General features: G+C 71.2%; 223 protein-coding genes, 1 pseudogene and 1 riboswitch (2 of these 225 cut by a window edge). Of the genes and pseudogenes, 121 read left to right on the top strand and 103 right to left on the bottom strand.

Features of this window, described 5'->3' with window-relative positions:
* Positions 1-11 carry the 5' end (the start) of a tripartite tricarboxylate transporter substrate binding protein gene (locus EJV46_RS11820; protein ID WP_131548861.1) on the bottom strand. Its footprint begins 961 nt before the window's first position, so only the first 11 of its 972 coding nucleotides appear in the window; the start codon lies at positions 9-11; its stop codon lies beyond the left edge, outside the window.
* Positions 12-113: 102 nt separating this feature from the next.
* On the bottom strand, positions 114-605 hold the full coding sequence (locus tag EJV46_RS11825) for a YaiI/YqxD family protein (RefSeq protein ID WP_131549335.1): 492 nt from the start codon (positions 603-605) through the stop codon (positions 114-116).
* A gap of 116 nt (positions 606-721) precedes the next feature.
* Between EJV46_RS11825 and EJV46_RS11830 the strand changes: the two genes are divergently transcribed.
* Both EJV46_RS11830 and EJV46_RS11835 read left to right on the top strand, forming a co-directional pair.
* A complete protein-coding gene (locus EJV46_RS11830; RefSeq protein ID WP_206020784.1) occupies positions 722-1,387 on the top strand; it encodes a DUF433 domain-containing protein in 666 nt (221 codons plus the stop codon).
* A complete protein-coding gene (locus EJV46_RS11835; RefSeq protein WP_131548863.1) occupies positions 1,384-1,779 on the top strand; it encodes a hypothetical protein in 396 nt (131 codons plus the stop codon). Before EJV46_RS11830 ends, EJV46_RS11835 begins: the two co-directional genes overlap by 4 nt.
* Positions 1,780-1,786: 7 nt before the next feature.
* Here the strand turns inward: EJV46_RS11835 and purB are convergent, their stop codons facing one another.
* Positions 1,787-3,124 (bottom strand): adenylosuccinate lyase, encoded by a 1,338-nt coding sequence (gene purB, locus EJV46_RS11840; RefSeq protein WP_131548864.1) that lies wholly within the window; start codon positions 3,122-3,124, stop codon positions 1,787-1,789.
* Between the two features lie 146 nt (positions 3,125-3,270).
* Here purB and EJV46_RS11845 point away from each other — a divergent pair.
* The 3 genes and pseudogenes from EJV46_RS11845 to EJV46_RS11855 form a co-directional block, all read left to right on the top strand.
* Positions 3,271-3,864: pseudogene (locus tag EJV46_RS11845) on the top strand (TerC family protein); the annotation flags it as partial.
* Between the two features lie 294 nt (positions 3,865-4,158).
* On the top strand, positions 4,159-4,824 hold the full coding sequence (locus tag EJV46_RS11850; RefSeq protein ID WP_131548865.1) for a YjbE family putative metal transport protein: 666 nt from the start codon (positions 4,159-4,161) through the stop codon (positions 4,822-4,824).
* Positions 4,824-5,438 (top strand): hypothetical protein, encoded by a 615-nt coding sequence (locus EJV46_RS11855; protein WP_131548866.1) that lies wholly within the window; start codon positions 4,824-4,826, stop codon positions 5,436-5,438. Before EJV46_RS11850 ends, EJV46_RS11855 begins: the two co-directional genes overlap by 1 nt.
* Here the strand turns inward: EJV46_RS11855 and EJV46_RS11860 are convergent.
* Positions 5,428-6,372: a hypothetical protein gene (locus EJV46_RS11860; RefSeq protein ID WP_131548867.1), complete on the bottom strand. Its 945-nt coding sequence runs from the start codon at positions 6,370-6,372 to the stop codon at positions 5,428-5,430. The genes EJV46_RS11855 and EJV46_RS11860 overlap by 11 nt on opposite strands.
* 183 nt (positions 6,373-6,555) lie before the next feature.
* Here EJV46_RS11860 and EJV46_RS11865 point away from each other — a divergent pair, with 183 nt between their 5' ends.
* Positions 6,556-8,769, top strand: coding sequence for an ATP-dependent helicase (locus EJV46_RS11865; protein WP_240782523.1), 2,214 nt, complete (start codon positions 6,556-6,558; stop codon positions 8,767-8,769).
* Positions 8,766-9,704 (top strand): 50S ribosomal protein L11 methyltransferase, encoded by a 939-nt coding sequence (locus tag EJV46_RS11870; protein ID WP_131548869.1) that lies wholly within the window; start codon positions 8,766-8,768, stop codon positions 9,702-9,704. Before EJV46_RS11865 ends, EJV46_RS11870 begins: the two co-directional genes overlap by 4 nt.
* Before the next feature lie 44 nt (positions 9,705-9,748).
* Here the strand turns inward: EJV46_RS11870 and EJV46_RS11875 are convergent, their stop codons facing one another.
* Together EJV46_RS11875 and EJV46_RS23535 are read right to left on the bottom strand one after the other, a co-directional pair.
* Positions 9,749-10,693, bottom strand: coding sequence for a hypothetical protein (locus EJV46_RS11875; RefSeq protein WP_131548870.1), 945 nt, complete (start codon positions 10,691-10,693; stop codon positions 9,749-9,751).
* On the bottom strand, positions 10,690-11,370 hold the full coding sequence (locus tag EJV46_RS23535) for a TauD/TfdA family dioxygenase (RefSeq protein WP_131548871.1): 681 nt from the start codon (positions 11,368-11,370) through the stop codon (positions 10,690-10,692). The genes EJV46_RS11875 and EJV46_RS23535 overlap by 4 nt, the downstream gene beginning before the upstream one ends.
* A 134-nt stretch (positions 11,371-11,504) precedes the next feature.
* Between EJV46_RS23535 and EJV46_RS11885 the strand changes: the two genes are divergently transcribed.
* From EJV46_RS11885 to EJV46_RS11920, 8 genes are all read left to right on the top strand, one after another.
* Positions 11,505-12,623 (top strand): P1 family peptidase, encoded by a 1,119-nt coding sequence (locus EJV46_RS11885; protein ID WP_131548872.1) that lies wholly within the window; start codon positions 11,505-11,507, stop codon positions 12,621-12,623.
* Positions 12,624-12,628: 5 nt separating this feature from the next.
* Positions 12,629-13,180: a GrpB family protein gene (locus EJV46_RS11890; protein ID WP_131548873.1), complete on the top strand. Its 552-nt coding sequence runs from the start codon at positions 12,629-12,631 to the stop codon at positions 13,178-13,180.
* Between the two features lie 31 nt (positions 13,181-13,211).
* Positions 13,212-13,694: a PaaI family thioesterase gene (locus EJV46_RS11895; protein WP_165585493.1), complete on the top strand. Its 483-nt coding sequence runs from the start codon at positions 13,212-13,214 to the stop codon at positions 13,692-13,694.
* 71 nt (positions 13,695-13,765) lie between these two features.
* Positions 13,766-13,861, top strand: a riboswitch (glycine riboswitch).
* Positions 13,862-14,032: 171 nt separating this feature from the next.
* The gene (gene gcvT / locus EJV46_RS11900) at positions 14,033-15,118 is read left to right on the top strand and encodes a glycine cleavage system aminomethyltransferase GcvT (RefSeq protein WP_240782524.1); all 1,086 of its coding nucleotides are present in this window, start codon (positions 14,033-14,035) and stop codon (positions 15,116-15,118) included.
* A 10-nt stretch (positions 15,119-15,128) separates the two neighbouring features.
* Positions 15,129-15,503, top strand: a complete 375-nt coding sequence (gcvH, locus tag EJV46_RS11905) for a glycine cleavage system protein GcvH (RefSeq protein ID WP_131548876.1) — start codon at positions 15,129-15,131, stop codon at positions 15,501-15,503.
* The gene (gene gcvP, locus EJV46_RS11910; RefSeq protein ID WP_370323080.1) at positions 15,500-18,448 is read left to right on the top strand and encodes an aminomethyl-transferring glycine dehydrogenase; all 2,949 of its coding nucleotides are present in this window, start codon (positions 15,500-15,502) and stop codon (positions 18,446-18,448) included. The genes gcvH and gcvP overlap by 4 nt, the downstream gene beginning before the upstream one ends.
* Before the next feature lie 160 nt (positions 18,449-18,608).
* Positions 18,609-19,841 (top strand): ABC transporter substrate-binding protein, encoded by a 1,233-nt coding sequence (locus EJV46_RS11915; protein ID WP_131548877.1) that lies wholly within the window; start codon positions 18,609-18,611, stop codon positions 19,839-19,841.
* A gap of 42 nt (positions 19,842-19,883) precedes the next feature.
* The gene (locus EJV46_RS11920) at positions 19,884-20,321 is read left to right on the top strand and encodes a cupin domain-containing protein (RefSeq protein ID WP_131548878.1); all 438 of its coding nucleotides are present in this window, start codon (positions 19,884-19,886) and stop codon (positions 20,319-20,321) included.
* Between the two features lie 42 nt (positions 20,322-20,363).
* On the opposite strand, the gene EJV46_RS11925 is transcribed toward EJV46_RS11920, so the two are convergent.
* Together EJV46_RS11925 and aqpZ are read right to left on the bottom strand one after the other, a co-directional pair.
* Positions 20,364-20,810, bottom strand: coding sequence for a nuclear transport factor 2 family protein (locus EJV46_RS11925; protein ID WP_206020785.1), 447 nt, complete (start codon positions 20,808-20,810; stop codon positions 20,364-20,366).
* Between the two features lie 71 nt (positions 20,811-20,881).
* Positions 20,882-21,628: an aquaporin Z gene (gene aqpZ / locus EJV46_RS11930; protein WP_131548880.1), complete on the bottom strand. Its 747-nt coding sequence runs from the start codon at positions 21,626-21,628 to the stop codon at positions 20,882-20,884.
* 183 nt (positions 21,629-21,811) lie between these two features.
* Here aqpZ and thrC point away from each other — a divergent pair, with 183 nt between their 5' ends.
* The 9 genes from thrC (at position 21,812) to yghU (ending at position 31,624) form a co-directional block, all read left to right on the top strand.
* Positions 21,812-23,221 carry a threonine synthase gene (thrC, locus tag EJV46_RS11935; protein WP_131548881.1) on the top strand — a complete coding sequence of 470 codons (1,410 nt, stop codon included), beginning with the start codon at positions 21,812-21,814 and terminating at the stop codon, positions 23,219-23,221.
* 158 nt (positions 23,222-23,379) lie between these two features.
* Positions 23,380-24,645 carry a pitrilysin family protein gene (locus EJV46_RS11940; RefSeq protein ID WP_131548882.1) on the top strand — a complete coding sequence of 422 codons (1,266 nt, stop codon included), beginning with the start codon at positions 23,380-23,382 and terminating at the stop codon, positions 24,643-24,645.
* Positions 24,642-25,970: a TldD/PmbA family protein gene (locus EJV46_RS11945; RefSeq protein WP_131548883.1), complete on the top strand. Its 1,329-nt coding sequence runs from the start codon at positions 24,642-24,644 to the stop codon at positions 25,968-25,970. Before EJV46_RS11940 ends, EJV46_RS11945 begins: the two co-directional genes overlap by 4 nt.
* A gap of 7 nt (positions 25,971-25,977) precedes the next feature.
* Complete coding sequence (locus tag EJV46_RS11950) at positions 25,978-27,033, top strand: SDR family oxidoreductase (RefSeq protein WP_131548884.1); 1,056 nt, start codon at positions 25,978-25,980, stop codon at positions 27,031-27,033.
* Positions 27,034-27,164: 131 nt separating this feature from the next.
* Positions 27,165-28,115, top strand: coding sequence for an MYG1 family protein (locus tag EJV46_RS11955; RefSeq protein WP_131548885.1), 951 nt, complete (start codon positions 27,165-27,167; stop codon positions 28,113-28,115).
* 91 nt (positions 28,116-28,206) lie between these two features.
* Positions 28,207-29,466 carry an ABC transporter substrate-binding protein gene (locus EJV46_RS11960; RefSeq protein ID WP_240782525.1) on the top strand — a complete coding sequence of 420 codons (1,260 nt, stop codon included), beginning with the start codon at positions 28,207-28,209 and terminating at the stop codon, positions 29,464-29,466.
* A gap of 64 nt (positions 29,467-29,530) precedes the next feature.
* Positions 29,531-29,971: an antitoxin Xre-like helix-turn-helix domain-containing protein gene (locus tag EJV46_RS11965; RefSeq protein WP_131548886.1), complete on the top strand. Its 441-nt coding sequence runs from the start codon at positions 29,531-29,533 to the stop codon at positions 29,969-29,971.
* 3 nt (positions 29,972-29,974) lie between these two features.
* A complete protein-coding gene (locus tag EJV46_RS11970; RefSeq protein ID WP_131548887.1) occupies positions 29,975-30,703 on the top strand; it encodes an RES family NAD+ phosphorylase in 729 nt (242 codons plus the stop codon).
* A gap of 45 nt (positions 30,704-30,748) precedes the next feature.
* Positions 30,749-31,624, top strand: coding sequence for a glutathione-dependent disulfide-bond oxidoreductase (gene yghU / locus EJV46_RS11975; protein WP_131548888.1), 876 nt, complete (start codon positions 30,749-30,751; stop codon positions 31,622-31,624).
* A gap of 5 nt (positions 31,625-31,629) precedes the next feature.
* On the opposite strand, the gene EJV46_RS11980 is transcribed toward yghU, so the two are convergent.
* From EJV46_RS11980 to EJV46_RS11995, 4 genes are all read right to left on the bottom strand, one after another.
* Complete coding sequence (locus tag EJV46_RS11980; RefSeq protein WP_131548889.1) at positions 31,630-32,745, bottom strand: alpha/beta hydrolase; 1,116 nt, start codon at positions 32,743-32,745, stop codon at positions 31,630-31,632.
* Between the two features lie 309 nt (positions 32,746-33,054).
* Positions 33,055-34,266, bottom strand: a complete 1,212-nt coding sequence (locus EJV46_RS11985) for an MFS transporter (protein WP_131548890.1) — start codon at positions 34,264-34,266, stop codon at positions 33,055-33,057.
* Between the two features lie 4 nt (positions 34,267-34,270).
* Entirely contained in the window at positions 34,271-37,099 is a 2,829-nt protein-coding gene (gene polA, locus EJV46_RS11990; RefSeq protein ID WP_131548891.1) for a DNA polymerase I, read from the bottom strand.
* A complete protein-coding gene (locus tag EJV46_RS11995) occupies positions 37,083-37,307 on the bottom strand; it encodes a zinc-finger domain-containing protein (RefSeq protein WP_206020786.1) in 225 nt (74 codons plus the stop codon). The genes polA and EJV46_RS11995 overlap by 17 nt, the downstream gene beginning before the upstream one ends.
* Positions 37,308-37,397: 90 nt before the next feature.
* Here EJV46_RS11995 and EJV46_RS12000 point away from each other — a divergent pair, with 90 nt between their 5' ends.
* Both EJV46_RS12000 and EJV46_RS12005 read left to right on the top strand, forming a co-directional pair.
* Complete coding sequence (locus tag EJV46_RS12000; RefSeq protein WP_165585494.1) at positions 37,398-38,465, top strand: alpha/beta fold hydrolase; 1,068 nt, start codon at positions 37,398-37,400, stop codon at positions 38,463-38,465.
* Between the two features lie 83 nt (positions 38,466-38,548).
* Positions 38,549-39,532: a tripartite tricarboxylate transporter substrate binding protein gene (locus EJV46_RS12005; protein ID WP_131548893.1), complete on the top strand. Its 984-nt coding sequence runs from the start codon at positions 38,549-38,551 to the stop codon at positions 39,530-39,532.
* A 6-nt stretch (positions 39,533-39,538) separates the two neighbouring features.
* Here the strand turns inward: EJV46_RS12005 and hrpB are convergent, their stop codons facing one another.
* The gene (gene hrpB, locus EJV46_RS12010; protein ID WP_240782526.1) at positions 39,539-41,992 is read right to left on the bottom strand and encodes an ATP-dependent helicase HrpB; all 2,454 of its coding nucleotides are present in this window, start codon (positions 41,990-41,992) and stop codon (positions 39,539-39,541) included.
* A 31-nt stretch (positions 41,993-42,023) separates the two neighbouring features.
* Positions 42,024-43,031 carry a zinc-binding alcohol dehydrogenase family protein gene (locus tag EJV46_RS12015; RefSeq protein WP_131548894.1) on the bottom strand — a complete coding sequence of 336 codons (1,008 nt, stop codon included), beginning with the start codon at positions 43,029-43,031 and terminating at the stop codon, positions 42,024-42,026.
* Positions 43,032-43,128: 97 nt separating this feature from the next.
* Here EJV46_RS12015 and EJV46_RS12020 point away from each other — a divergent pair, with 97 nt between their 5' ends.
* Positions 43,129-44,136 (top strand): MBL fold metallo-hydrolase, encoded by a 1,008-nt coding sequence (locus tag EJV46_RS12020; RefSeq protein ID WP_131548895.1) that lies wholly within the window; start codon positions 43,129-43,131, stop codon positions 44,134-44,136.
* 66 nt (positions 44,137-44,202) lie between these two features.
* Positions 44,203-45,255: an ROK family protein gene (locus EJV46_RS12025; RefSeq protein WP_131548896.1), complete on the top strand. Its 1,053-nt coding sequence runs from the start codon at positions 44,203-44,205 to the stop codon at positions 45,253-45,255.
* 139 nt (positions 45,256-45,394) lie between these two features.
* Here EJV46_RS12025 and EJV46_RS12030 read toward each other — a convergent pair whose 3' ends face one another.
* From EJV46_RS12030 to EJV46_RS12045, 4 genes are all read right to left on the bottom strand, one after another.
* On the bottom strand, positions 45,395-46,585 hold the full coding sequence (locus tag EJV46_RS12030) for an efflux RND transporter periplasmic adaptor subunit (RefSeq protein ID WP_131548897.1): 1,191 nt from the start codon (positions 46,583-46,585) through the stop codon (positions 45,395-45,397).
* Positions 46,578-49,757 carry an efflux RND transporter permease subunit gene (locus tag EJV46_RS12035; protein WP_131548898.1) on the bottom strand — a complete coding sequence of 1,060 codons (3,180 nt, stop codon included), beginning with the start codon at positions 49,755-49,757 and terminating at the stop codon, positions 46,578-46,580. Before EJV46_RS12035 ends, EJV46_RS12030 begins: the two co-directional genes overlap by 8 nt.
* Before the next feature lie 334 nt (positions 49,758-50,091).
* Positions 50,092-50,700 (bottom strand): hypothetical protein, encoded by a 609-nt coding sequence (locus EJV46_RS12040; RefSeq protein ID WP_131548899.1) that lies wholly within the window; start codon positions 50,698-50,700, stop codon positions 50,092-50,094.
* A 111-nt stretch (positions 50,701-50,811) separates the two neighbouring features.
* Positions 50,812-51,765, bottom strand: a complete 954-nt coding sequence (locus EJV46_RS12045; RefSeq protein ID WP_131548900.1) for a 2-hydroxyacid dehydrogenase — start codon at positions 51,763-51,765, stop codon at positions 50,812-50,814.
* Between the two features lie 143 nt (positions 51,766-51,908).
* Here EJV46_RS12045 and EJV46_RS12050 point away from each other — a divergent pair, with 143 nt between their 5' ends.
* Positions 51,909-52,649, top strand: a complete 741-nt coding sequence (locus EJV46_RS12050) for a metallophosphoesterase (RefSeq protein ID WP_131548901.1) — start codon at positions 51,909-51,911, stop codon at positions 52,647-52,649.
* Complete coding sequence (locus tag EJV46_RS12055; RefSeq protein WP_131548902.1) at positions 52,646-54,031, top strand: bifunctional serine/threonine-protein kinase/universal stress protein; 1,386 nt, start codon at positions 52,646-52,648, stop codon at positions 54,029-54,031. Before EJV46_RS12050 ends, EJV46_RS12055 begins: the two co-directional genes overlap by 4 nt.
* A 25-nt stretch (positions 54,032-54,056) precedes the next feature.
* Here EJV46_RS12055 and nth read toward each other — a convergent pair whose 3' ends face one another.
* Positions 54,057-54,707, bottom strand: a complete 651-nt coding sequence (nth, locus tag EJV46_RS12060) for an endonuclease III (protein ID WP_131548903.1) — start codon at positions 54,705-54,707, stop codon at positions 54,057-54,059.
* 85 nt (positions 54,708-54,792) lie between these two features.
* Here nth and EJV46_RS12065 point away from each other — a divergent pair, with 85 nt between their 5' ends.
* Both EJV46_RS12065 and gpmI read left to right on the top strand, forming a co-directional pair.
* Positions 54,793-55,275 (top strand): DUF2244 domain-containing protein, encoded by a 483-nt coding sequence (locus EJV46_RS12065; RefSeq protein ID WP_131548904.1) that lies wholly within the window; start codon positions 54,793-54,795, stop codon positions 55,273-55,275.
* A gap of 34 nt (positions 55,276-55,309) precedes the next feature.
* A complete protein-coding gene (gene gpmI / locus EJV46_RS23250) occupies positions 55,310-57,829 on the top strand; it encodes a 2,3-bisphosphoglycerate-independent phosphoglycerate mutase (RefSeq protein ID WP_240782527.1) in 2,520 nt (839 codons plus the stop codon).
* 213 nt (positions 57,830-58,042) lie between these two features.
* Here the strand turns inward: gpmI and EJV46_RS12075 are convergent, their stop codons facing one another.
* From EJV46_RS12075 to EJV46_RS12110, 8 genes are all read right to left on the bottom strand, one after another.
* Positions 58,043-58,930 (bottom strand): PhzF family phenazine biosynthesis protein, encoded by an 888-nt coding sequence (locus tag EJV46_RS12075; RefSeq protein ID WP_131548905.1) that lies wholly within the window; start codon positions 58,928-58,930, stop codon positions 58,043-58,045.
* A gap of 53 nt (positions 58,931-58,983) precedes the next feature.
* Entirely contained in the window at positions 58,984-59,796 is an 813-nt protein-coding gene (locus EJV46_RS12080) for an exodeoxyribonuclease III (RefSeq protein WP_131548906.1), read from the bottom strand.
* 3 nt (positions 59,797-59,799) lie between these two features.
* Complete coding sequence (locus EJV46_RS12085; RefSeq protein WP_131548907.1) at positions 59,800-60,486, bottom strand: fumarylacetoacetate hydrolase family protein; 687 nt, start codon at positions 60,484-60,486, stop codon at positions 59,800-59,802.
* Positions 60,487-60,810: 324 nt separating this feature from the next.
* The gene (locus tag EJV46_RS12090) at positions 60,811-61,584 is read right to left on the bottom strand and encodes a gamma-glutamyl-gamma-aminobutyrate hydrolase family protein (protein WP_131548908.1); all 774 of its coding nucleotides are present in this window, start codon (positions 61,582-61,584) and stop codon (positions 60,811-60,813) included.
* 67 nt (positions 61,585-61,651) lie between these two features.
* The gene (locus tag EJV46_RS12095) at positions 61,652-62,275 is read right to left on the bottom strand and encodes an outer membrane lipoprotein carrier protein LolA (protein WP_131548909.1); all 624 of its coding nucleotides are present in this window, start codon (positions 62,273-62,275) and stop codon (positions 61,652-61,654) included.
* 62 nt (positions 62,276-62,337) lie between these two features.
* Complete coding sequence (locus tag EJV46_RS12100; protein ID WP_131548910.1) at positions 62,338-62,979, bottom strand: hypothetical protein; 642 nt, start codon at positions 62,977-62,979, stop codon at positions 62,338-62,340.
* A gap of 172 nt (positions 62,980-63,151) precedes the next feature.
* Positions 63,152-63,919 (bottom strand): TorF family putative porin, encoded by a 768-nt coding sequence (locus tag EJV46_RS12105; RefSeq protein ID WP_131548911.1) that lies wholly within the window; start codon positions 63,917-63,919, stop codon positions 63,152-63,154.
* 183 nt (positions 63,920-64,102) lie between these two features.
* The gene (locus EJV46_RS12110) at positions 64,103-64,315 is read right to left on the bottom strand and encodes a hypothetical protein (protein ID WP_131548912.1); all 213 of its coding nucleotides are present in this window, start codon (positions 64,313-64,315) and stop codon (positions 64,103-64,105) included.
* Positions 64,316-64,529: 214 nt separating this feature from the next.
* Between EJV46_RS12110 and EJV46_RS12115 the strand changes: the two genes are divergently transcribed.
* Positions 64,530-65,162: a ribonuclease HII gene (locus EJV46_RS12115; RefSeq protein ID WP_131548913.1), complete on the top strand. Its 633-nt coding sequence runs from the start codon at positions 64,530-64,532 to the stop codon at positions 65,160-65,162.
* A gap of 117 nt (positions 65,163-65,279) precedes the next feature.
* Positions 65,280-66,359, top strand: a complete 1,080-nt coding sequence (locus tag EJV46_RS12120) for a site-specific DNA-methyltransferase (protein WP_131548914.1) — start codon at positions 65,280-65,282, stop codon at positions 66,357-66,359.
* A 78-nt stretch (positions 66,360-66,437) separates the two neighbouring features.
* Here EJV46_RS12120 and EJV46_RS22825 read toward each other — a convergent pair whose 3' ends face one another.
* Positions 66,438-66,617: a hypothetical protein gene (locus EJV46_RS22825; RefSeq protein ID WP_165585495.1), complete on the bottom strand. Its 180-nt coding sequence runs from the start codon at positions 66,615-66,617 to the stop codon at positions 66,438-66,440.
* Between the two features lie 79 nt (positions 66,618-66,696).
* Here EJV46_RS22825 and mdoH point away from each other — a divergent pair, with 79 nt between their 5' ends.
* Entirely contained in the window at positions 66,697-68,373 is a 1,677-nt protein-coding gene (mdoH, locus tag EJV46_RS12125) for a glucans biosynthesis glucosyltransferase MdoH (protein ID WP_165585496.1), read from the top strand.
* On the opposite strand, the gene EJV46_RS12130 is transcribed toward mdoH, so the two are convergent.
* Genes EJV46_RS12130 through EJV46_RS12140 form a run of 3 tightly spaced genes read right to left on the bottom strand, consistent with a single transcriptional unit; the run spans position 68,337 to position 70,635 of the window.
* Positions 68,337-69,077 (bottom strand): FkbM family methyltransferase, encoded by a 741-nt coding sequence (locus EJV46_RS12130; RefSeq protein ID WP_131548916.1) that lies wholly within the window; start codon positions 69,075-69,077, stop codon positions 68,337-68,339. The genes mdoH and EJV46_RS12130 overlap by 37 nt on opposite strands.
* Positions 69,074-69,967, bottom strand: coding sequence for a VOC family protein (locus EJV46_RS12135; protein ID WP_131548917.1), 894 nt, complete (start codon positions 69,965-69,967; stop codon positions 69,074-69,076). The genes EJV46_RS12130 and EJV46_RS12135 overlap by 4 nt, the downstream gene beginning before the upstream one ends.
* On the bottom strand, positions 69,967-70,635 hold the full coding sequence (locus tag EJV46_RS12140) for a glutathione S-transferase (protein ID WP_131548918.1): 669 nt from the start codon (positions 70,633-70,635) through the stop codon (positions 69,967-69,969). The genes EJV46_RS12135 and EJV46_RS12140 overlap by 1 nt, the downstream gene beginning before the upstream one ends.
* Positions 70,636-70,722: 87 nt before the next feature.
* Here EJV46_RS12140 and EJV46_RS12145 point away from each other — a divergent pair, with 87 nt between their 5' ends.
* Positions 70,723-71,913 carry a murein hydrolase activator EnvC gene (locus tag EJV46_RS12145; protein WP_131548919.1) on the top strand — a complete coding sequence of 397 codons (1,191 nt, stop codon included), beginning with the start codon at positions 70,723-70,725 and terminating at the stop codon, positions 71,911-71,913.
* A gap of 64 nt (positions 71,914-71,977) precedes the next feature.
* Positions 71,978-72,445, top strand: a complete 468-nt coding sequence (locus EJV46_RS12150; RefSeq protein ID WP_131548920.1) for a heme-binding protein — start codon at positions 71,978-71,980, stop codon at positions 72,443-72,445.
* 254 nt (positions 72,446-72,699) lie between these two features.
* Here EJV46_RS12150 and EJV46_RS12155 read toward each other — a convergent pair whose 3' ends face one another.
* A complete protein-coding gene (locus EJV46_RS12155; protein WP_131548921.1) occupies positions 72,700-73,350 on the bottom strand; it encodes a helix-turn-helix transcriptional regulator in 651 nt (216 codons plus the stop codon).
* A gap of 136 nt (positions 73,351-73,486) precedes the next feature.
* Between EJV46_RS12155 and EJV46_RS12160 the strand changes: the two genes are divergently transcribed.
* From EJV46_RS12160 to EJV46_RS12220, 13 genes are all read left to right on the top strand, one after another.
* The gene (locus EJV46_RS12160; RefSeq protein ID WP_131548922.1) at positions 73,487-73,921 is read left to right on the top strand and encodes a hypothetical protein; all 435 of its coding nucleotides are present in this window, start codon (positions 73,487-73,489) and stop codon (positions 73,919-73,921) included.
* On the top strand, positions 73,918-74,379 hold the full coding sequence (locus EJV46_RS12165) for a hypothetical protein (RefSeq protein ID WP_131548923.1): 462 nt from the start codon (positions 73,918-73,920) through the stop codon (positions 74,377-74,379). The genes EJV46_RS12160 and EJV46_RS12165 overlap by 4 nt, the downstream gene beginning before the upstream one ends.
* A 208-nt stretch (positions 74,380-74,587) precedes the next feature.
* Positions 74,588-74,821: a hypothetical protein gene (locus EJV46_RS12170; protein WP_131548924.1), complete on the top strand. Its 234-nt coding sequence runs from the start codon at positions 74,588-74,590 to the stop codon at positions 74,819-74,821.
* 5 nt (positions 74,822-74,826) lie between these two features.
* Positions 74,827-76,257, top strand: coding sequence for a portal protein (locus tag EJV46_RS12175; RefSeq protein WP_131548925.1), 1,431 nt, complete (start codon positions 74,827-74,829; stop codon positions 76,255-76,257).
* An 8-nt stretch (positions 76,258-76,265) separates the two neighbouring features.
* Entirely contained in the window at positions 76,266-76,982 is a 717-nt protein-coding gene (locus EJV46_RS12180; protein WP_131548926.1) for a capsid assembly protein, read from the top strand.
* 271 nt (positions 76,983-77,253) lie between these two features.
* Positions 77,254-78,087 (top strand): phage capsid protein, encoded by an 834-nt coding sequence (locus EJV46_RS12185; protein WP_131548927.1) that lies wholly within the window; start codon positions 77,254-77,256, stop codon positions 78,085-78,087.
* A 181-nt stretch (positions 78,088-78,268) separates the two neighbouring features.
* Entirely contained in the window at positions 78,269-78,838 is a 570-nt protein-coding gene (locus EJV46_RS12190; RefSeq protein ID WP_131549341.1) for a hypothetical protein, read from the top strand.
* A gap of 4 nt (positions 78,839-78,842) precedes the next feature.
* Positions 78,843-80,723 carry a hypothetical protein gene (locus tag EJV46_RS12195; protein ID WP_131548928.1) on the top strand — a complete coding sequence of 627 codons (1,881 nt, stop codon included), beginning with the start codon at positions 78,843-78,845 and terminating at the stop codon, positions 80,721-80,723.
* Positions 80,723-81,163, top strand: a complete 441-nt coding sequence (locus tag EJV46_RS12200; protein ID WP_131548929.1) for a hypothetical protein — start codon at positions 80,723-80,725, stop codon at positions 81,161-81,163. The genes EJV46_RS12195 and EJV46_RS12200 overlap by 1 nt, the downstream gene beginning before the upstream one ends.
* Positions 81,164-81,234: 71 nt before the next feature.
* Positions 81,235-83,514 (top strand): hydrolase, encoded by a 2,280-nt coding sequence (locus tag EJV46_RS12205; protein ID WP_131548930.1) that lies wholly within the window; start codon positions 81,235-81,237, stop codon positions 83,512-83,514.
* Positions 83,511-83,840 (top strand): hypothetical protein, encoded by a 330-nt coding sequence (locus tag EJV46_RS12210; protein WP_131548931.1) that lies wholly within the window; start codon positions 83,511-83,513, stop codon positions 83,838-83,840. Before EJV46_RS12205 ends, EJV46_RS12210 begins: the two co-directional genes overlap by 4 nt.
* The gene (terL, locus tag EJV46_RS12215; protein ID WP_131548932.1) at positions 83,818-85,242 is read left to right on the top strand and encodes a phage terminase large subunit; all 1,425 of its coding nucleotides are present in this window, start codon (positions 83,818-83,820) and stop codon (positions 85,240-85,242) included. Before EJV46_RS12210 ends, terL begins: the two co-directional genes overlap by 23 nt.
* Positions 85,243-85,316: 74 nt before the next feature.
* Positions 85,317-86,450, top strand: a complete 1,134-nt coding sequence (locus tag EJV46_RS12220) for a HoxN/HupN/NixA family nickel/cobalt transporter (protein ID WP_206020787.1) — start codon at positions 85,317-85,319, stop codon at positions 86,448-86,450.
* Positions 86,451-86,474: 24 nt separating this feature from the next.
* On the opposite strand, the gene EJV46_RS12225 is transcribed toward EJV46_RS12220, so the two are convergent.
* Complete coding sequence (locus EJV46_RS12225; protein ID WP_131548933.1) at positions 86,475-86,696, bottom strand: hypothetical protein; 222 nt, start codon at positions 86,694-86,696, stop codon at positions 86,475-86,477.
* A 45-nt stretch (positions 86,697-86,741) separates the two neighbouring features.
* On the opposite strand from EJV46_RS12225, the gene EJV46_RS12230 reads away from it, so the two are divergent.
* From EJV46_RS12230 to EJV46_RS12245, 4 genes are read left to right on the top strand one after another with little or no spacing between them, the layout of a single operon-like run.
* Positions 86,742-87,044 (top strand): hypothetical protein, encoded by a 303-nt coding sequence (locus EJV46_RS12230; protein ID WP_131548934.1) that lies wholly within the window; start codon positions 86,742-86,744, stop codon positions 87,042-87,044.
* Positions 87,044-87,526: a cell wall hydrolase gene (locus EJV46_RS12235; RefSeq protein ID WP_131548935.1), complete on the top strand. Its 483-nt coding sequence runs from the start codon at positions 87,044-87,046 to the stop codon at positions 87,524-87,526. Before EJV46_RS12230 ends, EJV46_RS12235 begins: the two co-directional genes overlap by 1 nt.
* Before the next feature lie 52 nt (positions 87,527-87,578).
* Entirely contained in the window at positions 87,579-88,202 is a 624-nt protein-coding gene (locus EJV46_RS12240) for a glutathione S-transferase family protein (RefSeq protein WP_131548936.1), read from the top strand.
* Between the two features lie 7 nt (positions 88,203-88,209).
* Positions 88,210-88,566 (top strand): DUF952 domain-containing protein, encoded by a 357-nt coding sequence (locus tag EJV46_RS12245; RefSeq protein ID WP_131548937.1) that lies wholly within the window; start codon positions 88,210-88,212, stop codon positions 88,564-88,566.
* Here EJV46_RS12245 and EJV46_RS12250 read toward each other — a convergent pair.
* Positions 88,539-89,435: a DMT family transporter gene (locus EJV46_RS12250; RefSeq protein ID WP_240782528.1), complete on the bottom strand. Its 897-nt coding sequence runs from the start codon at positions 89,433-89,435 to the stop codon at positions 88,539-88,541. The genes EJV46_RS12245 and EJV46_RS12250 overlap by 28 nt on opposite strands.
* Positions 89,436-89,516: 81 nt before the next feature.
* On the opposite strand from EJV46_RS12250, the gene EJV46_RS12255 reads away from it, so the two are divergent.
* Both EJV46_RS12255 and EJV46_RS12260 read left to right on the top strand, forming a co-directional pair.
* Positions 89,517-90,563, top strand: coding sequence for a quinone-dependent dihydroorotate dehydrogenase (locus tag EJV46_RS12255; protein WP_131548938.1), 1,047 nt, complete (start codon positions 89,517-89,519; stop codon positions 90,561-90,563).
* Complete coding sequence (locus EJV46_RS12260; RefSeq protein WP_240782529.1) at positions 90,560-91,426, top strand: TIGR01459 family HAD-type hydrolase; 867 nt, start codon at positions 90,560-90,562, stop codon at positions 91,424-91,426. The genes EJV46_RS12255 and EJV46_RS12260 overlap by 4 nt, the downstream gene beginning before the upstream one ends.
* A 3-nt stretch (positions 91,427-91,429) precedes the next feature.
* On the opposite strand, the gene EJV46_RS12265 is transcribed toward EJV46_RS12260, so the two are convergent.
* The gene (locus tag EJV46_RS12265) at positions 91,430-92,413 is read right to left on the bottom strand and encodes a tripartite tricarboxylate transporter substrate-binding protein (RefSeq protein ID WP_131548939.1); all 984 of its coding nucleotides are present in this window, start codon (positions 92,411-92,413) and stop codon (positions 91,430-91,432) included.
* 110 nt (positions 92,414-92,523) lie between these two features.
* Between EJV46_RS12265 and EJV46_RS12270 the strand changes: the two genes are divergently transcribed.
* Complete coding sequence (locus EJV46_RS12270) at positions 92,524-93,204, top strand: AzlC family ABC transporter permease (protein WP_165585497.1); 681 nt, start codon at positions 92,524-92,526, stop codon at positions 93,202-93,204.
* Positions 93,191-93,514, top strand: coding sequence for an AzlD domain-containing protein (locus EJV46_RS12275; RefSeq protein WP_131548941.1), 324 nt, complete (start codon positions 93,191-93,193; stop codon positions 93,512-93,514). The genes EJV46_RS12270 and EJV46_RS12275 overlap by 14 nt, the downstream gene beginning before the upstream one ends.
* Positions 93,515-93,554: 40 nt before the next feature.
* On the opposite strand, the gene EJV46_RS12280 is transcribed toward EJV46_RS12275, so the two are convergent.
* The 5 genes from EJV46_RS12280 to EJV46_RS12300 form a co-directional block, all read right to left on the bottom strand.
* Positions 93,555-93,950, bottom strand: coding sequence for a nuclear transport factor 2 family protein (locus EJV46_RS12280; RefSeq protein ID WP_131548942.1), 396 nt, complete (start codon positions 93,948-93,950; stop codon positions 93,555-93,557).
* Positions 93,951-93,961: 11 nt separating this feature from the next.
* Positions 93,962-94,933, bottom strand: coding sequence for a tripartite tricarboxylate transporter substrate binding protein (locus EJV46_RS12285; RefSeq protein ID WP_131548943.1), 972 nt, complete (start codon positions 94,931-94,933; stop codon positions 93,962-93,964).
* A gap of 56 nt (positions 94,934-94,989) precedes the next feature.
* Positions 94,990-95,598 carry a hypothetical protein gene (locus tag EJV46_RS12290; protein WP_131548944.1) on the bottom strand — a complete coding sequence of 203 codons (609 nt, stop codon included), beginning with the start codon at positions 95,596-95,598 and terminating at the stop codon, positions 94,990-94,992.
* A 34-nt stretch (positions 95,599-95,632) separates the two neighbouring features.
* Positions 95,633-96,592: an Hsp33 family molecular chaperone HslO gene (locus tag EJV46_RS12295; protein WP_131548945.1), complete on the bottom strand. Its 960-nt coding sequence runs from the start codon at positions 96,590-96,592 to the stop codon at positions 95,633-95,635.
* 180 nt (positions 96,593-96,772) lie between these two features.
* Entirely contained in the window at positions 96,773-97,261 is a 489-nt protein-coding gene (locus EJV46_RS12300; RefSeq protein WP_131548946.1) for a MarR family winged helix-turn-helix transcriptional regulator, read from the bottom strand.
* Positions 97,262-97,396: 135 nt separating this feature from the next.
* On the opposite strand from EJV46_RS12300, the gene EJV46_RS12305 reads away from it, so the two are divergent.
* From EJV46_RS12305 to EJV46_RS12320, 4 genes are all read left to right on the top strand, one after another.
* Positions 97,397-98,431: a peptidase M29 gene (locus tag EJV46_RS12305; RefSeq protein ID WP_131548947.1), complete on the top strand. Its 1,035-nt coding sequence runs from the start codon at positions 97,397-97,399 to the stop codon at positions 98,429-98,431.
* Positions 98,428-99,180: an alpha/beta fold hydrolase gene (locus EJV46_RS12310; protein WP_131548948.1), complete on the top strand. Its 753-nt coding sequence runs from the start codon at positions 98,428-98,430 to the stop codon at positions 99,178-99,180. The genes EJV46_RS12305 and EJV46_RS12310 overlap by 4 nt, the downstream gene beginning before the upstream one ends.
* A 2-nt stretch (positions 99,181-99,182) precedes the next feature.
* Complete coding sequence (locus EJV46_RS12315) at positions 99,183-100,442, top strand: acyl-CoA dehydrogenase family protein (protein ID WP_206020788.1); 1,260 nt, start codon at positions 99,183-99,185, stop codon at positions 100,440-100,442.
* An 88-nt stretch (positions 100,443-100,530) separates the two neighbouring features.
* On the top strand, positions 100,531-101,832 hold the full coding sequence (locus EJV46_RS12320) for a class I adenylate-forming enzyme family protein (RefSeq protein WP_131548949.1): 1,302 nt from the start codon (positions 100,531-100,533) through the stop codon (positions 101,830-101,832).
* Here EJV46_RS12320 and EJV46_RS12325 read toward each other — a convergent pair.
* The 5 genes from EJV46_RS12325 to EJV46_RS12345 form a co-directional block, all read right to left on the bottom strand.
* The gene (locus EJV46_RS12325; protein WP_131549346.1) at positions 101,816-102,748 is read right to left on the bottom strand and encodes a ketopantoate reductase family protein; all 933 of its coding nucleotides are present in this window, start codon (positions 102,746-102,748) and stop codon (positions 101,816-101,818) included. The genes EJV46_RS12320 and EJV46_RS12325 overlap by 17 nt on opposite strands.
* 132 nt (positions 102,749-102,880) lie before the next feature.
* The gene (locus EJV46_RS12330) at positions 102,881-103,654 is read right to left on the bottom strand and encodes a DUF4394 domain-containing protein (protein WP_131548950.1); all 774 of its coding nucleotides are present in this window, start codon (positions 103,652-103,654) and stop codon (positions 102,881-102,883) included.
* A 213-nt stretch (positions 103,655-103,867) separates the two neighbouring features.
* Positions 103,868-104,536 (bottom strand): anti-sigma factor domain-containing protein, encoded by a 669-nt coding sequence (locus EJV46_RS12335; RefSeq protein ID WP_131548951.1) that lies wholly within the window; start codon positions 104,534-104,536, stop codon positions 103,868-103,870.
* Positions 104,533-105,063, bottom strand: coding sequence for a sigma-70 family RNA polymerase sigma factor (locus tag EJV46_RS12340; protein ID WP_131548952.1), 531 nt, complete (start codon positions 105,061-105,063; stop codon positions 104,533-104,535). Before EJV46_RS12340 ends, EJV46_RS12335 begins: the two co-directional genes overlap by 4 nt.
* Complete coding sequence (locus tag EJV46_RS12345) at positions 105,060-105,674, bottom strand: hypothetical protein (protein WP_131548953.1); 615 nt, start codon at positions 105,672-105,674, stop codon at positions 105,060-105,062. The genes EJV46_RS12340 and EJV46_RS12345 overlap by 4 nt, the downstream gene beginning before the upstream one ends.
* Before the next feature lie 35 nt (positions 105,675-105,709).
* Between EJV46_RS12345 and EJV46_RS12350 the strand changes: the two genes are divergently transcribed.
* Entirely contained in the window at positions 105,710-106,540 is an 831-nt protein-coding gene (locus tag EJV46_RS12350; RefSeq protein WP_131548954.1) for an aldo/keto reductase, read from the top strand.
* Between the two features lie 80 nt (positions 106,541-106,620).
* Here the strand turns inward: EJV46_RS12350 and EJV46_RS12355 are convergent, their stop codons facing one another.
* Together EJV46_RS12355 and EJV46_RS12360 are read right to left on the bottom strand one after the other, a co-directional pair.
* On the bottom strand, positions 106,621-108,030 hold the full coding sequence (locus EJV46_RS12355; RefSeq protein WP_131548955.1) for a TRAP transporter large permease subunit: 1,410 nt from the start codon (positions 108,028-108,030) through the stop codon (positions 106,621-106,623).
* A 4-nt stretch (positions 108,031-108,034) separates the two neighbouring features.
* The gene (locus EJV46_RS12360) at positions 108,035-108,583 is read right to left on the bottom strand and encodes a TRAP transporter small permease subunit (RefSeq protein ID WP_131548956.1); all 549 of its coding nucleotides are present in this window, start codon (positions 108,581-108,583) and stop codon (positions 108,035-108,037) included.
* A gap of 190 nt (positions 108,584-108,773) precedes the next feature.
* On the opposite strand from EJV46_RS12360, the gene EJV46_RS12365 reads away from it, so the two are divergent.
* Genes EJV46_RS12365 through EJV46_RS12395 form a run of 7 tightly spaced genes read left to right on the top strand, consistent with a single transcriptional unit; the run spans position 108,774 to position 116,204 of the window.
* Entirely contained in the window at positions 108,774-110,771 is a 1,998-nt protein-coding gene (locus EJV46_RS12365; protein ID WP_131548957.1) for a proton-conducting transporter membrane subunit, read from the top strand.
* A complete protein-coding gene (locus tag EJV46_RS12370) occupies positions 110,768-111,733 on the top strand; it encodes a respiratory chain complex I subunit 1 family protein (protein WP_131548958.1) in 966 nt (321 codons plus the stop codon). Before EJV46_RS12365 ends, EJV46_RS12370 begins: the two co-directional genes overlap by 4 nt.
* Positions 111,733-112,401: a hydrogenase-4 component E gene (locus EJV46_RS12375; RefSeq protein ID WP_131548959.1), complete on the top strand. Its 669-nt coding sequence runs from the start codon at positions 111,733-111,735 to the stop codon at positions 112,399-112,401. Before EJV46_RS12370 ends, EJV46_RS12375 begins: the two co-directional genes overlap by 1 nt.
* The gene (locus EJV46_RS12380) at positions 112,398-113,819 is read left to right on the top strand and encodes a proton-conducting transporter membrane subunit (protein WP_131548960.1); all 1,422 of its coding nucleotides are present in this window, start codon (positions 112,398-112,400) and stop codon (positions 113,817-113,819) included. Before EJV46_RS12375 ends, EJV46_RS12380 begins: the two co-directional genes overlap by 4 nt.
* Positions 113,816-115,315, top strand: coding sequence for a nickel-dependent hydrogenase large subunit (locus EJV46_RS12385; RefSeq protein ID WP_131548961.1), 1,500 nt, complete (start codon positions 113,816-113,818; stop codon positions 115,313-115,315). Before EJV46_RS12380 ends, EJV46_RS12385 begins: the two co-directional genes overlap by 4 nt.
* Entirely contained in the window at positions 115,315-115,686 is a 372-nt protein-coding gene (locus EJV46_RS12390; protein ID WP_131548962.1) for a glyoxalase superfamily protein, read from the top strand. The genes EJV46_RS12385 and EJV46_RS12390 overlap by 1 nt, the downstream gene beginning before the upstream one ends.
* A complete protein-coding gene (locus tag EJV46_RS12395) occupies positions 115,686-116,204 on the top strand; it encodes an NADH-quinone oxidoreductase subunit B family protein (RefSeq protein ID WP_131548963.1) in 519 nt (172 codons plus the stop codon). The genes EJV46_RS12390 and EJV46_RS12395 overlap by 1 nt, the downstream gene beginning before the upstream one ends.
* Positions 116,205-116,392: 188 nt before the next feature.
* Here the strand turns inward: EJV46_RS12395 and EJV46_RS12400 are convergent, their stop codons facing one another.
* From EJV46_RS12400 to EJV46_RS12410, 4 genes are read right to left on the bottom strand one after another with little or no spacing between them, the layout of a single operon-like run.
* Complete coding sequence (locus EJV46_RS12400; RefSeq protein ID WP_131548964.1) at positions 116,393-116,980, bottom strand: DUF1194 domain-containing protein; 588 nt, start codon at positions 116,978-116,980, stop codon at positions 116,393-116,395.
* Positions 116,977-117,903 carry a peptidoglycan-binding protein gene (locus EJV46_RS12405; protein WP_206020789.1) on the bottom strand — a complete coding sequence of 309 codons (927 nt, stop codon included), beginning with the start codon at positions 117,901-117,903 and terminating at the stop codon, positions 116,977-116,979. Before EJV46_RS12405 ends, EJV46_RS12400 begins: the two co-directional genes overlap by 4 nt.
* Positions 117,900-118,481, bottom strand: a complete 582-nt coding sequence (locus EJV46_RS23040) for a hypothetical protein (RefSeq protein ID WP_206020790.1) — start codon at positions 118,479-118,481, stop codon at positions 117,900-117,902. The genes EJV46_RS12405 and EJV46_RS23040 overlap by 4 nt, the downstream gene beginning before the upstream one ends.
* Positions 118,478-119,887, bottom strand: a complete 1,410-nt coding sequence (locus EJV46_RS12410) for a hypothetical protein (RefSeq protein ID WP_131548966.1) — start codon at positions 119,885-119,887, stop codon at positions 118,478-118,480. The genes EJV46_RS23040 and EJV46_RS12410 overlap by 4 nt, the downstream gene beginning before the upstream one ends.
* Positions 119,888-120,165: 278 nt before the next feature.
* Between EJV46_RS12410 and EJV46_RS12415 the strand changes: the two genes are divergently transcribed.
* Positions 120,166-121,467 carry an NAD(P)/FAD-dependent oxidoreductase gene (locus EJV46_RS12415; protein WP_131548967.1) on the top strand — a complete coding sequence of 434 codons (1,302 nt, stop codon included), beginning with the start codon at positions 120,166-120,168 and terminating at the stop codon, positions 121,465-121,467.
* Positions 121,468-121,520: 53 nt separating this feature from the next.
* A complete protein-coding gene (locus EJV46_RS12420) occupies positions 121,521-121,769 on the top strand; it encodes a hypothetical protein (RefSeq protein WP_131548968.1) in 249 nt (82 codons plus the stop codon).
* Between the two features lie 30 nt (positions 121,770-121,799).
* Here EJV46_RS12420 and fabG read toward each other — a convergent pair whose 3' ends face one another.
* From fabG to EJV46_RS12485, 13 genes are all read right to left on the bottom strand, one after another.
* Positions 121,800-122,507: a 3-oxoacyl-ACP reductase FabG gene (gene fabG, locus EJV46_RS12425; protein ID WP_240782530.1), complete on the bottom strand. Its 708-nt coding sequence runs from the start codon at positions 122,505-122,507 to the stop codon at positions 121,800-121,802.
* On the bottom strand, positions 122,504-122,941 hold the full coding sequence (locus EJV46_RS12430; protein WP_131548969.1) for a hydroxymyristoyl-ACP dehydratase: 438 nt from the start codon (positions 122,939-122,941) through the stop codon (positions 122,504-122,506). Before EJV46_RS12430 ends, fabG begins: the two co-directional genes overlap by 4 nt.
* Complete coding sequence (locus tag EJV46_RS12435; protein WP_165585499.1) at positions 122,935-123,714, bottom strand: beta-ketoacyl synthase chain length factor; 780 nt, start codon at positions 123,712-123,714, stop codon at positions 122,935-122,937. The genes EJV46_RS12430 and EJV46_RS12435 overlap by 7 nt, the downstream gene beginning before the upstream one ends.
* Before the next feature lie 5 nt (positions 123,715-123,719).
* Entirely contained in the window at positions 123,720-124,904 is a 1,185-nt protein-coding gene (locus EJV46_RS12440) for a beta-ketoacyl-ACP synthase (protein ID WP_131548971.1), read from the bottom strand.
* 3 nt (positions 124,905-124,907) lie between these two features.
* Entirely contained in the window at positions 124,908-127,268 is a 2,361-nt protein-coding gene (locus EJV46_RS12445) for an MMPL family transporter (RefSeq protein ID WP_131548972.1), read from the bottom strand.
* Positions 127,265-127,828, bottom strand: coding sequence for a LolA-related protein (locus tag EJV46_RS12450; RefSeq protein WP_131548973.1), 564 nt, complete (start codon positions 127,826-127,828; stop codon positions 127,265-127,267). The genes EJV46_RS12445 and EJV46_RS12450 overlap by 4 nt, the downstream gene beginning before the upstream one ends.
* Positions 127,825-128,751: a hypothetical protein gene (locus tag EJV46_RS12455; RefSeq protein ID WP_131548974.1), complete on the bottom strand. Its 927-nt coding sequence runs from the start codon at positions 128,749-128,751 to the stop codon at positions 127,825-127,827. Before EJV46_RS12455 ends, EJV46_RS12450 begins: the two co-directional genes overlap by 4 nt.
* Positions 128,751-129,023 carry a 3-hydroxyacyl-ACP dehydratase FabZ family protein gene (locus EJV46_RS22830; RefSeq protein WP_165585500.1) on the bottom strand — a complete coding sequence of 91 codons (273 nt, stop codon included), beginning with the start codon at positions 129,021-129,023 and terminating at the stop codon, positions 128,751-128,753. The genes EJV46_RS12455 and EJV46_RS22830 overlap by 1 nt, the downstream gene beginning before the upstream one ends.
* Positions 129,020-130,327: an AMP-binding protein gene (locus EJV46_RS12465; RefSeq protein WP_131548975.1), complete on the bottom strand. Its 1,308-nt coding sequence runs from the start codon at positions 130,325-130,327 to the stop codon at positions 129,020-129,022. The genes EJV46_RS22830 and EJV46_RS12465 overlap by 4 nt, the downstream gene beginning before the upstream one ends.
* A complete protein-coding gene (locus EJV46_RS12470; RefSeq protein ID WP_131548976.1) occupies positions 130,317-130,835 on the bottom strand; it encodes a hypothetical protein in 519 nt (172 codons plus the stop codon). The genes EJV46_RS12465 and EJV46_RS12470 overlap by 11 nt, the downstream gene beginning before the upstream one ends.
* Positions 130,836-130,928: 93 nt before the next feature.
* On the bottom strand, positions 130,929-131,225 hold the full coding sequence (locus EJV46_RS12475; protein WP_131548977.1) for a phosphopantetheine-binding protein: 297 nt from the start codon (positions 131,223-131,225) through the stop codon (positions 130,929-130,931).
* Positions 131,226-131,351: 126 nt separating this feature from the next.
* Positions 131,352-132,020, bottom strand: coding sequence for a methyltransferase domain-containing protein (locus EJV46_RS12480; RefSeq protein ID WP_131548978.1), 669 nt, complete (start codon positions 132,018-132,020; stop codon positions 131,352-131,354).
* Positions 132,017-132,766 (bottom strand): class I SAM-dependent methyltransferase, encoded by a 750-nt coding sequence (locus tag EJV46_RS12485; protein WP_240782531.1) that lies wholly within the window; start codon positions 132,764-132,766, stop codon positions 132,017-132,019. The genes EJV46_RS12480 and EJV46_RS12485 overlap by 4 nt, the downstream gene beginning before the upstream one ends.
* A 143-nt stretch (positions 132,767-132,909) precedes the next feature.
* Between EJV46_RS12485 and EJV46_RS12490 the strand changes: the two genes are divergently transcribed.
* Positions 132,910-133,722, top strand: coding sequence for a 1-acyl-sn-glycerol-3-phosphate acyltransferase (locus EJV46_RS12490; RefSeq protein WP_165585501.1), 813 nt, complete (start codon positions 132,910-132,912; stop codon positions 133,720-133,722).
* A 36-nt stretch (positions 133,723-133,758) separates the two neighbouring features.
* On the top strand, positions 133,759-134,541 hold the full coding sequence (locus tag EJV46_RS12495; protein ID WP_131548980.1) for a glycosyltransferase family 2 protein: 783 nt from the start codon (positions 133,759-133,761) through the stop codon (positions 134,539-134,541).
* Here EJV46_RS12495 and EJV46_RS12500 read toward each other — a convergent pair.
* Together EJV46_RS12500 and EJV46_RS12505 are read right to left on the bottom strand one after the other, a co-directional pair.
* Positions 134,507-135,265 (bottom strand): polysaccharide deacetylase family protein, encoded by a 759-nt coding sequence (locus tag EJV46_RS12500; protein WP_206020791.1) that lies wholly within the window; start codon positions 135,263-135,265, stop codon positions 134,507-134,509. The genes EJV46_RS12495 and EJV46_RS12500 overlap by 35 nt on opposite strands.
* Positions 135,266-135,380: 115 nt before the next feature.
* The gene (locus EJV46_RS12505) at positions 135,381-136,412 is read right to left on the bottom strand and encodes an aspartate-semialdehyde dehydrogenase (protein WP_131548981.1); all 1,032 of its coding nucleotides are present in this window, start codon (positions 136,410-136,412) and stop codon (positions 135,381-135,383) included.
* A gap of 71 nt (positions 136,413-136,483) precedes the next feature.
* Between EJV46_RS12505 and pqqA the strand changes: the two genes are divergently transcribed.
* The 18 genes from pqqA (at position 136,484) to EJV46_RS12590 (ending at position 153,317) form a co-directional block, all read left to right on the top strand.
* Positions 136,484-136,636: a pyrroloquinoline quinone precursor peptide PqqA gene (pqqA, locus tag EJV46_RS23045; RefSeq protein WP_206020792.1), complete on the top strand. Its 153-nt coding sequence runs from the start codon at positions 136,484-136,486 to the stop codon at positions 136,634-136,636.
* A gap of 35 nt (positions 136,637-136,671) precedes the next feature.
* Positions 136,672-137,577 carry a pyrroloquinoline quinone biosynthesis protein PqqB gene (gene pqqB, locus EJV46_RS12515; protein WP_131548982.1) on the top strand — a complete coding sequence of 302 codons (906 nt, stop codon included), beginning with the start codon at positions 136,672-136,674 and terminating at the stop codon, positions 137,575-137,577.
* Complete coding sequence (gene pqqC, locus EJV46_RS12520) at positions 137,574-138,296, top strand: pyrroloquinoline-quinone synthase PqqC (RefSeq protein ID WP_131548983.1); 723 nt, start codon at positions 137,574-137,576, stop codon at positions 138,294-138,296. The genes pqqB and pqqC overlap by 4 nt, the downstream gene beginning before the upstream one ends.
* 109 nt (positions 138,297-138,405) lie before the next feature.
* Complete coding sequence (pqqD, locus tag EJV46_RS12525) at positions 138,406-138,663, top strand: pyrroloquinoline quinone biosynthesis peptide chaperone PqqD (RefSeq protein ID WP_240782532.1); 258 nt, start codon at positions 138,406-138,408, stop codon at positions 138,661-138,663.
* Positions 138,660-139,736: a pyrroloquinoline quinone biosynthesis protein PqqE gene (gene pqqE / locus EJV46_RS12530; protein ID WP_131548985.1), complete on the top strand. Its 1,077-nt coding sequence runs from the start codon at positions 138,660-138,662 to the stop codon at positions 139,734-139,736. Before pqqD ends, pqqE begins: the two co-directional genes overlap by 4 nt.
* A 92-nt stretch (positions 139,737-139,828) precedes the next feature.
* On the top strand, positions 139,829-141,046 hold the full coding sequence (locus tag EJV46_RS12535; protein ID WP_240782533.1) for a sorbosone dehydrogenase family protein: 1,218 nt from the start codon (positions 139,829-139,831) through the stop codon (positions 141,044-141,046).
* 8 nt (positions 141,047-141,054) lie between these two features.
* Entirely contained in the window at positions 141,055-141,630 is a 576-nt protein-coding gene (locus EJV46_RS12540) for a cytochrome c (protein ID WP_165585502.1), read from the top strand.
* Positions 141,631-141,689: 59 nt separating this feature from the next.
* A complete protein-coding gene (zapE, locus tag EJV46_RS12545; protein ID WP_131548987.1) occupies positions 141,690-142,853 on the top strand; it encodes a cell division protein ZapE in 1,164 nt (387 codons plus the stop codon).
* A gap of 462 nt (positions 142,854-143,315) precedes the next feature.
* Entirely contained in the window at positions 143,316-143,582 is a 267-nt protein-coding gene (locus EJV46_RS12550) for a hypothetical protein (protein ID WP_131548988.1), read from the top strand.
* 122 nt (positions 143,583-143,704) lie between these two features.
* Positions 143,705-144,679, top strand: a complete 975-nt coding sequence (locus tag EJV46_RS12555; protein ID WP_131548989.1) for a tripartite tricarboxylate transporter substrate binding protein — start codon at positions 143,705-143,707, stop codon at positions 144,677-144,679.
* Positions 144,680-144,684: 5 nt separating this feature from the next.
* Positions 144,685-144,822 (top strand): hypothetical protein, encoded by a 138-nt coding sequence (locus tag EJV46_RS22835; protein WP_165585503.1) that lies wholly within the window; start codon positions 144,685-144,687, stop codon positions 144,820-144,822.
* 35 nt (positions 144,823-144,857) lie between these two features.
* On the top strand, positions 144,858-145,811 hold the full coding sequence (gene mdh, locus EJV46_RS12560; protein ID WP_131548990.1) for a malate dehydrogenase: 954 nt from the start codon (positions 144,858-144,860) through the stop codon (positions 145,809-145,811).
* Between the two features lie 21 nt (positions 145,812-145,832).
* Positions 145,833-146,561: a metallophosphoesterase gene (locus EJV46_RS12565; protein WP_165585504.1), complete on the top strand. Its 729-nt coding sequence runs from the start codon at positions 145,833-145,835 to the stop codon at positions 146,559-146,561.
* A gap of 19 nt (positions 146,562-146,580) precedes the next feature.
* On the top strand, positions 146,581-147,777 hold the full coding sequence (sucC, locus tag EJV46_RS12570) for an ADP-forming succinate--CoA ligase subunit beta (protein WP_131548992.1): 1,197 nt from the start codon (positions 146,581-146,583) through the stop codon (positions 147,775-147,777).
* Positions 147,778-147,779: 2 nt separating this feature from the next.
* The gene (gene sucD, locus EJV46_RS12575; RefSeq protein WP_131548993.1) at positions 147,780-148,676 is read left to right on the top strand and encodes a succinate--CoA ligase subunit alpha; all 897 of its coding nucleotides are present in this window, start codon (positions 147,780-147,782) and stop codon (positions 148,674-148,676) included.
* 173 nt (positions 148,677-148,849) lie between these two features.
* On the top strand, positions 148,850-151,735 hold the full coding sequence (locus EJV46_RS12580; protein ID WP_131548994.1) for a 2-oxoglutarate dehydrogenase E1 component: 2,886 nt from the start codon (positions 148,850-148,852) through the stop codon (positions 151,733-151,735).
* Between the two features lie 86 nt (positions 151,736-151,821).
* A complete protein-coding gene (gene odhB / locus EJV46_RS12585) occupies positions 151,822-153,087 on the top strand; it encodes a 2-oxoglutarate dehydrogenase complex dihydrolipoyllysine-residue succinyltransferase (protein ID WP_131548995.1) in 1,266 nt (421 codons plus the stop codon).
* A gap of 2 nt (positions 153,088-153,089) precedes the next feature.
* Positions 153,090-153,317 (top strand): hypothetical protein, encoded by a 228-nt coding sequence (locus EJV46_RS12590; protein ID WP_131548996.1) that lies wholly within the window; start codon positions 153,090-153,092, stop codon positions 153,315-153,317.
* Positions 153,318-153,393: 76 nt separating this feature from the next.
* Here EJV46_RS12590 and EJV46_RS12595 read toward each other — a convergent pair whose 3' ends face one another.
* On the bottom strand, positions 153,394-154,401 hold the full coding sequence (locus EJV46_RS12595; protein ID WP_131548997.1) for a tripartite tricarboxylate transporter substrate binding protein: 1,008 nt from the start codon (positions 154,399-154,401) through the stop codon (positions 153,394-153,396).
* Positions 154,402-154,440: 39 nt separating this feature from the next.
* Here EJV46_RS12595 and EJV46_RS12600 point away from each other — a divergent pair, with 39 nt between their 5' ends.
* From EJV46_RS12600 to EJV46_RS12610, 3 genes are all read left to right on the top strand, one after another.
* A complete protein-coding gene (locus EJV46_RS12600; protein WP_131548998.1) occupies positions 154,441-155,772 on the top strand; it encodes a replication-associated recombination protein A in 1,332 nt (443 codons plus the stop codon).
* Between the two features lie 57 nt (positions 155,773-155,829).
* Positions 155,830-156,171: a fluoride efflux transporter CrcB gene (crcB, locus tag EJV46_RS12605; protein WP_131548999.1), complete on the top strand. Its 342-nt coding sequence runs from the start codon at positions 155,830-155,832 to the stop codon at positions 156,169-156,171.
* A 67-nt stretch (positions 156,172-156,238) separates the two neighbouring features.
* Positions 156,239-157,579: an LLM class flavin-dependent oxidoreductase gene (locus EJV46_RS12610; protein ID WP_131549000.1), complete on the top strand. Its 1,341-nt coding sequence runs from the start codon at positions 156,239-156,241 to the stop codon at positions 157,577-157,579.
* 2 nt (positions 157,580-157,581) lie between these two features.
* On the opposite strand, the gene EJV46_RS22840 is transcribed toward EJV46_RS12610, so the two are convergent.
* From EJV46_RS22840 to EJV46_RS12620, 3 genes are read right to left on the bottom strand one after another with little or no spacing between them, the layout of a single operon-like run.
* Positions 157,582-158,451, bottom strand: coding sequence for a glycosyltransferase family 2 protein (locus EJV46_RS22840; protein WP_165585505.1), 870 nt, complete (start codon positions 158,449-158,451; stop codon positions 157,582-157,584).
* Positions 158,448-159,005, bottom strand: a complete 558-nt coding sequence (locus tag EJV46_RS22845; RefSeq protein WP_165585506.1) for a hypothetical protein — start codon at positions 159,003-159,005, stop codon at positions 158,448-158,450. The genes EJV46_RS22840 and EJV46_RS22845 overlap by 4 nt, the downstream gene beginning before the upstream one ends.
* A complete protein-coding gene (locus EJV46_RS12620) occupies positions 159,002-160,447 on the bottom strand; it encodes an aldehyde dehydrogenase family protein (protein ID WP_131549353.1) in 1,446 nt (481 codons plus the stop codon). Before EJV46_RS12620 ends, EJV46_RS22845 begins: the two co-directional genes overlap by 4 nt.
* A gap of 188 nt (positions 160,448-160,635) precedes the next feature.
* Between EJV46_RS12620 and EJV46_RS12625 the strand changes: the two genes are divergently transcribed.
* The 4 genes from EJV46_RS12625 to EJV46_RS12640 all read left to right on the top strand — a co-directional run bounded on the left by EJV46_RS12625 (position 160,636) and on the right by EJV46_RS12640 (position 163,761).
* Entirely contained in the window at positions 160,636-161,142 is a 507-nt protein-coding gene (locus tag EJV46_RS12625) for a pyridoxamine 5'-phosphate oxidase family protein (RefSeq protein ID WP_131549002.1), read from the top strand.
* A 68-nt stretch (positions 161,143-161,210) separates the two neighbouring features.
* Positions 161,211-162,419, top strand: a complete 1,209-nt coding sequence (locus tag EJV46_RS12630; protein ID WP_131549003.1) for a CaiB/BaiF CoA-transferase family protein — start codon at positions 161,211-161,213, stop codon at positions 162,417-162,419.
* Between the two features lie 40 nt (positions 162,420-162,459).
* A complete protein-coding gene (locus tag EJV46_RS12635; RefSeq protein WP_240782534.1) occupies positions 162,460-163,278 on the top strand; it encodes an alpha/beta fold hydrolase in 819 nt (272 codons plus the stop codon).
* 99 nt (positions 163,279-163,377) lie between these two features.
* Positions 163,378-163,761: a hypothetical protein gene (locus EJV46_RS12640; protein ID WP_131549005.1), complete on the top strand. Its 384-nt coding sequence runs from the start codon at positions 163,378-163,380 to the stop codon at positions 163,759-163,761.
* 3 nt (positions 163,762-163,764) lie between these two features.
* Here the strand turns inward: EJV46_RS12640 and hemB are convergent, their stop codons facing one another.
* The 3 genes from hemB to purD form a co-directional block, all read right to left on the bottom strand.
* On the bottom strand, positions 163,765-164,763 hold the full coding sequence (gene hemB, locus EJV46_RS12645) for a porphobilinogen synthase (RefSeq protein WP_131549006.1): 999 nt from the start codon (positions 164,761-164,763) through the stop codon (positions 163,765-163,767).
* A gap of 59 nt (positions 164,764-164,822) precedes the next feature.
* Positions 164,823-166,127 carry an O-acetylhomoserine aminocarboxypropyltransferase/cysteine synthase family protein gene (locus tag EJV46_RS12650; RefSeq protein ID WP_131549007.1) on the bottom strand — a complete coding sequence of 435 codons (1,305 nt, stop codon included), beginning with the start codon at positions 166,125-166,127 and terminating at the stop codon, positions 164,823-164,825.
* A gap of 120 nt (positions 166,128-166,247) precedes the next feature.
* Positions 166,248-167,516: a phosphoribosylamine--glycine ligase gene (gene purD / locus EJV46_RS12655; RefSeq protein WP_131549008.1), complete on the bottom strand. Its 1,269-nt coding sequence runs from the start codon at positions 167,514-167,516 to the stop codon at positions 166,248-166,250.
* A gap of 43 nt (positions 167,517-167,559) precedes the next feature.
* Here purD and xseA point away from each other — a divergent pair, with 43 nt between their 5' ends.
* The 6 genes from xseA to EJV46_RS12685 all read left to right on the top strand — a co-directional run bounded on the left by xseA (position 167,560) and on the right by EJV46_RS12685 (position 176,264).
* Entirely contained in the window at positions 167,560-168,990 is a 1,431-nt protein-coding gene (gene xseA, locus EJV46_RS12660) for an exodeoxyribonuclease VII large subunit (protein ID WP_131549009.1), read from the top strand.
* Complete coding sequence (locus EJV46_RS12665) at positions 168,987-169,769, top strand: M23 family metallopeptidase (protein ID WP_131549010.1); 783 nt, start codon at positions 168,987-168,989, stop codon at positions 169,767-169,769. Before xseA ends, EJV46_RS12665 begins: the two co-directional genes overlap by 4 nt.
* A 174-nt stretch (positions 169,770-169,943) precedes the next feature.
* Positions 169,944-171,245, top strand: coding sequence for an efflux RND transporter periplasmic adaptor subunit (locus EJV46_RS12670; protein WP_131549011.1), 1,302 nt, complete (start codon positions 169,944-169,946; stop codon positions 171,243-171,245).
* Between the two features lie 8 nt (positions 171,246-171,253).
* Positions 171,254-174,412: an efflux RND transporter permease subunit gene (locus tag EJV46_RS12675; protein WP_131549012.1), complete on the top strand. Its 3,159-nt coding sequence runs from the start codon at positions 171,254-171,256 to the stop codon at positions 174,410-174,412.
* Positions 174,409-175,839, top strand: coding sequence for a TolC family protein (locus EJV46_RS12680; protein WP_131549013.1), 1,431 nt, complete (start codon positions 174,409-174,411; stop codon positions 175,837-175,839). Before EJV46_RS12675 ends, EJV46_RS12680 begins: the two co-directional genes overlap by 4 nt.
* Positions 175,840-176,009: 170 nt before the next feature.
* Positions 176,010-176,264, top strand: coding sequence for a hypothetical protein (locus tag EJV46_RS12685; RefSeq protein WP_131549014.1), 255 nt, complete (start codon positions 176,010-176,012; stop codon positions 176,262-176,264).
* Here the strand turns inward: EJV46_RS12685 and EJV46_RS12690 are convergent.
* The 10 genes from EJV46_RS12690 to hpnI form a co-directional block, all read right to left on the bottom strand.
* Positions 176,254-177,618 (bottom strand): hypothetical protein, encoded by a 1,365-nt coding sequence (locus EJV46_RS12690; protein ID WP_240782535.1) that lies wholly within the window; start codon positions 177,616-177,618, stop codon positions 176,254-176,256. The two genes, EJV46_RS12685 and EJV46_RS12690, sit on opposite strands and share 11 nt — an antisense overlap.
* Before the next feature lie 14 nt (positions 177,619-177,632).
* Positions 177,633-178,076 carry a molybdenum cofactor biosynthesis protein MoaE gene (locus EJV46_RS12695; protein WP_131549015.1) on the bottom strand — a complete coding sequence of 148 codons (444 nt, stop codon included), beginning with the start codon at positions 178,074-178,076 and terminating at the stop codon, positions 177,633-177,635.
* 1 nt (position 178,077) lies between these two features.
* Positions 178,078-178,329 (bottom strand): molybdopterin converting factor subunit 1, encoded by a 252-nt coding sequence (gene moaD, locus EJV46_RS12700; protein ID WP_131549016.1) that lies wholly within the window; start codon positions 178,327-178,329, stop codon positions 178,078-178,080.
* 175 nt (positions 178,330-178,504) lie between these two features.
* The gene (locus tag EJV46_RS12705; protein ID WP_131549017.1) at positions 178,505-179,143 is read right to left on the bottom strand and encodes a hypothetical protein; all 639 of its coding nucleotides are present in this window, start codon (positions 179,141-179,143) and stop codon (positions 178,505-178,507) included.
* Between the two features lie 55 nt (positions 179,144-179,198).
* Entirely contained in the window at positions 179,199-179,801 is a 603-nt protein-coding gene (pgsA, locus tag EJV46_RS12710) for a CDP-diacylglycerol--glycerol-3-phosphate 3-phosphatidyltransferase (protein ID WP_131549018.1), read from the bottom strand.
* A gap of 5 nt (positions 179,802-179,806) precedes the next feature.
* A complete protein-coding gene (gene uvrC, locus EJV46_RS12715; RefSeq protein ID WP_131549019.1) occupies positions 179,807-181,705 on the bottom strand; it encodes an excinuclease ABC subunit UvrC in 1,899 nt (632 codons plus the stop codon).
* A 366-nt stretch (positions 181,706-182,071) separates the two neighbouring features.
* On the bottom strand, positions 182,072-182,485 hold the full coding sequence (folB, locus tag EJV46_RS12720) for a dihydroneopterin aldolase (protein WP_131549020.1): 414 nt from the start codon (positions 182,483-182,485) through the stop codon (positions 182,072-182,074).
* Positions 182,486-182,541: 56 nt separating this feature from the next.
* The gene (locus EJV46_RS12725) at positions 182,542-183,333 is read right to left on the bottom strand and encodes an SDR family oxidoreductase (protein WP_370323083.1); all 792 of its coding nucleotides are present in this window, start codon (positions 183,331-183,333) and stop codon (positions 182,542-182,544) included.
* A 23-nt stretch (positions 183,334-183,356) separates the two neighbouring features.
* Positions 183,357-184,205: a hopanoid biosynthesis-associated protein HpnK gene (gene hpnK, locus EJV46_RS12730; protein ID WP_131549022.1), complete on the bottom strand. Its 849-nt coding sequence runs from the start codon at positions 184,203-184,205 to the stop codon at positions 183,357-183,359.
* Positions 184,202-185,338, bottom strand: coding sequence for a bacteriohopanetetrol glucosamine biosynthesis glycosyltransferase HpnI (hpnI, locus tag EJV46_RS12735; protein WP_165585507.1), 1,137 nt, complete (start codon positions 185,336-185,338; stop codon positions 184,202-184,204). Before hpnI ends, hpnK begins: the two co-directional genes overlap by 4 nt.
* Before the next feature lie 46 nt (positions 185,339-185,384).
* Between hpnI and EJV46_RS12740 the strand changes: the two genes are divergently transcribed.
* Positions 185,385-186,281, top strand: coding sequence for a VacJ family lipoprotein (locus EJV46_RS12740; RefSeq protein ID WP_165585508.1), 897 nt, complete (start codon positions 185,385-185,387; stop codon positions 186,279-186,281).
* Between the two features lie 14 nt (positions 186,282-186,295).
* On the opposite strand, the gene EJV46_RS12745 is transcribed toward EJV46_RS12740, so the two are convergent.
* The 6 genes from EJV46_RS12745 to EJV46_RS12770 all read right to left on the bottom strand — a co-directional run bounded on the left by EJV46_RS12745 (position 186,296) and on the right by EJV46_RS12770 (position 191,464).
* Entirely contained in the window at positions 186,296-187,054 is a 759-nt protein-coding gene (locus tag EJV46_RS12745) for an energy transducer TonB (RefSeq protein WP_131549025.1), read from the bottom strand.
* Positions 187,054-187,494: a biopolymer transporter ExbD gene (locus EJV46_RS12750; RefSeq protein ID WP_206020793.1), complete on the bottom strand. Its 441-nt coding sequence runs from the start codon at positions 187,492-187,494 to the stop codon at positions 187,054-187,056. Before EJV46_RS12750 ends, EJV46_RS12745 begins: the two co-directional genes overlap by 1 nt.
* A gap of 3 nt (positions 187,495-187,497) precedes the next feature.
* The gene (locus tag EJV46_RS12755) at positions 187,498-188,154 is read right to left on the bottom strand and encodes a MotA/TolQ/ExbB proton channel family protein (protein WP_131549026.1); all 657 of its coding nucleotides are present in this window, start codon (positions 188,152-188,154) and stop codon (positions 187,498-187,500) included.
* 12 nt (positions 188,155-188,166) lie between these two features.
* Positions 188,167-190,275 (bottom strand): TonB-dependent receptor, encoded by a 2,109-nt coding sequence (locus tag EJV46_RS12760; protein ID WP_131549027.1) that lies wholly within the window; start codon positions 190,273-190,275, stop codon positions 188,167-188,169.
* 177 nt (positions 190,276-190,452) lie between these two features.
* Positions 190,453-190,800, bottom strand: coding sequence for a DUF962 domain-containing protein (locus EJV46_RS12765; protein WP_131549028.1), 348 nt, complete (start codon positions 190,798-190,800; stop codon positions 190,453-190,455).
* Positions 190,801-190,867: 67 nt separating this feature from the next.
* Positions 190,868-191,464, bottom strand: a complete 597-nt coding sequence (locus EJV46_RS12770; protein WP_131549029.1) for an ABC transporter substrate-binding protein — start codon at positions 191,462-191,464, stop codon at positions 190,868-190,870.
* An 80-nt stretch (positions 191,465-191,544) separates the two neighbouring features.
* On the opposite strand from EJV46_RS12770, the gene hpnA reads away from it, so the two are divergent.
* The 4 genes from hpnA to EJV46_RS12790 all read left to right on the top strand — a co-directional run bounded on the left by hpnA (position 191,545) and on the right by EJV46_RS12790 (position 197,122).
* Positions 191,545-192,525: a hopanoid-associated sugar epimerase gene (gene hpnA, locus EJV46_RS12775; RefSeq protein ID WP_240782536.1), complete on the top strand. Its 981-nt coding sequence runs from the start codon at positions 191,545-191,547 to the stop codon at positions 192,523-192,525.
* On the top strand, positions 192,522-193,664 hold the full coding sequence (locus EJV46_RS12780) for a glycosyltransferase (RefSeq protein ID WP_240782537.1): 1,143 nt from the start codon (positions 192,522-192,524) through the stop codon (positions 193,662-193,664). Before hpnA ends, EJV46_RS12780 begins: the two co-directional genes overlap by 4 nt.
* A gap of 172 nt (positions 193,665-193,836) precedes the next feature.
* On the top strand, positions 193,837-195,891 hold the full coding sequence (gene shc / locus EJV46_RS12785; RefSeq protein ID WP_131549357.1) for a squalene--hopene cyclase: 2,055 nt from the start codon (positions 193,837-193,839) through the stop codon (positions 195,889-195,891).
* A 55-nt stretch (positions 195,892-195,946) separates the two neighbouring features.
* Positions 195,947-197,122: an NAD(P)/FAD-dependent oxidoreductase gene (locus tag EJV46_RS12790; protein ID WP_131549031.1), complete on the top strand. Its 1,176-nt coding sequence runs from the start codon at positions 195,947-195,949 to the stop codon at positions 197,120-197,122.
* Here the strand turns inward: EJV46_RS12790 and EJV46_RS12795 are convergent, their stop codons facing one another.
* The 5 genes from EJV46_RS12795 to EJV46_RS12815 form a co-directional block, all read right to left on the bottom strand.
* Positions 197,123-197,566, bottom strand: coding sequence for a DUF488 family protein (locus EJV46_RS12795; protein ID WP_131549032.1), 444 nt, complete (start codon positions 197,564-197,566; stop codon positions 197,123-197,125).
* On the bottom strand, positions 197,563-198,372 hold the full coding sequence (gene proC, locus EJV46_RS12800; RefSeq protein WP_131549033.1) for a pyrroline-5-carboxylate reductase: 810 nt from the start codon (positions 198,370-198,372) through the stop codon (positions 197,563-197,565). The genes EJV46_RS12795 and proC overlap by 4 nt, the downstream gene beginning before the upstream one ends.
* A 146-nt stretch (positions 198,373-198,518) precedes the next feature.
* Positions 198,519-199,019, bottom strand: a complete 501-nt coding sequence (locus tag EJV46_RS12805; protein ID WP_370323084.1) for a YbjN domain-containing protein — start codon at positions 199,017-199,019, stop codon at positions 198,519-198,521.
* 263 nt (positions 199,020-199,282) lie between these two features.
* Entirely contained in the window at positions 199,283-199,630 is a 348-nt protein-coding gene (locus EJV46_RS12810) for a DMT family protein (RefSeq protein WP_131549035.1), read from the bottom strand.
* The gene (locus EJV46_RS12815) at positions 199,627-200,916 is read right to left on the bottom strand and encodes an AmpG family muropeptide MFS transporter (protein WP_370323081.1); all 1,290 of its coding nucleotides are present in this window, start codon (positions 200,914-200,916) and stop codon (positions 199,627-199,629) included. The genes EJV46_RS12810 and EJV46_RS12815 overlap by 4 nt, the downstream gene beginning before the upstream one ends.
* Positions 200,917-200,956: 40 nt before the next feature.
* Between EJV46_RS12815 and EJV46_RS12820 the strand changes: the two genes are divergently transcribed.
* The 5 genes from EJV46_RS12820 to EJV46_RS12840 all read left to right on the top strand — a co-directional run bounded on the left by EJV46_RS12820 (position 200,957) and on the right by EJV46_RS12840 (position 204,265).
* On the top strand, positions 200,957-201,592 hold the full coding sequence (locus tag EJV46_RS12820; protein WP_131549037.1) for a histidine phosphatase family protein: 636 nt from the start codon (positions 200,957-200,959) through the stop codon (positions 201,590-201,592).
* Positions 201,593-201,665: 73 nt separating this feature from the next.
* Positions 201,666-202,460: a lipid-binding SYLF domain-containing protein gene (locus EJV46_RS12825; RefSeq protein WP_131549038.1), complete on the top strand. Its 795-nt coding sequence runs from the start codon at positions 201,666-201,668 to the stop codon at positions 202,458-202,460.
* Between the two features lie 35 nt (positions 202,461-202,495).
* The gene (locus tag EJV46_RS12830; protein ID WP_131549039.1) at positions 202,496-203,008 is read left to right on the top strand and encodes a YcgN family cysteine cluster protein; all 513 of its coding nucleotides are present in this window, start codon (positions 202,496-202,498) and stop codon (positions 203,006-203,008) included.
* Positions 203,005-203,946 (top strand): dihydrodipicolinate synthase family protein, encoded by a 942-nt coding sequence (locus EJV46_RS12835; protein ID WP_131549040.1) that lies wholly within the window; start codon positions 203,005-203,007, stop codon positions 203,944-203,946. The genes EJV46_RS12830 and EJV46_RS12835 overlap by 4 nt, the downstream gene beginning before the upstream one ends.
* Positions 203,947-203,950: 4 nt before the next feature.
* On the top strand, positions 203,951-204,265 hold the full coding sequence (locus tag EJV46_RS12840) for a cupin domain-containing protein (protein WP_131549041.1): 315 nt from the start codon (positions 203,951-203,953) through the stop codon (positions 204,263-204,265).
* 51 nt (positions 204,266-204,316) lie between these two features.
* On the opposite strand, the gene EJV46_RS12845 is transcribed toward EJV46_RS12840, so the two are convergent.
* On the bottom strand, positions 204,317-205,303 hold the full coding sequence (locus EJV46_RS12845; protein WP_206020794.1) for a tripartite tricarboxylate transporter substrate binding protein: 987 nt from the start codon (positions 205,301-205,303) through the stop codon (positions 204,317-204,319).
* Between the two features lie 104 nt (positions 205,304-205,407).
* Here EJV46_RS12845 and EJV46_RS12850 point away from each other — a divergent pair, with 104 nt between their 5' ends.
* Complete coding sequence (locus tag EJV46_RS12850) at positions 205,408-206,079, top strand: TetR/AcrR family transcriptional regulator (protein ID WP_131549042.1); 672 nt, start codon at positions 205,408-205,410, stop codon at positions 206,077-206,079.
* A 30-nt stretch (positions 206,080-206,109) separates the two neighbouring features.
* Here the strand turns inward: EJV46_RS12850 and EJV46_RS12855 are convergent, their stop codons facing one another.
* Together EJV46_RS12855 and EJV46_RS12860 are read right to left on the bottom strand one after the other, a co-directional pair.
* A complete protein-coding gene (locus tag EJV46_RS12855) occupies positions 206,110-208,329 on the bottom strand; it encodes a YjbH domain-containing protein (protein WP_131549043.1) in 2,220 nt (739 codons plus the stop codon).
* A 125-nt stretch (positions 208,330-208,454) separates the two neighbouring features.
* Complete coding sequence (locus tag EJV46_RS12860) at positions 208,455-211,214, bottom strand: SLBB domain-containing protein (protein WP_240782538.1); 2,760 nt, start codon at positions 211,212-211,214, stop codon at positions 208,455-208,457.
* A 121-nt stretch (positions 211,215-211,335) separates the two neighbouring features.
* Between EJV46_RS12860 and EJV46_RS12865 the strand changes: the two genes are divergently transcribed.
* From EJV46_RS12865 to EJV46_RS12880, 4 genes are read left to right on the top strand one after another with little or no spacing between them, the layout of a single operon-like run.
* The gene (locus EJV46_RS12865; RefSeq protein ID WP_131549045.1) at positions 211,336-212,982 is read left to right on the top strand and encodes a heparinase II/III family protein; all 1,647 of its coding nucleotides are present in this window, start codon (positions 211,336-211,338) and stop codon (positions 212,980-212,982) included.
* Positions 212,979-213,908: a hypothetical protein gene (locus EJV46_RS12870; RefSeq protein ID WP_131549046.1), complete on the top strand. Its 930-nt coding sequence runs from the start codon at positions 212,979-212,981 to the stop codon at positions 213,906-213,908. The genes EJV46_RS12865 and EJV46_RS12870 overlap by 4 nt, the downstream gene beginning before the upstream one ends.
* Positions 213,905-215,107 carry an O-antigen ligase family protein gene (locus EJV46_RS12875; RefSeq protein ID WP_240782539.1) on the top strand — a complete coding sequence of 401 codons (1,203 nt, stop codon included), beginning with the start codon at positions 213,905-213,907 and terminating at the stop codon, positions 215,105-215,107. The genes EJV46_RS12870 and EJV46_RS12875 overlap by 4 nt, the downstream gene beginning before the upstream one ends.
* Positions 215,100-215,684: a sugar transferase gene (locus tag EJV46_RS12880; RefSeq protein ID WP_131549047.1), complete on the top strand. Its 585-nt coding sequence runs from the start codon at positions 215,100-215,102 to the stop codon at positions 215,682-215,684. The genes EJV46_RS12875 and EJV46_RS12880 overlap by 8 nt, the downstream gene beginning before the upstream one ends.
* 3 nt (positions 215,685-215,687) lie before the next feature.
* On the opposite strand, the gene EJV46_RS12885 is transcribed toward EJV46_RS12880, so the two are convergent.
* From EJV46_RS12885 to EJV46_RS12910, 6 genes are all read right to left on the bottom strand, one after another.
* Positions 215,688-216,092, bottom strand: coding sequence for a RidA family protein (locus tag EJV46_RS12885; RefSeq protein ID WP_131549048.1), 405 nt, complete (start codon positions 216,090-216,092; stop codon positions 215,688-215,690).
* 34 nt (positions 216,093-216,126) lie between these two features.
* The gene (gene dnaQ, locus EJV46_RS12890; RefSeq protein ID WP_131549049.1) at positions 216,127-216,804 is read right to left on the bottom strand and encodes a DNA polymerase III subunit epsilon; all 678 of its coding nucleotides are present in this window, start codon (positions 216,802-216,804) and stop codon (positions 216,127-216,129) included.
* Positions 216,797-217,405, bottom strand: a complete 609-nt coding sequence (coaE, locus tag EJV46_RS12895) for a dephospho-CoA kinase (RefSeq protein WP_131549050.1) — start codon at positions 217,403-217,405, stop codon at positions 216,797-216,799. The genes dnaQ and coaE overlap by 8 nt, the downstream gene beginning before the upstream one ends.
* Complete coding sequence (locus EJV46_RS12900) at positions 217,402-218,226, bottom strand: shikimate dehydrogenase (RefSeq protein ID WP_131549051.1); 825 nt, start codon at positions 218,224-218,226, stop codon at positions 217,402-217,404. Before EJV46_RS12900 ends, coaE begins: the two co-directional genes overlap by 4 nt.
* On the bottom strand, positions 218,223-218,651 hold the full coding sequence (locus EJV46_RS12905; protein ID WP_131549052.1) for a PaaI family thioesterase: 429 nt from the start codon (positions 218,649-218,651) through the stop codon (positions 218,223-218,225). Before EJV46_RS12905 ends, EJV46_RS12900 begins: the two co-directional genes overlap by 4 nt.
* 102 nt (positions 218,652-218,753) lie before the next feature.
* On the bottom strand, positions 218,754-219,503 hold the full coding sequence (locus EJV46_RS12910; protein WP_131549053.1) for a class I SAM-dependent methyltransferase: 750 nt from the start codon (positions 219,501-219,503) through the stop codon (positions 218,754-218,756).
* Positions 219,504-219,578: 75 nt separating this feature from the next.
* On the opposite strand from EJV46_RS12910, the gene mutM reads away from it, so the two are divergent.
* Positions 219,579-220,349, top strand: partial view of a bifunctional DNA-formamidopyrimidine glycosylase/DNA-(apurinic or apyrimidinic site) lyase gene (gene mutM / locus EJV46_RS12915; protein WP_131549360.1) — the 5' portion only. The gene runs 126 nt beyond the window's last position; 771 of the gene's 897 nt are visible here — the first part of the coding sequence; it begins with the start codon at positions 219,579-219,581; its stop codon lies beyond the right edge, outside the window.

Here is a 220,349-nt window from a genome sequence, read left to right on the forward strand (position 1 = left end):
CTTGCCCGCATCAGATGATTCCCCCTCGATCCGGGGCCGTGTCAGCCGGCCCTTTGGGGAACCCTAACACGGGCGGAGGGAATATGTCCGGACGGATCGCGGGCGGGGAAGACTCAGAAGCCCCCGGGGGGAATCCGCATCTTCGGCGCCGGCCCGCGCTGGGCCGCCTGCAGCATGGTGTCCAGCGTCGAGAGGAAGCGCGAGCGGTCGGCCTGGGTCATCGCGGCCGGCCCGCCCGTGCGGTCGCCGGTCGAGCGCAGGTGCTCCGCCACGGCCCGGCCGGCCAGCGCACCGCCGATATTGTCGGTGGTCCAGGGGCGGCCCTTGGAGTTGAGCGCCGCCGCGCCCTTCTCCAGGCAGCGCGCGGCCAGCGGGATGTCCTGGGTCACGCAGACGTCGCGGGCGGTGACGCGCTCGACGATCCAGTCATCGGCGACGTCGGCGCCCTCGGTCACGATCACGCGGTGCAGCAGCGGGTGCTCCGGGATCCGCAGGCCGCGCGCGCCGTTGGAGACGATATGCACCGCCACGCCCAGCCGCAGCGCGACCGTGTAGGCCTCGTCGCGGACCGGGCAGGCATCGGCGTCGATATAGAGCTCGGTCAGGGCGGGATCCTTCAATCGGCGTTGAGCGATCTGCGTAGCCAAAACGGGTGCGCCCACCTAGACTCGGACATGTGACGATGCACGCGCACGCTTTGGAACAAGGCTCTTTGTTGGGCTTGGGCTTCTACACGGTGCCCGATGCTGCGCGCCTCCTGAAGATTCCGGCGAAGAACATCAATCGGTGGCTGGGGGGATATCGCTTTCGTCACGGCGAGACGCAGACCGAGATGCCGCCGCTGTGGCGCCCTCAGTTGCCTCCTGCCGATGACCATATAGAAATTGGGTTTCGCGACCTGATCGAACTGCGCTTCGTGGATGCTTTTTTGACGGGCGGTCTGGCGCTCCAGACCATCCGGCGATGCATCGCCTATGCGCGCGAATGCCTGCAAGAGGAGCGCCCCTTCTCGACGAACCGCTTCCGTACCGATGGTCGGACCATCTTCCTCGAATCCGCGACCGGCACGGAGCATGAAAAGGTTCTGGACCTCCGGCGGAGGCAATACGTCATCAAGAAGGTCATCGAGCAGACGTTCAAGGACCTCGACATCGAGGACGACACGGTGAAACGCTGGCGGCCCTATAAGGGCCGCTTGAGTATTGTCATCGATCCGGAGCGGGCCTTCGGGCAGCCTATAGCCGCAGGTCATGGCGTGCCCACCGTCGCGCTGGCAGATGCCGTCGCAGCGGAAGGGTCGGTGGAGCGCGTCGGCCGCCTGTTCGAGGTGCCGGCGGACGTCGTGCGCGATGCGGTCGCCTACGAGAAGCTTCTCAGGGCGGCGTGAGGGTCTTCTTCGACCATAATCTTCCTCCCGCGCTGGCACGCGCCATGAACGAACTGTTTCAGCCCGAGCACGAAGCCCGCGCTCTCCGGGAAAAATTCCCTGCGAATGTCTCCGACGTCGAATGGATCACCGAACTCAGCCGGGATGGCCGCTGGGTCGTCATCTCGGGTGACCGGCGCATCACGCGGAACAGAGCGGAGCAGGCAGCGTTCCGGAATTCCCGCCTTATTGGCATGTTTCTGGCGCCCGCTCTTTGCAGGGCTCCCGTCGCAAAGCAGGCCGAGCGGATCCTCGCTCTGTGGCCGAGCATTGAAATCCTGGCGAATACCGTTGCGGGCGGGGCCATGTTCGAGATGCCAATGACCAGCACGAGGCCCCGCCAGATCAGGTGAGCGGCGCTCAGCCCGCGCCGAAGACCCGCGCGAAGATCGTCTCGACGTGCCGGAAGTCGCGCTGCGGGTCCATCGCCGCATCCAGCGAGGCGCCGTCCATCACCGCGGCGACGTCGGGCTGGGACAGCAGGTTCTCGCGGAAGCGCTGCGCGTCGGGCTTGCCGAGCTTCAGCCAGGTGGCCATGGCCGCCTGCTGGACCGCCGCATAGGCGCCCTCGCGCGACATGCCGGCCTGGGTCAGCGCGAGCAGCACCTTCTGGGAATGGACGACGCCGCCCAGGCCTTCCAGGTTCTCGTCCATGCGCTCGGGATAGACGGTCAGCTTCTCCATCATCCCGGCGAGGCGCATGAGCGCGAAGTCCAGCGCGATGGTGGCGTCCGGGCCGATGACGCGCTCGACGCTGGAATGGCTGATGTCGCGCTCGTGCCAGAGGGTGATGTTCTCCAGCGCCGGCAGGGCATAGCCGCGCACCAGGCGGGCGAGGCCGGTCAGGTTCTCGCTCAGTACCGGATTGCGCTTGTGGGGCATCGCGGAGCTGCCCTTCTGGCCCTTGTGGAAGAACTCCTCCGCCTCGCGGACCTCGCTGCGCTGCAGGTGGCGGACCTCGGTGGAGAGCCGCTCCACAGCCCCGGCGACCACGGCCAGCGTGGCGAAGAAGGCGGCGTGGCGGTCGCGCGGGATGACCTGGGTGGAGACCGGCTCCACCGCGAGGCCGAGCTTCCCGGCCACATGCTCCTCCACCCGCGGGTCCACCGAGGCGAAGGTGCCGATGGGGCCGGAGAGGGCGCAGGTGGCGACTTCGGCCCGGGCCGCGATCAAACGCTGCTTGTTGCGCGCGAATTCGGCATAATGGTTGGCGAGCTTCAGGCCGAAGGTGGTGGGTTCCGCATGAATGCCGTGGCTGCGACCGATCGTGGGCGTGAACTTGTGCTCGATGGCGCGCGTCTTCAGCGCGGCCATCACGGCCTCGACATCCGCGATGAGCAGATCCGCCGCGCGACTCATCTGGACGGCGAGGCAGGTGTCCAGCACGTCGCTGCTCGTGAGGCCCTGGTGCATGTAGCGCGCATCCTCGCCGATGCCCTCGCCGAGCCAGGTGAGGAAGGCGATGACGTCATGCCGGGTGACGCTTTCGATCTCGTCGATCCGGGCGACGTCGGCGGCGCCCATGGCGGCCACCTTCGGGCCGCCTCCGGCGCGGATCGCGGCGGCCGCGGCGGCCGGGATCGTGCCGAGCTCCGCCATTTTCTCGGCGGCCAGGGCCTCGATCTCGAACCAGATACGGTAGCGCGATTCGGGGGACCAGATCTCGGCCATGGCGGGGCGGGTGTAGCGGGGGACCATCGCAGCCTCTTTCGGAACTCGGCGCGTCATGTCGCGCGTCGCGCGTCGCCGGGCAAGCGGGCTTGGCCGCGCGCCCTGTTTCTGTCAGACGTGCAATGTTGGGGGGTCACCCCGTTCATGACATATGAGTGCGAAGGAAAACACTGATGCCGGAATGGGTCGTCCCCCTCCTCCAGGTTTTGATGATCGACATTGTCCTGGCGGGCGACAATGCGATCGTGGTCGGTATGGCCGCCGCCGGCCTCCCGGCCGAACAGCGGCGCAAGGCCATCTTCTGGGGCATCGTCGCCGCGACAATCATGCGCATCGGCTTTGCCAGCATCACGGTGCAGCTGCTGTCCATCGTGGGCATCACCCTGGCCGGTGGCGTTCTGCTGCTCTGGGTCTGCTGGAAGATGTACCGCGAGCTGCGTGACGGCGGCGATCACGCTCAGGTCGACGACGAGGCCGGCGCCCTGAACGCCGATGGCACCCCGCGCAAGACGATGCGCCAGGCCATCACGCAGATCCTGGTGGCGGACATCTCCATGAGCCTCGACAACGTGCTGGCGGTTGCCGGCGCGGCGAAGGACCATCCCTATGTGCTGATCGTCGGCCTCGCCATCTCGGTGGTGCTGATGGGCGTGGCGGCGACGCTGATCGCCAACCTGCTGAACAAGCACCGCTGGATCGCCTGGGTCGGCCTCATCATCATCCTCTACGTCGCCGGCGACATGATCTATTCCGGGACTAACGAGGTCACGGCGGTGGTGCCGGAGGCCTATGGCTTCCTGTTGCTGCCGCTGGGCTTCCTCGCCTTGCCGGGCGTCTTCCCGGCTTGGCTCTGGGCCGGCGCGACCCTGGTTCAGATCCTTGTCCTGACGATCCTCGTGACGCTCATGGCCGACGCGACCCTGCGCGCGGTCCGGCGCAACGACGTCCCCCGCAGGACCAACGGAGAGCATTAACTCTCCGGAACATTACTTCCCCGCAAAGACAGGGCGGGGCGGTGGAGCTTAGCTTCCGCCGCTCCATTCTGGGGGAAGCTTAGCAATATGGAACTCGCCTCTTTTGCCGCGAGCTGGAACTGGGTGACGCTGTCGGAAATCCTCGGCGTCAACCTCATTTTGTCCGGCGACAACGCCGTGCTGATCGCCCTGGCCGCGGCCGGGCTGCCCGCCGCGCAGCGCGGCAAGGCCATCCTCTTCGGGATGGTGCTCGCGGTCGTCCTGCGCATCATCCTAAGCCTCGGCGCCGTCTGGCTGCTGGCCATTCCGGGGATCATGCTCGTCGGCGGCCTGGTGCTGCTCTGGATCGCCTACACCTTCTTCAAGGAGCTGCGTGAGAAGGACAAGGACGAGGCGGACGGCCATGTCGACAATGCGCCCAAGACCATGATGGTGGCCCTGCGGCAGATCGTGATCGCGGACCTCTCCATGAGCCTGGACAACGTGCTGGCGGTGGCCGGCGCGGCCAAGGGCAACATGGAGATGCTCATCATCGGCCTGGTGATCTCCATCCTGCTGATGGGCATCGCCGCCTCGCTGATCGCCAAGCTGCTCGAGAAGTTTCCGGTCATCGCCTATATCGGCGTCGCGCTGATCGTCTATATCGGCGTGGAGATGATCTACCACGACGTGCAGCACTGGATGAGCGCGCACGCCGCCACGATGGAGGTGGAGCCGATGATGTCGTCCGCAACAGCGATCCGGATGAATTGATGCGGAGAGCCAGCGTTCCGCTCGCCGCCCTCGCCTTTGGGGTTCTTGCCCTCGGCGCCTGCGCGATGGACGGCTCCCCGCCGGCGGTGTCGCTGCCGCCGGCGCCGATTCCGACCGCCTCCGCGCCCGAGCTTCTGGCGCAGCGGCTGCCTGCCCAGGCGGCCAGCTTCCAGAAGGGCGCGACCGTGCCGCTGCGGCAGCCGCATCCCGGCGTCGAGGTGGCCTATGCCACGTCGGGCCGCACCGCCGCCGGCTTCGTGCAGGTGCTGCGGCCGCCCGGCGACGCCGCCGCGCTGCCGGACGGGATCCAATCCGCCGCCGTGCAGGGCGAGTACCAGCGCTCCATCGGCGAGGCGGCGCGGGGCGCCGGCCCGCACCGGCGGCTGACCGTCATCCGCGAGGTGAACCACCCGGAGGACAATCCCCTGTTCCGTTGCGCGGAGCTGGAGGGTACCTACGGCCGGCAGCCGGTGCAGAGCATGATCTGCGTGGGCGCGGCCGGGGGGCAGCTGCTGCGGGTGCGGGCTTCCATGCCGCGGCGCGACCCGCCGCTCGCCGATCCGCGCGCCTTCCTGCGCGACATCGTGGCGGCGCTGAGGGTGGTTAGTCCCTGATCCGCTCCGTGGGGGGCCTGATCCGCCCATAGACCGGCTTCAGCAGGAAGGGGCTGAGGAAAAGCGGGAACTGGAAGAGCACGAAGGTCAGGATGATGTGCGGGTCGGCCGTGGCGGGGATCACGGCCAGGTAGAGCGCCATGTTGCGGTTGCCCGCCATCAGCCCGGCCGAGAGCGCCACCCGCCGGCCGAAGCCCGCGAAGGCCAGGGCCGTCATGGCGTTCATCGCCAGGGCACCCGCGAAGGCGACGAGAATGCCGGTCAGCACCAGGGCGGGCGCGGCGAGGAGCTGCGCGAGCACGCCGTCCATCACCCCGAAGCCGTAGAGCACCACCAGCAGCACCACGGCGCCGTCCACCGCGCGGCCCCATCGGTTGAGCATCGCGGGGCCCATCCAGCGGCGCAGGACCATCGAGATGAGCAGCGGAAGGCCGACCAGCAGCGCCAGCCGCAGCATCAGCCCCGGGATCGAGATGGCGAGGTCGATGCCCAGCAGACCGAGCGCCAGGGGCGGCGCGGTGAAGGGCAGGAGCAGCGTCGAGAGCATGGCGACGACGAAGGCGATCTCGCCGTCCAGCCCGACCAGCCGCGCGAAGGCGGGCGAGGAGGTGGCCGCGCAGCCCGTCGCCACGATCACGAGGCCGGCCGCGAAGGGATGCGTGACGCCCAGCGCCCCGAGGAAGGCCCATAGGATCAGCGGGCTGAGGACCAGGAGCCAGGCCAGCAGCGCCGCCACCAGCACGGGCCGGCGCAGATAGGCGAGGACCTGCGCGGGATCGACCCGCAGCAGCACCAGCACCATCAGCAGGAAGACGACGGGCGTGATGGCCCCGCGCGCCGCGGCGGCCAGCGGGGGGACGAAAAGCCCCAGGAAGATCGCGCCCGCCAGCAGCGCGGCGCCGCGAAAGGCCGACCATTCCAGAAAGCGACGCATCAGCTCCAAGCCATGCCACCCGGCTGCGGTGGGACAGGGCTACAGGGCAAACGCGGTCGCGGCCAGACGGCGTGGACCCGATCGTCCCGAATCAAGGGTTTGCGCGACCTATCCCCGGTTATCGCGAATGGCCCACAGGCGCCGCGGTTGGTTGCGGTCCTGCGATGTTCTATAGACTGGCGGGTGTCCGCCCCATCCGCCCCCCCTTCGTCTCCCAGCGACTATCTCGCGCGCCTGAACCCTGAGCAGCGCGCGGCCGTGGAGACGCTGGACGGCCCGCTGCTGGTCCTCGCCGGCGCCGGCACGGGCAAGACCCGCGTGCTGACCACGCGCTTCGCGCATCTGCTGGTGACGGGCCGCGCGGCGCCGCACCAGGTGCTCTCCGTCACCTTCACCAACAAGGCCGCGCGCGAGATGCGCGAGCGGGTGGGCGCCATCCTGGACCGGCCCGTCGAGGGGCTGTGGCTCGGCACCTTCCATGCGCTCGCGGCGCGCATGCTGCGCCGCCATGCGGAGCTGGTGGGGCTGACCTCCTCCTTCACCATCCTCGACACGGACGACCAGACCCGGCTGCTGAAGCAGGTGATGGACGCCGAGGGCATCGACCTCAAGCGCTGGCCGCCCAATGGGCTCATGGGGATCATCCAGCGCTGGAAGGATCGCGGGCTCACGCCGGACCGCATCCCCGTCGCGGAGACTTCGGACTATGCGAACAATCGCGCGGAGAAGCTCTACGCCGCCTATCAGGCGCGGCTGATCGCGCTGAACGCCTGCGACTTCGGCGACCTGCTGCTGCACGTCACCGAGATCCTGCGGACCAACGCCGATGTGCTGGAGCGCTACCACCGGCTGTTCCGCTACATCCTGGTGGACGAGTACCAGGACACGAATCTCGTGCAGTACCTCTGGCTGCGGCTGCTGGCGCAGGGGCACAAGAACATCTGCTGCGTGGGCGACGACGACCAGTCGATCTATTCCTGGCGCGGCGCCGAGATCGAGAACATCCTGCGCTTCGAGCGCGATTTTCCGGGCGCCGTCATCGTGCGGCTGGAGAGCAACTACCGCTCCACCCAGCCCATCCTGTCCGCCGCCTCCGGCCTCATCGCGCGCAACGAGGGGCGGCTGGGCAAGACCCTGCGCTCCGGCCGCAAGGATGCCTCGGGCGAGAAGGTGCGCGTGGTCTCGCTCTGGGACAGCGAGGAGGAGGCCCGCATGGTGGGCGGGCGCATCGAGGAGGCGCGGCGCGAGGGGCAGCACCCCGGCGAGATCGCCATCCTGGTCCGCGCCGGCTTCCAGACCCGCGCCTTCGAGGAGCGGCTGATCACGCTCGCCATTCCCTATCGCGTCTATGGCGGCGCCAAGTTCTACGAGCGGCTTGAGATCCGCGACGCCATCGCCTATTTCCGCGCCCTCTCTCAGCCGGCGGACGACCTGGCCTTCGAGCGCATCGTGAACACGCCCAAGCGCGGGCTGGGCGACACGGCGATGGCGGCGCTGCACCGCCTCGCGCGCGAGCAGCAGGTTCCGCTCCGCTTCGCCGCCGAGCGGCTGATCGAGGGCGACGCCCTCCGCCCCCGCCCGCGCGCCGCGCTGCGCGAGCTGCTGGAAGGCCTCGCCCGCTGGAACGCCGGGCTGGAGAAGGAGGGCCATGTCGTCGTCGCCGCGCAGGTGCTGGAGGAGAGCGGCTATGTCGAGATGTGGAAGGCCGACCGCAGCATCGAGGCGCCGGGCCGGCTCGACAACCTCAAGGAGCTGCTGCGCGCCATGGCCGAGTTCGCCACGCTCGGCGCCTTCCTGGAGCATATCGCGCTGGTGATGGACGCGGACGACGCGGCCGAGGGCGAGAAGGTGAGCCTCATGACGCTGCACGCGGCCAAGGGGCTGGAATTCGACATGGTCTTCCTGCCTGGCTGGGAGGAGGGGCTCTTCCCCAGCCAGCGCAGCCTCGACGAGGGCGGGCAGAAGAGCCTGGAGGAGGAGCGGCGGCTCGCCTATGTCGGCATCACGCGGGCGCGGAAGATGTGCATCATCAGCCACGCGGCGAACCGGCGCATCTACGGCAACTGGACGAGCTCCATCCCGTCGCGCTTCCTGGACGAACTGCCGGAGTCCGAGATCCAGCGCGAAGGCGCGGAGCGGCAGCGGCCGGTCCTGCATTCCTCGGTCTTCTCCGCCGGCGCGCTGTCGAGCGCGCGGCGCCCGCGCGTGATCGAGGCCGGCGCCTGGGAGGTGGACCAGCGGCCGGAGCGCGAGAAGGCCTTCGCGGTGGGCGCGCGGGTCTTCCACCAGAAGTTCGGCTATGGCCGCGTCACCGGCGTGGATGACGACCGGCTGGACGTGGAATTCGAACGGGCCGGCGCCAAGCGCGTGCTCGACCGCTTTGTGGAGCCCGCATGAAGAGACACCCCGCCGCGCTGGAGACCCTGGTGCTCGACCAGCTGCCGGAGGCGGCGGTCCCCTCCTACGAGGCCGCGCTGCTGGCGGTGAGCGCGACCGTCGCGCTGTTCCGCGACGAGGCGACGGACACCTGGCGCATCGAGGCGGTGCGCGAGGCGCTGGCCGACCAGGACTGCCTCCGCGCCGCGCTCGCGCTGGCCGCCGGACTCTCGGGCCACGAGGCCGTGCTGGAGCGCGCGCCGACGGAGGCCGAGGGCTGGCTCGCACGGACTATCGAGGCCTTCCCGGAACAGGCGATCGGCCAGCGCTTCCTGATCCGGCCGACGCATGTGCCGCAGGGCGTCGTCTACGGGCGCATACCGCTGGTGCTGGATGCGGGGCTGGCCTTCGGCTCGGGCGAGCATGCCTCGACCCAGGGGTGCCTGATGGCGCTGGAGGGGCTCGCGCGCGCGCCGCGCAATGTGCTGGACGTGGGCTCGGGCAGCGGCATCCTGGCGATGGGGGCGAGCAAGATGTTTCCCAGCGCGAGGGCGCTGGCGACGGATATCGAGCCGTGGTCGGTGCGGGTCGCGGAAGAGAATGTCGTGATGAACCGGCTGCGGCGGCGGATGCGGGTGATCCTGGCGGATGGGTACCGGCATGCGGCGATCACGAAGGGCGCGCCGTTTGACCTGATCTTCGCGAATATCCTGGCGCGGCCGTTGTGTGCGATGGCGGGGGATCTGGGGGCGCATCTGGCGCCGGGCGGGCGGGCGATCCTGGCGGGGTTGCTGGGGACGCAGGCTAGGATGGTGCTGGCGGCGCATCGGCGCGCGGGGTTGGTGCTGGAGCGGCGGATTGATTTGAAGCCGTGGTGCACGCTGGTTTTGAGAAAGGCGAGTGGGATCCTTTGCCAGGGCGCGGCCCCTCTAACGAGAGGGGTATATCCATTTTAGTCGGGACAGAATCGCTCGTTGGTTGGTCCATTTTCATGCGGCATTTAGCAATTTCCATAGTCTGGCTCAAACTCTCGCTCTCGCACTTCTACTTCGACGTGGTCCGGATCGAGGCCGACAGCTTCGATCTCTTCACGGCTGTTGAGATGTAAATCGCAAGTGGGGCAGCGGAATTCTTCCGCGCCATAGTTTTTTTCAACGTGTTCCTCCCATCTTTCTTCTCCAGGAGGAGGGTCAAGCACCTCTTCTCCGAAAATGATTCCAGCAAAAAAGGCCCGGCCAGTGCATGCCGGACAGATTGCAGCCCATTCGTGATCGGACATCAGGACAAATAGTCCTGGAAAGTGGTAAGAGTGCTTTGTATTGGACTGCGCGAGGGCGCTATCCCTATCTTTTTTCGGCCGAACTAAGAAATGCTCCCTGGCTTGCTCCACCCTAAGTTTGGCGGCCTCTTTCAGTGCTACCTTAGCTTCCGCTAGCAATTGCTTCGGTGCTTTCGCCCTGTCGGCACCAAGCCATTCTTCGAGACTAGAATCTAGTGTGGAAAGTATGATTTGTGCCGCATGCCAAAATCGTCCTTCCCAGGCATCAAGTTTCATTTGGTGGAACGGGAGTTCACCCGAATGTAGCTCGGCATTGCGACGGAGAGAAATTGCGTCGCAGAAATCTTTGACGCTCTTGTCGAAATATTTCGAGAGATGGCTGAGTCGCTTGTAGAGCGTTCCAGCTCCTATGGTCTTTATGTCTGAACTGATAATTCTACCCGACGCTGCAAAAAGAGATTCGTAATGATTGGGATCCACCACGAGGCTTGAATGAATGTTTGCGAGCGCCGCTTTTCCAAGCAATTCTAGCGCCAATGATAACCAGAGTTGATACTCGTCGAGGTCACCAGCCTGTTTGGCGCGGAATGCACGTTGGACATAAACCCTCGATTTCCCGAGCAGACCTTCCTTGCTGATTGACGTCGGCGCTGCCTCGCCAGTCATCGGACCATGGCCCTCAGCAGCTTTCGACCGCGCTCGGTTGGACTATCGACGCCCCGGCCGTGCAGCACTCGCCAGTTATCAATCACCAAGATGTCTCCCCGCGTCCATTCGTGCCGATAAATCACCCTTTCGTTTCGACGAAGGCTAAACAAATCTACCTCCGTCACACGATCATCCGTGACAGCCTTCATACAACCCGGGTCAAATCGAATGAATGGCCTATTGCGTTCCATGATGGACCCATAAAATGAGCGCTGTCCGTTCCGGATTAGAAAAACGGCAGACATACAAAACTTGGCTTCACTCGCTGTGATTTGCACCGCTCGGCTGTCCAGTAAGATTGTCGGCGTCGGATTTGGGCCGGGTTCGGCACAAGCCATAACGAGGTAACGACAAGGAATAGGCCAGTGGGCCGTATCGGTGTGAAGAGGGAGAGTCTCAAGACCGAATCGGCTGCTGAGTGATCCAGGATATGCTGAAGCCACTTCTTGCGGAACGATTTGCTCCACGGGGTGACCGTCACGCCCCGGGACGATCTCACCCAGGGTCAGTGCAATCGACGCAACTTCAGTCGCCAAGGTCTCCGTCTCTGAGAGACCGGAGTGGTAAGCATGCCAGCCAGAAGCGACTAATTTCGCTTTATGCTTTTCGGTCAGCAGATTCAGTCTCCATCCCATATGAGACAAATCTAGTCATCTGCCGTCTTTCATTCAAAGACAAAGCGGCTCGGCTGGACGTCCGATTGAATTCGTGCGGCCATCTCCGCTGAGCACTCTCGATTGCCATTTTCCTAACAGTCAGCGGATCACCGATGGCCCAACACCCACCCGTCGATCACGCTTCCGCCACAGCCGGACTCCGCGCCCGCGATCTCAAAATCGCCCCCGGCATCCTCCCGCCCGGCCCCCTCAACGCCATCACCGACGTCCCCGGCGTCACGGTCGGCCATGTCACCCTCATCGAGGGCGAGTCCATCCGCACCGGCGTCACCGCCATTCGCCCGCACCCCGGAAACGCCTTCCAGGACAAGACCCCCGCCGGCTTCTCCTCCGGCAATGGCTACGGCAAATTCGCCGGCTCCACCCAGATCCTCGAACTCGGCGAGATCGAGACCCCGATCGTCCTGACCAACACCCTCTCCGTCGCCGAGGGCATCGCCGGCCTCGTGGAATGGACCCTGGCCCAGCCGGGCAATGAGCGCGTCCTCTCCGTCAATGCCGTGGTCGGCGAGACCAATGACGGCGTCGTCAACGACATCCGCGGCCGCCACGTCACCAAGCAGCATGTGCTCGACGCCCTTGCCGCCTGCGCCGGCGGCCGCGTCGCCGAGGGCTGCGTCGGCGCCGGCACGGGCACCCAGGCCTTCGGCTGGAAAGGCGGCATCGGCACCAGCTCGCGCGTGCTGCCCGCCGGGCTCGGCGGCTACACGCTCGGCGCGCTGGTGCAGACGAATTACGGCGGCGTGCTGACCGTCGCCGGCGCGCCGGTCGGCCAGGCGCTGGGGCAATACTACCTGCGCGACCAGCTGGACGACCGCGGCGGCGACGGCTCCATGATGATCGTGCTGGCGACCGACGCGCCGCTCTCCGACCGCAGCCTTGAAAGGCTGGCGCGCCGCGCCTTCCTGGGCATCGGGCGCACCGGATCGTCCATGTCGAACGGCTCGGGCGACTACGCCATCGCCTTCTCGACGGCCGAGGCGGTGCGCCGCACCCCGGCGCGGCGCGCGGGCGTCGCCACGGTCCAGGCGCTGCCCAACGGCCTGATGTCGCCGCTGTTCCACGCCGTCGTGGAGGCGGTGGAGGAGGCGGTCTACAACGCCATGCTCCAGGCCGTGACCATCACCGGGCATGAGGGCCGCCGCCTGGAAGCCATCCCGGCCTCCGAGGTGGAGCGCATCGTCCGGCACCACAGGCTGAATCGAGACTGACGCCCATGGATGAGGTCGAGCTCGTCTCCCACGACCCCGCCTGGGCCGCCCTCTACGAGGCCGAGGCGGACCGGCTGCGGGCGGCGCTGCCTGAGGGGCTCGTGCTGCGGATGGAGCATTTCGGCAGCACGGCGGTGCCCGGCCTTCTCGCCAAGCCGGTGATCGACATCCTGGTCGCGGTGTCCTCCGTCGAGGAGGCCAGGGAAACGGCCGTGGGCCCGCTGGAGGCGCTGGGCTACGCCTTCTGGGCCGAGAACCCCCGCCGCCACCGGCTCTTCTTCGTGAAGGGCCTGCCGCCGCGCGCGCCGCGCCGCACGCATCACGTCCATATGATCGAGCCCTCAGCCGAGATGTGGGACCTGCTCCTCTTCCGCGACATCCTTCGCGCGGATCCGGAAGAGGTCGCGCGCTACGCGGCCCTCAAGCGCGAGCTGGCCGTGCGGCACCGCGAGGACCGCGAGGCCTATACCGAGGCGAAGGCCGCCCATGTCGCGGCGGTGCTGGCCCAGGCGCGGGGAAGCGCGGCGGGCGTTGGCGATCCTCCGGCCGCGCCCTAAGCATCGGTCGGATCAACAAGGACCGATGCCGATGCCGCCACGCAGCCACACCGTCACCTGGGAAGAGGGGCCCTCGCCGCATGCGGGCCTGCCGGCGGTTGAGGGGATGCACGCGCAGATCGCCGATGGTGCGAAGCGCACGCCGATGTTCGCGCTGATGGGCATCCGCCTGGCGCGGGCCGAGCCGGGCCTCGCGGTGATGGAAGGCGAGGTCGGCGAGCAGCACTATAACAGCATCGGGATGGCCCATGGCGGCTACGCGGCGACGATCCTGGACGCGGCGCTGTGGAACTCGGTGCGGACCACGATGGAGCCGGGCTATGGCCATACGACGCTGGAGCTCAAGGTGAACTACGCCCGCGCCCTGACGGTGAAGAGCGGCCTGGTGACCTGCGAGGGCAAGGTGGTGCATCGCGGCGGCCGCATCGCGATCTCCGAGGCGCGGCTGACGGGCGATGGCGGGAAGACGCTCTATGCCTATGCGTCTTCCACGCTGATGATCGTGAAGCTGTAGCGCGAGCCCGCGAATCAGGCCCGAAGTCCCTTGCATCGGCGCAACGGCGCGGGCATGTAGGCCCTGCCTGTGCATCCCGCGCGGGAGAGAACCCGGTCCTCGGATCGGGTCGCCGAAGGCGCAACCGGCCCCCGGAAACGCTCAGGCAAAAGGGCCGCGTGGGATTGGGCGCTCTGGAAAGATCGGACCCCGCAAGGGGCCCGGCGCCGACGGAGTAAGGAGGCCGCGCTTGCGTCCCGTCCCGAACGGGCCGCGCAGCAAATCCTCTGAATCTCTCAGGTTCCATGGACAGAGGGGGGTCACAAACTCAACCGCCGCGCGATGCGGCAGGGGGATGCGTGACCGACTCCGAAGTTCTGCTCGAAACACCTCTGGCATCCCTGCACAAGGAGCTGGGCGGCCGCATGGTCCCCTTCGCGGGCTATTCCATGCCCGTGCAGTACCCCGCCGGCATCATGGCCGAGCACCTGCATTGCCGCGCCCAGGCCGGCCTCTTCGACGTGAGCCACATGGGCCAGGCCGAGCTGATCGGTGAAGGCGCTGCGGCGGCCCTCGAAAAGCTCACCCCCGCCGATGTCCAGGCGCTCAAGCCCGGCCGCCAGCGCTACGGCCTGCTGCTGAACGAGGCCGGCGGCATCGTGGACGACTTCATGGTCGCCAATCTCGGCGACCGGCTGTTCCTGGTGGTCAATGCCAGCCGCAAGCATATCGATCTTCCATTGATCGAGAGCGTGCTGCCCTCCGGCGTCACGCTGAAGCCGCTGCCCGACCGCGCGCTGATCGCCATCCAGGGCCCCGCCGTCGCCGCCCTGATCCCGACCAACCTGACCTTCATGGGGATCGGCGAGATCGAGATCGCCGGCATCAAGGTCCTCGCCAGCCGCAGCGGCTATACGGGCGAGGACGGCCTCGAAATCTCCGTGCCGGCTGACAAGGCCGAGGCGCTGGCGCGCGCGCTGCTCGCCATGCCGGGCGTCATGCCCACCGGCCTCGGTGCGCGCGACAGCCTGCGCCTCGAAGCCGGCCTCTGCCTCTATGGCAATGACCTGGACGAGACGACGAGCCCGGTCGAGGCCGCGCTCACCTGGTCCATGGGCAAGCGCCGCCGCACGGAGTGGAATTTCGTCGGCGCCGATGTGGTGCGCGACCATCTCGACAATGGCGTGAAGCGCCTGCGCGTCGGCATCCGGCCCGAGGGGCGCCAGCCCGCCCGCGGCCATACCGTCATCCAGAAGGACGGCGCCGCGATCGGCGAGATCACCTCGGGCGGCTTCGGCCCCTCGGTCGGCGCGCCCGTGGCCATGGGCTACGTGGCGCGCGACGCCGCCGCCGATGATGCCGCGATCGACCTCATGGTCCGGGGCAAGGCTCTGCCGGCCAAGGTCTCGCCCATGCCTTTCCACCCCCATCGTTACGCCCGCTGAGGAAACCGCCATGTCCGAGATGAAATTCTCCAAGGACCACGAATGGATCCGGATGGAGGGCGGCGTCGCCACCATCGGCATCACCGACCATGCGCAGAACGCGCTGGGCGACGTGGTCTTCGTCGACCTGCCCGAGACCGGCCGCGTCGTGACCTCGGGTGAGGCCGTGGCCGTGGTGGAGAGCGTGAAGGCCGCCTCCGACGTCTATGCGCCGATCAACGGCAAGATCGTCGAGGTGAATGCCGCCCTGGTGGACGACCCCGCGAAGATCAATGTCGAGCCGACCGGTGAGGGCTGGTTCTTCAAGATCGAGCTCGACGGCGAGCTGCCGGACGACCTGATGGACGCCGATGGTTACGCCGCCTACGTGGACACCCTCGGGTGAGCCCGTCTGATCGCACGAGCGCCAGCGAGGGCGTGAATCAGCCGGCCAAGGGTGCTCTCCAGGAACTCGCCGTCCTCGAGGATCAGGGCGAGTTCATCCGCCGCCATATCGGCCCGACCGAGGCCGAGGTGGCCTCCATGCTCAAGACCATCGGCTGCGCCGACCTGGAGCAGATGACGGCGCGGACGATACCCGCCGACATCCGCGGCATGACGCTGGAGGGCCTGCCGAGCCCCGTCAACGAGGCCGGCGCGCTGGCCGAGCTGCGCGCCTTGGCGGAGCGCAACATCCGCAAGCGCAGCCTGCTGGGCATGGGTTACAACGGCACGCACACGCCGCCCGTGATCCTGCGCAACATCCTGGAGAATCCGGGCTGGTACACGGCCTATACGCCCTACCAGGCCGAGATCGCGCAGGGCCGCCTCGAAGCCCTCGTGAACTTCCAGACCATGGTGGGCGAGCTCACCGGCCTGCCCATGGCCGGCGCCTCGCTGCTCGACGAGGGCACGGCGGCCGCCGAGGCCGTGACGCTCGCGCATTCCTCCCAGCGCAACAAGGGCGACACCCTCGTCGTCGCGACGGATTGCCACCCGCAGACCATCGCCGTGGTGCAGGTGCGCGCCGAGCCCGTGGGCATTAAGGTCGTCCTGGCCGCGCCGGCTGATCTTGCCGCGACCATTGCCGCCGAGAAGCCTTTCGCGGTGCTGACGCAGTATCCCGGCACGACGGGCGAGGTGCGCGACATCGCGCCCGAGATCGCCGCGGCCCAGGCGGCCGGCGCGATCGCGATCGTCGCCGCCGACCTGCTGGCCCTGACCCTGCTCAAGCCGCCCGGCGAGATGGGGGCGGACATCGTCGTCGGTTCCTCGCAGCGCTTCGGCGTGCCGCTGGGCTATGGCGGCCCGCATGCCGGCTACATGGCGGTGAAGGACGCCCTCAAGCGCCTGATGCCGGGCCGCCTGGTCGGCGTCTCCGTCGACACGGCCGGCACCCCGGCGATGCGCCTCGCGTTGCAGACGCGCGAGCAGCATATCCGCCGCGAGAAGGCGACCTCGAACATCTGCACCGCCCAGGTGCTGCTGGCCGTGATGGCGAGCATGTACGCCGTCTGGCACGGGCCGGAGGGGCTGAGGAAGATCGCGCGCCGCGTGGCTCTCCAGGCGCGCCTCGTTGCCGGGGCGGCCGCGAAGGGTGGCTTCAAGCTGCGTCATGCGGCTTTCTTCGACACCGTCTGCATCGAGACGGGCGGCAAGACCGACGCGATCATGAAGGCGGCGCTGGACGCCGGCTTCAACCTGCGCCGCGTGGACGGCAGTGCCGTCGCGATCGCGCTGGACGAGACCGTCAACCGCGCCGATCTCGCCGCGCTGGTCGCGCTCTTCCATGGCGGCGATCTCGCCACGCTGGCCCCGGCTGGCGGCGAGCCCGCCGCGCTGGTCCGCACCACGCCTTTTCTTGAGGCGGAGGTGTTCCAGTCGCATCACGCCGAGCACGCCATGCTGCGCTACATGAAGCGGCTGGAGGACAAGGACGTCGCGCTCAACCGCTCGATGATCCCGCTCGGCTCCTGCACGATGAAGCTGAACGCGACGGCGGAGATGATCCCGGTCACCTTCCCCGGCTTCGCGGACATCCACCCCTTCGCGCCGACCGACCAGGCGCAGGGCTATATCGCGATGATCCGCCAGTTGGAGGCCTGGCTCTGTGGCGTCACCGGCTTCGCGGCCGTCTCGCTGCAGCCCAATGCCGGCAGCCAGGGCGAGTATGCCGGGCTGCTGGCCATTCGCGCCTATCACCACGCGCGCGGCGACCATCACCGCAACATCTGCCTCATTCCCTCCAGCGCGCACGGAACGAATCCCGCGAGCGCGGCGATGGTGGGCATGAAGGTCGTCGTCGTCGCCAGCGACCGCGACGGCAGCGTGGACCTCGCCGACCTGCGGGCGAAGGCGGAGCAGCACGGCAAGAACCTCGCCGCGCTGATGATCACCTATCCCTCCACCCACGGCGTCTTCGAGGAGAAGATCCGCGAGATCTGCGCGCTCATCCACGCGCAGGGCGGGCAGGTCTATATGGACGGCGCGAATATGAACGCGCAGGTGGGGCTGACCTCGCCGGCCTCGATCGGCGCGGACGTCTGCCACCTCAACCTGCACAAGACCTTCTGCATCCCGCATGGCGGCGGCGGCCCCGGCGTGGGGCCGATCGGCGTGGCGGCGCATCTCGCGCCGCATCTGCCGAACCATCCGCTGGTGGCCGAGGCCGGGCCGGCGACGGGCTTCGGCCCGGTCTCGTCCGCGCCCTTCGGCTCGGCGGCGATCCTGCCCATCAGCTATGCCTATATCCGCATGATGGGCGGCGAGGGCCTCACCCGCGCCACGCAGATCGCCATTCTCAACGCCAACTACATGGCGGTGCGGCTGCGCGACCACTTCCCGATCCTCTACCGGGGCGGGCAGGGCATGGTGGCGCATGAGTGCATCCTGGACTGCCGTGGCTTCCAGCAGGGCGGCGGCGTGATGGTCGAGGACATCGCCAAGCGCCTGCAGGATTACGGCTTCCACGCGCCCACGATGAGCTGGCCGGTGACCGGCACGCTGATGGTGGAGCCGACGGAGAGCGAGACCAAGGCCGAGCTCGACCGCTTCTGCGACGCCATGATCGCCATCCGCGGCGAGATCCGCGCGGTGGAGCAGGGCCGGATGGACCGGGCGGACAATCCGCTGAAGAACGCGCCGCACACCGCCGCCGAGGTGATGGCGACGGAGTGGACGCATCCCTACACCCGCGAGGAGGCGGCCTTCCCGCTGCCTTACGTGAAGGCCCACAAGTACTGGCCGCCGGTGAAGCGCGTCGACAATGTCTATGGCGACCGCAACCTGATCTGCACCTGTGCGCCGCTCGAGGCCTATGCGGAGGAAATGCAGCTTCAGGCTGCCGAGTAGACACCATCGGAATGGGAGGGTCGGACCCTCCCATTCCACGAGATTTGACGGCCGTCGCGCCTTCGCCTTGTTCATCCGGGCTTTCGCGCGATAGGCTTCCCGCGCCGAGGACGGACCGCTGCCATCAGAGCATGGGTCCAAGGCGAAGGGGAAACGAAGCATGGCGATCAGCCGCCGGAACTGGCTTGGGGCCACAGCGGCCCTCGCACCCTTGTTAGGCGCGCCGTTCGGCCGCGCGAGAGCCCAGGGCAGTGCCATCCGCCTCGGCGTGATGAGCGACATGGCGGGGCCCTTCCAGGACCTCAGCGGCCCCGGCTCCATCGCGGCCGTGCGCATGGCGGTGCAGGAAATCGCGGGTGGCGACCTGCGCGTCGAGGTCGTCACCGCGGACCATCAGAACCGCCCCGACATCGCGACCAACATCGCGCGGCAATGGTTCGACCGTGACGGCGTGGATGTCATCATCGACGTGCCGGGGAGCGCGGCCGGCCTCGCGGTGTCGTCCATCGCGCAGGAGAAGAACAAGGTCTTCCTCGCCTCCAGCGCCGGCACGGCCGAGCTGACGGGCGCGCGCTGCTCGCCCAACACCGTGCAATGGACCTACGACACCTACATGCTGGCCAATGCCACCGGGGCGGCCACCGTGCGCACGGGCGGCGACAGCTGGTTCTTCCTCGTGGCCGACTACGCCTTCGGCCATTCGCTGGAGGCCGAGACCTCGCGCTTCGTGCAATCGGCCGGCGGGCGCGTACTGGGTTCGGCCCGCTTTCCCTTCCCCGGCACGACGGACTTCTCGTCCTTCCTGCTGCGCGCCCAGGCCAGCCGGGCAAAGGTGGTGGGGCTGGCCGCCGGCGGCAGCGACCTCATCAACATGGTGAAGCAGGCGGCCGAATTCGGCCTCGCGCGGCGCGGCACGCGCATGTGCTCGCTGATGATGTTCATCACCGAGGTGCATGCGCTGGGGCTGCCTTCCGCCCAGGGGCTGATCTGCGCCGAGACCTTCTACTGGGACCTCAACGACCGCACGCGCGCCTTTACCGAGCGCTTCCGCGCGGCCTCGCGCCTCGGCGCGCCCACGATGATCCATGCGGGCTGCTATTCGGGCGTGGTGCACTACCTCAAGGCGGCGCGCGACATGGGGGTGGCGGCCATCCGCGCCTCGGGGGCCGAGGCTGTCGCGCGGATGAAGGCCATGCCGACGGATGACGACTGCTTCGGCGCCGGCACCCTGCGCGCGGATGGCCGCAAGCTGCACCCGGCCTATCTCTTCGAGGTCAAGGCGCCCGGCGAATCCCGTGGCGCCTGGGACTACTACAAGGTGCTTCAGACATTATCGGGCGAGCAGGCCTTTCGCCCGCTGGCCGAGGGCGGATGCCGCCTGATCCGAAGCTGATGCCGCTGCGTGCGGCCCCATAAATCCACCCAGGAGGTCACGATGAGCAGTCAAACCATGGAAGCGCCGACCGAGGCCCAGGCGGAAGCCGTCAGCTTCGTCGCGGCGACGGCCGAGAACAGCCGGTTCGTTCCCGGCCGCCGGCCCTTCTTCAAATATCGCGACCTCGGCGTCGCGGCGGCGACGGGCGGGCGGTTGCGTGCGCAGGTGATGTCGGCGATTTCGGGCATGACGGAGCCCACGGGCTGGCATGTCCATGTCTGCGATGCCCAGTTCATCTACGTGCTGCGCGGCTGGGTCGAGCTCGGCTTCGAGAACGGCGTGCGCGAGCGCTATGTGACAGGCGACGCGGTGCTCATCCCGGGCGGAATGAAGCACAACGAATACGCCACCTCCGACGATGTCGAGATCCTCGAATTGTCGATACCTGGCCCCATGGACACGCGGCCTTGCGATGCCCCACCGGGGGCGGCCGCCTGAGGCGAAGTGGACCGCGGGACAGTGCCGCGGTCCACAGCCTGATCAGGCCGCCGGCCGCACGAAGGCCTGCCGCGCGAAGAGCCGCCAGTTCGTCCCCTGCTTCTTCCACACCTGCAGGATGCCGATCCGCACCGGCGTCACGCGGCCGCCGCCGGTCGTGTTGCCGGTGAAGTTGTGGCGCACGATCGCGTCGTCGCCCACCACGGCGATGGTCTGCTCGCTGATGTTGATCTCGCCGAAGGGGTTGCCGCGCCCGACCAGGTTGCCGACGAACTCCGCCTTGTTCTCGATGCGCCCGGCGGAGTGGCCGTAGCTCAGCGCGTCATGGGCCAGCGCCTCCAGCGCGGCACGGTCCGGGTTGAGCATGGCGCGGGTCAGCGCCTCGACGGCCTGGGCGACGGCGCGGTCGTCAGCTGTCTGTGCGGCGGCGGGGAAAGCGGCGGTCACGGCCGCGGCCGCGCCGAGCGCGGCCATATGGCGACGGTTCATCTTCATTTCGTCCTCCCTGGCCGGAGGTTCCCGGCCGCCGCGAGGCTACGCGCCCGATCATTCCGCGTCCATCATTCCGCCGGGATCTGCCGCTCCTCCACGACCACGGTCTCCACGCTCGCGCTCGGCTCGTAGAGCATGCGGCCCACCACCCCGGCGAGCACCGCCCCGGCAACCGGCGCCAGCCAGAACAGCCAGAGCTGCCCGAGATATTCGCCGCCGGCGAAGAGCGCTGGCGCGGTGCTGCGGGCCGGATTCACCGAGGTGTTGGTGATGGGGATGGAGATCAGGTGGATCAGCGTCAGCGCCAGGCCGATCGGGATGCCGGCGAAGCCGATGGCCGCGCCCTTCGAGGTCGTGCCGATGATGATGACCAGGAAGACGAAGGTGAGGATGAGCTCCGCCAGGAAGCAGGCCTCCATGCTGTATCGCCCGGGGCTCAGCGGGCCATAGCCGTTCGACGCGAAGCCGCCCGGCACCCAGTCGGGCTGGCCCGAGGCGATCACCCAAAGGATGGCCGCGGCGACGATGGCGCCGGCGAGCTGCACGAGGACGTAGGGAAGCACATGGCCGTTGGCGCAGCGACCGGCGGCCCAGAGCCCGAGCGTCACGGCCGGGTTGAAGTGCCCGCCAGAGATATGGCCGACGGCATAAGCCATGGTCAGGACGGTCAGGCCGAAGGCGAAGGCCACGCCCGTGAAGCCGATCCCGAGGCCGGGGAAGCTGGCGGCGAAGACGGCGGCGCCACAGCCGCCGAAGACGAGCCAGAATGTTCCGATGAATTCCGCCGTCAGGCGACAGGGAAGATCGCTTCGCATGTTTGTTCTCTCCCGTTTGCGGTGAGGTCAAATCCGCGTAAATCCGCTGTTACTTCGCGATTTCTTAAACCGTACATCGCCGCAAGCCTGATTGGAAGGAAGATGAAGCCGGGTTGCCAAAGGCCGGGCTGCCAAGCGGCTCGAGCCCTACCGCCGGGCGGCGCCAGGGCCTAAACATCCGGCATGCGCTATGTCTCCACCCGCGGAGAGGCCGCCCCGCGCGGCTTCGAGGATGTCCTACTCGCCGGCCTCGCCGAGGATGGCGGTCTTTTCCTTCCGGAATCCTGGCCCACACTGACGCCCGACGAGTGGCGGTCGCTGCGCGGCCTGCCCTATGCGGAGCTCTCGGCCCGGCTGATCCACCGCTTCGCCGGCGAGGCGCTGACGCTGGAGGAACTGCGCGGGCTGACCGCCGAAGCCTATGCCGGCTTCCGCCATCCGGCCGTGGTGCCGCTGGTGCAGCTGGGGCCGAACGAATTCGCGCTGGAGCTGTTCCACGGCCCGACCCTGGCCTTCAAGGACGTGGCGCTGCAGCTGCTCGGCCGGCTCTTCGACCATGTGCTGAAGAAGCGCGGCGAGCGCATCACCATCGTCGGCGCCACCAGCGGCGACACGGGCAGCGCCGCCATCGAGGCGTGCCGCGACCGTGAGGCCGTGGACATCGTGATCCTCCATCCCGAGGGCCGCACCAGCGACGTGCAGCGCCGGCAGATGACGACGGTGCCCTCGCCGAATGTGATGAACCTGGCCATCCAGGGCAGCTTCGACGACTGCCAGGACCTGGTGAAATCCATGTTCGTCGACGCGCCCTTCCGCCGCGAGATGCGGCTGGCGGCGGTGAACTCGATCAACTGGGCGCGCATCGCGGCGCAGATTCCCTACTACGCCTATGCCGCGCTGAGCCTGGGCGCGCCGGACCGCGAGGTGGCGGTCTCCGTTCCCACCGGCAATTTCGGCAACGTGCTGGCGGGCTGGGCGGCGAAGCGCATGGGACTGCCGATCGGGAAGTTCCTGATCGGCTCCAACCGCAACGACATCCTGGCGCGCTTCCTCGCCTCCAACGACATGAGCGCCAAGCCGGTGGAGCCCTCGCTCTCGCCGTCGATGGACATCCAGGTCAGCAGCAATTTCGAGCGGCTGCTCTTCGAGCTGCTGGGCCGCGATGCCGGGGCCACCGCGCGGCAGATGAAGGACTTCCGGGCCTCCGGCCGCATGCCGGTGCCCGACGCCGCCTGGCGGGAGGCGGCGAAGCACTTCACCGGCTTCACGCTCGACGACGCCGGCACGCTCGCCGAGATCCAGCGGCTGCACCGCGAGACGGGTTATCTGGCCGATCCGCACACCGCCGTCGCCACCGCCGCCGCGCGCGCGCTGATGCCGGAGAGCCGCATTCCCGTGATCATCGCGGCGACGGCGCATCCGGCGAAGTTCCCGGACGCCGTGCAGCGGGCGACGGGCATCCGGCCGCCCTTGCCGCCGGCGCTGGCCGATCTCCACGAACGGCCGGAGCGCTTCACGGTGCTGCCGAACGATCTCGGCGAGGTCGAGGCCCAGGTGCGGGCCCATGCGCGGCGGAACACGGCCGACGCCTGAGGCGCTCTGCCGACAGGGTACAGGTTGAAAGCGCCGGGAGGGACACCCGATATCAGGGGGGCAGAATTCTCCCCTCCCAGGCGCAAATGTTTCGTCCTGGCCCGAAGCGGGTTAGGAAGAACCTCAGCCTGACCAGCCCTGAAAGTCCCCCCGTCGAAATGACCGATACCGTCCGCGTCACGCGCCTGCCCAGCGGCCTCCTCGTCGCCAGCGAGACCATGCCGCGGGTGGAGACCGTCTCCATCGGCGCCTATGTCCATGCCGGCACGCGCAACGAGACGGCGTCCGAGAACGGCGCCTCCCACTTCCTCGAGCACATGGCCTTCAAGGGCACGGCACGGCGCGACGCCGCCTCCATCGCGCGCGAGATCGAGAATGTCGGCGGCCATATCAACGCCTACACGGCGCGCGAGCAGACGGCCTATTACTGCAAGGTTCTCAAGGAGGACACGGCGCTGGCGGCCGACATCATCGGCGACATCCTCTGCCATTCCACGCTGATCCCGGAGGAGCTGGAGCGCGAGCGCGGCGTCATCCTGCAGGAGATCGGCCAGGCGAACGACACGCCGGACGACATCGTCTTCGATCACTTCCAGCTCGCCTGCTACCCGGACCAGGCGATGGGCCGCCCGACGCTGGGCACGGAGGAGATCATCGAGAAGATGCCGCGGGACGTGCTGTCCAGCTACATGGCGCGGCACTACGGACCTTCGCGCATGGTGGTGGCCGCCGCCGGCGCGGTGGAGCACGAGCAGCTGCTGTCCCTGGTGAACCAGCACTTCGCCGACCTGCCGGCGGTGACCCCGCACGAGCCGGAGGCGGCGCGCTATTCCGGCAGCGAGTTCCGCGAGGAGCGCGACCTCGACCAGGTGCATATCGTGCTGGGCTTCCCGTCCGCGACCTATTCCGATCCGGACCACTACCCTGTGCAGCTGCTTTCCACGCTGCTGGGCGGCGGCATGTCCTCGCGGCTCTTCCAGGAGATCCGCGAGAAGCGCGGGCTGGTCTATTCGATCTACTCCTTCGCGAGCCCCTATCACGACACGGGCGTCTTCGCGCTCTATGCCGGCACGGGCGAGGAGCAGGTGGCCGAGCTCGTTCCCGTCGCCGTCGAGGAGCTGCGCCGCGTGCAGCTGGACGTGACGATGGAGGAGCTGAATCGCGCCAAGGCGCAGCTGCGCGCCTCGCTGCTGATGTCGCTGGAAAGCACCGGCAGCCGCTGCGAGCAGATCGCGCGGCAGCTCCAGGTGCATGGCCGCGTAATCCCGACCGAGGAGACCAAGGCGCGCATCGCGGCGGTGACGGTGGAGGACATCCAGCGCGCGGCGGCGCGGCTCTTCCGCGGGCGGCCGACGCTGGCGGCGCTGGGGCCGATCGCGAAGGTGCCGGCACTCGGCGACATCGCGGACAAGCTCGCGGCATGAGCGATGCGGATCTCCTGGGCGCGCTGCTCGACGCGGCGCGCAACGCCGGGGCGGAGCAGGCCGATGCGCTGCTGGTCCATTCGGCCTCGCTGGCCGTGCAGCGCCGCCTCGGCGCCATCGAGCAGCTGGAGCGCTCGGAGAGCGCCGACATCGGCCTGCGCGTCTTCCTCGGCAACCGGATGGCGATCGTGAGCGGCACGGATGCCTCGCCTTCCCGCTTCGCGGCTCTCGCCGAGCGCGCCGTCGCCATGGCGCAGGTCGTGCCGGAGGACGGCTATGCCACGCTGCTCGACGCGCCGGCGCCGATCGAGGCCGGGCCGCTCGACCTCTGCGACGATGCGGAGCCCGATGCCGAAGCCCTGCTCGCCCGCGCGGCCCTCGCCGAGGAGGCCGCGCTCTCCGTGAAGGGCGTGACCAACAGCGAGGGCGGTTCGGCCGGCTGGTCGCGCGGCTCGCGCGCGCTGGCGACCTCGCGCGGCTTCTTCGGGACCTACACGCGCTCCTCCCATTCCGTCTCCGCCACGGCTTTGGCCGGCGAGGGCACGGGCATGCAGCGCGACTACGACTATACCAGCGCGACCTTCCTCTCCGACCTCGAGGACGCGGCCTCCATCGGCCGTCGCGCGGGCGAGCAGGCCGTAGCCCGCCTCAACCCCACGCGGCCGAAGAGCACGATGCTCAGCGTGGTCTATCATCCGCGCGTCGCGAACTCGCTACTGGGCCATCTGGTGAGCGCGATCAACGGCGCCTCCATCGCGCGCGGCACTTCCTTCCTCAAGGAGGCGCTGGGCACGGCGATCCTGCCGGCGACGATGTCGGTGATGGACGACCCGCTGCGCCCGCGCGGCATGCGCTCGCGGCCCTTCGACGGCGAGGGCCAGCGCGGCCAGCGCCGGGCGCTGGTCGAGAACGGGGTGCTCACCACCTGGCTGCTCGACGGCCGCAGCGCGAAGCAGCTCGGGCTGGCCACGACGGGCCACGCCGCGCGCGGCACCGGCGGCCCGCCGGGCCCCGCGCCGACCAACCTCTGGCTGCAACCGGGGCCGCTCTCGCCCGCGGCGCTGATGGCCGATATCCGCGAGGGACTCTACGTCACCGAGCTCATCGGCATGGGCGTCAACGGCATCACCGGCGACTATTCCCGCGGCGCGGCCGGCTTCATGATCCGCGACGGCCAGCTGGCCGAGCCGGTCAGCGAGATCACCATCGCCGGCAAGCTGCCCGAGATGTTCCTGGCCATGACCGCGGCGGACGACCTCGTCTACAAGCGCGGCACCGACGTGCCGACGCTGCGCATCGACGGGATGACGCTCGCCGGGGCATGATCCCCGCATGGAGAACACGCGCGTTACGCTGATCGTCGGCGCCACGGGCGCGGCTGCGAGCCGCGTCCTGGAGCGGGGCAGGGCCCAGCCGGGCGAGACGGTCATCGGCCTCTCACGGAACCGGCCGCCCGGGGACGACCTCTGGCTTGCCGCCGACCTCGGCGACCGGGTGGGCCTGACGGCGGCGCTGGCCACGCGGCCGGACATCTCCCGCATCGTCTACGCCTCGCGCGCGCCGCATGGCGAGACGGGCGTCGAGGACGTGCCGGCCAATCTCCGCATGCTGCGCAATCTCGTGGATGCCGCCGAGGCCGGCCTGCCGCGCCTCGCGCATATCCATCTCATCCAGGGCGCCAAGTGGTACGGGATGCATCTCGGCCCCTACCGCACGCCCGCGCGCGAGGACGATCCGCGCCATCCGCCGCCGAACTTCTACTACGACCAGCAGGATTTCATCGCCGGGCGCCAGCGCGGCAAGGATTGGGTCTGGTCCACCAGCCGCCCGAACTTCGTGCTCGACGTGGCGCCTGGGCGCGCCCGCAACATGGTCTCGACGCTGGGCGCCTATGCCGCGATCTGCCGCGAGCTGGACGAGCCCTTCGATTTCCCGGGCTGGCCCAGCACCTGGAACGCCCTGCACGAGGTGACGGACGCGAAGTTTCTGGCCGAAGGCGTGCTCTGGATGCTCGGCGAGCCGCGCTGCGCCAACCGGGCCTTCAACATGACCAATGGCGACGCCTTTCGCTGGTCGGATCTCTGGCCCTTCCTGGCGGAGCAGTTCGGCTGCCGGCCGGGCGGCGTGGCCAGCCGCTACATGACCTTCTGGAGCGAAGGCAAGGAGGAGGTCTGGGAGCGGATACGCGCCCGCCATGGCCTCGCCCTGCCGCTGGACCAGGTGGCGAACTGGGCCTTCTTCGATTTCTTCATGGGCATGGATTACGACGTGCTCTGCTCCATGACGGCCGCGCGCGAGGCCGGCTTCACCGGCTTCGTGGATAGCTGGCGGATGTTCTCCGACCAGATCGCCGCCTATCGGGAGCTGCGCATCCTGCCGCCCGCCTGACCCCGGGGCGCCGGAAGCCACCCCGGCTTCTGCGCGATGGCTGGAACTCGCTGCCGGAGATGGACGCGTCCGCCCCGCCCATCTAGGCACGGGCGCGCGACGCCTTCCGCTCACTTCACATCGGATCGACCATGACTCCCGACCAGCCGCTCCCCATCCTCGCGACCCATGGCGGCAAGTTCCATTGCGACGAGGTCTTCGCCTATGCGGTGCTCCGCCTGGCCCTCGGCCTGCGCGAGGCGGGCCAGGACCATGTCCTGCGGCGCACGCGCAAGCCGGAGCTGCTGGAGACGGCCGATATCGTCTGGGATGTGGGCTTCGTCTTCGACGAGGCGGCGAACCGCTTCGACCACCATCAGCGCGGCGCGCCGCTGCGCCCCGATGGCACGCCCTATTCCTCGGCCGGGCTGGTCTGGCGCGGGCATGGCGAGCGCGCGGTGGCGTCGCTGCTGAAGATGAGCGGCTCGGAGCGCTTCGCGCCCGCCATCGCCGCCGAGCTCGATGAGAGCCTGGTGCGGTGGATCGACGAGAACGACAACGGCGTGGCCGCCGCCGGGCCGGTTCGGCGCGACCATCTGGACCTTGCCTCCCTGGTCGGCGATTTCAATCCGAGCTGGGACGACCCGGCCGGGCAGGGTTCCCCCGGCAGCGATGTCGCCTTCCTCGAGGCGGCCGAGCTGGTGGCCGGCGTGCTCTGCCGCCGTGTCGATGGCCTGCGGGCGCGGCTGGCGGCCGAGGCCGACGTGCTCGCCGCCTATCGGGCCGCCGAGGATCCGCGCATCCTGGTGCTGGAGCGCGGCATGCCCTGGAAGAACGTCGTCTTCTCCCATGACCTGCCGGTGCTCTTCACCGTCTCGCCCGCCTCGAACGGCCAATGGATGCTCGACGCCGTGCCGCCGGAGCCGGGCTCCTTCGCGCAGAGGCTGCCGCTGCCGGAGGCCTGGGCGGGGCTGGAGTCCGCCGCGCTCGCGGAGACGACGGGCGTCGCCGACGCCGTCTTCGTGCATCTGCGCCGCTTCGTCGCCGCGGCGAAATCGCGCGACGGCGCGGTGGAGATGGCGCGAAGGGCCATGGCCGCCTGAAATCCCTTGCGGCCCTCCGCACGATGTTCATGATCCTTCCCGCAAAGGACGGGCCCCCTCGACGAGGGCCCGCCGGGAGAGGAACGACCACATGGACCGCGACACCGCGCCGAAGACATATTCCCTGACGCCACGCCGCTCGCTCATGCTGGGCGGCACCGGACTGGCCACGGCGGCCATCTGGCCGGCCGGGCGCGCCTTGGCCCAGGCCTCCGACAATGTCGTGAAGATCGGCGTCCTCGACGACATGTCCGGCGTCTTCGCCGACCAGCAGGGCATGGGCGATGTCGTCGCGGCCCGCATGGCCGTCGAGGATTTCGGCGGCCGCGTGCTGAATGCGCCCATCGAGCTGGTCCACGGGGACCTGCAGAACCGGCCGGATATCGGCATGGGCATCGCCCGGCGCTGGTACGACCAGGAGCGGGTGGACGCCATCTTCGGCCTGGGCAATTCGGCGGTCGCGCTGGCCGTGCAGCAGCTCACGCGCGAGAAGAACAAGATCAACGTGACCGTCGCGGCCGGCACGACCGACCTTACCGGCACCGGCTGCACGCCGAACGGCCTGCACTGGACCTATGACAACTACGCGCTCGCGCGCGGCACCGTCACGGCCATGATGGCCGAGGGCAAGCGGAAGTGGTTCTTCCTCACCTCGGACTACGCCTTCGGCCATTCGCTTGAAGCCAATGGCGCGGCGGTGGTGCGCGCGCTGGGCGGCGAGGTGGTGGGCTCCACCCGCGCGCCGCTGAACGAGAGCGATTTCTCCGCGCATCTGCTGCGGGCGGCTCAGTCGGGCGCGCAGGTGCTGGGCCTGGCGGTCGCGGGCACCGACCTCATCAACGCGGTGAAGCAGATGGGCGAGTTCGGGCTGATGCGGCGCGGGATGCAGCCGGCCGCGCTGCTCTGCGTGCTGACCAATGTGCGCGCGATCGGCCTGGAGACGGCGCAGGGCCTCGTCTTCACCGAGGCCTATTACTGGGACCAGAACGACGGGACGCGCGCCTTCTCCACCCGCTTCGCCCGCATCCACGGCCGGCCGCCGACGATGTTCCAGGCCAGCATGTGGGGCGCCGTCACGCATTACCTCAACGCGGTGAAGGCCGCCGGCACCGACGCGGCGCAGCCGGTGATGGAGAAGATGCGCGCCACGCCGATCAACGACTTCATGACGAGGAACGGCCGCATCCGCGAGGATGGCCGCATCATCCGCGACATGTACCTGATGAGGGCGAAGCGGCCGAACCAGTCGCGCGGCGAGTGGGACCTGCTGGATGTGGTGCAGACCATCCCGGGCGACCAGGCCTATCGCCCGGCGGCCGAGAGCGAGTGCCCGCTCTTGCGGCGGGGGTAGCCTTCCTCATTTGGTGCTTGAAGGTTCCTCATTTGGATCCTATGTAGCGGGTGGAGGTTGCCCTATGCCCGCTTCCGTCACCCCTTTGCTGCAGGCCGCGCCGCCGCCCTTGCCGCCGCAGACCTTCGCGCTGGACGAGGACAGGGCCCGGCTCACCCCAGCGGCCATCACGGCCCTTCGCGGCCTGGCGCGCGCCTGGAAGCTGACCGGCGCCGAGGCCGCGGCACTGGTCGGCGTCTCGGAAACCACCTGGGACCGGATCAAGGCCGGCGCCTGGCGGCAGTCCTTCTCGCAGGACCAGATGATGCGCGCCTCGGCCATGATCGGCGTCTTCAAGGGCCTGCACCTGCTCTTCGCCGACGGGATGGCGGATCGCTGGGTGCGGCTGCGCAATGCCGGGCCGCTCTTCGGAAACCTCAGCCCCGTCGAGGCGATGATCGCGCGCGGCATCCCGGGCATGATCGAGATCCGCCAGCACGTGGACGCGCTGCGCGGCGGGCTCTGAGGCTTGGAGTTTCCCGTCACGCTCCTCGCCGAGCCGCGCGCCGTGCGGCTCGTCGCTTCCGCGCGCCTGCGCGATCCCGTGCTGCACCTGCTGCTGGACGATCCTTCGCTGGCCGGCCGGCCCCGTGCCGAGCTGGAGCAGCTGGCCCGCGACCTCGCCGAGATCGAGGGCGGCACCAGCGCCCGGCTGACCTCCGAGGCCATGCTGGCCGCGAGCTTTCCGGACGGCCGGCCGCACGCCAACTTCGTCAACGCGGCCTTCGCCTATTGGCGGCCACGCGAATCCAACCGCTTCAACGATGCGGGATTCGGCGCCTGGTACGCCGCGCTGGAGGAGGAGACCTCGCTGGCCGAGGTCGTCTTCCACATCACGCGCGAGCTCGACCGCGTCCGGGACTGGAACGCCGTCATCGACTGGGCGGAGATGTGGGCCAGCTTCGCCGGCGCCTTCGTCGACCTGCGGGAGCTGACGCCGCGGCCCGTCTGCCTGGATCCCGACCCGGGCACCGGCTATCCGGCCGGCAATCGCCTCGGCCATGAGGCGCGGAGCGAGGGTCTCAACGGCATCGTCTATCCCTCCCTGCGGCGGGCCGGCGGCACCTGCCTGGTCGCGCTCTGGCCGCATGCGGTGCAGTCGGTGGCGCAGGGGGCGATCCTGCGGACGGTCTGGGCGGGCGCGCGCGAGCCGCGGGTGGAGCGGCCATCGCCGGCCCGGTTGGCAAGCGACGGTTGATGTCCACATGCGTGGCAGGCGCAACGAATGGGAGCCTCCAGGACGATGAGCAGCAGCACCGAATACACCCCGCCCAAGGTCTGGACCTGGAACAAGGCCAGCGGCGGCCGCTTCGCCAATATCAACCGGCCGATCGCGGGCCCCACGCACGAGAAGGAGCTGCCCATCGGCGAGCACCCGCTGCAGCTCTACTCGCAGGGCACGCCGAACGGGGTGAAGGTCACGGTGCTGCTCGAGGAGCTGCTGGCCCTGGGCCACAAGGGCGCGGAATACGACGCCTGGCTGATCCGCATCGGCGAGGGCGACCAGTTCGGCAGCGGCTTCGTCGCGGCCAATCCCAATTCGAAGATCCCCGCGCTGGTGGACCGCAGCGGGCCCGAGCCGATCCGCGTCTTCGAATCCGGCGCGATCCTGGTCCATCTCGCGGAGAAGTTCGGTGCCTTCCTGCCCACCGCGCCGGCCGCGCGCGCGGAGACGCTCTCCTGGCTGTTCTGGCAAATGGGCAGCACGCCCTATATCGGCGGCGGCTTCGGCCACTTCTACGCCTATGCGCCGACCAGGCAGGGATATCCGATCGACCGCTTCACGATGGAGACGAAGCGGCTGCTCGACGTGCTCGACCGCCGGCTGGCCGAGAGCGAGTACGTGGCCGGGCCCGACTACACCATCGCCGACATGGCCATCTGGCCCTGGTATGGCGGGCTGGTGAAGTTCGACAGCTATGGCGGATCGGAGTTCCTCGCCGCCCACGAGTACAGGAACGTGCTGCGCTGGACGGAGCAGCTCTGGGCGCGCCCGGCGGTGAAGCGCGGGCGGATGGTGAACCGCCTCGCCGGCGAGCCCGCGACGCAGCTTCATGAGCGCCACGACGCCAGCGACTTCGAGACCAAGACGCAGGACAGGCTGGCGCCGGCCGGCTGACCGCCCTACTGGGCGAGGAAGAATTGCCTCGCCCGGAAAGTATCCACCTGCTGGGAGAGTTGCAGCTTCTTCCGCTTGGCCGCCGGCTTTCCCGCCATGGCCAAGGCGAGATCGGCGCGCGCCCTGATGTCGTTGCGGTACCACTGATGGCCGATGACGTCCCATTCGGTGCCGCCGCCCTCGACGGTCGGCAGCACCCGCTCCTTCGTGCCGTAGTCCAGGCCCGGGTAGAAATCGACCACCTCCACGTTCTTCGGGAGGACCGACAGATCGTCCGGTCCGGAATGGCCGAGGCGACGGACGCCGTTCGCTTTCTCGCTGGCGACCGAGAGCATGTTGTCGTAGCTCGTGCCGACGGTGACCTGCCTGGCCAGCTCGGCGATCCTGCGCATCGACCGCCCCGCCGAAAAGACGTCGGTGGAGACATCCGCCGCGACCAGCGCGGCGTGGTCGAACAGGTTCAGCATGGCCGTCGTCATCAGGCCGTTGTCGAGCTCGCGAAGGCCGGTGGCGAGGGCGAGATTTCCCATGGAATGAGCCAGCAGGCAGAGGCGCGTCGCGCGGGCGCCGCCGCTCTGCCGCGCGCGGGCGTGCTGGATGGCCACGAGGAGGCGCGCGATCGCGGGGCCGGAGGCTCTCGCATCCGCCTGGTCGGCCTTGTATTGCGCGATGGCGCCCCCGGTGAAGTTGAGGCCTGATTTCTCCACGATCACGCGGCCGTCCGAAGGCCAGGAAAACACCAGCGGAACGAGCTTCAGATCGGCGCCGCCATAGAACTCCGTCAGCTGCGCCCCGCGGCGGATGGCGGTGCCGAAGGTGTTGGAAAAGCCGTGCAGGAAGACCACGGCGACCCCGGCCAGGTCGGCCGCCGCCGCCAGCCAGTCGTCGAGGAGCCGCGCGCAGCCGCCGGTGGCGAGGTCGGCGAAATCGTCGTTGCCGCTGTTGTCGGGCGGCGCGAGGAGGTGGCGGCCCTCCTCGGTCTTCAGCGCGTTGCCGAGCCGCTGGACCGTAGTGCGCCCGAGCGTCAGCCTCCGGGGATCCGCCGGCGAGGCGGTCGCGAAAGCGTCGTCGAGCGCGCTCCGATTGGTCGCATAGTAGACGACCGTGGATCTGTCCGGCATGGCCCTCTCCCGTTTGGTATTTTCCGGGATGATGGAGCAAACAGTCCTTCTGTCGAGGAATATTTAATAGATTCCCCGATGCGCTGAATATATTTGAATGTAGGGATTAAATTTAAGGTAAGGGCCAGCCTGGATATTGTCCCGCGCCAAACCGGCGTATCGACGAGCGTCCCTCGGCAAGGGCCTTGTCCAGCAGGATGGTCGAGAGCCGCCGCGGCGCCTCGGGCCGCATGCCCTGATCCGCGGCCGAGCGGTGCGAAACTGCTGGAACTGGGTGGCGGCGCTGCGGAAGATCGCCGCGATCCCCGGCTACTCCGCCGGCGCCAGCGCGATCCGCCTGCCGCGCCGCGCCTCCTGCACGAGCGACATCAGCACGGCGCCGGCCAGCAGGCCCGCGGCGATCAGGAAGATGGCATGCGGCTGGCCATGGTCGAGCAACCAGCCGAAGCCCACCGGCCCGACGATGCCGCCGATGCTAAAGCCCGTGCTCACCAGCCCGAAGGCCGCGCCCGCCTGGCCCGGCGGCGCCGCGGCGCGCACCATCATGTCGCGCGAGGGCATGATGAGGCCGGAGAGCAGGCCGGAGACGGTCATCACCGCCGTCAGCGGCCCGGCCGCCAGGTCGCCCAGCCCCGCGATCAGGATCAGCACGGCCGCGGCGCCGAGCCCCAGCGCGGCGACGAGGCCGTGGCGCCTGGTCCGGTCCGCCACATAGCCGCCCACGAGCACGCCGACGGCGCTCGCGGCCAGCCAGGCGGTGAGCGCGACATTCGCCGCGGTCAGCGAGACGCCGCTCGCGGCCTCCCAGGCGGAGACGGCGAAGCCCTGGATTGCGGTGTTGCTGAAGGCGATCAGCGTGAAGAAGACCAGCAGCGAGAGCACCGCGGAATTGAGCAGCCGCGGCCCGCTCGTCTCTCCCTTGGCCGCGCCTCGGGCGCGGCGGAGCGCCGGCCGCTCGTCCATCGCGCCCCGCAGCAGCGGGATCGCGGCCAGCGGCCCGAGCAGCGCGGCCAGCAGCAGCGCCCCCGTGACGCCGCCGAAGCTCGCCACGCCCAGCATCAGGAAGGGAGCGACCGCGCCGCCGGCATAGCCGGCGAAAGTGTGCAGCGAAAAGGCGCGGCCGACATGCGCGTCGTCGATCGCGCTGCCCAGGATGGCGTAGTCGGCCGGGTGATAGACGCTGTTCGCCAGCCCGGCGAGGACGGCGCCGGCCAGCAGCCAGGCGTAGCTGCCGCCCAGCCCCGCCACGAGGAAGCCGACGCCGCCGAGCAGCAGCCCCGCGACCAGCATGCGCCGCGCCCCCACCCGGTCCACCAGCAGGCCCATGGGCGCCTGGGTGAAGAAGGTGACGATGTTCAGGAGGGTGAGCGCGAAGCCCAGCTCGAGGAAGCCGACGCCCATATTGTCGCGCAGCAGCGGGAAGAGGGGCGGCAGGACCAGCAGGTGCAGGTGGCTGACGAAATGCGCGCCGGAGACGGAGAGGAGGGTTCTCCGCTCCTCCGGCGAGAAGCTGGACGACATGGCCTCAATGCGCCTCCGCCCAGGAGGCGCCGTGACCCACTTCGACCAGCAGCGGAACCCGCAGCTCGGCGACGCCTTCCATGACTTTTCTTATCGTTGCTCCGGCGGCCTCGGTCTCGGCCTCCGGCACCTCGAAGACCAGCTCGTCATGCACCTGGAGGAGCATGCGGGTCCTGAGCCCGGCCTCGCGCAGGGCGCGGGGCGTGCGCACCATGGCGCGCTTGATGATCTCGGCGGCGCCGCCCTGGAAGGGGGCGTTGATCGCCTGTCGCTCGGCCCCCGCGCGGCGCACGGGATCCTTGGCGCCGATGTCCTGGATCCAGAGGCGGCGGCCGAAGGGGGACAGCACATACCCCTTCATCCGCGCCTCGTCCTTCAGGCGCTCCATCTCGTTCCGGATGCCGGGATACTGGGCGAAATAGGCATCGATGATGCCGCGTGCCTCGCCGGCGGGGATGCCCAGCCGGGCGCCGAGGCCGAAGGCGCTCATGCCGTAGATGATGCCGAAATTGATCGTCTTGGCGCGGCGGCGCGCCTCCTTGTCGACCTTCCCCGGGTCGAGGTGGAAGATCTCGGCCGCCGTGCGGGAGTGGATGTCCTCGCCCTGCTCGAAGGCCTCGCGCAGCGTCGGCACCTCGGCCAGATGCGCGAGGAGCCTGAGCTCGATCTGCGAATAGTCGGCGCTCATGAGCACATGGCCGGGCTCCGCCACGAAGGCGCGGCGGATCTTCATCCCCTCCTCGTTGCGGATGGGGATGTTCTGCAGGTTCGGCTCGGTGGAAGCTAGGCGGCCCGTGCTCGTCGAAGCCAGCGAGTAGTCCGTGTGGACGCGCCCGTCGGCGGCGATCTGCGCGGTCAGCCCCTCGACATAGGTCGACTTCAGCTTGGCGAGCTGGCGGTGCTGCAGCACCACGCGCGGCAGCTCGTTGCCCTGGGCCGCCAGATCCTCCAGCACGGAGGCATCGGTGGAATAGGCGCCGGTCTTGCCCTTCTTGCCGCCCTTCAGCCCCATCTCGTCGAACAGGACCTCGCCGAGCTGCTTGGGGCTGCCGACGTTGAAGGCGCGGCCGGCCAGGCGATGGCACTCGGCCTCCAGCACCACGAGCCGCTCGCCGAAATCCGCGCCGATGCGGGCCAGCTCGGCGCCGTCCACCTTCACGCCGGCCTGCTCCATGGCGGCGAGGACGGGAATCATCCGCCGCTCCACCTGCTCGTAGAGCGAGAGCGCCTTCACCTCGCGCAGGCGCGGCTTCAGCGTGTGCCAGAGGCGCAGCGTGACGTCGGCATCCTCGGCGGCGTAGCAGGTCGCGCGGTCGAGCGCGACGTGATGGAAGGAGATGCGGGCCCGGCCGGTGCCGGTCACCTCGTCGTAGCCCATCGGCTTGTGGCGCAGATGGAGCTGCGAGAGCTCGTCCATGCCGTGCCCATGCGCGCCGGCCTCCAGCGCATAGGAGATCATCATCGTATCGTCGAAGGGCGAGACCTGGATGCCGCCGTTCTTGGGGTTGGCGAGAACCTCCAGGTCGTATTTGGCGTTGTGCAGGACCTTCAGGACGGAGGGATCTTCCAGCAGCGGCCGCAGCGCCTCGATCACCTGGTCGTGCGGAAGCTGGACCGGCGTCTCGGCGAGCAGGTCCTGGCTGGCATGGCGCAGCGGCACGTAGCAGGCGCGGCCCGGGGCGACGGCAAGGCAGATGCCGACGAGCTCGGCCGCGAGCGCGTCCAGGCTGTCGGTCTCCGTGTCGAGGCCGACGACGCCGGCGGCCCTGCCCTCGGCGACCCAGGCCGCGAGGTCGGCCATGTCGGTGATGCAGTGATAGACGCCGAAGGGAATCTCGAGCGGATCGCCCGGCTCGTCGGTATGCGGCTGCACCACGGGGCGGGGCCGGTTCGGCGGGCCGCCGTCGCCCAGGCCGAGCCGCGCGAGAAGTGAGCGAAAATTGTTCTCGGCCAGAAAGCTGCCGAGGCGCACCGGCTCGGGCGAGCGGGCGACCAGCGTCTCGAAGGGCAATGGCAGGGGGCAGTCGCAATCCAGCGTGACCAGCTTGAGCGAGATGCGCGCCTGCTCGGCATGGGTCTGCAGCAGCTCGCGCCGCTTGGGCTGCTTGATCTCGCCCGCGCGGGCCAGCAGCGTCTCCAGGTCGCCGTATTCGGTGAGGAGCTGGGCGGCGGTCTTGATGCCGATGCCGGGCACGCCGGGCACGTTGTCCGTCGCGTCGCCGGCCAGCGCCTGGACCTGCGCGACCATGCCGGGCGCCACGCCGAACTTCTCGAAGACCTCGGGCTCGCGGATGGGCTTCTGCTTGATCGGGTCCAGCATGCAGACGCGCTCCCGCACGAGCTGCATGAGGTCCTTGTCGGAGGAGACGATGGTGACGCGGCCGCCCTCGGCCTCGAAGGCCTTCGCGTAGCAGGCGATCAGGTCGTCCGCCTCATAGCCGGGCAGCTCCAGCTGGGCGACGCCGAAGGCCTCCGTCGCCTCGCGGATGAGCGCGAATTGCGGGATCAGGTCTTCCGGCGGCTCGGGGCGATGGGCCTTGTAGGCGGGGTAGATGTCGTTGCGGAAGGTCTGCCGCGCGCTGTCGTGGACGACCGCGATGTGGCTGGAGCTGTTCTGGTTGAGGAACTTCTCCAGCATCTGCGCGAAGCCAAAGACGGCGTTCACCGGGGTGCCGTCCGGCCGGGTCATGGGCGGCAGCGCGTGATAGGCGCGGAAGATGTAGCCGCTGCCGTCGATCAGGATCAGATGCGGGTCGCCAGGCGGCGGGGTCCTCGGCTCGGCCGAGGGGATCACCGAACCGTCGATTGTGTCCGCCTCAATGGTGGCCGTCATCGCCGAAGCCTTCCTTCAGCCGGTAGGTCCTGGAGCAATAGGGACAGGTGACCTGATGCTCCTCCATGCGGAGCCAGACCCGCGGATGGCCCAGCGCGCCGGCGCCGCCGTCGCAGGGAATCTTGCGGGATTCGACCGGGATCACATCCTCCGGCGTGACGCCGGGGGTGAGGTTCGGGGTATAGCCGGTCATCTGCGGATCGCGCATGCGAAGCCTTCATCCTTGCCGCGTGTTTGCCGCAACATAGGCCCTCCCCCCTGGATGGACCAGCCGCATGCGCGCCCATATGCCCTTGGCATGAAGCTGCTCACCGCCCTCTTCCTGGCCCTGCTGTCCCTGAGCGCCTGCGCCCCCGTGGTGATCCCGGCCGGCCCGCCGACCCGCCAGGCGGGAATCGAGCCCTTTGTGGCTCCGCCGATGCCCTGGTACCCCTGGCCTTCCTACGCCCTCGCGCCCTCGCCCCCGCGGCCCCAACCCTCGGGACCGATGCCGGAGGCGACCCTGGTGATGACGGACGGGACGCATCTCCCGCTGCGGGTCTGGCGGCCGGAGGGGCCGCCGCGCTTCGTCGTTCTGGCCCTGCACGGGCTTACCGACCATGGCGGTAATTTCCTGCTGGAGGGCGGGCCGCTGCTCACGGCCGGCGGCGCCACCGTCTATGCCTACGACCAGCGCGGCTTCGGCTGGAACCGGGCGCGCGGCTACTGGCCGGGCGCCGACACGCTGATCGCCGATGCGCGCGACGCGCTGCGGCTGATCCGCGCCCGGCATCCGGGCGTACCCATCTTCCTGCTGGGCGAGAGCATGGGCGGCGCGGTCGCCCTGGCGGCACGGCCGACCGATGTGGACGGCGTGATCCTTTCCTCTCCGGGAGTCTGGGGCGGGCCTTACCTGTCTGGCTTCCTGCGGACCCTGCTCTGGGGGGCCTCGCATGCGATCGGGCCGCTGGCTGTGCCGGCCAGCGCGGCGGGCATCACGGCCAGCGACAACATGGAGGCGCTGCGCCGCTTCTCGAGCGATCCGCTGATCCTGCGCAACGTCCGCATGGACATGGTGGCCGGCGTCGTCGAGCTGATGGACCGCGCCGTGGCCGCGCTGCCGCATTGCTGCGCCGAGGTGCCGGTGCTGCTGATGGTGGGCGGCAAGGACCAGGTGGTGCCCGTCAGCATCGCGCGCCGGGCGCTGCGGGACGCGCATGTCCCGCGCGTGGCCTACTATCCGGATGGCTGGCACCTGCTGCTGCGGGACTCGATCCGCGCCGATATCGCCCGCGACATCCTGGCCTTCATGGAGCGGCCGCGGCAGCCGCTGCCGGCCGAGGAGCGCGGGCGGGCATGGCTCGCCGCGACGCCGCCGGACCCCTGAGGCGCTTGTTCTGGACGGCGCCGCCGCGCGCGTGAGACGATGAAGGGAACGACGCGTACGAAACAACGCGTAGGGGGAAACGAATGCTAAGACGCCATGCGCTCGGCCTGGGCGCGTCCACGATCCTGGCCACTCCCGGCCTTGCGCGCGCCCAGGGCGCCGCCGGATATCCCGATCGCCCCATCCGCTTCATCGTGCCCTTCCCGGCGGGGGGCGGCACAGACACCTGGGCCCGCATTGCGGCAGAGCCGATGCAGGCCGAGCTGGGCCAGCCCATCATCATCGACAACAGAGGCGGTGCCGGCGGCATGGTCGGCACGGAATACGCGTCCAAGGTTCCGCCGGACGGCTACCAGCTGCTCTTCACCATCACCACGCATATCCAGAGCCCCGTCGTGATGAACCGCTTCCCCTATGATCCGGTGGCGGATTTCGCGCCGATCGGGCGGCTCGGCACCACGGCGGTCAATTTCGTGGTAGGGCCGAAGGTACCGGCCTCGGTGACGACGCTGGCCGAGTTCGTCGCCTGGTCGCAAGGGCGGGAGGTCTCCATCGCCAATTACGCGCCCGGCTCCACCGGCCATGCCTTCGGCCTCATCCTGGCGCGGGAGTTGCGGCTGAACGCCACCCAGGTCGCCTATCGCGGCGAGGCGCCGATGCTGCAGGACATCCTGGCCGGTACCGTCGATGGCGGTTTCCACAGCATGGCGGCGGCCGGCGAGATGGTGCGCGCGCGCCGCGTCCGACCGCTGGCATGCAGCGGGGCGCAGCGCTCGCCCTCCTTGCCGGAGGTTCCGACGCTGGTGGAGCTCGGCTATTCGCGGCGCTTCATCTTCGACGGCTTCTCCGGCCTGATGGCCCCGGCGCGCACGCCGAGGCCCATCGTCGAGCGGCTGGCCGCCGCCTTCCGCAAGGCGGCGGAAGCGCCGGTGACGCATGAGCGCCTGCTGCGCATCGACACCGTGCCCTCCTATCTGGGGCCGGACGAATTCGGCAGCTTCGTCACGGCCAAGCTGCGCGAGTGGACGGAGATCGCCCAGGAACTCAACCTCCGCGTCGAGAGCTGAGCAGCCTTACCGGGCCGGGCCCTCATCCGGCCTCTCCGGCCAGTCATGCTTGGGGTAGCGGCCGCGCATGTCCTTGCGGACATCGGCCCAGCCCGCCTTCCAGAACCCGGCGAGATCGGCCGTGATGGCGACCGGCCGGCCGGCAGGCGAGAGTAGCGCCACCTGCAGCCGGATGCGCCCGTCCGCGAGCGGCGGCATGGCGCGCATGCCGTAGAGGTGCTGCGCGCGTGCCTCCAGAGTGGGGATCTCGCCGGTATAGTCGACCGCGGCGCTGCGGCCCTGGGGCAGGTCGATGCGGGCGGGCAGGGCCGCGTCGAGCTTCCGGCGCAGGTCGTGCGGCAGCAGCATCTGGCCGGCATTCAGGGATTTCAATTCCGAAAGCTTCGTCATCCCGGAGCAATAGGGCGCCAGCCAGTCCCTGGCCGTCGCGGCCAGCGCCGCGTCGGACACATCCGGCCAGGGCGCGCCCTCCAGCGCGTGCATGCGGGCGATGCGGGCGCGGAGCTGCTTCGCGGCTTCGCTCCAGTCGAGGTCGCGGAAGGCGCGTCCGGCGGCGGCCTCGGCCAGCGCCTCGGCCATCAGCGAGGGATCGACGCCGGCCAACGGCGATTCCTCCAGGACCAGGGGGCCGAACATCACGCGGCGGCGCGCCAGCACGGCCCCGGCGCGGGCGTCGAAACTCGCGCCCTCGACCGTGTGGAAGCGCTCGGGGAAGCGCGCCTCCAGCACGGCGCGCGAGAGGGGCGCGGCCATGCGGATACGCGCCTCGGTGCCCTTCAGCTCCAGGTCGGCCACGGCGAGCAGAATCTGCTTGGCCAGCGGATCGGCCACCGAGATGCGCGCGCCCTGGCCCGAGGCCATGCGGAAGGCGCCGTCCATCGTGCCGCGCTTGAGCGCGATGCGGTCCGGGAAGCCCGCGGCCAGCAGCGCGCCGGCATCGCCCTCCGGCCGCTCGTTGCCATGCACGCCGAGGCGGCGGCGATGCAGCGCGGCGGCCCGGCGGATGGCGCGGATGGCGACGGCGTCGCTCTCCGAATGCGCATGGCCGTGCAGCACGTCGAGGCGGAGCGTGATGTCGGCCGGCGGTTCCCGGCCGCGCAAGGGGTCGCGCTCCTCCAGCAGGGCGGCGAGGTCGGCGGCGAGCGCGGCTTCGCCCTCGTTCTCCACGGCGCACATCATGCGGGCGAGGCGCGGATGCGTGCCCATGCGCGCCATGCACTTGCCCATGGTGGTGATGCGGCCCTGCTCGTCCAGCGCGTCGAGGTTCTTCAGCAGGGCGCGGGCGGCGGCGAGCTGCCCCTCGGGCGGCGGATCGAGGAAGGCGAGGGCGCCCGGATCGGCGCCCCAGGAAGCGCAGTCGAGCACCAGGCCGGAAAGCTCGGCCTCCAGCATCTCGGGGCGGTCCTGCAAGGGCATGCCGCGATGGACGGCCTCGCTCCAGAGGCGCACGGCGACGCCGGGTTCGGTGCGGCCCGCGCGGCCGGCGCGCTGCTCGGCGGCAGCGCGGCTGATGCGGACGGTGACGAGGCGCGTGAGGCCGGTGGCGCCGTCGAGGCGCGGCGTGCGACGGAAGCCGCCATCCACCACGATCCGCACGCCGGGGACGGTCAGCGAGGTCTCGGCAATGCTGGTCGCCAGCACCACGCGGCGGCGCGCCCCGATGCTGAGCGCCTTGTCCTGCTCGGTGGGCGAGAGCTCGCCATGCAGGGGCAGCACGTCGGCATCGAGGCCGGAGAGGCGCTCGGCGGTCCGGCGGATCTCGCCCCAGCCGGGGAGGAAGGCCAGCACGTCGCCCTCCTCGCGCGCCATGACGCCGCGGATGGCGGTGGCCATGGCCTCGGGCAGGTCGCGCAGCTCGGTCACGTCGCGCTTCGTGTGCTCGATGCGGACGGGATGGGCACGGCCCAGGCTCTCGATCAGCGTCGCGTCGAGCAGCTTGGTGAAGAGGCCGCCATCCAGCGTGGCGGACATGGCGAGCAGCCGCAGCTCGGGCCGCAGCCCGCGCTGGAGGTCGAGGCAGAGAGCGAGGCCGAGATCCGTGTCGAGATGCCGCTCATGCGCCTCGTCGAAGAGCACGGCGGCCACGCCCTCCAGCCCCGGATCGGACTGGAGGCGCCGCACCAGCAGCCCCTCCGTGATGACCTCCACGCGCGTGTCCTTCGACACCGCGCGATCGAGCCGCGTGGACAGGCCGATGGTGCCGCCCGGCTGCTCGCCCAGCAGCGAGGCCATCCGCCGCGCGGCCGCGCGGGCCGCGACGCGCCGTGGTTCCAGCACCAGCAGCTTCCCGCCCGCGGCCCAGGGCTCGTCGCGCAGCGTCAGGGGAACGAGCGTCGTCTTGCCGGCGCCGGGCGGCGCGACGAGCACGGCATTGCTGCCGGCCCGCAACGCCTCGCGCAGGGCGGGCAGGGCCTCCCGGACGGGAAGGTCGATCAGGGCTCGTTCGAGGGCGTCGGTCACGCCCCCCGATACCGCCTCCGACAGCGATACCCTAGTCCCAGCCTTCCGCGACGGCCTTGCCGATCATCGCCCCGCTCTCGACCAGCGCATGGCCTTCCAGCAGGTTCGCCGCAACGATCCGGCCGAGATGCCTCTTCATCGCATGACGGATGGTGCCGGCATCCACCAGGTCCGCCAGCTCGTTCAGCAGATGGTGCTGCGCGATCAGGTCGGGCGTTCCGTAGATGGCGCGGGCGAACATGGCCTCCCAATGGAAGCTCGCCGCCTTCGACTTCAGCCGGCCGATATCGATGCTCATGAAGTCGTCGATCGCGCAGACCGCGCCCTGCGGCGCCACCATCTCGCAGATCGCGCGCCAGTGCTTCACCGTCTGCGTGGCCGAGAAGATCCAGGGAAAGCCGAGGCCGAGCGACTTGGCCTGCGCGGCCAGATCCCCCGAATGGTCGAGCACGTGATGCGCGCCGAGCTCCTCGCACCAGGCGCGGGTCTCGGGCCGCGAGGCGGTGGTCACCACGGTCAGCTTCGTCAGCCGCCGCGCGAGCTGGATCGCCATGGACCCCACGCCGCCCGCCCCGCCGATGACGAGCAGGGCCCCGCCGGCTGCCCCGCGCGCGATGCGCAGCCGGTCGAACAGCGCCTCCCAGGCGGTGATGGCGGTGAGGGGCATGGAGGCGGCCTCGGCGAAGCCCAGCGTCCTCGGCTTGCGGCCGACGATGCGCTCGTCCACCAGCTGGAACTGCGCGTTGCTGCCCGGCCGGTTGATGGCGCCTGCGTAGAAGACCTCCTCGCCATTGCCGAAGATATGCGCGTCGGGGCCCCGGGCGACGATCACACCCGCAGCGTCGAAGCCCAGGATGCGCGGCTCGCCGGCCGGGTCGGCGCCGGCGCGCTGCTTGGCGTCCACCGGGTTCACCGAGACGGCGCGGACCTCGACGAGCAGGTCGTGCCCCCGGGGCTCCGACGGGTCGCGGACGACGATGTCCTCCAGCGCGTCCTCATGGGTCACGGGATGGCAGTGGGTATAGGCGACGGCCTTCATGTTGGGCTCCCCGGGTTGGACGGTCTGCACCAATGGATATGGCTGACAGCGCCCGGCGCAATCCCTAGTGTGAACCTGCCGCAACGGGAGGTTCACCATGTCCGGGAATACGCCGTCCTTCGCCCGCCGTGCCACCTTGCTGGCCGCCTCGACCTTAGCCGCTGTGCCCGCATCTGTCCCCCTCCCTGCCCAGGCCGACGCGCCGCGGGCCGTGCCGCCGCAGCGAGGCGGCAACCCGCCGCGCTTCCACCGCATCAAGGTCGGCGACGTCGAGGTCACCACGCTGCTCGACGGCGGCATGGGCGGCACCAACGAGGGCATCCGCGGATTCTTCCCGGATGCGAGGCCGGAGGAGATCGCCCCGTTGCGGGAGAAGGCCTTCGCGATCCCGCAGGGGCTGCACCAGCCGGTCGGCGCCTATGTGCTGAACACGGGGCGCAACCTGGCCATGATCGATTGCGGCGGGCATTCCAGCTTCATCCCCACCACCGGCGGCGCGCTGGATGCGCTGCGAGCCAGCGGCTATTCGCCCGAGCAGGTGGACACGGTCCTCCTGACCCACATCCACCCGGAGCACGCGCTGGGCCTCAGCTACGACGGCACCACGCGCAATTTCCCGAATGCCGAGATCGTGCTGACGCAGATTGACCACCAGTTCTGGACCGACCCGGGCATGGAGAGCCGCGTGCCGCAGGGCCAGCGCTTCATCGAGGCCGCCCGCCGCGCCATTCGCCCCTATGGCGACCGCATCCGCACCACCGAAATGCGCGAGGGGCTGGAGGTCATCCCCGGCGTCTTCATGGATCCGGCGCCCGGCCATACCCCCGGCCATGTCAGCTATCGCGTGACCAGCCAGAACGAGAGCATCCTGATCTGGGGCGACATCGCGCACCAGATGCTGATCCAGCTCGCGCGGCCGCGCTGGCGCGTCGGCGTGGACGTGGACGGCGCGATGGGCGTGCAGAGCCGGCTGCGCACGCTGGACATGGTCTCGACCGAGCGGCTGCTGATCGGCGGGGTGCATGTCCCCTGGCCGGGGTTCGGGCGCGTCGTGAAGGACGGCGAAGGCTATCTCTACGCGCCGCGGCCGGCGCAGTTCTCGTAGGGGCGGTCAACCGGAAGCGGTCCGGCCGCGTTCCACCGCTCATCATGAGGGGAAATCCGCTGCACCATGTCTGAACAGGCCGCCGCGCCGCCCGTCGCCGGTCACGGCGCCGCCACGCTCACCAGCGTCACCGTCGATGCCTACAATGCCGAGCTGCGCGACAAGGACGGCTTCCTGGGCGACCGCGCCAGCAAGCGCGCCTTCTGGGCCATCCTCGACGAGTGGCGAGACCGCCTGCGCGACCTCGGCGACGACGATCCGCTGGGCGAGGGGGCCACCGAGGATATCTCGAAGCGCAAGCTGGAGAAGCTGCTGCAGGACGAGCGTCCGGAGGCCGCCGCGCTGGTCCATGGCGTGATCGAGGAGTTCGCGCAGGAGCTGGCCGGCGTCACACGGCGCTTCCTCAAGCTCAAGGGCTGGAAGGACACCCAGCGCATCACCGTCGGCGGCGGGATGAGCGGCAGCCGGGTGGGGCAGCTCGCCATCGCCCGCGCCTCACTGCTGCTCAAGGCGGAAGCCCTGGGCGTGGAGCTGCTGCCGATCACCCACGCGCCCGATGAGGCGGCGCTGATCGGCGCGGCGCATCTGGCGCCGAGCTGGATCTTCGCCGGGCACGACAGCCTGCTGGCGGTGGATATCGGCGGCACGAACATCCGCGTGGGGCTGGTCGAGCTGAACATGAAGAAGAAGGACCTTTCCGCGGCCAGGGTCGCCGGGCTCGAGGTCTGGACCCATGCCGACGAGGAGCCGAGCCGGGAGGCGGCGGTCAAGCGGATGGCCGGGATGCTGACGAAGATGGTCGCGCTGGCGAAGTCGGAGAAGCGCGCGCTGGCGCCCTTCATCGGCATCGCCTGCCCGGGGATCATCGAGGAGGACGGCTCCATCGACCGCGGCGGGCAGAACCTGCCGGGCAACTGGGAAAGCAGCCGCTTCAACCTGCCGCGGGCGCTGGCGGAGCACCTGCCCGAGATCGACGGCCACGCGACGGCGGTGCTGATGCATAACGACGCGGTGGTGCAGGGGCTGAGCGAGATACCGAACATGCAGGACGTCGAGCGCTGGGGCGTGCTGACGATCGGGACGGGGCTGGGGAATGCGCGGTTCACGAACCGGGGGTGAGGGCCGCGTGAGGCATTCCGGCGCGCGGCGGCGGAGGCTCAAGGCGTTGCCTCCGTCCTGGCCATCGAAGACCTGGCGGCGCCTTCGGGCGCGGCGTCACCTGGAGCCGGCTGGCCCTCCGCCAGGCCGGGTCAGCCCCTCAGTTCGGCCGGTTCGGCCGCACCATGTCGCCGCTGCGGATGGCGTCGGACGGGCCGTTGATCACCCATTCGCTCCGCTCCAGGCCCGAGCTGATGTCGAGCTCCGAGCCGAGGTCGCGCGCGATGCTGATGGGCTTCACCTCGACCTTCCCCTGGTCGTCCACCACGGCGACGGAGGTGCCGGTGGCGCGGAAGATCAGCGCGCTGGCCGGGATGCGGACCTGAGCCGTCCCGGCGACCGCCGGCAGCTCGAGACGCACCTGCGCATAGGCGCCGGGCGTCAGCAGGTCCTCGGCGTTGTCCACGGTGAGCTGCACCAGCATCGAGCCTGATGGCACGTCCACCGAATCCGCGCTGCGCGTCAGCTCGGCCGTGAAGCTCCGGTCGCCATGCTCGGGCACGGTGAAGCGCGCCGTGACGCCGGGCCCGATGGCGGCGGCATAGGCCTGCGGCACGCGGACATAGAGGCGCAGCCGCCGGCTATCGGTGACGGTGAACAGCGCCACCGAGCTCGTGGCGCCGGCGTTGATCAGCGCGCCGACATCCGTGCCGCGGCTGGTGATCGTGCCGTCGAAGGGCGCCACCACCTGGGTGAAGCCCGTGAGCGCGCGCAGCCGGTTCACCTCGGCCTCCGCCTGGTTCAGCTGGGCCGAGCGCGCGGCGAGGTCGCCGCGGCGCTCGTCGGTCGCCTGCTGCGAGACGACGCTGCGCGCCCCCAGCTCGGTCCAGCGCTGCGCCGTGCGGGCGGAGAGGTCACGCTGGGCGCGCACGGTGGCCAGCGCGGCCGTCGCGGCGACCAGCTGCTGCTCGACCTCCGGCGCATCGATCACGGCCAGGAGCTGCCCCGCCGTGACCACGTCGCCGATATCGACGAGCCGGCGCTGGAGAAAGCCGCTGGTGCGCGCATGGACGGGCGCCTCGGCCCAGGCGACCAGCCGGCCGGGCAGGGTGAGCGGGCGGGTGCCGACCTCGGTCGGCCGCACCACGCTCACGCTCGGGACCGTGGCGGCCGCCGTGACCTCGCGCAGCTTCTCCTGCGCCTCCAGCCGGGAGGAGAGGGTGGCCCAGAGAACCCCACCCAGCCCGGCCGCGCCGAGCAGGAGATAGAGCCCGACCCGGCGTGGGCTCGCCATGCCTGAAGAGGCCGCGGCACCCTGGGTGGTCGCTTCGGGAACGGGGGCTTCAGGCATGGGCGACACCTTCCGGGCGGGCGACACGGGGCACCGTGCGGCGGCCGTGGATCATGGCGAAGACGGTGGGAACGAAGACGAGCGAGGCGCAGGTGGCGACGATGAGGCCGCCGATCACGGCGCGGCCGAGCGGCGCGTTCTGCTCGCCGCCCTCGCCGAGGGCGAAGGCCATGGGCGCCATGCCGATGATCATCGCCAGCGCGGTCATCAGCACCGGGCGGAAGCGCGTGATCCCGGCCTCGAAGGCGGCCTCCCGCGCATCGCCCAGTTCGGCGAGCTTCTCGCGGGCGAAGCTGATCACCAGGATGGAATTCGCGGTGGCGACGCCCATGCACATGATCGCGCCCGTCAGCGCCGGCACGGAAAGGGGCGTGCCCGTCACGAAGAGCATCCAGGCGATGCCCGCCAGGGCCGAGGGCAGGGCGGACACGACCACGAAGGGATCCGACCAGGACTGGAAGTTGATGACGACGATCAGATAGATGAGCACGACCGCGCCCAGCAGGCCGAAGCCCATGCCCCTGAAGGCCACGTTCATGGTCTGGTACTGGCCGCGCAGCGTGACCTGCACGGTGGGAGGTTTCTCGGCATCGAGGGCCTGGATCACGCGCTCCACGTCGCGCGCCACGGCGCCGAGGTCGCGCCCCTGCGTCGCGGCGTAGACGTTCACCATCGGGCGGATGTTGTATTGCGAGACGACGGCTTGGGCGTTCACGCGCACCAGCTCGCCCAGGGCGCCAAGGCTTTGCGGCTCGGGCGAGCGGGGGCCGGTGACGGGGAGGGCTTCCAGCTCCTCCATCGTGTCCACCAGATATTCCGGGGTCTGGGCGACGACCGGATAGGTGACGCCGTTATTGGGGTTCAGCCAATAGACGGGCGCCGTTTGCAGCGAGCCCGCGACCGAGCCCGCGAGCGAGGTGGTCACGTCGCGCGTGTCGAGCCCCATGGCGTTGATGCGCGTGCGGTCGGCCATGAAGCGCATGGAGGGGCTGCTGGCGGGCTGCTGGATGCGCGCATCCACCAGCCCGTCGATGCCGCGGATGGCGCGCAGGATGCGCTGCGCATGGGCCTGGTTCTCGGCGATGCTCGAGCCGGTCACCTGCACGTCGATCGGCGAGGGCGCGCCGAAGTTCAGGATCTGGCTGGTGATGTCCGCCGGCAGGACCGAGAAGGTCATGGTCGGGAAGAGCCGCGGCAGTTCGAGGCGCAGGCGGCGCACATGCTCCGCCGTCGGCGTGCCGCCCTTGCGGAGGCTGATGATGATGTCGCCGTCCATCGGGCCGATGGTGCCCGTGGCGTTGTAGATCATGTTGATGCCGCTGGCCGAGGCGCCGATGTTGTCGACGATGGTGCGGATCTCCTCGGGCGGGATCAGCTGGCGGATCTCCGCCTGGACGCGGTCGAAGAGAGCCGAGGTCTCCTCGATGCGGGTGCCGGAGGGCGCGCGGGCGTGCAGCGCGATAACGCCGCTGTCCACCTCGGGGAAGAAGTTCCGGCCTAGGACCGGCACCAGCGCCATGCTGCCCAGCGAGAAGATGAGAAAGACCGCGACGGTCGCGCGCCGCGCCGTGAGAGCGAGGCGCAGCAGGCGTCCATAGGCCATCCGCACCCCCTCGAACCAACGCTCGAAGGCGCGCTGGAGACGCCCGGGCAGATGCGTGGGCGCCGGCGCGTGGCCATGCCCGCCGGCATGCGGCCGCAGCAGATACATCGCCATGGTCGGCACCAGGGTGCGCGACAGGATGAAGGAGGCGAACATCGCGAAGATGACCGAGAGCGCCATCGGCACGAAGAGGAAGCCCGAGACGCCCGGCAGGAAGAACATCGGCACGAAGACGATGCAGATGCACAGCAGGGAGACGAAGGCCGGCACCACGATCTGCCGCGCGCCGTCCATGATGGCGGTGCGGACGTCCTTGCCCTGCTCCAGGTGCCAGTTGATGTTCTCGATGGTGACGGTCGCGTCGTCCACCAGGATGCCGATGGCGAGCGCGAGCCCGCCCAGCGTCATGACGTTGAGCGTCTGTCCGAAGGCGGCCAGCAGGAAGACCGCGGCCAGCACGGCCAGCGGGATCGAGGTCGCGATGATGACCGTCGAGCGCCAGGAGCCGAGGAAGAGCAGGATCATCAGCGAGGTCAGCCCGGCCGCCAGAGCGCCCTCGACCACCACGGCCGAGACGGCGGCCTTCACGAAGAGCGACTGGTCGTTGAGCGGCGTGACGCTGAGTTGGGCCGGCAGGCTCGGCCGCAGCGTCGGCAGGATCGCCAGGATGCCGTCGACGATGTCGATGGTGGAGGCCACGCCGTTCTTCAGCACGGTCAGCAGCACGGAGCGCTGCCCGTCCACATGCACCACGTTCTGCTGCGGGGCCGCGCCGTCGCGCACATTGGCCACGTCGCCCACGGTGATGGTCGCGCCGTTGACCGTGCGGATCGGTAGGGCCGAGAGCTCGCTCACCGTGCCGGGCGCGTTGTTGAGGGTGAGGCTGAACTGGTATTCGCCGATCTTGACGAAGCCGCCCGGCGTCAGCTGGGTTTGCGCCGCGATGGCATTGGCGAGGTCCTGGGCCGAGAGCCCCTTCGAGCGCAGCGCCGTGGGGTCGATGTCGATCTGGATCTGCCGCGTCCGCCCGCCGAAGGGGAAGGGCATCGCGGCCCCCGGCACCGTCACCAGCTGCGGACGGATGAAATTGACGCCGAGGTCGAAGAGCTGCTGCTCGCTCAGCCCCTGGCCGGCAAGCGCGATCTGCAGGATCGGCACGGTGGAAGCATTGTAGTTGATGATGAGCGGCGGCGTGCTGCCCGGCGGCAGCTGCCGCAGCAGCGTCTGCGAGATGGCGGTGATCTGGGCATTGGCCAGCCGGACGTCGGCGCCCGGCTGGAAGAAGACCTTCACGATGCCCATGCCCGGCAGCGCATGCGCCTCGATATGCTCGATGTCGTTGACCGTCGTCGTCAGCGAGCGCTGGTAGGGGGTGAGGATGCGCCCCGACATGTCCTCGGCGGAGAGGCCGTTGAAGGTCCAGGAGACGGCGACAACGGGGACCGGGATGTTCGGGAAGATGTCGGCCGGGGTGCGGATGGCGGCGAGAACGCCGCCGATCACGATCATCACCGCCATCACGACGAAGGTATAGGGCCGCGAGAGCGCGATGCGGACGAGGGCGATCATGCGGGCGCGGGCACGCGCCGCTGCGGCCCGATGCCGGCCGCTCCCGAGAGATCGGTGGCAGTGAGCGACCGGTCAGTCATTGGGGGCAAGCAGATCCGAGCCCGGCGTTTCACCCTCCATTGACCTCCGACAGTCGTCGCTGCAGCTGCCTCGGGCAGCCGGCGAAACCCTATCAAGATCGCCAGCGTCCGTAAAATGGCGATGCGGCCCGGCGGCTTCCGTCCGTCCCTTCGGTGCGGAAGGAAGCGGCGGGATTCTTCCGCTGTGCCTGAAGGATGTTCAGCCCGGCGTGCGATGGCCTGGATTGTTGTTCAGGCAGCCGGCCCCGCCTGTCCTAAATGACGGGCGCGACGCCGTCCTTGCTGACCGTCACCCGGTTCGCCGAGAGACGGCCATCCTCGCCGCGCGTGGCGTTGATGAAGACGGTGGCGTTGGGCACGAGGTCCGTCCGCGCGGCCGGGATGGGCATGAGCAACGGCGTCTCCGCCGGCACGCGGACCAGCACGCGGCGGCCCAGGATGCTCAGCGTCAGGTCGCGGCCCGAGCCGCTGTCGACGGCGGCCTCGACCGGGCCGTTGTTCATGGAGGCGTTGGCCCCGGTGTCCCAGGCGTTCTGCAGCTCGGTGATGCGCATGCCGGGCGGGAGGACGGTGATGGCGGTGGCGCGGAGCTCGCCGTCCGGGCCGGGCTCGGCGACGATGCCGACCGCGGTGCCGGGCGTGATCTCGGCCAGGGCCACGCGGCGCAGGGCCGCGACGGTGGCGTCGGCGGCGAGGTTGACGATGACGCGCTCCCCGCCGCGCGTCGTGACGCCCAGCGCATTCCCCTCCAGCTCGAGGATGGTGCCGCGGATGCGGACCGGGCGGGACTGCGCGAAGGCGGGCGCGGCGGCCATGGCGGCCAGGCCAAGGCCCAGCGTGACGCGGCGGGATGGGTTCGACAAGGCGAGCCTCCTATGCGCGGATGGGTTTCCGCGTCGTTCACTTGGGACGGCCGAAGGCTATCGTCAGGGAGGGGGGCTCGCCAGTTGGAAAATCGTCATCCGGCGGGAAGTTCAGTCCGCCGGCATGGGCACCGGCGTCTTCACGGGCTCGCCGGCGAAATGGGCGGTCAGGTTGGCGGCCACGAGGCTGGCGGTGGCCATCATCGCCTCGGGCGAGCGTCCGCCGATATGCGGCGTGATGATGATGTTGCGCAGGGCCGCCAGCGCCGGAGGCACCTCGGGTTCGCCGTCCACAACGTCGATCGCGGCGCCGGCGATGCGGTCCTCCGCAAGCGCCGCGATCAGCGCCTCCGTGTCCACGACGCTGCCCCGGCCGATGTTGATGAGGAAGCCCTTCGGCCCGAGCGCATCGAGGATTGCGGCATTCACCAGATGGCGCGTCCCGGCTCCGCCGGGGGCCGCGATCACCAGGAAGTCCGACCATTCGGCCAGCGCCTTCAGGCTCGGCATATAGGCATAGGGACTCTCCGGCTTCGGCGCGCGGTTGTGGTAGGCGACCTGCATGCCGAAGCCGCGCTCGCCGCGCTCGGCGATCTGCCGGCCGATATTGCCCAGGCCGAGGATGCCCAGCCGCTTGCCGGAAACCAGCGGCCGCGGCCCGCGCGACTGCATCCATTCGCCCCGGCGCGCGGCGGCGTCCGCCGCAGGGATGTTGCGGGCGACGGAGAGGATGAGCGCCCAGGTGTGGTCGGCGACCGTCACGTCGTTGGTGGCGGGCCCGTTCGTGACCTTGATGCCGCGGGCCTTGGCGGCACGCAGGTCCACGTTCTCGTGGCCGACGCCGACGCAGCAGATGATCTCGAGCTTGGGCAGGGCGGCGATGGCCTCGGCGGTCAGGCCGGTGGCGCCATTGGTCAGCACGGCCCGCAGGACCGGGGCGAGCTTCGGGATCATCTCGGCCCGTTCCTCCGGGGTGGGGGCGAGGTGGATCTCGAAGCCGGCCTCGGTGATGCGGGCAAGCCGGATGGGGTCCAGGGGGATCTGGACGAGGAGGGGAATGGACATGAATCGGGTTCCAGCGCGGGCGGAACAATTTTGCGGCACCGCGGGAAGGGTGTCGAGGCGGGCCAGGCGTCCGCGGGGGTGCACGGCAGGGCGGCTTGGCGCATCATCGCCCGGCTACGCGGCAAGCAGGTGAGCAACGACCCATGCGGATCGCCCTTCTGGCGGATATCCATGCCAATCTCGAAGCCCTGGACGCTTGCCTGGCCCATGCGGCCGCGCAGGGGGCCGGGCGCCTGGTCTTCCTGGGCGACCTGGTGGGCTATGGCGCCAATCCCGTCGAGGTGACGGCGCGCGTGCGGGAGCTGGCGGCCGGCGGCGCCATCGTGCTGCGGGGCAATCATGACGAGGCCGCGCTGACGGGGCCGCACAACTTCTCCAAGCTGGCGGCGGCGGCCATCCGCTGGACCTCGACGCAGCTGACGCCCGATGCGCGCGACTTCCTGGCAGGCCTGCCCATCAGCCATGAGGAGGAGGATCGGCTCTACGTCCATTCCGAGGGCTCCGACCCGGAACGCTGGATCTACGTGACCGATGCCACGGCCGCGCGCGTCAGCCTGGAGGCGACGGAGGCGCGCCTCACCTTCTGCGGCCACACGCACAGCCCGGCGCTGTTCGGGCTGACCGCGACGGAGAAGCTGGTCGCGCACCGGCCGGCCCCGGACCTCATGCTGCCGCTGCTGCAGCCGCGGCGCTGGCTCGCGGTGATGGGCGCCGTGGGTCAGCCGCGCGATGGCAATCCCGCCGCCTGCTACGGCTTGCTCGACACCGGCGCCAGCGAATGCGCCTGGATGCGCGTTCCCTACGACATCGCCACGGCCGCCCAGAAGATTCGCGCGGCCGGGCTGCCGGAATTCCTAGCCGAGAGGCTCTTCACCGGGACATGAACGCGCCGGTGCTCATTGCCGGGTTCACGCTGGGGCCCGTGGTGCATCGCGGCGGCATGGCGGTGCTGCGCGAGGTCACGCATCCGGACCATCCCGGCCCGCTGCTGATGAAGATGCCCAAGCTCGCCGAGGGCGAGGACCCGGCGGCCATCGTCAGCTTCGAGATGGAGCAGATGATCCTGCCCCGCCTCACCGGCCCGCATGTCCCGAAGTGCTACGGCACCGGGCATGAGCCGACGCCCTGGATCGTCATGGAGCGCATCGGCGGCGGTTCGCTGCTGCCCATGCTGAAACGCCTGCCCCGGGGGGCGGACGAGGTCGCGGCGCTGGCCGCCGCGACGGCCGATGCGCTGGACGGGCTGCACCGCCAGGGCGTGGTCCATTTGGACGTGAAGCCCTCGAACATCCTTCGCCGCGGGACCGAGGACGGGCCGATGGTGCTGGTGGATTTCGGCCTCTCCCGCGCCGCAATGCTGCCGGACCTGATGGAGGAGGAGTTCCGGCTGCCCTACGGGACCGCGCCCTATATGGCGCCCGAGCAGATCATGGGCATCCGCGGCGACCCGGCCTCGGATCTCTTCGCGCTGGGCGTGCTGATGTACTTCTTCGTCACCGGGCGGCGGCCCTTCGGCGACCCGCAGCGCATGGCGGAGCTGAAGGAGCGCATCTGGTCGGACCCGGTGCCGCCCCGCGCGCTCGCGCCGGAATGCCCGCCCTGGCTGCAGGAGGTGATCCTGCGCTGCCTGGAGCCCGCGCCGGAGCGCCGCCCCGCCAGCGCCGCCCAGCTCGCCTTCGACCTGCGGAACCCGGAGGCGGTGGCGCTCGGGCCCCGGGCGGAGAAGCTGCGACGCGATCCCTGGTCGAAGCGCATCCAGCGACGCTTCCACCCGGATTTCCAGCCGCAGCTCCGCCGCAAGGCGGCCGCCCTGCCGCAGCGCGACGCCCCCATCGTCGCCGTGGCGCTGGACCTCGACGACATGTCGAAGGAGATGTCCGCGGCGCTGCTGGACATGGTGGCGCGCCTGCTGGCCATCCGGCCGAATGCGCGGGTGGCCTGCCTCAACGTGCTGCGCACCAACCTGCTGCGGCCCGACAACACCCTCGACCGCGAGGGCCGCAACAAGCACGTGCAGCGGCTGCTGGAGCTGCGTCACTGGTCCGCGCCGCTGGCCCTGCCGGAATACCGCCTGACGCATCACGTGCTGGAGGCGGTGAGCGCGGGCGGCGCCATCCTGGAATACGCCTCGCAGAACCGGGTAGACCATCTGATCCTGGGCGCCAAGGCGGGCGGGATCACGCAGCGCGTGCTGGGCAGCATCCCGGCCGAGGTGGCGCGGGATGCGCCCTGCTCGGTGACGATCGTGCGGGTTCGCGAGTTCTGAGGCGCCGGCGCGCGCCCTCCACGTCTCAGGCCCTGGAGGGGGGGCGCAGCACCTTGTCACGGTAGTTGCAATACGGCTCGGCCTGGCAGCGCCAGCATTCAGGCAGGCGCGCCTTGCAGATGTAGCGCCCGTGCAGGATCAGCCAGTGGTGGGAGTCGCGCAGCAGCTCGGGCGGGATGCGCCTGACGAGGCCGTCCTCCACCTCGCGCACGTTCTTGCCCGGCGCCAGGCCGGTGCGGTTGCCGAGGCGGAAGATATGCGTGTCCACCGCCATGGTGGGCTCGCCGAACATCACGTTCAGCACGACATTGGCCGTCTTGCGGCCGACGCCCGGCAGGGCCTCCAGGGAGGCGCGGTCGCGCGGGACCTCGCCGCCATGCCGCTCCACCAGCATCTGCGAGAGCGCCGCGACATTCCTCGCCTTCCCCTGCCAGAGCCCGATCCGCCGGATGAGCTGGCCGATCCCCTCGGCGCCGAGCGCGGCCATGGCGGCCGGGGTGGGGGCCGCGGCGAAAAGGCCGGGCGTCACCTTGTTCACCATGGCGTCGGTCGCCTGGGCCGACATCACCACGGCGACCAGTAGCGAGAAGGCGTCGGTGTAGAGAAGCTCGGTCTCCGGCTCCGGATTCGCCTGCGCGATAGCGCGGATGAAGAGGGCGACCTGCTCGCGCGACATCAGCCGGGCGCGGCGCGGCTCGGTGGCCGAACCATGAAGAGGTCTTGGGGTTTTCACGTCGGGAATCATCCTATCTGATGCATCGATGCCCGAAAGCCCCACCCTCTTCGAGGCCCGCTCGGCGCCGCTCGCCAGCCTGGACGCGCGCGGCTTCCGCATGCTGGCGGGGTTGCTGCTGCTGGGCTTCACCTTCAGCGGAACGGTCGTGATGCTCATGGGCGCCTGGCCCGTGACGGCCTTCGCCGGGGCGGAGACGGCGCTCGTCATCGGCCTGCTGGCCCTCTACCGCGCCTGGGCGCGCGGCAGCGGCGAGACGGTGACCCTGACGGAAGGGCGACTGACCGTCCGCCGGTGCGAGGGGCGCCGGCGGGAGGAGGCGAGCTTCGATCCCTTCTGGGCGCGGCTGCGCTGGCAGGGGGCACGGCTCTTCATCCGGCAGCGGCGCGACGTCATCGAGATCGGCCGCTTCCTGGCGCCGGAGGAGCGGGAGGATCTTGCCCGCGTGCTGGAGGCGGTGCTTCGGCGCTACCGGGAGCCGGTCTTCGACAATCCGCAGCTCCGGGGCTAAACCGGCGCCTTCCTTCGTTGCGTCCAGGATCGCCATGCCCGTTCCCAAACCCGTCATGCTTGTCATTCTGGATGGCTGGGGTTGGCGGGAGGAGGTGACGGACAACGCCGTCCTTCAGGCGAGGACGCCGAATTTCGACCGGCTCTGGGCGGAATGCCCGCATGCCTTCCTGAAGCCCTCGGGCCATGACGTGGGCCTGCCGGACGGGCAGATGGGCAATAGCGAGGTCGGGCACCTGAACATCGGCGCGGGGCGCGTGGTGATGCAGGACCTGCCGCGCATCGACACGTCGATCCAGGACGGTTCGATGGCGCGGATGGCGCCGCTGACCGACTTCATCGCGAAGATGAAGGCGAGCGGCGGCACGGTGCATCTGGCCGGCCTCGTCTCGGGCGGCGGCGTGCACAGCCACCAGCGGCACGCGGTGGCCCTGGCGAGGATCCTGGCCGGGGCCGGCATCAAGGTCGCCATCCATGCGCTCACCGACGGGCGCGACACGGCGCCGCGCTCAGCGCCGGACTTCGTCGCCGAGCTCGAGGCCGGCCTGCCCGAAGGCGCGCGGATCGCCACCGTGATCGGCCGCTACTTCGCCATGGACCGCGACAACCGCTGGGAGCGCGTCTCCAAGGCCTGGTCGGCGATCGCGCTGGGGCAGGGCGAGGCGGCGGCGCCCGATGCCCGGGCCGCCATCAAGGCCGCCCACGACAAGGATGTGACCGACGAGTTCATCCCGGCCACCGTCATCGGCGACTACGCCGGCATGAAGGACGGCGACGGCCTCCTGTCCTTCAACTTCCGCGCCGACCGCGTGCGCGAGATCCTGGCCGCCCTCCTCGACCCGGCGTTCCAGGGCTTCGAGCGGCCGAAGCGGGTGAAGCTCGCCGCCGCGCTGGGCATGACCCAGTATTCGACCGAGCTGAACCATCTGCTGGGCACGCTCTTCCCGCCGCAATCCATGGAGGACATCCTGGGCGCGGCGGTCAGCAAGGCGGGCCGCAGGCAACTCCGCATGGCCGAGACCGAGAAATATCCGCACGTCACCTATTTCCTGAACGGCGGCGAGGAGACGCCCTATCCGGGCGAGTCGCGCATCATGGTCGCCTCGCCCAAGGTCGCGACCTACGACCTGCAGCCTGAGATGAGCGCGCCGGAGCTGACGGAGAAGGCGGTCGCCGCCATCCGCGCGGGCGAGCAGGATCTAATCGTCCTGAACTTCGCCAATGCCGACATGGTGGGCCATTCCGGTGTCCTGACCGCGGCCATCCGGGCCTGCGAAGCGGTGGATACCGGGCTTGGCGCCATCGCCGACGCGGTCCGCGAGGCCGGCGGCGCGCTGCTCTTCACGGCCGACCACGGCAATGCCGAGCTCATGAAGGATCCTGCGACCGGCGGCCCGCACACGGCGCACACCACCAATCCCGTGCCGGTCGTGCTCATGGGCGGGCCGGCCGGCGCGAAGCTCCATGACGGCCGGCTCGCCGACCTCGCGCCGACGCTGCTTCAGCTCATGGGCCTGCCGCAGCCCGCCGCCATGACCGGGGCCAGCCTGTTGGCCCGATGCGCGGCCCATGCCACATCTTCCGCCAGGATTTCGAGGGGTGAGGGCATGGCGTTGCGCGTGGCGGTCCAGATGGACCCGATGGAGAGCATCGGCATCGATGGCGACAGCACCTTCGCCCTGATGCTGGAGGCCCAGGCGCGCGGCCATGCGCTCTGGCACTACCATGTGAAGCATCTCTCGATGGAGGCCGGGCGTGTCGTCGCCCATGGCCATCCGGTCGAGGTGCGGCGCGAGCGCGGCAACCACTTCACCTTCGGTGCGCCGGTAGAGCTCGATCTCGCGAGGGACGTGGACGTGGTGCTGATGCGGCAGGACCCGCCCTTCGACATGGCCTATATCACGGCCACGCACCTGCTGGAGCACATCCACCCGAAGACGCTGGTGGTGAACGACCCCGCCAGCGTGCGCAACGCGCCGGAAAAGCTCTTCGTCCTGAAGTTCCCCGAACTGATGCCGGAAACGCTGGTGTCCTCGGACGTGCGGGAGATCCGCAAATTCCGGGAAAAGCATGGCGACATCATCCTCAAGCCGCTCTTCGGCAATGGCGGCGCGGGCGTCTTCCACCTGCGGCCCGACGATTCCAACCTGAACTCGCTGCTGGAGATGTTCACCGAGCGCTCGCGCGAGCCGCTGATGGTGCAGAAATATTTGCCCTCCGTGCGGCAGGGCGACAAGCGCGTGATCCTGGTGGACGGCGTAGCCATGGGCGGCATCAACCGCGTGCCGGCCGAGGGCGAGGCGCGCAGCAACATGCATGTCGGCGGGCGGCCGGAGAAGACGGTGCTGACCGACCGCGAGAGGGAAATCTGCGAGCGCATCGGGCCGGAGCTGAAGGCGCGCGGGCTGATCTTCGTGGGCATCGACGTGATCGGCGGGCACCTGACCGAGATCAACGTGACCTCGCCGACGGGGCTGCAGGAGCTGGCGCGCTTCGACGGGGTGCATCTGGAAAAGGCGATCTGGGACGCGATCGAGGAGAAGAAGCGGGGGTGAGGCGAGGGCACGGGCGGCCGCTCCGCGCCCGGCCGTTCCTCTGGTCCGCCGCCTGGGAAGCCCCGCCCGTTCAGTCAGATGTTGGGCGAACGCACACCGGAGGGCAGATCGGTGCTGGACGAGACGCTGCCCATTCCCCCTCGATCGCAGGACTTCCGCCTGCCCTAACGCGGCGACGCCCGGCGCGGGCCGAGGCAGCCAGGCGAAGCCTGATCAGAGGGTAACGCTACCCTCGAACATCCAGACGCAGCCGCCGCCGACGGTGGCGCGGATCCCCTTGGGCGTGCGGCGTGCGGCCGCGCGGAGCAGGCTCGGCCGCCCCATTTCGACGCCCTGCGCGATATCCCAGGCGCCGCTCTCGGCGCCGCTGAGATGCAGCAGGAAGCCGGCCAGCGGCGTGGCCGCGCTGCCGGTGGCGGGATCTTCCCAGGTGCCGGCGAGCGGCGAGAACATGCGCGTGCGCAGCCCGGTGCCCTCCGGCCGGTAGAGATAGACGGACAGCTTGCCGCCGAGCTCCGGATGCGCGGCCACGGCGCGGCGGAAGGCGCCGAGGTCGGGCGAGGCGGCCGCCATCGCCTCCGGCGTCACCTCGAAGAGCAGGCGGGCATTGCCCCCGTCGCTGGCCAGCGTCGGCTGATGGCGCGCGGTGACGATGCCTTGGGGCGCGATGCCGGCGCAGGCGGCGGCCAGCGCGACCGGCAGCTCCCCGCCCAGCTTCAGCGCCTGCGGCGCGGCCACGATGGCGCTGGTCAAGGCGCCGGCGGCGTCGCGCTCCAACCGGATCGTGACCAGCCCGCCCAGCTCCTCGAAGCGCAGCATGTTGTCCTTCGCGCGATCCGCCAGCACATAGGCGGTGCCGACGTTGGGATGGCCTGCGAAGGGCATCTCCGCCGTGCGGTGGAAAATGCGCACGCGCGCGGTGTTCACCGGGTCGGCCGGCGGCAGGACGAAGGTCGTCTCGCTGTAGTTCATCTCGGCCGCGAGCGACTGCATCTCACCATCCGTCATCCCGCGCGCGTCCGGAAAGACGGCGAGCTGGTTGCCGCCGAAGCGGCGGTCGGTGAAGACGTCGAGGGTGACGTAGCGGAAGTGGCGGCTCATGGCGGCGAGGCTAGGGCGTTTCAGGCCCCGTGTCTGCCTGCCACCGCGGCGTCTCAGAGCGCAAGTTCGACCAGCACCGGCACGTGGTCGCTGGCGCGCTCCCAGCCACGGGCGGATTTGAGGATCTGATGACGCGCCAGGCTCCCCTCAAGGTCGGGGCTGACCCAGACGTGGTCCAGGCGCCGGCCGCGATCGGCCGCCTCCCAGTCCTTCGCGCGGTAGGACCACCACGTGTAGAGCTTCTGGTCCGCGGGCACGAAGTGGCGCAGCGCGTCGACCCAGTTGGCGGCCTGCTGCCACCTGGTCAGCGCCTCGACCTCGACGGGCGTGTGCGAGACGATCTTCAGCAACTGCTTGTGCGACCACACGTCGTGCTCAAGCGGCGCGATGTTGAGGTCGCCCACGAGGATGGAGCGCTTCGCCTCGCCATGGCTCCGGAACCAGGCGGTGGCCTCGGCGACGAAGTCGAGCTTGTGGCCGAACTTCACGTTGAGCTCGCGGTCGGGGATGTCCCCGCCGGCGGGGACATAGAAGTCGTGCAGGTCGATGGGGCCGCCCGGCGCGTCGAGCGTGACGCCGACATGGCGGCAGTCGCCCTTCATGCACCAGTCGGGATCGCTGCCGCGATGGGTGAACGGGATGCGCGAGAGGATCGCGACGCCGTTGTAGCCCTTCATCCCCTTGGCGGCGACGTGCTCGAAGCCGAGCGCCTTGATGTCCTCATGCGGGAAGTGCTCGTCCGGGCACTTGGTCTCCTGCAGGCAGAGGACATCGGGCCGCAGCTGCGCGTCCAGCTCCCTGAGAAGGGGGAGCCGGAGGCGGACGGAGTTGATGTTCCAGGTCGCGACCCGGAGGGAACGGCTCAAGACTCAGACGATCCTGGTCTTCACCTCGCCGACGCCCTCGACGAAGCCTTCCAGCACGTCGCCCTTCACCACGGCGGCCACACCCTCGGGCGTGCCGGTCATGATGAGGTCGCCGGGCTGCAGCTCCACCAGCTCGGAGAGGTTGGCGATCACCTCGGGCACCGACCAGATCAGCTTGGAGAGGTCGGAGGTCTGCGTGACCTTGCCGTTCACCTTGAGCTCGATCTTGCCCTTGGAGGGGTCGACGCCGGCCGCGGGGATCAGGTCGCCCATGGGCGCGGAAAGGTCGAAGCCCTTGCCCATGTCCCAGGGGCGGCCGGTCTTCTTGGCCTCGTTCTGGATGTCGCGGCGGGTCATGTCGAGGCCGGCGCAATAGCCCCAGACATGGCTCAGCGCATCGGCGATGGCGATGTTCTTGCCGCCCTTCCCGATGGCGACGACCAGTTCCATCTCGTGATGCAGTGACTTCGTGACGCTCGGATAGGGCATGTCGGCCCCGCCGGTCACGATCGCGTCGAAGGGCTTGGTGAAGTAGAAGGGCGGCTCGCGGGTCGGATCGCTGCCCATCTCGATCGCGTGCTCGGCGTAGTTGCGGCCGACGCAGAAGATCCGGCGCACGGGAAAGAGATCGTTGCCGCCCTTCACGGGCACAGCGGAGGTAGCGGGCGGGGTGATCACGTAGTTGGGCACGAGACGCTCCTGGACAGGTCCGGCGTCGCGTCTAAAGCAGAATGGCCCGGAGGGAAATCGGGGCTGGATTTGGCTATTGACCCGGCTTCGGACGGGATGACAGTTTCGCGGTCGCCGATGGGAACCGGCCGGGCTCCGGAAACGGAGTCTGGAACGCAAAGCGCCCGACCAGGGGGGTGGCCGGGCGCCCAACAGTTCACTTGCGATCGCAATGGTCGGGCGAGCCGATTAGGGGGAACCGGCGCGTCCTGCCGGTGGTTGAACCGCCACCGGCTTGGGAAGCATAGCCCAGCCTTAATCTCGACGCAAAGTCTATTCGCGCGCCTATTCGGCGGCCTGCCGCGCATACCTCGTCTGCGACCAGGCCATGCAGGCCTCGCCGAACCGCTCGAAGATGCGGCGGCTGAATGCGTCGCTCTCCCAATCGTATTCGGGATGCCACTGCACGCCCCAGGCATAGCCCCGGGCGTCGCGGACCTTCACGGCCTCCACGGTGCCGTCGGGCGCCCAGCCCATGGCCTCAAGCCTCGGCGCCAGCCGCTGCACGCCCTGATTGTGCAGGGAATTGACGGGCACGATGGCCGCGCCGGCCAGCTCGTGCAGCATACCCTCGGGCGCGAGCCGGACGCCGTGGGCCTTGCCGGTGCGGACCGCCGGGATCGGCTGGTCGGAAGGGGTGGAATGGTCCATCCGGCTCGGCAGGTCCTGGATGCGCTGATCGAGGCTGCCGCCGAGCGCGACGTTCAGCTCCTGCATGCCCCGGCAGATCGCCAGCAACGGCACGCCCAGCTGAATCGCGGCGCGGATGAGCGGCAATGTCGTCGAATCGCGCCGCGGATCCTCGGGCGTGCCCTCGGCATGATCCGGGCCGTCGTAATGGCCGGGCCAGACGTTGCTGCGACTGCCGGTCAGGATCAGCCCGTCGAGCCGCGGCAGGATCTCGGGAGCCAGGGCCTCGCCGGCGGCGGGCAGGAGCACCGGAATCCCGCCGACCGGGCCCAGGACGACACGGACATAGCTGTCCGAGGCGGCATGGTTGGGCGTGTTGAAGACCCCGAAGGCCTTCACGCAGCAGGAGATGCCGATCAACGGTCTCATAGGTGCAACAAACCAAGCGGCTGCGGCGGATTCAAGGCGGAATCAACGGCATGTGGAGGTTTTTTCATCACCTCTGGTCAAGCTGCTCGCGAAAGCGTGGGTCGTTGAAGGCAAAGAGGAAGGGATCGAAGCGCTGTCCGGTCTCGATCTGGGTCAGGGTGACGCGCGTGCTGCGGCCCTGCGCGTCCAGCACCACCCATTGCCGCAGAACCATCGGGTTCTCCTCTAGGATGAGGGTGATCCGGCCTTCGGCGGGCGCCGCCGTCCGGTAGACGGTGACGGCCAGCAGCCCGCGCGCCTGCTCCACGCCGGCCACCGTGACATCGCCGCTCAGGCGCAGGGGCGACCGCAGCAGCACGCTCAGCGGTGTGGAGGAGAGCGGCACCACGGTCGGCTGCCGCAGCTCGCGGTCGTAATGGAAGAACTGGTTGTCGGCCGCGATGAGCAGGGTGGGCTCCGGCGGGTCGTATTCGAAGCGCATGCGCGACGGGCGCCAGATCCAGGCCGTCCCCTCGGCCGAGCCGCCCCCCTGGGCCACTTGGAGGAAGCGGGCGCGGAAGGTGGTCAGCGTATTGAAATAGGCCTCGACGCGGCGGATCGCCTCGGCCTGGCCCTGCGGCGGCTGGCTTTGGGCCGAGGCCGAAATGGGAGCGAGGAGGGCGGGGGCGGCGAGAAGCTTGCGGCGGTTCATCCCCTGTTTGTGGGGCCGCGCCAGGGCCAAAGAAAGGCCCGGACGTCGATTCGCGCTGCGATTCAGCGCCCGGGGGGCGTCATTCCCGGCGGCGGCAGGGCTGTCCCGCGCGGCATGCCGCCGCCGGTTGCGCCCGGGATGCCGGCGGGCAGCTGAAAGGTCTGGTAGCCGCTGGGGCGCTGGAAGCGGGCGGGATCCTGCGGACCGTAGGTGACGGAGGTGGCCTCGACCTGGCCCTGGCGGTTGTCGCCCTCGGCGCGGAGCATCACGCCGTCGGCGGTGAGGCAGGCGCGGCCGGACTGGCCCTGATCCTCCATGCGCCAGATGGTGCAGCTCGTATTGGCGACGCGCGCCGTGCCCTCGCGGGTGAAGCGGGCATTGGGGCCGGGCTGCATGCTGGCGACGGGGGGGAGCTGGTTGCGCGGAACGTCCATGATCATGCGCTGGGCCTCCATGACCATGAAGCCCGGCCCGCCGCCGCGCAGATCGGCCACCATGAAGCCCTGGCCGCCCGGCATGTCCACACGCATCAGCCCGCTGGCGGCGAGCCACGAGATGCGCATCTCGGTCCCGTTGCCCGGGCCCTGGGTGGTGACGCGATAGGCCACCGAGACGTCGCGGGTGGGGGTGACGGCAGGGCGGTCCTGGGCGAAGGCCGGAGCCGCGACCAGGGCACAGGCGAGCGCGAGGGGGAAGCAACGCATGATTCGGCATCCTCTATGCTGGCGCCAAACCTCGGCCCGAACAGGCGACGCGGTCAATGGCCGACACGAAAACGGCGCCCGGGCGGGGAGCCCGGGCGCCGTTCATGAGGGCCGGCCCGCGTCGCCGCGGGCCGGGGATGCCGATCAGAACTTGCCCATCAGAACTTGCCCATCAGAACTTGAAGGTCAGGTAACCCATGGCGCGGGCGCCGCAGATGTCCTGCCGGGTGCCGAAGATGCAGTCGCCGCGGCTGATATTGGTGTCGTAGTAGCCGACGCTCGCCGTCACCGTGTTGCCGAGGACGGGCAGGACGAAGTCGCGGCTCAGCATGATGCCCCACCAGGCATAGTCCGGCGTGCCCCAGCGCGCGTTGCGCTCGATCCACTGGTAGCCGACGCGGCCGCCGAGTGTGACGTCCCAGACGCCCGTCTTCCAGTCGGCGCCGCCCTCAAGATACACGCCCGTGCCCGAGCGGCCGTAGTAGTTCGGGGAGACGTTGATCGAGGCAAGCAGGTTCACGGGGCCGAGCTCATAGGTCCCCTTCAGGTAACCCTCGAAGAAATCCATCTCCTGCATGCCGGGGGCGCGGGTGAAGCCCGGGTAGAAATAGCCCTGCGCGCCGATGTCCAGGTTCACCGGCCCGAGCGCGAAGCGGTAGCCGCCAAAGGCATCGACCTCCTGCCGGGCGTCCGTTCCGGCGAAGCGCACATTGGAGATGAAGCCGCCGATATAGACGCCGCTGGTGTGCGTCAGCTCGAAGGCGCCCTGCCAGGCCAGCCGCGAACGGGTCTGGCTGATGCCGCGGAACAGGTAGTCGCTGGCGATCGTGGCGGTCGGCGCAAGGGTGAGGCCGGTCTCGCCAAGCGTGATCTGGGCGGAAGCGGGCGCGGCGGCCGCCAAGCCTGCGGCGGCGGTCAGGGCGAGCAGGAGCTTGCGCATGTATTCGGAACCTTTCTCGGTCGGTCTTGTCGTGACCATAAAGGCTGCAAAATCCTATCAACGGCAAGCGAGTCGTCTATAAAGAAGGCATAATGTTGCATAATGGCAACACATCCCGATGTTATGCCTATTTTCAGGGCGATTGCTGCTCCTTCGCTCAGGCGCGGAACCTGTCCCGGAGCTCTACACTCGCAGGTCCAGCAAGGAGCCGCGAGGGAGCGGCCGCGTCGGGGCCGGCGGCACCGCTTCGAGCTTGCGCTGCGCCACCTGCTCGGCCCCGGCCTCCACCCGCGCCGGATCGGCGCGGGCGCTACGCTGAACCGGCGAAGGCTCGGCGCCGGGGCGGGTGCGCGTGACCTCCTGCGCGAAGGCGGCAAGGGAATTGGTGCTGATCATGCGCACCACCTTCCACCTCAGGGATGAAGGCTTCGTAAAGGCGCCCCGCTTTTGGGCCGGGTTTCCTGCCCAGGCGGCGAGAAGGTGGTTCATCTGCATGCCCACAACCATGCCGGGCCAGCCCGTTAAGATTCCAGCAACCTATGGATGTATCGTCCAAATCGCGCCGACGAATCGCTCGCGCATGTCCGGGGTCGCGGCTAAAGCAGGCGCCATGCCGGATTTCAGCCTGGAGGCCTCGCTGGGTGGTCTTGTCGCGGGGGTGGACGAGGCCGGGCGGGGCCCCCTGGCGGGGCCGGTGATGGCGGCGGCCGTCCTGTTCCTCCGGCCCTGTCCGCGCCGGCTCGCGAAGCTCCTCGACGATTCGAAGCGGCTGACCGAGCCGCAGCGCCTGGAGGCGGCGCTCGCGCTGCGCGAGGCGGCCGGGAAAGGCTGGCTCGTCATGGCCCTCGGCGCCGCCTCCACGGCGGAGATCGGCCGGATCAATATCCTGCAGGCCTCCCTCCTCGCCATGCGCCGGGCCGTGACACGGCTGGCCGTCGCGCCCGAGATCGTGCTGGTGGACGGCAACCGCCCGCCCGCCATGCCCTGCCGGGTGCAATGCGTGATCGGCGGCGACGGGCTGAGCCTCTCGATCGCGGCGGCCTCGATCCTCGCCAAGACGGTGCGCGACGCCGGGATGAGGAAGCTCTGCCAGCGCTGGCCGGCCTACGGCTTCGGCCAGCATTTCGGCTATGCGACCGCGCGTCACCGGGCCGCGCTCCAGGAGCACGGCGCCTGCCCGCATCACCGCCGTGGCTTTGCGCCGGTCGAGGAGGCCATGCAGGGCGTTCTCCTCACGGCCTGAAGGGTGGCGCATCGGCCATGGCTCGCGCAAACCGGTCCTGGCTGCCGGCATCCCTGTTGACGACGCGACTCGGCCCCTCGCATTGTCGGCTCCCGATTCGCGAAGGAAAACCGTCCCTTGGGCGCTGGGCTGGACGTGCCGCTCGACAAGATTCTGGTGGGTGACTGCATCGAGGAGCTACGCGCGCTGCCGCCGGCCTCCGTGCATGCGATCTTCGCCGATCCGCCGTACAATCTGCAGCTCCGTGGCACGCTGCACCGGCCGGACCACAGCCTCGTCGACGCGGTGGACGACGAATGGGACCGCTTCGCGGACTACGCGACCTACGACTCCTTCACGAGGGAATGGCTCACGGAGTGCCGCCGGGTGCTGCGCAAGGACGGGACGCTCTGGCTCATCGGCAGCTATCACAACGTCTTCCGCCTTGGCACGGCGCTCCAGGATCTCGGCTTCTGGATCCTGAACGACGTCATCTGGCGCAAGGCCAACCCGATGCCGAACTTCCGGGGACGGCGCTTCACCAATGCGCATGAGACCCTGATCTGGGCGGCGCGCGGGCAGGAGGCGAAGTACCGCTTCAACTATGCCGCCATGAAGGCGCTCAACGACGACCTGCAGATGCGCAGCGACTGGTTCATTCCGCTCTGCACGGGCCATGAGCGCCTGCGTGACAAGGCCGGCGGCAAGGTGCATCCGACCCAGAAGCCGGAAGCGCTGCTGCATCGGGTCATCCTGTCCTGCACGCAGCGCGGCGACGTGATCCTGGATCCCTTCCTCGGCTCGGGGACGACGGCAGCGGTCGCGAAGCGGCTGGGGCGCCATTTCGTCGGCATCGAGCGGGATCCGACCTATGCCGCCGCCGCCCGGGAGCGCGTCGATGCCATCCAGCCCCTCGCCGAGGAGGCGATGATGGCGACGCCCACGCGTCGCGAGCAGCCACGGATTCCCTTCGGCAACCTCGTGGAGCGCGGCCTGGTCGCGGCCGGGGAGGCACTGACCGACCGGCACCGGCGCTGGACGGCGACGGTGCTCGCCGACGGCACGGTGAGCTGCGGCACGGCGCGCGGCTCGATCCATGCAGTGGGGGCGGCGGTGCAGGAGGCGCCATCCTGCAACGGGTGGACCTTCTGGCACCTCGTCCAGCGCGACGGGACGCTGAAGCTGCTGGACGTGTTCCGGAGCGAATTGGCGGCCTGATCCGAAACGCGGAATGTCGTAATTTGGAGACAAAATCCAAAAAATAAACAAAATGCGAATTCGCTGCAATTCCTGGTTTCAGTTCGCGCGCCGACTTGATAAAGCGGGAAGGATAAACCCGTTGATGCAAGGAATTTGAGAATGTCTCAACATGCTGAGATTCACCGCGGTCAGATCCAGCGCGGCGAGATCGTCCTCGCGGCCCTTCGCTTCATTTTGCTGGCTGCCACCGCGGCCCTGGTCGGTGTCCTGGGTCATGTCGCCTGGAAGATCATCGCCGCCTGATCCCAGGGGAGGGCGCCGTGCTTCCGGCGCGAATCCCCGGTATCCAGGGCCGATGCCAGCCCGACGCATCGCCCTTCTTCTCCTCGGCGCCCTGTTCTGCGGCACCATGGGCCTGGCGGCCTTCCGCCTCCTGGCCTCGGACGGTCTCCGGCCGCTTGACGCCGCCTTCCTGGCGGCGCTCCTCCTCTTGAGTCCCTGGATCGCGCTGGCCTCCGCCAATGCGCTGATCGGGCTCTCGATTCTCCTCTTCACGGACGACCCGCCGGCCCATGTGGTGCCGGCGTTGCGCAGGCTCGAGCCCGCTTCGCCGCGCGGGCGAACCGCCATCGCCCTTTGCCTCCGCAACGAAGAGATGGCGCCGTTGCTCCAGCCGCTCGGCCCGCTGCTCGACGGACTGCCGGCCGACCGGTTCCACCTTTGGTTTCTCTCCGACACGCAGGGCGCCGCCTTCCAGGAGGCGGAGGACGCGGCGGTCGCCGGTTTCCGCGCGTCGCGGCCCGGCGATGCCGGGCGCATCCATCTCCGCCGCCGCGACGAGAACACCGGCTTCAAGGCCGGAAACGTCATGGAGTTCCTTGACGCCGAAGGCGCCGGCTACGACTACCTCCTCTGTCTCGACGCGGATTCCGTGATGACGCCTGCGGCGGTGCTGCGGCTGGCCGCGGCGCTCGACGCCGATCCGAGGATGGCCATCCTCCAGCAGCTCATCGTCGGCCGCCCGGTGGCGGCGCCCTTTCCCCGCCTGTTCCAGTTCGGCATGCGGGCCGGCATGCGCGCCTGGGCCACGGGGCAGGGCTGGTGGCAAGGACCGAAGGGCCCTTACTGGGGGCACAACGCCCTGATCCGCATCGCGCCCTTCCGCGAGCACGGCCGGCTGGAGCGGCTGCCCGACGGCTCGACGATCCTGAGCCACGACCAGGTGGAGGCCGTGCGCCTCCATGGCGCCGGCTGGGGCGTCTGGTGCCTGCCGGACGAGGAAGGGAGCCTCGAGGGCAATCCTCCGGCCCTGCCCGAATTCCTGGCCCGCGACCTGCGCTGGGCGGCGGGCAACATGCAGTATCTGGCGCTCCTGCGGCGGCCGGGCCTGGACGCGATGGCGCGCTTCCAGCTGCTCCAGGCGATCCTGCTCTTTCTCTGCGCGCCGCTGTGGGTGCTGGCCTTCGCCCTGGCCGTGGCGATCGCGGCGACTGGCGGCTTCAGCGCGGTGCCGGCGTCATCGCTGGTCTTGGCGATGCTGCTCCTCTGGCTCGCCCAGCATGCACCGAAGCTGGCGGGCTACCTGCAACTCCTCGCCCAGCCGGCGCAGGCGGGGCGCTATGGAGGGCACGGGGCCGTGCTGGCGGGGGCGGGAGCGGAAATCCTGTTCACGACCCTTCTCTCGCCGATCAGCAACCTCAACAAAGCGCGCTTCCTCCTGGCGCTGCCCTTCGGCGCGCGGATGGGCTGGAGCCCGCAGAACCGGGCCGATCGCGGCGTTTCCTGGGGGGACGCGGCGCGGTTGCTTTGGCCGCACACCCTGGCCGGGGGCGCGGCCTTCGGCGTGCTGGCGGCGTGGGCCCCCTGGGCCATCTGGTTCGCGCTGCCCTGGGCGGGCGGTCTGCTGGTGGCGATCCCCTTCTGCGTCTGGACCTCGTCCCCGCGGCTTGCGCGCTGGCTGGTGCAACGGGGCGTGGCGGCGACGCCGGAGGAGGTTCAGGCGGCGAGCCGGCCCGGCTCCAGCGTCGCATAGATGTCCCCGCTGTTCGCTTCCGCCGGAAGCGCGACGAGCCATTCGGCCATGGCGCCGGCGGCGACGGGCGCGGCGAATTCCCAGCGCATGCTCTCGCCGAGGCAGGCGTTGAAGGCGCGGTAGCCGAGCGCGGTCAGCCGCTCCAGGCCGGCCAGGGCCACCTCGCGCTGGATGGTGGTGAATTCCAGGGATAGCGCGCGCGGCGCCTCGGAGAGGCCGGCCAGAACCTCCGCCTCCCAGCCTTCCACGTCGATCTTCACGAAGTCGGGCCCGCCGTATCGCGCGACGAGCGCATCCAGCGTGGTGCGGGGCAGGGCGATCTCGGCATCCCAGACTTGGCCCTCCCAGCCCGGCGCGCCGGCGGCCGCCGCGACGAAGGCGTCGCTGGCGGTGGCGACGGTCGGGTTGGCGCTGTTGAGGCGAAGCACGGACTCGCCCTCGCTCGCGCCCAGGAGGGACGGGACCAGGGTGAAATCCGGATCGCCGCGGAAGATCAGCCGCAGTGCCCGCGCCAGCCGCGGCTGGGGCTCCACCGCCACGACGCGCGCGCCGAGCCGCCGGAAGCTCGCCGCGCGGTCCCCGACATGGCAGCCGATGTCGAAGGCCAGTTCGCCCGGCGCGAGGAAGCGCCGATGAAAGGCGTCCAGCGCCGGCCGCCGCTCCTTCGCATGGTAGATGCGCAGGCTGCGGCCGATGGCGCTCAAGGATGGAAGACCAGGGCGGCTCCGGCCGCGAGCGCCGGCGGCACCAGCAGCGCGCCGCCCGGCAGATCCGTCGCGCGCTTGCCGGCGAGCAGCTTCCGCACCGCCGCGTTCCCGTCCGAGGTCTTCACGAAAATTCCCGCCATGAAGGGCAGGGCGGGGATGACCACGCCGGGCAGCGTCGCTTCCAGATCCTCGGGCGCGAGGATGGAGACGCGCGTCTCGATCACGGGCGCCTCCGGTCCGGCCACGCGCGCGCCGCCCGGCAGACGCAGCAGAAAGCCGCCCGCCAGCCGCGGCTCGATCACGATGCCCGTGAGCTTCGACAGCCGCGCCGCCGTCACCGCCGGCTCGGCGCTGACCAGGACCAGCTCGGTCAGCGCCTCGGCCTTGTTGGCATGATCCATCCAGCGCTTCTGCCAGACGAGCTCGGGCGTGAGGTGCCGGATAAGCTGGATCCGCCCCTCGGGCGCGTCCGGATAGGGCAGGCGGGAGAATTTCGCGATCGGGCCGCCCGCCTCCACCGGCCGCTGCAGATGCGCGACCCCGGCGATCGGAATCCCCGCGCGCCGCATGCGGGCGAGGTTCGCCTCCGCATCGTCCATGCCCAGCGCCAGGATGTGCACGCCGCCGTAGCGCCCGGTGAAGCGGGCGAGGTCGTTGTCGAAACGTGTCGGATCCAGCACCGCCAGCAGTTCGATATAGCCGTGCGTCAGGAAGGCGCAGCGGTTACCCGAGCCGTAGAGCTCCACCTCGGACTCCGGCGTGCGGCGGCCGGATTGCTGCGCGACGGGCGAGAGCGAGAAGCCCAGCGCCTCATAGGCCGCCGTCATCGGCCCCAGCTCCATGTTGCAGACGCCGACATGGTCGAGCGCGAGCGCGGTCTCCGCCATCAGGCGATCTCCTCATATTTCGGCAGTTGCCATTCGGCCGGCTCGGCCGCGGCGTCGCGGTACCATCGGTCCACCAGCGGGTGCGCGCGCACGGCCTCCACATAGGCGCGGCTCCTTGCCGAGAGCTCCGGCCGCCAGGTGAGGAAGCGCGCGCAGATGGGCGCGAACATGACATCGGCGATGGTGAAGGCGGCACCGAAGAGGAAGGGGCCGCGATGGGCGTCCAGGCATTCGGACCAGAGCGCCTCGATCCGCGCGATATCGGCCAGCGCGCCCTCGGTCCGGCGCAGGCCGGGGAAGGTGCGGCCGATGTTGAAGGGCATGGCGATGCGCAGCTCGCGAAAGCCGGCATGCATCTCGGAGGCCACGCTGCGGGCCTGCGCGCGCGCGACGCGGTCGGAGGGCCAAAGACCCGGCATGGTCTCGGCGCAGTATTCGCCGATGGCGAGGCTCTCCCAGATGTGCGCCCCGCCATGCTCCAGATAGGGCACGAGGCCGGCCGGCGTGGCGGCTCTGATCGCGGGCGTGGAACCGCCGGCGAGCGGGATGACCTGCACCTCCACCTCGAGCCCGGCGAGCATCACCGGCAGCCAGCCGCGCAGCGACCAGGAGGAGTAGCGGCGGTTGCCGATCACGAGGCGGCCCCCCCTGAGATGATTCTCGGCCATGACGTCCGTTCCCTGAAGCGGTGGGTGCGATTCTCGCACGGCAAATCGGCTCTGGCGACACGCCCCCCGCTGCGCTTACCTCGTCCCGTGTTGAGAGCCCTTGCCCTGCTGCTGGTCCTGACCGGGCCCGTCGCGGCCCCTCCGGCTGCAGCCCAGGATGCGGCATCGGCCCGCCGCGCAGCGGAAGCGGAGCGGGCGGCCGCCGCCCAGGCCGCCCACAGCGCGCGGGAGGCCGCGGCGCAGGAGGCGCGGCTGGCGGCCGAGCGCATCGCCGGGGCGTCGCGCGTGCAGGCGGCGGAGCGCGAAGCGCAGGCGGCGGCGGGCCGCGCCGAGACCGCGCGGCGGGCCGGCGCTGCGGCGCTGGCCGAGCAGGCGCGCCTGGCGGCCGAGATCGCGCCCATGGTGCCGCTGCTCATGCGTCTGGCGACGCAGCCCGGGCCGCTGCTGCTCGCGGCCCCGATGCCGCCCGCGGATGTCGCGATCGGGCTCGCGGGCCTGCGGGTCATGCTGCGGGATGCCGAGGTCAAGGCGCGGCTGCTGCGCGAGATGGGCGAGCGCGCGGCGATGGAGGCGGCCAGCCTGGCGCGCGAGCAGGGGCGGCTCGCCGCCGCGGAGGAGGCGGCGCGGCAGGCCTCGGCGGCGCTGGACCGGCAGCTCGATCACGCGCGGCGGTTGTTCGCGGAGCGCAGCGCCGCCGAACGCGGCGCGACCGCGCGCGCTGAACAGGCGGTGCAGCGTGCGCGCTCCCTCGAGGAGGCGCTCGCGCGGCTGGAGCGCCAGCGGGCGGAACAGGCGCGGCGCGAGGCCGAGCGCGAGCGCCGCGAGGAGGAGCGGGATCGCCGCGAGGCGGCGCGTCCGCGATCCAGCGGGCGTGTGCCCGTGCCCGCCCCGCTGCGCACGGCGCCCGATGCCGCGGGTGCCCTGCCGGTGGCCGGCGCGCTGGTCCGCGACTTCAACGCGCCGGGCGAGGGCGGCCCCTCGCGCGGCCTCACCTTCGCGGCCCAGCCGGGCGCGCGCGTGACGGCGCCCTGCAGCGGCAGCGTCGCCTTCGCCGCGCCCTTCCGCAGCTACGGGCGCATGGTGATCCTGGATTGCGGCGGCGGGCAGCACCTGGTGCTGGCGGGGATGGAGCGACTCGATGTCGCGGGCGGCCAGCGCGTGCGCTCGGGCGAGCCGGTGGGCGTGCTCCCGGCCGCGCCGCGCCCCACTCTTTATATGGAGCTGCGGCGACGCGGCGAGGCGGTCGATCCGCGCCCCTGGCTGCGGGCGGGGGCCTGAGGGCTCGCTTGACGGAACGCGCCGGGCGGGCCTTCTTCGATGGAGATCTTCCGGAGAGAACACCATGCCGCAGCCCGCCTATCCCGCCGCCGTGAACGGCCTGACCCTCAAGCAGGCGGAGGTCATCGCCGATGCGGCGCTGGCCAAGGGGCGGGAGCTTGGGCTGCTGCCGCTCTGCGTGCAGGTGCTCGACGCCGGCGGCCATGTGAAGGTGACCAAGCGCGAGGACGGCGCGAGCCTGGGCCGGCCCGAGGTCGCGATGGGCAAGGCCTATGGCGCGCTGGCGATGGGCTTTGGCACGCGCGAGCTGGCGCGGCGCGCGCAGGCCATGCCGGGCTTCACCAACGCGCTGTCCGACCTCATGGGCGGCAAGGCCGTGCCGGTGCAGGGCGGCGTGTTGGTGCGCGATAAGAACAACGTGCTGCTGGGCTCGGTCGGGATCTCGGGCGATGCCTCCGCGAAGGACGAGGAGTGCTGCATCGCGGGGATCGAGGCGGCAGGGCTGGCGCCGGACACGGGTGATCCGGCGTGATTTTTCGGCCTCAGGCGCCGGGCGCGCGCTCCGCGCGCTTGGCTACGCCGGGCAACTGGAGCGCCGGCCGGTAAGTCAGCTGGGCGGCGCCGGCCGCTGTGCGGCCGGAAGCTGGCCTGGTGCCGATGAACTTATGCGGGAGGATTGGCGCCCGCAATCGACGATCCGGCCACGGCGGCCGGTGCCGCCCGACCGCCCTCACCTTGAGCGCGACAAGCGCACGGGCGCGCGCCCGGCGTTTGAGGGCCACAAGCTTATTGGCTGGCCCACAGAATCCGGTGCATCCACGCCACATCCGGCAGCTCGAAGCTGTAGTCGGGATGTGCGGGATTGAGGCTCGCCAGCTCGATCCGCTTCGCGCTCTGGCGCTTCAGCTCCTTCGCCATCACCTCGCCGAGCCGTGTGCGCACCACCACGCGATCGCCCCGCCGGATGGGGGCTGCGGGCGAGACGATCACCGCGTCGCCGTCGCGGAAGACCGGCTCCATGGAATCGCCGGAAATCTCCAGCGCATAGGCATTGGGGTCGCTGATTTCGGGCAGGCTGATCTCGTCCCAGCTCCCGCCGACGGGAAAGCCGCCATCGTCGAAGAAGCCCTCGCTGCCGGCCTGGGCGAGTCCGATCAGGGGGATGCGGCGCGAGGGGCGGGGCCCGCGCGAGAGGCTCGGCAGGGCCGCCTGGCCCGAGACCAGCGCGGCAAAGGCCTCGATTCCCGCGCCGGTGGCCGCGAGCACCTTCGCGACGCTCTCCGTGGAGGGCCAGCGCGCGCGCCCGTCCGGCCCGATCCGTTTCGAGGGATTGAAGGCCGTCGGATCCAGCCCGGCTCGCTTGGCGAGGCCGGAGGCGGAGAGCCCGTTCTCTGCGGCCAGCGAATCGATCGCGCGCCAGATGTCATCGTGTCGCATGGGATAGGACCATCATAGGTGTTGGTTCACGGTGCAATAGGAAAATGTTGCTTGTAGCGCTTGCAAGTCTCTCAACCGGGGGTTTATGTTCGCTAAATGTTCTCATTCGTTCTCGCCTGAAAGGAACCGAGCGTCCATGTCCTCCTCCCCCCGTCCCAACCACCCCCGCATCCTCTCCAGCCTGGCAAAGACCGAGCCCTTCACCTCCGCTGAGGAGGCCTGGTTCTGGACCATGTCGGCCCTCGTCGCCCGGCGCGAGGGCGCGCGCATCGCCGCGGGCAAGGGTCTCGCCCAGCGCCCCTGCGAGCCCGACGACGTGATCAAGTGCCTCGACCGGCTGTACCGCCAGCGCCGTATCGAGCTGGCCCATGCGCGCATCCTGCGGATCTGGGGCGAGCGTGGCACTGCGCCCAGCGCGCACCACGCCCAGGAGCGCGGCGACTTCCGCCTCTGGCGCGAGGCGATGAACCGGCTGGAATGGCCGCTGCGGGTGAAGGGCATCGTCGCCGGCGCGCCGCGCATGGAGCAGGAGACGGCGGAGATCCTGCCTTTTCGGGGCAGCCGCGCGTGACGGCGGTCGCGCCGGCCGCGCGGCCGGCCCATCGCCGGCACCTCGGTGGGCAGCGCGCCTGGATCGTCTTCGGCGGGCGCGCGGATCACCTCTGGCAGCGCCTGCTCCGGCGCGGGTTCCGGCACTGCTTTGCCGCGCTGGAGGATCCGCACGGCTGGACCGTTCTGGACCCGCTCACCGGCCGCCTGCTGGTCGCGCGGCTCGAGGTTCCGGCGGGCTTCGACCTGCCGGGCTTCTACCGCCGCGCCGGGTTGCTGCCGGTTGGCCCCTTTCCCCTGGAGGAACCGGTGCTGGGCCGCGGGCTGCGGGGCGCGCCGTTCAGCTGCGTGGCCGTCTGCCGGGCCGTGCTCGGTCCGCACGCGCCCTTTGCCATGACGCCGCATGGGCTTTTCCACGCCCTCGTCCAGTCTCATGAATCTAGGAAAAAATACTTGACTTCTTTCTCCGTTCCAACCTAGAACACTCAGGCCAAGGGGCGAATTGCGTCCCGAGGCTCTCCTCTCCCGACCGACTGGCTTCCAGAAGGCCCGGCTCCCCTAGGAGCCGGGCCTTTTGCGTCTGTGCCGCCGCGCTCCCGCCGGATTGATTTCCGGCGGCCGCGCTTTTGTTCGGCATGCCGGAAGGGACGGGAGGCCAATCCCAGGATTCCCGAAGGAGTTGCCGCGCATGGCAGGCCTGTTCCGCGTCCCGAAGCCGGTAGTCGTCCCACCGCCCGCACCGCCGCCGACGCCGACGGAGACCGCCACCGCCGCCAGCCGTGATGCCGAAGCCGAGGCGGCCCGGACCGAAAGCCGTGCCCGCGCAGGGGGCGGCATCGCGGGAACGGTCGCGACCTCGGCCCGCGGCGTGCTGACGGCGGCGCCCTTCCCCGCCGCGCGCAAGTCGCTGCTCGGGGAGTGACGCACATGACCCCGCAGCAGATCCTCACGCGCCATGACCGCGCCGTCGCGCGCCGCCGCCCGCATGAAATCAGCTGGGCCGACGCCTATTCCCATGTCCTGCCCTCGCCGGGCGAAGCGCCGGCCCTCTACGACGCCACCGCCGCCGATGCCGCCGAGCAGCTGGCCGCCTCGCTGCTCGCCGAGCTGACGCCGCCCTGGTCGCGCTGGTTCGGCCTGGCACCCGCCTGCGCCATCGCCGATACCGAGGAGGGTCAGGCCGCCGCCTTCGCGCTGGAGGGCGCGGCCGACATCCTGCAGTCGCAGCTCGACCGGTCCAACTTCGCGGTCGAGATGCACCAGGCCTTCCTCGACCTCGTCATCACCGGCACGGGCATCATGCTCGTCGAGGAGGCGCCGCCCGGCGAGGCCTCCGCGCTGCGCTTCTCCGCGGTGCCGGTCCGCACCGCCATCCTGGAGGAGGGGACGACGGGCCGGCTCGACACCGTCTTCCGCGAGGCGCGCATGACCACCGCCGAGGTGCTGCGCCGCTTCCCCTTCGCCGAACTGCCCCAGGCCATGATCCGCGAGGGGGAAGCCGAAGAAGCCGATCCGCCGAAGCACCGCCTGATCGAGGCCATCTGGCCCGACGGCACCGGTCATCGCTACGCCGCCGTGCTCGACGCCGCCGCGCTGAAGGCGCCGCTCCTCGTCGCACAGGGCCGCTTCGCCGATGGTCCCTTCATCGCCTTCCGCTGGCTGAAGGCTCCCGGCGAGGTCTATGGCCGCGGCCCGGTCGTCAAGGCACTCCCGGACATTCGCACGGCCAACCGCGTCGTCGAGCTGGTGCTGAAGAACGCCTCCATCGCGGCGACCGGCATCTGGCAGGCGGAGGACGACGGCGTGCTGAACCCCGCCACCGTGCAGCTCGTGCCGGGCGCGATCATTCCGAAGGCCCCGGGCAGCGCGGGCCTGACCCCGCTCGCCGCGCCCGGCAATTTCGACGTCTCGCAGCTCGTGCTGAACGACCTGCGCGCGCGCATCCGCTCGGCCCTGCTGGTCGACCGGCTCGGCACGCCGAAGGATGCGCGGATGACCGCGACCGAGGTGCTGGAGCGCAGCGCGGAGACGGCGCGGCTGCTCGGCGCCACCTATGGACGATTGCAGTCGGAGCTGCTGACCCCGCTGGTCGCGCGCAGCCTTGCGATCCTCGCGCGGCGCGGCGAGATCCCGCCGGTGCTGCTTGACCAGGGGCGCGTGGCGCTGCGCTACGAGAGCCCGCTGGCCCGCGTGCAGGGCCGCGCCGACGCGGCCAATACGCTGCTCTTCCTCGAGGCCGTCGCGAAGATGGGCGAGGCTGCCGCGTCCCAGGTCGACGCGCCGGCGGCCGCGCGCTGGCTCGCCCGCACGCTCGGCGCGCCCGCCGAAATCCTCGTCCCCGTTCCCAGCCCGGAGTGATGCCCCACATGTCCGACAACCTGCTGCAGGCCGCGCCCGAACCCACCCGCCCGTCCGACATCCCGGAAAAATTCTGGGACAGCGAGAACGGCGCGATGCGCGTGGACGCGCTGCTGAAAAGCTACCGAGAGCTGGAGCGGCGCATGTCGCATCGCCTGGCGCCGCCGACCGACGCCTCGGACGACGAGGAGCGCCGCCGCTGGCGCGAGATGATGAACATCCCCGACAGCCCCGAAGGCTATCACGTCGAGGCAAAGCACGAGCTCTGCGGCCCAGATCCGGCGATCAATGCGCGGCTGCACGCGGCCGGCTTCTCCTGCGATCAGGTGCAGCTCGTCTATGATCTCGCCTCCGAGCGGCTGCTGCCGCTGATCGCCGAGGCGGCGCAGCAGTTCGAGGCCGACCGCCAGGCGGAGAAGCTGCGCGAGCATTTCGGCGGCGACGAGCGCTTCCGCCGCGTGGCCGCACAGCTCTCCGCCTGGGGCCGCGCCAATCTGCCGCCCGCCGTCTTCGAGGCGCTGGCCACGACTTCGGAGGGCGTGCTGGCGCTGGAACGCATGATGCAGGGCAACGAGCCCGGACTGGCGCGCGACGCTGCGCCGCCGGCCACGATGGACGAGGGCGAGCTGCGCCGGATGATGCGCGACCCGCGCTACTGGCGTCAGCGCGAGCCGGAATTCGTGAAGCGCGTGACCGAGGGCTTCCGCAAGCTCGTGAACGGCTGATGCCGGATTGATCCGGGGCGAGTGACGCGCTGCCGATCGCGCGCCCGCCCCGTGAGGCCGCCGGTTCTCCTCCTCCCCGGAACCGGCGGCCCGCGCCCGCCGCCGCAGCCTCGGCCATGCCCCCTCGGACAGGCCCTGGCGCGCGGCGGGCGCGCACCCTTTCGTCCGCGCAGAACCCGGCTTCCGGGCGCGTGGCGCCGGCACGATGCCGCGGCCCGTCCCGGTCAACCGCGCGCCGTGTCTTCCCGACAATCCATCTGGAGAACGACAGATGTCCGGTTCCATCGACCAGGCTTTCGTCAAGCAGTACCAGGCCGAGGTTCACCTCGCCTATCAGCGGCAGGGCTCCAAGCTGCGCCCCACCGTGCGCAGCAAGTCCGACATCAAGGGCGCCAGCACCGTCTTCCAGCGCGTCGGTCGCGGCACCGCGACCTCCAAGTCGCGCAACGGCGTGGTGCCGGTGATGAACCTCGAATACTCCGCGGTGGAATGCTTCCTCGCCGACCATTACGCCGGCGACTGGATCGACAAGCTCGACGAGCTGAAGACCAATGCCGACGAGCTCGCCGTGCTGGCGGCCTCCGGCGCCTACGCCCTCGGCCGCAAGACCGACGAGATGATCATCGCGGCGCTCGACCTCGGCACGCGCGAGGCGGTGGGCACGCAGTCCGGCCAGACCGACAATGACGGCCTGACGCGCGCCAAGGTCCTGCTCGCCTTCGAGATGCTGGGCGCGATGGAGGTGCCGGATGACGGGCATCGCTACGCCGTCGTCGGCTGGAAGCAGTGGTCCGAGCTGCTGACCCTGCAGGAGTTCTCGAACGCCGAATACATCGGCTCCGACGAGCTGCCCTGGAAGGGCACGCAGGCCAAGCGCTGGCTGGGCGCGACCTGGATTCCGCATACCGGCCTGACCCTCACCGGCACGATCCGCAGCTGCTACTTCTACCACAGGACCGCGATCGGCCACGGCGTCGGCGCCGAGATCACGACCGACGTGACCTGGCATGGCGACCGCGCCGCGCATTTCGTCAACAGCATGATGAGCCAGGGAAGTTGCCTGGTCGACGACGCGGGCGTGGTGCGGATGCGCTGCAAGGAATGAGTCTTTCGCCGCCCTCAGGCGCCGCGCCCACTGGTGCGCCAGTCGGAAGGTTGAGTGGGCGGCGCCGGCCGCTTTGCGGCCGGATTCTTGTGACGAGCGCCACTTCCTGATGAAGCGCGCTGTCGGGCGGCGCGGGTTCCTCCGTGCCGCCCTTTCCCGTTCCCCCTCGGAGGTCTTCCCCATGGCGCTCACCGCGCTCGAGCTCTGCACGCGGGCCTTGCTGCGCATCGGCGCGCAGGCCATCGCCTCGCTGGACGAAGGCACGGCCGAGGCCGAGATCGCCTCCGGTCTCTACGCCGGCACGCGCGATGCGCTGCTCTCCCTGCACCCCTGGAGCTTCGCGACCGGCCAGGCCACGCTGCCGCGCCTCGCGGCCCAGCCCACGGCCGATTTCCAGCACGCCTTCCAGCTTCCGGCGGGCTTCCTCCGCGCGCTCTCCGCGGGCGCGCCGGGCGCGGGGCGCGGGCTGCCCTATCGCCTGCTGGAGGACCGCCTGCACGCCCATGCCGCGCAGGTGACGCTCACCTACATCTTCCGGCCCGACGAGAGCACCTTTCCGGCCTTCTTCGCCGCCGCGCTGGTCGCGCGCCTCTCCGCCGAGTTCTGCATCCCGCTCACGGAGAGCAGCACGCGCGCCAGCATGCTCTTCGACCAGGCCGAGGGCGAGCTGCGCGCCGCGCGCCGTGCGGACAGCCAGCAGGCCACCACGCGCGCGATCGACGGCTTCCCGCTCATCCAGGCGCGGGGCTGAAGCCATGGCCGCCTCCCGCCAGATCAAGGCGAACTTCACCGCGGGCGAGCTGGCGCCCGAGCTGCTCGGCCGCGGCGACCTGCGCGCCTATGCCAACGGCGCCCGCCGCCTGCGCAACGTCTTCATCCAGCCTACCGGCGGCGTGACGCGCCGGCCGGGGCTGCGCCATGTCGCGAGCCTGCCGGGCCCCGCGCGGCTGCTCGCCTTCGAGTTCAACACCGAGCAGACCTACCTGCTCGTCTTCACCGCCGGCGCCTTCCGCGTCTTCCTGGACGACGCGCAGGTCGCGCAGGGCGTCGGCCCCTGGGCGGGCTGGCAGCTCCCGGGCCTGTCCTTCACGCAGAGCGCGGACACGCTGCTCGTCTGCCACCCGGATCTGCCGCCGCAGCGGCTGACGCGGACGAGCCACACCGCCTGGACGCTGGCTGGCTGGAACTGGGTGAGGGCGCCGACCTACCGCTTCGCGCCGGCCGACGTCACGCTCACGCCGGGGGGAAGCTCGGGCAGCGTGACGGTCACGGCCTCGGGCCCGGTCTTCGCGGCGGCGCAGCTCCACTCGGCCTTCCGGCTGCGGGGCAGGCCGGCGACGGTCACGGGCGTCGCCTCCGCGACGCAGGCGACGCTCACCCTCGCGGAGGACCTGCCGGACACGGCGGCCAGCACCGATTGGGAGGAGGGGGTCTTCAGCGGGGTCAGGGGGTTTCCCGTGACCGCCTGCTTCCATCAGGACCGGCTCGTGATCGGCGGCTCGCGCGACCTGCCGAACCGGCTCTGGCTCTCGCGCTCCGGCTCGCTCTTCGACTTCGACAAGGGCACGGGCCTCGACGACCAGGCGATCGAGTTCGGCCTCTTCTCGGACCAGGTGAACGCGATCCGCGCCGTCTTCTCCGGCCGGCATCTCCAGGTCTTCACCACGGGCGGCGAATGGATGGTCACGGGCGATCCGCTCACGCCGTCGTCGATCCAGCTCCACCGGCAGACGCGCATCGGCAGCAGCCCCACGCGGATGATCCAGCCGGTGGATGTCGACGGCAGCACCATCTTCGCCGCCCGGAGCGGCAGGGCGATCCACGAATTCGCCTATACCGACGTGCAGCAGGCCTATCAGTCGAACGACCTCGGCATGGTGGCGCAGCACCTCCTCCGCAATCCGGTGTCCATGGCCTACGACCAGGCGCAGCGGCTGCTGCACGTGGTCATGGAGGATGGCGGCATGGCCACGCTCACCCTCTTCCGCCAGGAGGAGGTGACGGCCTGGACCCTGCAGCAGACGAACGGCGCCTTCCGCGCCGTGGCCGAGCTGGACGGGCGCGTCTTCGTGACGGTGGAGCGCGGCGGCAGCACCCGGCTGGAGCGCTTCGAGCCCGGCTTCGGCCTCGACGCCGCGCTGGAGGGGACGAGCGGCGCGCCGCAGGACCGCTGGAGCGGCCTCTCGCATCTGGAAGGCTCGACCGTCGGGATCCTCGCCGACGGCGCGCCGCGCGACGACGCGCTGGTCTCCCAGGGCGCGGTGGGCATCGACCCGCCGGCGCATGCCGTGCAGGTCGGCCTGCGCTTCACCCATGAGATCGAGCCGCTGCCGCCCGAGATGTTCACCGCGGCCGGCGCGCGCTCGGCGCCGCTGCGGCTGGTCTCTGTGGGCTTCCGGCTGCTGGAGACCTCGGCGCTCGACGTCGATCTCGGCCGCGGGCCTTCGCCCGTCTCCTTCCGTCGGCTGGACACGCCGCTGCTCGACGCACCGCCGCCGCGCTTCAGCGGTGACGTGCGGCTCTCGGCGCTGGGTTGGCGGCGCGATGCGATGCGGCCGCTCTGGCGCATCGCCGGCGACGCGCCGCTGCCGCTCATCCTGCTCTCCGTCACCACCGACATGAGGACGACCGACTGATGGCCTCCCTGGGTTCCCTCGCGACGCTCGCCTCGGCCGGCATCGGGCTCTACACGCAGAACCGCGCCGCGCAGCAGAGCGCAACCACGCAGCGCGCGCAGGTCGAGCTCTCGCAGCAGCAGGAGACCGCGCGCCAGCAGCAGCTCACGCTGCAGCAGCAGGCCGAGCAGCGCGCGCGCGGCGAGCAGGTGGCGCGCACGGTCGCCTCCGCGCGGGCGCGCATCGCCGCCGGAGGGCTCTCCACCAATGGCGGCTCGGCCGCGACGGTGACGGAGGGGCTGCGGGCCGACGCGGCCGCCGGCCAGGCCGACAGCGACGCGATCTTCCGCGCGCGTCTCGCCTCGGGCCGCTCCTCCCTGCTGAACCCCGACGGCACGCTCACCACGGCGCTGCGCGCGGTGCCGAGCTTCGGCAGCGCCCTGCGCAATCTCTTGGATTGATGCCCCCTGACAGCGCGCGCACCGCCCGACCGAGTCGCGTGTCCCATCCCCTCGATCTCCCGGAGTAAACGATGTCCGAGCACATCCGCATCGGCGATATCGCGCCGCGCGTGCACTACGTCGCCGACGGCCTGCAGGCGGAATTCACCTATCCCTTTCCGATCTTCGATGCCGGCGACATTGCCCTGCTGCGCGACGGCGTGCCGTCGGATTTCGGCTTCACCGTCCAGGGCGCCGGCAACTCCTCCGGCGGAACGATCCGCTTCGCCGAGGCGCCGGCGGCGGGCACGGACCTCACCCTCCTCCGCCGGCTGCCCGTCGCGCGCGTCACCGACTTCCAGTCCAACGGCGTGCTGCGCGCGGCCACGCTGAACGACGAGCTGGACCAGCAGGTCGCCTCGCTGCAGGAGGTGCGCGACGGCGCCGCGGGCGCGATCCGCCTCGACCTGTCGGAGCCGCCGTCCGGCATGGTGCTGCCGCTGCGCGAGGCGCGGGCGGACAAGCTGCTCGGCTTCGACTCCACGGGCGAGGTCACCGTCTATGGCCGCACCGGCACGGTGGCCGCCGTCTATCCGGGCGCGATCCCGCGCAGCGTGGAGGACAAGCTGGCCGAGACACTGACGGCGCGCGACTTCGGCGCGGTGGGCGACGGCATCGCCGATGACGGCCCCGCGCTCCAGGCGGCGATGAATGCCGCCGGCTCGACGGGCCGCCACCTGCTGATCGGCGAGGGCACCTTCCGCACCACCATGCCGCTGATGCTGCCCGGCGGCGCCGTCGGCCTCACCATGCAGGGCAGCCTGCTCTATGCGGGCGCGGGCGGGCAGGCGGCGCTGACCATCGGCGATGGCGGCGCGGTGCGCAACGCCACCAAGATCTACCAGGGCCTCCGCGTGGTGCGCGCGGCGGTCAGCGACTGGACCGACTTCGGCGACATCGGCGTCGTCCTGCGGAACATGGATTCCAGCACGATCGAGATCCGCCATGTCGAGGGCTTCACGATCGGCATCCGCACGCTGGGCGTGGAGCGCGGCTTCGAGGACAGCAACCTCTCTCTCGGCCGCATCGTCAACAACTGCATCGGCCTCGACATCCATTGCCAGACCGCCGCCGCCTGGAACACCTCGGTGCGCTACCATGGCGGCCATTTCGCGGTGGCGAGCGCGCTTCACCCGACGCTGAGCCGTTACGGCATCCGCTTCTCCGCCGCGCCCGGGGCTTATGTCGCGCATAACCGCCACGTCTTCTTCGGCCCGGCCTTCGAGCTCCAGGCGCGCGACCGGCCGGCGATCCTGGGCGTGCCCTTCCTCTCGGAGGTGAGCAGCCGCGCGGTCCTGGCCTATGGCATGCGGATGGAGGGCTGCTCGCCCCATGCCGCCTTCCATACCGGCAATGCGCAGGACCATGTCTACGAGATCGCCTGGGCGAGCCAGGGCTATCTGGTGGACGTGCTCTACGGCGCGGCCTCGACGCGGGTCGGGGCGGTGGTGCGCGGGCTGCACCAGGCCGCGGCGCATCGCGAATTCACCCGCGAGATCGCCAGCGTGCCCAGCCTGCGGGCGGCCGCCTTCCGCTGGAACGCCTCGCAGACCGGCTTCGACAAGCTGGCCTGCCTCTCGAGCAACGTGACCGGCGCGGCCACGCTGGCGGACTTCGCCTTTCCCGGCCTCGAGGACTATGTGCTGACCAGCCGCGGCGTGGTCCTGCCCGGCGGCCGGGGCCTGGGCTTCGTCGTCGACACGCGCCGCGCGCGGGAATTCGCGCTCTCGGTGGATGCCGACAATCCGCGCCTCGTCGTGCAGTGCTTCGACGGCGCGATGAACCTGCTGACCGACGCCGCGGGCCAGCTCGTTCGCGCCTCCGGCATGTCGATGGCGTGGAACGCAGCCGCGCATTGGTGGCAGGGCTCGGCCGACATGACGGACGCCGACCTCACCCGCCTGCAGGTCCTGCGGCTGGAGCCCGCCGTGGCCTATGCCATCATCGGCGTGGCGCGCATCGGCACGGATTACGAGGTGCGCGCGATGCGTCTTTCGACGGATCCTTCCGTCTCGCCGCCGCTCCTCTACGGCCTGCCGGACCTGCGGCACGGCACGCGTGAGCTGAAGGCCGAGGCCGATTGGGATCCGCCGGCCATCGCCGCCGGCGCGACGGCGCAGCTCAGCGTCGCGCTGAACGGCGCGCGGCCGGGCGACTTCGCGCAGGCGGCCTTCAGCCTCTCCACCTCGGGCGTCATCTTCCTCGCCCAGATCGGCGCGCAGGACATGGTGACCGTCACCGCCTGGAACCGCACGGGCGCGGAGGTGAACCTGAATGGAGGCACGGTGCGCGTGCGGGTGGTGAAGTCTTGAGGCGGTCCTGGAAGGGCGGGGCGGCGGCCGGCAAGGAGGCGGAATTCGACCGCGCCTTCGACGCGGTGCTGGCCGACTACATGGAGTTCCTGCGCCGCTCGCGCGAGGCCGACGAGACCAACGACGACCCTAAAACCTTCACCGCCCGGCACGCGGCGGGCAAGACCGCACTCTCGCATATCGAGCACATCATGAAGCTTTCCGGCGACGACGGGGAGAAAGCGAAGCGGCTCGACGAGGTCCAGGCGCTCCTTGGGGAGATGCGGCGCGACATGAGCGCGGAAAGGGAGGAGACGCCCGCCGATGACGACCGAGACAGCGGCTGACCTCCTGGAATTCGTCTGGATCTGGAACCGACTCCAGGGCCAGTCCACGCCCGCCGTCCATCGCCGGATCCTGCGCTGGATCGAGGGCGAGGCGCCGTCCCGGCGCCTGCTGCTCATGGCTTTCCGCGGCTGCGGCAAATCCACGCTGATCGGGCTCTTCTGCGCCTGGTCCCTGTACCGGCGGCCGGAGCTGCGCATCCTGGTCCTGGCGGCGGAGCAGTCGCTGGCGGGCAAGATGGTCGGGCATGTGCGCCGGATCATCGAGCGGCATCCGCTCTGCGCGTCCCTGCTTCCGGAGGGCGACGAGGCCTGGGCCGCCGACCGCTTCACCGTCGCGCGGCCGGGCGCGCTGCGCGATCCCTCGATGCTCGCCCAGGGGCTCCAGGGCAACATCACCGGCGCGCGGGCGGAGCTGGTGATCTGCGACGACGTCGAGGTCGCGGGCAATTGCGACACGCCGGGCAAGCGGCTCGACCTGCGCGAGCGGCTGGCCGAGACGGAATTCGTGCTGACGCCGGGCGGGACCATCCTCTATGTCGGCACGCCGCACACGGAGGAGAGCCTGTATCGCGGCGGCGACGCCTTCCTGGCCGGCTACCGGCGGCTCGAGGTGCCGATCGAGGATGCGCGGGGCGCGAGCGCCTGGCCCGAACGCTTTTCCGGGGAGGCCATCGCGGCGCTGCGCCATCGCGTCGGCCCGCTGCATTTCGCGCGGCAAATGCTGCTCCAGCCCATCGCGGCGGATGCGGCACGGCTCGATCCCGCGCTGCTGCTGCGCTATCCCGAGGAGACGGAGTATCGCGAGGCCAACGGCCACGCGCAGCTCTGGCTGCTGGGCCGGCGCATGGTCTCGGGCGGCGGCTTCTGGGATCCCTCCTTCGGGCGTCCGGAGGCCGGCGACGGCTCGGTGCTGGCCGCGACCTATACGGACGGGGAGGGTGGGCACTACCTGCACCGCCTCGCCTGGATCACCCAGCGCGCCGACGCCCCGGAGGATCCGGCGACGCAGCAGTGCCGCCAGGTGGCCGAGCTCGCGCGCGAGCTGCACCTGCCGGCGCTGCGCGTGGAGACCAACGGGCTCGGGCGCTTCCTGCCCGCGCTGCTGAAGCGGGAGATGGCGCGGGCGGGCGCGGCCTGCGCCGTGGTGGAGCACACCAGCCACCGCGCCAAGGCGGAGCGCATCCTCGCCGCCTTCGACCCGCTGCTGGCGGCGCGCCGGCTCCATGCCCATGAGAGCGTGTTCCGGACCAGCTTCGCGCGCGAGATGGCCGAGTGGCGGCCCGAGGCGCGCGGCGCCCGCGACGATGCGCTCGACGCGGTCTCCGGCTGCATCCTGGCCGAGGCGGTGCGGATGCCGGCCCTGCCACGGGCGGTCGCACCGTCCTGGCGGGGGGCCAGGTGATTCGTCCGGAAAATGCCGCCCCGCGGGAATTCTCAAACAGCCCCATAGCCCGTAATCACTTTGGCGAGGTTGTGATGACCCGTCATTCCAGGGACGAAAGCGTGCTTCCCAATCCCTTCGACGACCGGCCGTCCGGCGTCCGGCTCAAGGCCGGCCTGACCTTCGCGGTCCTGATCGCCTTCAACCTCGCGGCCTGGGCCTGGGCCTGGATCGCCTTCGCCGACCGGCCGACGCTCTTCGGCACGGCCGTGCTCGCCTATATGCTCGGCCTGCGCCATGCCTTCGACGCCGACCACATCGCGGCGATCGACAATGTGGTCCGCAAGCTGATGCAGGAGGGCAAGGCACCCATCTCGGCGGGGTTCTTCTTCTCGCTGGGCCATTCCAGCATCGTGATCCTGGCGACGCTCGCGATCGCCGCGACGGCGGCGGCGCTGCAGGACGAGATGGAGCAGTTCCACACCATCGGTGGCGTCATCGGCACGGCCGTCTCGGCGACCTTCCTGCTGGCGATCAGCCTCGCCAACCTCATCGTCCTGCGCGGCGTCTGGGCCGCCTTCCGCCGGGCGCGGCGGGGCGAGAGGATCGTGGACGAGGACCTCGACATGCTGCTCGCCGGGCGCGGGCTGATCGCGCGGATCTTCCGGCCGCTGTTCCGGGTCGTCTCGCGCTCCTGGCACATGTACCCGGTCGGCTTCCTCTTCGGCCTGGGCTTCGACACGGCCACCGAGATCGCGGTGCTCAGCATCTCGGCCACGCAGGCGGCGCAGGGGATGTCGATCTGGACGATCCTGGTCTTCCCGGCGCTCTTCACCGCCGGCATGTCGCTGATGGACACGGCCGACAGCGTGCTGATGACGCGCGCCTATGGCTGGGCCTTCGTCCATCCGATGCGCAAGCTCTGGTACAACCTGACCATCACGGCGGCCTCGGTGGTCGTCGCGCTCTTCATCGGCGGCGTGGGCGCGCTGGGGCTGATCAGCGAGAAGCTCGGCCTCGAAGGCGGCTTCTGGGACTTCATCGCGAGCCTCAGCGAGGATCTGGCGAATTTCGGCTTCATCGTCGTGGGCATCTTCGTGGTGAGCTGGATCGTCTCGGTCGTCGTGTATCGCGCGAAGGGCTACGACCGGCTTCAGGTCGAGACGTCGCAGCCGGGCGCTCCGCCCCGGACTGACAGGGGCCAGGGCGTGTCTTCCCTTGTGGGGTAGTTTCCGGGGCTGAAGCCTCTCAGGTCACGCCGCGGGCCGCTTCAGGATCTCGCTCGCGTGCCGGCCGCGTCCGGCCGCCGTGATCTCGAACCGCCCATCCGCGCGCTGACGCGCGAATCCCATCTCCCCCAGCCGCCGCAGGCAGGGCTCGTCCGCGAGCCCGGCCGGGCGGCCGTGCCCCCGCACCAGCGTCAGCCGGTGCAGCGCGGAGCGGCAGCAGGTCTCGAGATAGGGCTCGTTCCACATTCCCGCCCTTTACCACGCGCCGCGGCGCAGCCCCAAGGAGGCTCCATGGATCCGACCGACCCCACCCCCCTGTGGTGGCTCAACGCCGCCCAGGCGCCGATCGTCGGCGCCCTCTACTGGCTGGTGCACGGCATCAAGCGCGACCTCGATCGCATCGACCGCGGCGACCTGCGCCAGGTCGACGGGCTCAGCCGCACGCGCGACGAGCTGGCCGCCTTCAAGCTGGAGGTGGCGCGCACCTACGTGCCGCTCTCGCTCATCCGCGACGTGGACCGGCGGCTGACGGAGCAGCTGATCCGCATCGAGAACAAGCTGGGCGAGGTCCGGCGCCGGCAGGAGAAGGATTGATGAGGATGCAGCCCGACCCCACCCGCATCACCGCCGGCGCCGCCGCCGAGGAGCTTCTGGCCCGGATCCTCTACGCCGAGGCCGGCCATCGTCCGGTCCGCGCCGTCGAGGCGCTGGCCTCGCTGGCCATGAACCGCGCGCGCGCCGCGCTGGCTTCGGAGGAGGCGCGGCTGCGCTTCGCCGGCGGCGCGGCGCCCGCGACCCTGCCGCGCGCGCTGATTGCCGTGCTGCGCGCGCCCTTCCAGTTCCAGGTGCGGCATTCGCGCCATCCGGACCATGTCCGCTTCGCGCAGCCGCCCGAGGGCGATCCGGCGCTGGCGGTCTGCCGCCGCGTGGCGGCGCGGGCGCTGTCCGGCGCGCTGCGCGACGTGACGGGCCAGGCGCTGCACTGGCATGACGCGGCGCGCCAGCCGGGCTGGGCGCTGGGCCGCGTGCCCACGGCCGAGTGCGGCGGCCTCGCCTTCTACCGGCTGGAGGGGTGACGGCGCGGCCCGGATCGGGGATGGTTCCGGCCCCGGACAATGGCGGCCCCACATGCTCACGCTCTACTACTCGCCCAATGCCTGCTCCCTCGCCTCGCATGTCGCGCTGGAGGAGATCGGCGCGCCCTACGAGGCCAAGCGCGTGAACTTCGGCGCGGAGCAGCAGAAGTCGCCGGACTACCTCGCGCTCAACCCCAAGGCGCGGGTGCCGGCCCTGGTGACGCCCCGCGGCATTCTCACCGAGACGCCGGCCATCCTCGCCTTCCTCGCCCAGAGCTTCCCGGAGAAAAGGCTGGCGCCGCTGGACGACCCCTTCGCCTTCGCCGAGCTGCAGGCCTTCAACAGCTATCTCTGCTCCACCGTGCATGTCGCGCATGCGCATAAGGGGCGCGGCCCGCGCTGGGCCGACGAGGTCTCCTCCATCGCCGACATGAAGCGAAAGGTGCCGCAGACCATGACCGCCTGCTTCGAGCTGATCGAGGAGCGGATGCTGAAGGGCCCCTGGGCGATGGGCGAGGCCTTCACGGTCGCCGACCCCTATCTCTTCGTCGTCACCCGCTGGGCGGCGGGCGACGGCGTGGACCTCTCCCGCCTCCCGCGCGTGTCCGACCACTATGCCCGCATGCAGGCGCGGCCCGCCGTGAAGACGGTGCTGGCCCGCGAGGCCGCCGCCTGACCCGGTGATGGAACCGCTGATCTACACCCTCGTCCGCGGCGAGGACTGGCGCGCGGCCGAATCCGCCGGTGCCTATCACGGCAGCGCCGACGACCGGCGCGACGGCTTCCTGCATTTCTCCGGCGCCGCCCAGCTCCGGGCCAGCGCGGCGAAGCACCGCGCCGGCGAGGCCGACCTCTGGATGATCGAGGCCGAGGCCGCCGCGCTCGGTGAGGCGCTGCGCTGGGAGCCCGCCGCCGGCGGCAGCCGGCCCGGCCTCTTCCCGCATCTCTATGCGCCGCTGCCCCTTGCCGCCGTCCGCCGTGCCGTCCACGTGCCGCTCGGCGCGGATGGGCGTCACGCGTTCCCGGCCGGGATTCCCTGAACCCGCCGGGCTGCGCGCCCCACCGCGCGCTCGCTCATCACGCAGGCCATCACCACGACCGCGCCACCGGCGATGACGGGCAGGCTCGGCGCGTTGCCGAAGATCAGATAATCCAACGAGACAGCCCAGGGCAGGGCGATGAACTCGAAGGGCGCGAGCCGCGCCGGCGTGGCCACGCGGAAGGCCAGCGCCAGGCACACCGTCGCGGCGCCTGCCAGCACCCCGTTCACCAGGAGCTGGGTCCATTGCAGCGCCGTCGGCGCCGCCCAGTGCCAGGCGGCGAAGGGCGCCGTCGCGGCCCCGCCCACGATCCCGGGCCAGAGCACCAGCCGCGCCACCCCTCTCTCGCCTCGCAGGCTGCGGTTGATGGTGATGTTCGTGGTGTAGCAGAGCGTGCCCAGCGTCGCGCAGGCGAAGCCGAAGAGGCTGCCCTCGCGGCCCTCGCCGAGCTGCGGCGCCAGCGCCGTCAGCACGCCCAGGAAGCCCACGACGGACCAGATCCAGGCCGCGCCGGGGATGCGCTCCTTCAGGAACACCGCCGCGGCGATCAACGTCAGGAAAGGCGCGGTGAAGAAGATCAGGTAGCCGTCGGCCAGCGGCAGGTGGCGAAAGGCCAGGAAGAACAGGGTGCCCGCCCCCAGCATCGACACGGCCCGGGTGAGATGCAGCCAGGGGTGACGGGTCCCGAGCTTCCCGCCCGCTCCGCGCACCAGCATCCGGGCCGCAAGGAGCAGCCCCAGCAGCACGGCGTAGCGGAGAAAGATCGTCTGCGAGGCCGAGAAGCTGCCCGCGAGCAGCTTGCTGTTGGCGTCCAGCAGGCCGAACAGGCCGATGCCTGCCATGAGCAGCAGCGGGCCGCGCACCATCATGTTCCTTGCCGTGTGGAACCGGTGTCGCCGCGGAGGCCCCGCCTGTCAACGCGGCGCGATCTGCCCTATCCAGGGCCTGCCATGACCCCCCTCCTCGCTTCCGCCCTCATGCCGCTGATGCGCGGCCTCGACGCCGAACTGGCGCACCGGCTGGCCCTCAAGGGCCTCGCGATGGGGCTGGCCGGCCGCGACTCCAGGCCCGACGCGCCGAATCTCGCCACCCGCGCCCTGGGCCTGGACTTCTCCAACCCGATCGGCCTCGCCGCAGGCTTCGACAAGGACGCGACCGCGATCCTGCCGCTCATGCGGCTGGGCTTCGGCTTCGTGGAGGCCGGCACCGTCACGCCCCGGCCGCAGGAGGGCAATCCGCGCCCGCGCCTCTTCCGGCTGACGGAGGACAAGGCGGTCATCAACCGCATGGGCTTCAACAATGCCGGGCTGCACGAATACCTGCTGCGCCTGAAGCATCTGGAGCGGCCGCTGCCCGCCGTGCTCGGCGCCAATGTCGGCGTGAACAAGGAGGGCGCGGATCCGGAGCGCGACTATCCGGGCCTCTGCGCCTCGGTCGCGCCCTATTCGGATTACGTGACCATCAACGTCTCCTCGCCCAACACGCCGGGCCTGCGCGACCTGCAGGGCGAGGAGCGGCTGGCCGCCATCCTCGCCGCCGTCGCCCCGCCGACAGTCGGCAAGCCCGTGCTGGTGAAGCTGGCGCCCGACCTCGCGGAGGAAGCCCTGGAGCCCATCATCGAGGTCTGCGTGGCCGCCGGCGTGGCGGGGCTCATCATCAGCAACACCACCGTGGCGCGGCCCGGGAGCCTGCGCTCGCCCCTGAAGGACCAGATTGGCGGTCTGTCCGGCGCGCCGCTCTTCGAGCCCTCGACGGAGATGCTGTCGCGCGCGTGGCGGATCACCGCCGGGCGCCTCGTGCTGATCGGCGCTGGCGGCGTCTCCTCGGGCGCCCAGGCCTATCGCAAGATCAGGGCCGGCGCCTCGCTGGTGCAGCTCTACACCGGCTTCGCCTATGGCGGCCCGGCGCTGGTCGGCAAGATCAAGCGTGAACTTTCCAGATTGCTGAAGCGGGACGGTTTCGCCTACGTCGCGGACGCGGTAGGGACCGATGCATGAGCCTGCCCATCCTCGAGAGCCTCGCCCCGATCGCTGATCGCTATGACGGCTATGTCTTCGATCTCTGGGGCGTCGTGCATGACGGGCGCCAGCCCTATCCCGGCGTGGTGGATTGCCTGGGCGAGTTGAAGGCGCGCGGCAAGAAGGTCGTCTTCCTCACCAATGCGCCGCGCCGCTCCTGGTTCATCCAGGGCATGCTGGACCGCATGGAGATCGACCGCGGCCTCTATGACGGCATCATCTCCTCGGGCGAGGTGGCCTGGCGCTGGCTGCACAAGCGCGACCAGCCCTGGTTCGAGAAGCTGGGCCGCAAGGCCTTCCACATCGGCCCGGAGCGCGACCTCTCCGTGGTCGAGGACGGCGCGGCCGAGCTCGTGGCCACGCCGGAGGAGGCCGACTTCCTCCTCAACACCGGCCCCGATCCCGACCGCAAGTCGAAGTCGGTCGAGCCCTACCGCGACCTGCTGGAGGCCTGCTTCAGGGCCGGCCTGCCGATGGTCTGCGTGAACCCCGACCGCGCGGTGATGGTGGGGGGCGAGCGGCTGATCTGCGCCGGCGCCTTCGCCGATGTCTATGCCGAATGGGGCGGCGACATCTTCGAGGTCGGCAAGCCTGACCCGGCCGTCTACGGGCCGGTGATGGAGATGCTGGAGCTGGCCGACCGCAGCCGGGTGATCGCGGTGGGCGATACCCCGCATACCGACCTGGCCGGCGCGCAGGCGGCGGGCATCGACAGCCTGTGGGCGCTCACGGGCCTCGCGGCGGACGCCCATGGGGCGGACCCCTCGCCGGCTTACCTCTTCGAGGTGGCGGCGGAGGAGAAAGTGGCGCCGATCGCCGCGCTGCGCAGCCTGCGCTGGTAGGCCTCAGTCCTCCGGCCTGAAGCCGGATTCCTGCACGACCGGTCCCCATTTGGTGGTCTCGCGCTGGATGCGCGCCGCGAACTCCGCGCTGGAGCTCGTGATCGCCGCGAACTCGCGCGCTTCCAGGTTCTGCCGCAGCTCGGCATTGCCGGCCGCCGCCACCAGCGCGGCGTTCAGCGCCTGCACCAGCGAGGCCGGCGCGCGGGCCGGCAGGAAGGCGCCGAACCACTCGTCGGCCGTCAGGTCGGGATAGCCCTGCTCCGCGAAGGTCGCGACCTCCGGGAAGCGCGGCACGCGCTGCGCGCTGGACACCGCGATCATCTTCAGCCGGCCGCCGCGATGGTGCTCCACCTGGTCGCCGATGACGTTGATCGTCGCCGGGATCTGGCCGGCGATGGCATCGGTGATGGCCGGCGCGGCGCCGCGATAGGGCAGGTGGGTCAGCTCAATTCCCGCCGCGCGGGCCAGCATCACGCCGGTGAAATGCGGCACCGAGCCGGCGGCCGGTGAGGCATAGGAGATGCCGTTGCGCGACTTCGCGAGCTCGATGAATTGGGCGAGGTTCGCGACGTTCGGCGCCGCAGGGCCGACCGCCATGGCGAAGGGATAGATCACCACCGGCGTCACCGCCTGCATGTCCGTCATCGGGCTGTAGCGGAGGCGGTTGCCGTAGAGGTGCGGGTAGATCGTCACCATGCTGGCCGGCGTGACGAGGAGGCTGGTGCCGTCCGGCTCGGAGCGGATCAGCTCCTCGATGGCCAGCCGTCCGGTGGCGCCGACCCGGTTCTCCACCACCACCTGCGGCGCCCAGACGCCGCGCAGCCGCTCGGCGAAGAGGCGGCAGGCCACGTCCACCGTGCCGCCCGCGGGAAAGCCCGCCAGGATCCGCGCCGTGCGGTTCACGACGGGCGCCTGGGCGCGCAGGAGGGCCGGCGCGGCGAGCAGCGGGACGGCCGCGAGGATCGCGCGGCGATGCAGGACGGTCATGGGCGTCACTTTCTCCCTGTGATGATTCTTGGCCGCATCTATGCATGGCGCCCGGCGCGGAGGCCACCCGCATGTCTGGACGAACCCCTGCACCGGGGCGATCCTGCGGCATGATCTTCCGCTCCGCCGTCTGCGAGGCCCTGGGCGCGCCGGCGCTCGCCATGGCGACCACCTTCCTGGCCTTCGGAGCGGCGGTGCAGGCGGCGGGGATCGGGCTCGGCTGGGCCTTGGCCGCGGCCCAGCTGGTCTATGGCATGCCGGGGCAGATGGTGCTGCTGGCGGCGCTCGGCGCGCCGGGCGGACCTTTGCCGGCGGTGCTCGGCGCCGTGGCGGCCAATGCGCGTTTCCTGCCCATGGCGGTGGCGCTGGCCCCCTGGCTGGGTGGGCGCGGGGCGGCGCGCTTCCTCGCGCTGCCCTTCATCGCGGTGACGCCCTGGGCCATGGCGATGCGCCGCCTGCCGCAGATGCCGGTGCCGGAGCGGCTCACCTGGTTCCTCGGCTTCGCGCTGACCTCCTGGACGGTGGCCGGCCTCTCCACCTGGCTCGGCTTCGTGATCGCGCCGATGCTGCAGGGCTGGGTGCTCGCCGCGCTGCTCTTCGTGAACCCGCTCTATTTCGGCGTGATCCTGGCGGGCGAGACGCGCTTCGCGCCGGCCCGGCGCGCCGTGCTCTGCGGCATGGCGGCGACGCCGCTGGTGCTGCTGCTGCCGGCCTCCTGGGCGCTGCTCGGCGCGGGGCTGGTCGGCGGGACCGCGGCCTTCCTCTGGAGCCTTCGCGTTGAGCAACGCTGAGCTCGCGCTCCTCCTGCTGATCCTGGGCTGCGCGGCGATGCGGGGCGCGGGGCTGCTGGTCGCCGGTCGCCTCCGGACCGACCATCCCTTCGTGCGCTGGGCGGCCGCGGTCTCGCTGGCCACGCTGACCGCCTTCGTCCTGGCCGCCGTGGTGGCGCCGGGCGGGATCCTCGCCGAAATTCCGCTGGCGGCACGCGGGGCGGGGCTGACGGCCTCGGTCTCGATCCTGTTCTGGCGCGGCGGGCTGGCGCTGCCGGTGCTGGGCGGCCTGGCCGTGACGCTGGCGCTGGCGGCGCTTTTTAACGCGTAATGATTGAAGGCGCGGAGGCGCCGGAGATGCGAATCACGATCTAGCCTCGTGGCGGCGGGGAGGCCGAGACGTGCAGATCCGCGAAGCGCCAGCCCTGGGCGTCGCGCATCACCGTGCCATTCGCCCGCAGCACCGCGGTCCGCTCCGGCCGAACGAGGCGGCAGATGGCCGAGAACAGCACCACGTCCGGCGCCGGCTGCTGGAAGACGGGATCGCAGGTCATGCGGCCCGGCGCCGCATCGGCCCAGGCGGCGCGGAAATAGCCGAGCGCGCCTTCCGGGCCGCGGAGCAGGCCCGGGACCGAGGAGCCGAGGAAGGTCGCATCCGGCCGGAACAGCGCGGCCTGCGCGGCCGCGTCCCGGGTCTGGAAATTCGCCGCGAAGCGTTCGAGCACCGCCTGTGGGCTCGCCTCGCCGGCCGGCGCCGCGCCGCTCATGCGTCCATCCGTCAATCGACCTTGATGTTCCGCTCGCGGATCAGCCGGCCCCAACGCTCGTAGTCGCGCGCGATGACCACCTCCATCTCGGCCGGCGTGCTGCCCACCGCGTCGAGGCCGGCCGACGCCATGCGCTGGACCACCGGCGGATGCGATACCGCCTCGCGCACCGCGGCGCCGATGCGCTCGATCGCGGCCGGCGGCGTGCCGGCGGGCACCGCGATGGCGCCCCAGCTTTGCGAGGTCGCCTCGGCGAGGCCCGCCTCCGTGAAGGTCGGCAGGTCCGGCAGGAGGGCGAGGCGGCGCTCGCCGCTGGTCGCCAGCGCGCGGATCGCGCCCTGCCGCACCTGCGCGATGGAGCTGGCCGGCTGGTCCAGCATCACCTGCACCGTGCCGTTCACCAGATCCGCCATCGCCTGGCCCGAGCCCCGATAGGGCACGTGCACCATCTGGATGCCCGCCACGGCCATGAAGAGCTCAGTGAAGATATGGGTGCCGGAGCCCACGCCCGAGGTCGCGAAGGAGAGCGCCCCGGGGCGCGCGCGGGCATAGGCCAGGAACTCGCCGATGGTCTGGGCGGGGAGGCGGGGGTTCACCACCACGATCACGTCCGAGGTGAAGATCTTCGAGGCCATCGCCAGCTCGCGCCGCACGTCCACCTGGCGCATCAGGCCCAGATGCGGCGCCAGGGTGAAGGCGCCGTTGGTGGCGACCAGCATGGTATAGCCGTCCGGGGCGCTGCGGGCCGCGGCCTCCACGCCGACCGCGCCGCCGGCGCCGGTCCGGTTCTCGACCACCACGGACTGGCCCAGCGTCTCGCCCATGCGCTCGGCGATTAGGCGGCCGCCGACATCGGTGCTGCCGCCGGGCGCGAAGGGGACGATGAGGCGCAGCGGCCGGGTGGGCTGCCAGGCGGGCTGCGCCCGGACGGCGCAGGGGGCCAGGGCAGCGGCGGCCAGCAGGCCGCGTCGGGCGATGTTCATGGTTCTGGGACGTTCCGTTCTTGGAAGTGGCTATGCGGAGAGGAAGCCGGCGGCCCTCACAGGGCCTCGCGGCCGACGGGGGGCGGGGGCGCGCCGGTGCCCTCGACGAGATAGGGGCGCAGCGCGCGGCGGATCTGGAACTCGAACTCCGTGTTCAGGTCGAACATCGTCTGGCGAAGCAGGGACTCCGCCGCGATCCGGCGCTCGTTCGGCGTGCTCCCGGCGGTCTGCGAGCGCTGGGCCTGCGCCTCCGCGAAGCCCAGCCGGCGGTCGTTCTCGCCCAGGATCTCGAGCCGCGCGGTGAGCTGGCAGGTGAGCTGCTCGCCGGGATCGGCCGCGAAGACGCCGACGCGGCCTGAATCGCGCGCCCGCAGGATCTGCGCGCGGGTGACGGCGAATCGCGCGCGGTTCTCCGTGCCGAAGGCGGCCAGGCGATCGCGCCCCATGATCAGCACGGCCTCCGCCGCCGTGGGCTGGAGCGTGCGGCCCAGATCGTTGGGGCCAGGGCTGGGGTTGCGGTCCTCGGTCTCGATGGCCGAGACATCCAGGCGGATCTGCGTCAGATAGGCATAGGAGATCGGCGGGCCTTCCACGCGCGGCGGCGGGGAGCCGCCGCAGCCGCCGAGCGCGGCGGGCAGGATCAGCAGGGCGCGGCGTGGCAGCATGTCTTCTCCCTTGGGCGTGTCCGGCGCTTCGCTTCTACGCGTGGCCGGCGGCGCGGTCGATGCTCTCCCGGCTGAAGCGGAAGTCGAAATTGCAGAACTCGCAGGTCATGGTGATGGTGCCCTCCTCGGCCATGTGGTCGAGGTCTTCGGTGGGGAAGCCCTCCAGCACGCCCAGCAGGCGCGAGCGGGAGCAGCGGCAGCCATAGGCCAGGGCCCGGGACTGGCCGACGGCCAGCCCCTCCTGGTGGAATAGGCGGTACAGCAGCCGCTCGGGCGCCAGATCGTCGTCCAGCAGCTCCTCGGCCTTCAAGGTGCCGGCCAGGGCGAGGGCGGTGTTCCACGCCTCCTCCTGCTCCAGCGGGTCGGCCGAGGCGCCGATGCCGCCCTCGCCCGCCACGCGCTCCATGATGAAGGCGGTGGCGCGCCAGCCGGCCGCCGTCTTCGCGCAGGCCAGCCGGACATGCGAGCGCAGCTGCTCGGAGGTGGCGAAATAGGTCCCGGTCATCTCGGTCAGGTCCTGCCCCTCGATGGGCACGATGCCCTGGTAGCGCTCCGTCTCCGGGCCCTGGTCGCAGGTGAAGGCCAGGTAGCCGCGGCCAAGCAGCGCCCGGGCGGAGGGGTTCTTGCCGTACATGGCGAGCTTGTCGGGCGCGACGCGGGCATAGCCGCGCAGCTCCCCCGAATCGGTGCAGTCGGCGAGCAGCATGGAGATCGGCCCGTCGCCCTTGGCCTGGAGGGAGAAGCTGCCGCGGAACTTGAGCGCGGAGGCGAGGCCGGCGGTCAGCGCCAGCGCCTCGCCCAGCAGGCGCGTCACCGCGTCGGGGGCGGTGTGGCGGGTCAGCAGGGCATCGGCCAGCGCGCCGAGGCGGACGAGCCGCCCGCGCACCGGCTTGCCCTCGAGGTGGAAGGGGGTGACGCCGCGGGGCACGACGAGGTCGGGCACCGGCGGCCGGTCATGGTCGAGAAAGGCGGGATTCGGCTGGGTCACGCCCAAGGAGATAATGCAGGCGGCCGCCGGTTGCGAGGGACGGTCACTCCGGCCGCCCCAGATGGCGACGTCCGGCGGGCCTCGAAGCGCCCGCTCAGGGCAGCACCAGGACCAGGATCTGCACCACCGCCCCCAGCGCGACCAGGATCAGGGCGATCCGGCCGAGCTGGTCGGGCTGCGGCAGCTTCAAGCGGCGATGGCAACCGCGCTGCGGCGGGCTCGCGGCGGCTTGGCCAGCATGGCACGCAGGAGCTGCTTGAGCTGCATGCGGTCGACGGCCGGGAAGCGGGCCATCACCTCGCTCTCATGCGCCTTGGCCGAGATCAGCAGGTCGCGGACCATCTGCTCGCCGCGGGGCAGCATCTGGATGCGGACCACGCGGCGGTCGCGCTGGTCCGGCAGGCGCTTCACGATCCCGTCGCGGACCATGCGGTCGAGCAGCTTGGTCATGGTGGGCTGCTGGAGCAGGCAGGCCTCGGCCAGGCCGGTCACGGTCTCGCCCGGGCTGCCGGAGAGGGTCGCCAGCACGCGCCAGACGGGGACGGAGATGCCGGCCTTGCGCAGCGTCGAATGGAACTCGGACGAGACCGCGTGCGAGGCGCGCGCCATCAGATAAAGGAGATAGTCGTCCACGAATCGCTCGTTGGAGGTGGAGCGAACCAGAATCCCGTCCATGAATGTTCCCCTGACCCGGTTGATTTCGTGGGGGAGATTGGTCGTCACGTTCATCGGCATGCAATTAAGGGGAATTACGGATCGCTGACATATGAGTTTTCATGCGATAGGCTGGCGGGAGCCAAGGAGCTTCCGTTGCCCGTTACCGCCCTGGAACCCTCCTGGATCGAGGCCTTCGAGGCGGTGTTCCGCCGGTGCCGGGTGGCGGAAGGGGAGGCCGTATGCCTCCTCGCGGAAAGCCGCTCCCGCGCGCTGAACGTCGCGCTCGCCGAGGCGGCGCTGGCGCGGCTCGGGGCACGCCCCCTCCGCTGCACGCTGCCGACGCCGCGTCAGACGGCGCCCGTGCCGGTGCGCTCGACCGGGGCCTCGCGCGCCGTCGCCGGGCACCCGGCCGCGCTGGCGGCGATGGCCGCCTCGCCCTTCGTCGTGGACCTGACCGTGGAGGGGCTGCTGCATGCGCCGGAGCTCCGGCAGATCCTCGGCGCCGGCAGCCGCGTGCTGATGGTCAGCAACGAGCATCCCGATGCGCTGGAACGTCTCGTCCCGACGGACGAGGACGAGCGGGTGGCCAAGGCCGCCGTGAAGCGCGCGCGGGCGGCCAAGCGCATGCACGTCTCCTCCGCCGCGGGCACCGACCTGCATGTCGCGATGGAGGGCGCGCCGAGCGTCGGCGTCTGGGGCTGGACCGACCGGCCCGGCACCATCGCGCACTGGCCCGGCGGGATCCTGGTGAGCTTCCCGCGCGAGGGCGGCGTCCGGGGCCGGCTGGTGCTGGATGCCGGCGACGTGAACCTCACCTTCAAACGATATATTGAATCGCCGATCGCCCTGACGATCGAGGACGACCACATCACGCGCATCGAGGGCCGGGGCGCCGATGCCGAGATGATGCGGCGCTACCTCGAATCCTGGGGCGACCGCGCGGCCTATGCCGTCTCCCATGTGGGATGGGGGCTGAACCGCCGCGCGCGGTACGAGGCGCTGGCCTTCTACGACCGCGAGGACACCAACGGCACGGAGCTGCGCGCGGTGGCCGGTAACTTCCTGTTCTCGACCGGCGCGAACGAGTTCGCGAACCGCTTCACCGAGGGGCATTTCGACATCCCGGTCTTCAACACCACGATCGCCCTCGACGGCGAGGCCGTCGTGCGCCAGGGCGTCCTGCTGTGACCATCGTGGCGGGAAGCGGCCCCGCCGTGCTGCTGCTGCACGGCATCGGCGGACGGGCGAGCCTGTGGCGGCCGACGATCGACGCGCTCTCGGCGGACCACCAGGTCATCGCCATGGACATGCCCGGCTATGACGGCGTGGAGCCCGCGCTGGAGAGCTTCCCGGCCGTCGCCGATGCGGCCATGGCGCTGCTCGCCGCGCACGGGATTCCCCGCGCCGATGTGGTGGGGCATTCCCTCGGAGGGATGGTCGCGCTGGAGATGGCGCTGCGGCATCCGGACCATGTGCGCCGGCTGGCGATCGTGGCGAGCTCGCCGGCCTTCGGCAGCCGCGACCTCGCCTTCCGCGAGGCTTTTCTCGCCGCGCGCCAGAAGCCGCTGGACGAAGGGCTCGGCATGGCCGGCGTCGCCGCCGCGCTGGTGCCGACCATGCCCGGGCCGGCCGCCGATCCTGGCGCGATCCCGGCGGCGATCGCGGCAATGGCGAGCGTGGACGAGCGCGCCTATCGCGCCACGCTGGGCATGCTCACCGGCTTCGACCGGCGCGGGGATCTGGGCCGGGTGTCGCAGAAGACCCTGCTCATCGCGGGCGAGACCGATGCGACGGCGCCACCGCGCGGGATGCAGCGCATGGCGGATACGATGCCGGAGGCCCGGCTCGTGGTGATCCCTGGCGTCGGCCATCTGCTACCGCTGGAGGCGCCGGACGCGTTCCACGCGGCGCTGCGCGGCTTCCTGGCGGAGGGTTGAGCATGGACGTTTCCCCGACGATGGCGGATGCGCCCATCTTCGACCCGCGCGGCTTCCGGCTCTCGCCCTTCGAGGCGGAGCTGACGGCCCGCGCGCGCGAGTTCGCCGCGCGCGTGCTGGCGCCGCGCGCGGCGACATGGGACCGCGAGGCGAGCTTCCCCACCGACAACTATGACGACATGCGCCGCGAGGGCTGGCTCGGCATCTGCGTGCCGATCGGGGACGGCGGCATGGGCGCGGACTTCCGAGCCTATTGCCTGGCCGCGGCAGAGTTCGGGCGGTATTGCGGCGCGACCGCGCTCACCTGGAACATGCATGTGTGCAGCACGCTCTGGACCGGGCTGCTGACCGACGACCTGGACATGGACCCGGCCACCCGCGCCCTGCACCGCGAGCGCCGGGCGCTGCACTACGCCAACATCCTGGAGCGTGGCGCGGTCTTCTCGCAGCCCTTCTCCGAGGGCGGCGCGGCGGCGGCCGGGACGGTGGCCTTCGGCACGACGGCAACGCCGGTCGAGGGCGGCTTCCGCATCAACGGGCGAAAGATCTTCGCGTCGCTGGCGGGGCATGCGGACTGCTACGGCATCCTCTGCACGGAGGTGCATGGGGAGGAGAAGCTGTCCCGCCGCGACACGCTGTATCTCGCCGTCCCGAAGGACGCGCCGGGCGTCAGCGTCGAGGGCGAGTGGGATCCGCTGGGCATGCGCGGCACGGTCAGCCGCAACCTGGTCTTCCGCGACGTCTTCGTCCCCGCGAGCGCGGCGCTCATGCCGCCCGGCCTCTACTTCCAGGCCGCGAGCCGCTGGCCGCACATGTTCATGACGCTGACGCCGACCTATATGGGCCTGGCCCAGGCGGCCTACGATTTCTGCCTGCGCTACCTGCGCGGCGAGCAGCCCGGTACGCCTCCCGTGAAGCGGCGCATGTATCCCACCAAGCAGATCGCGTTCGCCGAGATGCGCGTGACGCTGGAGCAGACCAAGGCGCTCTGGTTCCAGGCCATCTCGGAGGCTGGCCCGGATCCCTCGAAGGAACAGCTCCTGCGCGCGCTCGCGGCGCAGAACACGGTGATGGAGAACGCCAATGCCATCGCCGCCAAGGCGGTGCGCACCTGCGGCGGCCAGGCCATGCTGAAGTCGCTGCCGCTGGAGCGAATCTATCGCGACAGCCGCTGCGGCTCGCTGATGCTGCCCTGGACGGCCGAGCTCTGCATCGACCGCATCGGCCGCGACGCCCTCTACGAAAGGGGCGAGGCGGATTGAGAAGCCTTTCCGATCGAAGGTGCAGGAAACTGAGTTTCCTGCTGGGGCTGGCCGCAAAGCGGAGACAGCCGAGGGGCAAAGCCCCTCGATGACCTTCGATCTGAATGCGCTCGCCCCCGTGATCGCCGCCGAGGAGGTCGCGCTGCGGCGTGCCGGCGCGGAGAGGGGCGACCGCATCGGCTGGATCGGGCTGAACGATCCCTCGATGATCGCGTTGCTCTTCGCCTGCGAGCGGCTGGGTCTCACGCTGGTGCCGCTGAACTGGCGGCTGGCCGCCGACGAGCTGCAATGGATCGCCGAGGATGCCGGGCTGCGGCTGGTGCGCTTCGGCCCGGACAGCGGCGCCGTCCCGCCGCGCCCCGCTCCGGACGAGGCGCGCTGCGACGCGCTGCTCATCGGCTATACCTCGGGCACCACGGGCCGGCCCAAGGGCGCGATGCTCTCGGCCGAGGCGTTGCGCGCCAATGCGGAGAACGCGGCGCAGGTCTTCGGGTTCACGCCCGAGGATCACGTGCTCACCGTGCTCCCGCTCTTCCATGTCGGCGGGCTGAACATCCAGACGGTGCCGGCGCTGCTGGCCGGCGCGCGCGTGACGCTGCTGCCGAAGTTCGATCCGGACGGCTTCTTCGACGCGATGGCCTCGCTGCGGCCGACGCTGACCTTGCTCGTGCCGGCCGTGATGGCGGCGCTGGTGAACCACCCGCGCTGGCCGGCGGAGGACCTGTCGTCGCTGCGGGCGATCGGCGCCGGTTCGTCCGAGGTGCCGCTGGCGCTCATCCAGGCCTTCCACGACCGCGGCATCCCCGTGCAGCAGGTCTATGGCATGACCGAGACCAGCCCCATCGCCATCGCGCAGACGCGCAGTGAGGCGCTGGCGGCGCCCGGCTCCATCGGCCGCGCGGCGCCGCTCTGCGAGGCGCGGATCGGCGCGGCGGGCGAGATCGAGATCCGCGGGCCCAACGTCATGTCCGGCTACTGGCGGCGCCCCGAAGAGACGGCCGAGGCGCTGCGCGACGGCTGGTTCCGCACCGGCGATGTCGGGCACCAGGACGCCGAGGGCCGCTTCTGGTTCACCGACCGGCTGAAGCGCGTGATCATCTCCGGCGGCGAGAACATCTACCCGGCCGAGCTCGAGCGCGTGCTGCACGAGCTGCCCGGCCTGCGCGAATGCGCCGTGATCGGCCGTGCCGACCCCAGATGGGGCGAGGTGCCGGTCGCGGTCGTCGTGGCCACGCCGGAGTTCGACGAGGCCCGCATGGCCGCGCATTTCGAGCGCCGGCTGGCCCGCTTCAAGCATCCGCGCGGCGTGATCCGCGTCGACGCCCTGCCCAGGACGGCGCTGGGCAAGGTGCAGGTGGAGAAGCTGCGCGGCCTCATGGAAGGCGGTTAGCGGCCCGCCTCTGCTCGTAGCTGCGCGCCTGCAGCGCCGCCATATCGTGGATGGCGGTGTCGATGCCGGCGCGATGCGCGGCCTCGGCGAGGAATCCCAGGATGTGCTCGCCCTCGATGCGGTTCCCGGCCTCGACGTCGCGCAGCATCGAGGTGGCGTAGGCGCTGGCCGCATCGCCGAACAGGGCCCGGTACTCGGCCATGAAGGCGTCGGGCATGGGGTGGCCGTGATGGGCGGCGATGGCGGCGTTGCGCTCCAGGAGCGTGAGCAGCATCGGCGATCCGCCGGCGCGCACGATCTCGCCGACATTGGCCCGCATCAGCACGGTGCCGACGGCGCTGGTGCCGAGATGAACGAGCTTCTCCCACATCCGCTGGTCGATGTTCGGCACGGCCTTCGCCTCGACGCCGACGGCCTTGGAGAAGGCCGCCTCCAGCGCCTGCACGCGCGGGCTCATCGTGCCGTCGCGCTCGCCGAAGGTCAGCCAGCGCCAGTCGTTGAGCTGCTTCACCACGCCGGCCGGCGTCAGCGTCGCCTGGATCTTGCAGAGCCCGCCCAGCACGCGCTCCGCGCCGAATTCCCGCGCCAGGATGTCGATATGCGATAGGCCGTTCAGCACGGGCAGGATGACCGTGCGATCGTCCACCCCGGGGCGGATGGCGGCGATGGCGTCGTCCAGGTCGTAGGCCTTGTTGCTGAGCAGGATGATGTCCCAGCCGCGCCGCAACTCCGCGGCCTGGATCGTCTTCACGGCGAGCTTCGCATCGCCGAACGGGCTCTCGATGACGAGGCCGTCCCTCGCCAGCGCCGCGGCACGTCCCGGGCGCACGAGGAAGGTCACGTCGCCGCCGGCCTCGGCCAGGCGACCGCCGAAATAGCCACCCAGCGCGCCCGCGCCCAGCACCAGAACCCGCATCACGTTCCCCGTTCGAATGGGCTCCGAGCATCGCGCGTCCGGGGGCGAAAGCCTAGATGGCGACGCTTTCCCCCGCGCGGACGCCGCCCCGAGGGGCAGGATGTGAGCGTCACGCGCGGAGGCGCGCCGGCTTCACCGCATCGCGGCGATGTCGATCACCGAGGTGCCGCGCGGCAAGGCCACATCGCCGCGCGAGGTCAGCGCGCCGCTGGCAAGGTCGAGCGCGTGCAGCGTGCCGCCCGCCATAACGAAGCCCCAGTTGCTGGTGCCGTCGCTCAGGATATCGAGCGCGACATTCGCCGGAACCTGCATCGACAGGCGCGCGCGCGGGGCCTGCACGCCGTCATTCGGCGGATTCTGCACATTGAGGCTGTTCGACGCGGTGTCGATCGTCAGCAGCATGGTCGCGGTCGCGCCCGTCATGCTGTTGGTATAGGCGCCGGCGGTGACCCGCGGCGTGCCTGTGGTGCCGGGCGCGTTCTTGATGGCGCCGTCGGTCGTGGCCTCGCCGGTCTCGACGTTCACGCGCAGGTTCTGCCCGTCCATGCCCATCAGGCGAAGGCGGTTGGCGACGGGGTTGAAGTCGAAGATCGCATGGCCCGCCGGCTGGAAGGGCACGTTGAGCTGGCTGACGCGCGTGGCGCGGCCGTTCGCGGGATCGATCGTGATGATCTGCCCTGAGTTCGTGATGCCGTAAAGGCGGCCGTCTTGCGGGCGCTGGTCGATGCCGACGACCGTGCCGCTGGCGCCGGTGATGGCCACGGCGGGGCTCGCGCGGCGCGTCTCGCTGTCGATGCTGATGATTTTGTTGTCGCCGGTCAGGGCAACGATCGTGGCCGCCTCGGCGCGCGCGGCGGCGAGCAGGGCGACCGTGCCCAGAAGGGCGAGGCGAAGGGGGTGCGTCATGGCGTTTCGTCTCCGTTGTCGCGCGGCTGCATCGCCTCGCTGGACACGTTACGGAGCGCGCCGCGTCGTGGATGCAGCACGGTGCGGATTCATGCCGTGAAAAACGCGTTCGAAGAGTCCGGCCGCACAGCGGCCTGGCGCTGCCCACTCCCCTTTCCGACCAGCGTGACAGTGGCGCGGCGAAGCCAAGCCGCCCGGCGTCTGAGGCAAGAATCAAGCCCCGCCGGCCGCGCTCAACCGGCCGATGAACAGGATGGGGCCGGTGGGCCGCCCGGTCGGCGATCCGCCCGGCGGCTCCAGCGTGATCTCGATCAGCATGCCCGGCGTGGGTCGCAGCGTCGTCGGCGTCACGCTGAACCGCCCGCCTTCCGGCACGAGGCCGAGGGAGGTCGGCGCCGTGGCGCCCTGCGGCAGCGCCCAGAGCTGCGCGACGCGCCCGGGCTCGACCGGCCGCTGGTTCAGCGCGGCAAGGCGGATGGTGTCGCCCTGCGCCTCGACGAGCCAGGCCGGCTGGTCGCGGCTGGTGAGCAGCACGGTCATCAGCGGCGCCTGCGGCGGCGGACGCAGCACCAGGAAGGCCGCGAGGCCGGCGGCGACGGCGCTGGCGCCGATGCCGAGCGCCGGCCAGGGGAAGCGCCATCCTGTGCGTGCCGGAGCCGCGATCCCGCCCAGGCTGCGCTCGATGCGTGCCCAGAGGTCCGGCGGCGGCGCCTCGGGCGGCGCGAGCGCGAGCAGCGGCGCGAGCCGGCGCTCCCAGCCCGCGACGGCGGCCGCCAGCTCCGCGTCGGTCTCCATTCTCCTGCGAAGCTCGGCGGCCTCGCGGGCCTCCAGCGTGCCCAGCACATATTCGGCGGCCAGCCCGTCGCGTTCCTCCGGGGTCATGCCAGGCACTCCCGAAGGGTGAGCAGCCCGCGCCGGATCCAGGCCTTCACCGTGCCGAGCGGCAGCTCCAGCCGTGCCGCGATCTGCGGATGCGAGAGCCCGTCCACGAAGGCGAGCAGGATGCCCTTGCGGTTCTTCTCCGGCAGCTGCTCCAGGCAGGAGCGCAGCCGCACGCCCTCCTCGCCGGCGGCGATGGCGTCGAGCTGCGTCGCCTCGACCGGCGTATCGCCGAGCGTCGCGTCGTCGGTCGGCATCTCGCGGCCGCGGCGGCGGGCGATATCGAGGGCGGCATGGCGGATGACGGCGCCGGTCCAGGCCTCGGCGGCACCGAGCGCGGGGTCGAACTGGCCAGCGCGCCGGGCGATGTTGACGAAGCCGTCATGCAGCGCGTCCGCCGCGGCGTCGCGGTCGCGCAGGATGGCCATGGCGACGCCGAAGAGCCGCACCGACTGCGCCTTGTAGAGCGATTGCAGCGCCGCGCGGTCGCCCCCGGCGATGCGGGACAGCAGGGTGGCGGCGTCGCTCAACGCACGAGGTTCTGCAGGCGGCCGAGGATGTCGCGCAGGTCGAGGCCCGGCTCGGCGGGGGGCGTGGCGCCGGCCGAGCCGGCGGGCTGGGCCGCGCGGAGGCGCGCCAGCGCGCTGGCCGTGCCCGAAAGGCGCAGCTCCGCGGGCTCGGTCGTCGCCGTCGTGTTGCTGCCGAGGCCCGCCATGCGGACCAGCGCGCGCTCGGCCATGGGCAGCTCCTGCGCGGCGCGGTCGGCATCGGCGCGGCGGGGCGCGCAGACGAGGTTGCGGCCCTCCAGCCCGCAGGGCAGCTCCATCATGGCGTTGCGGTCGAGGCGGAGCTGCGCCGTGCCCGTCACCGCGAGCACCGCGCGGGAGGCGCTGTCCAGCGAGAGGTCGCGCGCGGTCACCACCGGCACCAGCTTGCCGCCGCGGTCCTGGATCTCGAGGCTGAGCCCGGCGCCGACGGTGGGGCGCTCGACCCAGTCGCGGTGCCGCAGGACGCAGGCGCTGCGGTCGGTCATGCGGTCGGTGGCGCAGGTCAGCCGCCAGCTGCCGATCTCCTCGGTCGCGGGCTGGGCCAGCGCCGCGGCGGGCAGGAGAAGGCAGAGGGCGGTGGCAAGCTTCGGCATGGCGGCTATCCTACCAGCCCGCAGGAGGAACGACGATGGCGCGTGTGAGACTTCCCGACGGCACCGAGATCCCGGCCCTCGGCCAGGGGACCTGGCACATGGGCGAGCGGGGCAGCGACCGGAAGGCCGAGGCCGCCGCCCTGCGGCTGGGCATCGAGCTCGGGCTGACCCTCATCGACACCGCCGAGATGTACGGTGAGGGTGGCGCCGAGGAGGTGACGGCCGAGGCCATCGCCGGCCAGCGCGACCAGGTTTTCCTCGTCTCCAAGGTCTATCCGCACAATGCCTCGCGCCGCGGCCTGCCGCAGGCCTGCGAGCGCAGCCTCCAGCGCCTGCGGACTGAGACGATAGACCTTTACCTGCTTCACTGGCGGGGCTCCGTTGCTCTCGCGGATACGGTCGAGGCCATGGAACGGATGCAGGCCGCCGGAAAAATCCGCCACTGGGGCGTCTCCAACCTGGATGTGGACGATCTGGAGGAGCTGGGCCCGGCGCTGGCCGGCTGCGCGACGGACCAGGTGCTGCTGAACCTGGAGCATCGCGGGCCGGAATATGACCTGCTGCCCTTCTGCGCGGCGCGCGGCATGCCGGTGATGGCCTATTCGCCGGTCGGGCAGGGGGGCGCGCTGCTGCGCCATCCGGAGCTCGTGAAGGTGGCGAAGGCCCGGGCGGCGACACCGGCGCAGGTGGCGCTGGCCTGGACGCTGTCGAAGCCGGGGGTGATCAGCATCCCCAAGGCGGTACGGCCGGAGCATGTTCGGCTCAACGCGGCGGCGGGCGAGATGGTGCTGACAGCGGAAGAGCATGCGGCGCTGGACGCGGCCTTCCCGCCGCCGAGGCGGAAACGCCCGCTGGCGATGCTGTAGAGCATGATCGCTGCAGGTGGAATCACCGGGAGCCTGAACCAGGCTCTCAAACAAAAGGCTCCAGGGACGGGCCGTCGGCGTTACCGGAAGACCGGCACCGCGTCGTCGTCCGTCGGCGGCGGCGGCGGCACCTCGATCGTGACGCTCGCCGGGTCCACCCCCGTGCCACGGCTCACGAAGTAGGTCACGCTCTGCGGCCAGAAGATCACGATGGCCACCAGCAGCAGCTGCAGCCCGAGCCAGGGGATCGCGCCCCAGTAGATGTCCCGCGTCGGCAGGGATTTGGGCGCGATGCTGCGCAGATAGAAGAGCGCGAAGCCGAAGGGCGGGTGCATGAAGCTGGTCTGCAGGTTGATGCAGAGCAGCACCCCGAACCAGACGAGGTCGATGTCCAGCTTGGCCGCCACCGGCGCCAGCAGCGGAACGATGATGAAGGCGATCTCGAAGAAGTCGAGGAAGAAGGCCAGCAGGAAGACGAAGACGTTGACGAAGATCAGGAAGCCGACCTGGCCGCCAGGCAGGTGGCTCAGCAGGTATTCCACCCAATGCGAGCCGTCGACGCCCTGGAAGACCAGGCTGAACACCGTGGCGCCGATCAGGATGAAGATCACCATCGCGGTCAGGCGCATCGTGTTGCCCATGGCCTCGCGCATCAGCGCCCAGGAGAAGCGGCGGTTGACGACGGCCAGGACGACCGCGCCCACCGCGCCCATGGCGCCGGCCTCGGTCGGCGTGGCGAGGCCCATGAAGATGGTGCCCAGCACGATCAGGATCAGTGCGATGCAGGGCACCATGCCCTTGATCACCCGCCAGTAGAGCGGCCAGCCGCGCGCCACCAGCGCCTCGGGCGGCAGGGGCGGCACCTTGTGCGGGGCGAAGATCGCGACGCCCGCGATGAAGGCCATGAAGAGCAGGATCTGCAGCACCGAGACGCCGATGGCGCCGGCATACATGTCGCCCACCGAGCGGCCGAGCTGGTCGCCCAGCACAATCAGCACCAGCGAGGGCGGGATCACCTGGGTGATGGTGCCCGAGGCGGCGATGACGCCGGTCGCGATCCGGGTGTCGTAGCCGTATTTGAGCATGATCGGGAGCGAGATCATGCCCATGGCGATGACCGAGGCCGCGACCGTGCCCGTGATGGCGCCCAGCACGGCGCCCACCAGGATCACCGCATAGGCCAGCCCGCCCGGCACCTTACCGAAGAGCTGACCGGTGCCCTCCAGCAGGTCCTCGGCCAGGCCGCAGCGCTCCAGGATCGCGCCCATCAGGGTGAAGAAGGGAATGGAGAGCAGCAGGTCGTTGGACAGGATGCCGAAGACCCGCAGCGGCAGGTTCCCCAGATAATTCGCGTTGAAGAAGCCGAGCTCGATCGACAGGAAGCCGAAGAAGAGGCCCACCGCCGTCAGGCTGAAGGCGACCGGGAAGCCGATCAGCAGGAAGACCACGAGCCCGCCGAACATCAGCGGCGGCATGATATCGAGGCTCATGGGTCTATTGCTCGGGCCGGTGGTATTCGGTGACGACGTCGACCTCGCGGCGGAGGCCCTGGAGCAGCGCGACGCGCTTCACCAGCTCGGAGAGGCCCTGCAGCACCAGCAGGAAGAAGCCCAGCGGCATCAGCAGCTTGGCCGGCCAGCGGATCAGCCCGCCCGGCGCCGGCGAGAATTCCTCTCGCAGGAGGGAGTCCAGGAAATAGGGCCAGGTCATCCAGGCCAGCAGGATCATGCCCGGCAGCAGGAAGACGACGATGCCGAAGATGTCGACATAGAGCCGCCCGCGCTCTCCGAGGGCGCCGAAGACCAGGTCCACCCGCACATGCTCGTTCCGGTAGAGCGTGTAGCTGGCGCCGAGCATGACCACGGCCGCGAAGAAGTACCACTGCACTTCGAGCCAGCCGTTGGAGGAGATGTTGAAGCCGTAGCGGCTGAGCGCGTTGCCGGCGCTGACGGCGCAGGCCAGCAGGACGCACCAGTCGGCGACCCGGCCGAACTTGTCGTTCATCCAGTCCACGCCCCGGCTGAAGGCCAGAAGCAGCGCCATCCCTGATGATCCCCCAGAACGCCGTTAGGGACGGGGAACTGCGGCCCCGTCCCAAAAAGCTGCATCGCGCGCGATCCCTAAAGATCATTCGGCGAAAGTCCAGAGCGTTGCGCTCGCCCCGGCGGCCGGCGGCGCCTAAACTCCGCGCCATGCGGATGCGAATCGGAGCCGTTGGAGAGGGGGCGGCGGCGTGCTGACGCTGCTGGGCCTCTGCTTCCTAGCGCTGCTGGGCCTCGCGGTGTGGGGTGGCTCCGGGCGGGCGCCGCGGGCCATGTTCCTGGGCTGCGCGGCCTGCATGGCGGGACTTGGCCTCGTCGGCGGCGCGGCGCTGACCGGCCTCGGCCTTCCGGCGACGCCCCTGCCGATCGGGCCGCCATGGGCGCCCTCGCTGATCGCCGTGGACGCGCTGTCGGGCTGGTTCCTGCTGATCCTGGCGCTCGTCGGCCTGCCGGCCGCGCTCTTCGCCGCTGCCTCGCCGGCCCCGCCGCGCGCCGAGGGCGCGGCGTTTCCGCTCTTCCTGGCGGGAATGGCGGGGGTGCTCGTCGCGGCCGACGGGTTCTCGATGCTGCTGGGCTTCGAGGCCATGTCGCTCGCCTCCTGGGGGTTGATCGCGGCGCGGCATCCGCGCGGCCCCGGCCGGCGGACGGCGCGGCTCTACCTGGGCTTCGCGATCTTCTCCGGCCTCTGCCTGATCGCCGGCTTCGCGCTGCTGGCCCCGGCCGGGCTGAGCTTCGCCGCGATCCGGGCCGCGCCGCCGGAGGGCTGGCGGGCCGGGGTCGTGCTGATGCTCGTGCTGCTCGGCGCTGGCTCCAAGATGGGCCTGGCGCCGTTCCACGTCTGGCTGCCCCTGGCCCATCCGGCGGCGGCGACGCCGGCCTCGGCGCTGATGTCGGGCGCGATGGTGAAGGTCGCGCTCTACGTGATGTTGCGCATGCTGCTGGATCTTTCCGGCCCCGCGCAACCTCTCTGGTGGGGGCTGCCGCTGGTGGCGGCCGGCGCCGCGACGGCGCTGATCGGCGGCCTGCGCGCCAATCTGGAGCAGGACATCAAGGCGGCGCTGGCCTGCTCCACGCTGGAGAACATGGGCCTGATGGTGATCGGGATCGGCCTCGCGCTCGTCTTTCGCGGCGCCGACCTGCGGCCGCTGGCGGCGCTGGCCCTGGCGGCGGTGCTGCTGCATGCGCTGAACCACGCCGGCTTCAAGGCGCTGCTCTTCCTCTGCGCGGGCGCGGTCGCCAGCCTCGCCGGCAGCCGCGACCCGGACCGGCTGGGCGGGCTGATCCACCGCATGCCCTGGGTGGCGGGCTGCGCCCTGCTGGGCGCCGCCTCGGCCGCCGCGCTGCCGCCCTTCTCCGGCTTCGCGAGCGAGTGGCTGCTGCTGCAGTCGCTGATCCAGGGCTGGCGGGTGGCGGAGATGTCCGTCCAGCTCCTCGCGGCGGCCACGCTGGCGGTGGCCGGCATGGCGATCGGGCTGGCGGCGGCGGCGATGGTGCGGTTCGCGGGCCTCGTCTTCCTCGGCCGGCCGCGCACGCCCATGGCCGCAGGCGCGCGGGACGCGACGGGGCTGATGCGGGCGGCGCTGCTGGTCCCGGCCGTCGCGAGCGCGGCGCTGGCGATCCTGGCCGCGCCCGTTCTCGCGCTCGGGGGCGGCGCGATCGCCGTCCTGCTGGGCCCCAATGCCCGTGCCCCCGTCGCGGGCTTCGATCTCGCTCTGGGCGAGGTGGGCGCCCGCTACGCGCCCTGGGCCGTGGCGGGGCTGCTGGCGCTCGCGACCGTGCTGATTCTCCTGGCCGTGAAGAATCGCTCGAAGCATGAGCCCGTCCGCGGCCCGGCCTGGGATTGCGGTTTCCTGCCGCCGCCCGCGCATCTGCCCTTCGGCGATCCGCTCAGCCAGGTGAGCGCCGCGGGCCTCGGGCAGCCCATACGCCGGAGCCTCGGCGCCGTCGCGCTGACCTTGTCCGAGCGGCATGGGGCGGCGCCGCCCGGCTCGCCGCAGCCCGCGACGCTGCGCGTGGAGGCGGAGGATCGGGGCTTCAGCCATGTCCTCCAGCCGCTCAGGCGTCTGCGTCAGGCCCTGTCCCGCGAGGCGGAGGCGCTGCGGAACCTCACCCTGCGCGCCTATCTCTCGATTTCGTTCGGCACGCTGGTCCTGCTGCTGGCGCTGGTCGCCTGGCTGGAGCGCGAATGATGCTCGTGGCCTTCGGCAGCCTCATCACGCAGCTCCTGCATGTCGCGCTGATGCTGGCGGCGGCGCCGGTGATCGTGGGTGCGGTTCGGTGGCTGAAGGCGCGGCTGATGGGGCGGCGCGGGCCGCATCCCCTCCAGCCCTGGCGCGACCTCCTCAAGCTTCTCCGCAAGCGCCCCGTCCTGGCCGAGACCGCGAGCGTCGTCTCCCGCGTCGCACCCTACCTCGCGCTCGGCGCCACGACCCTGGCCGCCGCGCTGGTCCCGAGCTTCGCCCAGGGCATGTGGCTGGCGCCGCTCGCCGACCTCGTGCTCATCGGCGGATTGCTGGCGCTGGCCCGCGTCGCGCTGGCACTGAACGGGCACGACGCCGGCACGCCCTTCGGCGGCATGGGCGCCGCGCGCGAGATGACCTTCGCCGTCTTCGCCGAGCCCGCGCTGCTGGTCTGCGTGATGGTCTTCGCCGTCCTGGCCGGCGGCTCCAACCTCGACGCGATCGGCGCCGCCCTGCGCGATGGGGCCCTGGGCCTGCGCGTCTCGCTGCTCTTCGCCGGCCTGGCGCTCGTCGCGGTGATGCTGGCCGAGAACGCCCGCATCCCGGTGGACAATCCGGCGACGCATCTGGAGCTCACCATGGTGCATGAGGCGATGCTGCTGGAGGCCTCGGGCCGGCATCTCGCCGTCTGGGAGATGCAGGCGGCGCTGAAGCTGACGCTGTGGTTCGCGCTGCTCGCCGCGATCTTCCTGCCCTTCGGCACGGCACCGGCCGGAAGCGGACCGCTGGCCTGGGCGGCCGGACTGGGCCTCTGGGGGCTGAAGATGGGCCTGCTGGCCCTCGGGCTGGCCTTCTTCGAGAGCGCCATCGCGAAGATGCGCGTCTTCCGCGTGCCGGATTTCCTGGGCGGCGCCCTGCTGCTGGCGCTGCTCGCCGCCGCGCTCATCTTCGTCTCGACAGGATTGGCCTGATGGGTTTCGGCCAGCTCCCCTACGACGTGGCGCATGTGCTGGGCGGCGCCATGCTGCTCGTCTCCTTCGTGCTGCTCTATCAGCGGCGGATCGCGGCGCTGGTGAACGCGCTGGCCCTGCAAGGCTGCCTCCTCGCCGCCGCCGCCGTCTGGCAGGGTTACGTGCAGGGCGCGCCGCAGCTCTACGTCACCGGGCTGATCGCGCTCGCGGCCAAGGGCATCGCCATCCCGGTCTTCCTGCACCGGATGATGCGGAGCCGCATGCCGGACCGCGCGGTCGAGCCCGTCGGCAGCATCGGCCTCTGCATGCTGGGCGGCGTGCTGCTGGTGGCGCTGGCCATCCTGGTCGTGCTGCCGGCCACCACCGGCGCGCGTGCCCTGGCGCGCGAGGACCTCGCCATCGCGCTCTCCATCGTGCTGCTCGGGCTGCTGACCATGATCACGCGGCGCAGCGCGCTCGGCCAGGTCGCGGGGCTGATGACGCTGGAAAACGGGCTGGTGCTCGGCGCCGTCGGCGTGGCCGGGATGCCGCTGGTGATCGAGCTCTCGACCGCGGGCCTGGTCCTGGTCATCATCGTCATCGCCGGCTTCTTCGCGCGGCTGCTGCGCGAGCGCTTCGACAGCCTCGACACCGACATGCTGCACCCGCACCGGGGCGAGGGCCAATGAGCCTCGCCGCCCTCATCGTCCTGCTGCCGCTGCTGGCGGCGCTTCTGCTGGCCGCGCTGCCGGGCCAGGCCGTCCGGCTAAACATCGCGGCCTCGGCCGGCTCGCTCGCCCTGGCGCTGCTGCTGCTGGCCGAAGGGCCGGGCGGGGCGGGCCTGCTGCGGCCCGACGCGCTTAACCAGCCGCTGGTGCTGATCGCGTCCCTCGTCGGCCTCGGCACCGCGATCTTCTCCGCGCAGGACGTGGCGCACGAGAATTTCGACCGCCGGCGCATGCGCTGGTTCCACGCGGCCTTCCAGGGCTTCATGGCGACGCATTTCCTCGCCCTGCTCTCCGACAATCTGGGCATCATGTGGGTGGCCATCGAGGCCGGCACGCTGGCCTGCGTGCTGATGGTGGCGCTGCACCGCACGTCGGCGGCGCTCGAGGCCGCGTGGAAGTTCTTCATCCTGTGCAGCGTGGGCATCGCGCTGGCGCTCTTCGGCATCATCGTGCTGGCGCTGGCCGCGCAGCCGCTGCTGGGCCATGGCGAGCAGCTCTCCTTCGCCGCGCTGCGGCTGGCCGCCCAGGGCGCCGACCCGGCGCTGCTCAACCTGGCCTTCGTCTTCCTGCTGGTGGGCTTCGGCACCAAGGCCGGGCTGGTGCCGCTGCATTCCTGGCTGCCCGACGCGCATGCCGAGGGCCCGACGCCCATCGCCGCCGTGCTCTCGGGGCTGCTGCTCAACGCGGCCATGCTCGGCATCCTCCGCAGCAAGGCGGTCGTGGGCGCGAATGCCGAGGTCATCCCGCCGGGCGGCTTCCTGATCGCGCTGGGCCTGGCCTCGCTGCTGCTGGCGGGCTTCTCGCTGTGGCGGCGGCGCGACGCGAAGCGCCTCTTCGGCTGGAGCAGCATCGAGCATATGGGCATCGCGACCATCGCCTTCGGGATCGGCGGCGTGCCCGGACACATGGCGGGGCTGCTGCATCTCTGGGGCCATTCGCTGGTGAAGTCGGCCGCCTTCTTCGCGATCGGCCGGGCCGCACGGATCAAGGGCGGCCAGACGATGGACGCGATCGGCGGCCTCGTCGGGACGCATCCCATGCTGGGCTGGGGCCTTGCCATGGCCATGGCGGCGCTGGCTGGCCTGCCGCCCTTCAGCCTCTTCGCCTCCGAGCTCCTGCTGGCGACCGAGGCGGGGCGCGAGCGGCCGTGGTTGCTGCCGCTGCTGATCCTGGGGCTGCTCGTGGCCGGCACGGCGCTGCTGCACAACATGCAGCGCCTCTGCTTCGGCGCGCCCACGCCCGAGCCGGCGCCGATGCGCGCTGGGATCGCCACCCTGCTGCCGCTCTGGACCAACCTCGTGCTCGCCGCGCTGCTGGCGCTGGCCCTGCCGGCGCCGCTCGCCGCCATGCTGCTGGACGCCGCGAGGGCGCTGTCATGAGCGCGCGCGCCATCATCGAAAGCGGGCGCGCAGCCGGATGCCGGCCCTGGCCGCGCTACGTGCTGGACGCGGCCGGCTGGATGCGGCTGCGCGACGCGCTGGCGGCGGAGCCCGGCTTCGCCCTGCTCGGGCTATGGGGCGAGCCGGGCATGGCGCATGCCGCCTTCCTCGACGAAGCGCGGATGGAAGTGCTCCTGGCCTCCGTCGCCGCCGCGGAGGGCTGGATCCCGGCGCTCTCGCCCGTCCGTCCCTCCGCCTCCTGGTTCGAGCGGGGGCTGCGCGATCTCTGGGGCATCGGCGCGGAGGACGGCACCGACGGCCGCCCCTGGCTCGACCATGGGCGCTGGCCGCTGCTGGGCCCGCTCTCCGGACGGCCCGCGCGGCACGAGCCCGACGCCTATCCAATGGAATTCCTGCCGGTGGAGGGCGAGGGCATCCACATGGTCCCCGTCGGGCCCATCCATGCCGGCATCATCGAGCCCGGCCATTTCCGCTTCCACATCCAGGGCGAGATCATCGTCCGGCTGGAGGCGCGGCTGGGCTATCTGCACAAGGGCCTGCTCACCCTGATCCAGGGCAAGTCGCCGCGGGCGGCCGCGCGATTCGCGGGGCGGCTCTCGGGCGACAGCACGGTCGCGCACGGCATCGCCTTCGCCCGTGCGGCCGAGGCGGCGCTGGGCGTCGAGATCCCGTTGCGCGCGGTGGCGATCCGCGCCGCGATGCTGGAGCTCGAGCGGCTGCACAACCACCTCAACGACCTGGGCTTCATCGCCAACGACGCGGCCTTCGCGGTGATCCATGCGCGCATGGGCCTGCTGCGCGAGGGGCTGCTGCGCGCGAATGCCTTCGCCTTCGGCCACCGGCTGATGATGGACTGCGTGATGCCGGGCGGCATCGCGCAGGACCTGACGCAGGACGGCATCGCGACGCTGCTCGGCGCGCTCGCCACCGTCGCGGCGGAACTGCCCGTGCTGCTCCGCCACTACGAGGAGCATGCGAGCCTGCAGGACCGCGTGCTGGGCACCGGGGTCATGAGCGCCGAGATCGTCGCGGCCTTCGCGCCGGGCGGCGTGGTCGGCCGCGCGGCGGGGCGCGCCTTCGATGCGCGGCTGCTCTCGGGCGAGCTGCCGCCGGGCGGGGTGATCGCCCAGGCCGGCGCCGATGTCGATGCCCGCTGGCGCCAGCGCCACGCCGAGGCGCTGCAATCCATCGCCCTGCTGCAATCCTGGCTGCCCGCGCTGCCGGAGGGCGAGGCCCTTACCACCCCCATGCCCCATGCGGGCGGCGAGGGCGTGGCGCTGGTCGAGGGATTCCGCGGCGAGTGCCTGGCCTGGATGCGGCTGGACGACGGTGGGCTCATCGAGGCCTGCTACCTGCGCGACCCGTCCTGGCTGCACTGGCCGCTGCTGGAAGCCGCGGTGATCGGCAATATCCTCGCCGACTTCCCGCTCATCAACAAAAGCATCAATGGCAGCTACAGCGGAGTGGACCTGTGATGCAGAGCGTGACGCCCATCCTGCGCATCTTCGACCTCGCGAAGACGCGCGAATTCTATATCGACTATCTCGGCTTCGCCTGGGACTGGGAGCATCGCTTCGACGACAATGCGCCGGTCTACGCGCAGGTCTCGCGCGACGGCGTGGTGCTGCACCTGTCCGAGCATCACGGCGACTGCTGCCCGGGCACGGCTTTCCGCATCCTCTGGCCGGACATCGCCGCTTTTCACGCCGAGATTTCCGCGAAGAACTATCGCTATGCGCGGCCGGGGCTGGAGACGGTGCCCTGGGGCGAGCGGCAGGTCCGCATCCAGGATCCGTTCCACAACCGGCTGGTCTTCTGGACGCCGGACGCGGCGGCGGCGGGCTGATGCTCTGGCCCAAGCTCGCCCGCTGCCTGGTCTCGCGCCCGCTCACCGATCCGCCGCCGCCGGTCGCGCCCGAGATCGTGGCCGAGCTGCGCGCGCGGCTGGACGAGGCGGCGCAGGCGCGGCTCGGCCGCTCGCTCGCCATCCGCCAGGTGGATGCCGGAAGCTGCAACGCCTGCGAGCTCGAGATCAACGCGCTGCAAAACGTGGTGCATGACCTGGAGCGCTTCGGCCTGCGCTTCGTGGCGAGCCCGCGCCATGCCGATATCCTGCTCGTCACCGGCCCGCTGACGCGCAACATGGCCGAGGCGCTGTTGCGCGCCCGGGCCGCGACGCCGGACCCGATGTGGGTGGTGGCGCTCGGCGACTGCGCGGTGGATGGTGGCGTCTTCAAGGGCAGCTACGCCGTGCTCGGGGGCGTCGAGGCCGCGCTGCCGGTGGACCTCGTGATCCCCGGCTGCCCGCCTTCGCCGACGCAGATTCTCGAAGGGCTGGTGGCGCTGGTGGAGGCGCATGGGTGACAGGAGATGCGCGGGCAGGTGGCCCGCGTAATCGCGTCGGCCAGCGCCGTCTCCCCTTCGCGGCCGTAGCAGGCCTCGTAGCCCTCCCAGAGCGGAAGCCGGTTGGCGAAATCCTCGCGGGCAACGGGCGTATGGCGATGGGCATGGAAGCTGTTCCGCCGCCATCCTCCGGGGCCGCGCGCGCCCCATCAAGGGCTGCCGGCGAGCTCCAGCGTCACCTTGCGGCGGATCGCGACGGCGAAGCTCGGCCAGTCGGGCGCCTCCATCGCGAATCCGCCGGAGGTCACGGCATGCTCGCGCAGCCACGCGCCGGCGCGGGGCGAGCCTACGCCGATGGCATTGATCCGCACGCCGCGCTCCTCGGCGCGCGCCCGCGCCTCCCGCGCGCGCTGCGCATTGGCCTCGCCGTCGGTGGCGAGGTCGATCACCTGCTGCTCGGCCGCGCAGGGTGCGGCGTCCAGCCGGTCCATCGCGACCAGGAGCGCGCCGCCGAGATTCGTGCCGGCCGGAAAGCCGCGCGGCGCCTCCCGCAGCGCGGCGGCGAAGATCGCGGCATCGGCCTGGTCGCGCAGGATGCGCCAGGCCACCATCTCGCGCGTATTGTCGCTGAAGGAGAGCGCCGTGACGGCGACGCCCTCGCCGCGCGCGATGGCGCGGTGAACGGCGATATCCTCGAAGGCGGCGGCATGGCCCTGCGTCTGCAGCTGCCACTCGGGCGGAAGGATGGAAGCGCTGGCGTCCAACAGCAGCACCAGCGCGACGGTGCACGCGCTCATGGCAGCAGTTCCCAGAAGGTCGGCACGGGGTCGCCCGGTCGCTCGCCGCTCGCGAAGAGCGCGTAGGTATCGCCCAGATGGGCGATGAACGTGTCAGCGTGCCAGGCGTTGCCGCGCCTGGTCTGGATCAGGCCCCAGGGATTCCGCGAGTCGCGGTCCGCGCGCAGGCTGCCGGCATTGTAGGCGGCCGCCACCAGCGGCGGATCCAGGCGCGTCGTGGCCTGGGACTGTCGCTTGACATAGGCCGCGCCCGCCGCCGCCGAGACGGCGGGATCGAGCAGCCTCGCGCGGTCGAGCGTCGGATCGGCGAGCGCCTCGCGCGCGGTGGAGATCAGCGTCTGCATGAGCCCGGGCGAGACGCGATGCGGCGTCGCGGCGTCGGAGGTGAAGCCGGGCTCCTCGCGGACGGCCTCGGCGCGGCCGGCGCTCTCGGTGCAGGCGGTGGCGATCAGCAGCTCGACGGGCACGGCGAAGCGGAGGGCCGCCGCTTCAAGCGCGCCGCGATGGACGGACCAGCAGCGGGCGGCGACATCCGGCTTCGGGTTGCGGCGTGGCCCGGCCTCGCCCTCGACCTCGATGCCGGCCCGCGTCAGGCGCCAGCGGTTGCGGCCGGGGCCCACGGGCGCGCCGCGCCAGTCGAGCAGCGCGGGGAGGAAGGGACGCAGCCCCTCCTGCCAGGGGCGCTCGCGCTTCAGTGCCGGCTGGCCGGTGAGGCGCGTCCAGGTGAGGGGGCCGACGATGCCGTCGGCCGCCAGCCGCTCGCGCCGCTGATAGGCGGCCACGGCATCGCGCGTAGCGGGGCCGAAGGCGCCGTCGGCCTCGCCGCGCAGGGCGCCCGCGCGGATCAGTGCAAGCTGGGCGGTGCGGACATCCTCGCCGCGGATCAGCGGGAGGCGGAAGGCGAGGTTGCGCTCGAGCATCATGGCGTGGCTCCGCAATGGGGGATGGTGGCGATGCGGCGGGCGAGGTCGGCGGCCTCGCGCGATCCGGCGGGGGCGAGGGGCAGGCCGCCCTGGGCGGCGGCGCAGCGCCTCGCGTCGGCGCCGGCACCGGGGCGCGCGGCGAGCAGCGCGACGCGGGCGCCGAGCAGGGGCGAGTTCGCGGCAGAGGCGGCGCTCGCGGCCTCGGCCAGATCCTCGCCGGGCGGCGACAGCTCGGCCAGGCAGAGGCGGGCCTGGGCCTCGCCGGCCGCCAGCTTCGGGTCGGGCGTCAGCGCGCGGGCGGCGGCATAGGATTGGGCCGCGCAGGGCAGGTGGCCACGCAGCGCGGGGCATGCCGCGCCGGGCGCCCGCGCGGCCATGGCGAGGCGCATGCAGGCCTCGGCACGAAGCAGGTGCAGGCGCGGGCAGGCCGCGTGTCCGGCGGGGCAGGCGACCGGCTCGACGGCGATCTCGGCCGGAGCGGCGTGCCGCCAGCGATCGAGCTGCGCGATCGTCGGATCGACGACGGCGGCGAGAGGCGCGCAGCCGGCGAGGAGGAGCAGGACGGCGGGGCCCCTCATGGCGTCAGCTCCGCGAGCAGGGGGACGGGATCGGTGTGGCTCTCGCGCAGCTCGCCGAGCAGCAGAGCGAGCGCCTGGAGCGCGGCCTGCGCGGGCTCGCCGCCGGGCTGCGGCAGCACGGCGCGGGCGGCGGCAGCGGGACGGAGGCCGGGCGCGGCGCCGTTCAGCGACTGCGCGATGCGGGCCACGAGGTCGGGCGAGAGGTCGGCCTCCACGCGGTCCTCCAGCAGGGCGCGGCGGAATTCGGCGAGGCCCTGGGCGGCCTCGGCCGGACTCGCGAAGCCGGGGTAGCGGGCCCAGAGCCGCTCGGCCGCGTCCTCGCGCAGGCAGGTGTCGAGCAGGCCGGCGAGAAAGCCGGGCTCGGCGAGCCGGGGCGCGAAGAGGCGCGCGAAGACGGGCGCATCGGCGAGGCGGAGCTCGGCCGAAGCGGGGGTGATCGCGCCGGGCTCGAAGAGCGCCGGATCGTGCGGCGCTTCGAGGAGATGCGCCCGGAAGCGGCGCCAGGCGGCCGAGCCCAGATTCCAGCCCAGGCCGAGCAGCATCGCGACGCCGGCCAGCGGCCCGCCCGCGGCGGCCGGCAGCAGCGGCGCCGCGGCGCGGAGCAGCGAGGCGAGGGGGCTGCCGCTGCCCGTCAGCGCGGCCGAGGCGGATTGGAGCGCGCCGAGCTCCGCCATGCCTGCCCCGCGGCCGCCGGCAGCGCGCGCGGCGCCGAGCGCCCGTTCCGCATCCTCCAGCCAGCCCTCCGCCTGGGGCGGGATGACGCCGGCCGGCAGGGCCGGGCCGAGGCGCTGGACCAGGATCCGGGCCACGGAGAGCTGGCGCTCCAGCGTGGCCATCGCCTCCGCGATGCGCGAGGGCTGGCCGGCCCGGGCGGCGGCGTCGCGCGCAGCCGCCTCGCTGGTGCGGAGCGTCTCGTTCGCGCGCTGCTGGCCCTCCAGCGCATCGCCCAGGCGGCGGGCGGCCTGGGCCTCGGGCGTGGAGGAGCGGGCCCCGAAATAATAGCCGAAGACGCCTGCGATGATGCCGTTCACGTAGCCGGCGATGGCGTCGTTCAGCGCCAGGGCCTGGCTGAAGAGCAGCAGCGGCAGGCCGATCACGCCCACGATCAGCGCCAGCAGCGCGCGCACGGTGCCCTCGGGCAAAGCGAGCGGGAGGTCGCGCAGCGCGGCGATCTGCTCGGGGGTCGTGGCCGGGTCGCGCAGCAGGGTGAAGCAGCGCGAGGCCAGCCACCACAGGAAGGCCGCGAAGCCGAGGCCGACCAGGAAAACCAGCAGCGCGGCCAGCGTTCCCGGCGTGCTGAGGAGGGCGGCCGGTCCGATCCCGGCCAGCCGGGCGCAGAACAGGATGGAGACGGCGGACAGGCCGATCAGCAGGATCTTCAGGGGGGCGGCGAGGAAGCTGGGCAAAGGGAGACCTCCAGGCATGGGAAGGCCATATGTTCTTCTTTTGTTCTCATTTGCAAGCAAAATCAGGAAGGATGTCCTACGAGCGAACCGTCGCGGACTTATCGGCCGGTCCAGCGAGCGCCGGCAGGTGAAGACGTGCGGGCTGACTTCCCGCGGCCACATTGGAGCGTCGCCGGAATGGACCGGCGCCGCCTGACCGCCTTCGCCGAGCCGTCCGCTTCCGCCCCGCCGACCGGTGCGCACTTGACGCTCGCGGCGCGGGACAGGATTTTCCCCCCATGACGAACACCGCGTCGCCCGACATCCTGGTCATCGGCGGCGGCCCCGCCGGTTCCACCGCGGCCGCCCTCCTGGCCATGCGCGGGCGCGACACCCTGCTGGTCGAGAAGGAGGCGCATCCGCGCTTCCACATCGGCGAGAGCCTGCTGCCCGCCAATCTCGACATTCTCGAACGCCTCGGCGTGCTGGAGGAGGTCCGCGACATCGGCGTCCACAAGCCCGGCGCGGAATTCGTCTCGGACCGCACCGGGCGCAGCTGCGCCTTTCCCTTCGCGCATGCGCTCAACAGGAACCGCACCCATGCGTGGCAGGTGAAGCGCGCCGAACTCGACGCGCTGCTCTTCGCCAATGCCCGCCGCAAGGGCGCGACGACGCTGGAGAACACCCGCGTCACCGACGTGCAGTTCGGCGCTCCCGGCGAGCGCGCGACGGTACGCGCGAGGACCGGGGGTGGCGAGGAGCTCACCTTCCGCCCGCGTTACGTGCTGGACGCCTCGGGGCGGGACACCTTCCTCGCCGGCCGCATGCGGGTGAAGGCGATGAACAAGTACAACAACACCGCCGCCATCTACGCGCATTTCCAGGGCGTCGAGCGACGGTCCGGCGAGCTGGACGGCTATATCAGCATCCACCTCGCCGAGGACGGATGGTTCTGGCTCATCCCGCTCCCCGGCGACGTCATGAGCATCGGTTTTGTCGGCAACCAATCGGCCTGGAAGGGCCGCAAGGGCACCCCGCAGGAGCTGTTCGAGGCGCGCATCGCCAGCAGCCCCACCGTCGCGGCCCGCACGCGCGGCGCCGAAATGGTCTCGGAGATCTACTCGACCGGCAACTACAGCTACCGCGCGCAGCAGGGCTGCGGCGAAGGGTTCCTGATGATCGGCGACGCCTATGGCTTCGTCGACCCGATGTTCTCCACCGGCGTGTTGATGGCCATGACGGCGGGCGAGCTGGGGGCGAAGGCCGCGCACGCCTGGCTGGACGACCCGGTCCAGGGCCATCGCCTGGCGCAGCGCACCAACCGCGAGCTGGCGCAGGCGATGGACCGCATCAGCTGGCTCATCTACCGCATCAACGATCCGGTGATGCGCTCGCTCTTCATGGCGCCGCGCAACACGCTCTGGATGCGCGACGGCATCATCAACATGCTGGCCGGCAACCTGCGCGGCGATCCGCGCGCGGTGGTGCCGATCCTGAGCTTCAAGGCCGTGTTCCACACCCTCTCGGCACTGCACCGGATCGGGCTCGGCCCGGCCATGCCCGAGGCCCTGCCGGAACGCCTGCCGGCCGCGGCGGAGTGAAGGGAATCCTGGCACCATGCCAGGATCGCAGGCGTGAGGACTGGAGACCGAGAATGAGCTTTCCGAAGCTGAGCGTGATCGCGATCGGCGGCCTGCTGGCCCTGGCCGGCTGTCACCGGAACGGCCAGGGCGAAGGCCCCATGCAGCGCACCGGCCAGGCGCTCGACCGCGCGGGCAGCGACACGGGCCAGGCGCTCGGGCGCGCGGCGGATTCGACCGGCAACGCGCTCAATCGCGCGGGCGAGGACACCGGTGCAGCGCTGAACCGCACGGGCAACTGGATCCGCAACCGGACGCAGTGATCCCGCGCCCGGCGGCCCCTCCCGAGGCGATCAGCCCAGCCCGCCGCTGACGGCAACGGTCTGGCCGGAGATATAGGCGGCGCGCTCGGAAGCCAGGAAGGCGACGAGCTCCGCCACCTCCTCGGGCCGCCCGGCGCGGCGCGCCGGCACCAGTTCGGCGATGCGCTCGCGCGGCATCGCGGCGGCCACGGCCGGGCTTTCGATGATGCCCGGCGCCACGACATTCGCCGTCACGCCGCGCGAGGCGTATTCCAGCGAGACGGACTTCACCGCGCCGATCAGCCCGGCCTTCGCCGCCGCGTAATTCGCCTGGCCGCGATTGCCGAGCAGGCCCGAGATCGAGGAGATGGCGACGATCCGCCCCCAGCGCGTGCCGATCATCGGCAGGATCAGCGGCCGCAGCGCGGCGTAGAAGCCGGTCAGGGTCACGTCGACCACGCCCCGCCATTGCGCCTCGGACATGCCGGCGAGCGGCACGTCGTCATGCGTGCCGGCATTGTGCACGAGAATCTGTATGGGCCCGGCCGCGAGCAGGCCTTCCAGCGCCGCCGCCGTGGCGGGAACGTCGGTGAGGTCGCAGGCGAAGGCGGCTCCATCGATCTCCGCGGCCAGGGCCTCGGCCCGGCCAAGGTTGCCATGGGCATGGACCAGCACCTCGTGCCCCTCGGTCGCGAGGCGCCGGCAGATGGCCGAGCCGATCGGGCTGGAGCCGCCGGTCACCAGGGCGCGGCGCATCATTCGGCCCTTCGCAGGATGATGGCGGCCTGGCCACCGATCAGCGCCCGGTCGCCGGCGGAGATCTCGAATCGGTAGATGAAGCCCGCGGCCTCCGCGACCAGGGCCGTGGCTTCGATCCGCAGCGGGCCGGGCACATCGTCCAGCCGGTCCGCATCCAGCGCGAGATCTCGCAGGCTGCTGACGAAGCCTACGGGCTGCGGCGCGCCGGAGGTCAGCGCGCCGTGCAGCGCCATGGCCTGCAGCGCGAACTCGACGCCGCAGACCGCCGGCAGCAGGCCGTCGCGGCACAGTGGATGGGCCGGGTCGCGATGGCGCTCCGTCTCGCAGACGATCCGGGAGCCGTCCCACAGCACGGCCCGGTCCAGCAGGCACATGGCGCCCTGATGCGGCACGAGCCGGGCGATGTCCGCCCGCAGGATCGGCGCCGTCAGCATGGCGCGACCCGAAGCTCCAGATGCGCGTCATCGAGATAGGGCAGGCGCAGCACCGCCGCGCGGCGGCCGGCCAGGGCGCGCAGGAGCGGGAGGGCGCGCGCGGCGGCGTTCCCCTCGGCCAGCGCGTCCAGCCCCTCGGAGGGGGCGAACGGCGCGGCGCCCTCGCGATAGGCCAGCTCCAGCTCCGCCCGGGCTCCCTCCGGCCTCACGCGCAGGACCATCGCCGCGGCGAAGGCGAAGTCCGTCCGCCGCACCGCGTCGAAGGGCGGCGGCATGGGCGCGTCATAGGCGCAGAGCAGGATGGGCTTTGCGCCGGCCGCTACCGAGCTCATGGCGGCCAGCAGCCCGGCCGCGAAGGCACCGTCATGCCCGCCGAGGCTCAGCGAGGGCGCGGTCGAGCCGGCCGCGATGTGCCAGTAGCCGGCGGCGGCGTTGTGCACGGAGTTGTGGAACTGGGTGGGCGAGATCGCGCCTCCGGGCTCGTGCATCGCCGCCATCATGGCCCCGATCACCGCCCCGTCGCCATTGGCGCTGGCGAAGACGGTCTCGATCGCCGCGCGGTCCTCGCCCTCCGTCGCCTCCAGGGCGGCGGCCAGCGCGAAGCGGACGGTCGCGCCCGCACGGCGGCGTTCCGCGGGCCCGAGGAGGGCCGGCGGCGGCGCGGCCGCCTCCGCGAAGGACCAGGGCGCCAGGCCCGCCAGCACGGGCTCCGAGGCGGACCAGCCCGGCAGGCCGGGCCCGAGCACGGAGAGGCCCCCGACGAAACACCGCAAGGGCCTCAAGCCCCGAGGATCAGGCTGCAATTGCTGCCGCCGAAGCCGAAGGAATTGCTCATCACCCGCTTCAACGCCGCAGGGGTGTTGGCGGTCGCCACCCGGGCCTGAAAAGCGGGGTCCGGGGCCTCGATGCCGAGGCAGCCCGGGATCAGCCCGTCCTCGATGGCGAGGGTCGCCAGGATCGCCTCGACGGCGCCCGAGGCGCCCAGCGTGTGCCCTATCCAGCCCTTGGTGGAGCTGCAGGGCACCGCATCGCCGAAGACATGATGGACGGCGCGGTCCTCCATGGCGTCATTGGCGCGGGTGCCGGTGCCGTGGAGGTTCACGTAGCCGATCTCCGCCGGGGTGAATCCGGCCGCGGCCAGCGCGGCGCGCATGGCGCCGACCGCGCCCAGCCCGTCCGGATGCGGCGAGGACATGTGATGGCCGTCGCTGCTGGCACCGGCGCCCAGCAGCAGCGGCGCGCCGGGGCGCGCGTCCGAGGGCCGCTCCAGCAGAAGCAGCCCGGCCGCCTCGCCGATGGAGATGCCGTCGCGGTCACCGGCGCAGGGGCGGGTGGGGCCGGGGCTCAGCAGCTCCAGCGCGTTGAAGCCGTTCAGCGTCAGCCGGCAGAGGCTGTCCACCCCGCCCGTGACGGCGGCGTCGGCCAGGCCGCCGGCGATCAGCGTGGCGGCCTGCATGATCGCCCGTGCGCCGGAGGTGCAGGCGGTGGAGACCACCAGCGCCGGGCCGGCGAGGCCGAGGCGCGCGCGGAGGTAGTTGGCCAGCGCCTGGAGGTCATGGGTGCGCGCATAGTCGAAATCGGCCGGCAGCGCGGTCTCGCCGGGCGCGCGGCGGGCATGGGCCCGCTCGGTCTCCTCGATGCCGGCCGTGCTGGTGCCGACGATCACGGCAACCCGGTCCGCGCCATGGCGCGCGCGCGCCTCGGCCACGGCGGCCTCGAAGCCGTCGGCGCGCAGGGCGAGCTCGGCGAGGCGGTTGTTGCGGCAGTCGAAGCCCGCCAGCGCCGGGGGCGGCGCCGCGCCCTCGAGTCCCTGGACCGCGCCGACCCAGATTCCGTCCGGCGCGCCGGGGAATCCGCAGGGGGCCAGCCCGCCGCGGCGGGCCCGCAGCGCCTCCCGCAGGCTGTTCGTGCCCGTGCCCAGCGCGGTCACGAGGCTGCGGCCCGTGATGGCGAGCGGCCACATCGCTCAGCGCTCCCGGGCGGGCGCCGAGAGGGCGCAGGCCAGCAGGAAGGCGGCCGCCACGCCGACCGCCACGGTCAGGCCGATGCCGTGCAGCACGGGCGTGTCACAGAGCGCGAGGAGGCCGAAGGTGAGCAGCGTTGAGATCGCGCAGGTCAAAACGGCTCCTGGTCTGTGGTCATCGCAATGCGGGCCGCCGCCGTTGGCCGGCGCATTCTGTGGGGGGGCTTGATCGCTGTCCCTTATCGCGAGGAACAGCGAATAATCAATGGCGAGGCCGGCGAGCAGCAGAAGCGCCGCCAGGTGGAAGAGGCCGATCGCCTCGCCGGAGAGCGCCAGCACCGCCAGGGCCACCACGACCGCCCCGCCGATGGGCAACGCCACGACCATTCCGGCGCGAAGGCCACGGAGCCCGGCCATCAGCAGCGCCACGACCAGCGCCGCGCCGGCCATCGCCCAGCGCAGCGTCGTCGCGCCGTAATCCGCCAGCAGGCGCTCCATCTCGAGCTTCACGTCGAGGAACAACACGCCGGGCAGGTTCAGGGCGCGGGCGGCCGCTTCCAGGGCCGCGGGATCGGTGACGCCGCTCGCCGGGGCGATGCCCCAGACCTGCCCCCCGTGCCGGCTGATCAGCGGGGAGAGCCGGGCGGAGATCGTGGGGGCGCCCTCCGCGAAGCCCGCCGCGTCGAGGGTCGGCCAGGTGCGGCTCTCCTCCACCGCTGCCAGGAAGGGCGCGAAGGCCGTGGGGCGGAAGGGCAGGCCTTCGGCGGCGGAGCGGATCGCCCCGGCGAGGGCGCCGGAATCCGGCAGGGCGGCCTGCCGCTGCCGCTGGAGGCCAGGGCTCGGCAGGTAGCGGCTCGGGAGGTCCAGGCCCGCGAGCAGCCCGCGCCCGACGAGAGGGCGGATGGCGGCGGACAGCGCTTCGGAGCGGGCCAGCACCTCGGCTTCCGTGCCGGGGCCGATGACGAAGAGGCTGCGCACGTCCGGCGCGCCGAGCTGGCCGCGCAGCTCCCCATCCAGCGCCTGCTGCGCCGCCGGGATGGGGCTGAGGGCCGCGAGGTCGCGCTGCCAGGGGGGGCCGCCTGTCGCCGCCAGGACCGCGAGGGCGGCGAGGATCGCGCCGAAGGCCCAGCGCCGCCGCCCCCGCAAGGCGGCCAGCGCCCGGGACATCCACCCCGGCAGCGGGCGCGCGGCGATGCGGGCCCCTGCCGGAATCAGGCGCGGCAGCCCCCAGCACGTCGTGGCGGCCGCCGCCAGCAGCCCGGCCCCGGCGAAGACGCCGATCTGCACGAGGCCCGGCAGCCCCGATCCGAGCATGGCCAGCAGCCCGGCCGCCGCCGAGACCGCGGCGAGGCGCAGCGTCGGCCAGATGCGCGCCGCCGCCTCCGCCAAGGTCTCGTCCGGCCGGCGCAGGGTCAGGAGCAGGATGGGATAGTCCACCGTCACGCCCAGCATGGTCATGCCGAAGCCCAGCGAGATGGCGTGGACGGAGCCGAAGAGTGCGGCCGCCGCCGCATAGCCGGCCACCGTCGCCGCCAGCAGCGGCACCGCGACCGCGCCGAGCAGCATCGGCGAGCGGAAGCGCCAGAAGAGGAAGGCCCCGAGCAGCGCCGCCGAGGCCAGGGTGATCATCTCCACGTCGCCGCGGATCTGCGCCGCGGCAGCGGCGGCGAAGACGCCGGGCCCGCTCAGCAGCAGCCGTGCCTCTCCGGGCCGGGCAGCCTCGAAGGCGGCGCGGAAGGCGTCCATGGCCGCCTGCTGCGCCTCCGCATCGAGGCCGGCGCCCTGGCCCCGCGCCACCAGCAGCGCGCGCGCCCCGCGCCCTTCCTCCCGCGGCGCGAACCAGGCGCCGTCGGCGCTCTCGATCCGGCTGTCGTCCAGCCAGCCGGCGGCCAGGCCCAGGAAGGCGCCGGTCGGGTCGGCGAAGCCGAAGCGCGCCAGCAGGGGCGCGGCGGCGGAGCGCAGCCCGTCCAGCAGCGCCTCCAGCTTCGGGCGGAGCGCCGCCGCGGTGAAGCTCTCCGGCACCGTGTCCGGCGAGAGGAGGTAGCGATGGCGGAACAGGAAGGCCTCCTCCGCCTCGGCGATGCGCAGGCTGCCGTCGCCCACGAAGGCGAAGCGGCCGGAAGCGCGCAGGCCCGCCGCCGTCTCGCGGGAGAGCCGGGCCAGCTCCTCCCGCGGCGCGCCCTCGATGGCGGCCAGCAGCAGGGTCGTCGCCGCGCCGCTCCGCAACTCGCGGAACAGGAAGGCGCTGGCGGGCGTGCGGCCGGCAGGGAGGAACTCGACGAGGTCGGCGCGCGGCGGGACGCGCCAGGCCAGGAGCCCGCCCGCCACCGCCAGGACCAGGAGTGCGGCCAGCAGGCGCCTCATGGGCCGGGGCGGATCCTCATGCGGGTCACGCCGCCATGGCCCTCGGTGTCCACCCCGGTTGGCTGGGCACCCTGGCCCGTGACGAGGATGCGCTGCACCGAGGCGCGGATCCGCATCGAGGTCGGGCGCAGGACGAGGCGCCAGGCGTCGTCGTGCCGGCCTTCGAGGGCGACCTCGTAGTGGCGGCGCAGGGCCGGGAGGTCGCCGGCCAGCGTGCCGCGGATGGCCTCCACCAGCGCCTGCATCTCGGGCTGGTCGGCCAGCGAGAACTCCCGGCGGACGTCGCGGTCGCGCCGCTCGTAGAGGAGGCGGCCGCCCGAGACGGTGAGGCGTTCGTCGATGGGCGAGAGCGTGTGCTTCTCCAGCCTGTCCGGCGCCGACCAGGAGAGCGTGCCCTCATTGGGCAAGGGCAGGTCCAGCTCGGGGATGGCCCGCTCCTCGGTGAAACGGTCGCGCCGCTCGCGCACGGCGGCGAGCGAGCGCATGAGTTGGGAGAGTTCGTCTTCCTGGGCGAGCGCCGGGCCGGAGATCAGCAGCGCGAGGGTCAGCCGCCGCCTCACGGCTCTTCCGCCCAGAAGTTGTGGAAGTTGAACCAGTTGTAGGGGTGCTCCCGGCACATCGCCTCCAGCCGCGCCGCGTAGCGCGCGACGGAGGCCGAGACGGCCTGCTCCCGGCCCGCCCGGGGGCTCGCCCCGCCGGGGGAGAACGCCTCGAACCGCACCTCGTAGCGGCGCGGGCCGCGCCAGACCCCGAAGGCCAGCATGACGGGCGCGCCCAGCACCTCGGCCAGCAGATGCGGGCCGGTCGGCAGCGGCGCCGGGTGGCCCAGGAAATCCACGCGCCGGACGCGATCGCCGCGGGGAATCCGGTCGGCCAGCAGGCCCACCAGCCCGCCCGCCTCCAGGGCCTCGCGCACGCGGAGCATGGAATCCGGCTCGCCCAGCGGGATCACGGCGCTGGCGCGGTTCGGCCCGCCCAGGGCGTCGATGATGGCCTTCAGCCGCGCATTGGCCTCGTGCATCAGCACCGAGACCTCGACGGGCGAGCCCGCATCGGCCACCGCGCGCAACGCCTCGAAGCTGCCGAAATGCGCGCCGAAGAGGAGGCAGCCGCGGCCCTCGGCGATGATCGCGCGCAAGGCTTCCAGCCCGCAGATCTCCAGGGTGAAGCCGCGCGTCTCGCCGGGCACCAGCCAGACCCGGTCCAGGATGGTCGAGGCGAAGGCGAAGTAGAGGCGCCAGAGGTCCCGCAGCCCGGCCGGCCGCCCCAGGGCGCGGCCGAGATAGGTGCGCGACACGGCCTGCTGCCGGGGCGAGGAGGCCAGGAAATAGGCTGTGACCGGATGGAGCAGGACCTGCGCCGTCCTCCAGCCGAGACGGCGGGCGATCCAGATCATGGCCCGGATGACCCCGTCGCTGCCGCGCTCCGGCGTCGCCGTCCAGGCCGCGGCGGGGATCGCGCCGGCCGCGGGCGTGCCTCGCATCAGAGCTCGCCCAGCAGGACGGTGGTCCCGCCGCAGCGGCAGGTGAAGCCGGTGCGGCCGCCGGCCCGGCTCTCGAAGCGGATCTCGACCTCGGCGCCGGGCGCGACCGGGGCGGCGAACTTGGCGCGGCGGATGCGAACCGGGGCGTCGCCCAGGCCGGCCGCCGCCCGCAGGACCGCATCCAGCAGCAGCACGCCCGGCACGACCGGCCGGCCTGGAAAATGGCCGGGCAGGCAGGGATGGTCCGCCGGCACGGTGAAGCGCGCCGTCACGGGTCGAGCGCCGCCAGCGCCCGCTTCGGCAGCTTGCCTACCGCATCGCGGGGGAGGGCGTCCACCAGGATCATCCGCCGCGGCAGGAAGGCCGGGTCCACCCGCCCGCGCAGCGCGCCGAGGATGTCGTCGGCCGAGCGGCCGGGGGCCACGACATAGGCCGTCAGCCGGGAGGTCGGATTGCTGTCGAGGTCCTCCGGCGCGACGAAGACCCCGTCGATCACGCCCTGCACGCCGGCCAGGGTCCGGTTGAGCTCGGCCAGGGAGGCGCGCTTGCCGCCGAGCTTCACCAGGTCGGAGAGGCGGCCCATCAGCCGGAAGCGCCCGTCGGGATCGAATTCCAGGGCATCGGACAGCGCGACCTCGCCGATCCCCGGCACGGTCGCGACGCCGGGGCGCAGCTTCAGCCCGGGATAGGGCAGCCAGCGATCGCCCTCGACGGTGCGGCGGCTGGCCATGGAGCCGGCCTCGCTGGCGCCGTAGATCTCGAGCATGGGCGTGCCCCAGTCGCGCTCCACCGCCTCGGCCGTCTCGCGCGGCAGGGGCGCGGTGGCGGAGATGACCGCCGCGAGCGGCGCCAGTGGCCGGCCTTCCGCCACCAGCGCGCGCAGGTGCAGCGGCGTGGTGATAAGGAGGCGGCGCCCGGGCACCGAGGCCAGGGCGTCCCGCACGTCGGAGGGGAAGAAGGTCGCGCCCGAATGGATGGCGACTGCGGCCCGGAGCGGCAGCATCATGGTCGTCTCGAAGCCGTACATGTGCTGCGGCGGGACGGTCGCGACCACGCTCGTCACCGCTCCCTCGCGCAGCCCGAAGCGCTGAGCCGCGGCCTCGGCCGCCTGGACCAGCGCGCCCCAGGGCTTGATATGGGCGGTGGGCTGCCCGGTGGAGCCGGAGGTGAAGGCGATGGCCGCCACGCGGTCGGGCGGGATGGCGGGCCACCCCGCGGCGGGGGCCGCGGAGGGCGCGTCCACGCGGCAGAGGGGCATGGACGTGCCCGGCCGCTCCTGGTCCACCATCGCATAGGCGCCGGGATAGTTCCGGGCCGCCATGTCGAGGAAGGCCGGCGCCGCGCCCGGCCCGCCGCCGAGCAGCGTCGGGTGGCCGCGCAGCACCGCCGCCGCGAAGCCCAGCAGGGCGTGGTAGCGGTCGCCGCAGAGGTTCACCGCGTGGCCCGCCTCGGGCAGCCGCGCCGCCAGTGCCGCCGCCGCGTCGAGAAAGGCGCCGACGGTGACCGGCCCGGCCGCGCCGCGGTAAAAGATGATCTCGCCGCGCCCGCGCGGGGTCAGCGTCCCGTCAGACCGCATGGGGGCGGTCCGGGCGCTGCGTGCTGGCCTGCCAGATCGCGGAAAAGGTGCGCCAGGGCGTGGCGAGGCCGAGCTGCGGCATCACCAGGCTGCGCAGCACATGCTCGCCCAGGAAGAACAGCACGAAGGCGATGCCCTGGGCCCGCGCGACCGCCGCCATCGGCCAGGCATCCAGCAGGGTGAGGCCGTGCAGCAGCGCGAAGCCGGCGACCAGCAGCGCCCAGGCGGCCGTCAGCCGGCGCGTGTAGCCCTCGCATTCGGCGGGCAGGCCCATGCGGTCGCAGCGCGCATATCGGGTGATGAGGGGCACGTCCCCGGGCCGCAGCGTCAAGGCGAAGCGCAGCCCGACCACGAGATTGACCAGGATCGCCGCCAGGGCCGGACCGTGCCGGCCGGCCAGCCAGACGGCCGCCGCGCCCAGCGCCAGCTCGGGCAGGATCGCCAGGGCCCAGAGGGCCGGCCCGGCCCAGGACCTCCCCTCGCCGGCGCGATCTCGCCGCCGGGACACGCCCTAGAGCCTTTTCCGTTCGCAAGGGCTCACGACGAGCCTCTAGCCCGTCGTCTTGCGGGCGTGATCCGCGCTTCCGGCCGCGATCATGCCCTAGCCCGCCCGCTGCCGGGCGATGTGCCCGGCCAGGCTGCGCAGGGAGGCGAAAATGCGGTGGTTCCGCTCGTCGTCCGAGCGCAGCTGGACGCCGTAGGTCTTGGAGATGACCAGCGACATCTCCAGCGCATCGATGGAATCCAGGCCGAGCCCCTCCCCGAAGAGCGGGGCCTCCGGGTCGATCTCCTCGGGCGGGATCTCCAGGGAGAGGGCGCCGACGATCAGCCGCGCGACTTCGGACTCGAAAAGATCGGCGGACTGCGCCTGCAGTGCCGTGGCGTCCTGGGTGGTCATGGGCTCCCCGCAAGGGTGATGGCAGTTCAGCGCTGCACCAACACCGATGGTTGAGTGCCAACCCCAACTTTCATAGCAGAGCCCGCGCGGCTCCCGCAACGCCGGGCACATCCGCTGGACATCCGCTCATCGCCGTTCCGCGACCAGCATGACGTTGGGCAGGGGGGTCCAGCCCCAGCAGGGCCGGACCCGGGTGACGAATCCCTGCCGGCGCAGCGGCTCGGCGATCTGCTCGACCGGCAGGGGCCGGAAGTCCGAGCCGTCTCCGCGCAGCCGGCGGCCGGCCTCCTCCATCGCGCTGCCCAGCCGGGCGCGCCAGCCGCAATCGGGATCGAAGGCACGGATCACCACCCGTTGGCGCGCCGCCGCGGCCATCCGGCCGACGAGATCCAGCTGGGCGGCGGCCGGCATCTGCAGCAGCACGTCGAAGATCAGCACGGTGTCGCAGGCCGGAACCGGCGCCAGGCCGAGGTCGGCCGCCTCGAACCGGGCCGGGAGGCCCTGCGCCGCCCGATTCGCGTCGCGGATCTTGCCGGCATCGAGGTCCAGGCCCGCGACGCTCTCGGCCAGGCCCGCCAGCAGCAGGGCGAGCCCCACCTGGCCGCGGCCGCAGCCGAGATCCGCCACCCGGCCGAAGCCGCCCGCCTCCGCCGCCAGCCGCAGGACCGCGGTGGTGGCGGGGTCGGTCAGGAGCTTGCCCCGGACGAAGCCGCGGGCGTAGCGCGATGTGCCGGCGTAGCGGCCCACCACGCGCGCGGCGAGCGGCCGCAGCTCCGGCACGGCCACGGCCGTCATGGGCGGCGGGCCATGTAGGCGCGGAAGGCGCCGAGCTGGGTGTCGCAGGCCAGGTCCTGGAGGCCGGCCTCGCCCAGCTGCCGCAGGATCTCGGCGGGCGGGACGCAGGCGTCGATCGTGTCCCAGTAGTAGCGCATGAGGGTGCGCGAATCGGCGCCCAGCAGGCGGCTGAGCGCGGGGACGACCCGCCCCACATAGGCCTTCACCAGGGCATAGCCGATCCGGCTCTCCGGCCGGGCGATCTCCATCACCAGCACGCGTCCGCCGGGGCGCAGCACCCGCCGGAACTCGGCGAAGAGGAGCCGGAGGTCCGTCACATGCCGCAGGGCGTAGCCCATGCTGACGAAGTCCAGGCTGGCGTCGGCCAGGGGCAGCTCCTCCGCGCGGGACTGGATGAGGGGGATCGCCAGCGCCCGCCGCGCCTCGCCCAGCATGCCGAGGCTGAGGTCCAGGCCGATCACGTCTGCCGGACGGTCCAGGATGGCCAGCCCCTCGCGGGCCACGAGGCCGGTGCCGACCGCGACGTCGAGCATCCGGTCCCCCGGCTTCAGCCCCGCGCGCAGCAGCGCCCGCCGGCGGTACCAGCCGCCCGAGCCGAAGGAGAGGACGCCGTTGATCCGGTCGTAGGAATGCGCGGTGCGGTCGAAGAGGTCGCGGACGAAGCCGGCACGGGCCTGCGGCGCGCGGTAATAGCCGAGCAGCGGGGCATGCGGCGCGCCGGTTCCGGCCTCCAGATCCTTGGTCAAGCCCGTCACGCGTCCTCACCTTCATCCCGTCGTCTCTTTCCGAGCCGACCCGGCGGAAGATAACATGGGGCGCTGCCGCCACCACCCGCCCGATGACGAAGCCTGGGCAACGACCCGACAACACGGCCACGAATCGAAGAACGATGGAAGAGACGACGCCGCCAGGAGGAGGGGGCCATAGGCAGGGTCCAGGGCAGGGGCGGCAGCGGCAGGGATTCCTGACCGCGCTCTATTTCCGCCTGGCCTTCTACTTCTGCCTCGCCGTCTTCGGCATCAGCTGCCTCGCCTGGAGCCTCCCGGCCTCCCTGGTCTATCTGCTGCTGCCCCCGGGGCCCGCCCGACGGCATGGCCAGCGCGTCGGGCAGTTCGGCATCGCCTATGGCTTCCGCTGGTCGCTCTGGGTCATGCGGATGACGGGCGTGCTGCGCGCCGATCTCCGCGCCCTGGACGCCCTGCGGCACGAGCCCGGCCTCGTCATCGCCGCCAACCACCCCACCATGCTGGACGCGGTGCTGCTGATCTCGCGGCTGCCGAAGGTGGTGTGCATCACCAAGGCGGCCCTGTGGGACAGCCTCTTCCTCGGCGGCGGCATCCGGCTGGCGGGCTATGTGCGCAACGACGCGCCGCTGGCCATGATCCGCGATGCGGCGGAGGCCGTCCGAAGGGGGAGGCAGCTCATGATCTTTCCCGAGGGATCCCGCACCGCGGTCCCGCCGGTGGACCCGATGCACCGCAGCTTCGCCGTCATGGCCAGCGCCGCCCGGGCGCCGGTGCAGACGGTGCTGATCGAGGCCGACAACCCCTACCTCTCCAAATCCTGGCCGCTGCTGCGGCCGCCGGTCCTGCCGCTGGTCTTCCGCGTCCGGCTCGGGCGGCGCTACGAGGTCGGCGCCGATTCGCAGGCCTTCCTGGAGCGGCTGGAGGATTACTTCCGCGCCGAGCTGGCGCCCGCCTGAGCCGCCCTGCGCCTTCGCGAACGAATGATCGAGAGCATGATTCACCCGTCTGACCCTCCTGAGCCGAAGGCCCTGGTGCTCATCCCCAGCTACGACAGCGGGATGAAGCTGATGGAGACGGTGCGCGCGGCCCGCGCCGAATGGCCGGACGTCTGGGTCGTGGTGGACGGCAGCACCGACGGCAGCGACGCCCCGGTGCGCGAGGCCGCCGCCGGCGACCCTGGCCTGCGCGTGCTCCTCCTGCCGCGCAATTCCGGCAAGGGCGCGGCCGTGCTGCACGGGATGCGGGCGGCGATGGCGGAAGGCTTCACCCATGCGCTCACCATGGATGCCGACGGCCAGCACCCGGCCGCGCTGATCCCGGCCTTCCTGGACGCGGCCCTGGCTGCGCCGGACGCCATGATCCTGGGCCTCCCCGTCTTCGGCGAGGACGCGCCGCAGCTGCGGGTGCGCGGACGCAGGATCTCCAACTGGTGGGCCAATGTGGAGACGGCCGGCCTCGGCATCGGCGATTCGCTCTTCGGCTTCCGCGTCTATCCGATCGCGCCCCTGGTCCGGATCATGGAGCGCAACCCCTGGATGCGCCGTTTCGACTTCGATCCGGAGGCGGCGGTGCGGCTGTGCTGGGCCGGCGTCCGGCCGGTCAACATGAGCGCGCCGGTGCGCTACCTGCGGCCCGAGGAGGGCGGCGTCTCGCATTTCCGCTACGGGCGGGACAACCTTTTGCTCACCTTCATGCACCTCCGGCTGGTCCTGGGGATGCTCTGGCGGCTGCCCTGGCTGCTCAGGCGCCGGGGGGCGGCAGCGCGATCGCGGTAAGGCCCTGCTCCGCGATCCGGCGTAGCAGGCCGGGGAGCACGTCGAGCACGGGCAGATGCCCCCCGACGGCCTCTCCAGGACGGCGGGACAGGGAGCCGTCATGCAGCAACAGGATGTCGCCCGCCGCCAGCCCGTCCGCGAGGCGCGCGAGCACCCGTTCCGGCGGTCTGCGCCGCGTGTCCAGGCCCCGCCGCGTCCAGGAGACAAGGCGGAGCCCCTCGGCCGCCAGCGCGGGATCGAGCAGCGGGTTGCGCAGGCCCATGGGCGCGCGGAAGTAGCGCGGCGCCTGGCCGCAGGCGTCGAGGATGGCGTCCTGCGCCCGGCGGATCTCGCGCCACTGGGCCACCGGCCCCATGCAGGCGAAGCCATAGGGATGGCCGTGCGTGTGGTTCTCGACGCCATGGCCACGGCGCAGTGTCTCGCGCAGCAGCGCGGGATGCCGCTCGGCGCGGCGACCGAGGACGAAGAAGCTGGCCTTCGCGCCCTGGGCGTCGAGCAGGTCCAGCACCCGGGGCGTGACCTCCGGGTCCGGTCCGTCGTCGAAGGTCAGGGCCACGCGCGCCCCATGTCCCTCGGGCAGGCGCGTCAGGTTGGGGCCGAGCATGGCGCTGCGCGGGTGCATGCCGCAGGTCAGGGCCGCATGGTTCAGCGCCAGGAGGCCGAGCAGCGGCGGCCAGAGCTGCGGCATCGCCGCCAGGACGGCGGCGCCGGCGCCGTGCGCCACCAGCGAGGCGGTGATGGCCGGGGAGGGGGACCACCGCGCCAGGCCGCGCCGGAACTCCCCGAGGCTGGCGGGAGGCGGCGCGGGGAGGCTTTGGACGATGTCGATCCCCTTGCCCTCAGGCCGGCTGCTTCGCCAGGAGGCCCTGGCGGTGCAGCTCCTCGGCGATCTGCACGGCGTTCAGCGCGGCGCCCTTGCGCAGGTTGTCGCTGACGCACCAGAAGGCCAGGCCGTGCGGCACGGTCGGATCCTTGCGCAGGCGGGAGATGAAGACCTCGTCGTCGCCGGCCGCGTCGAGCGGCGTGATGTAGCCGGCGTCCTCGCGCTTGTCGAAGACCGAGACGCCCGGTGCCTTCTTCAGGGCCGCGGTCGCCTGGGCCACGCTGATCGGGTTCTCGAATTCGACATGGATTGCCTCGGCATGGCCGATGAACACCGGCACCCGCACGCAGGTGGCGATGACCTGGATGTCGGGGTCGAGGATCTTCCGGGTCTCCACCGACATCTTCCATTCCTCCTTGGTCGCGCCGTCCTCCATGAACTTGTCGATGTGGGGGATGACGTTGAAGGCGATCGGCTTGGTGAACTGCTCGGCCGTCGGAAAATCGTTCACGAAGCTGCCCTTGGTCTGCATGAAGAGCTCGTCCATGCCCTCCTTCCCGGCGCCCGAGACGGACTGGTAGGTCGAGACCACGACGCGCTTCACCTTCGCGAGGTCGTGCAGCGGCTTGAGCGCCACCACCATCTGGATGGTGCTGCAATTCGGGTTGGCGATGATGTTGCGCTTGCGGAAGCGGGCCAGCGCCTGCGGATTCACCTCGGGCACGACCAGCGGCACGCCCGGCTCCATGCGGAACTGGCTGGTGTTGTCGATGACGACGCAGCCCTGCTCGGCGGCGCGCGGCGCGTGAATGGCGGAGACGGCGGCGCCCGGGCTGAAAAGCGCGATGTCGGTGCCGGTGAAGTCGTAGGTCTCCAGGTTGCGGATCTTCAGCACCTGATCGTCGCCGAAGCTGACCTGCTGGCCGGTCGAGCGCGGCGAGGCGAGGGCGACCACCTCCGAGACCGGAAATTTCCGCTCGGCCAGGATCTTCAGCAGCTCGCGCCCCACCGCCCCGGTGGCACCCACGATCGCGACCCGATAGGCCATGGCATCATCTCCAGAAGGTCAGGGGCGGGCTTTACGCCTTCGGGGCCAACCGCGTCCAGCAATCGGGGTTCTTGAAGGACCCGGGCAATCTTGCCATCTTCGGGGGGCCGGCGAAGTGCCGGCCCAAGTTAGGGAGTCACATCATGGCCTGGAAAAAGCCCCGCATCGTCGAAGTGTCGCTGGCACTCGAGATCAACAGCTACGCCTGCGCCGAGATCGGTTGAGAGTCTTGCCCAGGCGATGAGCCTGGGCCTTTCACATGCTGCGCGCGATCGTGCTGGGCGCGGGGGCCGGAGGCGGCTTCCCGCAGTGGAACTCGGCTGGTCCGGGCTGCCGGCGCGCGCGTTCGGGCGATGCCCTGGCCAAGCCCCGGACCCAGGCCTCGCTGGCCGTCAGCGCCGATGGCGCGCATTGGGTGGTGGTGAACGCCTCGCCCGACCTGCGCCAGCAGATCGCCGCCACGCCGGCGCTGCATCCCCGCGATGAACCCCTGCGCAACTCGCCCATCGCCGCCGTGGTGCTGACGGGGGCGGAGGTGGACACGCTGGCCGGCCTTCTCACGCTGCGCGAGCGCCAGCCCTTCCGGCTTTTCGCCGCCGCGCCCGGCCTCGCGGTGCTGGATGAGAATCCCATTTTCCGCGCCCTCAACCCCGGTTTCGTGACGCGGGAGAAAATGGCGCTGGAAACCCGCTTCGATCCGGTCGCGGGCCTGACCTTCGAGGCCTATCCGGTTCCCGGGAAGGTCCCGCTCTTCGCCGAGGCCGGCGAGGATCCGGGCGTGGCGGAGGACGGCGAGGCGGTCGGCCTCGCGATCTCGGCCGGCGGCGCCACGCTGCACTATATCCCCGGCTGCGCGATGATGACGGAGGCGCTGTCCCGCCGGCTGCGCGGCGCGGCCTGCGTGCTGTTCGACGGCACGCTCTTCGCCGACGACGAGATGATCGTCGCCGGCGCGGGCCCGAAGACCGGCCGCCGCATGGGCCACATGCCCATGACGGGCGAGGGCGGCTCGCTGGAGGCCTTCGAGGGGCTGGGCGTCTCCCGCCGCGTCTATGTCCATCTTAACAACACGAACCCGGCCCTGCTGGACGACAGCCCGGAGCGCGCGCATCTCGCCGCGAAGGGCTGGGAGGTCGCCGAGGACGGGATGGAGATCACGCTGTGACGCTGCTCAGCCCTGAGGAACTGGAAGCCGAGCTCCGCGCGATCGGTGCCGAGCGCTACCACATTCTGCACCCCTTCCACCGGCTGCTGCACACGGGGAAGCTGACGAAGCCGCAGGTCCAGGCCTGGGCGCTCAACCGCTACTACTACCAGGCCAGCATCCCGGCGAAGGACGCCTCGCTCCTCGCGCGCCTGCCCACGACCGACCTGCGCCGCGAATGGCGCCGCCGCATCGAGGACCATGACGGCGACGGCTCCAAGCCCGGCGGCGTGGAGCGCTGGCTGGTGTTGACCGACGGCCTCGGCCTCGATCGCGACTATGTCGTCTCGCTGCAGGGCTTGCTGCCCGGCACGCGCTATGCCGTCGACGCCTATGTCCATTTCGTGCGGGAGAAGAGCGTCCTGGAGGCCATCGCCTCCTCGCTGACGGAAATGTTCTCCCCGAATATCATCCAGGAGCGCGTCGCCGGCATGCTGCGCGGCTACGACTTCGTGAGCGAAGCGACGCTGGCCTATTTCACGCCCCGCCTGACCCAGGCGCCGCAGGACGTGGATTTCGCGCTGGGCTACGTGAAGCGGCACGCCGACACGCGCGAGAAGCAGGAGCTCTGCCTCGCCGCGCTGCGCTTCAAATGCGACTTGCTCTGGGCGCAGCTCGACGCGCTGCACTTCGCCTATGTCGCGCCCGCTCTGCCGCCGCCGGGCGCCTGGCGGCCATGAGGCTCTTGGCCGCCGATTCACGCCTCCGGGCTTGCGCCCTCCGGCGATCGGAGGCCGGATGCGCCGCCGATCCACGCCTTCGGGCTCGCGCCCGGCGATCGGAGGCGATGTGATCCCGAAATTCGGCCCCGGCGTCCGCCTGCAGGAGGACAAGGCCCGGGCGCGCTGGATCGTGATGGCGCCGGAGCGTATGTTCCTCCCCGACGAGACCGCGCTGGAGGTGCTGCGCCTCGTGGACGGCACGCGCGACGAGGGCGCCATCGTTGCCTTGCTCGCGGAAAAATTCGCGGCGCCCGCCGAGGAGATCCGAGCCGATGTCGCCGAGATGCTGCGTGACCTGATCGCCAAGGGCGCGCTCCGGGAATGAGCGCGATCGAGCCTCCGCTGGCGCTGCTCGCGGAGCTCACGCATCGCTGCCCGCTGCGCTGCCCCTATTGCTCCAACCCGACCGAGCTGGCGCGCGCGAAGGACGAGCTGACCACCGCCGAATGGGCGCGCGTCTTCCGTGAGGCGGCCGCGCTCGGCTGCCTCCAGCTCCATCTCTCCGGCGGCGAGCCGACGGCGCGGCGCGACATCGTCGAGATCACCGCGGCCGCGCGCGAGGCCGGGCTCTACAGCAACCTCATCACCGCCGGCGTGCTGCTCAACGCGGCGCTGATGGCGCGCCTCGTCGAGGCCGGGCTCGACCATGTGCAGCTCTCCGTCCAGGACGCCGACGAGGCGGGGGCCGAGCGCATCGGCGGGATGCGCGGCGCCCAGGAGAAGAAGCGCCAGGCGGCCGCGCTCGTGCGCGCATCGGGCCTGCCGCTCACGCTCAACGCCGTCGTCCACCGGCAGAACCTGCACAACCTGCCGCAGCTGATCGATATCGCGCTGGACTGGGGCGCGCAGCGGCTCGAGGTCGCGCATGTGCAGTATTACGGCTGGGCGCTGGCCAATCGCGACGCGCTGCTGCCCACGCGCGCGCAGCTCGATGTCGCGACCCGGCTCGTGGAGGAGGCGCGGTCGGCGCATCGCGGCCGTCTCGTCATCGACTACGTGGTGCCGGACTACCACGCCGCGCGTCCGAAGGCCTGCATGGGCGGCTGGGGGCGGCGCTTCCTGGCGGTCTCGCCGATGGGCGAGGTGCTGCCCTGCCATGCGGCGAAATCCATCGCGGGGATGCGCTTTCCGAACATCCGCGACAGCTCGCTGGAAGACGCCTGGACCGGCAGCGACGCCTTCAACGCCTTCCGCGGAACGGCCTGGATGCCGCCGCCCTGCCGGGGCTGCGCGCATGCCGAGCGCGACTGGGGCGGCTGCCGCTGCCAGGCCTTCGCGCTGACGGGCGATGCCGCCGCCACCGATCCGGCCTGTGCGCTCTCGCCGAGCCACGGGCTGCTGGCGGCCGCCGTCGCCGAGGCTGGCGAGGCCCGATTCCGGTACCGCGAATTCTCCTGACCGGCGCGCGGCGCCGAAGGACGGACTTGCAACCCTGGCGGTTTCGGCCTTCCATTCCGGGGCATGCCCGCGGGGCAGCAGGGAGAGAAATCATGAACACAAAACGCCTTCTGCTCGGCATGGCCGCGGCGCTGATCGTCGGGCCGGCCCTCGCGCAGCAGCCCGCGCCCGCCGTCCCGGGATGGGCCGTGGGCCGCCCAGAGGGCTCCACCCTCGCCCCGCACGGGCCGACGCTGACGGTGACGCCGGTCGACCGCCTGCCGGTCGCCGCGCTGCGGCTGCCGGAGGGCTTCTCCGCCGCCGTCTTCGCGCATGGCATCCCCGGCGCGCGCGCCATGGCGGAAGGCCCGAACGGCACGATCTTCGCCGGAAGCCGCGTGATCGGCCGCGTCTACGCCATCACCCGCAATGCCGACGGCAGCACGCGCACCCGCGTCATCGCGCAGGGGCTGAACAACCCGAACGGCATCGTGATGGCGGGGAACAACCTCTACGTCCTCGCGCTCAACCGCGTGCTGCGCTTCGACAATATCGAGGCCAATCTCGACAATGTCCCCGCGCCGGTCGAACTGACGCAGGCCTTCGGCCTGCCGGGCGAGGCGGACCATGGCGGCAACCATTTCTGGAAGGTCGCGTCGCTCGGGCCGGACAATCGGATCTATACGAATGTCGGCGCGCCCTGCAACATCTGCAGCGTCGACCGCGACCGCTTCGCGCTACTGGTCTCCTTCAACCTGGACGGCAGCGACCGCCGGATCGAGGCGCGCGGCGTGCGCAACAGCGTGGGCCTCGCGCATCACCCGGTGACGCGTGAGCTCTGGGCCACCAATCACGGCCGCGACTGGGCGGGGAACGATACCCCGCAGGACACGCTGATCCGGGTGCGTCGCAGCGGCGAGGATCATGGCTATCCCTTCTGCGTCGGCAGCTGGGCCGACCCGCAGGAGAATGCCGGGCGCAACTGCGGCGAATTCGCCCAGCCCGCGGCCCTTCTCGGCGGCCACACGGCGCCGATCGGCATGCGCTTCTACACCGGCACGATGTTCCCCGAGCAGTATCGCAACCAGGCCTTCATCGCCCTTCGCGGCTCCTGGAACCGGGAGCAGCTGAGCGGCTACGACGTGGTGGTGGCGAAACTCGACGCGCAGGGCAATGTGACCGGCGTCGAGCCCTTCATGACCGGCCTGCGTGACGACGCCAACCAGCGCTTCCTCGGCCGTCCGGTGGATGTCCAGGTGCTGCGTGACGGGTCCATGCTGGTCGCGGACGAGCAGATGGGTGCGATCTACCGCATCACCTATCGCCAGTGATGCTTCGAATGCTGGCGGCGGCCGTCCTGGCCGCCGCCATTCCTGGGGCGGCGCCGGCGCAGGATGCGCATCGGGGTGCCGAGCTGGCCCGCCAGACCTGTCTCATGTGCCATGGCGAGAACGGCCGCAGCCAGACGGAGGACATCCCCTCGCTGGCCGGGCAGCCGGCGGATTTCATCACGCTGCAGATGATCCTGTTCCGCGAGGGCACCCGCCAGGTGCCCGTGATGAACGAGTTTGCCGCCCATATGCCGGACAAGGACATCGAGGATCTCGCCGCCTTCTTCGCCAGCCTGCCGCCTGGCCCGCCGGACGATCGCCGGGCGCGCGATGCCGCGCTCTACGCCGCCGGCCAGGCGCTGGTCGGGCCGCGCAATTGCGGCGTGTGCCACGTGTCCGACTTCGGTGGCCGGGCGCAGATCCCGCGCATCGCGGCGCAGCGCGAGGAGTTCCTGGCCCGCTCGATGATGGAGTACCGCGACGGCCGGCGCGCCGGCGCCGACACGCAGATGAACGGCGCCGTCGTCGGGCTGTCCGACGCGGATATCGCTGCGCTCGCGCATTTCCTGGCGCAGCAGGACTGATCGCGGCATCGCGGAGGGCGAGTTGAGCCGCCGCTTCGCCCGGTCTATCCCTGGCCGCCATGGACTCGCTCCCCCAGCAGAATGAGGGCCCGCTCGCGGCCTATCGCGCCCGCGTCGCCGAAGGCGCGCTGCGCGCCGACCCGGCCCAGGCCCATGCGGCCGAGATCCTGCAGGCGCTGTGGCGCAACCTGCGCGGCTACGCCCCGACGCCCGCGGCCCCGGAGCCGCGCGGCTTCCTGGGAAAGCTCTTCGGTGGCAAGCGCGGCTCGGGCGACCTCGCGGCGCCCGAGGGCACTCCGGAGGGGCTCTATCTCGTGGGCGCCGTCGGGCGCGGAAAATCCATGCTGATGGACCTCTTCTTCGAGACGGCCGAGGTCCCGCGCAAGCGCCGCATCCATTTCCACGCCTTCATGCAGGAGGCGCACGGCCGCATCCACGCCTGGCGCCGCGCCCATCCCGGCAGCGACGACCCCATCCCGCCGCTGGCCGACCAGATCGCCGGCGAGGCATCGCTGCTCTGCTTCGACGAGTTCCAGGTCCACGACATCACGGACGCCATGATCCTGGGCCGGCTCTTCGAGGCGCTCTTCGCCCGCGGCGTGGTGATGGTGGCCACCAGCAACACGGCCCCGCAGGATCTCTTCAAGGGCAAGCCGGGCCGGGACGCCTTCCTGCCCTTCATCGCCCTGATCCAGTCGCGGGTGGAGGTCTTCTACCTCGAATCCGCCCAGGACTACCGGCGCGAGCGCATCCGCGGCCTGCCGACCTGGCACCACCCGGTCAACGGCCGGTCCGAGCGCGCGCTGGACGCCGCCTTCGAGGAGCTGACCGGCTCGCCGCATGGCGAGCCCGCCAGCCTCCAGGTGCTGGGCCGCACCGTTCCGGTGGGCGAGGCGGCGCGGGGGGTGGCGCGCACCTCCTTCGACGAGCTCTGCGGCCGCCCGCTCGGCGCCGCCGATTACCTCGCGGTGGCGACGCATTTCCACACGCTGGTGCTGGACGGCATCCCGCGACTCGGGCCGGAGAATTTCGACCGGGCGCGGCGATTCATCACCCTGGTCGACGCGCTCTACGAGCATCGCTGCAAGCTCGTCGCCTCGGCGGAAGCGGGGCCGGACCAGCTTTACGAGCAGGGCGAGAACGCCGCCATGTTCGAGCGGACCGCCTCGCGGCTGATGGAAATGCAAAGCCAGGAATATTTAGGGTTGCCTCACTTGCCCTGACGTAATACGCCGTAACACGAAAGTGTCGCGTCTGTTGCGCGGCGATGTCGTGTAGGTCGCGCGCCATCGGTGCATGACAGGTTGGGAATCGGGGGATTCATGCGGAAACTGATCGGGGGCCTGCTGGGCCTGTGCCTTATGGCTGCACTCGTGCCGGTGGAGGCTTCGGCCCGAACCGACGCCAGGGCCAGCGCGCAACCAGCCAACTCCTCCCGGTCGGTCTCCAGCCGGCAGGCCGCCAGCCGGCCTTCCGCTCCGCAGGCCTCCCGCTCCACCGTGCGCAGTGCTCCGCGAGCCTCCCGCTCCGCGGCGCGCAGCCCCGATCGTGCCACGACCGCTCGGGCGGCGGCGCCGTCCCGCCAGGCCACGGCCGGGCGCTCCGGCCGCAGCGGCCGTGACACCGCCTCTGTGTCGCGCAGCCGGGGCCGCGACTCCTTCGTATCCGCCCGGGGCAATCGCGGCATGAACAGCCGCTTGGCCGCCGCCGTGCCCTACGGGCGCTCCGCCGTGGTGCCGCAGGGTCGCGGCCTGCGCCGCACCGCCATGGCCTCCTGCTCCTCGCGCAACGGCCGCCGCACTTGCACCACGACGACGGCCTCGCGCGGCGAGGTGATGCGCTGGACCGGCGGCCTGGCGCCGGCCGCGATGAGCCAGTCGGCCTGCCCGGACGGCACCATCGCCACCATGGCCATCGGCCACAACGACATCACGCGCTGCGTTCCGCTCTGAGGATCGGCGCAGCCTCAAGGCCGGAGGACCGGCCGGCCGGCCTGGACTTCTGTCCGGACAAGATCGTGCTACGCTCCTACTGAACCCGGCCGGTCGGGCCGGGCGCTGGAGGAGACGATCCGATGCGCCGCCGAAGCGCGTTCGTGGCCATGGCTGCGGCCCTCGCACCCGCGGCCGCTCCCCGGCCGGCCCTCGACCAAACCTGGCCCACGCGGCCGATCCGGCTGATCCTGCCCTATCCGCCGGGCGGCGGCACCGACACGCTGGCCCGGCCCTGGGCCGAGCGGATGCGCCTGAAGCTGGGCCAGCCGCTGGTCATCGAGAACCGCGGCGGCGGGGCCACCAATATCGGCATGGAGATCGCCGCGCGCACGGCGCCGGACGGCCACTCGCTCATCATCAACACGGACAATGTCGCGCTCTTCCCGCATCTCTACCAGCGGCTCGGCTACGACCTGTTCCGCGACTTCGCCGCGGTCAGCTACCTGGCGGCCTCGCCGCTCGTTCTGGCCGCCAATCCGGCCGTGCCGGCGGCGACGCTGCAGGACGTCGTGGCGCTGCTACGGCGCGAGCCTGACCAGTGGGTCTTCGCCAATCCGAGCATCGGCTCGCCCCACCACCTGGGCTTCGAGCTCCTCGCGCGCGAGGCGGGACTCCGGATGGTCCAGGCCGAGTACCGCGGCGGCGGCCCGGCCCTGGCCGAAGTTCTGGCTGGGCATGTGCATCTGGGCTGCTTCACCCTGGGCGCGGTGAATCCGCATATCCAGGCCGGGCGGCTGCGGGCCTATGCGGTGCTCCAGCCGGCGCGCTCCGCGGCCGCGCCCCGGATCCCGACCACGGCAGAAGCCGGCTATCCCGCGGTGGTGAACTCCCTGCGCTTCGTGCTCCTGGCCCCGGCCGGGACGCCCGCGCAGATCGTCCGCCGGCTGCACGCCGCCACCTCGGAGGCGATGGCCGAGCCCGCGCTGCGCGGCCAGCTGGCCCGCGCCGGCTTCGACGTGATGACCGGCACGCCCGAGGAGGCCACCGCCCTCCTGCGCGAGGAGAAGGCGCGCTGGGCGCCGATCCTCCCCGGGCTCAACCTGCGGCTGGATTGACCGGGATGCGTCCCGGCACCGAGGGCGACGCCCGCCGGGTGCTGGATGTGGTGAAGTCGGGGCCAGGCCCGGTTCCGCCCTGGGCCGGAGGCGGCTTCGGCGCCGAATCCCGCCGCCTTGCCGGGGTCGCGACACGGGAGTAACTCTCCGGCCTTCGAAAGGCATTCAGGGAAACCCCATGGCCCGCAGCAAGATCGCCCTCATCGGCGCCGGCAATATCGGCGGCACGCTCGCCCATCTGATCGGCCTGAAGGAGCTGGGCGACATCGTGATGTTCGACGTCTTCGGCGGCGTCGCGGCCGGCAAGGCGCTGGACATCGCCCAGTCGAGCCCGGTGGACGGCTTCGACGCCGAGCTCTCCGGCGGCGCCGACTACAGCGCCATTAAGGGCGCGGACGTGATCATCGTCACCGCCGGCTTCCCCCGCATGCCGGGCATGAGCCGCGACGACCTGCTGACCAAGAACGCCGGCGTGATGGGCCAGGTGGCCGAGGGCATCAAGACCTATGCCCCCGACGCCTTCGTGATCTGCATCACCAACCCGCTCGACGTCATGGTCTGGGCGCTGCAGCAGAAGTCGGGCCTGCCGGCGAACAAGGTCGTGGGCATGGCCGGCGTGCTGGACAGCAGCCGCTTCCGCCTCTTCCTGGCGCAGGAATTCGGCGTCTCCGTCGAGGACGTGACGGCCTTCGTGCTGGGCGGCCATGGCGACACCATGGTGCCGCTGACGCGCTACTCCACCGTCGCCGGCATCCCCGTGCCCGACCTCATCAAGATGGGCTGGACGACGCAGGAGAAGATCGACGCGATCGTGACGCGCACCGCCAATGGCGGCGGCGAGATCGTGAAGCTGCTCGAGCGCGGCTCGGCCTTCTACGCCCCGGCCGCCTCGGCGATCGCCATGGCCGAGTCCTACCTGAAGGACAAGAAGCGCGTCCTGCCCTGCGCCGTGATGCTGAACGGCGAATACGGCATGAAGGACTTCTATGTCGGCGTGCCGGTCGTGATCGGCGCCGGCGGCGTGGAGAAGATCGTCGAGGTCGAGTTCCTTCCCGAGGAGAAGGCCGCCTTCGAGAAGTCCTGCGATGCGGTGAAGAAGCTCGTCGAGGACTTCAAGGCGCTCGGCGTTTAAGGGCCGCCGATGCGGGTTGCCGTGATCGCCGATGTTCACGGCAACCGCCTGGCCCTGGCGGCGGTCCTCGCCGCCGTGACGCGCGCCGCGCCCGACCTGCTGGTCGAGCTCGGCGATGCGGTGTCCGGCCCGCTCTGGCCGGCCGAGTGCTTCGAGATGCTGGCGGGCTGCGGCTCGGCCGCCGCGCTGCGCGGCAACCACGACCGCTGGGTCGCCTTCGACCCCGACGAGAAGCTGGGCGCTGTCGACGCCTTCGCCCGGGCACGTCTGACCGGGGCGCAGCGCGAGGCCCTCGGCGCCCGTCCCATGGCCTGGCGCGGCGAGGGCATCCTGGCCATGCATTCCCGGCCCGAGGACGATCTCACCTACCTCATGCAGGAGTCGACGGAGCACGGCATCCGCGAGCGGCGCCCCTCCAAGGTGGCGGCCCTGATGCCCGCGCCGTCCGGCGAGACCCTGGTGCTGACGGCCCATACCCATCGCGCCGGCTGCGTCCGGCTGCCCGACGGGCGGCTGGTGGTGAATCCCGGCTCGGTCGGGCAGCCCGCCTACAAGGACACCACACCCTTCTTCCATCGGATGGAGGCGGGCACGCCGCATGCCCGATGGGCGCTGCTGGAGCGCGAGGGCAAGGGGTGGCGCGTGGAACACCACGCCGAGGAATACGACTGGGACACCGCCGCCGCCGAGGCGCTCCGGAATGGCCGCGCCGACTGGTCGCAGTCGCTGGCCACTGGCACAATGGACTGACGTTGAGGATCCCCCACCCATGAACATCCATGAATACCAGGCGAAGGAATTGCTGCGCCGCTACGGCGTGGCCGTCCTGGAGGGCCATGTGGCCTGGACGGCCGACGAGGCCGTGCTCGCCGCCGGCAAGCTCGGCGGGCCCGTCTATGTGGTGAAGTCGCAGATCCATGCCGGCGGCCGCGGCGCGGGCCGCTTCGCCGAGGATCCGAACGGCAAGGGCGGCGTGCGCGTCGTGAAGTCGCTCGCGGAGGTCAAGGCGGCGGCCGAGGCGATGATCGGCAAGACGCTGGTCACGAAGCAGACGGGCGAGGCCGGCAAGGTCGTCAGCCGCGTCTATGTGGAGGATGGCTGCGACATCAAGCGCGAGCTGTATCTCGGCCTGCTGATCGACCGCGCGACCTCCCGCCTCACGGTCATGGCCTCCACCGAGGGCGGCATGGAGATCGAGGAGGTGGCCGAGAACCACCCCGAGAAGATCCTGAAGGTGGCGATCGACCCCGCGTCGGGCCTCTTCCCCTTCCATGCCCGCAAGCTCGCCTTCGGCCTCGGCCTCGAGGGCAAGCAGGTCGCCAGCTTCGTGAAGTTCGTGACCTCGCTCTACGGCGCCTTCCTGGAGCTCGACTGCGCCATCGTCGAGATCAACCCGCTGGTCGTGACCGGCGCGGGCGAGATCGTGGCACTGGATGCCAAGGTTTCCTTCGACGACAGCGCGCTGTTCCGCCACAAGGACCTCGAGGCCCTGCGCGACGACAGCGAGATGGACCCGAAGGAGCTGGACGCGGTCAAGCACGAGCTGAACTACGTCGCGCTCGACGGCGAGATCGGCTGCATGGTGAACGGCGCGGGCCTGGCCATGGCGACGATGGACATCATCAAGCTCTACGGCTCCTCGCCGGCGAACTTCCTGGACGTGGGCGGCACGGCCGATGCGGCGCGCGTCACCGAGGCGTTCCGGATCATCACCTCGGACGCCAATGTGAAGGCGATCCTGGTCAATATCTTCGGCGGCATCGCCAAGTGCGACATGATCGCCGAGGGCATCGTCGCCGCCAGCAAGAACCTCTCGCTGAAGGTGCCGCTGGTGGTTCGCCTCGAAGGCACCAATGTCGAGCTCGGCAAGAAGATCCTGGCCGAGAGCGGGCTGGCGATCATCCCCGCGGACAACCTGGCCGACGCCGCCCAGAAGGTCGTCGCTGCCGTGAAGAAGGCTGGCTGACCATGGCGATCCTCATCGACAAGAACACCAAGGTCATGACCCAGGGCTTCACCGGAGCCCAGGGCACCTTCCATGCGAGCCAGGGCATCGCCTATGGCTCGAACTACGTGGGCGGCGTGACGCCGGGCAAGGGCGGCACCATGCACCCCTCGCTCAACCTGCCGGTCTTCAACACGGTCATCGAGTGCCGGGAAGCGACGGGGGCCGACGCCTCGGTCATCTACGTGCCCGCGGCCTTCGCGGCCGACTCCATCCTGGAGGCGATCGACGCCGAGATCCCGCTGATCATCTGCATCACCGAGGGCATCCCCGTCCTCGACATGGTGAAGGTGAAGCGGGCGCTGGACGGGTCGGAGTCCATCCTGGTCGGGCCGAACTGCCCGGGGGTCATCACCCCGGATGCCTGCAAGATCGGTATTATGCCCGGGCATATTCACCGTCGCGGCTCGGTCGGCATCGTGTCCCGCTCGGGCACGCTGACCTATGAGGCGGTGGCGCAGACCACGGCCGCCGGCCTCGGCCAGTCGAGCTGCGTCGGCATCGGCGGCGATCCGGTGAAGGGCATGGACTTCATCGACGTGCTCGAGCTCTTCATGGCGGACGACGAGACCAAGTCGCTCATCATGATCGGCGAGATCGGCGGCCAGTCCGAGATCCTGGCGGCCGAGTACCTGAAGAGCGAGAATTTCGGGCCCGGCAAGCCGAACAAGCCGGTCGTGGGCTTCATCGCCGGTGCCACGGCGCCTCCGGGCCGCCGCATGGGCCATGCCGGCGCGGTGATCTCGGGCGGGGCGGACACGGCGGAAGCCAAGATGGAGGCCATGAAGGCCGCCGGCATCCATGTCGCCGACAGCCCGGCCTCGCTGGGCTCGACCATGGTGCGCGCCCTCAAGGGCTGACATTCGAGGGGGCTGACATTCCAGGGGACTGACACCCCAGGGCATGATGGCTGGTCTGCGTCGGGCGGGGCCCCAAAATCCTGCCCGAATGCTCATATTGTTTTAGGAATCGGGCCGGCATGGTCCGAAGAGTGCATTCTCATCCGCAGAACTGCGGAACGGAGCGAAGAAAAATGGCCGGAGTGGACATCCTCGCAAGCGCGATGAATGGGGCGAACGCCGCCTATCTCGCCGACACCTATGCGAGGTGGGTGGAAGACCCCGCCAAGGTCGATTCCTCCTTCGCCGAGCTCTTCGCCGCCCTGAACGACGATGCGCGCGCCGTCCTGACCGACGCGATGGGCGCCTCCTGGGCGCCGCGGCCGCGCGGCGGCTTCGCGCCGGCGGAAGAGGCCAGGCCCGCGCCGAAGGGCGCCGCCCCGGCCAAGGGCGGCGCGCCTGCTGCCGACCCCGAGGCCATGCGCCGCGCCGCGCTCGACAGCATCCGCGCGCTGATGCTCATCCGCTCCTACCGGGTGCGCGGCCACCTGGAGGCGCAGCTCGATCCGCTGGGCCTGCAGGTCCTTGCCGCCCATCCGGAGCTCTCGCCCAAGTTCTGGGGCTTCGAGGAAGCCGATCTCGACCGGCCCATCTTCATCGACAAGGTGCTGGGGCTGGAGACGGCCTCCATTCGCCAGATCATGGAGCGGGTGCGCGCCACCTATTGCGGCCATATCGGCGTCGAGTTCATGCACATCCAGGATCCGGACCAGAAGTCCTGGATCCAGCAGCGCGTCGAGGGCGCTCCCTGGGCCGGCAGCTTCGGCGCGGAGGAGAAGCGCAAGCTGCTCGGCCAGCTCACCGAGGCCGAGGGATTCGAGGCCTTCTGCGCGCGCAAGTATGTCGGCACGAAGCGCTTCGGCCTGGAGGGCGGCGAGAGCACCATCCCGGCCGTGCTCGCCAGCATCGAGACGGCCGCCGGGCAGGGCGTGAACGAGGTCGTCATCGGCATGGCCCATCGCGGCCGTCTGAACGTGCTGGTCAACGTGGTGAAGAAGCCCTTTGTCCAGGTCTTCTCCGAGTTCAAGGGCTCCAGCTTCAAGCCCGACGACGTCCAGGGCTCGGGCGACGTGAAGTACCATCTGGGCACCTCGACCGACGTCGAGATCGGCGGGCGGACCGTCCATCTCTCGCTGCAGCCCAATCCCTCGCATCTCGAGGCCGTGAACCCCGTCGTCGCCGGCAAGGTCCGCGCCCGGCAGGACGATGCGGGCGACACGAAGGCGCGCAGCAGCGTCATGGGCATCCTGCTGCATGGCGACGCCGCCTTCGCCGGCCAGGGCCTGGTCTACGAGACGCTGGCGATGAGCCAGCTCGTCGGCTACCGCACCGGGGGCACGATTCACATCGTGACCAACAACCAGATCGGCTTCACGACCGTGCCGGCCCATGCCTATTCGGGCCTGTACTGCACGGACGTGGCCAAGTCGGTCCAGGCGCCGATTATCCACGTAAACGGCGACGACCCCGAGGCCGTGGTCTGGTGCGCCCGGCTCTGCGCCGAGTTCCGCATGCGCTTCAAGGCGGATGTCGTGCTCGACATCGTCTGCTACCGCCGCCACGGCCACAACGAGGGCGACGAGCCGGCCTTCACCCAGCCGCTGATGTACAGCCGCATCCGCGAGATGAAGACGACGCGCACCCTCTACGCCGAGAAGCTGGCGGCCGAGGGCAGCGTCCCGGCCGAGGAGGCCAGGTCCATCCTCGACGGCTTCAACGCCAAGCTGGAGGACGCCTTCCAGGCCGCGGCCAGCTTCAAGCCGAACAAGGCGGACTGGCTCGAGGGCCACTGGTCCGGCCTCAAGGCCGTCGGCCAGGACGAAGGCGCCGAGCAGCTGCACGAGACGGCCGTGCCGCTCGACACGCTGCGCGAGGTGGGGGGCGCGCTCTGCCGCGTCCCGGCCGGCTTCAACCCGAACCCCAAGATCACGCGCCAGCTTGAGGCCAAGAAGTCGGCCATCCAGGCCGGCGAGGGCGTCGACTGGGCGACCGGCGAGGCGCTGGCCTTCGGCACCCTGCTGCTGGAGGGCCATCGCGTCCGCCTCTCGGGCGAGGACGTGCAGCGCGGCACCTTCAGCCAGCGCCATGCGGTGCTGGTGGACCAGGGCAATCAGGCGGAATACGCGCCGCTCAACAACATCAGGGAAGGCCAGGCCAAGTTCGAGGCCTTCAATTCGCTGCTGGCCGAATTCGGCGTGCTGGGCTTCGACTACGGCTATTCGCTGGCCGATCCCAAGACCCTGGTGCTTTGGGAAGCGCAGTTCGGCGACTTCGCCAATGGCGCGCAGGTCATCATCGACCAGTTCATCGCCTCGGCCGAGACCAAGTGGCTGCGCATGTCGGGCCTCGTCATGCTGCTGCCGCATGGGCAGGAGGGGCAGGGGCCGGAGCATTCCTCCGCGCGCCTGGAGCGCTATCTGCAGCTCTGCGCCGAGCGGAACATCCGGGTCTGCAACTTCACGACGCCGGCCAACTACTTCCATGCCCTGCGCCGCCAGCTGAAGGCCAATTACCGCAAGCCGCTCATCGTCATGACGCCCAAGAGCCTGCTGCGCCACAAGCTGGCGGTGAGCAGCCTTGCGGAGTTCGGCCCCGGCAGCGCCTTCCGCTACGTGATCCCCGAGATGGAGGCGATCGCGCCGGAGGAGAAGGTGAAGCGCGTCGTGCTCTGCAGCGGCAAGGTTTATTACGACCTCCTGCAGGAGCGGCAGGCACGCGGCATCGACGACGTGGCGCTGATCCGGGTGGAGCAGCTCTACCCATTCCCCGAGGTCAGCCTCGCGACGGCGCTGGCGCCCTACAAGAACGCCGAGGTGGTATGGTGCCAGGAGGAGCCGGAGAACAACGGCGCTTGGACCTTCATCGACCGGCGGATCGAGAAGGTACTGAAGGGCCTCGACATCAAGGCGAAGCGTCCGGACTATGTGGGCCGCGCCGCCGCCGCGAGCCCCGCGACCGGCCTCGCCAAGGTGCACCAGGCCCAGCAGGACGCGCTGGTCCGCGCCGCCCTGGCGGTCTGAGGTTTTTTCGGGACGCCGGCGCCGGTTCGGGCTGACGTCCCCCTTCCAACTGCTTTATGAAGCCGGCCAGGAATAGAGCGAAAACCATGGCAACCGACATTCTCGTGCCCACCCTGGGCGAAAGCGTCAGCACCGCGACCGTGGCGCGCTGGCTCAAGCAGGCCGGCGAGGCCGTGGCGGCGGACGAGCCCCTGGTCGAACTCGAGACGGACAAGGTCACCGTCGAGGTGAACGCCCCGGCCGCCGGCGTGCTGGAAGCCATCGCGGCCCAGCAGGGCGCGGAGGTCGAGCCCGGCGCCCTGCTCGGCAGCATCGCGGCCGGCTCCGCGGCGGCCCCGGCCAAGGCCGCCGCCGCACCGGCTCCCGCAGCCGCCCCCGTGACGCCGGGCGCGGGCACCGCCTCGGCGAAGCCGCCCGGCACCGGCGGCGGCTCGGTCGCCGCCTCCGAGGACAAGGGGCAGACCCAGGCGCCGCCGCCGCTGCCCGCCGCCGCCAAGCTGATGGCCGAGAACAACGTCACCGCCGCGCAGGTCGGCACCGGCACGGCCAAGGACGGCCGGATCGCCAAGGGCGACGTGATCGACTTCCTGAGCCGCCCCGCGGCCGCCGCGGCCCCTGCCGCCGCGCCCAAGGCCGAGCGCGCGCTCGATGCCGGCGAGGAGCGCGTGAAGATGACGCGCCTGCGCGCCACCATCGCGCGTCGCCTGAAAGAGGCGCAGAACACCGCCGCCATGCTCACCACCTTCAACGAGGTGGATATGGGCGCGGTGATGGCCATGCGCGCCGAGTACAAGGACGGCTTCGAGAAGAAGCACGGCACGAAGCTCGGCTTCATGTCCTTCTTCGTGACGGCCTGCGTGGCCGCGCTGAAGGAATTCCCGGCCGTCAACGCCGAGATCGAGGGCGGCGACACGGTCATCTACCGCAACTTCGTCCATATGGGCATCGCGGTCGGCGGCCCCTCGGGCCTCGTCGTGCCGGTGCTGCGCAACGCGGACCAGATGGGCTTCGCGGAGATCGAGAAGCGCATCGCCGATTTCGGCAAGCGCGTCCGCGACGGCCAGCTGAAGCTGGAGGAGATGGCGGGCGGCAGCTTCACCATCACCAATGGCGGCATCTACGGCTCGCTGATGTCCACGCCGATCCTGAACCCGCCGCAGTCGGGCATCCTGGGCATGCACAAGATCCAGGAGCGGCCGATGGCTATCGGCGGCAAGGTCGAGATTCGGCCGATGATGTACCTGGCGCTCTCCTACGACCACCGGATCGTGGATGGAAAGGAGGCCGTCTCCTTCCTCGTCCGCGTGAAGGAAGGTCTCGAGGATCCCCGCCGCCTGATGCTGGGCCTCTGAGGATGCGCTCCAGGGAAGGCCAGCTCAGCGACAACCGCCCCATCTCCCGCACCCGCGTGGAGAAGGAGAAGCAGCTCCGCGACCTGAAGGAAGTGCTCGCGGGGATGAAGGCGCATGCCACCCCCGCCCTGCGGGATTCCGTGAAGGCGAAGATCAAGGAACTGGAGGCGGAGCTGGCGAGCCCGCCGCCGCCGCCGCGCGACCGGCGCCCGCCGCGCCGCGAGTTCTGACCAGCGACCGTTGAGGGACCGGCGCGGGACATCCCGCCCCGGTTCGATTCGACCCAGTTCCAAGGCGTCTCGCACGTCACCCGTCCAGCCGGATGCCTTCGGCGGCGATGAGCCGGCCCATGACCTCGCGCTCGGCGGCCAGGAAGCGGGCCAGTGCTTCCGGCCCTCCGGCGGCGGGCAGCAAGCCGAGCTCGTCCAGGCGCGGACGCAGGCTGGGCTGGTTCATGGCATCGGCCGCCGCCGCCGCGACCCGCGCGATTGCGGCGTCCGGGGTGCCCGCCGGGGCGAAGAGCGCCAGCCAGTCGCCGATGGAGAAGCCGGGAAATCCCTGGCCGGCGATGCTGTCCGCCGCGCCGGGCAAGGACGTGCCGAGGGAGCGGAGCTTCCCCTCGCGCAGCAGCGGCGCGGCCAGCGCGACCGAGGTGAAGCCCATGGCCACGTCCCCGCGCAGCAGGCCGGTCACCTGGTCCGCGCCGCCGCGATAGGGGATGTGCTCGGCCGCGATCCCGGCGCTCCGCATCAGCGCGGCCATCGCCAGATGCGTGCGCGAGCCGATGCCCACGCTGCCATAGGCGGCCCGCCGCGGCTCGGCCCGCAGCCTGTCCAGCAGCGCGGCCAGCCTGGTCACGCCGAGCTCGGTCCGGACCACCAGCACCAGGGGCAGGGTGGCCAGCAGGGTCACGGGGGCGAAGGCGGTGCGATAGTCGAAGCCGAGGCCGCGCATGAGGACCGGGTTCACCGCCTGTCCCCCGGAATCGAGCAGCAGGGTGGCGCCGTCCGGCGCGGCCTGGGCCACCACGCCCGCGCCCACCGCCCCCGAGGCGCCGCTGCGATTCTCGGGGGTCACCGCCGTGCCGAGCCGCTCGCCGATCCGGGGCGCGATCAGCCGACCGAGGAGATCGGTGCTGCCGCCGGGCGGATAGGCGATGACCAGCCGGACCGGCCGCTCCTGCGCCAGCGCGCCGAGAGGACGGGCGGCGATCGGGAGGGAGGCGGCGAGGAGGAGCTTGCGGCGCAGCATCGCCGAGGCGTCGCGCCGGGGGCGCCGCGCGTCAAGCGTCGCTTCGGTGAAACCCGGCGTCACCCCCGTGCCCTTCCGGGTGCGAAGGGATAGGATGCCGCCATGGCCACCCGCCGTCCCCGACCCGAGCCGGCCTCCGGCAGCCTCTTCGAAGCCGAGGCGCCGCGCCCGCTGGCGGACCGCCTGCGCCCGACCTCGCTGCAGGACGTCATCGGCCAGGACCACCTCCTCGGCCCCGACGGCCCGATCACGCGGATGGTCGAGAGCCGGACGCTCTCCTCGCTGATCCTCTGGGGCCCGCCCGGCACCGGCAAGACGACCATCGCCCGGCTGCTCGCCCATGCGACCGACCTGCATTTCGAAGCGCTTTCGGCGATCCAAGGCGGCGTGGCCGATCTGCGGCGGGTCTTCGAGGCGGCGCGCGACCGCCGGGCCATGGGGGAGGGCACGCTGCTCTTCGTGGACGAGATCCACCGCTTCAACCGCGCCCAGCAGGACGCCTTCCTGCCGGTGATGGAGGACGGCACCATCGTGCTGATCGGCGCGACGACGGAGAACCCTTCCTTCGAGCTGAACGGCGCCATCCTCTCCCGGTCGCAGGTCTTCGTGCTGAAGGCGCTGGACGATGCGGCCCTGTCCGTCCTGCTGGAGCGCGCGGAGGCGCATCTCGGCCGCCCGCTGCCGCTGACCGACGCGGCGCGCGGGGCGCTGCTGGGCCTCGCCGGCGGCGACGGCCGCTATCTGCTGAACCTCGTCGAGCAGATCACCACCGTGCGATCCGCGCGCCCCCTCGACGTGGATGCGATGGGCCAGGTCCTGACCCGGCGGCTGCCCTCGCACGACAAGGCGGGCGACGGGCATTACGACCTGCTCTCCGCCTTCCACAAATCCCTGCGCGGCAGCGACCCGCACGCCGCGCACTACTATGCGGCGCGCATGGTGGTGGCCGGCGAGGCCCCCGAGGCCATCTTCCGGCGGCTGGCCTGCGCCGCCTCGGAGGATGTGGGCATGGCCGATCCGCAGGCCATGGTGCAGGTCCTCACGGCCTGGCAGGCCTTCGAGCGGATCGGCTGGCCCGAGGGCCGGCTCTTTCTCGCCCAGGCCATCAGCTACGTGGCGACCGCGCCGAAGAGCAACGCCTCCTACATGGCCTTCGAGGCGGCGACGGGCCTGGCGCGCGAGACGAGCCACGTGCCCCCGCCGATGAACATCCTGAACGCGCCGACGAGGCTCATGAAGGAACTCGGCTACCATGCGGGCTACCGCTACGACCACGACTACCCGGACGCCTATGCCGGGCAGGACTTCCTCCCCGAGGACATCCGGAAGCGCGGCACGCCGGAGCTCTACCGGCCGAACGAGCGCGGCTTCGAGCGCGACATCCGCAAGCGGCTCGACTACTGGGCGGCCCAGAAGGCCTCGCGGAAGCCCTGAGGCGCGGGACGGCAAGCTGCTCCCCACCGCTTCGCGCGCCGTCCGGAAGCCAGGCGGATGAGCTTCCTCCTCGTCGCGACCGGCGGCGCCGCCGGCTCGGTGCTGCGTTACCTGGTGTCCCTTGTCTTCATGGGGATGGGCTGGCCCTGGGGGACGCTCGTCGTGAACATCCTGGGCAGCTTCGCCATGGGGGTCCTCGCCGGGATCGAGCTGTCGCCGCAACAGCGGCTTTTCTGGATGACGGGCCTGCTGGGCGGCTTCACGACCTTCTCGGCCTTCAGCCTCGAGACGGCCACGCTCTGGGAGCGCGCGCATTGGGAGGGCGTGGCCTATGTCGCGCTGAGCCTCGCCCTGGGCCTCGCCGCCTTCGCCACGGGCATGTGGCTGGCCAGGGGCTGAGCCTCAGATGGCTTGACGCCGCCCGGTGGCGGGCGTCTTCCTGGCGCAGAAGGAAGGAGCGGCCGCGATGGAAGCAGCAGGGACAGGCCGGCAGATGCGGCTGGGCATCTTCGTGCAGGCGGCGGGGCATCACGTCGCCGGATGGCGGCATCCGGACGCCATGCCGGGCGGGCCGAACCTGGCGCTGATGCAGCACATCGCCGCGACGGCCGAGCGCGGGAAGTTCGACATGTTCTTCCTCGCCGACAATTTCTCGACCGGCTATGGCGAGCACCCCTCCTCGATCGGCAAGTTCGAGCCGCTGACGCTGCTGTCGGTGCTCGCGGCGGGGACGAGGCATCTCGGCCTCGCGGCCACGGCCTCCACCACCTATGCCGAGCCCTACCACACCGCCCGGGCCTTCTCCTCGCTGGACCATCTCTCCGGCGGGCGCGCGGCCTGGAACGTGGTGACGACCTCCTATCCCAAGAACGGCGCCGTCTTCGGCCGCCAGCACCCCCCGCACGGCGAGCGCTACGCCATGGCCGAGGAGTTCGTCGAGGCCTGCAAGCTGCTCTGGGATTCCTGGGACGACGACGCCTTCGTCATGGACAAGGAGCGCGGCACCTTCGTCCGGCCGGGCACGCTGCACATCCCCGATTTCGAGGGGAAGTACTTCACCGTGAAGGGCGGGCTGAACCTGCCGCGCTGCCCGCAGGGCCAGCCGGTGATCATCCAGGCCGGCAGCTCCGCGCCGGGCCAGGCGCTGGCGGCCCGCACGGCCGAGGTGGTCTTCACCGCGCAGAACAATCTGAACGACGCGCAGGACTTCTACCGGGGACTGAAGGCGCAGCTCGCCCAGCACGGGCGGGCGGAGGAGGCGCTGAAGATCATGCCCGGCTTCATGCCGGTGATCGGCCGGACGGAAGCGGAGGCCAGCGCGCTCTTCGCCGAACTCAGCCGCAACCTCGACATGGGACAGGCCAATACCGTGCTGTCGGACCGGCTGGGCGCCGACATGTCCCGCTTCGACCTCGATGCGCCGGTGCCCGACCTTCCCGCGAGCGAGCATCTGAAGAGCCGCGCGCTGCTGCTGCTGGAGATGGCGCGGCGCGAAGGGCTGACGCTGCGCGAGTTGTGCCACCGCGTCGCCGCCTCGCGCGGCCACCTGATGGTCGTGGGCACGGCGGAGCAGGTGGCTGATATGATGGAGCGGTGGTTCCGCGAGGGCGGCGCCGACGGCTTCAACCTGATGCCGCCCTTCTTTCCGGGGCAGTTCGACGCCTTCGTGGACCAGGTGGTCCCGATCCTGCAGGCGCGGAGGCTGTTCCGCCGTGAGTATGAAGGCACCACGCTGCGCGAGAATCTCGGCCTCGCGCGGCCGCCGAGCCGCTATGCCGGGGCCAGGCTGGAAAGCGCGGCGGAGTAGCGCTACCGCCGGCCGAGCCCGATCTCCGCGGCCTTGCGGCCCCTCATCCAGGCGCGCATTCCGGCCGCCCGGCCGGACCATTTCTCGCGCCGGGCGTCGCCCCGCCGGAGCGCCGCCTTCAGCGCCAATCCCGGCCATTCCGCGAGCGCCAGCCGCCAGGCCGCGCCGCGTCCGTGGTGCTTGGCTTCGAGATGCAGCCGCGACCAGCCCTGGTGGAAGGCCTTCCACCAATTGAGCGTCTCGGAGGGCGCGGTGCTGGCGCCGCCCTCGTGCCGCACGCGCACGCCCGCCACATGCACCAGCGCATGCGCGGCCGTGCGCATCCGCAGGCAGAGATCGTCATCCTCGAAATAGAGGAAGATGTCCGGATCGAAGCCGCCCAGCCGACGGAAGACGGCCATGCGCAGGAACATCGCCGAGCCGCCGACATACCAGCAGCAGGCATCGCCCGCGGGCTCCACGACGGGGCCGCGCAGGCGGCGGAAGGGCAGGTCGTGGCCGAACTGCATGCGGCCGTCGGGCGCGATGATCTCGGGGGCGAACATCGCGGCTTCCGGATAGCGCCGCGCCGCCCCGACGAGGCCGGCGATCGTGTCCGGCTCCAGGGTGGCGTCGGCGTTCAGGAGGAGGCCGAATTCGGTCGTCACCTCGGCGAAGCCGGCATTGGCGCCAGGCCCGAAGCCGAGGTTCCTCCCCGCCCGGATGACCTTCGCGGCGGGGCGCGCCGCCTGCGCGACGGCCGCGCTGTCATCCGGGCTGGCATTGTCCACGACGATCACGGGGCAGCCGGCCGGGATCGCCGCGAGGCAGGTGGGAAGCAGCGCCGCCGAGTTGTAGGCGACGATGACGACGCTGACTTCGGTCTCGCTCACCGGCGGGCGGGCGCGGTCTCGGCCAGGGCCTGGAGGAAGGCGGCCACCGCGGCCTCCTCCTCCATCGGCGTGTCCAGCTCGGGCGCGCCTACGGCCACGAGGCCGCCCGTCCAGAAGCCGTCGGCGCCATCCGCCGGGATCGCGTATTGCAGCATCGCGATGCCGGCCGGGCCCCGGTGGGAGATATAGGGGCAGCGGCGATACTTCTTCGTCCGCACGCCGCCGCCCGTCTTGGGGGCGCCGTCCTTCGAGAGCAGCGCATGGGGCTGCTTCACGCCCGCCGCCTTGGCCGTCTCCGCTGTCAGGTCGAAGCGCGTCTGCGCCTCGGCCGCCACGGCGAGGATGCGCTTCAACGCGGCCTCCAGCACCGGATCGACCGGGGCCTTCTGGCCGACCGGCGAGACGCGGCGGGTCTCCAGCGCGGCCTTGGCCGCCTCGCGGAACTCCGCCGCCTTGGCGTGGAGCTTCGTGTTCGGCCCGGCCAGGATGTTCTCGGCATTCGCGACCATCGCCTTGAGTTCGGCGGCGGTCTTGCCTTCCAGGGACGCGCTCACGCCATGTTGACCATGATGGTCTTCTTATGGGTGAAGTGCTCGAGCATGGCCTCCAGCGAGGCCTCCTTGCCGAGGCCGGAGCTCTTCACGCCGCCATAGGACAGGTTGGCCTGCACCACCAGGTTCTGGTTGATCTGCACCAGCCCCGCCTCCAGCCGGTGGGCCAGGTCGAGGCCCACCTTGAGGTTGTTGGTCCAGAGGCTGGCCGCCAGCCCGTATTCGCTGTCATTCGCCTCGGCCAGCACGGCCTCCGCGTCGTCGAAGGGCTGGATGACGGTGACGGGCCCGAAGATCTCCTCGCGCACGAGGCGCGAGCTGCCGTCGAGGCCGGTGAAGATGACGGGCCGGATGAACAGCCCCTTCTTCAGTGCGGAGTCCTTCGGCATGGCCGAGCACTCATGCGCCGTGGCGCCGGCGGTCTTCTTGCCCTCGTCGATGAAGCCCTGGACCTTCTCGAACTGGCCCTCGCTGATGATCGTGCCGATGTCGGTCTTCTCGTCGAGCGGGTCGCCCATGACCATGAGGTCCACGGCCTTCTTCATCTCGGCCACGAAGGCGTCGAAGATGGGCCGCTCGACATAGATGCGGCTGGCGGCCGTGCAGCTCTGGCCCTGGCGGGTGAAGCGCATGGAGGTCAGCGCGCCGGCGACCGTCTTGGCGAAGTCGCAGTCCTGGAAGACGATCATGGGCGACTTGCCGCCCAGTTCCAGCGTCACCGGGATCAGCTTCTGGGACGCGGCCTTGGCGACGATCTTGCCGGTCTCGACCGAGCCCGTGAACGTGACCTTGCGAACCAGCGGATGCTCGACCAGCGGGGCGCCGCATTCGGGGCCCATGCCGCTGACCATGTTGAAGGCGCCGGCCGGCAGCACGCGGTTCATCAGCTCGCAGATGCGCAGCACGGCGAGCGGCGCCTCCTCGGCCGACTTCACGACGACGGTGTTGCCCGCCACCAGCGCCGGCGCGACCTTCAGCGCCATCAGCAGCATGGGCACGTTCCAGGGGATGATCGCCCCCACCACGCCCAGCGGCTCGCGCACGGTCACGGACAGCACGTTCGGCGCGAAGGGGACGCTCTCGCCCTTCAGCTCGGAGCCGAGGCCGCCGAAGAATTCCAGGATGTCGGCGACGGTGCCGGCCTCGACGCGGCTTTCGGTGCGCAGCGCCTTGCCGGTCTCGAGCGCGATCAGGCGGGCCAGCTCCTCCTGGTGCTCACGGATGACCGCGGCGCATTGATGCACGAGGGCGCCGCGCTTGCGGGCCGGCATCTTCGCCCATTCCTTCTGGGCGCGCGCGGCATCGCGGACGGCGGCGTCCACGTCGGCGGCGTCACCTTCCGCGGCGCTGGCGACCTGCTCACCCGTGGCAGGGTTCACCACGGCGAAGTTCTTGCCGCCGATCGCGGGCATGTAGCGGCCGCCGATGAAATGCAGGCCCGACATCTGCCTGGCGAGGGCGAAGCAGTCGAGTTCCGGTGCGGAAGGGGTGGGGTGCGGCGTCTCGAGCAAGGTGGCGCTCCTCTTGTCCTGGGCCAGCTTCTTTGAATCGGGCGGACCATGCGCCGGTTGGGGCCTCCCGGGCAACCCTCGGGGGGGCCGTCCGTTGATACGGCAACCCGAAAGGAACCCCCATGGCACATGCGATTTCCGACGACGAAGCCCGGATCAAGGTCCGCGAACTGGTGAAGAAAATCGGCCTCGTGATGCTGGTCACGTCCGACGACGACGGCGCTCTGCACTCGCGGCCCATGGCCGTGATGGGCCTGGAGCAGGACAAGGTCTGGTTCTTTACCGACGTGGAAAGCCCGAAGACGCTCGAGATCGGCCGCGACCACGACGTGCTGCTCGCCTGCGCCAACCCGGCGGGCCAGGAATTCGTCTCCGTGACGGGCCGCGCGAAGGTGATGCAGGACGAGGCCAAGCAGAAGGAGCTGTGGAGCGAGGCCGCCCGGCTCTGGTTCCCCAAGGGGCACAAGAGCGAGAATCTCGCGATCATTGAGGTCGAGATGCTCGGCGCCGAGTATTGGGACAGCCCCGGCTCCAAGGTCCTCTTCGCCTATGGCTACGTGAAGGCGCTGGTGGCCGGGAAGACGCCGGACACGGGCGAGCACTCGAAGGTCAAGTTCGAGCGCATCTGAGCGGATTGCGCGCCCAGCGAGGCAAGTCTAATCCCTGAGAGTCTTTTGGCCTTCAGGGAATGTCCTCAATGTCCGCCCAGACTTCCGGTCCGCTCAGCGGCCTGCGCGTCCTCGACCTGACCCGCGTGCTCGCGGGTCCGACCTGCACGCAGATGCTGGGCGACCTCGGCGCCGAGGTCATCAAGATCGAGAAGCCGGAATCGGGCGACGACACGCGCGGCTTCGCCCCGCCGGTCTGGCCGAAGAGCGGCGAGAGCGCCTATTTCGTCGGCGTGAACCGCAACAAGAAGTCGGTCACGCTCGATATCGCCAAGCCGGAAGGCCAGGCCATCATCCACCGGCTGCTCGAGAGCTGCGACATGCTCGTCGAGAACTTCAAGGTCGGCGCGCTGGCGAAGTACGGGCTCGGCTACGAGCAGCTGAAGGCCAGGTACCCCAGGCTGATCTATTGCTCCATCACCGGCTTCGGCCAGACCGGCCCCTACGCCCCGCGCCCGGGCTACGACGCGCTGATCCAGGCGATGGGCGGCATCATGTCCCTGACCGGCGAGCCCGGTGGCTCGCCCCAGAAGTCCGGCGTGCCGGTGGCCGATCTCTTCGCCGGCCTCTACGGCTGCATCGGCATCCTGGCCGCGCTGAACCATCGGCACGCGACCGGCCAGGGCCAGCAGATCGACATCGGCATGCTGGACACCCATGTGGCCTGGCTGGCCAACCAGGGCTCCAACTACCTCTCGACCGGCGAGAACCCGGTGCGGCTGGGCAACCAGCACCCCAACATCGCGCCCTACCAGGAATTCCCGAGCAAGGACGGCTACCTCATTCTGGCCGTCGGCAACGACCCGACCTTCGAGCGCTTCTGCAGGAACTTCGGCCAGGAGCACCTGCTGGCCGACGAGCGCTTCGCCACCAATCCCAAGCGGGTGGAGAACCGCCAGCTCGTCACCGACACGCTGACGCCCCTCATGAAGAGCAAGACCACGGCCGAATGGGTCGAGGCGCTGGAGGCGCTGAAGATCGCCTGCGGGCCGATCAACACGCTGAAGGACGTCTTCGCCGACCCGCATGTCCAGGCCCGCGGCTGCGTCATCGAGATGGAGCACGCCTCCGGCGAGACGGTGAAGGTCACGGCCAATCCGGTCCGGCTCTCCGCCACCCCGCCGACCTATCGCAGCGCGCCGCCGGTGCTGGGCCAGCACAATGACGAGGTGCTGGGCGGGCTGCTCGGCATGAGCCCGTCGGAGGTCACGGAGCTCAAGGGCAAGGGCATCCTCTGAGATGGAGCGGCCCCGCATCGGCGCGCCCCGCATGGGTTCCATGCGCGGCACGTTCGACTTCGGGCCGTTGACGCTGCGCTGGACGGAATGGGGGCCGCTCACCGGCCGGCCCGTGGTCTGCGTGCATGGCCTGACCCGCAACGGCCGCGACTTCGACGCGCTGGCCATGGCGCTGGCGGAGCAAGGCCGCCGCGTGATCTGCCCGGACGTGCCGGGGCGCGGGATTTCCGACTGGCTGCCCTCGGGCGCGCTCTACGCGGTCCCGACCTATGTGGCGGCGCTGACGCCGCTGCTGGTGGAACTGGGCGAGTACGACTGGGTCGGCACCTCGATGGGCGGGCTGATCGGCATGGGGCTTTGCGCCGTGCCGGGCGTGGCTATGCGGCGCATGGTGCTGAACGACATCGGCCCCTTCGTTCCCGTCGCCGCGCTGGAGCGCATTCGCGATTACCTCCGGATCTTCCCGGAATTCGACAGCCTGGCCGCCGTCGAGGCGCAACTTCGCAAGGTCCACGCACCCTTCGGCCCGCTGAGCGACGCGGAATGGGCGCATCTCGCACGGCACAGCGCCCGCGTCATGGCCGGGGGAAAATTCGTGCTGCATTACGATCCCGCGATCGTGGAGCCGATGGCCGGGCCGCTCGCGGATGTGGAGCTCTGGCCGCTCTGGGAGCTCTGCGCGAAGCGCCCCGTCCTCGTGCTGCGCGGCGAAAGCTCCGATCTGCTGCTGCCGGAGACGGCATCCCGCATGGGCCAGGCGGCTCAGGTGACGGTCGAGACCATCCCCGGCTGCGGCCATGCGCCGGCGCTGATGGATCGCTCGCAGGTCGGCCTCGTCCTTCGCTTCCTGGAAGGCTGAACGGCAACTCGCGTTGAGACGAGCCTAATTTCCGCTGCATGTATTCCCTGCCACCTCACGATTTGCCAGGATTGGCAGACCAAGAATGGAGGGCGACAGATGCGCATGAATCCGAAACTGGCCGGCATGGTCCTCCTGGCCGCGGGCACGCTGGCCGCCACCACTTTGGCCGCCAGGCCGGCCCTGGCGGTTGGAGCCGTGGTCAATCACGTAGCGCTTCCGCCCGGCACGTCGATCGAGGCATGTCTGCAACGCGGGGCGCTCGCCATCGCCTCGGTCGGGCTGCGGCCGCTCAACACCACCCGGTCCGCCGCCTGGGGCGAGCGCGAGGGCGGGCGGATCTACACGATCTATTGCCTGCCGCAGAACAGCGTCGCGATCTTCGTGGGCGCCGGCAACGCCTCGGCCGATGTCAGCCCGGACGTGACGGCGCTCATGACCGCCTTCCGCAGCGGTTCCGGCGGCGGCGCGCCGCGGAAGTAGGGCTCAGCCCGCCTTCAGCAGCCGCGCGGCCTTCACCGCGAAATAGCTGAGCACGCCGTTCGCGCCCGCGCGCTTGAAGGAGATCAGCGCCTCCATCATCGCGCGGTCGTGGTCGAGCCAGCCGCGCTCGACCGCCGCCATGAGCATCGCGTACTCGCCGCTCACCTGGTAGACGAAGGTCGGCAGGCCGAACTCCGTCTTCACGCGATGGACGATGTCCAGATAGGGCAGGCCAGGCTTCACCATCACCATGTCGGCGCCCTCGGCGATGTCGAGCGCGACCTCGCGCAGGGCCTCGTCGCTGTTGGCGGGATCCATCTGATAGGTCTTCTTGTCGCCGAGCAGCGCGCCCGTGCTGCCGACCGCGTCGCGGAAGGGCGCGTAGTAGCCGGAGGCGTATTTCGCCGCGTAGCTCATGATGCGCGTGTGGATGAGGCCCTGCTCGTCCAGCGCCTTGCGGATGCTGCCGACGCGGCCGTCCATCATGTCCGAGGGCGCGATCACGTCCACGCCGGCCTGAGCCATCAGCACGGCCTGGCGGCAGAGGATCTCGACCGTGTCCTCGTTGTGGACATAGCCGCCGCGCAGCACGCCGTCATGGCCATGGCTGGTGTAGGTGTCGAGCGCCACGTCGCCGATCAGGCCCAGATCGGGATGCGCCGCCTTCAGCGCGCGGGCGCCACGGCACATGAGGTTGTCGGCGTCGAGCGCGCCGGTGCCCTCGTCGTCCCGTTCCTCGACGGGCGTATAGGGGAAGAGGGCGACGGCGGGGATGCCGAGCTCCACCGCCTCCGCCACATGCTCGGCCGCGCGGTCCACCGAGACCCGCACGATCCCGGGCATGCTCTCGACGGGCACGACCTTGTCCACGCCATCCGTGAGGAAGATCGGCCAGATGAGGTCGGCCGGCGTCAGCCTGTTCTCGGCGGTGAGCTTGCGCGTCCAGGCATCGCGCCGGTTGCGCCGCATGCGGGTGTTGGGAAAGGAACCTGCGAAGTTCATGGGGCCTCCGATGGCCGGAACGTCATTCGGAGGCCCTTATAGAACCCCGCAGGCGCGGGTTACGAGAGCGCCTGCTTCAGATCGGCCAGGATGTCGTCGATATGCTCGATGCCGATCGAGAGGCGGATATAGCCCGGCGTCACGCCGCTCGCCGCCTGCTCCTCCTCGTTCAGCTGGCTGTGCGTGGTGGTCGCCGGATGGATCGCGAGGCTGCGCGCGTCGCCGATATTGGCGACATGGTAGAACATCTTCAGCTTCTCGATGAAGGCCTGCCCGGCTTCCTTTCCGCCCTTCAGCTCGAAGCCCAGCAGGCTGCCGTGGCCGCCCTTGAGATAGGCGTCGGCCCGGCGCTTGGACTCGCCCGTCATGACCGAGGGATGGATGACCTTCACCACATCCGGATGGCCGGAGAGGAAGGCCGCGACCTTCGTCGCATTGGAGCAATGCCGCTCCATGCGCAGCGGCAGCGTCTCCAGCCCCTGGAGGAACATGAAAGCGTTGAAGGGCGACATGGGCGCGCCCAGGTCGCGCTGCAGGCAGGTCCGCATGCGCAGGATATAGGCGATGGGTCCGAGCGGCTTGGCCGCCTGGCTCCAGACGGCGCCGTGATAGCTCGGGTCGGGCGTGTTCAGCGTGGGGAAGCGCTCGCCGCCCTTGCCCTCGCCGAGAGGGGCTTCCCAGTCGAAGTTGCCGCCGTCCACGACGATGCCGCCGATGCTCGTGCCGTGGCCGCCGATCCACTTGGTCGTGGAGTGCATCACCACGGCCGCGCCGTGCTCGAAGGGCCGGCACAGGATGGGCGCCGCCGTGTTGTCCATGATGAGCGGCACGCCGAGCTTGCGGCCGATCGCCGCGATCTCGCCGATCGGGAAGACCTGCAGCTTCGGGTTGGGCAGCGTCTCGGCGTAGTAGCAGCGCGTCTTCGCGTCGGTGGCGCGGGCGAAGGCCTCGGGATCGGCCGGATCGACGAAGCGCACCTCGACGCCGAACTGCTTCAGCGTATTGGCGAAGAGGTTCCAGGTGCCGCCATAGAGGTCGGTGCTGCTGACGATGTTGTCGCCCGCCTGGCAGAGGTTCATCACCGTGAAGGTCGTGGCCGCCTGGCCCGAGCCGACCGAGAGTGCGGCCGCGCCGCCCTCGAGCTGCGCGACGCGCGTCTCCAGCGCGTCGTTCGTCGGGTTCATGATGCGCGAGTAGATGTTTCCGAGCTCGGCGAGGCCGAAGAGCCGGGCGGCGTGGCCGGTGTCCTGGAACTGGAAGCTGGTCGTCTGATGGATCGGCACGGCGACCGAGCCCGTGCTCGGGTCGGCGCGATGGCTGCCGCCGTGGAGGGCGATGGTCTCCGGGTGGGTGTACTGGCTCATCCTGTCTCGGCCTTCCTCGATTTGGACGGACACTGCCATCATCGGATGGAGGCGGAAAGCCTCAAGAATCGGCGGTGCCCCGCATTCTGCGACGACCTCCCGTGAATGGGATAAAACACGCTAAAGCGCGCGCCAGCCGATGTCCCCGCGGCAGAACCCTCCCGGCCATTCGACCTTCGCAACGGCGGCATAGGCGGCCTCCCGCGCCTCGGCGAGGGTCGCGCCCGTCGCGCCGACGCCCAGCACGCGCCCCCCATTGGCGACGAGCCGTCCTTCCTGGTCGCGCGCGGTCCCGGCGTGGAAGATCTGCGCGCCGGGGACCTGCGCCGCCGCCTCCAGCCCGCGGATCTCGGTACCCCGGCGGGGCGTGGTGGGATAGCCCTCGGCCGCCATGACCACGACGATGCTGGCGGACTTCTCCCAGCGCAGGTCGAAATCCTTCAACTCGCCCTGGGTGGCGGCCAGCAGCGCCGGCAGCAGGTCGCTGCGCAGGCGGAGCATGAGCGCCTGGCATTCCGGATCACCGAAGCGGACGTTGAATTCCAGCAGCTTCGGGCCGTCCGCGGTCAGCATGAGCCCCGCGAAAAGCACCCCCTGGAAGGGCGTGCCGCGTCTCGCCAGCTCCGCAAGCACGGGTGTGATGCAGGTTCGCATCACCTCGGCCTGCAAGGGCTCGGTGAAGGCGGGGGGAGGGGAATAGGCGCCCATGCCGCCCGTGTTCGGCCCGGTGTCGCCGTCGCCCACGCGCTTGTGGTCCTGGGCGGCGCCCAGCGGAACCGCGTGCTGGCCATCGCACAATGCAAAGAAGCTGATCTCCTCGCCCAGCAGGCACTCCTCGATGACGAGGGTTGAGCCCGCGGCGCCGTGGAGGCCCTCTTCCATCATTTCGGTGACGGCCTGCTCCGCCTCCTCGACGGTGGCGGCGACAACCACGCCCTTGCCGGCCGCAAGCCCGTCCGCCTTCACCACGATGGGCGCGCCCTGCGCGCGGATATAGGCCCGGGCGGAGGCCGCGTCGGTGAAGCGGCCATGCGCGGCCGTGGGCGCCCCGGCGGCATTGGCGATCTCCTTGAAGAAGCTCTTGCTGCCCTCCAGCAGGGCCGCCGCCTTGCGCGGGCCGAAGCAGGGGATGCCGGCCTCGGCGCAGGCATCGGCCATGCCGAGCGTCAGCGGGGCCTCGGGGCCGACGACGACCAGCTCGATCGCCTCGCTCTTGGCGAGCGCCACGATGCCGGCGACATCCTCCGCGCCGACCGGGAAGCATTCCGCGATCTCGGCGATCCCAGGATTGCCCGGCGCGCAGATCAGCCGCGTCAGCAGCGGCGAGGCGGCGATCGCCCAGCACAGCGCATGTTCGCGGCCGCCGCCGCCCACCACCAGAACCTTCATGCCAGCCTCTCCAGAATCCGGCGGAGCGTCCTATACTCGGGCGATGGACGGACCCGGCGGAAATATTCCCGAATACGGTGTGGGCGAGTTGGCCGGCGCCATCAAGCGCACCCTCGAGGGCGCCTTCCAGCGTGTCCGCGTCCGCGGCGAGCTGACGGAGGTGAAGCCTTATCCCTCGGGCCACATCTACATGTCGCTCAAGGACGAGAACGCCAAGATCGAGAGCGTCGTCTGGAAGAGCGCCGTCTCGCGACTCGGGCTGAAGCCGGAGAACGGGCTGGAGGTGATCGCCACCGGCCGGGTCTCCACCTATGGCGACCGCTCCAAGTACCAGCTCATCATCGAGAAGCTGGAATATGCCGGCGAGGGCGCGCTGCTGGCGCGGATCGAGCGGTTGCGGCTGATGCTGCTGAAGGAGGGCCTTTTCGACGCCGAGCGGAAGCGGCCCTTCCCGCTGCTGCCGAATGTCATCGGCGTAGTGACCAGCGAGCGCGGCGCGGTGATCCAGGACATCCGCACGACTCTGGCGCGCCGTTTCCCGCGCCACCTGATCCTCTGGTCGGTCCCGGTGCAGGGGGAGGGGTCGGCCGAGAAAATAGCCGCCGCCATCCACGGCTTCTCGGCGCTGCGGCCCGGCGGGCCCATCCCCCGGCCGGACGTGCTGATCGTCGCGCGCGGCGGCGGCTCGCTGGAGGACCTGATGGCCTTCAACGAGGAGATCGTGATCCGGGCGGCGGCCGAATGCACCATCCCGCTGATCTCCGCCGTCGGCCACGAGACCGATACCACCCTCATCGACTTCGCGAGCGACCGCCGCGCGCCCACCCCCACCGCCGCCGCCGAGATGGCGGTGCCTTCCCGGGTGGACCTCGCGGCCGATATCGCCCAGCGCGGCTTCCGCATCGCCCAGTGCATCGCGGCCAGGCTGCGCGAGAGCCGCCTGCACCTGCATCGCGCCGAGCGCGGCCTGCCCGACCTGCCTTCCATGGTGAACCAGCTCCGCCAGCGCCTCGACGACCGCGGCGAGCGGCTGCGCACCGCGCTGCCCGGCTTCGTGCTCGCCAAGCGGCAGGAGGTGGCCCGGCTCGGCGCCCATCTCCGCCATCCGCGCGAGGCCATCGCGTCCGGCCGCAATGCCGTGCAGGCGATTGACCAGAGGATGAATGCCGCCTGGGCGCGGAACCTGGCGCGGCGCGAGGCGGCCCCGGCACTGGCCCGGCTCTCCCCCGCGCCCGTGCTCGGCCTGATCCGCGAGCGTGCCGCCCGCGTCGAGGGGCTCGCGGCCCGGCTGGAGGCGGTCAGCTACAATGCCGTGCTGGCGCGAGGCTTCGCACTCGTCCAGAGCACCGGCGGAAAGACCATCACCGCCGCCGCCGAGGTCTCGCCTGGCGCGAAGCTGACCCTGACCTTCCAGGATGGGGCCGTCGACGTGTCAGCGGCGCCGGCAAGGCCGGTGCAGGGGCTGCTGTTTTGAAGCGTCGCGCGGCCCTGGCCTTGCCGGCGCTGCTGCTGGCCCGGCCGGCCGCTGCCCTGGAATGGCGCGGCCATCCGACCCAGGGCGCCATGCTCCTCGGCCGGGGCGCCGCCGGGGCGCGTCTGGCGCTGGAGAGGCAGGCGGTCCGCGTCTCGCCCGAGGGGCTTTTCGTCCTGGGCTTCGGCCGGGACCATGGCCCCCGCGCCACGCTGACGGAGAATGGCACGCCCCGCACCATCGAGGTCACGCCCCGCCAGTGGGACGTCCAGCACATCAACGGCCTGCCGCCGGCGCAGGTGACGCCGGACGCGGCGACCCTGCAGCGTATCGTCGCCGAGCGGGAACGGCTCGCCGTCGTCCGTGGTCTCGATACCCCGCGCACCGACTTTGCGGCCGGCCTCGCCTGGCCCGCGCGCGGCCGGATCAGCGGGATCTATGGCAGCCAGCGGATCCTGAACGGCCAGCCCCGCCAGCCGCATGCCGCGCTCGACATCGCCGGGCCGGTCGGCACGCCCATCCAGGCGGCCTGCTCCGGCCGCGTCACCCTCGCCGCCGAGTTCCATTTCTTCGGCAAGCTGCTGGTGCTCGACCACGGGCATGGGGTGAACACGCTCTACGCCCATCTCTCGACCATCGACGTCGCCGAGGGGCAGGAGGTCCGCGCCGGCCAGCGGATCGCCGCCATGGGCGCGACCGGACGCGTCACCGGCCCCCACCTGCATTTCGGACTGAGCTGGTATCGGCTCTGGCTCGACCCGCAGCCCTTGCTGCCGGCCTGACGAGCCCGGAGCACGAGGCCTTTCCAGCCCGTCCCTGGATGTGGCCAGAATTTCATCCGGGACGGCTACCGATCTCGTTCAGCTTCTGTTAATGTAGTGCTTCCATCGCGGGATCCTGTCGCGGCGTCCAATTCGACAGGCTTCTCCCCCTCGCATGGATGGTTCGGGACATTCATGAACGTGATTCACCAGGAACCGGCGAAGCTCGACCACCGCGCCGGCCCCCAAGGCCCCGCGGCGTCCTCCTCCGAGCTGACGGCCGCGCTGCGCCCCCGGCGCAGGCTGCTGCCCTGGCTGGGCCTCGTCCTGGTGCTGGGCGGCGGCGCCTATTACTACCTGAACCACGTCGAGAGGCCGGCGCCCGCCGCGGCCTCGACCCAGGCGGCGCTGTCCGAGGGCGAGTTCAGGCTGAGCGAGAAGGAGATGCGCGCCCTGCGCATCGAGCCCGTGGCCAGCCGCGACTTCCGCCCCGAGCGCATGGCCGATGGCCGCATCGCCTACAATGACGACCGTTCGACCCCGATGCTCTCGCCCTATACCGGCCGGGTGATGCGCGCCTTCGCCCGCGTCGGCGACCGCGTGGAGGCCGGCGCGCCGCTCTACGAGATCGAGACGCCCGACGTTACCGGCGCCGCCAACGACCTGCTCGGCGCGCTGGACAATGTGCAGAAGGCCACCGTGGCCCTCGCCCAGGCGCGGCGCGAGGATGCCCGCCAGGCCTCGCTCTTCTCCGCCCGCGCCGCCTCGCAGCGCGACGTGGAGCAGGCGCGCGCCGCCTCGGCCGCCGCCGAATCCGATCTCCGCAGCGCACATGCCCAGGCCGAGGCCAATCGCGACCGCCTGCGCGTCCTCGGCCGCACGCCGGACCAGATCGCGGAGATCGAGCGGACCCGCCAGGTGAGCGGCCTCATCACCGTGACCGCGCCGATGGCCGGCACGATCACCCAGCGCCGCGCCGGGCCGGGCCAATGGCTGACCGCCGGCCAGGGCGAGCCGGTCTTCACCCTGGCGGACCTCTCGACCATGTGGCTCATCGCCAATGTCCGCGAGATGGATGTGCCCATGATCCGGGTGGGCCAGCCGGTGGATGTCCGGGTCAACGCGCTGCCCGACCGGCATTTCGACGCCCGGATCGTCCGCACGGCCGCCGGGCTCGACCCCGCCACGCGGCGCCTGATGGTCATGGCCGAGATCCAGGATCCCGGCGGCGAGCTGCGGCCCGAGATGTTCGCGACGTTCCGCATCGAGGTGGGCGAGACCTCCCGCGCCCCCGCCGTGCCGGCCAGTGCTGTGATCTTCCGCGGCGACGAGGCGAATGTCTGGGTCTCGCTGCCCGAGGGGCGCTTCGCCATGCGGCGCATCACGCCCGGCCTCCGCTCGGAGAGCATGATCGAGGCCCGCGCGGGCCTGGCCGACGGCGACCGCGTGGTCACCGGCGGCGCCCTCTTCATCGACCGCGCCTCGCGCATCGACTGAGCAGCCCCATGCGTCAGCTTGTCGCCATCTCGCTCCAGCAGCGGGCGCTGGTCATTCTCCTGTTCATCGTCTTCGTGGCGGTCGGCGCCTACGGCTTCCTCACGCTGAACATCGAGGCGTATCCGGACCCGGTGCCGCCGCAGGTCGTGATCATCACGCAGAATCCCGGCGCCTCGGCCGAGGAGATCGAGCGCTACGTCTCCATCCCGGTCGAGCTCGCCATGGCGGGGCTGCCGAACATGAATTCGGTGCGGTCGACGAGCCTCTTCGGCCTCTCCGACGTGCGCGTGCAGTTCACCTTCGCCTTCACCTACGAGCAGGCGCTGCAGCAGGTGCTGAACCGGCTGGCCACACTGCGCGACCTGCCGGAGGGGGCGAATCCCACCATCAGCCCGCTCTCGCCCATCGGCGAGATCATGCGCTACCGCGTCGTCGGCCCGCCCGGCTTCTCGCCGGACGACCTCAAGACCCTGCAGGAATGGGTGCTGGAGCGCCGCTTCAAGCGCGTGCCCGGCGTGGTCGACGTGACCAGCTTCGGCGGCCGCAGCAAGTCCTACAACGTGACGATCGACCTCGGCCGGCTCAACGCCTACGCGCTGCAGCTGCCCGCGGTGATCGAGGCGGTGCGGGCGGGCAATGCCACCGTGGGCGCGGGAACCATCAACATCGGCCCGCAGGCGGCGGTGGTGCAGGGCATCGGCCTGATCCGCAGCACGGAGGACATCCGCAACATCGTCCTTTCCGCCTCGGCGGACGGGACGCCGGTCCTGCTCTCGGATGTCGCGGCCGTCGAGATCGGCAGCCTGCCGCGGCTCGGCATCGCGGGGCACGAGCGCGACGGCGACGTGGTGCTGGCCACCGTGCTCATGCGCCGCGGCGAGCAGACCCTGCCCACCATCCGGGGCGTGCAGCGGGAGGTGGAGCGCATCAATGCCGGCGGCATCCTCCCGCCCGGCGTGCGCGTCGTGCCGCTCTATGACCGCGAGGACCTGGTGAAGGTCGCCACACAGATGGTGGTGCACAACATCATCGTCGGCGTGGTGCTGATCCTGGTGATCCAGTGGCTGTTCCTCGGCGACCTGCGCGGCGCCGTGGTCGTCGCAGCGACCATTCCCTTCGCCTTCTTCTTCGCCGTGCTGGTGATCCTGGCGCGGGGCGAGAGCGCCAACCTGCTCTCCATCGGCGCGCTCGACTTCGGCCTGCTGGTGGACGCGACCATCATCATGGTCGAGAACATCTACCGCCATCTGGCCCTCGCGCGGCGCAACCCGCATCTCTATGCGAGCCCCCAGGCCGGCGGGCTGTCCGGCATCTCGCTCACCGTCCTGCGCGCGGGCGGCGAGGTGGGCAAGCCCATCCTCTTCGCCCTGCTGATCGTCATCGTCGCCTTCATCCCGCTCTTCACCATGGGCGGCATCGAGGGCCGCATCTTCGGCCCGATGGCGAAGACCTACGCCTATGCGATCTTCGGCTCGCTGATCGCCGCCTTCACCGTGGTGCCCGCGCTCTCCGCCGTGCTGCTCCGCGAGGACAGCCAGGAGCGTGACACCCCGCTGGTGCGGGGCCTGCGCTGGGCGCACGGCCGGATGTACCGCTTCTCCATGGCGGCGCGGGAATTCGCGCTGGTGGTGGCGGCGGTGCTGGTGGCTATCTCCATCTTCGTCCTCTCCCATCTGGGCGCCGAGTTCCTGCCGACGCTGGAGGAGGGCAACCTCTGGGTCCGCGCGACCATGCCCGGCACCATCTCGCTGGAGGAGGGCCACCCCACCGTCCAGGGCATCCGCGCCACGCTGATGGAGTTCCCCGAGGCGATCACCGTCACCTCGCAGCAGGGCCGGCCCGACGACGGCACGGATTCCGCCGGCTTCTTCAACGCCGAGTTCTTCGTGCCGCTCCGCCCGCCGGACCAGTGGACCACCGCGCCCAACCGCGACGGTCTGGTCGCCGCCATCAACGCCCGGCTGTCCGAGCGCTTCCTCGGTGTGCAGTTCAGCTTCGCCCAGGCGATCAGCGACAACGTCCAGGAGGCCGCCTCCGGCGTGAAGGGCGCCAACGCCATCAAGATCTATGGGCCCGACCTCGACCTGCTGACCCGGCATGCGGAGCAGATCCGCGGGCTGCTCAACCAGGTGCGGGGGCTGACCGACATCGCCATCTTCCCCACGCTCGGGCAGCCGACCATCTCGGTCACCATCGACCGGGCGCGGGCCGCGCGCTTCGGCCTGCAGGTGGACGACATCAACCAGGTGGTCCAGGCCGCCATCGGCGGGCGCGAGGCCGGGCGGCTCTACGAGCCCGGCGGCGACCGCAACTTCCCGATCACCGTCCGCATGGCGCCGCAGTTCCGTGACAATATCGACGCGATCCGGCGGATTCCGGTCGGCGGCCCCCGAGGCGCGGTCCTGGCCGACGTCGCGGAGATCCGGCTTTCCTCGGGCACGGCCTATGTCTATCGGGAGGAGAGCACGCGCTACGTGCCGATCCGCTTCTCCGTCCGCGGCCGGGACCCGGCCAGTGCGGTGCAGGAGGCGCAGGCGCTGATCGCCCGGGAACTGCGCCTCGAATCCGGCTACCGGCTCGACTGGCTGGGCGAGTTCCGGAACCTCCAGGAGGCGGTGGCGCGGCTGCTGAACATCGTGCCCGTCGCGCTGCTCATCATCATGGTCCTGCTCTATGTCCAGTTCGGCAACCTTCGGGAGATGCTGCTGGTGATGGCGATGGTGCCGCTGTCGCTCGTCGGCGGAATCATGGCGCTGGGCGCGGCGGGGCTGAACTTCTCCGTCCCGGCGGCCATCGGCTTCCTGGCGCTCTTCGGCATCACGGTGATGGAGGGGATCATCATGCTCTCGCATTTCAATCACCTCCGGCACGAGGGCATGGCCTGGAAGCCGGCGCTGGACCAGTCTGGGCAGGACCGGCTGCGCCCCGTGTTTATGACCTGCTTCGCCAGCTTCTTCGGCCTGCTGCCAATGGCCCTCGCGACGGGCATCGGCGCGGATGTCACCAAGCCGCTGGCGATCGTGGTGGTGGGCGGCATCGGCCTGGTGCCGATCTTCATCCTGGTGATCTTCCCGGCACTGATCGACCGGCTGGGCCGCCCGCGCGACCTGGCGCGGCAGGAGGCGGCGCTGGCCGCGCGCCGCGAGCGGGCAGGGCTGCCGGCATGAGGCGTCTGGCGGTCCTAGCGGCGCTCTGCGTGGCGAGCCCGGCGCTGGCCCAGGCGCCGCCCCCCACGGCCCGGCAGCCGCGCGAGGCCGGCGCCGGCATGCAGGCGCTGCCGCTGCCGGGCCAGCCCCGCGTGCTCACCCTCGCCGAGGCCGAGAGCCGGCTGATCGAGCGCAACCTGACTGTCGTCGCGGCCCAGCGCGGCATCGATGCGGCCCGGGCCCAGCGCCTCGTCGCCTCCTCCCTGCCGCCCATGCAGGCCAGCATCGGCAACACGATCGGCGAGTTCAACGAGACGCGCCGCAACGGGCTGCAGGGCGCGCGCCTCCACGGGCCGGGCAACAACATCAATATCGGCCTCACGGTCCTGGTCGAGCTCGGCGGCAAGCGCGAGCTGCGGACCCGCTTCGCCGACGCGAACATCGCCGTCGCCGAGGCGCAGGTGCTCGATGCGCTGCGCATCCAGATCTTCGCGCTTCGCCAGAACTTCATCGCGGCCCTGGCCGCCCGCGCCAATCTGGAGGTGGCGCTGGGCAATCGCGGCAGCCTCGACCGCACCGAGGCGCTGCTACGCCGCCAGGTCCAGGACGGCGCGCTGCCCGAGGGCGACCTGCTCCGCTTCCAGGCCAGCCGGGTTCCCTTCGAGGCCGATGTCACCACCGCCGCGCAGGCCTATGCCGCGGGCGTGGCCCAGGTCGCCGTGGCGCTGGCGCTCGACGCCGCGGCCCCGCCGCCGCCCGCGCCGCCCGGCCGCGACCCCTTGCGCGTGGCGCTGCCCGCCCTGGCCATCGACCTGCGCGGCCGTTTCGACATCGCGCCCGAGATCGGCGTCGCGCGCGGCACGCTGGGCGATGCCGTGCAGAGCCGCCCCGACGTGGTCGTGGCCGCGCGCCAGGCCTCGGCGGCCGGCGCCAACACCAGCCTCGCCGAGGCGCAGCGCTGGCGCGACGTGACGGTCAATGGCGGCTGGGGACGGTCCGAGCTCTCGCAGGACCTGCCGAATTCCTCGCAGCCGCTGATCGCCAGCAATCAGTTCACGCTGAACCTCTCGGTGCCGCTCTTCACCCGGCAGATCACGCGCGGCAACATTGGCGCCGCCCAGGGGCAGCAGGCCCAGAGCGAGGCCCTGGCGCGGAACGCGCTCCTCCAGGCGCGGGCCGACTTCGCCACCGCCTGGTCCGCCTGCGAGCAGGCCCGTGCCCTGCTGCGCCTCTACACCGGCGGCGCGCTGAACCGGGCCGAGCAGGCCTATCGGAGCTCGGAGCAGGCCTATCTGGCGGGCGGGCGCAGCCTGCTCGACGTGCTGGACGCGCTGCGGACACTGAACGCGACCCGGGTGGCGGCGAACAATGCCCGGGCGAACTACCTCACGGCGCTGGCGCAGCTGGAATTCGCGACGGGCGTGGGTGGACTCGCGCCGCGGTTGTGACGGGCTCGGCTGGAGGCTCGATCCACGCCGTTGCCGCTGGATACGGTGAGCCGCCGGAATGGCGGAGGTGACCACTCGCGCCGGTTGTAGAAGCCTGACATTCTGGGACGGACGCAGGAACCGGCCGCGAGGCCGGCCCAGCGCTTTCGCACCAGGGACGCGCTTCTCGCATGCACACGATGCTCCTCATCGGCGGCGGGCTCGTCCTGCTGGCCGGCATGGCGGTCGCGGGGCGTGCCATCGGCCAGCCGGCCACCACGCTCAGGCTCTTCCTCCTGATCTGGCTGATCGCCACGGCCGCCAATATGTGGATCGGCGTCAGCCGCGCCGGCTACACGGTGGCGCAGGAACTGCCGCTCGCGGCGGTGGCCTTCGGCGTGCCCGCGCTCGCGGCGCTGGCCCTGCTGCGGATCCTCAGGCCCTGAACTCGTCGGGCCTGCGCCAGAAGAGCATCGCCGCCAGCGGCAGGAGCCAGACCACGCGGGCCTGATACCGGTGATGCGGCATGGAGAGGGTGCCCGTCGCCAGCGCATTGCCCGTCAGCCCGACCAGCAGGCACAGCAGCAGCCCCAGTCGGCGGGCGTCCCGCGCGCGGTGCGCCCGCGCCCAGGCGAGCAGCGCGAGGGGCGCGGACAGGATCAGCACGGCCGAGAAGACGGGATTGAGCCGCCGTCCGCGCGCCTTCAGCCCGTCCCGCATCTGGAGGGACCCGTCGAAGCGCGCCAGCTCGGCCGCGGGAAATCCCCTCGAGATCTCCGGCCGCACCCCCATCCCCACGTCGTGGCGCGAGAGCGTGTCGCCCACCTGGTTCCGACGGAGCTGCGCGACGAAATTGGCGAGCCCGTCACGGATCACGGCCAGCGGCTCGCGCCGCAGGGTCTCGGCGATGATCGCGCTCGCCTCGGGTGCCAGGACCATGCCGCCGAGGAAGACCGGCGTGCCGTCGGGGCGGCGGTTCACCGGGCTGTCCGGCACCCAGAGGAAGACGTCGGAATTGGTCGGCAGCCGCCCGGCGAAGGCGCAGAGATACCAGCCGGAATCGGGGCAGCGGGCCGCGATGGTCCGCGCGGCCGGCCCGTCGGCGATCAGCCGGGCGAGGAGGAAGGTGCTGCCATAGGGCGACAGCGCGAGGCGCCCGTGCCCCACGAGGTTGGTGCCGAGCAGCAGCAGCACCGCGCCGAGGAGCGGCATGGCCGCGCGGAGCAGCGTGCCCCAGCCCGCGCGCAGGATCGCGGCCAGCACGACGATCGCGAACATCACCGGCAGGTTCGACAGATGCGCGGCGGTGGCGACGCTGCCCAGCAGGATCAGCCAGCCGCGCTCGGCGCGGCTCAGCCCGTCCCAGGCCCAGCCGAGCAGCGCCGCGCAGAGCACGGCCGCCGGCGTCAGGATATCGGGCATGACCAGCGCCGCCGACCACGGCGCGGCCGTGAGGGCGGCCAGCGCCGCGCAGATCCCCACATGCCGCCACGGCGCCGCGCCGCCGAGCACGCGCGCCAGCAGCCAGATCAGATGCGAGACGATCAGCCCCTGCGCGGCCACCGTCCCCCAGAGGGTGAGATGCTGGTGGAAGATCCAGGCGAAGGGCCCGTAGATCCAGGGCTTGTCCCAGATCATCAGCGGCCGGACCGTCTGCGCGAGAAAGGCGCCGCTGTCGCTGAACAGGATCGGATAGCCGTTGAGAAAGGCCGGCCAGATCAGCAGCAGCCCGCCCGCGAGGATCGCGAGGGCGGGCCGAAGGGGGGCGCGACGGCGCCGGAGGTCCGCTTCCCGCGGCAATTAGGCTCCGGCCCTCACCAGCGGTCGGCCGCGGCGTCGTCCCCGGCCCTGGCCTCGACCCAACGCGCGCCGCCGGCGGCGAATTCCTCGCGCTTCCAGAAGGGCGCCCGCGTCTTCAGCCAGTCGATCAGGAAGGCGCAGGATTCCAGCGCCGCCGCGCGATGCGAGCTGGCCGTGAGCACCAGCACGATGGGCGCGCCTGGCTCCAGCCGGCCGACGCGGTGGATCACGGTGCAGCCCGTCAGCGGCCAGCGCGCCTCCGCCTCGGCGACGATCTTCTCGAGCGCCCGCCCGGTCATCGCGGGGTAGTGCTCCAGCACCATGGCGGAAAGCCCGTCATCGGCGCGGCAGAGGCCCACGAAACTCGCGACGGCACCCACATCCGTGCGGCCGTCGCTCAGCGCGGCATGCTCCGCCGCGAGGTCGAAGGGCGCCTCCTGCACGGCGATGCGGGCCATGTCAGCCCCCCGTGACGGGCGGGAAGAAGGCGACCTCGTCGCGATCCGCGACCGCATCCTCGGCGGTGGCGAATTCCTGGTTCACCGCGGCGCGGATCGCGGTGGGATTGGCGAAGGCCTCGGCATGGCGCGGGCTCAGCGAGGCCAGGTGCCGCATCAGCGCGCCCACGTCTCGGACGCCATCGGGGAGGGCGAGCTCCTCTCCGGCGGTGCCGACCTTCTCTCGAACCCAGGCAAAATACAGGATCTGCATGCGACTAAGGAATCCCGCGCCCGAAGGAGAGGCTGGACGACGACGCGGTGAGCGGATGCGAATTCATCATGGTCCAGAGCCTTTTCCGGTCGCAGGGCTCACTACGAAGCCTCGTGCTCGTCCTTGTGGGAACATGGATTCCGCTTCCGGTGCTTCCACCTGCGGCGATCATGCTCTAGCGCGGCGTCGGCACCTGCCGGACCTCGCCGCCCGGGCCGATGATGGTGGTCATGTTGCCGTCGCGGATTGCGACGCCGGGGCCCTGCGGCGAGATCGTCGTCTGCACCCGGCTGTTGCCGCCGGTGGTGTTGACGGGGCCCTGGGGCGTGAAGATCACCTGGCCGTCGGCGCGCGGCGAGTCGGTGCGGTTGGCGCTGGGCGGCGGCGGGGGCGGCGGATCGAAGGCGCGCAGGGGCGGGACGCCGGGCACGACCGGATCGGGCGGCAGGCCCGCCGAGCCACGGCGCCTGGCCGGGGGCGGAACCTCCTCTCCGGGACGGAAGCCGCGCAGCGCCTCGTCCGGGTTGGCGAGCGTGGCGCGGGGGCCTTCCTGGCGCGGCCAGACGTCGCCGGCTTCGGTGGTCAGCGGCGCGAGGGCCTCGGACGTGCCGCGGTTGCGGATGCGCTGGACGGTCAGGCTGTCGGTCGGCACGGCGGGACGCATGCCGGCCCAACTCGGCCCATAGCGATCGTGAACGCCCGACGCCCAGCCGGTCATGGAGGCGAAGCCCGAATCGAAGCTCGCGCAGCCCGACAGTGCCGTTCCGAGGCCCAGCATCAGAAGCACCTTCGGCCCCGATGTCTTCCACCGCATACCCAAACTCCCGAAACCCTGTCGCGGCGCAACATGCGCCGAGGCACGAACCTTCTCAAGGCCGCTTGGTCGACTCCAGCGGAGGCGTGTCGCGGCTCACGTGATGTAGGCCGGCCACCCAATAATCCCAGCCTGTGACCAGCGTGAGAGCCGCTGCAGTCCAGAGCATGATTTCGCCGATCAGCGAGACCGGCAGGAAGCCGAGGCCCACCATCCGCGCGCCGCTGTCGCCGGCCAGGAGAGTGCCGAGCGCGCCCATCTGGAAGCCGGTCTTCCACTTCGCCAGCGCCGTCACGGGCAGTCCGACATTCAGCCCCGCCAGGTATTCGCGCAGGCCCGAGACCAGGATCTCGCGCAGCATGATGACGATCGCGGGGAGCAGGGCCCAGTTGGGCAGCCGCTCGAAGCCGGCGAGCAGCATGAGCGCAGCGCCCACCAGCAGCTTGTCGGCGATCGGGTCCAGCATGCGGCCGAAGTCGGAGACGATCTTGCGGTCGCGCGCGATCTTGCCGTCGAAATAATCGGTGATGGCCGCGGCCGAGAACAGCACGCAGGCCGCGAAGTCGAACCAGGGCTGCCGCACGGCGACAAGGAGGACCAGCAGCGGGATCGCGACGATCCGCGAGATGGTCAGCAGGTTGGGCAGGTCCGTTGGCACGGCCCCTATGTAGCTTGCCCTGAGCCCGGGTGGAAATGCTGGTGAATCCGGCGGGCCAGCGCGGGGCCGATCCCGGGGCATTGGGCGAGGTCCTGCTCGCCCGCATTGCGCACGCCCCGGGCGGATCCGAAGTGGTTCAGCAGCTCGCGCTTCACCTTGGGGCCGACGCCCGGCACGTCGTCCAGCTCCGACTTGGTGAGCGCCTTGGCCCGGCCCGCGCGGTGGGTGTTGATGGCGAAGCGGTGCGCCTCGTCGCGCAGGCGTTGCAGATAGTACAGAACCGGGTCGCGTGGCGGCAGCTGGAATGCTTCGCGGCCGGCCATGTGGAACCATTCCCGGCCGGCGTCGCGGTCCACGCCCTTGGCGATGGCGACCAGGGGGATGTCGTCCACGCCCAGGCTCGCCATGATCTCGCGCGCGGCGGTGAGCTGGCCCTGGCCGCCGTCGATCACCACGAGGTCGGGCCAGCCGGGCTCGGCGCGGGCGGGGTCTTCCTTCAACGCGCGGCCGAATCGGCGCTCGAGCACCTCGCGCATCATCGCGAAGTCGTCGCCCGGCGTGAGGGCGGACTTGATGCTGAACTTCCGGTAGGCGCCCTTGTTGAAGCCCTGTGGCCCGCCGACGATCATCGCGCCATAGGCGTTGGTGCCCATGATGTGGCTGTTATCGTAGACCTCGATGCGCTCGGGGCGCTCGGGCAGGTCGAAGAGCTTCTGCACGCCGTCCAGCAGCTGGCCCTGGGCGGTGGATTCGGCCAGCCGCCGTTCCAGCGCCTCGCGCGCATTGGTCTCGGCATGGATCACGACATCCCGCTTGTCGCCGCGCTGCGGGCGATGGAGCTCCACCTTGCGGCCCGCCTTGACCGCCAGCGCCTCGGCGATCAGCGGCGCCTCCTCGACCTCGTGGCTGAGCAGGACCAGGGGCGGGGGCGGCAGGTCGTCGTAGAGCTGGGCGAGGAAGCTGCCCATCACCTCCTCCGGCGTGATGTCGGTGCGGGCATGGGTCAGGAAGTACGGCCGGTTGCCGTTGTTGCGGCCGCCACGGAAGAAGAAGACCTGCACGCAGGACTGCCCGGCCGCCATGTGCAGTGCCACGACATCGGCATCGCCCACGCCGTCCATGTTGATGCGACTGTTCCCCTGGATCTGGGTGAGGCCGCGGATGCGGTCGCGCAGCGAGGCCGCGCGCTCGAATTCCAGCCGCTCGGCCGCCTGCTCCATCTCGGCGGCCAGGCGCTTCTGGATGGTCGGCACCTCGCCGGCGAGGAACTGCTTCGCCTCGGCGACCAGCGCGCCGTATTCCTCCTTGCTGACCCGCTCCACGCAGGGGGCCGAGCAGCGCTTGATCTGGAAGAGCAGGCAGGGCCGGTCGCGCGTGTCGAAGACGGTGTCGCGGCAGGTCCGCAGCAGGAAGACGCGCTGCAGCGCCGTGATGGTCTGGTTCACCGCCCAGACGCTGGCGAAGGGGCCGTAATAGGCGGCGCCCTTGCGGCGCTCGCCGCGGTGCTTGGCGATCTGCGGGAAGGAGTGGTCGTCGCTGACCAGCAGCCAGGGATACGACTTGTCGTCCCGCAGGACGATGTTGTAGCGCGGCCGGAGCTTCTTGATGAGGTTCGCTTCGAGCAGCAGCGCCTCGACCTCGGACGAGGTCGTGATGATCTCCAGCCGGCGGGTCTCGAAGACCATGCGCCGCAGCCGCTCGGGCAGGCGCGCGGTCTGGGTGTAGCTATAGACGCGCTTCCGCAGGGCGCGTGCCTTGCCCACGTAGAGGGCGTCGCCCTTGCCGTCGAGCATGCGGTAGACCCCGGGCGACAGCGGCAGCGACGGCAGCGCCGCCTCCAGCACGCCGAGGCCGCCGCCGGTCGATTCCGTCCGCGGATGGACCTGCTCCTCGATGGGTTCCATGGGGTCCGGCATATCGGGCGGAATGTTTTCGCTCAAGCTGACCAACTATCCCCGGAGCCTGTGGATAAGCCTGTGGGTGAGATAGCGCGGAAGGTGGTTCAGGCGGCCTTTCACCTGGATTTGAATCGAAGTGACCAAATTGGAGGCAAACAGCTAATGCATTGAATCTACAAAATTATTTTTTACGCCGCTTTGGAACCGTGACACCAACATGAAGAAAATGTTGATGAATCAAGGCGTCTGGGGTCCCCGAGGGGTGCGGTGGATGACTTCATCACCCGAGAAGATCACGCTTGACTTTCGCCCTGACCCCCGCCGCGCCGGGATCGAATCCCTTGGGGTCGAGCAGGATGGATGCGAGCCAGTCTACTCCCGGCTTCGCTCGATCGTCACCCCCACCGTTTCGGTGTCCGCGAAGGCGTCCGGCTTCTCGATCGAGACGCGGGCGGTCCGCACCCGGGGATCCTCCAGCGCGGCCGCGGCGATGGTCTCGGCCAGGGTCTCCACCAGCAGCACGTGGCCGCGGGCCACCGCCGCCCGCGCGGCGTGCACGACGCGCTCGTAGTTCACGACGCGGGCCAGGTCGTCCGGCCCGATGCCGACGGCGGCGCTCTCGTCCACCACGGCGAGGTCGATATGCACGCGGATCCGCTGCGGCCCGACCTTCTCATGGGCATAGACGCCCAGCCGCGCCTGCAGCTCGAGGCCGCGCACGAAGACCTGGCGCAGCTTGAGGGCGCCGTTCTGGGGCAAGGGGGCAGGCGGTGTGGCGCCAGGCATGATTCAGCTTTCCAAGCGCGGAGGCGCGTGTTGCGGCGCAGCATAAATCCCGGCCGTCATTCCACCAGCCCCCCGGCGCCGCCGCCCAACCCGCCCGTGGGCGCCCATTGCAGGTGCTGCCCGCCGTCGAGCGTCAGGATCTGCCCGGTGACCGAGGGCAGCGCCACCAGCGCCAGCACGGCCGCGCCGACCTCCAGCGGGGTGGTCCCGCGTTGGAGCGGCACCGAGGCGCATTGGCGCTCGAACTGGGCCATGCTCTGGCGCGGGCTCGGCAGCGCCGGGCCGGGGCCGATGCCGTTCACGCGGATGCGCGGCGCGAGGGCGAGGGCCATCTGCTGCGTCAGCGCCCAGAGCCCGGCCTTGGACACGGTGTAGGTGACGAAATGCGGCGTCAGCGAGAGCACCCGCTGATCCAGCATGTTCACCACCACGCCCTCGGCGCCCTCGGGCAGCGAGCGCGCGAAGTCCTGCATTAGGACGAAGGGCGCGCGCAGATTCGGCTCCAGATGCGCGTCCCAGCCCTCGCGGGTCGCGTCGTTCCATTCGTCCCGCTCGAAGGCGCTGGCGTTGTTCACCAGCACGCCGACCGGGCCGAGCGATTCGCGCACACGGGGCAGCAGGGCGGCGACCTCGGCCTCCCGCGTCAGGTCGGCCTGGAAGGTGGCGCAGCGGCGGCCGAGCCGCCCGATCTCCCCGGCCAGGCCGGCGGCCTCCGCCTCCGAGCTGTTGTAGTGGATGGCGAGGTCGAAGCCGGCCTCGGCCAGGGTCAGGGCGATGGCGCCGCCGAGCCGCTTCGCGCCCCCGGTGACGAGGGCGGTGCGGGGAATCTCCTCGCGGATGGGAAGCAGGCTCACCCGGCCTTCCTGCGGCGTCAGGCGCCGTTCGGCAAGAGCATGGCCGCATAGCCGCCCCGCGCCGTGCCGGCCAGCGCCTCGGCCAGGCGCGGGTCGGTCAGGGCGGCGAGCTCGCCGGCGTAGTCGTAGCCCGGCGCGCCGCCCGCAAAGCCGCCGGCGGCGGCGGGATGGAAGTACAGCTCCGTGACGCCCTCGGGCAGAAGCGGCAGCACGCCGAGCAGCCGGTCGGCGGTGAAATGGCCGGACCAAGCCAGACCGACCACGCGGTCCGGTGCCACCAGGCCCTTTCGCGCGGCACGGCGACGCAGGATGCGGCACCAGGGCCGGATGGCCCATTCGCCGGTGCCCGGCGCGCCGGCCTCGACCGCGCGGACGAGCCAGCCCGGCTCCCAGGGCAGCCTCAGGCAACGGACCCCGGCCCCCGCCGCGGCCTGCATCAGCGCCGCGGCGATGCTCGGATGGAGGTGATAGTGCTTGTGCGCGTTCACATGGTCGCAGGCGAGGCCGGTGGCCGTGAAGCGCGCCATCTGCGCGGCGACCTCCGCCGCCAGCTCGGCCCGGGCCTCGCGCGAGACGGCCAGCGTCAGCCCCATCCCCGCCATGTCGTCGCGGAAACGGCCGTTCCCCTGGGTCAGCGATGGGATGCGGGCTGCCGGCAGGGTGGGCACGCCGTCGGTCAGCGTCAGGTGCAGCCCCACGGCCAGGCCAGGATTCGCGCGGGCCACGCGCACGCCCTCCTCGAAGCCGGATTCGCCGGTCATGAGGCTGGCCGCGGTCAGCATGCCCTCGCGATGGGCGCGCTCGATGCCCTCATTGGTCTCGGCGGCGAGGCCGAGATCGTCGGCGTTGAGGATGAGGCGCCTCATCGCGCCTCCTCGACCATCTCGCCATCGCGCCCGATGCGGTAGCGGCGGCCCCGCCAGACCACCCCGCCGCGCGCCAGGGCGGTCAGCCAGACGGCGAAGGAAAGCAGGTCGCGCGCCGGCAGCCAGGCCCGGCGCCGCCAGCCGCCGGCCACGCCCAGCGCCGAGTCCACGCCCGAGGCCAAAGCGAGCCGCGCGCCCAGCGCGATCGCCAGCACGCCCAGCGTCCAGGCACCCGGCGCGACGGCGAGCGCCAGCAACGCCCAGGGCAGCGGATGCGTCAGCCCGAGACCCAGGAATCCCGGAAAATTCAGCAGCCGCAGCGTCCGCGCCCAGCGCAGCTCATGCGCCCAGAGCGCGCGAAGGTCCGGCTCGTGCATCACGTGGACGGGGATGACCGGCGAGACCTCGACGCGCAGCCCCAGCCTGCGCACCGCCGCGCCCAGCGCGTGGTCGTCGGCCAGCAGCGGCAGGAGCGGCTCGAAGCCGCCGATGCGCTCCAGCGTGTCCCGCCGCAGCGCCATGGTCGCGCCGTAGCAGCCCTGCGCCTGGCCCAGGCTCTCGCCCAGCGCGGCGTTCGGCAGGAAATGCCAGTCGATCCCGAGCGCCGCCAGCCGCGACCAGGTCCCGCCATCCGCCGCCTCGCCGCGATAGAGGCAGGTCACGAGGCCGGTGCCGGGGTCGGCCAGGGGCGCCGTCACCGCCGTCAGCCAGTCCCGCGGGCAGCGCATGTCGGCATCGGCGACGACCAGGGCCGGATGCCGCGCCTCGGCGGCGAGGTGGACCAGCTGGGAGACCTTGCGGTTGGCGCCCAGCACCGCGCCGCCGGCGAGGAAGCGCGCGGGGGTTGCGCTCGCGGCCATCGCGGCTCCGGCGATGGGCCGGGCCGCGTCGGCCGGATCGGCGGCGCCGAAGAGCACCTCCCAGGGCGGGGCATGCGCCTGGTCCAGCGTGGCGGCGAGGTTGTCCGCAAGCCCCATCTCGTTCCCGTGCAGGGGCTTCAGCACGCTGGCGGCGAGCGGCGGCCCCGCCGGCGCCCTCGTCGCGGCCAGCCGGCGGAGCGCGCGCCGCGCGGCGATCGCCTGGCCGGCGCCGGCCAGCGCCAGGAGCATGAGGGGGATCGCGAGCCAGGACACGCGACCCATATCGCGCAGCCGCGGGCGCTGCGGTAGTGTCCCGGGCGTGAAACGAACCGCCTCCGCCCCGCTGCTGGCCCTCGCCCTTGCCGTCTCGGCCTGCGCGGGTCCGCCGGCCACCGATCCCCGCGACCCGTGGGAGGCGACCAACCGCCAGATCCACGATTTCAACCTCAGGGCGGACGACGCCGCGATACGACCCGCGGCCGCGGCCTATCGCGACACCCTCCCGGAGGGGGCTCGCACGGCCATTCGGAACTTCCTGAGCAACCTCAACGAGCCGGTGGTCTTCGCCAACAACGTCCTGCAGTTCCGCTTCCTGGATGCGGGGCATACGCTGATGCGCTTCTACATCAACACGGTGGGCGGCGGCCTCGGCTTCTTCGACATCGCGACGCCCAACGGGCTGACGCGCCGCTCCGGCGATTTCGGCCAGACCCTCCACAGCTGGGGCGTGCCGGACGGGCCCTTCGTGGTCCTGCCCATCATGGGGCCGACCGTGATCCGGGACGCGATTGGGGAAGGCATCGACGCCGCGGCCAACCCCATCGGGCTGCTGACAGGCTCCATCTTCGCGACGGGCACGGCGCATATCATCGGTGCGGGGCGCGGCGCGCTGAGCGGCGTCGACCTGCGCGCCGAGAACATCGACACGCTGGACGCCCTGCGGAGCGACAGCCTCGACTTCTACGCGCGCCTGCGCAGCATCACCCGCCAGCGCCGCGACGCGGAGCTCGGTCGCAGCGGCGGCGAGGGCGAGACGATCGTGCCGCTGGACGATCCGGGCGCGGATTCCGCGGCCGGTGCGGCGGTGCCGACCCCCATGCCGGGCACGCCGGCCGCCGGGCCGGCGCAACTGCCGGGCATCACCGTCCGGCCGCCATCGGCCGGGCAGCCCGATGCCGCCTGGGCGCGCAACATGCCGCCGGGCACGCGCTTCTAGGGACTTTCCCCGCCTCAGCGCAGCTGGAACCGGATCGGCACCTCGATCCAGGATTCGAGTCGCTGGCCCTCGCGGGCCGAGGGCTCGAAGGACCATCGACGGACGGCGGCGAGGGCGGCGCCGTCCAGGATGTCGTGGCCGCTCGACCGGTGCAGGCGCACCTCCCGGGTCTCGCCATCCACGCCGACGAGCGCCCGGACGAGGGCGGTGCCCGTGATCCCGCGCTCGCGCGCGACGAGCGGGTATTCGGGCGGCGTGGGCGTGCGGCGGAAACGGGCATTGGTGAAGACCGGCGGGCCGGATGGCGCGGCGGGCGCCGGCGTGGGCGGCGCGGTGGATGGTGCTGTTCCGGGCGGCGCGGGCGATGCGCGCCGCTCGCGCGGGGGCGGCGGCGGGCGCGGACGCGGGGCGGGGGGTGGAGGCGGCGCGGCGGCTTCGGCGCGGACGGGAGGCGTCGGCGGCGATTCGACCGGCGGCGGTTCGGGCGGCGCCGGCGGCTCGGGTTCCGGCGGCGGGGCTTCCGGCTCCGGCTCGGGTGGCGCGGCTTCGGGCGCCGGCGCCGCCGCGGCCACCGTCTCCAGCGTCAGCTCGATCGCCGGGGGCTCCTCCGCCAGCCGGGGCTCGCGCGAGGCCGCGGCCCAGGCCAGCAGGGCAAATCCCGCCAGATGCAGCAGCAGCGCGCCCGCCAACGCGGCCGGATGGATCGCCGGTCGCCGCTTCGACGGCTCCGCGACCGGCCGGCCGCGTGGGGTGGCGAGGGCCGCGTCGAACATCAGCGTGGCGGCTGTTCGGCGAGCAGCGCCACGCGCGAGAAGCCGGCGGCCGAGACCGCGCCCATCGCCGCCAGCACCTCGCCATAGGCGAGGCCGCGATCGGCACGCACCTGCACGGTGCGGTCGGTGCCGGAAGCGGCCAGCACGCGCATCCGCGCGGTGAGCGCGCCGGCCTCGATGGGTTCGTCCCGCAGGAAGGCGCGGCCCTCGCGGTCGAGGGTGAGCACGATCGGCTCGGTCGGCGGCGTGGCCGGCGCGGCGGCGGCGCTGGGCAGCTGCACCGGTACCGCGGAGAGCATGAGCGGTGCTGCCACCATGAAAACGATCAGCAGCACGAGCATCACGTCCACGAAGGGCGTCACGTTGATCTCGGAGAGGGGCAGGGCGCCGGCCTCGTCGTCGCCCCTTGGGTCGCCTTGCGGCAATCCCGCCATGGCCATGGCTCAATCCCCCGCCGGGACGGGCGCTCGGCGCGCCTCGCTCAGCGCATCGGCCAGGCGGGCGATGGCGGCCTGGCCGTCGCCGCGCAGCCGGGCGCCGGCCACGATGAAGCGGTTATAGGCCATCACGGCCGGGATCGCGGCGGCGAGGCCGATGGCGGTGGCGAGCAGCGCCTCCGCGATGCCCGGCGCCACCACCGCGAGGCTGGTGTTGTTCGAGCGCGCGATGGCCGTGAAGCTGTTCATGATGCCCCAGACCGTGCCGAAGAGGCCGATGAAGGGGCCGGCGGAACCGACCGTCGCCAGGAAGGGCAAGCCCGTCTCCAGCGGCCGCATGGCGTCGGCCAGCGCGAGGCGCATGGTCTCGCGCAGGCGCTCCTTCCGGGTGAGGCGGTCTTCGTCGGGATCGAAGCGCAGCGTGGCGCCGGCCTGGAGCACCTGCCGGCCGAGCCCGCTCTCCAGCGCCTGCCCATGCCCCGCCCGCCCGGCGGCGTCGAAGGCGGCCATATCGCGCCGCAGCCGCCGGAGCCGGAAGGATTTGTCGAGCAGAATGGTCCAGACGGCGAGGCTGGCCGCGGCCAGCGCCAGCATCACCGCCTTCACCACGAGGTCGGCCTGCAGGAAGAGCGCGACCAGCGAGAAGTCATGGGCTTCGGTCATGGGGTCGATCCCTCAGAGGGCGCGCGAGAGGCCGGCGAAGACGCCCCGGCGCATGCCGTATTGCGGGGCGCCGACGCCGATGCCGGTGCCGTCGCGGAGCTGGTAGCTGCGGTCGAAGAGGTTCAGCACGTCGAGCCGCGCGGTCCATTTGCCGCCGCCGGCGATCTCGAACTCCTGGCTCAGCCCCAGGTTCACGGTGACGTAGGGCGTCACCACCTGGCTGTTGGCGAAGCCGCGCCGCATGCCGCTGCCATAGACCAGGGTCGAGGAGACGTTCCCGCCGTCCCAGGGCCGGTAGGCGATGCCGGCCGAGCCGGTGATCAGCTGGTCGTGATCCGTGCGGACGAACTTGCTCTGCACCTGCGCCAGCTCCGCCGCGCTCCAGAAATACTGGTTGGAGACGAGCCCACGCCCCTCGGAGCGCGACAGGGTCAGGTTGCCATAGGCCAGGAAGCCGCCCCGCCGCCATTGCGCCGAGAGCTCCGTCCCGAAGACCCGCCCCTCGCGGTAGTTGTAGGGCGAGAAGATATAGGCGCTGCCGAACTGCCCGAGGTCCTGCATGTCGCGGACGGAGCGGTAGAAGGCCTCGCCGCCGAGGGTCAGGTGCTCGCCGATGCGGTGGCGGATGCCGAGGTTAAAGTAGTGCGCGCGCTCGGGCCGGGCGGGGCTGGCCTGGAGCACTTCCGGCGCCAGCGTGGTGCCGACGTAGCGGGACAGGGCGGGGTTGGTCAGCAGCTCCGAGGGCGGCGGCGTGAAGTAGCGCGCATAGCCGGCCGAGATGGTCGTCGCCTCGCTGGGCCGCCAGACCAGGTTCGCGCGCGGGCTGAGCTGCGAGGCGTTCACCTGCTGGTTCATCACGTCGAAGCGCGCGCCGAAGTTCAGCGTGAGCTGGTCGGTCAGCCGCCATTCGTCCTGCGCGTAGATTCCGTAGAGCTGGCCCTCGATCCGCCCGCGCTCCTGGATGGTGAAGGGCGCGTCGAAGGCCTGGCCCGCCGCGTTCACCGGCAGCACCGTGCTGTTGGCGATGTTGCGCGTGATGTCGGCCGAGGCGAAGAAACCGGCCCGCAGCGTATGCGCCTCGGCGATGCGCCAGGACGCGTCGCCCTGCAGGCCGGCCGAATAGTTTCGCTTGCGCGTCTCGGCCGCCACGCCGGAGAGCACCACCTCGCCCACCGTATCGGGCACGTAGCTGATGGAGGTCTTCCGGACGAAGGCCGAGAGCTGCATGTCCAGCGCGTCGCGCGAGTGCTGCACGGCCAGCACGCCGAAGCTGGAACGCTGCCACTGCCGGGCGCGCAGGCTCGCGCTGTCGTAGCTGCTCTGGCCGAAGGCGGTGAACTGCGCGGGCTGGCCGGGGATATTGGGGATCTCGAAGCGCGACTGGTTGGAGCCGCCGATGAAGGCGACGCGCGTCCGGTCGTCCAGCAGATAGGCCATGTTCACTAGGCCCCGCACCTGTTCCGTGCTGTTGTGGATGGCGTTGGGTGAGCTGGTCGGGTTCTCGAAACCGCGGTCGCTGCGCAGATAGCTGCCGGTGACGTAGTACTCTAAGGGCCCCACCGCCGCGCCATAGGCGAGGCTCGGCTGGAACTGGCCGAAGCTGCCGCCGTAGAGGCTCGCCGTGCCGCCCGGGTCCTGCGCGCCGGAGCGCAGCGTGATGTCCACGATGCCCGCCGTCCGGTAGCCGAACTGGGCGGGCAGCGCCCCCGTGATGAGCTCTACGGAGCGCATGCCGCGCGCGTCGAAGAGCTGGCCGAAGCCGCTGATCGCCTCGGGGATGATCACGCCGTTGATGCGGTATTGCAGGTTCCGGTGGTCGCCGCGGACATGCAGGTCGCCCTGCGCCTCCTGCACCACGCCCGGCGCCTGGAGCAGCACCTGGTTGAGCGAGGCGCCGCCGCCCTGGGGCAGCCGCTCGATGGTCTCGCGGTCGATCCGGGTGACGCTGGCGCCGAGAGCGGGGGCGATGCCGGTGCGCGCCTGCTCCAGCCGCGAGGATTGCACGACGATGGGATCGAGCTCGATCGCGGGGGCAGGCTCCGGCGTCTGCGCCGCCCCCTGGGCCGCCGCGAGCCAGGGCAGGAGGGCAAGGGGCGCCGATCGCACCAACATATGAACCATTCTTCACCTCTTCATCGGTAGAGCTGTATACCTCTTCAATAAATTGAAGAAATACAAAGATTTATCGACAAAGAAGCCCATCCGGCGGGCGCGCGCAACAGGAATGGCCGGCTTCGGGCCGGCGGGTGGAAAGTTGGGAGGCGGGGGGTGCGCGGAACGGGCCGGAAGACCGTCGGCCTACGGCTTGCGGGCGAGCTCGGCCCGGATGCGGTCGACCTCCCGGTCCATCCGGCCGGTGAGGATCAGGGCGAACATCTTCCAGTCGCCCATGAGGCTATAGAGGGGGTGGCGGAAGGTCGCGGGCCGGTTCCGCTCGATGATGAAATGGCCGATCCAGGCCAGCGCGTAGCCGCCCACCACCGCGCCGGCCAGCCACCAGGCCTGCCCGCTCACGAGGGCGGCCAGGATGCAGGCGAGGGCCGCCGCCGTGCCGATGAAATGGAGCCAGCGGTTCCGGGCATCGAGATGCTCGCCCACATAGAAGGGCCAGAACTCCCGGAAAGTCTTGGGCGCGGAAGGGTCCATGCAGCCAGCCTAGCACGCCCGGGGGCCGCGCGTGGCACCTGAAGGGCGCCCGCGGTGAAGGTCCCGCTCAGGCCGCCAGCAGGCGGGCCGTGCGGGTCTCGAGCTCCTGCATCACGCGGGGCACGCCGCCGTCGCGGATGAGGGCGGAGAACTCCGATCGGCGCGAGGCGAGCTCGCTGATCGTGCCGGTGAGATACACGTCCACGATCCGCGGCGGGTTGCCGCGCAGGAGGTAGGAGAGAACCACCGGGTCGCCGTCGGTCCGGTTCAGGCGCGTGCGCACCAGATGGTCACCATTGGGAAGCGCCTGGGTGCCCAGCGTCGTGAAGGTCTCGCCCGAATAGCCGTCGAAGCGCGCCGCATAGGTCGCGATCGACCAGCGCGTGAAGGCCTGGGAGAGCGCGGCCTGCTGGTCCGGCGGGAGGCTGGCCCAGTTGGAGCCGGTGGCGATGCGGGTCATGGCCGTCAGGTCGAAGGCCTGGCTCATGACGGGCGTCAGCCGGTCGTAGCGGCCGCGTGGGCCGAGGTTCCGCGCGTTGCGCATCACCTCGAGCAGGGCCGCGTGGAAGCGCTCGACCACATCGGCCGGGGCCGTCTGCGCGAAGGCGGGGGTCGCGAGGGCCAGCAGCCCGGGGGCGACGAGGAGGAGGCGTCGGGGAAGCATGCCCGTCATATAAGGCCTTTCGGCGTCTGGACCATGGCTTTGCGGTCGGCCACAAGACTGCCATGCGTCCGACGACGATCTTGATCACAGGGGCCACGGGTTTCCTGGGGGCCTCTCTGGCGCGGGCCGTCCTCGCGCGGGGCCATGCGGTGCGCGCGCTGATCCGGCCCAAGGCGGCGCGCGAGACCCTGGCGGGGCTGGATATTTCCTACGCGCTGGGCACGGTCACTGACGGGCCGAGCCTCGCCTATGCCATGGCCGGGGTGGGCGGCGTGATCCATGCGGCGGCCGATTACAGGATCTTCGTGCCGGATCCGGTCCGGATGCGGGCGACCAATGTCGGCGGCACGGAAGCCGTCATGATGGCGGCGCTGAAGGCCGGCGTGCCGCGGATCGTGCATGTCTCCTCGGTCGCGACGCTGAAGCCGCGGGCCGATGGCAGCCCCGCGACGGAGGAGGATCCGGCGACGCCGGAGGAGGCGATCGGCCCCTATAAGTCCAGCAAGACCGAGGCCGAGCGGCTGGTGGAATCCCTGGTGCGGAAGGAAGGGCTGCCGGCGGTCATCGTGAATCCCTCCACGCCGATCGGCCCCTATGACCGCCGGCCGACGCCGACCGGGCGGATCATCCTGGAGGCCGCGCGGGGCAAGATGCCGGCCTATGTGGAGACCGGGCTGAACCTCGTGCATGTCGCGGATTGCGCGGCGGGCTGCGTGGCGGCGCTGGACCAGGGCGCGGCCGGCGAACGCCACATCCTCGGCGGACAGGACGTGACGCTGGCGCAGATGCTGGAGTTCATCGCGCTCGAATGCCGGCACCGCAGGCCGTTCCGCCTGCCGCGCGCGCCGCTCTATCCGCTGGCCGTGCTCTCGGAGATGGCCGCCCGGGTGACGGGCAGGGAGCCCATGCTGACGCGCGACGGGCTGAAGATGGCCGGCCACCACATGTTCTTCTCGGCCGCCAAGGCCCGCCGCGTCCTGGGCTTCCAGTCCCGCCCCTGGCAGGAGGGCGTGATGGACGCCCTCCACTGGTTCGAGGCCGCGGGGATACTGCGGCGGTGATCTGGGTCGCCGAGGGGATCGGACTTGCGGCCTGCCTGGCCTGGGCCGTGCTGTTGTTCGGTCGCGGCTTCTTCTGGCTGGCCCGGGACGACGATTCCGATGCGGAGCGGCTGGCGGAGCCGGCGCGCTGGCCGGCCGTCTGCGCCATCGTCCCCGCCCGCAACGAGGCGGAGACCATCGCGGCCACCGTGCAGGGGCTGACGGCGCAGGATTATCCGGGGCCGCTGCGCATCGTCGTGGTGGACGACCGCAGCTCGGACGGCACCGGCGAGCTCGCTCGGGGCGTCGGCGACGGGCGCCTGCGGGTCGTCACCGGCACGGGCAAGGCGCCGGGCTGGTCGGGCAAGCTCTACGCGCTGCAGCAGGGGCTGGAGGCGGTGAAGGCCGAGGGGCACGAGTTCCTGCTCTTCACCGATGCCGACATCGCCCATTCCCCCGACAGCCTGCGGCGCCTCGTCAGCCGGGCGATCGCCGAGGACCGGGACCTCGTCTCCCTCATGGCGCGGCTGCGCTGCGAGAGCGCGGCCGAGCGCTGGCTGATCCCGGCCTTCGTCTTCTTCTTCCAGATGCTCTATCCCTTCCGCTGGTCCAACGACCCCAGGGCGCGCACCGCCGCGGCGGCCGGCGGCTGCGTGCTTCTCCGCCGCTCCGCCTTCGAGGCGCGGGGCGGGCTGCCGCCGATCAGGGGGCGCATCATCGACGATTGCGCCCTAGCGGGGCTGATGAAGGGCGGCGGCTCCCGGATCTGGCTCGGGCTGACGGATCGTGTCCGCTCGCTGCGGGCCTATGACGATCTCGGCACCATCCGCGCGATGGTGGTCCGCACCGCCTATGCCCAGCTTCTGTACAACCCGCTGATCCTGCTCGGCATGGTGGCGGCGCTGGGCCTCGTCTACCTCGCGCCGCCGCTGCTGGCGGTCCTCGGCGAGGGCTGGGTCCGGACGCTGGGCCTGCTCGCCTGGGCCGCCATGGCGCTGGCCTATGCGCCCATGCTGAGGCGCTTCGGCCTCTCGCCCCTGCGCGGGCTGGCGCTTCCGCTGATCGCGGCCATCTACCTCGCCTTCACCCTCGATTCCGCCCGGGCCGAATGGACCGGCCGGGGAGGGCTCTGGAAGGGGGAGCCGCTGTCGCGCGAATGACACAGCCCAGCTACAACTTCCGGTGCCCTATCGGCCTGGGGCGCAAATGGCCTATTCCTTCCGGCTGAGGTTCCGATTCTCTTGATTTATCGCGGGATTCAGACCTTCGGCGCCGTTGCGCCACCGGTTGTCCCGCCTGTGCGGAAACAAGGGGTATGCCGCGTTGAACATCATGCCGAACCTGCCCGGGAGCGCCGCCCTGGCCTCCCAGGGAGGCTCGCCCAGCCTGGATTCGCAGGGGCCGGACAACCAGACGCTCGAGCAGGCCGTCGCTTCTGCGGCGCAGCATCTGCTTGCGCATCAACGCGCCGATGGGCATTGGGTTTTCGAGCTTGAGGCGGATTGCACCATTCCCGCCGAATACGTGATGCTCCACCACTTCTTTGGCCGAATCCAGCCGGAGAAGGAGGCGCGCATCGCCCGCTACCTGCGGCGCGTGCAGTCGGACCAGCTCGGCAACTGCAACGGCGGCTGGCCGCTCTTCCATGGCGGGCCGCTCGACATCTCCTGCTCGGTGAAGGCCTATCTCGCGCTGAAGCTGATCGGCGACCCTGCCGACGCGCCGCACATGGTCGCCGCCCGCCGCGCGATCCTGGCCGCCGGCGGGGCCGAGCGCAGCAACGTTTTCACCCGCTCGACGCTCGCGCTGTTCGGCGCGGTGCCCTGGCGGGCGGTGCCGATGATGCCGCCCGAGATCATGCTGCTGCCGCGCTGGTTCCCCTTCCATGTCAGCAAGATCAGCTACTGGGCGCGCACCGTGCTGATCCCGCTGACCGTGGTGATCGCCCGCCAGCCCAAGGCCCGGAACCCGACCGGCGCGACCATCGACGAACTCTTCACCACGCCCCCCGAGCAGGTGAAGGAATGGCCCGGCGGCGCCCATCAGGCGGAGCCCTGGGCCTCGCTCTTCAAGGGGCTCGACGGCGCGCTTCACCGCGCCCGCACGCTCTTCCCCCGCACCCACCGCATGCGCGCCGAGGCCGCCTGCGAGCGATTCGTCACCGAGCGGCTGAACGGCGAGGACGGGCTGGGCGCCATCTACCCCGCCATGGCCAATGCCGTGATGATGTACCATTGCATGGGCGTGGCCGAGGACGACCCGCGCCTCGTCACCGCCTGGTCCTCCATCGAGAAGCTGGTGCAGGAGAGGGGCCCCGCCAGCGGAGCTGGCCAAGAAGATGCTGGTGAGACCTATGTCCAGCCCTGCCTCTCGCCCGTCTGGGACACGGCCCTGGCCAGCCACGCGCTGCTCGAGGCCGGCGGCGGCGAGGAGCGCTCGGCCGTCGCGCGCGGGCTCGACTGGCTGCTCACCAAGGAGATCACCGAGGTCCGGGGCGACTGGTCCTGGCAGCGCCCTAGCCTCGAACCCGGGGGCTGGGCCTTCCAGTACGAGAACGCCCATTACCCCGACGTGGACGACACCGCCGTGGTGGTGCTCGCCATGGACCGCTTCCGGAAGGAATCCGGCGACGGCAAGGAGTATGATCCGGCGGTGAAGCGCGCCACCGACTGGACGGTGGGCATGCAGTCCAAGGGCGGCGGATGGGGCGCCTTCGACGCCGACAACACCTTCCACTACCTGAACCACATTCCCTTCGCCGATCACGGCGCGCTGCTCGACCCGCCGACGGCCGATGTCTCGGGCCGCTGCCTCGCGATGCTGGCGCAGCTCGGGCGCGGCGAGGAGGCGGCGTCCAAGCAGGCCATCGAATACCTGCTGCGCGAGCAGGAGGCCGACGGCTCCTGGTACGGCCGCTGGGGCGTGAACTACGTCTATGGCACCTGGTCGGCGCTGACGGCGCTCAACGCGGCCGGGCTGCCGCACGGCCACCAGGCCATGCGCCGCGCCGTCGCCTGGCTCGTCGAGCGGCAGAACGAGGATGGCGGCTGGGGCGAGGACGGGATGAGCTATCCGACCCGCGGCGGCACCCGCCCCGATTCCCAGCAGCACGCGCCCTCCTCCGCCAGCCAGACGGCTTGGGCGATCCTGGCGCTGATGGCGGCCGGCGAGGCGGATCATCCGGCCGTGCAGCGTGGCGCCGAATGGCTCACCCGCCATCAGAAGCCCGACGGCGACTGGCCGGAGGAGGACTACACGGGGACCGGTTTCCCGCGCGTCTTCTACCTGCGCTACCACGGCTACCGGCGCATCTTCCCGCTCTGGGCGCTGGCGCGGCTGCGCAACCTGCGCGCCTCGAACACGCGGCGGGTGTCGCACGGGCTGTGATCGTCTCCGGGCCGATTCACGCGGCGGACGGACGTCCTGCACGATCGGGCCGGTAGTGACCCGCTGCGATGTCCTGATCATCGGTGCCGGCGCGGCCGGCCTGATGTGCGCCATCCGCGCGGGGCAGCGGGGCCGGCGGGTTCTGCTGATCGACCATGCGGAGGAGCCGGGGAAGAAGATCCTCATCTCCGGCGGCGGGCGCTGCAACTTCACCAACCGCGAGATCCGGCCGGAGCGCTTCCTCTCGGCCAATCCGCATTTCGCGCGCTCCGCGCTGTCCCGCTACACCGCGCGCGACTTCCTGGCGCTCATCGAGAAGCATCGCATCGCCTGGCACGAGAAGACGCTCGGCCAGCTTTTCTGCGACGGCTCGGCGCGGCAGGTGGTGGCCATGCTGCTGGCCGAAGCGGATGCGGCCGGCGTGGAGCTGGCCGTCGGCACGCGGGTGACCGACATCGCCCGCGGCACGGGCTTCACCGTCTCCACCGACCGGGGCGTGATCGAGGCGGAATCGCTGGTGCTGGCGACGGGCGGGCCCTCCATCCCGAAGATGGGCGCGACCGGCTTCGCTTACGACGTCGCGCAGCGCTTCGGCCTGAAGCTCGCCGAACGCCGGCCGGCCCTGGTGCCGCTGGCCTTCGGCGGCGAGCAGCTGGCGCTGATGCAGCCGCTCGCCGGCGTCTCGCTGCCGGTGATCGCCAAGGCGGGGAGGGCGAAGTTTCCGGAGGCGATGCTCTTCACCCATCGCGGCCTCTCGGGCCCGGCGATCCTCCAGGTCAGCTCCTATTGGCGCGAAGGCGAGGCGGTGACGCTGGACCTGCTGCCCGGCCAGGACGCGGTCGCGCTCCTGCTGGCCGCCAAGCGCGCGCGTCCCAAGGCGGAGCCGAAGACGGTGCTCGGCGAATTCCTCCCAGCGCGGCTGGCCCAGGCCCTGGCGGAGCGGCACCTGCCCGGACTCCGGATAGCCGATCTGCAGGACCGCGCGCTGATCGCGCTGGCGAACCTGCTCAAGGCCTGGACGCTGACGCCCTCCACGACCGAGGGCTACGCCAAGGCCGAGGTGACGCTGGGCGGCGTGGACACGGACGGGCTCTCGCAGCAGAACCTGATGGCGAAGGCGGTGCCCGGCCTCTTCGTGATCGGCGAGGCGGTGGACGTCACGGGCTGGCTCGGCGGCTACAACTTCCAATGGGCCTGGGCGAGCGGATGGGCGGCCGGCGAGGCGGCCTGATCAGAGGTGCTGGACGGTGAGCGCGCCATTCCACTCCTGATTGAGATACTCCACCACCAGCCGCCGGTGGCAGCGATGCGCCGTCGCCTCCGAGCAGAGCAGGCAGGCGCCCTCGAAGAAGGAGGGCTTGAGCTCCTTCTCGATCTTCCGCGCCTTCATGAGCGCCGAGAAATCGCGGGAGAAGACCTCCCAGTCGCCCTTGTCCGTCTTGAAGAACTTCATCAGCTCCTCGGTGGGCGCGAGGCTGGGCTCGGGCAGGTAGTCGATGCCGTTGATCGTTTTCAGGAACCAGGCAAGGTCGTCCGCCTTGGCGAAGCCCGCGAGCTGCGAGGTGTTGTGCAGCCGCACGTCGATCACCCGCTTCACCTTCGCCTTCTTCAGCCGCGCGAAAAAGTTTGCCGCGCTGCTCCTGGTGAAGCCGATGGTGGCGACGGCGACCGTCACCCCGCGAGCTCGCGCGAGCGGGCGGTCGCGGCCTTAATGGCCTCCTCCATGAGGGCCGGCCAGGCCTCCGGCCGCATCAGCACGGCCAAAGCGCGCTCCGTGGTGCCCTTGGGGCTGGTGACATTGATGCGCAGCGTGGAGGCATCCTCCGTGCTCGCCGCCAGCAGAGCGCCGGAGCCGGCGACCGTCGCGCGGGCCATGCGGCGCGCGAGGTCCGGCGGCAGGCCCTGCGAGATCGCGGCCTTCTCCATCACCTCGGCCAGCAGGAAGACATAGGCGGGGCCGCCGCCGGAGACGGCCGTCACGGGGTCGATGAGGGATTCCCGCTCCACCCAGGCGGCCTCGCCGACGGCGGAGAGCAGCGTGTCGCAGAGCTCGCGCTGGGCGGCCGTCACGCCCGGGCCGGGACAGGCCACGGTGAAGCCGAGCCGCACGGCGGCCGGCGTGTTGGGCATGGCGCGCACGATATGCGGCGCGCCGCCGAGCAGCGCCTGCAGGCCCGCGACCGTCTTGCCTGCCATGATCGAGAGGAAGACGGTCTCCGGCCGCACCAGATGCGCCAGCGCCGGCAGGGCGTTCGGCGCCTCCTGCGGCTTGGTGGCGAGGATCACGGCGGCGGGCACGAAATCCGCGGGAATCTCGGCGATGCTGGCGACATGGCGGACGCGGCCGGCGAAGGCCGCGACGGCGCCGGCATGCGGCTCCACCACCACGGTCTCGGGGGGAAGACCCTTCTCCAGCCATCCGGCGAGCATGGCGCCGCCCATCTTGCCGCAGCCGATGAGGAGGAGAGGAGGGAGGGACATGGAAGCGTTTCCTGACGTACTGGCGAGAGGGCTTTGCCCCCTCGCGCTCCCCCACCAGGGCCTTGTGCCCTGGACCCATTTACGAAGGAGGGTGCAGGGAACGAGCTCCCTGCCGGGGAGATTGAGGGGCAGAGCCCCTCAATCTTTCAGGCCTCGCCCACGCAGTCCAGCATCGCCGCTTCCAACGCCTCGGCCGGCGCCTTGCCGCCCCAAAGGACGAACTGGAAGGCCGGGAAGAAGCGCTCGCATTCAGTGATGGCGATGTCGACCATGTCCTCCAGCGACTCCGCCGAGGCGCCGGGCGCACCCCGCAGCAGCACCGCATGGCGGAAAACCGGCACGCCCTCGTCGGATTCCAGCCCGAAATGGCCGATCCAGAGGCGCTCATTGGCCAGCGCCAGCAGCTCGAAGAGCGGGCCGCGGCGCTGGTCCGGCACCTTCACGTCGAAGGCGCAGGAGAAGTGCATGGCGCTGATCTCTGGCGCCCAGGAGAAGAAGAGGGTGTAGTTGCACCATTTGCCCGGCGCTTCCGCCGCCATCTCGCCGTCCGAGCGGCGCTCGAACATCCACTCATTGGCGTTGACGATCTGTTCCAGCACGTCGAGCGGGTTGGTTGCGCGTTCGTCGTCGGCAACCTCGGCCAGCATTCCGGACATGTGGCACTCCCCTAAGGGCCCGGATGGGGTGCATGGGCCCTGCCCCGGGCGGGCCGGACTCACGGGTGGCTTGGGCGTGACCGCCCGATGCCGCGCGTCGCCCCCGGGGCCTCCCCCAAGGCCCAGGGATTGGGGTGCGCCATGCGATTCACCACCACCTGTAGGCTAGGCGAGCAAAATCCCGTGTCGCAAGTCCCGCGAAGGCGAAGAAGCTGTGAATAACTGGGCGGGGCTGCGCGTCCGTCCCGGGGGGATCAGTCGACCGGCAGGAAAATGAAGATCACGGCCATGACCAGGCAGCCCATGGCGGCAAAATAGGTCCAGCGCAGCGGCTCGCCCAGGAAGGTGACGCTGAAGACGGCGAAGACGCCGAGGGTGATCACCTCCTGCATGATCTTGAGCTGCTGGCCGGTGAAGGTGCCATAGCCGATGCGGTTGGCGGGAACGGCGAGGCAGTATTCGAAGAAAGCGATGCCCCAGCTCACCAGCACCGCCACGTACATGGGCCAGGCCGGCGCCTTGAGATGCCCGTACCAGGCGAAGGTCATGAGGATGTTGCTGCCGACGAGCAGCAGCGGCGTGAGCCAGAGGGCATTGTTCATGCGGCGAGGGCCATGGATTCGGCGGGAGGGAGCTTGCGCGGCGGGGGCGGCAGCCGTTTCAGGAGCCAGAGCATGAGGCAAAGCGCCGGCAGGGCGGCGGCCGTCGTCAGCAGGAAGAAGTTGCGCCAGCCCATCGCCTCGGCGAGCTGCCCGGACCACCCGCCGAGGAAGCGCAGCGGCACCGCCGCCAGCGAGGAGAGCAGCGCGTATTGCGTGGCGCTGAAGGCGCGGTTGGTCAGCGCCGTGAGGTAGGTGACGAAGGCGGCGTCGGCCAGGCCATCGGTGAAGTTCTCCACCCCGACCTGGGCATAGAGCATCCCCATGTCGCGCCCCGTGGAATAGAGCGCCACGTACATCAGGTTGGACAGCATCTGCAGAAGCCCGGTGATGACCAGCGCCCGCCCGGTGCCGATCCGCGCGACGAACCAGCCGCCCGCCAGCACGCCGAACAGCGTCATGACCAGCCCGAAGACGCTGCCCACCGCCGCGACCTCGCCCCGGGTGAAGCCCAGCTCGCGGTAGAAGGGGGCGGTCATGATGCCGGCCAGCGCCTCGCCCAGCTTGAACAGGCCGACGAAGAGCAGGATGGCCAGCCAGTGGCGGCGCTTCATGAAGTCGGCAAAGGGGTCGATGACCGCCGTCCTGATGCGGCGGCTCCAGCCCATCGGCTCGGGCGGCGGCGCGGCCGGCTCGGGCGCGAAGAGCACCGCCACGAAGCCGATGCCCACCAGCGCCGCGCAATAGGCGAAGGTGCCGGACCAGCCGATGACCGCCACCAGCGCCAGCCCCCCGCCGCTCGCCGCCAGCAGGGCGAAGCGATAGCCCCAGACGTAGCAGGCGAAGCCGTAGCCCTGGTCCTCCTCCTCGAGAATCTCGATGCGGTAGGCGTCGACCACGATGTCCTGGCTGGCCGAGAGGAAGGCCACCACGACCGCCACCGCCGCCGTCAGCATGGCGGATCGCGTGGGGTCGGTGAGGCCGAGGGCCAGGATCGCGAGAATCAGCGGCGGCTGGATGGTCGCCAGCCAGCCGCGCCGTCGCCCGAGCCGGGCCAGGACCGGCGGCCGCGCATGGTCGATCACCGGCGCCCAGAGGAATTTCAGCGAGTAGGAGAGCCCGATCAGCGCCGTGAAGCCGATCGCGGCCAGGGAGATCCCGGCCTCGGAGAACCACTGCCGCAGCACGAAGCCGGTCAACGGCAGCGGCACGCCGGCGGAAAAGCCCAGGGCGAGCATGACGAGGAAACGGCGATCGCGGAACAGCTTCGTGACCTGCATGGACGGCATGGCTATCAGCCCGTGCGCCGCGCCGCTACACGCATCCGCCATGGAACCCGCCCGCTTCTTCCTGATCCGTCACGCGCTCGTCGAGGCCACGGCGCGCGCCACGCTCTACGGCAATATGGACGTGCCGCTCTGCGACCTGTCGCTGAAGGGCGAGGCCGCGCTCTACCGCTGGCTGGCGGCCCGGCTGCCACGGCCTGCGCATTGGGTGGCGAGCTCGCTGGTCCGGACCCAGGCCACGGCCGCGGCCATCTTCGCGGCCGGCTATCCGGAGCGGGAGCTGGCGATCGAGCCCGATCTCGCCGAGCAGTCCCTGGGCGAGTGGCAGGGGATGAGCCACGAGGCGGTGGTGGAGCGGCTGCGCCATCCCGCGCACCCCTTCTGGCCGCATGCCGCCGTCGAGAAGCCGCCCGGCGGGGAGAGCTTCGACGAGCTGCGCGCGCGCGTCGCACCCGTCATGGAGAGCCTGGCCGAGGCGCATCCGGGCGAGGACGTCGTGATCGTCGCCCATGGGGGCTCCATCCGCGCGGCCCTGGCCCATGCCCTGGGCCTTGATGCGCACCAGGCGCTGACCTTCTCCATCAAGAATCTCTCGCTCACCCGGCTGGAGAAGCACGGGGCCGACTGGCGCGTGGTCTCGGTGAACGAGGAGCCCTGGATCCTCCCCGATGTCGATTGATTCGTTTTATCTTCCGGCGCGGGGAAGCCTGGGCTAGAATCGGGCGATTGCCTGGGGTTATCGGGGGAAGCTCATGCGCCTTGTCATCCTGGCCGCCCTGGCGGCGCTTTCGGCCTGCGCGGGCGCGCCCACGGGCAGCGCCCCGCAGGCGCTGGTCGACCGCTCCGCGCTCACCGTGCAGGAGATCCTGACGGAGGAGAACGACCGTCTCGACGCCGCCAGCATCCTGCGCCGGGCGCGGGGCGCGCTGGTCTGTCCGCGCACCTTCAGCGCGGCCTTCTTCGCCGGCGGCGAGGGCGGCGACTGCGTGCTGGTCGGCCGCGACGCGGCAGGCTCCTGGTCCTCGCCGGCCTTCTTCGCGGTGGGCTCGGGCAGCTTCGGCCTTCAGGCCGGCATCCGCGACAGCCAGACCCTCCTGCTCCTGATGAGCGAGCGGGCGATCAGCGCGGTGATCAACAACAGCTTCCGCTTCGGCGCCGATGCCTCGCTGGCCGTCGCGCATGTCGGCGGCTCGGTCGAGGCGGCGACGACGACCAATCTCGGCGCCGACATCCTGGCCTTCTCGCGCTCGCGCGGGCTCTTCGCCGGGCTCTCGCTGGAGGGGACGGTGATGGATGCGCGCCCCGACTGGAACGCCGCCTATTACGGCCGGGAGGTGACGCCGCGCGACATCGTGGTCAACATGGCCGTGCACAATCCAGGGGCCGATCCGCTTCGGGCGGCGCTGATGCGCTTCGGCGGAGCGCCGGCCGCGCCGCCCATGGCCGCCGCCGAGCCTCCGCCGCCGGTCTCCGCGCCGTATCGCGCGCCGGGCGGCAGCGTCGGCCGGGCGGCGCTGCCGCCGCCGCCTCCGCCGCCGCGGCGCTGATTTCATACGGGGCGGAGTTGCGCTAAACCCTCCGTGTGACGGTTCCGCTGCCCTTCTGGAAGACCAAGACCCTCGAGGCGATGACGACCGCCGAATGGGAAAGCCTGTGCGACGGCTGCGGCCGCTGCTGCCTGCACAAGCTGCGCGAGGACACCGATCGCCTCCACCACACCGAGGTCGCATGCCGGCTGCTCGACACGGCGACGGCCCGCTGCACCGACTACCCGAACCGCCGCAGCCGCGTGCCGGACTGCATCCGCCTCACGCCCGCGCGGCTGCGCGGCATCGACTGGCTGCCGCCCACCTGCGCCTATCGCCTGCTCGGCGAGGGGCGCGATCTCCCCGCCTGGCATCCGCTCGTCTCCGGCGACCCGGAGAGCGTCGTCCGCGCCGGCATCTCCGTGCGCGGCCGCGTGATCAACGAGCGGCAGGCGGGCGCTACCGAGGACCACATCGCCACCTGGCCAGGCAACTGGCCCCGCCGGGCGGGCACGCGCCCCGCCATCGGCTCACTGCCCCTTCGCACTTCCCAAGGAAAACAGCCATGAAGAATGCCCTTTTCGGCGGCGTGAACGCCGCTGTCCTCACCGCCATGACGCCGGACTTCGCGCCGGACCTCGACCGCATGGCGAAGCACGCGAAGTGGCTGCTGGCGAATGGCTGCAACGGCCTCGGCATCCTCGGCACGACGGGCGAGGCCAACAGCTTCGGCCTGCACGAGCGCAAGCAGATCCTGGAGGGGCTGATCGCCCGCGGCGTGCCGGCCTCGGTGATGATGCCGGGCACGGGCTGCGCCAGCCTGACGGACACGGTCGAGCTCACGCTCCATGCGAAGGAGAAGGGCTGCCGCGGCGTGCTCCTGCTGCCGCCCTTCTACTACAAGAGCCCGTCCGACGACGGCCTCTTCGCCTATTTCTCCGAGGTCGCGAAGCGCGTCGGTTCCGGCATCGCGCTCTACCTCTACAACTTCCCGCAGCAGTCGGCGGTGCCCTTCAGCCTCGACCTCATCGGCCGCCTGCTGAAGGCCTTCCCCGGCGTGTTCAAGGGCGTGAAGGACAGCTCCGGCGACTACGCGAACATGAAGGCGATGATCGACGCCTTCGCCTCGCAGGGCTTTGAAGTTTACACCGGCAGCGACGAGTTCCTCCAAAAAATCCTCGCCGAGGGCGGCGCGGGCTGCATCACCGCGGCGAGCAACGCCAACTCGCATTGGGGCGGCATCGTCTATGCGAAGCGCACGGGCGCCGAGGCCGATGCGGCCCAGGCCATGCTGGCCGCGACCCGCAAGGCCGCGACCTCCTTCCCGCTGATCCCCAACCTGCGCGAGGTGATCGCGCGCAGCACGGGGGACGACGGCTATCGCGTGATCCGTCCGCCGCACCTGCCGCTCTCGAAGGAGCAGGCGGACAAGTGCTGGGCGGCCTGGGAAGCGACCGGCGCGATCCCGCTGCCCGGCATGGCCGCCACCGCGCAGGCCGCGGAGTAGCGGCATGTCGGAGCCCCTGCGCTGCCGCGCGCCCGCCGTTCCGGTCCAACTGATCGATGACGACAAGGTGCGCGTCATCCGCTGGGAGTTCGAGCCGGGCGCCGAAACCGGCTTTCACCGGCACGGCTGGCTCTATGTCGTCGTGCCGATGATGGATGGCACGCTGCTGATCGAATATCCCGACGGGACGACCAGCACCTCGGTGCTGAAGGCCGGCGTGGCCTATCACCGCGTCGCGGGCGCGGAGCACAATGTCGTCAATTCCGGGACGGCCCCGCTTCACTTCGTCGAGACGGAAGTGAAGGCCTTCCCGGGGTAGGCCGATGGCCGCCGGCGGGGTCACCGCCGGCGGCAAACCGGCACCGCGCGGTCAGCCCAGCCGGAGCCCGCGGCGGCGGATGAAGTTGCCCCAGGTCTCGCTGTCCTGCTCGAACATCCGCCGGATATCGGCCGGCGAGCCCTCCATCGGCGAGAGGTGCATCTGCGCCAGCCGCTGCCGCACATTGGCGTCCTTCAGCGACGCCTGCAGCGCGGCGTTCAGCCGGACGGTCGGCCCCTCCGGCAGCCCCTCCGGCCCGACCAGCGCGTACCAGCCGGCCATGGTCGGCGTGCGCACGCCGGCCTCGGCCAGCGTCGGCACGTTCGGCAGCTCGGGCAGGCGCGCGTCGAGCAGCACGGCCAGCGGCACGATGGTGCCATTCAGCACCTGCGGCAGCGCGGTGCCCACCACGGTCAGCATGGTGTCCGTCTCGCCGCTCATCAGGCTCGCGAGCGGCGAGACCGAGCTGTAGGGCACGTGGGTGAGGCGGAGATCCGCCGCCTCGGCCACCATCTCCATCGCCAGATGCGTGGAATTGCCGTTGCCGGCGCTGGCGAAGGTGATCTCGCCCGGCCGCGCCCGCGTCCGCTCCAGGAACTGGGCGACCGTGGTGATCCCGCTCTTCTTGCTGGCGACCAGGATGAAGGGCGTGTTCACGACCGGGCCGATGTAGCTGAAGTCGCGCGCGGGGTCGTAGGGCAGGTTGGCGTAGAGGTACGGGTTGAAGGCGAGCATCGACACGCCCGCCAGCAGGATCGCGTAGCCGTCCGGGCGCTGCTGCTTCAGATAGGCGGCGGCGAGATTGCCGTTCGCCCCGCCGCGGTTCTCGATGACGATGGGCTGGCCGAGATCGCGCGCCATCGGCTCGGCGATCAGCCGCGCGACCACGTCGGTCAGCGTGCCGGCGGCGAGCGGCACGACCATCCGGACGGGCTGATTCGGGAAGTCGGAGCGCTGGGCTCCTGCGTTGCGGGAGGCGGCGAGTGCCGTCGTCATGGCCGTGCCGGCGATGAGCCGGCCGAGATTGCGCCTGTTCATGGTGTCTCGCCTTCCCAGGGGGATGTCGTTAGAATCAAACAGACTGGACTGTTCGTAACTGGGCGTCAACGCGAAGCCGCGTCGGCGATGGAAGGCAGCGCTTCATGGACAGCATCGCGGAGGCCGTGCCGGTGGTCGGCAAGCAGGCGCTCCGCTCCGCGCAGATGCGGCGGCGCCTGTGCGAGGCGGCCATCGATGTGCTCTGCGAGGTCGGCTACGAGGCCCTCAGCACGCCGATGATCGCCGCGCGGGCCGGCGTGTCGCGCGGCGCGCAGACGCATCACTTCGCCACCAAGGCCGACATGATCGTGGGCGCCTTCGAGCATCTCCTGCAGGGCTGGGAGGCGGCGCGCTCCGCGGCCTTCGGCCAGGACCTACGGAACGTCCCCTTCGAGACCTATCTCCGCTTCGTCTGGCGCGAGATCTTCAGCCGTCCCAGCTACGTCGCCGCGGTGGAGCTGATGCTCGCCGCAAGGACCGACGGCGAGCTGGGCGAGAGGCTGCGCCAGCTCCTGGCCTCGCCCAGCGGCGAGCGGGACCAGCGCTGGCGGCAGCTGCTGCGCTTCCCCGACACGGAGAAGGAGGAGCAGTTCCAGTACATGACGCTCTGCCTGCTGCGCGGCATGGCCGTGCATTCCAGCTTCAACCGCAGCGATACGAGGAACGAGGCCGTGCTGGAGGCCTGGATCGAACTGGCGAAGACGCTGATCGCCAAGGAGGGGTCGGCCGGGGCCCCGGCGCGCCGTAAGCCGCCGGGCCCGGCCGAGCGGCCCTGACGCCACGTCGGAGGAAGGGGGCCAGCCCTGCTACCTGCCGAACCACTCATACCCCCGCCGCAGCGCATCGCCGCGCCCATCGCGCGACACGTCCCACAGCGCATTGTCCACCGCGAGCCGTTGCCCGCCGTCGCGCTGCACCGGCCGCAGGTTCACCGCCGCCCGGTTGCTCGTCCCGACCCCGAAGAAGTCGAAGGGCACGCGGATATAGATGCCCTTGTCGAAGCTCCCCTCGCCGAAGTCGCGTGAGCTGACGTTCGTAAGCGTCGCGAAGCCGCCCACCTCGATGCCGCTGTCGAAGCGCCGCCCCACCTCGATCGTCCCGCCCCAGTCGCCGGCCAGGTAACGTCCGCCGCGCACCACCGTGTAGAGGTTCCACAGCGGCAGGTCGGCATAGAGCGAGACATGCCCGGTGGCGACCGAATAGCCGAGCGAGCCAAAGCGCTGCCGGTAGTCGCGCTGCGCGACGTAGTTCACGTCGAGGCCGATCGCCCAGGGCTGGTCGTGCGGGCGCCACAGGATCTCGGCGGAGAGGCCGCCGAACATGGGCTCCAGCATGCCGCCCGTCACTCGCGCATAGAGGTCGGGCGCGGGGTTCCACAGCCGCTCCAGGTAGAGCGCGGGGAGGGTCGGCGTGTCCGTCGCTGCGTAGCGCGCGAAGTCGCTGCGGACATGTGGCAGCCGGCTGTCGCTGGGCAGCCCGCCGTCGAGATTGCCCGCGATCGCCTGGGCCACGCTGCCCGCGATCGACGTGTTCCAGCCGAGCTCCAGCCGTCCGCCCGCCGCCACACCGCCCTGCCAGCGCAGCGAGGTCCGCGCATCGCCGACCTGCAGGTTGAGCGTGGGCGCGATCCCCCAGGAGAAGCGCGGCGGCACCGTGCGGATCGCGCTGTCGCCGGGCGGTTCGGCGAAGGCAGGCAGCAGCGTGGTCGCGTGCAGGATCTCCTCCGCGCTGCCGCGGCCGCGGGCCAGGCTCTCGAAGGCCTCGCGCAGGGTGACGAGCCGCGCGACCACGGCGCCGTCGCGCTCCCAGGTGAGGTGGATGCGCTCCACCTCCGGCGGCAGGAAGGGCTGGGCCGCCCGCACCACGCGGCCCGTCACCTGGGCGAGCGTGCGGTAGCGCCCGCCCGAGACCGTGATGCGCGCATCCTCCCCGCGCAGGTCGAAGGCGATGGGCAGGAAGCCGGCCTCGCGCAAAGCGGGGAAGAGGCGGCGGGCGAGGGCGGCGTTGCGCGTGGCCTCGCCTTCCGCATCGTCGGCGCCGAGCCGCAGCGTGCCGTCGAAGCCGGCGGCGGCCTGCATCACGCGGTCGCGCCAGCCCGGGCGCGGCTCCGACGGATCGATGGATTCCGCGACGGGATTGGGCCGCGGATGCATGGGCGGCGACGGCCGGCGGGGCAGCTCCGGCGGGTCGTCGGGGTGGAGCCGAAGCGAGGCGCGCAGCAGCAGGTCCGTCCCGTGGTTGAAGGAGAGCCCGACATCCACATGCCGGTTGGGTTGCCAGTTCACGCCGAAGTTCACGCGGCTCGCCGCCTCGCCGCGCAGATTCGCGGTGCGGGCGGGATAGCCGCCGCGCTCGTCCCGCAGCGCGTCGGCGGAATACTCGACCTTGGCGCGCAGCCCCTCGATCGTGCCCAGCGGCGTCGGGATGGCGGGCACAGACCATTCGAGCCCCGCGAAGATGCCCGCATTCCGGCCGCGAAATAGGCTGTTCAGAGCGACCGTCCCGCCCTGGCCCACGCGGCGCGGCCGGGCGTCGAAGTAGGAATAGCCGTAGCCCAGCGGGTTGCGGAGGTCATTGCCGGTGGCGAGCCGCCCCCAGCCCATCCCGAGCGTCGCGTCGACGGACCAGAAGCGCTTCGAGGCCGCGATATACTCGCTTTGGTAGAGGCCGGTGCCGATCACGTCCTGCAGTCCGATGGCCAGCGCCGGGCGCCAGGCATTCTCCTCCCAGACGCGCAGCTTCAGGTCGAAGGCGCGGTCGGTGCTGGTGCCCTGGCCGGTGGTGCCGTTCAGGCGGTCGGTGATGCGGAAGGTGGTCTCCAGGAAGGGCAGGGCCTGAAAGTTCACGAACCAGAAGTTGCGCTGCCGCCGCCAGGCAATGCCGGCCTCGATGGTGCCGTCCGGCCGGAAGCGCGCATTGGGCATCTCGAGCAGGCCGACGCGGCCGAAGTTCGAGCCGGAGCCGGGGACATCGTCGAGGGCCCGGGCGGGAAAGCCTGCCAGTGCGGCGAAGCCCACCAGAATCATGACCGACCACCGAGAATCCGGCCGCAAGGCGGCCGGCGCGCCCAGACTGACCGCATCGCCCGCGCTTCCGCCGCGGCGCGAAGCCAAGCCGCCGGAGGCGGCGCCCGGCGCCTGAGGGCGCAAAATCAGTTCCCGCTGCCCCGCGTGATGACGGCCAGCGCCGCCGCCGAGATCGCGAGCTGCCCCGCGACCTGCGTCATGTCGCGCAGAAAGCCCCAGCTCTCGAAGGGCGAGGGGTCGTTCGGCACGATCACGAGGCTGCCCGGCGGCACCGGCGGCCCGCCCTGCTGCCAGGAGCCGAGGCCAGCCGGCGCCGAAGTGCCGTTGGGCAGCACCAGGAAGGCGCGCGACTGGTCGGCGAAGCGCTGCGTCCCGCCCGCGGCGGTGACGTAGCGTGAGGCGCGCCAGCCGGTCACGAATTGCAGGCTGCCCGGGTTCTGCACCGAGCCGACCACCGTGACCTCGTTGGGCCGCTTGGGCATGACGACGAGATCGCCCGGCTCCATCAGCACGTCGAGATCGGGGCGGCCGGCCAGCACGACGGGATTGGCCTCGACCACCATGCGTCCGGCGGCGCGCGCCTCGCGCAGGGCGGCGGCCATCTCGCGCCCGGCGGCAACGGCGCCGGCGATGTCGGCGCCCTGCCGCGTGCCGACGACGGCCTGCCCGGCGGCGACCTGCATCAGCCCCGTCTCGAGCTCGCGCGCGGTGCGCTGAAAGCCCTCCTGCTGGCGGTTGCGCACGCTCTCGCGCGTGAAGACGGCGCCATAGGGATAGGCCTGCGGCGTCAGCCCGCCGGCACGGGCGATGAGCTCGGAAAGGCGCTCGCCGCGGCGGATGTCGTAGATGCCCGGCCGCTGGAACTCGCCCACCAGCGAGACCGGCCCCGTGTCGCGGTCGCCGAAGCCGCGGGGGATGCGGATGCCGTCGCGCGGCGAGAGCCGCACGGCCTGGAAGTTGCGGCTGCGCAGGTCGAGCAGGGTGCGGCTGAGGGGGATGGCGCTGGTCTGCTCGGTCGGCTCGCGCGCGAGCTCGATGGAGGAGAGGTCGGCCGTGTCGGTGACGCCGCCGGCCACCGCCAGCAGCGCGTCCAGGCCGGTGTTGTCGATGATCGGGTAGAGGCCGGGCAGCCGGGCCTCGCCGGTCAGCAGCACGGAATTGTCCAGCAGGAAGGTGAGCAGGGCCGGGTAGTCCAGGAAGACCTGCGGGCAGGGGAGGGCGCCGATCTCGGGGAAGCCGGCGACGCGCGCATGGCCGAAGCGCTGCGGCGAGGAGCGGGCGGCGATGGCGAGCTGGGTGAGGGCCGGGCAGTCGAGGCCGGCGGGGAGGCCGCTCCCGGTCTGCGGCCCACCCGGCGGCGGCGCGGCCGTGAAGCCCTGGGGGGGCGGGATCGGCGTGGCCCCGCGCGGCTGCGGCAGCGCGACGGGGAGCGTCGGCGGCACGGTGGAGGTCTCGGTCTCGCCGCGCAGGGCGCGCTGCACGGTGGGGCTGGAGAGCCAGAGCACGTCGCTCAGCGCGAGAATGACCACGTCGTCCCCCTCGGCGAGCGGCAGGTCGGTGCGGCCCTGGAGCAGGGCGGCGAGGTCGAAGGGCTGGAAGCGCCGGCCGCGGCTGCGGGCGTCCACGCGCAGCACCACGGCCATGCGCGCATAGGGATCCGGCCGGACGAGGCGGGAATCGGCCAGCAGCCCGCGCAGGGAGGCGCCGCGCCCGCCCATGGCGCGGGTGGTCGGCTGGACCACATGGCCCGACAGGCGCAGCTGCTGCGACTGCACGTCCGAGCCGGGCTGGACCAGCAGCGCGTCGCCCCGGCGCATCGGCGTCGAGAGTGAGATCTCCCGGAAGGCACGGCGGCCCTCGCCGTCCGTGGTCTCCAGCAAGTAGCGGTTGCCGGTGGGCCGCAGCGCGTCGCCGGCCAGGCGCAGCATGGTGCCGAGGGGCGCCTGGGCACCGCCCGCCGGCAGCTCGTAGATGGCCGGCCGCGAAACCTCGCCGCCGAGCGCCACCACGCCGCCGATCGGCGGCACCAGGATGCGGTCGCCCTCGCGCAGCGTGAGGTCGGGGGCGGCGCCCTCGCCGGCGATGACGGGGTAGAGGTCCACGATGCGCCGTCCGCCCGGCCCCTCGACGCGGACGGCCCGCAGCGAGCCCGACTTGCGGACGCCGCTCGCCGCCACCAGCGCGTCCAGGACATTGGCGAGCGGCGCGAGCGGCACGACGCCCGGCCGCGCCACCTCGCCGCCGACGAAGACCGTCACCTGGCGGAGCTGGCCGAGGGACAGGAAGACCTCGGAACCCTGAAGCTCGCGCTGGGCGCGGGATTCCAGCTCGCCGCGCAGGTCGCGCAGCGTGCGGCCGGCGGCGGCGATGGGCGGCAGGTCGGGCAGGATCAGCATGCCCTCGCGGGTGACGCGCGTGGTGATGTTCTGGCGCGAGCGGCCGCGTAGCGCGATCACCAGCTCGTCGTCGCGGCCGATCATGTAGTCGTCCGGCACGTTGCCGAATGCATTGCCGACCGGCGCCCCGCCGGGGCCGGACCGGAAGGTGTCGTAGCCGAATTGCCGCAGCGGCTGGGTCAGGCGGTTGGCGAAGAATTGCTCGACGGGCGAGAGCGGTTCCTCCGGCACGGCCGCCGGCGGCGGCGGGGGCGCCATCCCGGGCGGCGGCGGGTTCGCGCCGCGCGGCGGCGCAGGCGGCAGCGCCGGGCTCGGGCCGCCCAGCGGACGGCCGGCGCCGGCGTCGAGCAGGCGTTGCAGGATCTCCTGCTGGGCGCTGGGCGGCAGGCTTTGCAGCGGCGCGCCGCCGGGCAGGGTGGAAGGCAGCGACGGCGGTGCGAGAAGGGTAGAAGGATGATTCTGTGCCCGCGCGACCGGCATAGAAACCATCTGGACCAGCATCAGGCACAGGATTGGAATAAATCGCGAGGGAAACTTATGCGATGGCAACAGTCATTTACCTCACACTGGACATTGTGGATTTGGCCTGATTGCCTGCATGCTTGCAACCATGAGGGGTGGTCCGCTCTCGATTTCCTTTGACTGGCGGTTGCGGCTGGATGCGATGCTGCGCCTCGGGCCGCGGCCCGTGGTGCTGGCGCTGCTCGGACGCGGCGCCCTGACGCGCGCGATGGTGGCGGTGCGCCTCCGGGACCGGCTGTCCCCGGTTGCCCTTCGGGCGCCCTTCCCCGCAATTCCAGCCGCTGGCGGCTTCGACGCCGCGCTTCGGGCGGCGCGGCTCCGGCCCATGGCCGGGCCAGACATCCGCCCCCTTTGGGAGGCGAACCGCTGGGCCGAACTGCCGCGCCTCGCCTTGGCGGGCGAAGCAGCGCGGATGCCGGAACATCTCGCCGCCTGGTTCGCGGCCAATCCGCCCTATCGCGGCCCGAACTGGGGCTGCGGGCAGGAGGCCGCGCTGCGCGCGCTGCACCTCGCGCTCGCGGCGGCCCTGGCCGGGATGGAGCCCGATGCCGGGGCGATGCGCCTCCTGGCCCGGCGCATCGGCGCCAACCCCGCCTATGCCATGGCGCAGGACAACAACCATCCGATCTCCGAGGCGGCCGGGCTCCTCGTCTGCGGCCTCGCGACGGGTGAGGCCCGGATGGCGCGGCGCGGCGCGCGCCGGCTGGACGCGGCGGTCGCGCGGCTCGTCGCGCCGGACGGCAGCTTCGCCCAGCCGAGCCCGGCCTATCACCGCCTGCTGCTCGACGTGGTTTCGGTGGCCGAGTGGCTGCGGCGGCGCGGCTCCGGCCCGCCGGCCGCGCCGGCCACCCGGGAGCGGATGGCGGCCGCGACGCGCTGGCTCCACTTCCTTGCCTGCCCACAGACGGGGGCGCTGCCGCGCATCGGCCATCAGGACGGCTCGCATTTCGCCGACCTGTCCGGCGCTGGGCCGGAGGATGCGCGCGCCAGCCTGGAGCGCGCGGCGCGGCTCTTCTGCGGGGCCTCGGCCGGGTGGCGCCAGGATCCCGGCTGCGCGGCGATGGGCCTGCCGGCGCCGGAGGACACCCTCCCGGAACCGGGCGACTGGGCGAGCCTCGGCTTCCTGGCGCGGCGCAGCGGAGGGGCGCGCGCCATCATCCGCACCGGCCCGCTGCGCTTCCGCCCGGGCCACGCGGATCTGCTGCACCTCGACCTCTGGGTCGGGGCGAAGAACCTGCTCCGCGACGGCGGAACGGGCGCCTACAACCCGCAGGATCCCGGCTGGATCCCCTATTTCCAGGGCGCCCGGGCGCATAACACCATCGGCTTCGACGGTGAGGACCAGATGCCCCGCCTCGGGCCCTTCCTCTTCGCGCATTGGCCGGAAACGGGCGCGCTGCCCGAGGGAGGCTGGCTGCGGGACTGGCGCGGCCGCTTCCACGCGCGGGAGGTCTTCGCCACGGCCGAGGGGTACCGGATCGAGGACCGCGTCGGCGGCCCCTTCCGCGAGGCCGTGCTGCGCTGGCGGCTGGCGCCGGGCGGCGGCTGGCGGCCGACGCGCGACGGCGTGGAAGGGCCGCTGCGCCTGTCCATATCGGGCGACGCGGCCATCGCCTTCAGCCTCGTCGAGGGGCAGGAAAGCCTCGCCTATGGCAAAGCCAGCCCGCTGCCGGTGCTGGAAGCGCGCATCGGCCCCGGCGCGACGCGCGTCACGACCCTCATCCGCCTGTCATGACGCTGGACGAGCTCCTGCGCGGGCTGTGGCGACAGGCCGGCCGGATCGCGCTGGCCGTGCTGCTGCTCTATGCCGGCGCGGCGACGGTCGTCTGGAACTGGCCGCGCAGCTACGTCGCCTCGGCCATCGTGGCGCCGGCCGAGACCACCGGCATCGCCACCTCGGCGCTGCTGACGCCCGCGCCCTTCCTGCAGCCCTCGCTGCTCGACCAGCGGCCCGGCGGGAACTTCGCCGTCTATCTCGCGGCGCTGCGCGCGCCCGAGGCCGCGGCGGCCATGGCCCGGGAGACCAGCCTGCCCGCCGAGCTGGAGGCGCGCCGCGCGGCGCTCCCCCTCGGCCCCGTCCGCCGCGCCCTGGGCCTGCGGATGACGGCCGATGCCGACGACGTGCTGACCTTCCTGGAGCGCAACTTCGCCGCCACGCCCTCGCTGACCTCCGTCACCTGGACGCTGGAACTGGTGCATCGCGACCGCGCCACCGCGCTCGACGTGCTGCAGCGCCTGCATGCCGTGGCCGAAGGCCGCGTGCGGCAGACGCTGGCCGAGCTCGCCCAGCGCCGCATCGTCGCCCTGGAGGCGCGGCTGCGCATCGAGCCCGATCTCTTCCTGCGCAACACGCTCTATGAGTTGCTGGCGCAGCAGCAACGCGCGGCGCTGGTGGTCTCGGCGGACGAGGCGGCCGCGGCGCGCCTCGTCTCCGTCCCGGTGGTGGAGCTGCGGCCTTCGGTGCCCAACCGGCCGCTGCTGCTGGTCCTGCTGGCGCTGGCGATCCCGGGGGCGGTGACCCTCTTCGCCGCCTGCCGGCTCCTGCTGCGCGGCCGCGAGGAGTGGCGACCGCCGGTCTGGCCGCGACCGCCGGCGCGGGAGCGGATCGAGCCGGTGCTCGCGCGCAGGCCGGCCTCCACGACGCCCGGCGACGGCGGGTGAGGGCGCTGCCGGTCCTCGGCGGGATGGCCGGGCTCGCCGCGGCGGCGATGCACTTCGCCGGCGCGCTGAAATCCACCCCGGCCGTGGCGGCACTGCCCCTCGACGTCACGGCGCTGGCGGCCGTCGGGTTGCTGGCGCTGCTGCCCTTGCTCCTGGCCGGCCACCGATGGGTGCTGGCGCCGGGTCTGGGCCTGCCGCTCGCCGCCTGCGGCGCCCTCTGGGCCTGGTGGGGGATCGCCGCGACCTGGAGCCCCTGGAGTGAGGGCGTCGCCGACCGCCTGCCGGAGATCATGGTGATCGGGCCCGCGATGGTGGCCGCGGGGCTGGCGATCGGCGCGGAGCCGGCGGCGCGGCGGGTCTTCCTGGATGCGGCGATCGGGCTCGGGATCTTCGTCGGCGCCTCGGTGGCCTGGGGCATCGCGAGCGATGCGGTGGTGCTGGGCGGTCGGATCGGGGCGGATCCGACGCGCGTGCGCGTGCAGTACCAGGTGGCGGGCCTCGCCATCGCCTGCGCGGCCGGGCTCGTGGCGCTGCGCGCGACGGGAGCGGGCGGGTGGCGGCGGATCGCCTGGTTCGGCGGGCTCGCGGCGCTGGCGGCAGCGGTGCTGCTGCCGGGCGGGCGCGCGGCGTTCCTGTCGCTCGGCCTTACCGTCGCGCTGGCGCCGGCCCTGCGATGGGGGCTGCAAGGGCGGGTCGCGCCGGCGCTGCTCTGGCTGGCTGCGGCGCCGCTCTGTGCCGCGGCCGCGCTGGGCGTGCTGCTGCTCGATCCCGGGCGGGCCGCCGATCTCGCGACGCTGGAGCGGCTGACGCGCGAGACGGGCGGCGTGGATTCCGCGCGCGCCATCCTCTGGAGCGAGGCTTGGCGCTGGGGCGGCGTCTGGGGGCTGGGGCCGGGCGGCTTCCCGGTGTCGGCGGGCCTCGGGCAGGATCGCGGCCTGCATCCGCACAACCATGCGATCGAGGCGATGGTCGAGGGCGGCGCGGTGGGGCTGCTGCTCTGGCTGGCGGCCTTCGGCGGCGCCGCGCTCTTCATGCTGTCGCGGCTTCCGCGCGTGGAGCCGGACCGCGCGGCGGCGATCCTGGCGCTGACCCTGCCGCTCGCGCTGACCGCGATGGTCTCGACGGATCTGGGCAACCGGATGACGTGGTTCGCGCTGGGGCTCGGGCTTTCGCTCGGCGTGGAGGCGCGGCGTGTATAGGCGCTGGGGCAAGCGGGGCTTCGATCTGGCCGCGGCGTCGCTGCTGCTGATCCTGGCGGCGCCCGCGATGGCCGTGGTCGCGCTGCTGGTGCGCGCGCGCCTCGGCGCGCCGGTGCTGTTCCGGCAGCGTCGCGCGGGCTGCGAGGGCGTGCCCTTCGAGGTGCTGAAATTCCGCACCATGCGCGACGGGCCGGGCGACGACGCCGATCGCCTCACGCCGCTCGGGCGCCTCCTGCGCGCCACCGCGCTCGACGAGCTGCCGCAGCTGCACAAGGTGCTGCGCGGCGAGATGAGCCTGGTCGGCCCCCGCCCGCTGCTGCCGGAGTATGCGCCGCATTACACGCCACGCCAGGCGACGCGGCTGTCCGTGCGGCCGGGCCTCTGCGGCCTCGCGCAGTCGAAGGGCCGCAACGGCGTGCCCTGGGAGGAGCGGCTGGAATGGGATGCGCTCTACGTCGAGCGCATCACCCTCGCGGGCGACCTGCGCATCCTGTGGGATTGCGCGTGCGTGCTGGTGCGCGGCGAGGGCGTGAGCATGCCGGGCCATGCCACCATGGCCCGCTTCGACCGCAGCTGATGGTCAGTCGACGACGGCGATGGCCTCGATCTCCACGAGCCATTCCGGCGCCGCCAGCGCCGCGACGCCGACCAGCGTGCTGGCGGGCGGCGCCGCCCGGCCGGCAAAGAACTCGCCGCGCACCTTGCCGATGACGGCGCGCATCTCGGGCTTGTAGTCCACGACGTAGGTGGTGATCTTCACGACATCGGCGAAGCTCGCGCCTCCGGCGGTCAGCGCCTTGCCGAGATTCGCCATCACCTGCTTCGTCTGCGCCTCGAGATCGCCGCTGCCGACGAGCGCCCCGTTCTCGTCGACGGCGACCTGCCCGGCCGTGTAGATCGTCCGCGCGCCCGAGGCGACGGCGGCATGCGAATAGGACGGCGTCCTCATCAGCCCGGGGGCGGGCGGGTATTCCGTGGCGCTCATGGATCGTTCTCGCTGAAGGGGAGCCGATCCTGGACTACAGCTCCAGCTTCTTCCAGAGCGGATCCTTGATCTTGGCCAGGAAGGCGTCGAAGCGCGCCAGCTGCTCCTCCGAGACGAGGATCGGCCGGGGCGTGCGCGGCGCGCTCTCCTCGCGCAGCATGGCCTGCACCACCGGCGCCGAGCCCAGCACCAGCCCCGGCTGACGCCCGCCCCGCAGCTCCAGATAGACCTCCGCCAGCAGCTTCACGTCGAGCAGGGCGTTGTGCGTCGTGCGCTGCGAGAGGTCGATGGCGAAGCGCCGGCACAGCGCGTCCAGGCTGTTCTGCGCGCCGGGGAAGGTGGTGCGCGCCAGCACCAGGGAATCCACCATCCGCGCGGGGTTCAGCGCGGGCCTGCCGCAGCGGATCAGCTCGGCGTCGAGGTGCTTGAAGTCGAAGGGCGCGTTGTGGGCGACGATGGGGGAATCGCCCAGGAACTCCAGCATCGCCTCGGCCGCGTCGGCGAAGAGCGGCTTGCCCTCGAGGTCCAGGCGCGTGAAGCCGTGCACGCGCGTGGCCTCCGGCGGCACGTCCCGCTGCGGGTCGATGAGCGTGTGGAAGACCCGGCCCGTGGGCATGAGGTTCACGATCTCGATCGCCGCGATTTCGAGGATGCGGTGGCCCTCGCTCGGCTCGAAGCCCGTGGTCTCGGTGTCAAGGACGATCTCACGCATGGCGCGGCTTTCCCCCCGTTTCCGTCTTTACCAGGCGGCGGACGGCGGCTTCGGCATGGCGGCGCGAGAGGCCGGTGCGGATGACGACATCGGCGCGGCGGCGCTTCTCCGCATCGGGCATCTGCCGGGCGCGGATGGCGGCCAGCCGCTCCTCCGTCATGCCGCGGCGCGCCAGCACGCGCGCGCGCTGCACGGCGGCCGGCGCGGAGACGACGAGGATGCGGTCGAACTCCGAGAGGTCGTGCCGCGTCTCGAAGAGCAGCGGGATGTCGAGCACGACCAGGCGCGTGCCGCGCCCGCGCTCGCGGCCCAGGAAGCGGCGCTGCTCGTCGCGCACCAGCGGATGCATGATGGCCTCCAGCCGGCGCAGCGCGGCCGGATCGCCCAGCACCGCCGCGCGCAGCCGCTCGCGCAGCACCGCGCCGTCCCGCACCGTGCCCGGGAAGGCGCGCTCGATCGCGCGCACGGCGCGGCCGCCTTTGGCCTGCAGCGCATGCACGGCGGCATCGGCGTCGAAGACCGGCACGCCGAGCCGCCGGAAGGCGCCCGCCGCGGTGGACTTCCCCATGCCGATGCTGCCGGTGAGCCCCCAGATTCTCATCTGGGCGGGATATCAGCCGCCACGATTCGCCGCAGCCCTTCATCCACCTCCGGCATCACGCCGAACCAGGCCTCGAAGCCGGGCCGCGCCTGGTGCAGCAGCATGCCGAGTCCGTCCGAGCCGCGCAGGCCCCGCGCGCGGGCGGCGGCCAGGAGCGGCGTCTCCAGCGGCACGTAGACGGCATCGGACACGACGGCGTGGGGCGGCAGGGGGGCCAGGTCGATCTCGAGCGGTGGCTGGCCGGCCATGCCGAGGCTGGTCGTGTTCACCAGCAGCGCGGCGCCCGCGAGCGGGGCCGTGTCCCGCACCTCGATGGGCCCGCCGAGCGCCATCGCCAGCGCCTCCGCCCGCGCCGGCGTGCGGTTGACCAAGGTGAGGCGCGGGCAGCCGGCGTCGAGCAGCGCGGCCACGATCGCGCGGGCCGCGCCGCCGGCGCCCAGCACCACGGCCGGGCCGCTCGCGGGGTCGAAATCGCCGAGCGAGGCGAGGAAGCCGAAGCCGTCCGTGCAGTCGCCCTCCACGCGGCCGTCGCGGAAGACCAGCGTGTTCACCGCGCCTGCCCGCAACGCCCGCGGCGTGACGGTCTCACAGACCGCGAAGGCCGCCTCCTTGTGCGGGATGGTGACGTTCAGCCCGCGGAAGCCGGCGTCGCGCAGCCCGCGGATGGCGGTCGCGAAATGGTCGGGATGAATGGGAAGCGGCACATAGGCGGCGTCCAGCCCGTGCCGGGCGATCCAGGTGCCGTGCAGCAGCGGCGAGCGGGAATGGCCGACCGGCCAGCCCGCGATCCCGGCCAGCATGGCCTTGCCGGTGAGGGTCATTGCGTCAGCGAGGGGACCAGCGTGGCCTGCATGGCGGCGCAGAGCGTCTCCGCGCCGTCCTCCATGCGCATCCAGACCTCGGCGCGGGCCACGGTCAGCGTGCGGCCCGGCTTCAGCACCTCGGCCCGTGCGATGGCGAGCACGCCGCGCGCGGGTCGGAGGAAATTCACCTTGAGCTCGGCGGTCAGCACCTCCTGCTCGGGCGGCAGCAGGGTCAGGGCGGCATAGCCGCAGGCATTGTCGGCCAGCATGGTGAGCACGCCGGCATGCAGGAAGCCGTGCTGTTGGGTCAGCGTCTTGCGGAACGGCGCCTCGATGACGCAGCGGCCCGGCGCGACCTCGGTGACCCGGGCCTCGATGACGCGCATGAGGCCCTGCCGGGCGAAGCTCGCCTCGATGCGCTGCTGCAGCCCGGCGGGCGTCATCCTAGAGCCCTTTCCGTTCGCAAGAGCTCACTGCAAAATCCCCAGCTCTTTGTTTGGGAGCATGCTTCACGCTTCCGGCGATTCCCCCTGCGGCGATCATGCTCAGAATCTCCAGCCCGTGTGGATGGCGACGATGCCGCCCGAGAGGTTGCGGTGCGACACGCGCTCCAGCCCGGCCTCGCGCATCATGCCGGCGAGAGTCGCCTGGTCGGGGAACATGCGGATGCTCTCCGCGAGGTAGCGGTAGCTCTCGGCGTCCTGGGCGATGCGGCCGCCGAGGGCGGGCAGCGCCTTGAAGGACCAGGCCTCGTAGAGGGGCGCCAGCGCCGCGATCTCCAGGCGCGAGAATTCCAGGCAGTGGAAGCGCCCGCCGGGCTTGAGCACGCGCCGCACCTCGCGCAGCACGGCGTCCTTGTTCGTGCAGTTGCGCAGGCCGAAGGCCATGCTGACCTTCTCGACGCTGGCATCGGGCAGGGGGATGTGCTCGGCGTCGGTGCAGAGGAAGGACAGGCCGCGGGCGAGGCCGCGATCCAGCGCGCGCGACTGGCCCACATGCAGCATCTCGGCGTTGATGTCCGAGCAGATGACGCGGCCGGCGCCGCGCTCCAGCGCCAGGAAGGAGATGTCCCCGGTGCCGCCGGCGAGGTCGAGCAGCGTCTCGGAGGGGCGCGGGGCGACGACGTTGAGGAAGATGCGCTTCCAGACCCGGTGCAGGCCGAGCGACATCAGGTCGTTCATCAGGTCGTAGCGGGGGGCGACGCTGTCGAAGACCTCCCGGACGAGGCCCGCCTTCTGCTCGGCGGCCACGGTGCGGAAACCGAAATCGGCGGTGCGGTCGGCGTTGTCGCTCATTGGCCGAGCTATAGCCCGTCGGCCGCGAATCTGCCATGCGGGCAGACGGGAAATCGACGGCGACAGGAGCGGACCATCCCCGAGCTTCCGGAGGTCGAGACGGTCATGCGGGGCCTGGCCAAGGTGCTGGACGGCCAGGTGATCCGCCATGCGGAGACGCGGCGCGAGGGGCTGCGCTGGCCGTTTCCGCCCGGGCTTGCGCAGACCCTGACGGGCGCGCGGGTCGACGGGTTCCGGCGCCGCGGGAAATACATGCTGATGCGGCTGGAGGCGCGGCCGAGCGTGCTGATCCACCTGGGCATGTCCGGGCGGATGGTGGCGCGGCATCGCGATGCGCCGATCGTCCCGCGCATGGGTCCGCAGGGGGCGGCCAGCGACGCGCGGGGCCACAACCAGCCGCCGGAGCTGCACGAGCACCTGGTGATGGAGACCGAGGGCGGCTGGCGCGTCGGCTTCGTGGACCCGCGCCGGTTCGGCAGCGTGGACCTTGTCCCGCGCGAGGCGGAGGACGGCCATCGGCTGCTGGCCGATCTGGGCCCCGAGCCGCTGGAGGCGGGCTTCACGGTCGAGGTGCTGGAGCGGGCGCTGGGGGGGAAGTTCACGCCGATCAAGGCGGCACTGCTGGACCAGAAGATCGTGGCGGGCCTGGGCAATATCTATGTCTGCGAGGCGCTGTTCCGTGCGGGGATCTCGCCCCGGCGTCTGGCGGTGACCATCCCCGGGGCCCGGGCCGGGCGGCTGGTCCCGGCGATCAGGGCGGTGCTGTCCGAGGCCATCGAGGCCGGCGGGTCCAGCCTGCGCGATTACGTCCGCGCGGATGGCGAGATCGGCGGCTTCCAGGAGCGC

The sequence above is a fragment of the Roseococcus sp. SYP-B2431 genome (genome assembly GCF_004336745.1).
Lineage (GTDB): Bacteria > Pseudomonadota > Alphaproteobacteria > Acetobacterales > Acetobacteraceae > Roseococcus.

What these genes read in the sequence shown, in the direction of transcription:
- purB (WP_131548864.1), bottom strand. Translation starts at nt 3,124, where the DNA reads ATGGTCCCCCGCTACACCCGCCCCGCCATGGCCGAGATCTGGTCCCCC.
- sucD (WP_131548993.1), top strand. Translation starts at nt 147,780, where the DNA reads ATGGCGATCCTCATCGACAAGAACACCAAGGTCATGACCCAGGGCTTC.
- EJV46_RS12635 (WP_240782534.1), top strand. Translation starts at nt 162,460, where the DNA reads ATGCGCGGCACGTTCGACTTCGGGCCGTTGACGCTGCGCTGGACGGAA.
- EJV46_RS12760 (WP_131549027.1), bottom strand. Translation starts at nt 190,275, where the DNA reads ATGGTTCATATGTTGGTGCGATCGGCGCCCCTTGCCCTCCTGCCCTGG.
- EJV46_RS12815 (WP_370323081.1), bottom strand. Translation starts at nt 200,916, where the DNA reads ATGCCGTCCATGCAGGTCACGAAGCTGTTCCGCGATCGCCGTTTCCTC.
- EJV46_RS12600 (WP_131548998.1), top strand. Translation starts at nt 154,441, where the DNA reads ATGGCCACCCGCCGTCCCCGACCCGAGCCGGCCTCCGGCAGCCTCTTC.
- aqpZ (WP_131548880.1), bottom strand. Translation starts at nt 21,628, where the DNA reads ATGCGAAGCGATCTTCCCTGTCGCCTGACGGCGGAATTCATCGGAACA.
- EJV46_RS12380 (WP_131548960.1), top strand. Translation starts at nt 112,398, where the DNA reads ATGAGCCTCGCCGCCCTCATCGTCCTGCTGCCGCTGCTGGCGGCGCTT.
- polA (WP_131548891.1), bottom strand. Translation starts at nt 37,099, where the DNA reads ATGACGGCCACCATTGAGGCGGACACAATCGACGGTTCGGTGATCCCC.
- EJV46_RS11940 (WP_131548882.1), top strand. Translation starts at nt 23,380, where the DNA reads ATGACCGATACCGTCCGCGTCACGCGCCTGCCCAGCGGCCTCCTCGTC.
- EJV46_RS11885 (WP_131548872.1), top strand. Translation starts at nt 11,505, where the DNA reads ATGGCCCAACACCCACCCGTCGATCACGCTTCCGCCACAGCCGGACTC.
- EJV46_RS12265 (WP_131548939.1), bottom strand. Translation starts at nt 92,413, where the DNA reads ATGACCGTCCTGCATCGCCGCGCGATCCTCGCGGCCGTCCCGCTGCTC.
- EJV46_RS12180 (WP_131548926.1), top strand. Translation starts at nt 76,266, where the DNA reads ATGTCCGACAACCTGCTGCAGGCCGCGCCCGAACCCACCCGCCCGTCC.
- shc (WP_131549357.1), top strand. Translation starts at nt 193,837, where the DNA reads ATGCCGAACCTGCCCGGGAGCGCCGCCCTGGCCTCCCAGGGAGGCTCG.
- EJV46_RS12835 (WP_131549040.1), top strand. Translation starts at nt 203,005, where the DNA reads ATGAAGAATGCCCTTTTCGGCGGCGTGAACGCCGCTGTCCTCACCGCC.
- EJV46_RS12050 (WP_131548901.1), top strand. Translation starts at nt 51,909, where the DNA reads ATGCGGATCGCCCTTCTGGCGGATATCCATGCCAATCTCGAAGCCCTG.
- EJV46_RS12670 (WP_131549011.1), top strand. Translation starts at nt 169,944, where the DNA reads ATGAACGTGATTCACCAGGAACCGGCGAAGCTCGACCACCGCGCCGGC.
- EJV46_RS12115 (WP_131548913.1), top strand. Translation starts at nt 64,530, where the DNA reads ATGCCGGATTTCAGCCTGGAGGCCTCGCTGGGTGGTCTTGTCGCGGGG.
- EJV46_RS12865 (WP_131549045.1), top strand. Translation starts at nt 211,336, where the DNA reads ATGAGGGGTGGTCCGCTCTCGATTTCCTTTGACTGGCGGTTGCGGCTG.
- EJV46_RS12300 (WP_131548946.1), bottom strand. Translation starts at nt 97,261, where the DNA reads ATGGACGGGATTCTGGTTCGCTCCACCTCCAACGAGCGATTCGTGGAC.
- gcvH (WP_131548876.1), top strand. Translation starts at nt 15,129, where the DNA reads ATGTCCGAGATGAAATTCTCCAAGGACCACGAATGGATCCGGATGGAG.
- EJV46_RS12885 (WP_131549048.1), bottom strand. Translation starts at nt 216,092, where the DNA reads ATGAGCGCCACGGAATACCCGCCCGCCCCCGGGCTGATGAGGACGCCG.
- sucC (WP_131548992.1), top strand. Translation starts at nt 146,581, where the DNA reads ATGAACATCCATGAATACCAGGCGAAGGAATTGCTGCGCCGCTACGGC.
- EJV46_RS12870 (WP_131549046.1), top strand. Translation starts at nt 212,979, where the DNA reads ATGACGCTGGACGAGCTCCTGCGCGGGCTGTGGCGACAGGCCGGCCGG.
- EJV46_RS12170 (WP_131548924.1), top strand. Translation starts at nt 74,588, where the DNA reads ATGGCAGGCCTGTTCCGCGTCCCGAAGCCGGTAGTCGTCCCACCGCCC.
- EJV46_RS12535 (WP_240782533.1), top strand. Translation starts at nt 139,829, where the DNA reads ATGAACACAAAACGCCTTCTGCTCGGCATGGCCGCGGCGCTGATCGTC.
- EJV46_RS11895 (WP_165585493.1), top strand. Translation starts at nt 13,212, where the DNA reads ATGCCGCCACGCAGCCACACCGTCACCTGGGAAGAGGGGCCCTCGCCG.
- EJV46_RS12905 (WP_131549052.1), bottom strand. Translation starts at nt 218,651, where the DNA reads ATGACGCCCGCCGGGCTGCAGCAGCGCATCGAGGCGAGCTTCGCCCGG.
- hemB (WP_131549006.1), bottom strand. Translation starts at nt 164,763, where the DNA reads ATGAACTTCGCAGGTTCCTTTCCCAACACCCGCATGCGGCGCAACCGG.
- EJV46_RS12350 (WP_131548954.1), top strand. Translation starts at nt 105,710, where the DNA reads ATGGCGCGTGTGAGACTTCCCGACGGCACCGAGATCCCGGCCCTCGGC.
- EJV46_RS12200 (WP_131548929.1), top strand. Translation starts at nt 80,723, where the DNA reads ATGGCCTCCCTGGGTTCCCTCGCGACGCTCGCCTCGGCCGGCATCGGG.
- EJV46_RS12590 (WP_131548996.1), top strand. Translation starts at nt 153,090, where the DNA reads ATGCGCTCCAGGGAAGGCCAGCTCAGCGACAACCGCCCCATCTCCCGC.
- EJV46_RS12390 (WP_131548962.1), top strand. Translation starts at nt 115,315, where the DNA reads ATGCAGAGCGTGACGCCCATCCTGCGCATCTTCGACCTCGCGAAGACG.
- EJV46_RS12190 (WP_131549341.1), top strand. Translation starts at nt 78,269, where the DNA reads ATGGCGCTCACCGCGCTCGAGCTCTGCACGCGGGCCTTGCTGCGCATC.
- EJV46_RS12155 (WP_131548921.1), bottom strand. Translation starts at nt 73,350, where the DNA reads ATGCGACACGATGACATCTGGCGCGCGATCGATTCGCTGGCCGCAGAG.
- EJV46_RS12220 (WP_206020787.1), top strand. Translation starts at nt 85,317, where the DNA reads ATGACCCGTCATTCCAGGGACGAAAGCGTGCTTCCCAATCCCTTCGAC.
- mdh (WP_131548990.1), top strand. Translation starts at nt 144,858, where the DNA reads ATGGCCCGCAGCAAGATCGCCCTCATCGGCGCCGGCAATATCGGCGGC.
- EJV46_RS11925 (WP_206020785.1), bottom strand. Translation starts at nt 20,810, where the DNA reads ATGAACCGTCGCCATATGGCCGCGCTCGGCGCGGCCGCGGCCGTGACC.
- terL (WP_131548932.1), top strand. Translation starts at nt 83,818, where the DNA reads ATGACGACCGAGACAGCGGCTGACCTCCTGGAATTCGTCTGGATCTGG.
- EJV46_RS12330 (WP_131548950.1), bottom strand. Translation starts at nt 103,654, where the DNA reads ATGACGCACCCCCTTCGCCTCGCCCTTCTGGGCACGGTCGCCCTGCTC.
- EJV46_RS12400 (WP_131548964.1), bottom strand. Translation starts at nt 116,980, where the DNA reads ATGAGCGCGTGCACCGTCGCGCTGGTGCTGCTGTTGGACGCCAGCGCT.
- EJV46_RS12160 (WP_131548922.1), top strand. Translation starts at nt 73,487, where the DNA reads ATGTCCTCCTCCCCCCGTCCCAACCACCCCCGCATCCTCTCCAGCCTG.
- EJV46_RS12675 (WP_131549012.1), top strand. Translation starts at nt 171,254, where the DNA reads ATGCGTCAGCTTGTCGCCATCTCGCTCCAGCAGCGGGCGCTGGTCATT.
- pqqB (WP_131548982.1), top strand. Translation starts at nt 136,672, where the DNA reads ATGCTGCGCGCGATCGTGCTGGGCGCGGGGGCCGGAGGCGGCTTCCCG.
- EJV46_RS12230 (WP_131548934.1), top strand. Translation starts at nt 86,742, where the DNA reads ATGGATCCGACCGACCCCACCCCCCTGTGGTGGCTCAACGCCGCCCAG.
- EJV46_RS12320 (WP_131548949.1), top strand. Translation starts at nt 100,531, where the DNA reads ATGACCTTCGATCTGAATGCGCTCGCCCCCGTGATCGCCGCCGAGGAG.
- thrC (WP_131548881.1), top strand. Translation starts at nt 21,812, where the DNA reads ATGCGCTATGTCTCCACCCGCGGAGAGGCCGCCCCGCGCGGCTTCGAG.
- proC (WP_131549033.1), bottom strand. Translation starts at nt 198,372, where the DNA reads ATGTCCCTCCCTCCTCTCCTCCTCATCGGCTGCGGCAAGATGGGCGGC.
- folB (WP_131549020.1), bottom strand. Translation starts at nt 182,485, where the DNA reads ATGCCTGGCGCCACACCGCCTGCCCCCTTGCCCCAGAACGGCGCCCTC.
- EJV46_RS12440 (WP_131548971.1), bottom strand. Translation starts at nt 124,904, where the DNA reads ATGTGGCCGCTCGCCATCACGGGCCGCAGCCTCGTGACCGCGCTGGGC.
- EJV46_RS12285 (WP_131548943.1), bottom strand. Translation starts at nt 94,933, where the DNA reads ATGAACATCGCCCGACGCGGCCTGCTGGCCGCCGCTGCCCTGGCCCCC.
- EJV46_RS12555 (WP_131548989.1), top strand. Translation starts at nt 143,705, where the DNA reads ATGCGCCGCCGAAGCGCGTTCGTGGCCATGGCTGCGGCCCTCGCACCC.
- EJV46_RS12035 (WP_131548898.1), bottom strand. Translation starts at nt 49,757, where the DNA reads ATGATCGCCCTCGTCCGCATCGCGCTCTCGCGGCCCTATACCTTCGTC.
- EJV46_RS12420 (WP_131548968.1), top strand. Translation starts at nt 121,521, where the DNA reads ATGAGCTTTCCGAAGCTGAGCGTGATCGCGATCGGCGGCCTGCTGGCC.
- EJV46_RS11950 (WP_131548884.1), top strand. Translation starts at nt 25,978, where the DNA reads ATGGAGAACACGCGCGTTACGCTGATCGTCGGCGCCACGGGCGCGGCT.
- EJV46_RS11915 (WP_131548877.1), top strand. Translation starts at nt 18,609, where the DNA reads ATGGCGATCAGCCGCCGGAACTGGCTTGGGGCCACAGCGGCCCTCGCA.
- EJV46_RS12820 (WP_131549037.1), top strand. Translation starts at nt 200,957, where the DNA reads ATGGAACCCGCCCGCTTCTTCCTGATCCGTCACGCGCTCGTCGAGGCC.
- EJV46_RS12910 (WP_131549053.1), bottom strand. Translation starts at nt 219,503, where the DNA reads ATGAGCGACAACGCCGACCGCACCGCCGATTTCGGTTTCCGCACCGTG.
- EJV46_RS22825 (WP_165585495.1), bottom strand. Translation starts at nt 66,617, where the DNA reads ATGACCCAGGACACCGACCAGGGCCGCGGTGGCAGCCAGCAAAATGAA.
- EJV46_RS12455 (WP_131548974.1), bottom strand. Translation starts at nt 128,751, where the DNA reads ATGCGAGGCACGCCCGCGGCCGGCGCGATCCCCGCCGCGGCCTGGACG.
- EJV46_RS11855 (WP_131548866.1), top strand. Translation starts at nt 4,824, where the DNA reads ATGCGGAGAGCCAGCGTTCCGCTCGCCGCCCTCGCCTTTGGGGTTCTT.
- EJV46_RS12475 (WP_131548977.1), bottom strand. Translation starts at nt 131,225, where the DNA reads ATGACCACCCAGGACGCCACGGCACTGCAGGCGCAGTCCGCCGATCTT.
- EJV46_RS12185 (WP_131548927.1), top strand. Translation starts at nt 77,254, where the DNA reads ATGTCCGGTTCCATCGACCAGGCTTTCGTCAAGCAGTACCAGGCCGAG.
- EJV46_RS12175 (WP_131548925.1), top strand. Translation starts at nt 74,827, where the DNA reads ATGACCCCGCAGCAGATCCTCACGCGCCATGACCGCGCCGTCGCGCGC.
- fabG (WP_240782530.1), bottom strand. Translation starts at nt 122,507, where the DNA reads ATGATGCGCCGCGCCCTGGTGACCGGCGGCTCCAGCCCGATCGGCTCG.
- uvrC (WP_131549019.1), bottom strand. Translation starts at nt 181,705, where the DNA reads ATGGAACCCATCGAGGAGCAGGTCCATCCGCGGACGGAATCGACCGGC.
- EJV46_RS11890 (WP_131548873.1), top strand. Translation starts at nt 12,629, where the DNA reads ATGGATGAGGTCGAGCTCGTCTCCCACGACCCCGCCTGGGCCGCCCTC.
- EJV46_RS12650 (WP_131549007.1), bottom strand. Translation starts at nt 166,127, where the DNA reads ATGAGCCAGTACACCCACCCGGAGACCATCGCCCTCCACGGCGGCAGC.
- EJV46_RS12025 (WP_131548896.1), top strand. Translation starts at nt 44,203, where the DNA reads ATGTCTGAACAGGCCGCCGCGCCGCCCGTCGCCGGTCACGGCGCCGCC.
- EJV46_RS23040 (WP_206020790.1), bottom strand. Translation starts at nt 118,481, where the DNA reads ATGAGGGGCCCCGCCGTCCTGCTCCTCCTCGCCGGCTGCGCGCCTCTC.
- hpnK (WP_131549022.1), bottom strand. Translation starts at nt 184,205, where the DNA reads ATGAGGCGCCTCATCCTCAACGCCGACGATCTCGGCCTCGCCGCCGAG.
- EJV46_RS12805 (WP_370323084.1), bottom strand. Translation starts at nt 199,019, where the DNA reads ATGCTGGCCGAGGTTGCCGACGACGAACGCGCAACCAACCCGCTCGAC.
- EJV46_RS11860 (WP_131548867.1), bottom strand. Translation starts at nt 6,372, where the DNA reads ATGCGTCGCTTTCTGGAATGGTCGGCCTTTCGCGGCGCCGCGCTGCTG.
- EJV46_RS11960 (WP_240782525.1), top strand. Translation starts at nt 28,207, where the DNA reads ATGGACCGCGACACCGCGCCGAAGACATATTCCCTGACGCCACGCCGC.
- EJV46_RS12755 (WP_131549026.1), bottom strand. Translation starts at nt 188,154, where the DNA reads ATGACCGAAGCCCATGACTTCTCGCTGGTCGCGCTCTTCCTGCAGGCC.
- EJV46_RS12845 (WP_206020794.1), bottom strand. Translation starts at nt 205,303, where the DNA reads ATGAACAGGCGCAATCTCGGCCGGCTCATCGCCGGCACGGCCATGACG.
- pqqE (WP_131548985.1), top strand. Translation starts at nt 138,660, where the DNA reads ATGAGCGCGATCGAGCCTCCGCTGGCGCTGCTCGCGGAGCTCACGCAT.
- gpmI (WP_240782527.1), top strand. Translation starts at nt 55,310, where the DNA reads ATGCCCGTTCCCAAACCCGTCATGCTTGTCATTCTGGATGGCTGGGGT.
- EJV46_RS12045 (WP_131548900.1), bottom strand. Translation starts at nt 51,765, where the DNA reads ATGTCCATTCCCCTCCTCGTCCAGATCCCCCTGGACCCCATCCGGCTT.
- EJV46_RS12705 (WP_131549017.1), bottom strand. Translation starts at nt 179,143, where the DNA reads ATGCGGTGGAAGACATCGGGGCCGAAGGTGCTTCTGATGCTGGGCCTC.
- EJV46_RS12480 (WP_131548978.1), bottom strand. Translation starts at nt 132,020, where the DNA reads ATGACGGCCGTGGCCGTGCCGGAGCTGCGGCCGCTCGCCGCGCGCGTG.
- coaE (WP_131549050.1), bottom strand. Translation starts at nt 217,405, where the DNA reads ATGAGAATCTGGGGGCTCACCGGCAGCATCGGCATGGGGAAGTCCACC.
- EJV46_RS12860 (WP_240782538.1), bottom strand. Translation starts at nt 211,214, where the DNA reads ATGGTTTCTATGCCGGTCGCGCGGGCACAGAATCATCCTTCTACCCTT.
- odhB (WP_131548995.1), top strand. Translation starts at nt 151,822, where the DNA reads ATGGCAACCGACATTCTCGTGCCCACCCTGGGCGAAAGCGTCAGCACC.
- EJV46_RS12095 (WP_131548909.1), bottom strand. Translation starts at nt 62,275, where the DNA reads ATGAACCGCCGCAAGCTTCTCGCCGCCCCCGCCCTCCTCGCTCCCATT.
- EJV46_RS12900 (WP_131549051.1), bottom strand. Translation starts at nt 218,226, where the DNA reads ATGACCCTCACCGGCAAGGCCATGCTGGCCGGGATCGCGGGCTGGCCG.
- mdoH (WP_165585496.1), top strand. Translation starts at nt 66,697, where the DNA reads ATGCCAGCCCGACGCATCGCCCTTCTTCTCCTCGGCGCCCTGTTCTGC.
- EJV46_RS11920 (WP_131548878.1), top strand. Translation starts at nt 19,884, where the DNA reads ATGAGCAGTCAAACCATGGAAGCGCCGACCGAGGCCCAGGCGGAAGCC.
- EJV46_RS12505 (WP_131548981.1), bottom strand. Translation starts at nt 136,412, where the DNA reads ATGGCCTATCGGGTCGCGATCGTGGGTGCCACCGGGGCGGTGGGGCGC.
- EJV46_RS11945 (WP_131548883.1), top strand. Translation starts at nt 24,642, where the DNA reads ATGAGCGATGCGGATCTCCTGGGCGCGCTGCTCGACGCGGCGCGCAAC.
- EJV46_RS12225 (WP_131548933.1), bottom strand. Translation starts at nt 86,696, where the DNA reads ATGTGGAACGAGCCCTATCTCGAGACCTGCTGCCGCTCCGCGCTGCAC.
- EJV46_RS12005 (WP_131548893.1), top strand. Translation starts at nt 38,549, where the DNA reads ATGCTAAGACGCCATGCGCTCGGCCTGGGCGCGTCCACGATCCTGGCC.
- EJV46_RS12335 (WP_131548951.1), bottom strand. Translation starts at nt 104,536, where the DNA reads ATGACCCCGGAGGAACGCGACGGGCTGGCCGCCGAATATGTGCTGGGC.
- EJV46_RS12245 (WP_131548937.1), top strand. Translation starts at nt 88,210, where the DNA reads ATGGAACCGCTGATCTACACCCTCGTCCGCGGCGAGGACTGGCGCGCG.
- EJV46_RS12090 (WP_131548908.1), bottom strand. Translation starts at nt 61,584, where the DNA reads ATGAGACCGTTGATCGGCATCTCCTGCTGCGTGAAGGCCTTCGGGGTC.
- EJV46_RS12235 (WP_131548935.1), top strand. Translation starts at nt 87,044, where the DNA reads ATGAGGATGCAGCCCGACCCCACCCGCATCACCGCCGGCGCCGCCGCC.
- EJV46_RS12625 (WP_131549002.1), top strand. Translation starts at nt 160,636, where the DNA reads ATGGCACATGCGATTTCCGACGACGAAGCCCGGATCAAGGTCCGCGAA.
- EJV46_RS12270 (WP_165585497.1), top strand. Translation starts at nt 92,524, where the DNA reads ATGATCTTCCGCTCCGCCGTCTGCGAGGCCCTGGGCGCGCCGGCGCTC.
- EJV46_RS12750 (WP_206020793.1), bottom strand. Translation starts at nt 187,494, where the DNA reads ATGGCCATGGCGGGATTGCCGCAAGGCGACCCAAGGGGCGACGACGAG.
- EJV46_RS12255 (WP_131548938.1), top strand. Translation starts at nt 89,517, where the DNA reads ATGACCCCCCTCCTCGCTTCCGCCCTCATGCCGCTGATGCGCGGCCTC.
- EJV46_RS12325 (WP_131549346.1), bottom strand. Translation starts at nt 102,748, where the DNA reads ATGCGGGTTCTGGTGCTGGGCGCGGGCGCGCTGGGTGGCTATTTCGGC.
- moaD (WP_131549016.1), bottom strand. Translation starts at nt 178,329, where the DNA reads ATGCAGATCCTGTATTTTGCCTGGGTTCGAGAGAAGGTCGGCACCGCC.
- dnaQ (WP_131549049.1), bottom strand. Translation starts at nt 216,804, where the DNA reads ATGCGTGAGATCGTCCTTGACACCGAGACCACGGGCTTCGAGCCGAGC.
- EJV46_RS12260 (WP_240782529.1), top strand. Translation starts at nt 90,560, where the DNA reads ATGAGCCTGCCCATCCTCGAGAGCCTCGCCCCGATCGCTGATCGCTAT.
- EJV46_RS22835 (WP_165585503.1), top strand. Translation starts at nt 144,685, where the DNA reads ATGCGTCCCGGCACCGAGGGCGACGCCCGCCGGGTGCTGGATGTGGTG.
- EJV46_RS12195 (WP_131548928.1), top strand. Translation starts at nt 78,843, where the DNA reads ATGGCCGCCTCCCGCCAGATCAAGGCGAACTTCACCGCGGGCGAGCTG.
- EJV46_RS12100 (WP_131548910.1), bottom strand. Translation starts at nt 62,979, where the DNA reads ATGCGTTGCTTCCCCCTCGCGCTCGCCTGTGCCCTGGTCGCGGCTCCG.
- EJV46_RS12140 (WP_131548918.1), bottom strand. Translation starts at nt 70,635, where the DNA reads ATGGCCGAGAATCATCTCAGGGGGGGCCGCCTCGTGATCGGCAACCGC.
- EJV46_RS11850 (WP_131548865.1), top strand. Translation starts at nt 4,159, where the DNA reads ATGGAACTCGCCTCTTTTGCCGCGAGCTGGAACTGGGTGACGCTGTCG.
- EJV46_RS12020 (WP_131548895.1), top strand. Translation starts at nt 43,129, where the DNA reads ATGTCCGGGAATACGCCGTCCTTCGCCCGCCGTGCCACCTTGCTGGCC.
- EJV46_RS12640 (WP_131549005.1), top strand. Translation starts at nt 163,378, where the DNA reads ATGCGCATGAATCCGAAACTGGCCGGCATGGTCCTCCTGGCCGCGGGC.
- EJV46_RS12840 (WP_131549041.1), top strand. Translation starts at nt 203,951, where the DNA reads ATGTCGGAGCCCCTGCGCTGCCGCGCGCCCGCCGTTCCGGTCCAACTG.
- EJV46_RS12105 (WP_131548911.1), bottom strand. Translation starts at nt 63,919, where the DNA reads ATGCGCAAGCTCCTGCTCGCCCTGACCGCCGCCGCAGGCTTGGCGGCC.
- EJV46_RS12765 (WP_131549028.1), bottom strand. Translation starts at nt 190,800, where the DNA reads ATGGACCCTTCCGCGCCCAAGACTTTCCGGGAGTTCTGGCCCTTCTAT.
- EJV46_RS12620 (WP_131549353.1), bottom strand. Translation starts at nt 160,447, where the DNA reads ATGTCGGGCCTGCATTTCATCGGCGGCCGCTACATGCCCGCGATCGGC.
- EJV46_RS12430 (WP_131548969.1), bottom strand. Translation starts at nt 122,941, where the DNA reads ATGCTGACGGCGCCGATCCTGCGGGCGGACATCGCCCGGCTCGTGCCG.
- EJV46_RS11955 (WP_131548885.1), top strand. Translation starts at nt 27,165, where the DNA reads ATGACTCCCGACCAGCCGCTCCCCATCCTCGCGACCCATGGCGGCAAG.
- xseA (WP_131549009.1), top strand. Translation starts at nt 167,560, where the DNA reads ATGGACGGACCCGGCGGAAATATTCCCGAATACGGTGTGGGCGAGTTG.
- EJV46_RS12280 (WP_131548942.1), bottom strand. Translation starts at nt 93,950, where the DNA reads ATGAGCGGCGCGGCGCCGGCCGGCGAGGCGAGCCCACAGGCGGTGCTC.
- EJV46_RS12540 (WP_165585502.1), top strand. Translation starts at nt 141,055, where the DNA reads ATGCTGGCGGCGGCCGTCCTGGCCGCCGCCATTCCTGGGGCGGCGCCG.
- EJV46_RS12345 (WP_131548953.1), bottom strand. Translation starts at nt 105,674, where the DNA reads ATGCCGAAGCTTGCCACCGCCCTCTGCCTTCTCCTGCCCGCCGCGGCG.
- EJV46_RS12075 (WP_131548905.1), bottom strand. Translation starts at nt 58,930, where the DNA reads ATGAGCCGCCACTTCCGCTACGTCACCCTCGACGTCTTCACCGACCGC.
- purD (WP_131549008.1), bottom strand. Translation starts at nt 167,516, where the DNA reads ATGAAGGTTCTGGTGGTGGGCGGCGGCGGCCGCGAACATGCGCTGTGC.
- EJV46_RS11985 (WP_131548890.1), bottom strand. Translation starts at nt 34,266, where the DNA reads ATGTCGTCCAGCTTCTCGCCGGAGGAGCGGAGAACCCTCCTCTCCGTC.
- EJV46_RS12205 (WP_131548930.1), top strand. Translation starts at nt 81,235, where the DNA reads ATGTCCGAGCACATCCGCATCGGCGATATCGCGCCGCGCGTGCACTAC.
- EJV46_RS12630 (WP_131549003.1), top strand. Translation starts at nt 161,211, where the DNA reads ATGTCCGCCCAGACTTCCGGTCCGCTCAGCGGCCTGCGCGTCCTCGAC.
- EJV46_RS12150 (WP_131548920.1), top strand. Translation starts at nt 71,978, where the DNA reads ATGCCGCAGCCCGCCTATCCCGCCGCCGTGAACGGCCTGACCCTCAAG.
- EJV46_RS12370 (WP_131548958.1), top strand. Translation starts at nt 110,768, where the DNA reads ATGATGCTCGTGGCCTTCGGCAGCCTCATCACGCAGCTCCTGCATGTC.
- nth (WP_131548903.1), bottom strand. Translation starts at nt 54,707, where the DNA reads ATGTCGCGCGAGCAGGTCGCCCTCTTCATCCGCGCTATCGCGCAGGCG.
- crcB (WP_131548999.1), top strand. Translation starts at nt 155,830, where the DNA reads ATGAGCTTCCTCCTCGTCGCGACCGGCGGCGCCGCCGGCTCGGTGCTG.
- EJV46_RS12375 (WP_131548959.1), top strand. Translation starts at nt 111,733, where the DNA reads ATGGGTTTCGGCCAGCTCCCCTACGACGTGGCGCATGTGCTGGGCGGC.
- EJV46_RS12250 (WP_240782528.1), bottom strand. Translation starts at nt 89,435, where the DNA reads ATGATGGTGCGCGGCCCGCTGCTGCTCATGGCAGGCATCGGCCTGTTC.
- EJV46_RS12315 (WP_206020788.1), top strand. Translation starts at nt 99,183, where the DNA reads ATGGACGTTTCCCCGACGATGGCGGATGCGCCCATCTTCGACCCGCGC.
- EJV46_RS12825 (WP_131549038.1), top strand. Translation starts at nt 201,666, where the DNA reads ATGCGCCTTGTCATCCTGGCCGCCCTGGCGGCGCTTTCGGCCTGCGCG.
- EJV46_RS12745 (WP_131549025.1), bottom strand. Translation starts at nt 187,054, where the DNA reads ATGTTCGACGCGGCCCTCGCCACCCCACGCGGCCGGCCGGTCGCGGAG.
- EJV46_RS12685 (WP_131549014.1), top strand. Translation starts at nt 176,010, where the DNA reads ATGCACACGATGCTCCTCATCGGCGGCGGGCTCGTCCTGCTGGCCGGC.
- EJV46_RS12445 (WP_131548972.1), bottom strand. Translation starts at nt 127,268, where the DNA reads ATGAGGCGCCTGCTGGCCGCACTCCTGGTCCTGGCGGTGGCGGGCGGG.
- EJV46_RS12030 (WP_131548897.1), bottom strand. Translation starts at nt 46,585, where the DNA reads ATGCCTGAAGCCCCCGTTCCCGAAGCGACCACCCAGGGTGCCGCGGCC.
- zapE (WP_131548987.1), top strand. Translation starts at nt 141,690, where the DNA reads ATGGACTCGCTCCCCCAGCAGAATGAGGGCCCGCTCGCGGCCTATCGC.
- EJV46_RS11870 (WP_131548869.1), top strand. Translation starts at nt 8,766, where the DNA reads ATGAAGAGACACCCCGCCGCGCTGGAGACCCTGGTGCTCGACCAGCTG.
- EJV46_RS12610 (WP_131549000.1), top strand. Translation starts at nt 156,239, where the DNA reads ATGGAAGCAGCAGGGACAGGCCGGCAGATGCGGCTGGGCATCTTCGTG.
- EJV46_RS23535 (WP_131548871.1), bottom strand. Translation starts at nt 11,370, where the DNA reads ATGGGATGGAGACTGAATCTGCTGACCGAAAAGCATAAAGCGAAATTA.
- EJV46_RS12405 (WP_206020789.1), bottom strand. Translation starts at nt 117,903, where the DNA reads ATGATGCTCGAGCGCAACCTCGCCTTCCGCCTCCCGCTGATCCGCGGC.
- EJV46_RS12465 (WP_131548975.1), bottom strand. Translation starts at nt 130,327, where the DNA reads ATGCGGTCTGACGGGACGCTGACCCCGCGCGGGCGCGGCGAGATCATC.
- EJV46_RS12490 (WP_165585501.1), top strand. Translation starts at nt 132,910, where the DNA reads ATGGAAGAGACGACGCCGCCAGGAGGAGGGGGCCATAGGCAGGGTCCA.
- EJV46_RS12680 (WP_131549013.1), top strand. Translation starts at nt 174,409, where the DNA reads ATGAGGCGTCTGGCGGTCCTAGCGGCGCTCTGCGTGGCGAGCCCGGCG.
- EJV46_RS12495 (WP_131548980.1), top strand. Translation starts at nt 133,759, where the DNA reads ATGATTCACCCGTCTGACCCTCCTGAGCCGAAGGCCCTGGTGCTCATC.
- EJV46_RS12395 (WP_131548963.1), top strand. Translation starts at nt 115,686, where the DNA reads ATGCTCTGGCCCAAGCTCGCCCGCTGCCTGGTCTCGCGCCCGCTCACC.
- EJV46_RS12770 (WP_131549029.1), bottom strand. Translation starts at nt 191,464, where the DNA reads ATGCTTCCCCGACGCCTCCTCCTCGTCGCCCCCGGGCTGCTGGCCCTC.
- EJV46_RS12055 (WP_131548902.1), top strand. Translation starts at nt 52,646, where the DNA reads ATGAACGCGCCGGTGCTCATTGCCGGGTTCACGCTGGGGCCCGTGGTG.
- EJV46_RS12855 (WP_131549043.1), bottom strand. Translation starts at nt 208,329, where the DNA reads ATGATTCTGGTGGGCTTCGCCGCACTGGCAGGCTTTCCCGCCCGGGCC.
- EJV46_RS12000 (WP_165585494.1), top strand. Translation starts at nt 37,398, where the DNA reads ATGAAGCTGCTCACCGCCCTCTTCCTGGCCCTGCTGTCCCTGAGCGCC.
- EJV46_RS12695 (WP_131549015.1), bottom strand. Translation starts at nt 178,076, where the DNA reads ATGGCCCGCATCGCCGTGCAGGAGGCGCCCTTCGACCTCGCGGCGGAG.
- EJV46_RS12135 (WP_131548917.1), bottom strand. Translation starts at nt 69,967, where the DNA reads ATGGCGGAGACCGCGCTCGCGCTCGACCATGTCGGCGTCTGCAACATG.
- EJV46_RS11980 (WP_131548889.1), bottom strand. Translation starts at nt 32,745, where the DNA reads ATGCCGGACAGATCCACGGTCGTCTACTATGCGACCAATCGGAGCGCG.
- EJV46_RS11875 (WP_131548870.1), bottom strand. Translation starts at nt 10,693, where the DNA reads ATGACTGGCGAGGCAGCGCCGACGTCAATCAGCAAGGAAGGTCTGCTC.
- EJV46_RS12550 (WP_131548988.1), top strand. Translation starts at nt 143,316, where the DNA reads ATGAACAGCCGCTTGGCCGCCGCCGTGCCCTACGGGCGCTCCGCCGTG.
- yghU (WP_131548888.1), top strand. Translation starts at nt 30,749, where the DNA reads ATGAGCAGCAGCACCGAATACACCCCGCCCAAGGTCTGGACCTGGAAC.
- EJV46_RS12290 (WP_131548944.1), bottom strand. Translation starts at nt 95,598, where the DNA reads ATGCTGCCACGCCGCGCCCTGCTGATCCTGCCCGCCGCGCTCGGCGGC.
- EJV46_RS12415 (WP_131548967.1), top strand. Translation starts at nt 120,166, where the DNA reads ATGACGAACACCGCGTCGCCCGACATCCTGGTCATCGGCGGCGGCCCC.
- EJV46_RS12240 (WP_131548936.1), top strand. Translation starts at nt 87,579, where the DNA reads ATGCTCACGCTCTACTACTCGCCCAATGCCTGCTCCCTCGCCTCGCAT.
- EJV46_RS12065 (WP_131548904.1), top strand. Translation starts at nt 54,793, where the DNA reads ATGCCCGAAAGCCCCACCCTCTTCGAGGCCCGCTCGGCGCCGCTCGCC.
- EJV46_RS12580 (WP_131548994.1), top strand. Translation starts at nt 148,850, where the DNA reads ATGGCCGGAGTGGACATCCTCGCAAGCGCGATGAATGGGGCGAACGCC.
- EJV46_RS11995 (WP_206020786.1), bottom strand. Translation starts at nt 37,307, where the DNA reads ATGCGCGATCCGCAGATGACCGGCTATACCCCGAACCTCACCCCCGGC.
- EJV46_RS12850 (WP_131549042.1), top strand. Translation starts at nt 205,408, where the DNA reads ATGGACAGCATCGCGGAGGCCGTGCCGGTGGTCGGCAAGCAGGCGCTC.
- EJV46_RS11965 (WP_131548886.1), top strand. Translation starts at nt 29,531, where the DNA reads ATGCCCGCTTCCGTCACCCCTTTGCTGCAGGCCGCGCCGCCGCCCTTG.
- EJV46_RS12810 (WP_131549035.1), bottom strand. Translation starts at nt 199,630, where the DNA reads ATGAACAATGCCCTCTGGCTCACGCCGCTGCTGCTCGTCGGCAGCAAC.
- EJV46_RS12385 (WP_131548961.1), top strand. Translation starts at nt 113,816, where the DNA reads ATGAGCGCGCGCGCCATCATCGAAAGCGGGCGCGCAGCCGGATGCCGG.
- EJV46_RS12015 (WP_131548894.1), bottom strand. Translation starts at nt 43,031, where the DNA reads ATGAAGGCCGTCGCCTATACCCACTGCCATCCCGTGACCCATGAGGAC.
- EJV46_RS12360 (WP_131548956.1), bottom strand. Translation starts at nt 108,583, where the DNA reads ATGGCGCTGCTTCTGGCCTTCAGCCGGGGCGTGGACTGGATGAACGAC.
- EJV46_RS12110 (WP_131548912.1), bottom strand. Translation starts at nt 64,315, where the DNA reads ATGATCAGCACCAATTCCCTTGCCGCCTTCGCGCAGGAGGTCACGCGC.
- EJV46_RS12355 (WP_131548955.1), bottom strand. Translation starts at nt 108,030, where the DNA reads ATGAGCCTCGATATCATGCCGCCGCTGATGTTCGGCGGGCTCGTGGTC.